The 230,686-nt window shown below is 58.5% G+C and carries 159 protein-coding genes and 2 tRNA genes (1 of these 161 cut by a window edge); 67 read left to right on the top strand and 94 right to left on the bottom strand.

Annotation, left to right across the window (positions count from 1 at the left end):
- Positions 1-189: 189 nt before the first annotated feature.
- Entirely contained in the window at positions 190-1,419 is a 1,230-nt protein-coding gene (locus tag Mal65_RS11350) for a pyrophosphate--fructose-6-phosphate 1-phosphotransferase (RefSeq protein ID WP_145297370.1), read from the bottom strand.
- 412 nt (positions 1,420-1,831) lie between these two features.
- Here Mal65_RS11350 and egtD point away from each other — a divergent pair, with 412 nt between their 5' ends.
- The gene (gene egtD, locus Mal65_RS11345) at positions 1,832-2,818 is read left to right on the top strand and encodes an L-histidine N(alpha)-methyltransferase (RefSeq protein WP_145297367.1); all 987 of its coding nucleotides are present in this window, start codon (positions 1,832-1,834) and stop codon (positions 2,816-2,818) included.
- Between the two features lie 121 nt (positions 2,819-2,939).
- Here the strand turns inward: egtD and Mal65_RS11340 are convergent, their stop codons facing one another.
- The gene (locus Mal65_RS11340; RefSeq protein WP_145297364.1) at positions 2,940-3,551 is read right to left on the bottom strand and encodes a hypothetical protein; all 612 of its coding nucleotides are present in this window, start codon (positions 3,549-3,551) and stop codon (positions 2,940-2,942) included.
- Positions 3,552-3,754: 203 nt separating this feature from the next.
- Here Mal65_RS11340 and Mal65_RS11335 point away from each other — a divergent pair, with 203 nt between their 5' ends.
- Positions 3,755-4,645: a universal stress protein gene (locus Mal65_RS11335; protein WP_145297361.1), complete on the top strand. Its 891-nt coding sequence runs from the start codon at positions 3,755-3,757 to the stop codon at positions 4,643-4,645.
- Between the two features lie 14 nt (positions 4,646-4,659).
- Here Mal65_RS11335 and Mal65_RS11330 read toward each other — a convergent pair whose 3' ends face one another.
- From Mal65_RS11330 to Mal65_RS26455, 3 genes are all read right to left on the bottom strand, one after another.
- The gene (locus Mal65_RS11330) at positions 4,660-7,884 is read right to left on the bottom strand and encodes a PDZ domain-containing protein (protein ID WP_165701212.1); all 3,225 of its coding nucleotides are present in this window, start codon (positions 7,882-7,884) and stop codon (positions 4,660-4,662) included.
- 281 nt (positions 7,885-8,165) lie between these two features.
- Positions 8,166-11,039: a serine/threonine-protein kinase gene (locus tag Mal65_RS11325; RefSeq protein ID WP_145297355.1), complete on the bottom strand. Its 2,874-nt coding sequence runs from the start codon at positions 11,037-11,039 to the stop codon at positions 8,166-8,168.
- Entirely contained in the window at positions 11,036-11,701 is a 666-nt protein-coding gene (locus Mal65_RS26455; protein WP_165701211.1) for a sigma-70 family RNA polymerase sigma factor, read from the bottom strand. The genes Mal65_RS11325 and Mal65_RS26455 overlap by 4 nt, the downstream gene beginning before the upstream one ends.
- A gap of 168 nt (positions 11,702-11,869) precedes the next feature.
- On the opposite strand from Mal65_RS26455, the gene Mal65_RS11315 reads away from it, so the two are divergent.
- From Mal65_RS11315 to Mal65_RS11305, 3 genes are all read left to right on the top strand, one after another.
- A complete protein-coding gene (locus tag Mal65_RS11315) occupies positions 11,870-12,595 on the top strand; it encodes a hypothetical protein (RefSeq protein WP_165701210.1) in 726 nt (241 codons plus the stop codon).
- A gap of 115 nt (positions 12,596-12,710) precedes the next feature.
- On the top strand, positions 12,711-15,497 hold the full coding sequence (locus tag Mal65_RS11310) for a PSD1 and planctomycete cytochrome C domain-containing protein (protein ID WP_196784767.1): 2,787 nt from the start codon (positions 12,711-12,713) through the stop codon (positions 15,495-15,497).
- 15 nt (positions 15,498-15,512) lie between these two features.
- The gene (locus tag Mal65_RS11305; RefSeq protein ID WP_145297349.1) at positions 15,513-16,952 is read left to right on the top strand and encodes a DUF1501 domain-containing protein; all 1,440 of its coding nucleotides are present in this window, start codon (positions 15,513-15,515) and stop codon (positions 16,950-16,952) included.
- 19 nt (positions 16,953-16,971) lie between these two features.
- Here Mal65_RS11305 and Mal65_RS11300 read toward each other — a convergent pair whose 3' ends face one another.
- A complete protein-coding gene (locus Mal65_RS11300; protein ID WP_145297346.1) occupies positions 16,972-18,243 on the bottom strand; it encodes a polysaccharide pyruvyl transferase family protein in 1,272 nt (423 codons plus the stop codon).
- A gap of 93 nt (positions 18,244-18,336) precedes the next feature.
- Complete coding sequence (locus Mal65_RS11295) at positions 18,337-19,782, bottom strand: sulfatase family protein (protein WP_231131344.1); 1,446 nt, start codon at positions 19,780-19,782, stop codon at positions 18,337-18,339.
- A 312-nt stretch (positions 19,783-20,094) separates the two neighbouring features.
- Here Mal65_RS11295 and Mal65_RS11290 point away from each other — a divergent pair, with 312 nt between their 5' ends.
- Positions 20,095-21,330 (top strand): PQQ-binding-like beta-propeller repeat protein, encoded by a 1,236-nt coding sequence (locus Mal65_RS11290; RefSeq protein WP_165701209.1) that lies wholly within the window; start codon positions 20,095-20,097, stop codon positions 21,328-21,330.
- 112 nt (positions 21,331-21,442) lie between these two features.
- Here Mal65_RS11290 and Mal65_RS11285 read toward each other — a convergent pair whose 3' ends face one another.
- The 10 genes from Mal65_RS11285 to Mal65_RS11240 form a co-directional block, all read right to left on the bottom strand.
- Complete coding sequence (locus Mal65_RS11285; RefSeq protein WP_145304848.1) at positions 21,443-22,429, bottom strand: AAA family ATPase; 987 nt, start codon at positions 22,427-22,429, stop codon at positions 21,443-21,445.
- Positions 22,430-22,531: 102 nt separating this feature from the next.
- Complete coding sequence (locus Mal65_RS11280; protein WP_145297338.1) at positions 22,532-23,398, bottom strand: DUF4159 domain-containing protein; 867 nt, start codon at positions 23,396-23,398, stop codon at positions 22,532-22,534.
- Complete coding sequence (locus tag Mal65_RS11275; protein ID WP_196784765.1) at positions 23,395-26,070, bottom strand: peptidase MA family metallohydrolase; 2,676 nt, start codon at positions 26,068-26,070, stop codon at positions 23,395-23,397. Before Mal65_RS11275 ends, Mal65_RS11280 begins: the two co-directional genes overlap by 4 nt.
- A gap of 493 nt (positions 26,071-26,563) precedes the next feature.
- Positions 26,564-26,944 (bottom strand): GxxExxY protein, encoded by a 381-nt coding sequence (locus Mal65_RS11270; protein ID WP_145297335.1) that lies wholly within the window; start codon positions 26,942-26,944, stop codon positions 26,564-26,566.
- A gap of 197 nt (positions 26,945-27,141) precedes the next feature.
- Complete coding sequence (locus tag Mal65_RS11265; protein WP_145304846.1) at positions 27,142-28,101, bottom strand: ABC transporter ATP-binding protein; 960 nt, start codon at positions 28,099-28,101, stop codon at positions 27,142-27,144.
- 104 nt (positions 28,102-28,205) lie between these two features.
- Entirely contained in the window at positions 28,206-30,848 is a 2,643-nt protein-coding gene (locus Mal65_RS11260; RefSeq protein WP_145297332.1) for a hypothetical protein, read from the bottom strand.
- 47 nt (positions 30,849-30,895) lie between these two features.
- A complete protein-coding gene (locus tag Mal65_RS11255; protein ID WP_145297329.1) occupies positions 30,896-31,315 on the bottom strand; it encodes a hypothetical protein in 420 nt (139 codons plus the stop codon).
- Positions 31,316-31,455: 140 nt separating this feature from the next.
- Positions 31,456-32,994 (bottom strand): tetratricopeptide repeat protein, encoded by a 1,539-nt coding sequence (locus Mal65_RS11250; protein WP_145297327.1) that lies wholly within the window; start codon positions 32,992-32,994, stop codon positions 31,456-31,458.
- Positions 32,995-33,063: 69 nt separating this feature from the next.
- A complete protein-coding gene (gene xrtU / locus Mal65_RS11245) occupies positions 33,064-34,857 on the bottom strand; it encodes an exosortase U (protein WP_145297324.1) in 1,794 nt (597 codons plus the stop codon).
- A gap of 651 nt (positions 34,858-35,508) precedes the next feature.
- Positions 35,509-38,082: a polysaccharide biosynthesis tyrosine autokinase gene (locus tag Mal65_RS11240; RefSeq protein WP_165701208.1), complete on the bottom strand. Its 2,574-nt coding sequence runs from the start codon at positions 38,080-38,082 to the stop codon at positions 35,509-35,511.
- A gap of 717 nt (positions 38,083-38,799) precedes the next feature.
- Between Mal65_RS11240 and Mal65_RS11235 the strand changes: the two genes are divergently transcribed.
- The gene (locus Mal65_RS11235) at positions 38,800-39,744 is read left to right on the top strand and encodes a YfgM family protein (RefSeq protein ID WP_145297319.1); all 945 of its coding nucleotides are present in this window, start codon (positions 38,800-38,802) and stop codon (positions 39,742-39,744) included.
- 47 nt (positions 39,745-39,791) lie between these two features.
- A complete protein-coding gene (locus tag Mal65_RS11230) occupies positions 39,792-40,823 on the top strand; it encodes an RluA family pseudouridine synthase (RefSeq protein WP_145304845.1) in 1,032 nt (343 codons plus the stop codon).
- Between the two features lie 93 nt (positions 40,824-40,916).
- Here the strand turns inward: Mal65_RS11230 and Mal65_RS11225 are convergent, their stop codons facing one another.
- From Mal65_RS11225 to Mal65_RS11145, 18 genes are all read right to left on the bottom strand, one after another.
- Complete coding sequence (locus Mal65_RS11225) at positions 40,917-41,843, bottom strand: PEP-CTERM sorting domain-containing protein (RefSeq protein WP_145297317.1); 927 nt, start codon at positions 41,841-41,843, stop codon at positions 40,917-40,919.
- Between the two features lie 411 nt (positions 41,844-42,254).
- Complete coding sequence (locus tag Mal65_RS26450; protein WP_165701207.1) at positions 42,255-42,416, bottom strand: hypothetical protein; 162 nt, start codon at positions 42,414-42,416, stop codon at positions 42,255-42,257.
- Between the two features lie 319 nt (positions 42,417-42,735).
- On the bottom strand, positions 42,736-43,914 hold the full coding sequence (locus Mal65_RS11220; RefSeq protein ID WP_145297314.1) for a DUF1559 domain-containing protein: 1,179 nt from the start codon (positions 43,912-43,914) through the stop codon (positions 42,736-42,738).
- Between the two features lie 360 nt (positions 43,915-44,274).
- Positions 44,275-45,489 (bottom strand): DUF1559 domain-containing protein, encoded by a 1,215-nt coding sequence (locus tag Mal65_RS11215; protein WP_145297311.1) that lies wholly within the window; start codon positions 45,487-45,489, stop codon positions 44,275-44,277.
- A 289-nt stretch (positions 45,490-45,778) separates the two neighbouring features.
- Positions 45,779-46,975 carry a DUF1559 domain-containing protein gene (locus Mal65_RS11210; RefSeq protein ID WP_145297308.1) on the bottom strand — a complete coding sequence of 399 codons (1,197 nt, stop codon included), beginning with the start codon at positions 46,973-46,975 and terminating at the stop codon, positions 45,779-45,781.
- Positions 46,976-47,508: 533 nt separating this feature from the next.
- On the bottom strand, positions 47,509-48,717 hold the full coding sequence (locus Mal65_RS11205; protein ID WP_145297305.1) for a DUF1559 domain-containing protein: 1,209 nt from the start codon (positions 48,715-48,717) through the stop codon (positions 47,509-47,511).
- A 518-nt stretch (positions 48,718-49,235) separates the two neighbouring features.
- On the bottom strand, positions 49,236-50,423 hold the full coding sequence (locus Mal65_RS11200) for a DUF1559 domain-containing protein (RefSeq protein WP_165701206.1): 1,188 nt from the start codon (positions 50,421-50,423) through the stop codon (positions 49,236-49,238).
- A gap of 453 nt (positions 50,424-50,876) precedes the next feature.
- Positions 50,877-52,055: a DUF1559 domain-containing protein gene (locus Mal65_RS11195; protein ID WP_174820157.1), complete on the bottom strand. Its 1,179-nt coding sequence runs from the start codon at positions 52,053-52,055 to the stop codon at positions 50,877-50,879.
- A 658-nt stretch (positions 52,056-52,713) separates the two neighbouring features.
- Positions 52,714-53,880, bottom strand: a complete 1,167-nt coding sequence (locus Mal65_RS11190) for a DUF1559 domain-containing protein (RefSeq protein ID WP_145297295.1) — start codon at positions 53,878-53,880, stop codon at positions 52,714-52,716.
- Between the two features lie 512 nt (positions 53,881-54,392).
- Positions 54,393-55,571, bottom strand: a complete 1,179-nt coding sequence (locus tag Mal65_RS11185) for a DUF1559 domain-containing protein (RefSeq protein ID WP_145297292.1) — start codon at positions 55,569-55,571, stop codon at positions 54,393-54,395.
- Between the two features lie 634 nt (positions 55,572-56,205).
- On the bottom strand, positions 56,206-57,372 hold the full coding sequence (locus tag Mal65_RS11180; protein ID WP_145297289.1) for a DUF1559 domain-containing protein: 1,167 nt from the start codon (positions 57,370-57,372) through the stop codon (positions 56,206-56,208).
- Positions 57,373-57,961: 589 nt separating this feature from the next.
- Positions 57,962-59,140, bottom strand: coding sequence for a DUF1559 domain-containing protein (locus Mal65_RS11175; RefSeq protein WP_145297286.1), 1,179 nt, complete (start codon positions 59,138-59,140; stop codon positions 57,962-57,964).
- A 705-nt stretch (positions 59,141-59,845) separates the two neighbouring features.
- A complete protein-coding gene (locus Mal65_RS11170) occupies positions 59,846-61,042 on the bottom strand; it encodes a DUF1559 domain-containing protein (protein ID WP_145297283.1) in 1,197 nt (398 codons plus the stop codon).
- A 641-nt stretch (positions 61,043-61,683) separates the two neighbouring features.
- Positions 61,684-62,880: a DUF1559 domain-containing protein gene (locus Mal65_RS11165; protein WP_145297280.1), complete on the bottom strand. Its 1,197-nt coding sequence runs from the start codon at positions 62,878-62,880 to the stop codon at positions 61,684-61,686.
- Between the two features lie 593 nt (positions 62,881-63,473).
- Entirely contained in the window at positions 63,474-64,652 is a 1,179-nt protein-coding gene (locus tag Mal65_RS11160; RefSeq protein ID WP_196784762.1) for a DUF1559 domain-containing protein, read from the bottom strand.
- Between the two features lie 399 nt (positions 64,653-65,051).
- On the bottom strand, positions 65,052-65,975 hold the full coding sequence (locus Mal65_RS11155) for a dihydroorotate dehydrogenase (protein ID WP_145297277.1): 924 nt from the start codon (positions 65,973-65,975) through the stop codon (positions 65,052-65,054).
- Positions 65,976-66,123: 148 nt separating this feature from the next.
- Complete coding sequence (locus Mal65_RS11150; protein WP_145297275.1) at positions 66,124-66,768, bottom strand: phosphopantothenoylcysteine decarboxylase domain-containing protein; 645 nt, start codon at positions 66,766-66,768, stop codon at positions 66,124-66,126.
- Between the two features lie 38 nt (positions 66,769-66,806).
- On the bottom strand, positions 66,807-67,223 hold the full coding sequence (locus Mal65_RS11145; protein WP_174820155.1) for a TerB family tellurite resistance protein: 417 nt from the start codon (positions 67,221-67,223) through the stop codon (positions 66,807-66,809).
- A gap of 330 nt (positions 67,224-67,553) precedes the next feature.
- On the opposite strand from Mal65_RS11145, the gene Mal65_RS11140 reads away from it, so the two are divergent.
- Both Mal65_RS11140 and Mal65_RS11135 read left to right on the top strand, forming a co-directional pair.
- Positions 67,554-68,522, top strand: a complete 969-nt coding sequence (locus Mal65_RS11140) for a UDP-glucuronic acid decarboxylase family protein (protein WP_145297273.1) — start codon at positions 67,554-67,556, stop codon at positions 68,520-68,522.
- Between the two features lie 129 nt (positions 68,523-68,651).
- Entirely contained in the window at positions 68,652-69,758 is a 1,107-nt protein-coding gene (locus Mal65_RS11135; protein WP_145297270.1) for a GTP-binding protein, read from the top strand.
- 25 nt (positions 69,759-69,783) lie between these two features.
- On the opposite strand, the gene Mal65_RS11130 is transcribed toward Mal65_RS11135, so the two are convergent.
- Entirely contained in the window at positions 69,784-71,169 is a 1,386-nt protein-coding gene (locus Mal65_RS11130; RefSeq protein WP_145297267.1) for an O-antigen ligase family protein, read from the bottom strand.
- A 256-nt stretch (positions 71,170-71,425) separates the two neighbouring features.
- Here Mal65_RS11130 and thiD point away from each other — a divergent pair, with 256 nt between their 5' ends.
- The 5 genes from thiD to Mal65_RS11105 all read left to right on the top strand — a co-directional run bounded on the left by thiD (position 71,426) and on the right by Mal65_RS11105 (position 80,291).
- Positions 71,426-72,268, top strand: a complete 843-nt coding sequence (thiD, locus tag Mal65_RS11125) for a bifunctional hydroxymethylpyrimidine kinase/phosphomethylpyrimidine kinase (protein WP_145297264.1) — start codon at positions 71,426-71,428, stop codon at positions 72,266-72,268.
- A gap of 469 nt (positions 72,269-72,737) precedes the next feature.
- Positions 72,738-74,330, top strand: a complete 1,593-nt coding sequence (locus Mal65_RS11120) for a class I SAM-dependent DNA methyltransferase (RefSeq protein WP_145297261.1) — start codon at positions 72,738-72,740, stop codon at positions 74,328-74,330.
- Positions 74,331-75,054: 724 nt separating this feature from the next.
- On the top strand, positions 75,055-76,362 hold the full coding sequence (locus tag Mal65_RS11115; protein ID WP_165701204.1) for a restriction endonuclease subunit S: 1,308 nt from the start codon (positions 75,055-75,057) through the stop codon (positions 76,360-76,362).
- A gap of 137 nt (positions 76,363-76,499) precedes the next feature.
- Positions 76,500-76,880 (top strand): GxxExxY protein, encoded by a 381-nt coding sequence (locus tag Mal65_RS11110; RefSeq protein WP_145297255.1) that lies wholly within the window; start codon positions 76,500-76,502, stop codon positions 76,878-76,880.
- A gap of 111 nt (positions 76,881-76,991) precedes the next feature.
- Positions 76,992-80,291: a type I restriction endonuclease subunit R gene (locus Mal65_RS11105; protein ID WP_145297252.1), complete on the top strand. Its 3,300-nt coding sequence runs from the start codon at positions 76,992-76,994 to the stop codon at positions 80,289-80,291.
- Between the two features lie 248 nt (positions 80,292-80,539).
- Here the strand turns inward: Mal65_RS11105 and Mal65_RS11100 are convergent, their stop codons facing one another.
- From Mal65_RS11100 to Mal65_RS11070, 7 genes are all read right to left on the bottom strand, one after another.
- A complete protein-coding gene (locus Mal65_RS11100; RefSeq protein WP_145297250.1) occupies positions 80,540-81,133 on the bottom strand; it encodes an NfeD family protein in 594 nt (197 codons plus the stop codon).
- Positions 81,133-83,325 (bottom strand): NfeD family protein, encoded by a 2,193-nt coding sequence (locus tag Mal65_RS11095; RefSeq protein WP_145297248.1) that lies wholly within the window; start codon positions 83,323-83,325, stop codon positions 81,133-81,135. Before Mal65_RS11095 ends, Mal65_RS11100 begins: the two co-directional genes overlap by 1 nt.
- 111 nt (positions 83,326-83,436) lie before the next feature.
- On the bottom strand, positions 83,437-84,111 hold the full coding sequence (purN, locus tag Mal65_RS11090) for a phosphoribosylglycinamide formyltransferase (protein WP_145297245.1): 675 nt from the start codon (positions 84,109-84,111) through the stop codon (positions 83,437-83,439).
- Positions 84,111-87,533 carry an isoleucine--tRNA ligase gene (gene ileS / locus Mal65_RS11085; protein ID WP_145297242.1) on the bottom strand — a complete coding sequence of 1,141 codons (3,423 nt, stop codon included), beginning with the start codon at positions 87,531-87,533 and terminating at the stop codon, positions 84,111-84,113. The genes purN and ileS overlap by 1 nt, the downstream gene beginning before the upstream one ends.
- Before the next feature lie 319 nt (positions 87,534-87,852).
- The gene (locus Mal65_RS11080) at positions 87,853-88,182 is read right to left on the bottom strand and encodes a co-chaperone GroES (protein WP_145297239.1); all 330 of its coding nucleotides are present in this window, start codon (positions 88,180-88,182) and stop codon (positions 87,853-87,855) included.
- Between the two features lie 139 nt (positions 88,183-88,321).
- On the bottom strand, positions 88,322-89,338 hold the full coding sequence (gene gmd, locus Mal65_RS11075; protein ID WP_145297236.1) for a GDP-mannose 4,6-dehydratase: 1,017 nt from the start codon (positions 89,336-89,338) through the stop codon (positions 88,322-88,324).
- 62 nt (positions 89,339-89,400) lie between these two features.
- A complete protein-coding gene (locus tag Mal65_RS11070) occupies positions 89,401-90,366 on the bottom strand; it encodes a GDP-L-fucose synthase family protein (protein WP_145304843.1) in 966 nt (321 codons plus the stop codon).
- A gap of 248 nt (positions 90,367-90,614) precedes the next feature.
- Between Mal65_RS11070 and Mal65_RS11065 the strand changes: the two genes are divergently transcribed.
- Positions 90,615-93,503: a hypothetical protein gene (locus tag Mal65_RS11065; protein ID WP_145297234.1), complete on the top strand. Its 2,889-nt coding sequence runs from the start codon at positions 90,615-90,617 to the stop codon at positions 93,501-93,503.
- A gap of 99 nt (positions 93,504-93,602) precedes the next feature.
- On the opposite strand, the gene Mal65_RS11060 is transcribed toward Mal65_RS11065, so the two are convergent.
- Complete coding sequence (locus Mal65_RS11060) at positions 93,603-95,633, bottom strand: glucuronyl esterase domain-containing protein (RefSeq protein ID WP_165701203.1); 2,031 nt, start codon at positions 95,631-95,633, stop codon at positions 93,603-93,605.
- A gap of 182 nt (positions 95,634-95,815) precedes the next feature.
- Between Mal65_RS11060 and Mal65_RS11055 the strand changes: the two genes are divergently transcribed.
- Genes Mal65_RS11055 through Mal65_RS11045 form a run of 3 tightly spaced genes read left to right on the top strand, consistent with a single transcriptional unit; the run spans position 95,816 to position 99,062 of the window.
- The gene (locus Mal65_RS11055) at positions 95,816-96,544 is read left to right on the top strand and encodes a glucosamine-6-phosphate deaminase (protein WP_145304842.1); all 729 of its coding nucleotides are present in this window, start codon (positions 95,816-95,818) and stop codon (positions 96,542-96,544) included.
- Positions 96,541-97,515 (top strand): N-acetylglucosamine-6-phosphate deacetylase, encoded by a 975-nt coding sequence (locus Mal65_RS11050; protein WP_196784759.1) that lies wholly within the window; start codon positions 96,541-96,543, stop codon positions 97,513-97,515. Before Mal65_RS11055 ends, Mal65_RS11050 begins: the two co-directional genes overlap by 4 nt.
- A gap of 5 nt (positions 97,516-97,520) precedes the next feature.
- On the top strand, positions 97,521-99,062 hold the full coding sequence (locus Mal65_RS11045; protein WP_196784758.1) for a sulfatase family protein: 1,542 nt from the start codon (positions 97,521-97,523) through the stop codon (positions 99,060-99,062).
- Between the two features lie 35 nt (positions 99,063-99,097).
- On the opposite strand, the gene Mal65_RS11040 is transcribed toward Mal65_RS11045, so the two are convergent.
- Positions 99,098-99,778: a DUF4332 domain-containing protein gene (locus tag Mal65_RS11040; protein ID WP_165701202.1), complete on the bottom strand. Its 681-nt coding sequence runs from the start codon at positions 99,776-99,778 to the stop codon at positions 99,098-99,100.
- A gap of 1,004 nt (positions 99,779-100,782) precedes the next feature.
- Here Mal65_RS11040 and Mal65_RS11035 point away from each other — a divergent pair.
- On the top strand, positions 100,783-102,309 hold the full coding sequence (locus Mal65_RS11035; protein ID WP_145297222.1) for a rhamnulokinase: 1,527 nt from the start codon (positions 100,783-100,785) through the stop codon (positions 102,307-102,309).
- Positions 102,310-102,316: 7 nt separating this feature from the next.
- Here Mal65_RS11035 and Mal65_RS11030 read toward each other — a convergent pair whose 3' ends face one another.
- Positions 102,317-103,741, bottom strand: a complete 1,425-nt coding sequence (locus Mal65_RS11030; protein ID WP_231131342.1) for a sulfatase family protein — start codon at positions 103,739-103,741, stop codon at positions 102,317-102,319.
- A gap of 257 nt (positions 103,742-103,998) precedes the next feature.
- Here Mal65_RS11030 and Mal65_RS11025 point away from each other — a divergent pair, with 257 nt between their 5' ends.
- The gene (locus Mal65_RS11025; RefSeq protein ID WP_145297218.1) at positions 103,999-105,090 is read left to right on the top strand and encodes a twin-arginine translocation signal domain-containing protein; all 1,092 of its coding nucleotides are present in this window, start codon (positions 103,999-104,001) and stop codon (positions 105,088-105,090) included.
- Positions 105,091-105,098: 8 nt separating this feature from the next.
- Here Mal65_RS11025 and Mal65_RS11020 read toward each other — a convergent pair whose 3' ends face one another.
- The 7 genes from Mal65_RS11020 to Mal65_RS10995 all read right to left on the bottom strand — a co-directional run bounded on the left by Mal65_RS11020 (position 105,099) and on the right by Mal65_RS10995 (position 113,159).
- A complete protein-coding gene (locus Mal65_RS11020) occupies positions 105,099-106,289 on the bottom strand; it encodes a glycosyltransferase family 2 protein (protein ID WP_145297215.1) in 1,191 nt (396 codons plus the stop codon).
- Positions 106,286-107,116 (bottom strand): lysophospholipid acyltransferase family protein, encoded by an 831-nt coding sequence (locus Mal65_RS11015; protein WP_145297213.1) that lies wholly within the window; start codon positions 107,114-107,116, stop codon positions 106,286-106,288. The genes Mal65_RS11020 and Mal65_RS11015 overlap by 4 nt, the downstream gene beginning before the upstream one ends.
- 35 nt (positions 107,117-107,151) lie before the next feature.
- Positions 107,152-108,732, bottom strand: a complete 1,581-nt coding sequence (locus tag Mal65_RS11010; RefSeq protein WP_145297210.1) for a phytoene desaturase family protein — start codon at positions 108,730-108,732, stop codon at positions 107,152-107,154.
- Between the two features lie 124 nt (positions 108,733-108,856).
- Complete coding sequence (locus tag Mal65_RS11005) at positions 108,857-110,248, bottom strand: aldehyde dehydrogenase family protein (protein WP_196784757.1); 1,392 nt, start codon at positions 110,246-110,248, stop codon at positions 108,857-108,859.
- A gap of 57 nt (positions 110,249-110,305) precedes the next feature.
- Positions 110,306-111,961 (bottom strand): glycoside hydrolase family 140 protein, encoded by a 1,656-nt coding sequence (locus Mal65_RS11000; RefSeq protein ID WP_145297207.1) that lies wholly within the window; start codon positions 111,959-111,961, stop codon positions 110,306-110,308.
- A gap of 27 nt (positions 111,962-111,988) precedes the next feature.
- A complete protein-coding gene (locus Mal65_RS27310) occupies positions 111,989-112,123 on the bottom strand; it encodes a hypothetical protein (protein ID WP_261343540.1) in 135 nt (44 codons plus the stop codon).
- A gap of 55 nt (positions 112,124-112,178) precedes the next feature.
- Positions 112,179-113,159 carry a nucleoside hydrolase gene (locus tag Mal65_RS10995; protein ID WP_231131341.1) on the bottom strand — a complete coding sequence of 327 codons (981 nt, stop codon included), beginning with the start codon at positions 113,157-113,159 and terminating at the stop codon, positions 112,179-112,181.
- Between the two features lie 336 nt (positions 113,160-113,495).
- Between Mal65_RS10995 and Mal65_RS10990 the strand changes: the two genes are divergently transcribed.
- Positions 113,496-114,314, top strand: a complete 819-nt coding sequence (locus tag Mal65_RS10990; RefSeq protein ID WP_145297201.1) for a glycoside hydrolase family 16 protein — start codon at positions 113,496-113,498, stop codon at positions 114,312-114,314.
- Between the two features lie 392 nt (positions 114,315-114,706).
- Here Mal65_RS10990 and Mal65_RS10985 read toward each other — a convergent pair whose 3' ends face one another.
- Both Mal65_RS10985 and Mal65_RS10980 read right to left on the bottom strand, forming a co-directional pair.
- Positions 114,707-115,522, bottom strand: coding sequence for an SGNH/GDSL hydrolase family protein (locus Mal65_RS10985; protein ID WP_196784756.1), 816 nt, complete (start codon positions 115,520-115,522; stop codon positions 114,707-114,709).
- 317 nt (positions 115,523-115,839) lie between these two features.
- Positions 115,840-117,129, bottom strand: a complete 1,290-nt coding sequence (locus tag Mal65_RS10980) for a DEAD/DEAH box helicase (RefSeq protein ID WP_145297195.1) — start codon at positions 117,127-117,129, stop codon at positions 115,840-115,842.
- Positions 117,130-118,139: 1,010 nt separating this feature from the next.
- Here Mal65_RS10980 and rbp point away from each other — a divergent pair.
- Positions 118,140-118,418: an RNA-binding regulator gene (gene rbp / locus Mal65_RS10975; RefSeq protein WP_145297193.1), complete on the top strand. Its 279-nt coding sequence runs from the start codon at positions 118,140-118,142 to the stop codon at positions 118,416-118,418.
- Between the two features lie 188 nt (positions 118,419-118,606).
- Here the strand turns inward: rbp and Mal65_RS10970 are convergent, their stop codons facing one another.
- On the bottom strand, positions 118,607-120,076 hold the full coding sequence (locus tag Mal65_RS10970) for a sulfatase-like hydrolase/transferase (protein WP_390621970.1): 1,470 nt from the start codon (positions 120,074-120,076) through the stop codon (positions 118,607-118,609).
- 336 nt (positions 120,077-120,412) lie between these two features.
- On the opposite strand from Mal65_RS10970, the gene Mal65_RS10965 reads away from it, so the two are divergent.
- Positions 120,413-121,033 (top strand): nitroreductase family protein, encoded by a 621-nt coding sequence (locus Mal65_RS10965; RefSeq protein WP_145297187.1) that lies wholly within the window; start codon positions 120,413-120,415, stop codon positions 121,031-121,033.
- Here Mal65_RS10965 and Mal65_RS10960 read toward each other — a convergent pair.
- From Mal65_RS10960 to Mal65_RS10945, 4 genes are all read right to left on the bottom strand, one after another.
- Positions 121,009-123,204, bottom strand: a complete 2,196-nt coding sequence (locus Mal65_RS10960) for an ABC transporter permease subunit/CPBP intramembrane protease (RefSeq protein ID WP_145297183.1) — start codon at positions 123,202-123,204, stop codon at positions 121,009-121,011. The genes Mal65_RS10965 and Mal65_RS10960 overlap by 25 nt on opposite strands.
- An 81-nt stretch (positions 123,205-123,285) precedes the next feature.
- Complete coding sequence (locus Mal65_RS10955) at positions 123,286-124,017, bottom strand: ATP-binding cassette domain-containing protein (protein ID WP_145297180.1); 732 nt, start codon at positions 124,015-124,017, stop codon at positions 123,286-123,288.
- Between the two features lie 101 nt (positions 124,018-124,118).
- A complete protein-coding gene (locus Mal65_RS10950) occupies positions 124,119-124,598 on the bottom strand; it encodes a response regulator (RefSeq protein ID WP_145297177.1) in 480 nt (159 codons plus the stop codon).
- Positions 124,599-124,762: 164 nt separating this feature from the next.
- Positions 124,763-125,242, bottom strand: coding sequence for a hypothetical protein (locus Mal65_RS10945; protein ID WP_145297175.1), 480 nt, complete (start codon positions 125,240-125,242; stop codon positions 124,763-124,765).
- Positions 125,243-125,738: 496 nt separating this feature from the next.
- Here Mal65_RS10945 and Mal65_RS10940 point away from each other — a divergent pair, with 496 nt between their 5' ends.
- The 4 genes from Mal65_RS10940 (at position 125,739) to Mal65_RS10925 (ending at position 129,402) form a co-directional block, all read left to right on the top strand.
- Complete coding sequence (locus tag Mal65_RS10940) at positions 125,739-126,344, top strand: OmpH/Skp family outer membrane protein (RefSeq protein ID WP_196784755.1); 606 nt, start codon at positions 125,739-125,741, stop codon at positions 126,342-126,344.
- A 120-nt stretch (positions 126,345-126,464) separates the two neighbouring features.
- Positions 126,465-127,388 carry a UDP-3-O-acyl-N-acetylglucosamine deacetylase gene (locus tag Mal65_RS10935; protein ID WP_145297169.1) on the top strand — a complete coding sequence of 308 codons (924 nt, stop codon included), beginning with the start codon at positions 126,465-126,467 and terminating at the stop codon, positions 127,386-127,388.
- Between the two features lie 113 nt (positions 127,389-127,501).
- On the top strand, positions 127,502-128,308 hold the full coding sequence (lpxA, locus tag Mal65_RS10930) for an acyl-ACP--UDP-N-acetylglucosamine O-acyltransferase (protein WP_145297166.1): 807 nt from the start codon (positions 127,502-127,504) through the stop codon (positions 128,306-128,308).
- Positions 128,305-129,402, top strand: coding sequence for a Gfo/Idh/MocA family oxidoreductase (locus Mal65_RS10925; protein ID WP_145297163.1), 1,098 nt, complete (start codon positions 128,305-128,307; stop codon positions 129,400-129,402). The genes lpxA and Mal65_RS10925 overlap by 4 nt, the downstream gene beginning before the upstream one ends.
- 76 nt (positions 129,403-129,478) lie before the next feature.
- On the opposite strand, the gene Mal65_RS10920 is transcribed toward Mal65_RS10925, so the two are convergent.
- The 4 genes from Mal65_RS10920 to Mal65_RS10905 form a co-directional block, all read right to left on the bottom strand.
- Positions 129,479-130,030 carry a PH domain-containing protein gene (locus Mal65_RS10920; RefSeq protein ID WP_145297160.1) on the bottom strand — a complete coding sequence of 184 codons (552 nt, stop codon included), beginning with the start codon at positions 130,028-130,030 and terminating at the stop codon, positions 129,479-129,481.
- Positions 130,031-130,139: 109 nt separating this feature from the next.
- Positions 130,140-130,847, bottom strand: coding sequence for a zinc ribbon domain-containing protein (locus Mal65_RS10915; RefSeq protein WP_165701201.1), 708 nt, complete (start codon positions 130,845-130,847; stop codon positions 130,140-130,142).
- Between the two features lie 69 nt (positions 130,848-130,916).
- On the bottom strand, positions 130,917-132,884 hold the full coding sequence (locus Mal65_RS10910; protein ID WP_165701200.1) for a hypothetical protein: 1,968 nt from the start codon (positions 132,882-132,884) through the stop codon (positions 130,917-130,919).
- A 113-nt stretch (positions 132,885-132,997) separates the two neighbouring features.
- The gene (locus tag Mal65_RS10905) at positions 132,998-135,361 is read right to left on the bottom strand and encodes a polysaccharide biosynthesis tyrosine autokinase (protein ID WP_145297152.1); all 2,364 of its coding nucleotides are present in this window, start codon (positions 135,359-135,361) and stop codon (positions 132,998-133,000) included.
- Positions 135,362-135,884: 523 nt separating this feature from the next.
- On the opposite strand from Mal65_RS10905, the gene Mal65_RS10900 reads away from it, so the two are divergent.
- Together Mal65_RS10900 and Mal65_RS10895 are read left to right on the top strand one after the other, a co-directional pair.
- Positions 135,885-137,093 carry a type IV pilus twitching motility protein PilT gene (locus Mal65_RS10900; RefSeq protein WP_145304839.1) on the top strand — a complete coding sequence of 403 codons (1,209 nt, stop codon included), beginning with the start codon at positions 135,885-135,887 and terminating at the stop codon, positions 137,091-137,093.
- Positions 137,094-137,245: 152 nt separating this feature from the next.
- A complete protein-coding gene (locus tag Mal65_RS10895) occupies positions 137,246-138,595 on the top strand; it encodes an ATPase, T2SS/T4P/T4SS family (protein WP_145297148.1) in 1,350 nt (449 codons plus the stop codon).
- A 344-nt stretch (positions 138,596-138,939) separates the two neighbouring features.
- On the opposite strand, the gene Mal65_RS10890 is transcribed toward Mal65_RS10895, so the two are convergent.
- From Mal65_RS10890 to Mal65_RS10875, 4 genes are all read right to left on the bottom strand, one after another.
- Positions 138,940-139,935 (bottom strand): hypothetical protein, encoded by a 996-nt coding sequence (locus Mal65_RS10890; protein WP_145297145.1) that lies wholly within the window; start codon positions 139,933-139,935, stop codon positions 138,940-138,942.
- Between the two features lie 87 nt (positions 139,936-140,022).
- Positions 140,023-141,036: a DUF1573 domain-containing protein gene (locus Mal65_RS10885; RefSeq protein WP_165701199.1), complete on the bottom strand. Its 1,014-nt coding sequence runs from the start codon at positions 141,034-141,036 to the stop codon at positions 140,023-140,025.
- 252 nt (positions 141,037-141,288) lie between these two features.
- On the bottom strand, positions 141,289-143,388 hold the full coding sequence (locus tag Mal65_RS10880; protein ID WP_145297139.1) for a M28 family peptidase: 2,100 nt from the start codon (positions 143,386-143,388) through the stop codon (positions 141,289-141,291).
- A 236-nt stretch (positions 143,389-143,624) separates the two neighbouring features.
- Positions 143,625-146,393 carry a PSD1 and planctomycete cytochrome C domain-containing protein gene (locus Mal65_RS10875; protein ID WP_196784754.1) on the bottom strand — a complete coding sequence of 923 codons (2,769 nt, stop codon included), beginning with the start codon at positions 146,391-146,393 and terminating at the stop codon, positions 143,625-143,627.
- A 284-nt stretch (positions 146,394-146,677) separates the two neighbouring features.
- On the opposite strand from Mal65_RS10875, the gene Mal65_RS10870 reads away from it, so the two are divergent.
- Positions 146,678-147,760, top strand: a complete 1,083-nt coding sequence (locus Mal65_RS10870; RefSeq protein ID WP_145297136.1) for a hypothetical protein — start codon at positions 146,678-146,680, stop codon at positions 147,758-147,760.
- 891 nt (positions 147,761-148,651) lie between these two features.
- Here the strand turns inward: Mal65_RS10870 and Mal65_RS10865 are convergent.
- On the bottom strand, positions 148,652-150,697 hold the full coding sequence (locus tag Mal65_RS10865) for an SH3 domain-containing protein (RefSeq protein WP_145297133.1): 2,046 nt from the start codon (positions 150,695-150,697) through the stop codon (positions 148,652-148,654).
- Between the two features lie 368 nt (positions 150,698-151,065).
- On the opposite strand from Mal65_RS10865, the gene Mal65_RS10860 reads away from it, so the two are divergent.
- From Mal65_RS10860 to Mal65_RS10830, 7 genes are all read left to right on the top strand, one after another.
- Positions 151,066-151,782, top strand: coding sequence for an N-formylglutamate amidohydrolase (locus tag Mal65_RS10860; protein WP_145297130.1), 717 nt, complete (start codon positions 151,066-151,068; stop codon positions 151,780-151,782).
- Positions 151,783-151,997: 215 nt separating this feature from the next.
- Positions 151,998-152,071: transfer RNA gene (locus Mal65_RS10855), tRNA-Arg, on the top strand.
- A 420-nt stretch (positions 152,072-152,491) separates the two neighbouring features.
- Positions 152,492-153,343 carry a PEP-CTERM sorting domain-containing protein gene (locus Mal65_RS10850; RefSeq protein WP_165701198.1) on the top strand — a complete coding sequence of 284 codons (852 nt, stop codon included), beginning with the start codon at positions 152,492-152,494 and terminating at the stop codon, positions 153,341-153,343.
- A 715-nt stretch (positions 153,344-154,058) separates the two neighbouring features.
- Entirely contained in the window at positions 154,059-155,489 is a 1,431-nt protein-coding gene (gene wzy / locus Mal65_RS10845; RefSeq protein WP_145297124.1) for an O-antigen polysaccharide polymerase Wzy, read from the top strand.
- Positions 155,490-155,534: 45 nt separating this feature from the next.
- Positions 155,535-156,965 (top strand): lipopolysaccharide biosynthesis protein, encoded by a 1,431-nt coding sequence (locus Mal65_RS10840; protein ID WP_145297121.1) that lies wholly within the window; start codon positions 155,535-155,537, stop codon positions 156,963-156,965.
- Positions 156,966-156,969: 4 nt separating this feature from the next.
- Entirely contained in the window at positions 156,970-157,887 is a 918-nt protein-coding gene (locus Mal65_RS10835) for a sulfotransferase family protein (protein ID WP_145297118.1), read from the top strand.
- Positions 157,888-157,905: 18 nt separating this feature from the next.
- Positions 157,906-159,078: a glycosyltransferase family 4 protein gene (locus Mal65_RS10830; RefSeq protein WP_165701197.1), complete on the top strand. Its 1,173-nt coding sequence runs from the start codon at positions 157,906-157,908 to the stop codon at positions 159,076-159,078.
- Here the strand turns inward: Mal65_RS10830 and Mal65_RS10825 are convergent.
- Together Mal65_RS10825 and wbaP are read right to left on the bottom strand one after the other, a co-directional pair.
- Entirely contained in the window at positions 159,042-160,214 is a 1,173-nt protein-coding gene (locus Mal65_RS10825; protein ID WP_145297111.1) for a glycosyltransferase, read from the bottom strand. The genes Mal65_RS10830 and Mal65_RS10825 overlap by 37 nt on opposite strands.
- 152 nt (positions 160,215-160,366) lie before the next feature.
- Complete coding sequence (gene wbaP / locus Mal65_RS10820) at positions 160,367-161,926, bottom strand: undecaprenyl-phosphate galactose phosphotransferase WbaP (RefSeq protein ID WP_145297109.1); 1,560 nt, start codon at positions 161,924-161,926, stop codon at positions 160,367-160,369.
- A 575-nt stretch (positions 161,927-162,501) separates the two neighbouring features.
- Here wbaP and Mal65_RS10815 point away from each other — a divergent pair.
- Entirely contained in the window at positions 162,502-163,422 is a 921-nt protein-coding gene (locus Mal65_RS10815; protein ID WP_145297106.1) for a hypothetical protein, read from the top strand.
- Between the two features lie 131 nt (positions 163,423-163,553).
- Positions 163,554-164,882: a polysaccharide biosynthesis/export family protein gene (locus Mal65_RS10810; protein WP_145297103.1), complete on the top strand. Its 1,329-nt coding sequence runs from the start codon at positions 163,554-163,556 to the stop codon at positions 164,880-164,882.
- A 107-nt stretch (positions 164,883-164,989) separates the two neighbouring features.
- Here the strand turns inward: Mal65_RS10810 and Mal65_RS10805 are convergent, their stop codons facing one another.
- The 3 genes from Mal65_RS10805 to Mal65_RS10795 form a co-directional block, all read right to left on the bottom strand.
- A complete protein-coding gene (locus Mal65_RS10805) occupies positions 164,990-165,523 on the bottom strand; it encodes a hypothetical protein (protein WP_145297100.1) in 534 nt (177 codons plus the stop codon).
- 454 nt (positions 165,524-165,977) lie between these two features.
- Complete coding sequence (locus Mal65_RS10800; protein ID WP_145297097.1) at positions 165,978-167,312, bottom strand: DUF1501 domain-containing protein; 1,335 nt, start codon at positions 167,310-167,312, stop codon at positions 165,978-165,980.
- 11 nt (positions 167,313-167,323) lie between these two features.
- The gene (locus tag Mal65_RS10795; protein WP_145297094.1) at positions 167,324-169,033 is read right to left on the bottom strand and encodes a DUF1549 domain-containing protein; all 1,710 of its coding nucleotides are present in this window, start codon (positions 169,031-169,033) and stop codon (positions 167,324-167,326) included.
- Between the two features lie 183 nt (positions 169,034-169,216).
- Here Mal65_RS10795 and Mal65_RS10790 point away from each other — a divergent pair, with 183 nt between their 5' ends.
- A complete protein-coding gene (locus Mal65_RS10790) occupies positions 169,217-169,948 on the top strand; it encodes a class I SAM-dependent methyltransferase (protein WP_145297091.1) in 732 nt (243 codons plus the stop codon).
- A 58-nt stretch (positions 169,949-170,006) separates the two neighbouring features.
- On the opposite strand, the gene Mal65_RS10785 is transcribed toward Mal65_RS10790, so the two are convergent.
- The 7 genes from Mal65_RS10785 to Mal65_RS10755 all read right to left on the bottom strand — a co-directional run bounded on the left by Mal65_RS10785 (position 170,007) and on the right by Mal65_RS10755 (position 177,489).
- Positions 170,007-170,255, bottom strand: a complete 249-nt coding sequence (locus Mal65_RS10785; RefSeq protein ID WP_145297089.1) for a hypothetical protein — start codon at positions 170,253-170,255, stop codon at positions 170,007-170,009.
- A gap of 194 nt (positions 170,256-170,449) precedes the next feature.
- Positions 170,450-170,800 carry a Dabb family protein gene (locus tag Mal65_RS10780; protein ID WP_145304837.1) on the bottom strand — a complete coding sequence of 117 codons (351 nt, stop codon included), beginning with the start codon at positions 170,798-170,800 and terminating at the stop codon, positions 170,450-170,452.
- A 561-nt stretch (positions 170,801-171,361) separates the two neighbouring features.
- Positions 171,362-172,981 (bottom strand): serine/threonine-protein kinase, encoded by a 1,620-nt coding sequence (locus Mal65_RS10775; RefSeq protein WP_145297086.1) that lies wholly within the window; start codon positions 172,979-172,981, stop codon positions 171,362-171,364.
- Positions 172,982-173,089: 108 nt separating this feature from the next.
- Positions 173,090-174,034, bottom strand: coding sequence for an ATP-dependent sacrificial sulfur transferase LarE (gene larE / locus Mal65_RS10770; protein ID WP_145297084.1), 945 nt, complete (start codon positions 174,032-174,034; stop codon positions 173,090-173,092).
- Between the two features lie 47 nt (positions 174,035-174,081).
- Positions 174,082-175,020, bottom strand: coding sequence for a class I SAM-dependent rRNA methyltransferase (locus Mal65_RS10765; RefSeq protein WP_165701196.1), 939 nt, complete (start codon positions 175,018-175,020; stop codon positions 174,082-174,084).
- Between the two features lie 104 nt (positions 175,021-175,124).
- Positions 175,125-176,183 carry a DUF6655 family protein gene (locus Mal65_RS10760; protein WP_196784752.1) on the bottom strand — a complete coding sequence of 353 codons (1,059 nt, stop codon included), beginning with the start codon at positions 176,181-176,183 and terminating at the stop codon, positions 175,125-175,127.
- Positions 176,184-176,367: 184 nt separating this feature from the next.
- Positions 176,368-177,489, bottom strand: a complete 1,122-nt coding sequence (locus Mal65_RS10755) for a cysteine desulfurase family protein (RefSeq protein ID WP_145297078.1) — start codon at positions 177,487-177,489, stop codon at positions 176,368-176,370.
- A gap of 372 nt (positions 177,490-177,861) precedes the next feature.
- On the opposite strand from Mal65_RS10755, the gene Mal65_RS10750 reads away from it, so the two are divergent.
- The gene (locus Mal65_RS10750) at positions 177,862-179,034 is read left to right on the top strand and encodes a DUF1559 domain-containing protein (RefSeq protein ID WP_145297075.1); all 1,173 of its coding nucleotides are present in this window, start codon (positions 177,862-177,864) and stop codon (positions 179,032-179,034) included.
- Between the two features lie 559 nt (positions 179,035-179,593).
- On the opposite strand, the gene Mal65_RS10745 is transcribed toward Mal65_RS10750, so the two are convergent.
- The 4 genes from Mal65_RS10745 to Mal65_RS10730 all read right to left on the bottom strand — a co-directional run bounded on the left by Mal65_RS10745 (position 179,594) and on the right by Mal65_RS10730 (position 183,404).
- Complete coding sequence (locus Mal65_RS10745) at positions 179,594-180,046, bottom strand: hypothetical protein (protein ID WP_145297073.1); 453 nt, start codon at positions 180,044-180,046, stop codon at positions 179,594-179,596.
- 23 nt (positions 180,047-180,069) lie between these two features.
- Positions 180,070-181,137 (bottom strand): flotillin-like protein FloA, encoded by a 1,068-nt coding sequence (gene floA, locus Mal65_RS10740; RefSeq protein ID WP_145304836.1) that lies wholly within the window; start codon positions 181,135-181,137, stop codon positions 180,070-180,072.
- 87 nt (positions 181,138-181,224) lie between these two features.
- On the bottom strand, positions 181,225-181,785 hold the full coding sequence (gene frr / locus Mal65_RS10735; RefSeq protein WP_145297070.1) for a ribosome recycling factor: 561 nt from the start codon (positions 181,783-181,785) through the stop codon (positions 181,225-181,227).
- A gap of 578 nt (positions 181,786-182,363) precedes the next feature.
- Positions 182,364-183,404 (bottom strand): Gfo/Idh/MocA family protein, encoded by a 1,041-nt coding sequence (locus tag Mal65_RS10730; RefSeq protein WP_145297068.1) that lies wholly within the window; start codon positions 183,402-183,404, stop codon positions 182,364-182,366.
- A gap of 370 nt (positions 183,405-183,774) precedes the next feature.
- On the opposite strand from Mal65_RS10730, the gene mfd reads away from it, so the two are divergent.
- Positions 183,775-186,945, top strand: a complete 3,171-nt coding sequence (gene mfd, locus Mal65_RS10725) for a transcription-repair coupling factor (RefSeq protein ID WP_390621969.1) — start codon at positions 183,775-183,777, stop codon at positions 186,943-186,945.
- A 65-nt stretch (positions 186,946-187,010) separates the two neighbouring features.
- On the opposite strand, the gene rsmA is transcribed toward mfd, so the two are convergent.
- Positions 187,011-187,934 carry a 16S rRNA (adenine(1518)-N(6)/adenine(1519)-N(6))-dimethyltransferase RsmA gene (gene rsmA, locus Mal65_RS10720; RefSeq protein ID WP_145297062.1) on the bottom strand — a complete coding sequence of 308 codons (924 nt, stop codon included), beginning with the start codon at positions 187,932-187,934 and terminating at the stop codon, positions 187,011-187,013.
- A gap of 57 nt (positions 187,935-187,991) precedes the next feature.
- Positions 187,992-188,618 (bottom strand): riboflavin synthase, encoded by a 627-nt coding sequence (locus Mal65_RS10715; protein ID WP_145297060.1) that lies wholly within the window; start codon positions 188,616-188,618, stop codon positions 187,992-187,994.
- Positions 188,619-188,908: 290 nt separating this feature from the next.
- Here Mal65_RS10715 and eno point away from each other — a divergent pair, with 290 nt between their 5' ends.
- From eno to Mal65_RS10695, 4 genes are all read left to right on the top strand, one after another.
- Entirely contained in the window at positions 188,909-190,195 is a 1,287-nt protein-coding gene (gene eno / locus Mal65_RS10710) for a phosphopyruvate hydratase (RefSeq protein ID WP_145297057.1), read from the top strand.
- A gap of 482 nt (positions 190,196-190,677) precedes the next feature.
- Positions 190,678-191,271, top strand: coding sequence for a hypothetical protein (locus Mal65_RS10705; RefSeq protein WP_145297054.1), 594 nt, complete (start codon positions 190,678-190,680; stop codon positions 191,269-191,271).
- Positions 191,272-191,282: 11 nt separating this feature from the next.
- On the top strand, positions 191,283-191,888 hold the full coding sequence (tmk, locus tag Mal65_RS10700; protein WP_145297051.1) for a dTMP kinase: 606 nt from the start codon (positions 191,283-191,285) through the stop codon (positions 191,886-191,888).
- Between the two features lie 144 nt (positions 191,889-192,032).
- On the top strand, positions 192,033-192,848 hold the full coding sequence (locus Mal65_RS10695) for a 3-keto-disaccharide hydrolase (RefSeq protein WP_145297048.1): 816 nt from the start codon (positions 192,033-192,035) through the stop codon (positions 192,846-192,848).
- A 25-nt stretch (positions 192,849-192,873) separates the two neighbouring features.
- Here the strand turns inward: Mal65_RS10695 and Mal65_RS10690 are convergent, their stop codons facing one another.
- Entirely contained in the window at positions 192,874-193,770 is an 897-nt protein-coding gene (locus tag Mal65_RS10690) for an HDOD domain-containing protein (protein WP_145297046.1), read from the bottom strand.
- 429 nt (positions 193,771-194,199) lie between these two features.
- On the opposite strand from Mal65_RS10690, the gene Mal65_RS10685 reads away from it, so the two are divergent.
- The 4 genes from Mal65_RS10685 (at position 194,200) to pyrH (ending at position 198,230) form a co-directional block, all read left to right on the top strand.
- Positions 194,200-194,745 (top strand): hypothetical protein, encoded by a 546-nt coding sequence (locus Mal65_RS10685; protein ID WP_145297043.1) that lies wholly within the window; start codon positions 194,200-194,202, stop codon positions 194,743-194,745.
- Positions 194,746-195,038: 293 nt separating this feature from the next.
- The gene (gene rpsB, locus Mal65_RS10680; RefSeq protein WP_145304835.1) at positions 195,039-195,794 is read left to right on the top strand and encodes a 30S ribosomal protein S2; all 756 of its coding nucleotides are present in this window, start codon (positions 195,039-195,041) and stop codon (positions 195,792-195,794) included.
- A gap of 581 nt (positions 195,795-196,375) precedes the next feature.
- Positions 196,376-197,353, top strand: a complete 978-nt coding sequence (tsf, locus tag Mal65_RS10675; protein ID WP_145297040.1) for a translation elongation factor Ts — start codon at positions 196,376-196,378, stop codon at positions 197,351-197,353.
- 133 nt (positions 197,354-197,486) lie between these two features.
- Entirely contained in the window at positions 197,487-198,230 is a 744-nt protein-coding gene (pyrH, locus tag Mal65_RS10670; RefSeq protein WP_231131339.1) for a UMP kinase, read from the top strand.
- A 67-nt stretch (positions 198,231-198,297) separates the two neighbouring features.
- Here the strand turns inward: pyrH and polX are convergent, their stop codons facing one another.
- A complete protein-coding gene (gene polX, locus Mal65_RS10665) occupies positions 198,298-200,037 on the bottom strand; it encodes a DNA polymerase/3'-5' exonuclease PolX (RefSeq protein ID WP_145297037.1) in 1,740 nt (579 codons plus the stop codon).
- Between the two features lie 132 nt (positions 200,038-200,169).
- Positions 200,170-201,867, bottom strand: coding sequence for a hypothetical protein (locus tag Mal65_RS10660; RefSeq protein ID WP_145297034.1), 1,698 nt, complete (start codon positions 201,865-201,867; stop codon positions 200,170-200,172).
- A gap of 422 nt (positions 201,868-202,289) precedes the next feature.
- Between Mal65_RS10660 and Mal65_RS10655 the strand changes: the two genes are divergently transcribed.
- Positions 202,290-203,600, top strand: coding sequence for a prepilin peptidase (locus tag Mal65_RS10655; protein ID WP_174820152.1), 1,311 nt, complete (start codon positions 202,290-202,292; stop codon positions 203,598-203,600).
- A 49-nt stretch (positions 203,601-203,649) separates the two neighbouring features.
- Here the strand turns inward: Mal65_RS10655 and Mal65_RS10650 are convergent, their stop codons facing one another.
- Positions 203,650-204,153 carry a DUF2203 domain-containing protein gene (locus tag Mal65_RS10650; RefSeq protein WP_145297031.1) on the bottom strand — a complete coding sequence of 168 codons (504 nt, stop codon included), beginning with the start codon at positions 204,151-204,153 and terminating at the stop codon, positions 203,650-203,652.
- Between the two features lie 983 nt (positions 204,154-205,136).
- Between Mal65_RS10650 and csrA the strand changes: the two genes are divergently transcribed.
- From csrA to Mal65_RS10625, 5 genes are all read left to right on the top strand, one after another.
- Positions 205,137-205,331: a carbon storage regulator CsrA gene (csrA, locus tag Mal65_RS10645; RefSeq protein WP_145297028.1), complete on the top strand. Its 195-nt coding sequence runs from the start codon at positions 205,137-205,139 to the stop codon at positions 205,329-205,331.
- A 406-nt stretch (positions 205,332-205,737) separates the two neighbouring features.
- Positions 205,738-205,810: transfer RNA gene (locus Mal65_RS10640), tRNA-Glu, on the top strand.
- Between the two features lie 432 nt (positions 205,811-206,242).
- A complete protein-coding gene (locus tag Mal65_RS10635) occupies positions 206,243-207,745 on the top strand; it encodes an arylsulfatase (RefSeq protein ID WP_390621841.1) in 1,503 nt (500 codons plus the stop codon).
- 235 nt (positions 207,746-207,980) lie between these two features.
- Positions 207,981-209,882, top strand: a complete 1,902-nt coding sequence (locus Mal65_RS10630) for an FAD-dependent oxidoreductase (protein WP_145297022.1) — start codon at positions 207,981-207,983, stop codon at positions 209,880-209,882.
- 147 nt (positions 209,883-210,029) lie between these two features.
- Positions 210,030-210,884 carry a polysaccharide lyase gene (locus Mal65_RS10625; protein ID WP_165701194.1) on the top strand — a complete coding sequence of 285 codons (855 nt, stop codon included), beginning with the start codon at positions 210,030-210,032 and terminating at the stop codon, positions 210,882-210,884.
- 32 nt (positions 210,885-210,916) lie between these two features.
- On the opposite strand, the gene Mal65_RS10620 is transcribed toward Mal65_RS10625, so the two are convergent.
- Positions 210,917-212,137, bottom strand: a complete 1,221-nt coding sequence (locus Mal65_RS10620) for a sialate O-acetylesterase (RefSeq protein WP_145297018.1) — start codon at positions 212,135-212,137, stop codon at positions 210,917-210,919.
- Between the two features lie 332 nt (positions 212,138-212,469).
- Here Mal65_RS10620 and Mal65_RS10615 point away from each other — a divergent pair, with 332 nt between their 5' ends.
- The 10 genes from Mal65_RS10615 to Mal65_RS10570 all read left to right on the top strand — a co-directional run bounded on the left by Mal65_RS10615 (position 212,470) and on the right by Mal65_RS10570 (position 227,930).
- Entirely contained in the window at positions 212,470-213,987 is a 1,518-nt protein-coding gene (locus tag Mal65_RS10615) for a sulfatase family protein (RefSeq protein ID WP_196784749.1), read from the top strand.
- Positions 213,988-214,108: 121 nt separating this feature from the next.
- On the top strand, positions 214,109-214,696 hold the full coding sequence (locus tag Mal65_RS10610) for an RNA polymerase sigma factor (RefSeq protein ID WP_145297015.1): 588 nt from the start codon (positions 214,109-214,111) through the stop codon (positions 214,694-214,696).
- A 70-nt stretch (positions 214,697-214,766) separates the two neighbouring features.
- Entirely contained in the window at positions 214,767-217,520 is a 2,754-nt protein-coding gene (locus Mal65_RS10605) for a serine/threonine protein kinase (protein ID WP_145297012.1), read from the top strand.
- A gap of 187 nt (positions 217,521-217,707) precedes the next feature.
- On the top strand, positions 217,708-219,693 hold the full coding sequence (locus Mal65_RS10600; RefSeq protein ID WP_145297009.1) for a glycoside hydrolase family 97 protein: 1,986 nt from the start codon (positions 217,708-217,710) through the stop codon (positions 219,691-219,693).
- A 265-nt stretch (positions 219,694-219,958) separates the two neighbouring features.
- Positions 219,959-220,438 (top strand): hypothetical protein, encoded by a 480-nt coding sequence (locus tag Mal65_RS10595; protein ID WP_390621962.1) that lies wholly within the window; start codon positions 219,959-219,961, stop codon positions 220,436-220,438.
- Between the two features lie 82 nt (positions 220,439-220,520).
- Positions 220,521-220,970, top strand: a complete 450-nt coding sequence (locus Mal65_RS10590; RefSeq protein ID WP_145297006.1) for a MarR family winged helix-turn-helix transcriptional regulator — start codon at positions 220,521-220,523, stop codon at positions 220,968-220,970.
- Positions 220,971-221,023: 53 nt separating this feature from the next.
- Complete coding sequence (locus tag Mal65_RS10585; RefSeq protein WP_145297003.1) at positions 221,024-222,469, top strand: efflux RND transporter periplasmic adaptor subunit; 1,446 nt, start codon at positions 221,024-221,026, stop codon at positions 222,467-222,469.
- A complete protein-coding gene (locus tag Mal65_RS10580) occupies positions 222,462-225,587 on the top strand; it encodes an efflux RND transporter permease subunit (protein WP_145297001.1) in 3,126 nt (1,041 codons plus the stop codon). The genes Mal65_RS10585 and Mal65_RS10580 overlap by 8 nt, the downstream gene beginning before the upstream one ends.
- Positions 225,588-225,651: 64 nt before the next feature.
- The gene (locus tag Mal65_RS10575) at positions 225,652-226,563 is read left to right on the top strand and encodes a DMT family transporter (RefSeq protein WP_145296998.1); all 912 of its coding nucleotides are present in this window, start codon (positions 225,652-225,654) and stop codon (positions 226,561-226,563) included.
- Positions 226,564-226,766: 203 nt separating this feature from the next.
- Entirely contained in the window at positions 226,767-227,930 is a 1,164-nt protein-coding gene (locus Mal65_RS10570; protein WP_165701193.1) for a redoxin domain-containing protein, read from the top strand.
- Positions 227,931-228,060: 130 nt separating this feature from the next.
- On the opposite strand, the gene ltrA is transcribed toward Mal65_RS10570, so the two are convergent.
- Entirely contained in the window at positions 228,061-229,554 is a 1,494-nt protein-coding gene (gene ltrA / locus Mal65_RS10565; RefSeq protein ID WP_196784748.1) for a group II intron reverse transcriptase/maturase, read from the bottom strand.
- Between the two features lie 381 nt (positions 229,555-229,935).
- Positions 229,936-230,686, bottom strand: partial view of an alpha/beta fold hydrolase gene (locus tag Mal65_RS10560; protein ID WP_145296992.1) — the 3' portion only. Its footprint extends 200 nt past the window's final position; the window shows 751 of its 951 coding nt (coding positions 201-951); its start codon lies off the right edge, out of view; the stop codon is at positions 229,936-229,938.

Here is a 230,686-nt window from a genome sequence, read left to right as displayed (position 1 = left end):
AAAGTCAACGCAGATCACCAACCGCCGCCGACCAAAGTCGCCTTTCGCTCCACCAAATTAGCGTCCGGATCAGGCCACAGCCCAGATCCGGCGATCGTGCCGCAGCATCGGTCGCCGAAAGCTCTATTCGCTGGGCCTACAAAACCGTCCCAGATAAGCAGCACAAAAAGCCGCCCGCGGGCCCCCGGGTCAATGGTGTTCCACGGCGACTGCTTCACCCTTGGGCTGACCGATTCCCTTCAACAATTCGTCGAACCAAGGCTGGTCGATATCAAACGGCTTGCCGCCCTTGATGCGAGTGAACTCGATCGCACGCAGTTCATCGCCCTGATCTTCATCGTGACCGATCACGCCGCCATCACCGACCAGCGCACAATCGACCGCTTTGTCGGCACAAGTGGAAATCAAATCCAAATCAGCGGCGTTGGACGGAGCCGCACGGCTGAAGTAACCGCTCTTTTGGATCAAGGTTTTTTCGGCGCCCAACATTTCTGCGAACTGTTGACCGAACCATTTGCCCGGGTTCACCGCATCCAGCTTGTAGTGACCGAACGCATCCTTCGGGACTTCTTCGCCGCGGGATTCCATCTCTTGCACGATCGTGTCCACACCCGCACCTTCACTGATGAAGATGTTGACGCAATCGATCTCGTCCATGATGCCCTTTAACCGCCGCGCTTCCTTTTGCAAGTCGAAGTGCATTTCGGGAATGAACACGCCATGAACTTCTTTGCGTTCACGGCTGAGCCCTGATTCCGGCAAGAAGTCCAATTCGTCCAGCATCTCGCGGTACTTCACCGCAGTGGCCGCAGTCAGCCATCCGCAATTGCGCCCCATCACTTCGTGAACGATCAACATCCGCGGGTTCGCGTTGTGTTCGGCGACGACGTTTTCAAAGAATCGAGCACCCTGTTCGGCCGCGGTCCAAGCACCCAAGCTTTGGCGGATCGGGATCACATCGTTGTCGATCGTTTTGGGCAGCCCAACGACGGTCAATTCATAACCGTTGTCGTGCAGATAAGCGGCCAAGTCGGCTGCCGCGGTGTTCGTGTCGTCGCCACCGATTGTGTGCAGCACGTCCACCTGGTCGGTCTTCAAACGCTCCGCCGCCACGTGCAACGGGTCTTGGCCTTCTTGGACCAAGCCGCGTTTGACGCAATCGGCAACGTTGGTCAGTTTCACGCGGCTGTTACCGATCGGGCTGCCGCCGTGCTTCTTCAAGACGCCCGCCTTATCACGAATCGCGGGCGTCACGACAAAGCTGTCGCCCTGCAGCAACCCTTTGTAACCGGCGCGGTAACAGATGATTTCAACGTCCGGCGCTTTGGAGGTGTACGATTCGATCAGGCTGCCGATCGCGCTGGACAAACACGGCGCCAAGCCGCCGGCGGTCAGAATTCCAACTTTCTTCACAGTCATTTCATGGCTCCGATTGGTTTGGCGGAAGATGATCGCGGGGACCCATTGGTACCCCATGGCGGAATCGATTGGACTTTGAAATCAATCGAGCATCAGCAATCAGGGTTCGAGCCGAAAACAGTCCCACGACAACGCGTTTTTGCACACCTTGCCAAAATCGATGGGACCAGAAATCTCGGCCTCGAATTTGCACCCACAGATTAAATGATGCACGTGATTTGGTCATTGGGGCGTGGCCAACCACCACAACCGGTTTTTCCATGGGAAGCCGACGCACCACGACGGACGCGTGAGAGCACTTTACGCCCCACAAAGCTATAACAAACCACCACCGAATCGACCGAATGCCGCCCACCCTTCGGGCAGGCACCGACCGATTTGATCCTTTTCAACTCGCAAGCGTGTCCAGCCCATGAGTATTGCCGACAGCCCCAGCCCCGCCGTCGTGTCCAACTGCGCCATCGCGCCGACCCCAGAACAACAGGAATTCTTGAGCGACGTGATGCAAGGCTTGTCGGCTGATCGAAAATCGATCCCGTCGAAGTACTTTTACGACCAGCGTGGATCCCAGTTGTTCGACGCGATCTGCGAATTGCCGGAGTACTATCCGACGCGCACCGAAGCATCCATCATGCGACGCGACATCGACGCGATGGTACGCCACATCGGCCAAGGTGTCCGGTTGGTGGAATACGGCAGCGGCAGCAGCGTCAAAACTCGAATCTTGTTGCGGCACCTGATCGAACCGCACGACTACGTTCCGGTCGACATCAGCGAAGAACACTTGCACGCCACCGCGGACGACTTGCGTGGCGAGTTTCAATCGCTGGCAATTCATCCCGTCGTTGCCGACTTTACCCAGCCGTTCGATCTGCCGCCCGACCGGGGCGCGACCCGGCGATGCTATTACTTTCCCGGTTCAACGATTGGGAATTTCGACGCCGACGATGCCGAGGCCCTGTTGTCAAAAATGGCCGACGAGGCCGAGCAGGGTGACGGGTTGTTGATCGGCTTTGATTTGCAGAAAGACGTGGCAGTTTTGGAAGCCGCCTATGACGATGCCCAAGGCGTCACGGCGGCATTCAACATCAACCTCTTGCACCGGATGAATCAAGAACTGGGTGCCGACTTTGACATCGATGCATTCGAGCATCGGTCGTTCTACAATCGCCGGTACCACCGGATCGAAATGCACTTGGTCAGTCGCGGAAAGCAAAAGGTATCGATCGGTGGAAAGACCTTCTGTTTCGATGACGGCGAATCAATTCGAACCGAGTATTCGCATAAATACACCCGCGAAGGCTTCACCGCATTGGCGGCGCGGTCCGGATGGAAATCCGAAGCGTTTTGGACCGATGACCAATCCTATTTTGCCGTCATGTACCTGACACGCGTCTAGCCGCCAGCTCGGTCACAAAGTCGCCTTTCGCTCCGCGAAAGTAGCGCACACAGCATGTTGCACCTGAGTCAAAAACGCCACCGTCGGGTGACGTCCGCAACCGGCGGGCGTCCGCCATCGATCACCGAACCGTCAGCACCATGACGTTCCGGTCATCGCCACCGATGACGACTGGTTGATCGGGCGTCACAACGAGGGTCGTGCTGATGGTTTGAATGTGGATCTCCGGTGGCATCGATTCGTCGTCGGCATCACCGATCAGCGATTGCTCGACATCGATTTCCATCAACAACTTTTTCCCTTGTGGTTTGATGGTGCACTGGCACATCGAACCCACGGATAATTGTTTTAGTCGTTTAGAAACGACACCGCGTCCGGTGGACACTTCGCCTTCGACCACCGCAACCTCCCGACCGAACTGGACCGACGATTTCATTCCTTGCACACACGATTGTCGCAGCGTGGTCGTCGACTGGACGTTCGACTGGCCTTCCTTGGTGCCAAGCCATTGAAGAATCTCCGTGTTGGACAGATCCGGATCGACTGCTTCGGTCAAGCGATGGCTAGCCACGGTGACTTCATACACGGACAGTTCCGACACCGCCGCATTCTTCTTGGCCGCCTTTGCCGCCAACGCCTTCTTTTCCAGCGTCGGTCTTTCCAATTCCGCATGATCGTCCGCGACGGCCGGCAAGCTTAGAATGAAGAGGGCACAGAAGGCATACCAACGCATGGGTGTCACCTGATCGGGGCGAAGAGTCGGAAAGTCAGAGGCCGGAATATTGTAAATGCAACCGAGCTGATGCCGCTTGGTTTTTCCCGGCAAGAATCCCCAGGCGTTCAAAGTTTTTGGCACACCGCAGGCATTCTTGACGACCGCAGGCCCAATCGGTGCCGTGCGTCACGACTGGAACGACAACTTACAAGGAATGACCGATGAAGTTTTTGGTCGCGATCGATCAATCGAAACACTCAATCGCTGCTCTGGACCAGTTGGCCGGCTTGGTCGGGTCCGATCAGATGGACATCGAATTGACCGAAGTGGTTGTGCCGATGCCGACCTATGATTTCTCCGGTGTCGGTTTTCCGATGGATGTGCCGCTGTTGGTCACCGAACAACGTGATGCGGTCAGCGAAGCGTTGAATCGCCTGGCAGACCAACACAAGGATCAATTTCGTTCCATCAAGACCACCGTCGCGGTCGGTCCGCCCGGATTCGAGCTGACTCGCCAGGCGAAAGAATCAAACGCGGATCTGATCGTCACCGGTGCGGTCGGCCATAGCGCGCTGGAACGCGTGCTGCTGGGCAGTGTTTCCGATCACGCGGCCACGCACGCCGAGTGTAGCGCACTGGTGACCCGCAGTTCAGATGATGCATCCCAAACCGAATCGGAAAAGCTGACCGATCGTATTTTGATCGCCGTCGGAAATCCCACCAGCGACGCACTATTCCTGGACTGGATCGACCGCATCGCCATGCCGGAATCGACGAAACTGCACTTGATCCACGTCCAAGAAATCATGACGTTCTATCGTCAAGACATTCTGGTGCGTGCACGCGGCTATCTGGAACAGGCGAAAGACGCCGCGTCGGATCACTTGAAAGCTCTGCAGCAGAAGTTCCTGGACAAAGGCTTCGCCGCCGAAACCAGCCTGATCGAATCCTCACACATCGGTCGCACCATCGTCGAACAGGCCGATGCACTGGATTGCCAGTTGGTCGTCACGGGCGACAGCCATCAAAGTGCTTGGGACCGCATCGTGTTGGGCAGCGTGTCACGACATGTGCTGCATCACAGCCCGACGTCGGTGCTGATCGTGCGATAGGGTGAAACGCTTCATCAGTCTTTCGGCAGATGCACTCGATAGCGATGCACCGCACTGCCGCGTTGGATCCGAACCAGACACCACGAGCGATCCGGAAGCTGGCGAATGAACTCGCGCAATTGATCGGATGTGGTGATGTCGTTTCCGTCCACCCCCAACACGATGTCTTCATTTCGCAGACCCGCCCGTTGTGCCGGGCTGTTGGGATAGACGTGCGTGATGACAACGCCGCGATCAAACTCCGCCGCACGCACCCCCAGCACCCAATCTGTCGCGACTTGCTCCAGGGGAGTCGTCAAATTCTTCGAGACAAGCCCGTGGTTTGGCGACGTCGATGACGGCAAGTCCGTCGTGGTGATCACTCCCCTTGGAATACCAGCCGAGTCGCGATCACCGTCGGCGACCTCCAGATGCACGGTGGCGTACAGCGTGTTATTGGACATGTCGAATTCAACACGCAAAGCTTGCAGCCAATCCAAAAAGGGGAAACGCCACTGCGGATCGGCGGCGGTCACGTCGAACGCGGAATTAGTTTCCCAGCGAGTACTGGTCCAAACAGAATCACCGTCGCGGGTTTGATGAACGTATTCGCCGCCCAAAGGACACACGAGATCACCGCCAAGCAGCGTTTGGACACGTTGTTTGGCGGATTCCTCGGGCACACGGAACCATGATCCCATTCGGTCCAACCAGATCGCGCCCTGGGATGAATGGTGACGTGCTTGCATGAAGGTGTAGGCTTGGATGTACGGTTCGACTTTGGACCCATGCAACGGATTCATCGTCAAGAACGCCTGGTGCGTCTCATGGTTCGACGTCTCGACCAACTGCTTCCGCGTCCATTGCCGAGTATCCGCGGATTCACCGACAATGCAGTTCTCATTGGTCAGATCAACCATCGATGCATACTTCATCATCCCTGGATCACTGGGACGCATCTTGGACAGCGCCCATCCCAGATAGATGATGGCGGACGCACCGCTTGGATTTCCGCCGGGCAATAAGTTGGGTGGTGGCATCATTCCCGATTTCTTTGGTGCGGACGCTGGCTTCGATGCGACGTACTCCTCTCCCTTCAACAGCACCGACGCCAACATCTTCAACACCTCAAGCCGTCCCGGACGCATCGCCAGAAAACCACGTGAACTGGCATACAAACCGGACGTCCCAGCATCGTCCAGGCGTACCTTTCCGCGATCGATTTGAAAATCCAACCGATCGTCGCGAATCCCAAACAGAATGTGGTGGCTGGTGTTCGTCCTTTCGCTCATTCGCACCGTCGCTTGACCGTACAACAACGGTGGATCGGACGTTATCAATGCTCGCGATGTCGCGGGGCCGAGGTGTTTTCGCAGCAATCGATACCGGTCTTCGGCGTACGGCGTGATGACGATTTGCAGCGATGTCCGCAAATGCTGGGAACCTGGATCGATCCCTTCATCGCGAAAAACAACCGCAACCGGATCGGCGCGCCGCCACAAACGCAGATACTCCGATGCAAAGCGTTGGTACGTCGCCACCTCCATTCGCGTTGCCCTGTCCAGTGGCACGTCGGGGATCGGCAAAAAGGTTCCTGGAACGCCACGCAAGCTATCTTGATAAACCTCTTCCAGCTGAAAAGCACGGGCATCGTCGGGACGCTGGCCGAATGTTTCTGGCAGGTATCGTTCACGAATCAGTCCCAAGTCATCCAGGTCACTGTTTCCCTCGCCAGCCGCCATCAAGTGCGCGATCTTCAATTGCCGAATCTCATTCAACGCTCGTTCACGCCGCAACATCTCGATGCGATAATGGGGGCTGATCAAGTTTTGGAAAAACGGATCCCCCAGGTACAGAAACGCATAACTCCGGCCGCTTCCCCTGGTCTTCCATTTGGCGTATTGAAACTCTTTTCGTTTGCCCAACGCATCGATTCCGCGACCGGTTTCAAAGAATCTCTGCGCCAAGGTTTTCGAATTGGTGATCAGCAAGAAGCCGTCGTCTTCCGCCAGAAACGAACGCACCAGGTGGTCGGAGGTGCCAAGGAAATCCACCGCGTGACCGGCAATGTTGACCTGTTGTCTGTTGCATCCGGCGGTCTGTGATTCCGCATGATCCCGCCACTGCTGGAGAATCGCTTTCAGTGGCCCCGTGGACTTTGTCTGCAACAACAGTCCGACCGCGGCTCCATCGTCGAAGAACGGATCCGAACCGATCAAAGCCAGATCCGATAAATGTGGTTCGATCGGTGTCAGTTCGTCCGGATCGCCGGGAAGCCCAAGTTGGCGTTCGATCTTTTGCCGGGTCGATTGTTCGATGACACTCGTCGCCACCACATCGTCCAGCGATCCGCCCCAGCCGACCAACAATCGTCGCAGGTGACGATAGTTGTTGACCGAACCCGTGCGAACGTAGAAACATTCTGCCGGCGTCCGATGGGAGATCGCTTCCACCGCGGTCGCCGGAAAATCGGGGATCCGCAAACTGCGAACGGTCCTGCGCTTTGGCAAGGGCATGTCCGCGTTCGACGCATCGTCGCGTCGCAGGTTTGAAGCGGTACCGCCGGTTTCCGTGGATTTATGAATGGCCAACTGCACTGATTCGAACCCGAGCAGCATCTTCACCGCTCGTTCAAACTGGTCCTCCAGCGATTTCGAATCCATCGTTTTGGCTTGCACTTCGATTCGTCGATGCTCGGGAATACCGAACCGAAATGCCATCGTGTCCAGAATCGCTTGTAACTCCGCGCGGCCGACTTGTCCGAAACGCGCAACGTCATCTTGAAGCGCCCTCCACCACTGGTCACGCAACTTCTGGACTCGTTGTGCAGACACTTTGACCGACGACAAGGATTCTTCGAACAACACGTCCTGGTCATGAACGAGTTGAATCGAAAGCGGACCATCGCCCCTGAGCGCAAAATTCGCTTCGATCGATGATGCTTGATACGCTCCTTCGTCTTTGTCGTACTGATACGTCACAACGGGATAGAAGACACGTTGTTCGGCATCGACCACGCGAATCGTTTGATCGGGATAGATGACCGGACCTTCGCCGTCGACAAACGTCAGTACGATTTTGCCAAACCCCATCGGCTGACCAGCAACCACCTCCGTCGCGGTCGCGGCAATCGACGCCATCGGATCACGATTCGGCGAATCAGATTCACCGGTCTTTGCAAACGCCGACGCGGCAAACATCAGAATGCCGCAAAATGCCGCACCGTAGCGTCCACGGGAACCAAAGCGAAATGTACGCACCGGAAGACTCGTTGTTTTGTTGTCCATCGATCATCACAACGAACCCGCGAATGGATGACCGATACTGCACCTGACACACACCCAATTCAGCGTAACGCCAGCCCCCCTCCTGTTGGCAATCGAAAACCACCCACCAGAGACTCCTGGTGCATCCGATTTTGTAGGTCATTGAACGCCAGAGACGCGAACGAGTTCGCCCAGGGGTATTCAGATGTCCAACTTGGTTCGTGCGGCGAAACGAATGCGGATTCACAATCACCGCCGAAGACACTCCCGCGTCATTAGGGCGTCGCAGCTTCATCGGCATCCGCCGAAGCATCGTTGCCGCTCGAATCGCGAAGCGGGCCGGGACGCAGAGCGTTTTGGATCCCCTGGCGACGTTGCCGCAACTGGTTCAGATACGCCTGGCGGACTTTGCCAAAGCGTCCTCCCTGGTCGCTTTCCAATGTTTCGATCGCTTCGTTGATGGATCGAAGTGCGTCGACCGGTTTCCGTTGACGACGCTGCAGATCGGCCATGCTCCACAACGACTGTGCCAGTGCAACGCGGAACATGGGAACATCGGGATGTTGTTGCACGATCCTTCGTTGGGTCACCAAGCTTTCATCGATCATGTCTTGGGCTCGATCGCCACGTCCGGCCGCATACTGGCTGATGGCCAACTTCATTTGCACACTGGCTTGCAACGATTGATATTCCGCGCTGTCGGGATACTTTCGCACCAACTCGTTGGCCAGACGAATCGAATGTCTCAAGTCATCCGAGGCGCGTGAAAACGCAACCGGCGGGGTATCGCCGATCGCCGCGCTAGCCAGCGTGTCAGCAAACTGGTACTGGATATCAGGATCCTCGGGAAAACGTTTGGACAGATCATCCAAAATTCGGATCGCTTCGTCGCGATGATGCTTTGCCGATTCCGCTTCATCGCGTCGCGTGCGACCCTGACGCGCGATGTCTTGATGTGCCGCCGCCAACGTTTGCGCATAAACCTTTCGCTGTGGATCTGTCTCCAACAAAACTTCCAGCCACTGGATCGCTTCGCGACTGCACTGCTGGTGCCAACGATACTGCGCCACCGCGCGGTTGGGGCCACGCCGACGTGATTCCCCCATCAATCGAGCTAGCAAGGAATCGGGTCCTGGACCAGAGCCGTTGGTCGATGGACGCATGCCCGTCATCCACTCCGTTGACAGCGTCAAGCTGCCCGCCAGTCGAAGCGACTTTGCCCAAAGGAACGTCAAATCGGATGTCGCGGGTTTGTCCTGGCCGTCGAAGCACCATTGGCGACAGCGTTGCAACCAAGCCCGCACGTCGGAGGGTCGTCGCAGTGCCGCGGCGACACGCATTTGGCCCCAAGCCACCGCAATGGGCGATTCCACCGGGACGGTCGGATCCACGGCGTCGCCTTCGTCTTCACCGCGCAATTGCGAATAGATTTGCCAAGCCTGGTCATACGATTCGCGTGCTTCGTCGGGACGTCCCAGACGGAACAGAATGTCGCCGATGCTGCGCCGTGCGTCGGCCGCCGGCATCCGCAAATCGGTCGCATTTTCATCGGCGAACTTTTCGAAGAACTGCAGCAGATTCTCCATTAGTTGCACATCATCGTCTCCAAGCGTTGCACCGGAGTCGGCGTCGCGCATCAAGTCATCACCCACGCTTTCCCACACCGATTCGGCGACACCGGTTCGCCCGGCCACGTTGTCCACGATTTCTTGGAATGCCGACAACGCCAGCGTCAGATTCGTCTCGGCACGTGATCGTTCGCGGACGGCCGACTCTCGCGCGCGTTCCGCTTCGTCCAACGCCGCACTTCGTTGCCGCAAATTTTCGGCCGCCTGGTCATACGCTTTGCCGATTGCCGTCAACGAACGTGTGCGACTGCGGTTGATGACCGACAACAGCGTGATGACCGACAACAACAGCACCAGCACGGTTCCCGAAAGCGACGCGATCCCGGGATTCCGTTTGGCCCAACGCCAGGACCGCTCCATCGCACCGACCCGCCGCGCCGCGATCGGTCGCCCGGCTAAAAAACGCCGTAGATCGTCGCGAAATTCGCCCGCGGTGGCGTACCGATGTGTCGGGTCTTCCGACACCGCCTTCATCACGATCGTCTGCAGATCGCCGGGGATGGACGCACGCAGCGAACGCGGTGGTGCGATTCGACGACGGTTTTCGGCTGACAATAACTCCGCCGGAGTCCCTTGGATCGCTGCACGACCGGTCAGCAATTCGTACAGCGTCAGCCCCAAACAATACACGTCGCTGCGGACATCCAACCGTCCCTTCAGTTGCTCCGGTGCCATGTAGCGCAACGTGCCGACGATTTCACCGGTCTGCGTGAAGCGGTCCGACGATGGATCGGCAGCCAGTCCAAAATCGGTCAACCAGACATGATGGTCTCGATCGACCATCAAATTGGCGGGCTTGATGTCACGGTGCAGCACGCCTTGACCGTGCGCATATTCCAGCGCGTCGGCGATCGTTGCGATCCAAGCAGCGGTTTGTCGATCATTTTGCAAGTCGACACCGATGTCGGGACCGGTGCCGGCAAGCAAATCGGCCAGACTGACACCGTCGACCAAGTGCATCGCGTAAAACAGCAAGTCATCTTGTTGCCCCACGCCATACACGGACACGATGTTCGTATGGTGCAGGCCGGCGATCGCTTCGGCTTCGCGTTGAAATCGCTGTCGATGGGACGGATGATCCGCCGCACGCCAGCTCATCACTTTCAATGCAACGTGTCGCCCCAATGATTCCTGAACGGCTTCATAGACGACGCCCATCCCGCCGCGAGCGATTTGGCGAACGATTCGAAAGTCACCGATCGTTTCGGGGGCGATGAAGCAATGGAACGACAGGTCGTCGTCGGCCGACAATGCCCCCGTGGTGGTCGCCGAGATGTCACGACGCGTGCCGCCGAAGTTCAGCTTTTCCATCGCTTCGATCGACGGCAGCATTTGCCGCAACTTATCGGCATGCTCCGGATGCGACGCCGCGATCGATTCGATGTCCGGCGTTTCGCCCCGTCGGATTCGCATCGCAAAATCTTCGGCGATCAGATCCACGGGATGTCGCTGTTGCGAATCGTGACCCAACGGCAAACTTTCACCGGAAGATTCAGGATCATTTCGGCCGGGATCGATCACGGTGCATCCTTGGGTTGTCCGGACGTGTCGGCGCGAACCTGACTGACAATGTCGGCCAGTCGACCGGCGGCCCGCACGTATCGATTGCTGGCGGCGGTGGGGCTGAGATTCAAAATCTGTGCGACTTCCGCGTTGCCGAGTTGTTCGAAATGTCGCAACGCCAACACTTCACGATCGATCGGGTTCATTGATTCCAACGCCTCACGAACACGATGCAGGGCTTCGTTTCGGCTGACGATCTGGCTGGGCGACTGGATCGCGTCGACCAAACGACACGCGATCGACAAACTGGTCGCCGCAGAATCGCCCGGTGTGGCCAACCGAATTTCGCGTTGCGGGCTGCGTGCTTCGCGAAACTGTGTCCGCTGCATGTCGATCAGCACTTGCAGCGTCTGTTGTCGCACCCAGACAAAGAACGATACCGATGGCTGGTCCAGAAAATCCACCAACCGGCGTGAAATCCGCAGGTACGCTTCCTGCAAAACGTCGGCCGCATCGATCCGTCCGCGGACGCGGGGGTCCAGTCGAAACGAGACCATGCGGTGCAAACGTTCTTGATACGTCGAAAACACATCCGCCAGCGCAGACGGACCGCCCGCACGCAATCGTCTTAGCAGCGTCGCTTCCGCCGCATCGATCGAACTGGAGTTTTGGTCTTCCAAAGAAATTCCAACTTTCGAAATTTTGGCCGTGGATGGTCCCGAATCCGCGTCGGTACCCAAAGTACAGACATTCCAGGACACCCGACACTCGCGGCGATCCGGCCGATGGTGCTTTCGCCCGCGAATCGATGTCCGATCCGTTCCATCCCATCCAAAGTGGACCCCACGATGAATCTTACCTGCCGTTTCGCGGTTCTGTTGGCCGCCGCCATGATGATGACTCCCGCATGGGCCGACGATGATTCGGATTCGCCACGCGGCCGCTTCCGTGGCGGTCGCGGCGCCGGTGGTCCCGGCGCCGGCCCCGGTGGATCGGGCGATCGCCCGCCGTTGATGGACATGATCCGCCGCATGCCGTTGGTCCAGGCGCTGGATGCCGATGGTGATGGCGAATTGTCCAAAGAAGAAATCGCCGGCGCATCGGCGGCACTGGCCAAGCTGGACCGTGACGGTGACGGCACCGTCAGCACTCGTGAATTGATGCCTTCGATGGGGCAAGGACGCGGCCGCGGTGCCGGTTCGGCCGAGGGCGATCGAGCGTTCGGACGACGCGGATTCATGCCAGGACGCGGCGAAGGCGGCGCGGATGGCGATCAAGCCCGCAAACAACGCCAGCAACGTCTGCGTGGCGGTGACGACGTCGATCCATCAGAACGACTGAAGAAAATGATGTCGATGCGTGACACCGACGGCGACGGCAAACTTTCGGGTGATGAAATCCCTCAAGGTATGCAGCGTGCATTGGATCGAATCGACCAAAACGGTGACGGTGCTTTGGATGAAGCCGAGTTGGCGGAAATGGGTGAAAAGATGGCCGGCCAACGCGGACGTCGGGGTGAAAGTGAGGAAGGTGCCGGTAAAGGCGTCCGTCCGAAACGCCCGAATGCCGAGTGACCTGCACTTCGTCAGGCTTGACCGATCCAGCCATCCGCTCCGGTGCATCGCCATGTTTCGATGCACCGGACGTCTTTTCATCGCCGCAGTCTTCTCTTTTTCCACGTTGCGTATCATGCCAGCGATCTCTCGCTCTGCCGAATCCACATCCGTGCCGAATCGGTCACCTTGGGCGCGTCTTGCCGTTTTGGCCAGTTGGATGATCGGTTGTACGGTCGCTTGGACCATAACGGCGTCGGCCCAGGAAGACACGGACGCCAGCATCACACCGGAACAACTGCGATTCTTTGAAACCAAGATCCGGCCGCTGCTGGTCGAACATTGCTACCGATGCCACAGCAGCGACGGCAACGGCGTGCGTGGCGGTTTGCTGGTGGACAGTCGACGCGGTTTGGCCGATGGCGGCGACAGCGGACCGGCGATCGTCCCAGGCGATCTGGACGAAAGCCTGCTGTACAACGCAATCACGTACGAAGATTTCCGAATGCCGCCCGGCGGTCGACTGCCCGCCCAAACGATCGACGACTTTCGACAGTGGATCGAAATGGGCGCCCCCGATCCACGCGTCCAAGAAATTCAACATGTCGACAGCGGTGTGACCGACGAAGACATCCGGCAAGGGAAATCGCACTGGGCTTATCAACCGGTCCGTCCCAGCGATCCGCCGCAGGTCAGCGACGACGATTGGTCCACCAGCGAGATCGATCGTTTCGTCTTCGCTAAAATGAGATCGAATGATCTGCAGCCCGCCGTCGACGCGGAATCGAACGTTGTGTTGCGTCGGCTGTGCTTTGATTTGACCGGATTGCCGCCCACCCCGCAGCAGATTCGCAGCTTTCAATCGGCTTGGGAAAAGAACCCACAGCGGGCGATCCGCTGGGCAACCGATCGTTTGTTGGATTCCGACGAATTCGGACGCCATTGGGGTCGGCACTGGTTGGACGTCGCACGGTATGCCGAATCCAGTGGCAAGGAAGCCGACATGACGTTTCCCCATGCGTGGCGGTATCGCGATTATGTGATCGATTCGTTCAACGACGACAAACCCTACGATCAGTTCGTCCGCGAACAGATCGCCGGCGACCTGTTGCCCGCCGAATCCGACCAGCAATGGGCCCAGCAATTGATCGCGACGGGCTTCCTGGCGATCGGCCCGAAAACGCTGACCGAACAAAACCCGCGTCAGTTCCAAGCCGACTTGATCGACGAACAAATCGACACCACCACACGTGCGATTCTTGGCGTCTCGGTCGCTTGTGCACGATGCCATGACCACAAGTTCGACCCGATCCCGCAAACCGATTACTACGCCTTGGCGGGGATCTTCGCCAGTACTGAAACCTACTTCGGCGGCATCGCCAGTCGACGGGCGCGACGCGGAAGCGATCTGTTGGTGTTGCCCATCGATGATCCCAATCCGTTCGACCCGTCGGTGGATGCTAACGAACTGAAAGAGATCCCCCAGCGTTTGGCTCAACTGCGAGTCGACTATGCCGAAGCCCGACGTCAACAACGAAATCAAACCGCCGATAAGTCAAGCGATGCTCAGATGCGTCGCAATCTGCTCAGCCAAGGCCAAATCGATCAACAGATCGCCACGTTGACCGCCAAAGCCAACTCCGTCGACCAGTCGGGCCAACCGCTGTCGTTTTGTATGGGCGTCCAAGACAAAGATGAACCGATCGACGGCCGATTGTTCATCCGCGGCGATGTGACTCAACCAGCACAGGAAGTTCCGCGAGGGCTTGTCCGCGTTCTGTGTGACGATCCGATGCAGATGCCCTCCGATGCAAGCGGTCGTTTGGAATTGGCCCGCTGGATGACCGACGATCAAAACCCGTTGACCGCTCGGGTGATGGTCAATCGAATCTGGTTGCATCTGCTGGGTCGTGGATTGGTAGAAGACCCTGACAACTTTGGCATGTCGGGGACCGCACCCACGCACCCGGAACTGCTGGATCACTTGGCCGCCCAGTTTGTCGAAAACGGCTGGTCGGTGAAATCGATCGTTCGGCAAATCGTCACTTCGCGAACGTATCGTCTTTCGTCCACCGCCGATGACGCTTCCTTCCTGGCCGATCCGGAAAACAAATACTACAGCCGCGGAACCTACCGACGTTTGAACGCCGAATCGATTCGCGACGCGATGCTAGTGACGGCCGACCGTTTGAACCACCAGACGCCGCGTGCATCAGAAATTGCAGAATATGGCCCCACCGTCTTGGGCCCCGATGGTCGTCCGCCCCAAGCGGCGATTCGTGACGAAATCACCAAAGCGATTCAATCACGTTTCAACGAATCCTCGCTGGGACGAATGCGTGACGCGATGCGACGACGGCGTGGGAATTCCCGATCGGGTGCATCGCCGCGTCCGACGATCGATCCCAGCGCACCGGCGGATGTTCGGTCCAACGACCGCAGCGTCTATCTGCCGATCGCCCGCGGATCGGTCCCCCGGTCAATGGACGTGTTCGACTTTGCCGACACAAACATGTTGATCGGGAAACGCGACAGTTCCAACACGGCACAGCAGGCCCTTTTCTTGCTGAACAACGATTTGGTGATCCGCTGCAGCGATGACTTCGCCCGGCGTTTGATTCGCGAAAATGATCGCCCGGTCGACCTGATTCGCGATGCCTACTTGATCGCCTATGCCAGGGAAGCCACCGCCGATGAAATCGCTCAGGCGGTCCGCTTTCTACGCACCGCCGCGTCGACCACGGAAGAAGAATCTTTCGCAACCACCGGCCCGCTTGGACGTCCCGGGATGAATCGTGCATCGCGATTTTCCGCCCGACGAATCCCACAACAACGCGACGGTCGCAGCGACGTCAATGTCGAAGCGGTCCGTCAGTTTTGTCACAGCTTGTTGGCTTCGGCCGAATTCCGTTACCTCGATTAGAAAGTCATACCAGCCATGAACCATTCTTTCGGAATCGGATCGCGACGCCACTGGTTGCAAACTGCTTCGGCCGGATTCGGCTATCTGGCCTTCGCCGGGATCAGCGGACGCAACGCAGCGACCGCGTCACCAACGGACGATGCAACAACAGATCAATCGTCGCCAAACCCGCTGGCCGCAAAGTCACCGCATTTCCCGGCGACCGCCAAACGAGTGATTTTCCTGTGCATGCAGGGTGGTCCGTCACACGTCGACACGTTCGACTACAAACCGGAGTTACAAGACAACGCGGGACGACCGGGGGTCTATGGCGGTCGTCTGTTGGCGTCGCAGTGGAAGTTCCGCCAACGTGGCGAAAGTGGTTTATGGATATCTGATCTGTTCCCCAATGTTGCCAAACATGCGGACGACTTGGCGCTGATTCGTTCCATGCACTGTGACCAACCGGTGCACCCGAGAGCGTTGACGCAAATGCACACGGGCAATGCCCAGTTCGTTCGGCCGTCATTGGGTGCTTGGACGCTGTATGGTTTGGGAACGGAAAACGAAAGTCTGCCGGGCTTCATTTCCCTGAACCCGCCCCGCGGTGCGTCACAGAACATGGGCAGCGCGTTCTTGCCCGCGGTGTACCAGGGCACCGGTATCGGCCGCGCATCCCGGCGTGTGGCGACCAACCGTCGTCAAGGTTCCAGCAATCCTGCGGATCAAGTTCCCGACATCAAGAATGCCCGACTGGGCGAATCGGCCCAGCGACGGCAATTGGCCTACATTCAATCGCTGAACCGTCGCAAACTGTCTGGCGATTCTCGTGATGCCGCGATCGAGGGTGCGATCGAATCGTTGGAACTGGCGTTTCGCATGCAAGACGCGGTGCCCGAGTTGATGGACATCGGCAATGAATCCGATGCGACGCGACGCCTATACGGTTTGGACAATCCGACAACGTCCAGCTTTGGGATGCAGTGCCTGATGGCTCGCAAATTCGCCGAAGCCGGCGTGCGTTTTGTCGAAGTCACGCATGGGAATTGGGATCACCATTTCCGTCTTTCGACTTCGCTTCCGCAACGATGTGGCGAAGTCGATTTGCCGATCGCCGGTTTGTTGGCCGACTTGAAACAACGCGACCTGTTGAAAGACACCCTGGTGATCTGGGGCGGTGAATTTGGACGCACCCCGGATGCCCCCGGTGGGGACGGTCGCGACCATAACAACAACGGCTACACGTTGTGGATGGCCGGTGGCGGCGTTCAAGGCGGAATCAGCTACGGGGCGACCGACGAATTTGGATTCAAAGCCGTCGAAAACCCGTGTCACATTCACGACTGGCACGCCACGATCCTGCACCTGATGGGTCTGGACCACAAACGGTTGACCTATCGTTATGCCGGACGGGATTTTCGTTTGACCGATGTGGCGGGCAACGTGGTGACGGACATCTTGCGCAACCCAGCCTGATCGACGGGATCAACGTTCCCTACGCTTGCAACGAACGGGACAAGATCTGCATGGTGTCGGCCTGATAGCCGCGGACACGCTTGCTTGCTTCCGCGGCCTTATGTTTTGCGGCATCCTGATCAGTCGCCATTTGCAATACCGTGTCGGGAATCCGGGCGACGTCTTGTTCGTCGTCCAAGTCGAACAACCAATCTTGTAATCCGATGTCTCGCCACATCATCCCTTTACTGGTCTGTTCGGCAAAGCGACATACAATCGCGGGGATTCCGTGGCCGATGCACATGATCGGCGAATGCATTTCGTTGCCGAACAAGCCCGCACTTCGAGTGTAAACACTGACGGCTTCACCGGTCAGCCAGTAATCCGGTTTCCAAACCACACGTTTGCGAACGTCATCGTCCAGCTTGTCGTAAACGTTTTGCTTGCCCACCGCCATCTGCGTCTGGTCTTCGGGACACAGCAAGATCTTCATCTCCGTTTCCCGAACCACACGTGTGATCGCATCACGCAGCGGGCGATGGTCGTGTTCACGCATCTGTTCGTTCCGCTGATGCTTCACCGGATCCATTGGCCGCTTCTTCGACGGGATCGTCCAGTACGGCGTGTAGCGTAACCGTGGGATGCAGCACAAAAACTGCTTCGGCGTCAGATCGTGGCTTCGAAGAAACGCATCGGCCGCGGCATCGTCCCGCAAGTCACACGCGAACGCGGCATCCGGACCGAATTGCATTACGGGACACTGGCACCCCAGTGATTTGGCTAGTCCCAATGACACCGAATCGCGGAAGAACACAAAGTCAGCATTGGTCAGATGTTCGATCGTCTGTGCCATCGCTTCGTCCGATGTCGCCGTGGTGGACGAAGACTTCTTCCTGGGCAGTGTGATGCCATAACCCCCATACGGTTTGTCGGTCGCATTGCGCCAACGTGCAATGTCCTTTTCTGCGACCAGCGAAGCACCACTGCCGTGTAGAAAGAAATCACATGACTGGATCGCCGCTTGGCGGTCCGATTCGTTTCGCAAAATGTTCAGTTGCGGAAACCGATTCATCAACAACTGATCCACGCCGTTGTCGATCTTCGATGGCCACAGATGCACCTGAGCCGATGGCAGGTATTGTTCCAAAATATGCAGCAATCCCGGCGTGTGCGCGATGTCGCCGATGTTGACCGTTTGCCAGGATGACCGCAACAAGATCTGGGGGTTCGATCCCGCATCGGCAAGACAACGCTGCATCGTGGCAGCCAAAGTTCCAAACAAACCGGCGGACAGAAAATGGCGACGTTTCATGTTGGGACAGACCAAAACTTGGCAGGATCAATACGAGGCGGGCGAGATGGAACGAAAGCAAAGGGGACGATCACGGCGATTGAATCGACAGCACTATTTCAAGGGACGAACCTCGCCATGCGTCCGCGTGCGATTCAATTTGGCACGCAGATCGTCCGCCTTGTCCGGGTACCTGTCGATCAAGTTATCGTGTTGGGACAAGTCATCCGACAAACGATACAGTGCCGCGGAAGAATCATCTTTGGCGTAGCCGAACGCTTCATCAAACCAAGTCGGCACTGCACTGTGGTTGCCGGTCTTTGCATCGACCAGCACCCAGTCGCCTTCGCGAAACGCAAACTTGTTTTCGTAAGTATTGTGCACCACTGATTCGCGTGCCGATGCTTCACCGCGCAGCATTGCCGTTTGATCATGGCTGTCTTCCGCCGTCCCGTCTGCTACTTCCGCGCCAACGATCGCCGCCACGGTGGCGAACAAGTCGACTTGGCTGATCAACCCGTCGTTGACGGTTCCGGGCTGGACGTGGCCCGGCCATCGAATCAGCATCGGCACACGGTGTCCGCCTTCCCAAATATCACGCTTCAGTCCACGCAAAGGACCGGCGCTGCGGTGGTCGTGATTGCGAATGCGTTCGTAAGCGTATTTTTCGGGACCATTGTCGGCACTGAAAACCAACAAGGTGTTTTCGGTCAATCCATGCTGGTCCAACGCATTGAGCAATTGGCCCAGATGGTGGTCGCTTTGCGCCATGAAGTCACCGTAGGGCCCGGCATTCGTTTTGCCTTTCCATGCTTCGGTGGGAATGATCGGTGCGTGCGGCGAAGTCCATGGCCAATACAAGAAAAAGGGCCGATCGTCTTTGGCCGCCTGACTGACCCACTTGACGATGTGTTCGGTCAAGGTCGGCATCACGTCGTCTTGTCGCCAGCCATCGACCATCGGTCCAGGACGCCCCTCGGCTGACCCTTCGTCAGGTTCGGGGTTGGGAACATAAGGCACCGTCGGTGGCTGAATCACACGGTCGTCTTTGATCCACGCATAAGGCGGAAAGTTCGGGACGTCGTCGCCAAAGTAATGATCGAACCCATGGGCCAACGGGCCGTCGGGAATCGGCTGGGACCAATCATAGGCATCGGCCGGCCAGGTGCGTTTTCGCCCCGTACCGATCGTATGGGCGTCGGGCTTTCGCAGCGCCGCCCAGTCCCAGCCCAGATGCCATTTGCCGATACAGGCGGTCGCATAGCCGCGTGACTTCAGCATTTCCGGCAATGTCGTGCGCTGTGGATCGAACACGGATTCGCCCCACGAATTGACGATGCCGTGGAACTTTCGCCAGTGATAGCGTCCGGTCAGCAGTGCATAGCGACTGGGTGTGCAGATGCCTGACGAACTGTGGGCATCAGTGAATCGCATCCCCTCGCTGGCAAGCCGATCCAGATTCGGCGTCGGAATTTTGGAATCAGTATTTTGGACCGCCAAATCTCCATAACCCATGTCGTCGGCGTACACGATGACGATGTTGGGAAGCGGTTCGGCCACCGCCTGGAACGACCCTGCGCCAAACAGACAGCCGACGACGAACCCAACAAACCGGATACCGGCCCCGACGCGATTCGCGGGGCAAAAAGACCGATGGAGCAAGCTGAGTGGCATGATGGGGGACGCGTTCAGGTGGGATGCGATCAGGCGGGCGTCGCGGCGAGGCCGCTATTTTCACGGCATACGGTTTTGCCAAGCCGTTGGAGGCTCCTTTATAGTCGATGCAGACTTAGGGCACGCGTGTGGCGTTGTGAACAGGTCACGACACGACCGGCTGGTTCCTTGGTCCCATCCAAACAAAAGATTCACGTGATGACAAAACACTTTGCTGCTCTGTTTTTGATCGGGCTGATGTGGGCCGACACGGTGCCGGCCCAGGATGACTGGACCGGTTGGCTGGGGCCACAACGCGACGGGATTGCCCGTGGGGTGGAATTGCCCGATTCGCTGCCGGACGAACTGAACGAGCGTTGGTCGATCAATGTCGGCACCGGGTATGGGTTGCCCTTGTTGGTCGGGGATCATGTGTTTCAACACGCACGCCAGAACGACGCCGAAGTGTTGTGGTGCATCCGTGTCGATTCCGGCGATGTGGTTTGGAAACAGTCGACGCCGGTCCCGTTCAAGATCGGCAACGGCGGTGAGTGGCATGGCAAAGGCCCCAAAGCGTCGCCAGCCTATGCCGACGGCCGCGTCTTTACGCACAGCATCACATCGGTCTTGTCCTCCTTTGATGCGTCCAGCGGTCGTCAACTGTGGCAACGGGATCTGACCAAAGACTTCTCCGCACCGTACCCGTACTGGGGTGCCAGTGCATCGCCGGTCGTTGCCGAAGGCTTGGTCGTGTTGCACTTGGGCGGCGACGACGACGGGGCGTTGTTCGCGTTCAACGCGGAAACTGGCGAAACGGTTTGGCGATCGGGAACCGAAGGGGCGTCTTATTCATCGCCGCTGATCGCCACCATCGATGGGACCGAACAAGTCGTTCAGTGGAATCATCAATCGCTGGTCGGTGTCCGCTTGACCGATGGACAACCATTGTGGTCGTACCCGTTTCCTCACGTCGGCAGCGACCAAAACATGCCCACACCGACGATCATCGGTTCGACCATTTTCTTAAGCGGTGAAAACCGTGGTGCGCATGGCTTGTCGATTGAACACGACGGGGAATTCTGGTCGGCAAAGTCCGTTTGGCATCAAGACGACGTGGCGTTGAACATGAGTTCGGCCATCGCCTATGAAGGCAACGTGTATGGGTTTTCGCAGTACGACCGCGGCCGGCTGTTTTGCTTGGATCCCGCCAGTGGCGAAGTGCGTTGGACGGGACCGCCGCGTACCGGCGACAACGTCATGTTGTTGGCAGCCGACGGCCACATCGTCGCACTGTTGGACACCGGCAAACTGGTGATCGCTGAAGCGACGCCGGACGATTATCGCGAAGTCAAACGCTATGACGTGTCAGATCAACCCACCTGGGCACCCCCGGTCTTGCTAAGCGACGGTGTGCTAGTCAAAGACAAAGAAACGCTAAAAAGGCTGGCCTGGTAAATCGCCTTCGATCGCATCGCGAAACAAATTGTCGCCTTTCGCTCCGCGAAAGTTGCGTTCCATGCCCTCCGCAACTTTCGCGGAGCGAAAGGCGACGATGGTCGAAAGCTGGTTAGCCGACGTGTTCCAATAATCGGTCGACCACGTTTTCGACGCTCAAGCCTTCCGCTTCCGCTTTGTAACTCAGCAGAACGCGGTGCCGCAAAGTCGGCTGTGCGAGCGCGCGAATGTCGTCGAAGCTGACGTGTGCGTTGCCACGCAGCAATGCCCTTGCCTTACCGCCCAACACCAACGTCTGTGCGGCGCGCAAGCCCGCGCCCCAGCTGACGTATTGATTCACAAAGTCCGGCGTCCCGTCGCGCCCCGGTCGGCTGCTGTCGACCAGTTTGACCGCCATCTTTGCCACTTCGTCGGCGATCGGCACACGGCGCACCGCTTCGTGAAAGTTGATCACGTCTTCCCCGCTGAACAGTGCTTCGATCGGTTCCGGCTTTGACGCGGTCGTCTGCAGCACCACCGCCAATTCGTCCGCCGGCGGCAAGTAGTCGATCAACACGTTGAACATGAATCGATCCAACTGTGCCTCGGGCAACGGATAAGTGCCTTCCATTTCGATCGGGTTCTGAGTCGCCAAGACAAAGAACGGCTCGTCCAACGTGTACTTTTGACCGCCCGCGGTGACCTGATGCTCCTGCATTGCTTCCAACAACGCCGCCTGCGTCTTTGGCGGCGTCCGGTTGATTTCGTCCGCCAGAATCACGTTGGCAAAAATCGGGCCTTTGACGAACTGCATCTGACGATGTCCGTCGTGGGTGTCTTCCAAAATTTCCGTTCCCGTGATGTCCGCCGGCATCAGATCGGGCGTGAACTGGATCCGCTGGAACTTCAGCCGAAAGACTTGGGCAACACTGCGCACCAGCAACGTCTTTGCCAGGCCGGGTGCACCGGTGATCAAACAATGCCCACCGGCGACCAAACAAATCAACAACTGTTCGATCACATCCTTTTGGCCGACGATCGTCTTGGACAGTTCGGCTTCGATCTGGGTGCGACCGTCGCGCAATTGTTGGACGACGCGGCCTTCTTCTTCGACGTTCATCATGATGGGATTGCTTGTTGAAGGATGGTTGGGCGGGGAAGCGTCCCGGCGGGTTTGATGCCAGCGATGGGCCGAATCACGTTGATCGGCATGGGGTTGGATTCAGTGGGTCATCGCATAGGTGACGATGTTGATCCCCAACGGGTAAGCCTTCTTGACGGAAAACTCGTTGAAGTACCACGGGTCTTCGCCTTCGCGTTCCCATCCGTCACCCAAATCCGTGTTGTGACAAATGAAAACCATGATGCGACCCGCGTCATCGTAAATCGCGCGATAGTGGGGCGTCTCGGTGTCGTTATTCCAAGACCGTTCCCACGTTTCGATTGAACCATCGGCGCGGCGACGTGCCTGTCCGATCGCTGGCACCTGCGGCTTTTCCTTCAAATCGTAAACGTTGTGAAAGATCTCGTGTTCCAGGGGAACTTCGCTGGGCGTTCGATCGGGAAACACACGTCGCAGTTGTTCAGCAAGATTCTGATACTCGCGATCACCCCAAAAATCGTCCACCATCAGAAAGCCGCCGTTGTAGCAGTACTTTCGCAGTGCGGTGACCTCATCATCACGAAAGTACAATTCGCCCGGTTCGATCATGTAGATGAACGGATAGTCGAACAAACGATCGTCGGTCAAATCCAGAACAATGGGTTCCGGGTTCACCTTCAGCGAAGTCAACTGATGCAGCCGAAGTGAGAAATTCAAATCGCTGTCGCGATAATCCGTTGCCCATCGACCGCCGCGACCACCCCAGGATTCGTATCGGATCCGCACAAACGTGAACAAATCCGTTTCAAAGTCCGGGTCGGTCTCCCATTCCGGGACGCCATTGCGTCCGGCATCGCGCCAATCGCGACCGCCCCAGCCATATCCAGATCCGCCACGCCAACGCCGTGACTGGCTGAACGCCACTGCAGATAGCATCACCAGCAAAATCGCGGAAACGAAAACCGTTCTTGGCCGTCGCAGCATCATGGTCGGGCTCCTTCGACGGGTGCGGGTTGATCGGCGCGTCTGCCCCCACCGGGACCGCCGGTTTCCGATTCGACCCGTTTGTCTGTTTCATCAGATGCGGACGTATTATCAGCGCCGGTATTGCCAGTGCCGCTGACATCCGAATCCGCTGACGCCTCGTCATTCGCATCCTCGATGTCCGCGCGACTGACGCGAACCAGCAGCGCCAAAGCATCGCGAAACCGTGGCGCGTCCTGGAGAGATTTTAAGACCGATCGTTTTGCCGCCACCGTATTGTCCAACTGTTCCCAGCACGTCGCCAGTTCATAGTGCAACCCGACCGGATCGATGGGGTCCAGTTCCAACAGGGCTTTCAACGGAGCGATCCGATCAGCGGGCCGCTCCAACTCCTTTGCCGCGCGATCCGCCCATGTGTGGCCCACGGCCATCAGCGGGTTGATCGCCAAAATTCGCCGGGCCTGTTCATGGACTTCTTCCCAGTCATCCCGCTCGGCCGCCAACTCCGCAAGTCGCACGTGTGCCGGCCACAGGTCATCGTTCTTGGACACTTGCCGGCGCAGCGTTTCGGTTTCCTTTTCGACATCGCCCTCTTTGCGATACATCGACGCCAACGCAGCCAACACGCCGCCGCGATCCCCATGATCGACACCGGCATCCAACAGTTGTTGATAGATCTCGATCGCTTCCTCCCGCTGGCCCGCCTCGGCCAAGGTGTCCGCTTGCAACCGCAGACTTCGATAATCTTGCGGATGTTGCTTCATCCATTCCGCAATCGCATCCGGATCGCCGCCTTCGGGCGGTCCATCGGGATCCCACTGGACGCCCTTGCCGAAATCTTCGGCGACCGACGTGGCGTAGGTCAAAAACCCCTGGTCCAACCTGGCCAGCGATCCCAAATTGGCCTGCAACGCGTCGTTCATCGATCGACCATTGCCGAGATCTTCCAACACGGCGTTCACTTTTTCTTGACCGTATTGATCCATCAGGTACTCCACCGCCAGTGACGATTGGTAATACGCGAACTGCAGATGAACCGGTGACTTGGGTGCCAAAAACGCCGCGCTTAACTGGCTGATCGGAACCAATTCGCCGTCGCGAACCATCATCTTGTAAGTCGGCGTGATTTGTTCGCTCCAAGACGGGTCGCGTTGACGTTCCTCATAGACCGAAATGCCTTCGCTAAGCCAACGCGGCATGCGGTTTTTGGTCTTGTTCAACGTCACGACGTGACAAAATTCGTGCCACAAAACGGCTTGCCAATTCGACGGCGTCGCCCCCTGTGATGCCGGACTGTTCGCCGTCACAACATTGCCAAAACACACGCCCAAGAACCCGGCCCCGCCCGGAAGCCCGAAGGTGCGAATCGCAAAGTCCTCCTGCTTGGGAAAGATCTCGACAACGACCGGCTGATCCAGCGTCACGCCGTATTTCTTACACAGCACCGCTTGGGCTTCGGTCAATAGTTCCAAAACATCGCCGCCGTACACCGCAGCTTCGCGTGCGTCCATGCGGACGTGAAGATTGTCCGCCGACAGAGTGGAGAAGTCTTTGATCGAATCATACAGACTGATCAAGTTGTACGCGGTCACGTTGTAGGGGTCTGATTCGTTGACCTGTTCGGCCAAAGCCCAGCCGACGTCGTCAAACCCCAGACGCAACAAGTCTTGGGCAAGCTGGAACTTTGCCGGGCCATACCCCGTGTCGAACGCCAAAGCGGCCCGTTGATACTCACTGCCCTCGGCAAAGCGGTATTTGTCGGAAAGTTTGCGACCGATCAAATGATCGACTTCCGGGTTGGTCGGCCAAGTCGAAAGCGCCGCCGCCCGCATCAGTTTTTCGACTTCGTATCGACCGTCCAAATTGGCCAGCACCGCCAACAAGGCCCAAGCACGAGGCTCATGGACATTGATCTGTAAGATCTCGGTGATGCGATCCTCCGCTGCATCGAATTGTTCGGCATCGATCGAACGTTCGGCATCCAACAGCAAACTGTCAACATGCCGTGGGTTGATCGACAGTGCCATTTCCAATGCTTCGGCGGCCGCCGCACGATCGGACGATTGCAACGATCGAGACAGGAGGTAGTAAATGCGCGGATCGGATTCGGCAAGCTTCTCGGCCGCCCGCAGCGTGTCGGCCGCGACTTTGAAGTCTCCCTTGGTGATCGCCAATTCCGCCGTTGCGATATACGATTCGACGTACTTGGGGTCGGCATCGCGGACGCGGTCGTAAAACTGCTCCAAGATCAATCGAGCGTCTTCGCCACGTCGGACGTAGAACCGACCGGCCGCGATCACATTGTCGCCGGTGGCGTACCGCGAACTACGACGCAAAACGTCCATGAACGCCGCCTGGGCCTGTCGGGCTTTCTCCTGGTTGCCCGTGTACTGATAGGCGTCGATGCCCAGTTGTCGCAAAACCAGGCTGCCGGAATACCGCAAGATCGCCTTTTCGTACGTCTGTACCGCTTGGGCGTACTGTCCGCGATCCATTTGGCATCGCATCAGCAGACGCGACCAGCGTTCGTTCCACACGCCACGCTGGACTTCTGCATCGGCAATCTCCTGGGCTCCCTTCAAATCACCGGTGCGGTACAGCAGTTCGGCGGTGGCCAGATCCGCGGCGTCGACCGACGAAACGAGAGCCAACAGGATCGCCAGCGTCACCGCCACAGCGTGGGGCCAACGGGCCGTGTTTCGACGGGTTTCGATACTTCGGGACGAAAAAGAACTCGACGACAATCGGAGGCTCCGGGTCTGGGCGAACACGAAATCGATCCGGTCCAGTTTATCGTGTTCAACCCCACCGAAGCGCCACCGGACTGCCGGGACCGCCAATTTTCGCGTTTCGGAAACTTCGCAGGCCACTGAACCCAATGGAGGACCAATTTCACATTCGGATCACTCGTCAAGTTTACCCGAGTCACACCGACCGCCTGTGCGGAGCAAATCGTCGTCCGGGTCATGACGATCGATCACACCAAGCCCACACGTTGTCTGACGGAGAAAAGTAATTGAGTCCTGCCCTCATTGTTTTCAAAAACTGAGCCTGGATGGAGTGAGCGAGAGTTTGAAACACGGAGGCACGGAGATCACAGAGCAGGTACGGGGACGAATTCTCTGTGCCCTCGGTGCCTCCGTGTTTTCAACTCATTCACGATTCATTTCAGTACCCATTGACGATCCGGCTGATGCCATCAACGACGCGCTGCTCGTGGAAATTGATGAGCAAACCAAACCGAAATTTCAACAAACGAAGATGCGATAAAACTTGCGCCTTATCGACCGGATGAATTGCAGATTTTGCCTTTAGCTCAACGACAACCTGACCGTTCACAATCAGATCAGCTCGAAACCCGCACTCGAGTTTCACATCGTCGTAGATAACAGGGACCGGCATTTCTTCAACGACCTCGAGACCTCGCTTGCGGAGTTCGTACGCCAAGCAGATTCGGTAGGCCGATTCTAATAGACCGGGACCAAGTCGTTTGTGGACTTGGATCGCGGCACCGATGATTGCTTCAGTCAATCGGTCCACTTCACTCATCGTTATCCTTTCCGTGATCGAGTTTGAAACACGGAGCCACAAAGATCACAGAGCTGGTACGGGGACGGATTCTCTGTGTCCTCGGTGCCTCCGTGTTTTGCTTTCCGAAACCCACTTGGCACCTGGTTTCGGCAACTCAGGAAAAAAAGAGTGGGCAGCTTTCTTTCGCATGAATCTGCCGGTGTTTGGATGTGGGTCTACTGCACCAATCCTTCGGTGACTTGCAGAAAGACGTCTTCCAGACTTTTCTTATGAGATTCGATCTCGGCGACCAAGAATCCCTCACCGCACAACTTGGCCACCAAATCTGCTTGTTCTTGAATGTCACCGTGAAATTCAAATCGGACGAGTTCGCCGTCGACCACCACGGAATCCACTTGGTCCAAAGGTTCCAGCCAACGGGCGGCCTGATCGGCACGTTGTAGAATTCGAATTTTCAAGTCGCGGTGCGACGCCTGTTGGTGTTGGATCTGTTCGACCGACCCGGTTGCCAACAATTGTCCTTGTTCGATGATGCCAACGGTGTCACAGATTTCCGCCAGTTCGGTCAAAATGTGACTGCTGATCAGAATCGTTTTTCCTCGATCGGCCAATTCACGAATCATCCGTCGCAATTGAATGCGTGCTCGCGGGTCCAACCCGGCCGCCGGTTCGTCCAAAATCAAGACAGCCGGATCATGAATCAGGGCACGTCCCAAACACAAACGTTGCTTCATGCCTTTGCTGAGCCCACGAATGGGTTTTTCGGCCATGCCCTCGGTGCCGGTGAAGTTCAACACCCAACGCAAACGCCGCAGTCGATCGTCCCCGGACAACCCATACGCTCGTGCAAAGAAGTCCAAGTACTCGCGACAGTTCACATCACGATAGGTGCCGAACGAATCAGGCATGAACCCCAGCCGACGACGGACATATTCGGGGTCGTTGACCACGCTGAAGCCGTCGACAAAGGCGTCGCCATAGCTGGGCAAATCCAGCGTCGCCAAAATCCGCATCGACGTCGTTTTTCCGGCGCCGTTGGGTCCGATGTATCCGAACACGTGGCCCGGGTCGACCGAAAACGAGATGTCATTGACCGCTTTGGTTTTGCCGAAAAACCGGTGCAGTCGCCTCAGTTCGATACACGGCCCGGTGCCCGTGTGGACGCTGGGAACGATTCGATTGCTGGGCCGATGGTCTGGCGTGGTGCTGGGTTGACCATCATCGACCGCTGGCGGTGCGGATGCGGCCGCGTTGCTTGCCCCAGGTGGCGTGGGTGTGTTCACGGCAACGTCCCCATCACAAAGTGGATGCTTTCAACCACCTCCACATCGTCCAACACGATGGCGGATCGGGTGATGGGTGCCAGGGCGACAAACTGATTGGGTTGCAATGCACTTTGAAACAACAATTGTTCTTGCAGTTCACGTTCCATCGCCCCGTCTTGATACCGTGTCATGTCGGCACGACCGAACACGCCCGACTGGATAACATCATAAATCAGATCCCGATACCGAGTGGCGGTGCGACCATAAGTGGAACTGGAACGACTCCAATCCACCATTTCATAGCTGCCACTTAAGCGCTGTTGGCGAAAGACCATCCCCAACGCTTTGCCAATTTCGGAATCTTTCAATTGCCGGAGTTCGATTTCTTCGCCGGCTTTGACCACCGGAACGTACCAATAACGATTGTCGTCGCCACGGACCACCAAGTTCTGCAGTTTCCAGGGAAGCCCGTTGGACAGCACCGGTGGCGGAGAGGCCCGTATCGGTTCCGCGGGCTGAACGTCGGGCAGTGATTCGCCTTCATCGCCGCCGTTATAAGACATCGGGTCAAGCTGTTGCTGGACCGTTTCCAGCACCTCCAGCACGGGACGAACCTCGGGTCCGGGGGGACGCACCCAGGACAGGTTCCCCAAATCGCGGACCACACGGTGGGCGACGAATTGGCGTTGATCTCGCGACGGCAAGAATTGACTGTCGAAACGCTGATATTCGTCATCAATCACCAACGCCGGAACATTCCGGACCGCGTCTTGGGCGATCTGGTGCATCGTACGCTGACCGCCTTGGCGATACGGATAGACTTCATCGCTGGCCAAGAACTTCAGGTCATCCGAGGGCTGCATCCCGGCAAAGTACGTCACGCGATCACGCTGGGTGGCGTGCCCCGTGACTCCATCGACGACGGTGATCTGGCGGGCACGAGCGGTCACATCGAACCCGTCGCTGATCACCCCATAAGCCAACAGCGCACCCGTGGTTCCAAGTGCAAGCACCGGAGCAATCGCATACATCAAATGCAAACGACCTGTCTTGCTGGTCCAATAATAGGAAAGCGGTCCGACGCAAATGACGAAGACCGACAAAAAGCCAATGAACGCGTACACCGGCGGCTGGGATACGCCGGGAATCAACCATCGAAAGTAACGCTGATCGCCGATCAGTGGGTCCACGCCTCGGCGAACGATCGGAACGTGGTCCAGTGTTGCCAACTGTGCTTGGACGACGGGCCACGACAAATCGATCGCGGAATAGGCTCTTTGCTTGACTGGGATCACCACCAGTTGCCCGGCTCCGACGCGAAACCACTTTGTATCGCCGGATTGACGGAAAAGCTGGTGGTCGGCATCGATATCAGATTGCAACGCAATTGCGGCGTCGCGCACGTCCGCCGGCAAACGGATGCGTCGGCCTTGTTTGTCCAAGACGGGCAAGGCGCGACCGCCGAATGCCTCGAAACCCGCCATCGGGACCATCGGATTGTCCGCTTCGGTGTACTGCCCATATGGCGCGGGATTCATTTGGCTGTCGGTTTGCATCGCATCGGCCTGCGGCGGCAATCCGCCGGTCAGCGAAACCCAGTTTTCAATCGACGGTTCCAGCATTTGCTGCGCGGCGGACTTGGCCGCATTGACCGGTGTCCAATCAACCGACGGCGGATCGCGTTCAGCCACGCGGCCGTCGCCCAGCCCAAGCGTCGCAAGAGTTTCCTGGACGTTGGCCGAATCCAAGACCACCAACGCGCCGCCGGACAGGACCCAATCGGAAAGTGGCGTGATGCGGTCGACGCGATCCTGTGCCAAAGTGCCCAGGGTCGCATCACTGAGCGTGACACAGGAAAACCGGTTGTAGATTCGCCAGTCCGCAAACGCCATCGCGGCATCGATTCGCGTCCAACCCCATCGATCCAGCGGCATCCGACTTCGCATTGCCAACAAACGCATCAGTCGGCCACGCGTCGAATCGGGGGCGACATCATCGGTGACGTAGGGCGATGATTCGATCCATTGGTTGTTGGGGCCGGACGCCGAAGGACTGATCCACAGGGGCCGCACCAAACGTTCCCGCGAGGTGGCTTCGCGAATCATCTGGCTTTGACCATTGACCGGTCCGGCTAGCGTCGCCTGGCAACCAGGAATCGGCATCCCTGATTCCATCAGCGTCACCGTCATCGGCCGGTTCCAGGTGTATCGCGGCACGGCGTGAGCGACGTTGACCAACCGCGAACGCTCGGCAACACGAATCGGAATGTCGATCTGCACCAAATTCGTGGCGGGGATGACATCGGCGGGTTGTTGTTCCAGCCGCAAGACAAAATTTCGATCTGCCGGAAACGCGCGTGCTGATCGAAGCGTCACGTCGACAGGCAGGTAACCGGCGTCATTGAATTCGGGGATCGTCACCACCACGTTGAAGCCCAATGCGGCGGTGGCTGTGGGTGGAATGTTGATGCGTTGAAAACGCTGATTGGACACCCGGATGCCGGGCATCGTTGGCTTGGTGACCGCGTAAGCGTTATTGGACTGGCCATGGACAATGGACGCGACGCAACCGCATGCCAGGAAAATCAATGACGCGATCACACTGCTCCGCCACCGATCGCCTGGACGACCACCTGTTTTGACTCGGTTCAATTTCATGGGCATGCAGTTTTCTGCGACAGGGTCCCGACGGGTTCTTTGCAGACTTAGGAAGAACGATCCCGCGGCGGCAACCACTGAGGCGGCAGCTGGCCATCGGCGAAGGGGCTGCCGACCAACGCATCCGGATCTTCGCGTCGAAAGAAGACCGCAAAGCTCCATGCGATCAAGAAAAAAAGCCCCAGTGTTGCGAAGAACGCCGCAAGATACCCAGCCACTGACATGAAGGCGATCGCGATGGCCACGCCTTCGCCGGCTTGTCTGGCAATCGCGTACAGAATCGCTCCCACCAGCGTGGCGGCAAACAGCCAGCGGATCGAAATCTGTGGCACCAAGCGGCTTCGCTGGATCGGTTGGAACGATGCTTCGATAGCACCGTCCCCGCGATCAGGTTCGCCGTGGTGATGCGGGCTGTCATCCGACGGGCCGACAACCCGATCGTCGTGTGTGGGTGCGGTGGGTTCCATTCGATGCGCAAACGCCCCAAATCAGTTGGAAAGGGGCCGGGGCCAAAGAAGACGCCCCCGGCAGCGTCAGCGCATCAAGATATCAGATCACCACATACGACGTGCGACAGAGCGGTGTACGCGCACCGCCGGTGTGCTGCCTACAGTCCCAGATCGAATTCTTTTTCGTCGTCACCTTCGGCATCAGATTCCGATTCGGATTCCATGGCTTCGATCTGATCGCGGTGGCCTTGGGCGGTTTCTTCCATGTCGATCTTCTCGTAACAAACGGCCAACGCTTTGTGCGCGTTCAGCTTCAACGAATCGACAGCCAAGGCGCGCAACAGATCCGGAATCGCTTCGTCGTAACGTTCCAACCGATACAGAATCTGGCCGCGCGTTTCGTAGAAGTGGGGCGTCGTCTTGGGCTGCGTCTGCTCGATCGCTCGTTCGATCAGTTCCAGTGCGTCTTCCAATTCGGCGTCGTCGCGGGTCGTCATCGCGACGGCCAAGTTGTTCAGAATCGCTGCACTTTGCGGCAGCAGTTCCGCCGCGATCTTCAAGTGCTTCATCGCTGATTCTCGGTTGCCACGCATCAAAGCACCGGTCCCCAAGATGAAGTGCGACACGCCGGGCGACGATCCTTCGACCAAGGTGCGTTGCAGCTTTTGGACTTCGGGGTTATTCGACTGTGCGGTCGACAGAACCATGTCGGCAACCAGCGTCAAGACACGTGGATTGTCGGGTGCGAAGCGGACCGCGACCGACAGCTTGCGCATCAAATCAGCCTGGGATTCCGGCGTATCGGTTGCCGTTTCCTTCATGTGCATGATCCAAGCCACGATCGCTTCGCCCATCGCCGAACGGGCACGTTGACGTTCTTGGTCGGTCTTTGCACGATCGACGGCTCGTTTGATCGTTTGGATCGCCGGCATGTATTGCTTATCAAACAGTTGCGTTTGCGCGACGGCCAGGGCCAACACCGTGTTGGTCGGGTCATCGTCCAGCATGCCCGAGACGTGCTTCAGCGTGTGGCGTCCCAGTTCATCCGCCTTTTGTTCGTCGCCCAGCCGCCGGTAAATCGCGGCCGCCTGTAATCCCCGCATCGGGAAAGCCGTCGACAATTGTTCCAACAATCCCGCCGCGTCCTTCATCCGGTCACTGGCGATCAAGTAGTCGGCGTACAGTTGTTTGAAGTTCACATCATCAGGCGTCTTTTCGTTGACCAGCTTCAACAGATACCCAAACATCTCCTTTTCGTCGTCGTCCAGATTGCCCCATGACTTGCCGACGAAATCCTCGGCGACCAGCCAGCGTGCGGCCTGTTCGAATCGTTTTTGGGTCGCCAACTGGGTCATGATCGACTTGGCTTCGTCGTCACGTTCCTGTTCGTGCAAGACCAACGCCAAGCGAAAATTCAAATCATTGTCATTCGGCTCGGCCCGCAGTTGGCGTCGCAGCACCAATTCCATCGTTTCATAATCGTCTTGTTCGCTGGCGTCGGCCAATTGGCGTGCAATCAAACTGCTTCGCCAGTTCGAATCATCGGTGAAGGCCACGCCGGCAATGACGACCAGTGCCAAAATCAAGATGATCGCGGGAATCGCACGCGGCGCTTCCTTCCACGGAATCGAGTACAGGTAAGCGCTGATGAATTGTCCGATCCAGCGGAACCAATTGACCGGGTTCAAGTATTTCATGTTCGATCAGGTCGGGTTGATGATTGGATGTTTGGCGAAGTCGTGAACAACGATACCGGGGGAAAAGATTCAGGCTTCTGGCTTGGCAACCGATGCCGAATCGGGATTCACAACGTTCTTCGCAACAACGGCTCGCGCCTTGACGAACTCTTCTTGCAACTGACGAATGACTTTGTTGTCCAGCTTCTTGGGCGTGGGCAGCCAGAACTGGAACATCATGATGTCGGTTTGATCGATGATGCCGTTTCGATCCAGCCGACCAAACAACCGCGAACCAAACGCACCAAAACTGCCGGGCGATGATGGGATCGAACCGTCATAGGAGACGGCCGAAAACATCAGCAGACCTTCTTGGCCGCCGGGACGTTTGAACCGAGCGGTGACGAACGATTCATCATCACTCAGTTCCGGCATGACTTTGATATCGACGTCATCGACGACGTCACGATTGACCAGTTCCCAATCCAGGTTTTGATAGCAGACACACAGTTCGTGCCATCCGCTGTACGGCTGGCTCAGCACGACTTGGCCGACCAATTCGCCGACTTGGACTTGCCACAAATCCGCGTTCTCGCCCAGTCGCGGATTGTTTCCGTCACGCGCGGTGGTGTGATCCGAAAACTGGAAAATCTCGAATCCATCGCCCCACATGTCAGGCGCTGGTGCGAACAGAGCGTCCGAGGAGTGGACGGTCTGGGTGGGAGCACGCGATTGCATGCGAACCAACTGGCCGATCGATGCCAACATCAGTAAACCGGCGACGCCGACAAACCCATAGCGGACCAAAGGATTCTCGATGGCCGATTGCATCCAACCGGGCAATTGTTGATTGCGATACCGGCGGCTTTCGCTTTCATCAAACGAACGGTAACTGGATCGTTGGTCGGGCTGAGGCGCGTCGCTGACCAAGAAGTTCCAAAACCGTACGAGCGGGTTGTCCAGCATGCCGTCGGAAGTGAATTCGACCGGGTGCAACAACGTGATGATCAACTGATCAAAGGACAACAACAGTGCCGCCGCCAGCGCCAAAGTCGTGTACCCCAAAATGTCGTGCGAGATGCCGGACGAAAGGTCCGTGCCGTTCCAAACCGCAGCCAGAGCAACGGTGGTGACGCGAACGACGTTTCCGGCGACCGCCAACAAAATCGCAATGGCCAGGTAGAACGGTGCCAACCACAAACGACGTCGCAAAAACGCGACCAACAGTGATGCCAAAAAGGCCAGGGTGAAAACCGACTGGATTCCGCTGCAGGCTTCGGCCACAAACAACTCGCGATCGGCCAGCTTGATGATGTTGCCTTCGATCGCGTGCGAGACGCCGAACACGTCCAACATCACGCTGGACAGTTCGGTGGTCAAATTCTGTAAGTTTTGGATCAGCAAGGTGTCCAAGTTCAGCGGCAACTTCACCAGCATCAGCAATGGGAATCCGAGCGCCAGCAGTGAAATGTCTTCGTCGCCACGCAATGACGCGACAAACGCGATGCCGATCAAGACGAAAGCGAACCCGCCCAACCAAACCGCTTGGTTGACGATCGCCAATGCCAACGTGGCAATCCCCAAGACAACCAACGACCACCCGAGCCATCCCGCCGGCGGATAATACTGGCGATCGCTTCGTGTGTAGATCAAAGCACCGACGGCCAAGAACACGAAGGGGAAGTATTGATAGTGCGGTGCCGCCCACATGTCGGCAAAGTAGGGAATCAACAGCGGCACACACGCCGCGAACAGACCTCCCCAGAACCACATCCACTTGGACGTGCGATCGAAGAAGGATCGCGACGGTTGGTCGCTTTCGGGTTGGTCGAACGTAACCGGTGCATCAACGGCGACCGGAGTTTCAGATTCGATCGTGGACATACTATCTGGTGGGACGTTGGAAACGTGCTTTGTCGAAACGTTGGCTTTGAATCGCGGTCGGATCCGTCGCCTGGATGCGAATTTTCCATCACGCCCAAATGAGCTGGCGTTACAAATAATTCGCACCGTGGTCCCCACGCAACGGCCATGGCGACCGCGTAATAGGGGTGGTTGGCAGCCGTGCCAGAACCGAATCCTGTCATCCTAACGCCCAGCGGCGGTCGGGTCGGCCAAGTTGTGGGAAGCAAGGCTGATGATCCGGCCGACCCTGAAAACCACCGTGGACGTCGAGGTCACGCGGATTCGGGATCCAAGTTTTCCGCCGTCTCGTCCGTGGTTTCACCGGCGGGCGGGACAATGGCGGTTGGGTTTCGCGAAGCCCAAAAGGTTGCAGCACATCCGATCAGCTGGCCATTTTTGGGACTTCGGTGCGATGCAGCGACCGAACCATTGGAACAATGTTCACGTGTCGAAGCACCGACTTGGCATTCTGAACTAGCAGTCCCCGGCATTGCAAGCTTCACACACGGCGACTTCACACTCTTTTAGGATTCAAGACCGCAGTAAACGCACCGGCCGCAAACCCATCGGGATCACGGCCGGTCGTGTTACCTAAAATTCCGTCGGACGGGTCTGCCCCGCGTCCAAACTCTACGAATCAGCCTGGTGATCGCTTGGCACGCTGGGGCGTGTGACGGGCGCGGCGGCGGCGACGGCTTCGTTTTGAGGCGGCATCGCTTCGGACGGGCGGACGCGGTTTTGTGTGCTGCGTCCACTGACGACCATGCCACTTCGTTTCTTGCTGCCCTTGGGCACCACTTCGCCGGCGTTGCCGCCGCGTCGGTAGTACTTCTTGGCATAGCGGCTGTAGCGGTAGTAGCCGTATCCGCGGTAGCCATCACTGCTGGACGCTTCGTCGGAGTTGTTGATCACGGTACCAATCAAGTTGCCGCCGACGCTGTTGAGAATGTTGACCGCTTCGCGAGCGTTCAACTTACTCTTGCGGCGAACACGCAGTGTCAGCAAGACGCCGTCGACCAGGCTGGCCAAGATGCTGGGGTCTGTCACGACCAACAGCGGCGGCGTATCGACGATCACATAGTCGTAATGCTCGCGAAGCTGTTCCAGCATTTCGGCCATCTCTGGCAACGTCAACGCTTCGGCCGGGTTGGCCGGAATTGGACCGCTGGGCATGACGTCCAGGTGCCCCAGTGGCGTCGTGTGGCATGCCTCCTGCCACTCACATTCACCGTTCAGAACATTGGTCAGCCCAAGCTGATCTTGCATCACAAAGTTATCGGTCAACTGGGGACGCCGAAGGTCACAGTCGATTGCCAGAACACTCTTGCCACTCTGTGCGATGGCACACGCCAAGTTGCCCGCGATCGTACTCTTACCATCCCCGGGCAACGGGCTCGTGACTTGCAAAATCTTGCCGCCTTGGACCCCCGCCAATTCGAAGTAGGTTGCCGTTCGAAGCGACCGGACCGATTCGGCGGCGACGGACGACGGCGAGTGCAGGACGGCCAAACAGGGATCCAGTTCTTTGTAGGGACTGTCCTTGTCTGCGTTTTGACCGCTTCCACGTTTTGTCAGTCGCTTTTTGAAGAACGGGACGTGCGTCAGAACACTGGTGCCCAGGCTGGCGGCGATTTCGTCCGGGTCGCGGAAGGTGTTGGCGTTCTTTTCCAACAAGAATGCCATGCCGGCACCCAACGCCAATCCCAGGAAGCCGCCGATGCCAACCAGTTTCCATAAGATCGGTGCGACCAAGTAAGCGCCTTTCGCGGCGATCAATTCAACGACACGCGTTTCGCTTTCGGTACTGGTCGACATGTCGACGCGAGCCATGCTTTCGCTGACTTGCGTGACCAATTCACGAGTCCCCTCAATCTTGTTTTGCAGTGCGATGTAGTCGACTTCTTTGTCTGCAAGCAAACGTCCTTTGGCGGCTTCGGATTCGATTTCTTTGGTCAGCAGATCCAAGCGTTGCTTCAACATGTCGACCTTGGTCTTCGCGGTGGCTTGAACCGCATCGATGGCTTGCAAGGCCTGCTTGGTCTTGCGTTCTTCATCATCCATCAGCTGCCCGATACGACTGGAACGACTTTGCCCCAGGCGGTCCAAGGCCTTTTCCAACGACGCGATTTTGTTGTCCAGCACTTTGACGTGCGGGTGACCCTTGCCGAGTTCCGCGGCCAGTGCATCGCGATCGGCTTTCAACGGAGCCAGTTCTTCTTGGACTTCCATCGACGCCAGTTCGCCGTCGTCGGCTCCCATGGCCAGGCGTGTGGCGTCCAATTCCTTAGGCAGACTGAGCGGACGATCCAGCAGTTGCGAAACAATCGTGAAAGCCAGTCGTGGATCTTCAGCGCCTTCGACGGTTTGTTTGATCGATCGATACGTCAGTTCGGAATCGACATATTCCTGCACCAGTTTGCCACGATCCGCCATCAGTTCCTGGACACGCACACGGTGAGGGTTGATCGCGTTGCCCTGTTCGTCGAAGAAGAGATCGGATTCCTTGCGGAATTGAGCGTAGATGGACTCATATTTGTCCAGTTGCGGTTGGACCTTATCCGTCGCCTCGTTGATGAATCGTTTCAGCTCATCACGGCTGTTGCTGTACTTTTTGTTGTAATACTGCTGCAGCGACTGGCTGAACGCTGTCACCGCCGCGGTCGACAAATCAGGATTAGGGCTGTCGAAGTGCAGAAGTGCGACGACGGATTGAGCCGTCTTCACATCGGAAACCTCGGGCTCCAATTCCAGCACCTCGTCTTTCTTCACCATTTCGACGAAGCGTGCCCAGGGACCGTCGCCCTCGTCCAACGTTTCGTGGTATTGGATCATCTCGGGGTTTTCAAAAGCCCCTCGAATGACCTCATCGCTGAACAATTGGGCTTGGACGATTTCAATGCTCGGCACGCCGCCGACCATTTCGCCGGTCATCGTGTCCATCACTGCGGGGCGATTGGACTCGATCATGATCTGGGTCGTTGCCCGGAATGTTTCGTTGGTCCGCAGGAACAACAAGAATCCCGCCACCATGCCCAGCATGGTCGGCAGAGCCACCGCCCAGCGGTAACGCCACATGGCCGCACCGATGTTGGGCATTTCATTTTTGCCGCCGTCGGCTCCATCGCGATCCATCATCGCGATCGGCGCCTGCATCATCGCAGGCGAATTGGAATACGGGCGATTCGAAAGTTCGTTCGTGCTCATGCGAATTTCGTTGAAGTAGTACAAGATCCCGCCGCAGCTGGGGGTTCGCTCGCTTGGGGGGGAGAGGACACTGAACTGGCGATTCATATTACAGAGGGGTGGCAAACCAGACCAGCAAATGTGGCCACTTCCTGGCGGTTTCCCGACTTGCGGCGCGCCACAATGCACGCATCCCTCAAAGTCGCCACGTCCCACCTTGGACGCTCCGAAACGGACGACCGGCAATGCCCATCAGCCGATTTCGAATTTCTGCATTCCCCGCCCCGGTCTGACGCGATTTTGTTGTGCCCGAGCCGCAAGTCGGAGGCTGTTTCCCCGCGTTTGGCGACGCAATTTGACCGCCGCGGCCGGAAAAAAATCAGCCCCGTCGCGTCAATTCACAAAACTCTCATCAAACGCCCACGAACTCATCCGACTTTGCGGGTCATGCAAAGAGTGCCGATTCGATTCGGCTGGCTGACAAAGTTTGACGTCCAGGCGGACGCTTGGTCAAACGAAACGTTCGCCTGCGGGTCAATCCGGAGCACCGTTATCCTGGATCCGCCCGAGACCACGGTACCCGGCACGCACTGGCCGCATGTATTGACGTTAAGTCCAAGTGATTTCTATACTTCGCCGCTTCGCCCGGTACCGCCGAAGGAGCGCCTTGCGGGGCCCAAAATCGTCGATGCCGCTGGCGCGATCCCTTCGCCGCCGACAGCCCCCAAAAAGCCCCCAATGAATAGCGAACGCCGGCACGAGCTGCAGGAAAACGAACTCGCCAACTCACTCGCTCGCTTCAGCAAACAGATCGAGCCCTATTCGAAGTGGCTGTTGGCCGGCGTGATCGCTGTCATCGCCCTGGTTTTCGGTCTGAGCTTCTACTCCACCACGCGGACCGAAACTCGCAGCGATGCGACGCTGCAATTGCTGCAAGCCGGCGGATCCGGGGACCCCGAAGTCTTCGCCCGCGTCGCCGAAAAATACCCCGACACCGCCGCGGCACACTGGGCGCGACTGTACACCGCCGACCAACTGATGGCGGACGGCATGGCCCAGTTGTTCGAAGACCGCGAAGAAGCCCTGAACCTGCTGGGCGACGCCGCCGAATCCTACGGACAAGCTTTGAAAGCCCCCGCGGAAAACACGATCACTTCGCGGACGTTGCGTTCACGAGCCCATTATGGGCTGGCCCGGATCGCCGAAGCACAAGGGAACGTCGACGAAGCCATCGCGGAATACAAGTCCGTGATGGAAGCCGATGAATCGGAAGCCATGACCGAATTGGCCGCCGACCGGATCGAAGCACTGGAGAGCCCGGCGACCCAAGACTTCTTGACCTGGTTCGGCGAACAAGACTTCGCCCCGGCCGAGCCTTCGCTGCCGCCCGCGTTGCCGGACGCCTCGGAATTGCCCGAGTCGCCCGACATGGAACTGCCCGATCTTGGCTTGGGATTGGAAACCGAAGAACCGACCACGGATCCGGCCGACGAAGCCACCGAAGAAATGACCGACGCTGAACCGGCCGAACAGACGGACACTTCCGCGGAAGACACAGCGGGCGACGCTGCCGAAGCAGAAGCCACCGAGCCGGAAGCCGCGGATTCGGATGCCACCGAGCCGGATGCACCCGAAGCCGACGTTGATGCCGAAGCCGATGCCCAGGAATCGGAAACGCCTTGACGTCCGACGCTGAAGCCTCCCCGCCCGAGTCGTCGGCCGGGCCGGGAATCCGTGAATTGGTCGTCCCGGAATCCGCGGGCGGCCAACGGATTGATTTATTTCTGACTAGTGTCTGCGACGGATACAGCCGGTCCCAAATCCGCGCGGCGGTCCAGGACGACGGCTGCGAAGCCGACGGTCGGATCATCCGCCCCAGCTATAAAGTCAAAGCGGGCCAACGAATCCGCTTTCAAGTTCCGGACGAGTTCAGCGACGAAACGATCCCGGAAAAGATCGCGCTGGACATCTTGTACGAGGACGACGGATTGGTCGTCGTCAACAAGCCCGCCGGAATGGTCGTCCATCCGGCACGCGGCAACTGGACCGGAACACTGACCAGTGCTCTGGCCTATCGATTCCAGTCGCTGTCCGACGTCGGCGGCCCGACGCGACCGGGCATTGTCCACCGGCTGGACCGCGATACGTCCGGTGTGATTGTGGTCGCCAAGACCAATGCGGTCCATTTGCACTTGGCCGATCAGTGGCAGTCACGTGACGTCAAAAAGGAATACGTGGCGATCACCACCGCACCGATCGATCGTGACCGCGACTGGATCGATGCGGCGATCGGCCGACATCCCTACCAGCGCGACAAACAGGCGATCCGCGAAGGCCACGAATCCAGCAAGACCGCGTCGACGTTCTACGAAGTCATCTCGCGCCACGGTCGGTACTGCGTCGTCCGGTTGTTCCCCAAAACGGGACGCACTCATCAGATCCGGGTCCACTTGGCCCACATCGGCAGCCCCATCTTGTGCGACAAGCTTTACGCCGGGCACAGTGAGATCCGAGCCGAGTCGCTGCGCCGCGGCATCGACCAGGCTGGCGGGCCGACAGCCGAATTGACCGACGCTCCAGACGCCAAGGTTTTCCTTTCGCGGCAAGCCCTGCATGCACACCGGCTGACCTTCACCAACCCACAATCGGGGCAAGCGATGACGTTCCACGCTCCGTTGCCGGATGATATGAAGCAGGTCATCCACTTGATCGGCGGCGACGTGGAAAGAGTGCACAAACCATCGGTGACCGAAATTCCCTGAACGTGCAGCGAACCTCAATCCGATCATGATCATCGGTGCCCGCGATGATTTTTTGATGCCTGGCGAAACAACGTCCGGGATGCCCGTTGGAAATCAACGTCGCGACGATGACTTTCGTTTTCGACAACGCACCATCAACGCCGTCACACCGGTCAGTAACGCCAAACTGGATGGTTCGGGGACCGCGGCCGCTTCGATGTACTGGTTGATAAACGCCGACTGGTTAGCGATGTAGTTGATCCCGCTGCCGGTAATCGGGTCTTCAGCGAATGGATCGTCCGCGTCGTACCGGAACGCGTTGGTGCCGATCAAAACCAACTGGCCCGAATCGTCGACAAACGTCGGTCCGCCGGAATCACCACCTTGAAAAAACGATTCATAGGTCACAAAGTTTGTGTCGCCGGGATCGTCACGCTGCATCAACAGGCTGTCGTTGTCTGAGTTTCCCAGGAAATCGACATTCTCCACATAGCCCGTGATTCGGTTTTGGCCCACGGCTTGGTCGCGGGTCGCTGGATGGACTGCCTGGGATCGGCCAAAGGTGAATGCCGTCACGCCTTGGTAAGTCCCCGCACTGACCAGTGCCTCGGACGGTCCGGACAGCATCTCCGTCGCGAATGCATAATCGGTGATCGCTTCGGGCAGATTCGATTCCAACGTCCCGATCCACAAATCGGTCCCCGTGATCTTTTGCCCACCAGCGATGCCGATCGTCACCGGCACGTCCCCCGGATCGTTTGCCGGATAGAACGTCACCGATCCGGTGGGTGCCAAGTGCGCGGCGCTGATCACCACGTTGCGACCGATGGCCGTCGCCCAGCGGCCGCTGGCATCTTGGCCGATCCCCGACAAGTCAAAGCCGGACAGCAGAAACGAGCCTGAATCGGTGAAGCGATCGTTCGTCGCGTCGGTGTACCCCGAGATGATGATTGCCGCCCGGGCTGGACCTCCATTCAGCGCAACCGCTGTGAAGGAAATCACCAGCGACCACCAAACCGACGCCCGGGAACGATTCGCCATCACTGCACCACCGAAAAGCCAAAGAGACGAAAAACCAAAGAGAATCGACGAAACGTTTCGCAGCTGGCACACGCATTTCGAAGTTGCGCTTTTACCCGTGGCATTGTTTTTTGGGTAACCCGAAGCGTGAGCGAGGCGATGTCGACATCATTTTTTCCTCGCTCACGCGTCGAGTTACCAGACAAGCGCAACTTCAAGACTTACGCATCCGCTTCGCACGTCCAGCGGCAAGCATGCGAAACTGTAACGACGCGATCATGCGTTCAAAGTTCCCACGTTACTAGCGAATCCTGTGGGTACAAAAAAAATGCCGGTGGATCATGGATCCGACCGGCATCATGGGCTGCGTGTACTTCAGGTCCAGCCGGGTGATCGACCGGACACTTTGGCACACAAACGAAGCGATCAAGCTCAGTTTTCTTCTTCAGCGTACTGTTCGTACTCGGCTTCGTACTCAGCTTCCATCGCAGCTTCAGCAGCTTCGTCGGTTTGCTCGACGACGCCTTCTTGCGAATCACAGCCAGCGATCGCGAAGCAGAACAAAGCCGCCATCATGAGGTTCAACCACTTCATCGTAAGTTCCTTGCAATTCAAACTAATTAGGGGTGGAGACAAGACGGGGACTGCGAAGGCAGCCATCTTGATGACGGAACGTTCCGCCCGAATTCCACTGGAAATTGTAACAAGGACCACCCGTTTGTTGCACAGCCCCGGTAAAAGATTTGCATACTCGGGTTGGCCGAATTGTCGCGTCTGACGCTCGCGAAGGTCGCGTCTAACGTTCGGGAAGATTGGGCAACGCTGACAAAAAAAAACGCCGCGAGTCGGGCAATGACTCGCGGCGTCTGCGAATGGTTGGTCGTCGGCCGCCCAGATTCAGGCGGCGGGCCGATTACAGATCGTCCACGCTGACTTGTTCGCGACCATTGATCGTTCCCAAGCCGCCCCAGATGCCATACGGGCTGGGGCTGCCGGCGGGCGAACCGTTCCATCCGGGTGCGCCAACCGCGGCAACGGTCGAGTCGCCGGAATCGATCGCTTCACTGACGAAGTGGACCGAACCGTCACCCATCACGACGTGACAGCCACCGGGGTGGTAACTGCCGGCACTCCAGATCCCGTCATCGGCGTCGTTGCCGCCGCGTGCACAGGAAGGACTGTTGGGCGGCAAGATCGTGGTGACGGCACTCATGTTTCCGCCACCGTCGGCCCACTTGTTACCACGGCCGGCTTGGCCCCACTTGCCCAAGTTTCCGCTGTAGCCGAACAGCATCACGCCGGGTGCGTAGAACTTCGGACGCAGCGGGTCGCGGGTGTCCAAGCACTCTTGCGGGTTCAGGTTGATATCGCCACCGATGTCATAGGCACCACCGCCACCAACGCCGCGGTCACCCAGGCTGTTGGTCAATTCGGCGATCGCGATCGTGTTGGCCGTCCCGTCGACGACGTCACGGAATCGCGTCTTGTTGGCGGGCGTGAACATCCCACGCTTGACTTCCTTGGGCATGTTGGCCCAGCCCTGTGCACGCACGGTGTCACCAATACAGGCACCGTAGTTGGTCGTGCCGAAGGTCACCGGCGGGCCGGCATCACTGGGGCAATTGAATGCCGAGATCAGCGTTCGCCATGCAGTGTATTGGTTGCGATACGGGGTCGGGCCCATCGCGGGATAAGCACCGTTGGGTGCCGCATTGCCGTTGAACTGGGTCGATACCGGATTGCTAATGGTGTCCCACAAAGGTTGCTGCTCGATAAAAGGCAACAAACCGACCAACATGCTCAGCCGGCGATAGTTGTGAGTGTCGGTGCTGTAAGCACTCATTTCACCCCAGCTGGCCAGGTAGCCCTTCTTGCCGGTGGTGCCGGCGCGGTGAGCGGGGAACTGCTTAAAAGCACTGTGATAGTTGTGCAGGGCCAAACCGATTTGCTTGGCGTTGTTGCTGCACGACATGCGGCGGGCGGCTTCACGAGCCGACTGTACCGCGGGAAGAAGAAGGCCGACAAGGACACCAATGATCGCGATCACGACCAACAGTTCGACCAACGTGAAGCCAGATTTTTTGCTTCGCATGATGGTTCACACTCCGAGAGAAGAGAACGAATCGCGAAGAGCCGTCATCTTGTCCTACAATAACCAGATAAACTGTTGGCACTTCGCATGTCGGGCAAAGTGTATTCGTCCACCGCTGCGAATGAAATACGCGAATCCATCACCCCTTAACACAACGCGTACTGTACACACAGCCACACCACACTTCGTTCGCCGCATGAAACACGGTATCTGCTGCACACTTGGCCAGACGGTGTGGCAGAGGATTGCAGCGGCAAATCGTCGCGATACGACGCCCATGACGACGAAACGCCGCAGCCCGATGGTTTCGGACTGCGGCGTCGATGCGAATCTGCGGATGGAACGGCGGATCTGGGCCGATTAAATGTCGTCGATGCTGACTTGTTCGCGACCGTTGGTCGTGCCCAAACCACCCCAGACACCGTACGGGCTGGGAATGCCGGCGGCTGATCCGCCCTGGCTGGGCCGCGTGACGGTGGGAACGGTGTTGTCACCGGCATCCACCGCTTCGCTGATGAAGTGCACCGACCCGTCGGCCATCACGACGTGACAACCGCCGGGGTGATAGCTGCCGGCGCTCCAGATCCCGGGGCCGCTGTCGCCACCGTCGGCCGAGCAACTGGGGCTGTTGGGCGGCAAAATCGTATTGAAGCAGGACAGGTTACCGCCACCATCGGCCCAGCGATTACCACGTCCGGCGCCTTCCCATTTCCCCAGCGGCGCGGCATACCCCAACAACATCGCACCGTCGCGATAGAACTTCGGACGCAGCGGATCAATGTTGGCCGCACACATGTCGGGTTCCAACCGGACGTTGAATCCGTCGTCGTACGAACCACCACCGCTGACGCCACGGTCGCCCAGGCTGTTGGTGATTTCGCCGATCGCAATCGTGTTGGCCGTGCCATCGACCACGTCACGAAAACGGCGATGCATCGCAACCATGAACAACCCACGAATAACCTCCTTGGCCGGGGCACGCGATCCGATTTGATCGACCACATCGCCGACACATGCGGCGTAATTGATGGTCCCGGTCGTCACCGGCGGCCCGCTGTCACTGGGGCACTGCAGCGACGAAACGACCGTCCGCCACGGCGTGTACTGGCCGGTCCACGGCACCGGGCCCATCGCGGGATAAGCACCGTTGGGGGCCGCGTTGCCGTTGTACTGAACGGCCACAGGATTGCTGATCGTGTCCCACAGCGGCTGTTGCTCCAGAAACGGCATCAGCCCCACGAACATGCTCAGCCGACACTTGTTGCTGGCGTTGTTATCCGCATCGATCGTGCCGTTGTAGCCCTTCGACCCGGTCGTGCCGGCACGCTGGGCGGGGAACTGCTTGAAAGCACTGTGGTAATTGTGCAGCGCCAAGCCGATTTGCTTGGCGTTGTTGCTGCAAGACATCCGGCGGGCGGCTTCACGAGCCGACTGAACCGCGGGAAGAAGAAGTCCAACAAGGACGCCGATGATCGCAATGACGACCAATAACTCGACAAGCGTGAATGCCGAACGGACTTGTCGTGTACGTCGCGGGGATGGACAACCATCCGAAGAGGAATCGAAAGTTTTCACGGTCAGGGTCTTTCACGGAATGGAACAAAAACGAAAAGCAGGCCAAATCGGCGACTCATTGCGACGCTCACGCAGCCGGTCGATTTGGCCACTGCATTCCTAAAACCCGACGAAAGGCATGGGTTTCATTTTTAATGCCCAAACTTTCATTTTTAGCCTACAAGCAGCCCGGCACCGACCATCCAGTGAACAAGAAACCCCCAACCGTCGACTTTGCGCACGAAAACGCCGCGGACCGATCACTCGATCCGCGGCGCTGCTGAATTCGATTCACTGAGAGTTCGCGATCTTAGATGTCGTCGACGCTGACCTGTTCGCGACCGTTAGTCGTTCCCAAGCCGCCCCAAACGCCGTAGGGGCTGGCGATACCGGCCGGCGAACCCGCCGGATTGTTGTTGTTACCGTTGAACACGGTCGGCACCGTCGGGTCGCCCGCGTCGATGGCTTCGCTGACGAAGTGAACCGAACCGTCCCCCATCACGACGTGAATGCCACCGGGGTGATAACTGCCGGCGCTCCATACCCCATCGCCCGCGTCACCGGCGACCTGGGCACACGACGGACTGTTGGGCGCCAGGATCGTGGCCATCGTGGTGAAGTTGCTGCCGCCGTCCATCCAACGGTTCCCGCGTCCCGCGTTGCCGCCTTTGCCAAGGTTGCCGCTGTAACCCAACAACAACACGCCGGGTGCAAAGAATTTGGGCCGCAACGGGTCCTTGGTGTCCAAGCACTCTTGCGGATTCAAATACACGCTGCCGCCGATGTCGTAGGCGCCCCCGCTGGTGATGCCACGGTCGCCAAGGCTGTTGGTGATTTCACCGATCGCGATCGTGTTGGCCGTCCCATCGACGACGTCACGGAAACGTCGAATCTGACTGGACAAGAACATCCCGCGTTTGACTTCCTTGGGCGGGTTCGCCCAGCCGATGCCGAACGCGACGTCGCCGATACATGCGGCATAGTTGGTCGTGCCGAACGTCACCGGCGGACCCGCGTCGCTGGGGCATTGGAAGGCGGGAACAATCGTCCGGTGCGGCGTGTACTGGCCTTTCCAAGGCACCGGCCCCATTGCCGGGTAGGCACCGTTGGGCGCCGGATTGCCGTTGAACTGGACCGCAACCGGATTGCTGATGGTGTCCCACAGAGGCTGCTGTTCGATGAACGGCAACAGGCCGACCAGCATGCTGAGCCGGCGGAAATTGTGAGTGTTACGGCTGCCGTCGTCGGCATTGACCATATCGTTCCAATTGGCGTTGTAGCCCTTCTTTCCCGTCGTGCCGGCGCGGTGGACGGGGAATTGCTTGAACGCACTGTGATAATTGTGCAGCGCCAAGCCGATTTGTTTGGCGTTGTTGCTGCACGACATGCGGCGGGCGGCTTCGCGTGCCGATTGAACGGCGGGCAAAAGCAGACCAACCAGGACGCCGATGATCGCGATCACGACCAACAGCTCCACCAGGGTGAATCCATGGTGCCTTCGTTGCATGGGGATTTCTCCGCGTGATAAGGAAAAGTTGCTGGAGCCACACGAACCCCCGACGGCTTTCCGTCCGGCGTCGAAATTCGGCTCCGAATGATGCAAACCGTGCCCGACTTGATCGCTAAGCCCATGCATCACAACGCCCATGAATCGGGGATTCCGTCGGCCAGGGATCCGGCCCACGTCTTGGCCCGCTCGGTGGTCCCGACCCGGCGTATGAAATGACGTCAGCGAACTAGTCGAAAAGACCCCACCAGGGGGCGACACTTTGACTCAACCTAACACACGGCATGCTCACAAGTCGCAATCAATGCGGTAAAAATACGCCTTTTTCGCAAAGAAGGCGCAACAACGACCCCCAATGCAGCCAAAGGGCCGAGCCAGGAACATCGGTCAGGACGGCGACCATGACCGCGAAAGCCAGTGTCATTGCAGCATTCGACGACGAAAAAACGCCGCAAACCGAGCACTCGGTCCGCGGCGTTTGGCGGTCGAACGAAGCCCGCACTCAAGACGGACAGCCGTGTGAAAGTGACGCGTTACAGGTCGTCAATGCTGACTTGTTCGCGACCGTTGGTCGTTCCCAAACCGCCCCAGACGCCATAGGGACTGGCGGCACCGGCCGGTGACCCGTTCCATCCCGGCTGGCCGACCGCGCTGATCGTTGCGTCGCCGGCATCCACCGCTTCGCTGATAAAGTGGACCGAGCCGTCGCCCATCACCACATGACATCCGCCGGGGTGATAACTGCCGGCGCTCCAGATCCCGTCGGCATTGTCCTGGTTGTTGTAGGAACACGACGGACTGTTGGGCGGCAGGATGGTGTTCATCGACGTTTGGTTGGTCGCACCATCCATGTACTTGCCCCCACGGCCTTCGGCACCCCATTTCCCAAGATTGCCGGTGTAGCCGAACAGCAACACGCCGGGCTTGAAAAACTTCGGACGCAGCGGATCAATTTGGTCGGCACAATTCTGGGGCGTGATGTTGATGTCACCAAACGCCGGCCCGCTGTCTTCATAGGCGCCACCGCCGCTGATGCCACGGTCGCCCAGGCTGTTGGTGATTTCGCCGACCGCGATCGTGTTCGCCGTGCCGTCGACGATGTCACGGAAACGACGCGCCGAAGCGGACATGAAAATCCCACGCTGAATCGACGACGGCGGATTCCGCGAACCAAGACCGCGAACAACATCGCCGACACAGGCGGCATAGTTCGTCGTGCCGTAAGTCACCGGCGGCCCCGAATCACTGGGACACTGGAACGTTCCGACCAGGGTCCGCCACGGCGTGTACTGGTTCTTCCACGGGGTCGGCCCCATCGCAGGATAGGCACCGCCGGGCGCGGCATTGCCGTTGTACTGGGTCGAAAGCGGGTTGCTGATCGTGTCCCACAGGGGTTGCTGTTCGATGAACGGCAACAATCCGATCAGCATGCTGAGCCGACGAAAGTTGTGGAAGTTGCGTCCGCCGCCGGCCCCGTCATCGGCCGACGTCATTTGATTCCACGTCGCGTCGTATCCTTTGACGCCGGTCGTGCCGGCACGGTGAGCGGGGAACTGTTTGAAAGCGCTGTGATAGTTGTGCAGTGCCAAGCCGACTTGCTTGGCGTTGTTGCTGCACGCCATCCGTCGCGCCGCTTCGCGTGCCGATTGAACGGCGGGCAAAAGCAGCCCGACCAACACGCCGATGATCGCGATCACGACCAACAGCTCCACCAGGGTGAATCCATGGCGTTTTTGTTGCATCCGAAGAACTCCAGAAAATAAGGGATGAGTCTGGGAGCCCCGCGTCTTCGGCCCGATCGGACCGACGCCCTACCGCGACACTCCTGTCTGCTCACCCGCTGCGGCCTAGCGAAACCGAATGGATCGCCAGGCGTCGTGACGTCGCGGAAGTCGTGCGGTCGATGAAGCGTTTGATGGAATCGAGGCGATGGCCCTGCCGATTCGGCGTCTCAATACGTCCTCAGCTAACCGTCAACTTGCGGCCGGAAACTACCCACAAGAGGGTGGCAGACCGACGCATGTTAGCGGACTGGTGCGCACCATGCTTCCATTTTTCGTTTTTAACGCACATTTTATTCACCCTAGCAACCGATCATCACCCGCCACGCCTCCACTGACGGACCTTCATCGGGGCTATGTTGGCCCACAGTTTTGCGGGGCACCGTTTCGATTTCGGCGCCAACATGGGCTCACGAAAAAACCGCGGACCGATCACTCGGCCCGCGGTTTCGCATGTCTTCAGTAACAGCGTTCGACGATTAGATGTCGTCGATGCTGGCCTGTTCGCGACCGTTGACGGTTCCCAGTGCACCCCAGACACCGTACGGACTGGCGATACCGGCGGGCGAACCGCCGTGGTTGGGTGCGGTGACCGTCGGAATCGTCGGGTCGCCCGAATCGATCGCTTCACTGACGAAGTGGACCGAGCCGTCACCCATCACGACGTGAACGCCGCCCGGGTGATAGCTGCCGGCGGTCCAGATTCCGTCACCGGCGTCGTTACCGTCACGTGAACACGAGGGACTGTTGGGTGCCAAGATGGTGGCCATGCTGCAGGTGTTCCCGCCGCCGTCCATCCACTTGTTTCCGCGGCCCGCATCGCCCCACTTGCCGAGGTTGCCGCTGTAACCAAACAGCATGACGCCGGGTGCGAAGAACTTCGGACGCAGCGGATCGATCGTGTCCAAGCATTCTTGGGGGCTCAAGCTGACGTCGCCGCCGATGTCGTAGGCACCACCACCGCTGACGCCTCGGTCACCCAGGCTGTTGGTGATTTCGCCGACCGCGATCGTGTTGGCCGTCCCGTCGACGAAGTCGCGGAAACGACGAACGGTCGCCGACAAGAATGCACCACGCTTGATTTCCTTGGGCGGATTGGCCCAGCCCAAGCCACGCGCGACGTCACCCAAACATGCACCATAGTTGGTCGTGCCATAGGTCACGGCGGGACCGCTATCACTGGGGCATTGGAATGCGGAAACCATCGTACGCCAAGGCGTGTACTGGCCTTTCCAAGGCGTCGGGCCCATCGCAGGATACGCACCGTTGGGGGCGGGGTTACCGTCGAACTGGACGCTGACCGGGTTGCTGATTTGGTCCCACAACGGCTGTTGTTCGACGAACGGCAGCAGGCCGACCAGGAAACTCAAGCGGTTGAAGTTGTGCATGTTCCGGTTGCCGTCGTCGGCGGCCACCATGTCGTCCCAGCTAACGTTGTAGCCTTTGCGACCGGTCGTGCCGGCACGGTGTGTGGGGAACTGCTTAAAAGCACTGTGGTAGTTGTGCAGGGCCAAACCAATTTGCTTGGCGTTGTTGCTGCACGACATGCGGCGGGCGGCTTCACGAGCCGATTGAACCGCGGGAAGAAGAAGTCCGACAAGGACGCCGATGATCGCGATCACGACCAACAATTCCACGAGCGTAAAGCCCGCACGTTTTTGACGCATAGAAACTCTCCGAAATGACATCAACAAGAACTCGAGCCGGCGACAAAGAAAAAGCCGGCAAGAAATCCACGAATCCGGTGGGTCACCGAAATCCGTGAAGCAAAGAGACGCACAAAAGCAAGCCGCTCACGCTCAGAAGGAGCCACCCCTATCGCCTTGCTGTGCGACACTACACCGCATTATACGCATAAAGGAGCCATCTGAACCCACAAAACGCCCTGAAGGTGAACATCAGAGACACTCGTGGGGTACACAAAATCCACCCACAGGAAGGTGCCTATTGGCGTCATCAAGAACGCTCATTTCGAGCACAACTGGCGAAAAACACGGCAAAAACGAAGAAGGCCGCGGGTCGATGTCTCAACCCGCGGCCTTCCGATTCTTTTCAAATTTTTTGTCGATTTATTTTTCGCCGCGGCCGGATGTCCAGCTCGCTGGGCGAATCTTCGACGATTAAATGTCGTCAATGCTGACTTGTTCACGACCGTTGATCGTGCCCAGTCCGCCCCAGATGCCGTAGGGGCTCGGGCTGCCGGCGACCGAACCGCCCCAGCTGGGTTGTCCGACAGCCGGGATCGACGGATCTCCAGCGTCAATCGCTTCGCTGACATAATGGACCGAACCGTCCGCCATCACGACGTGACAGCCACCGGGGTGGTAACTGCCGGCGCTCCAGATGCCGTCATCGGCGTCATTGCTACGGTGCGCACACGAGGGGCTGTTGGGAGGCAGAATCGTGGTTACGGCACAGGTGTTGCCACCGCCATCGGCCCACTTGTTGCCTCGTCCGGCATCGCCCCATTTGCCCAAGTTGCCGCTGTAGCCGAATAGCAGGACGCCGGGTGCGTAGAACTTCGGCCGTTGCGGGTCGCGAGTGTCCAAGCACTCTTGCGGGTTCAGGTTGATGTCGCCACCGATGTCATAGGCACCACCGCCGCCAACGCCACGGTCACCCAGGCTGTTGGTCAATTCGGCGACGGCAATCGTGTTGGCCGTTCCGTCAACGACGTCGCGGAAACGGGTCACCGTCGCGCCGGTGAACACGCCACGCTTGACTTCCTTGGGCGGGTTGGCCCATGCCTGTGCCAGCACGGTGTCACCAATGCAGGCACCGTAATTGGTCGTGCCGTAGGTGACCGGAGGTCCCGAGTCGCTGGGGCAATTGAACGCCGAAATCAGCGTCCGCCACGGCGTGTACTGGGATCGATACGGGGTCGGGCCCATCGCGGGATAGGCACCGTTGGGAGCCACATCGCCGTTGAATTGGACGGTGACGGGATTGCTGATGGTGTCCCAAAGCGGTTGCTGTTCGATGAACGGCAACAATCCAACCAGCATGCTAAGCCGGCGATAGTTGTGCGTATCGGTGCTGTAAGCACTCATTTCCGTCCAATTGGCCAGATAGCCTTTCTTGCCCGTGGTTCCCGCGCGGTGGGCGGGGAACTGCTTGAACGCACTGTGATAGTTGTGCAGGGCCAGGCCGATTTGCTTGGCATTGTTGCTGCACGACATACGGCGGGCGGCTTCACGTGCCGACTGCACCGCGGGAAGAAGCAGACCGACCAGGACACCGATGATGGCGATCACGACCAAGAGTTCGACGAGCGTGAAGCCCGCACGTTGTTGACGCATAGAATTGCGCTCCATGGAAAAAATGACGAAGAGACAGTTGGCTTGTTCGTCGCGAAGGTGCCGGCCGAGAAAACTATCCCCACGTACACCCTTCGACACTGCCGAAAGCTCAATATACGCAAACAAGGATTGCGAACACGCCCTATTGAGCACCCAGCGTTTCAATAATATCCAAAGCGAACAGTCTTCCGTACAGTCTCTTCTGTCGCAGGGGGCTCAAAATTCGTTGACAGAACCGGCCGGCGGGGCAAGCCCACCACGCCCCGTCTACTGTCAACAGTCATTCGATAGCAGGAATTGCCGTGTTTTATGCTATCACGCGGCCGTCAGGGGGGATTCAATGGCTTGTCCGAAGCTCTAAAGAAAATTTTTGGAAAACTTCTTAATTTTCTTCACCGAATGGGACATCGGACGAGGGCCGGGTCGCCGACCTTGCGGCCACCTAGCGGCGGAATGGTCCGGCCAAGCACCCGAAGTGCTTGGAGACGCAGGTCGGAAGGATCGTCTGCCCCAATCGTCGCCAAAGAATGACCTGGTTTGACAGAACGCCCCGGTTCGTTGGTGCCGCTTTCGCAAAGCGACCTTGCGCATGAAAAACGCCGCGGACCGATCACTCGATCCGCGGCGTTAAAGATTCTTACAGGACAGTCGTCGCGACTTAGATGTCGTCGATGCTGACTTGTTCGCGACCGTTGGTCGTTCCCAAGCCGCCCCAAACGCCATAGGGGCTGGCGATACCGGCCGGTGAACCGTTTTGGTTCGGACGCGTAACCGTGGCCACCGTGTTGTCACCACCGTCGATCGCTTCGCTGACGAAGTGAACCGAGCCGTCGCCCATCACCACGTGACAACCGCCCGGGTGATAGCTGCCGGCGGACCAAATGCCAGCGCCCGCGTCACCACCATCGGCGGAGCAACTGGGGCTGTTGGGCGGCAAGATCGTATTGAAACTCGACAGGTTACCGCCGCCGTCGGCCCAGCGATTACCGCGGCCGGCACCAGCCCACTTGCCCAACGGCGCGTTGTAGCCCAGCAGCTGTGCATCGGGATGATAGAACTTCGGACGCAACGGGTCGATCAAGCCGGCACAATTGTTCGGCTCGAGCCGCACGTTGAATCCGACGTCATAGGCACCGCCACCGCTGACACCGCGATCGCCCAGACTGTTGGTGATTTCACCCAGCGCAATCGTGTTGGCGGTCCCGTCGACAACGTCACGGAACCGACGATGCTTCGCGACCATGAACAAACCACGGATGGTTTCCTTGGCCGGGTTTCGTGATCCCAACTGGTCGACCACGTCACCGACGCAAGCCGCATAGTTGATCGTGCCCGTCGTCACCGCGGGGCCGCTATCGCTGGGACACTGCAGCGACGAAACCATCGTCCGCCACGGCGTGTATTGGCCGGTCCACGGCACCGGGCCCATGGCGGGGTAAGCACCGTTGGGGGCCGCGTTGCCGTTGAACTGAACGCTGACAGGGTTGCTGATTTGATCCCACAGCGGCTGCTGTTCGATGAACGGCAACAGCCCGACGAACATGCTTAGCCGGCATTTGTTGCTGGCGTTGTTGTCCGCATTGATCGTGCCGGTGTAGCCCTTCGACCCGGTCGTGCCGGCACGCTGGGCGGGGAACTGTTTGAATGCACTGTGGTAATTGTGCAGTGCCAAACCCATTTGTTTGGCGTTGTTGCTGCACGACATGCGGCGGGCCGCTTCACGTGCCGACTGCACCGCCGGCAAAAGCAATCCCACCAAGACGCCGATGATCGCGATGACGACCAACAGCTCCACGAGCGTGAAGCCCGAACGTTGACTACGCATAAACTGCGCTCCAGAAAAAAAGCGAATGACGAGTGCTTCGTCGACGAGATCGACGAGCAGATCCAACGGAGCATGCGTACAGATCTGAGAGCCTCAAAGGATCAGAATCTGCCCCAATCATGCCCTCAGTGCTCTTTTCTAGCAAAGATTCGCTCGATTCAAAGCGCAAGGTGCCAAGGCGAACGCAGAAAACCACCCAAACAGCGAAATCGAAACCCCCGAAACGAGTAGACTAATTGTCAACACAAGACCAGATCAGCCCAGAGCAGTGCAAAAGACGACAATAACGCCCAAATTTCGATCATTTTTCCATGTCGACACTGCTCGCTTGAACACGAACGAGCTTTTCTTCGGCTTTTTGAAATTTTCGTTTCGATTTGGGCAACCGACGCGGCCTCCGTGCTCGCAACAGACTAACCGCGCATGAAAAATGCCGGCGATCGCGTGAATGCGACCACCGGCGTTTTCGCCTTTTCCGTCGTCAGGGTCAGCCCAGGCCGACCCGATGTCGATTACAGGTCGTCGATGCTGACTTGCTCGCGACCGTTTCGCGTGCCAAGACCGCCCCAGACACCATAGGGGCTGGGGCTGCCGGCGGGCGAACCGTTCCAGCCGGGCGGGCCCACCGTGGCGACGGTCGAGTCACCGGCGTCGATCGCTTCGCTAACGAAGTGGACCGAACCGTCTCCCATCACGACATGGCATCCACCGGGGTGATAACTGCCGGCGGTCCAGATCCCGTCACCGGCATCGTTTCCGTCACGTGAACAGGACGGGCTGTTGGGCGGCAGGATGGTGTTGACGCTACAGGTGTTTCCGCCGCCGTCCATCCATTTGTTACCGCGGCCGGCATCGCCCCACTTGCCCAGGCTCCCGCTGTAGCCGAACAGCATGACGCCGGGTGCGAAGAACTTGGGACGCAGCGGATCGATTTGGTCCGCACACTCTTGCGGATTCAGACGCACGTCGCCACCGATGTCATAGGCACCGCCGCCGCTGACGCCGCGGTCGCCCAGGCTGTTGGTGATCTCGGCAACGGCAATCGTGTTGGCCGTTCCGTCAACCACGTCACGGAATCGGGTGACGGTTGCACCAAGGAACATGCCTCGCTTGACTTCCTTCGGCGGGTTCGCCCAGCCCAAGCCGCCGGCGACGTCACCCAAACACGCACCATAGTTGGTCGTGCCGTAGGTCACCGCGGGGCCCGAATCGCTGGGGCAATTGAACGACGAAATCAACGTACGCCAAGGTGTGTACTGGCCACGCCAAGGGGTCGGCCCCATCGCGGGATACGCACCGTTGGGGGCGGCGTTTCCGTTGAACTGCACGCTAACGGGATTGCTGATCGTGTCCCACAGCGGCTGTTGTTCGATGAAAGGCAACAGCCCCACCAGCATACTGAGCCGGCGATAGTTGTGCTGGTCCGTCGAATAAGCACTCAGCTCGGCCCAGTTGGCGTTGTAGCCTTTCTTGCCGGTGGTGCCGGCACGGTGAACCGGGAACTGCTTGAATGCACTGTGGTAGTTGTGCAGTGCCAAACCGATCTGCTTGGCGTTGTTGCTGCACGACATGCGGCGAGCGGCTTCACGAGCCGACTGAACCGCGGGAAGAAGAAGGCCGACAAGGACGCCGATGATCGCAATCACGACCAGCAGCTCCACGAGCGTAAAGCCCGCACGTTTTTGACGCATAGAAGTTCACTCCGGAGTGGGAAACAATCGGTCCGACGGGAAAAATGAAGCGGACCCTGAGAAAGACTGTGAAATCGGGCCTCAACGGGCGGTCGCCAAAGCTGACAAATGCCCGGCATCGGTTTCACACTGTTGACTTTCTATCTACCCAATGCGTGAAAGGAAGCCTCATGCCACCAGAACGATCCCAATACGGGCGTCCACGAACACACTGCGACACGCCGTCGCGTGACGATCAACCGCTAACTTTGCATCCCCCCCCGAATCCCCTCTCTGAAGACGACGCCGCCGATTCGCTCAATACGAGTGTCTCAACCGCCCCAAAGGCTCACACCTGTCACCCAACGAACGAACTGCGAGATTTCTGAGAATTTTCAGATTTTTTTGTTCGACCTGGAAACAGGGATGCTCACTTTGAGCAACGCCAGCCCCTCTCAGGTGGAGCATGAGTCAACCCGCAAGTGCTGAAGCAAATGCTTTCGGTGAACATCCTCACGCAGTCACCTTGGTAGGGGGCCGTCCCCCAACGATCGAGTGCCTGACAACAAAAACGCCGGCGACCGCAGAAGTGCGACCGCCGGCGTGGCGTTGACTCGACTGGTGTTCAGCCTACGTTGGCTGATTCGGCTGACGATCAAGCGTCGTCGATGCTGACCTGTTCGCGACCGTTGGTCGTCCCCAAGCCACCCCAAACGCCGTACGGGCTGGGGCTGCCGGCCGGCGAACCATTCCATTGCGGACGGCCGACGGCAGGGGTGTCGGGGCTGCCGGCGTCGATCGCTTCGCTGACGAAGTGGACCGAACCGTCACCCATCACGACGTGACATCCACCGGGGTGATAGCTGCCTGCCGACCAGATTCCGTCACCGGCATCCCAACCGGCACGAGCACAGGTGGGGCTGTTGGGCGGCAACACGGTGTTGACCATTCCGTGGTTACCACCACCATCGGCCCAGCGATTGCCGCGACCCGAGTTACCCCACTTGCCAAGGCTGCCGCTGTAACCGAAAAGCAGCACGCCCGGGGCATAAAACTTGGGTCGCAACGGATCGGCCGTGTCTAAGCATTCGCGCGGGGCCAGGTTGATGTCGCCACCGATGTCGTAGGCACCACCGCCGCTGATGCCACGGTCACCCAGGCTGTTGGTGATTTCGGCCAACGCAATCGTGTTGGCTGTTCCGTCAACGACGTCGCGGAATTTGGTCGCGGTACCGACCAGGAACATGCCACGCTTGATTTCCTTCGGCGGGTTACCCGATGCCAACGCACGGACGCAATCACCGACGACGGCGGCGTAGTTGGCGGTTCCCGTGGTGACCGGCGGGCCACTGTCGCTGGGACAGTTGAACGCCGAAACCATGGTCCGCCACGATGTGTACTGGCCCTGCCACGGTGTCGGTCCCATCGAAGGGTACGCGCCGTTGGGTGCCGCGTTACCGTTGAATTGCAACGTGACCGGATTGCTGACGGTGTCCCACAGCGGTTGTTGCTCCAGGAACGGCAACAGGCCGACCCGCATGCTCAATCGGCGACGATTGCTCTGCTGGGCGTTTCCGACCAAGGCCCCCTGATAGCCCTTTTTGCCGGTGGTGCCGCCCAAGTTGATGGGAAACTGCTTGAAAGCACTGTGATAGTTGTGCAGGGCCAGGCCGATTTGCTTGGCGTTGTTGCTGCATGACATCCGGCGGGCGGCTTCACGAGCCGACTGAACCGCGGGAAGAAGTAGGCCGACTAGGACGCCGATGATCGCGATCACGACCAACAGCTCGACCAGCGTGAAAGCTGCGCGTTGTCTTTTCATGGATCAACACTCCCGAAACGAAGACTGAGAAGAAGAAGGGAATTTCGCCCTCGGTCGTCGATCTCCGGCCGCCCGTCGTCGCAACGCTGAAGGCCGCTGCCGGAGAATCTCAAAACCCAAAGACTGATAAAACTTGCACTCGCGTGCCTGTAACAGGGATAGCGAACAAGCCTTATATTGCCACGACATTTCTGAGCCAACGCACGCTCAGATTTCGCATCGCCCGATCGCCTGGCACTTCAAAATCGCGCCCGTTGTAACGGCGGTCGATAACGATTCAGCAGGCGAATTGCGGGGTTTTATTGCAAGACAGTGCCGGGAACACGTGATTCGCCAGGCGGACGACACGGTGTCCGATTCGACCAAAACTTTTCCGTCGTTTCCGCTGGAATTTTCGAAACCCATCGAACACGACAGGACGACAAGCACAAACGTGCCGGATTCTTGGAGGATAGTGCCACGACAATGCGGGGATCCACGCCCCAGACAGCCGGCCAAGCGCATGAAAAACGCCGGCGATCGCGTGAGCGAGGCCGGCGCTGCAGCTAAAGAATCGTGACGGTGGGTCTCGATCTGAATCGAGCGCCAACTAGATGTCGTCAACACTGACTTGTTCGCGACCGTTCGTTGTTCCCAAGCCGCCCCAGATGCCGTAGGGACTGGGGCTACCGGCGGGTGAACCGTTCCACTGGGGACGGCCAACCGCGGCGATCGTTGGGTCACCGGCATCGATCGCTTCGCTGACGAAGTGGACCGAACCGTCACCCATCACGACGTGACAGCCACCGGGGTGATAACTGCCGGCCGACCAGATACCGTCACCGGCGTCACCGCCACCACGTGAGCAAGTCGGGCTGTTGGGCGGAAGCACCGAGTTGAAAGTCCCAAAATTGCTACCGCCATCCGCCCAACGGTTGCCGCGTCCGGCATTCCCCCACTTGCCCAAATTTCCGCTGTAGCCAAATAGCATGACACCCGGTGCGTAGAACTTCGGCCGCAGCGGATCGATCGTATCCAAGCACTCTCGCGGACTCAGGTTGATATCGCCACCGATGTCGTAGGCACCACCACCACTTACGCCACGATCTCCTAGGCTGTTCGTGACCTCCGCTAATGCCATGGTGTTGGCTGTGCCATCGACCACGTCACGGAACCTTGTCACGGTGACGCCCATGAACATCCCACGCTTGATTTCTTTCGGCGGATTCGTCCAGCCAAAACCGCGAATGGTGTCACCGATACAGGCGCCATAGTTCGTTGTGCCAGTCGTTACCGCCGGGCCCGAGTCGCTGGGGCACTGCAACGCCGAAACCATTGTTCGCCAAGCCGTGTACTGGGTACGCCAAGGGGTGGGTCCCATTGCGGGGTACGCGCCGTTCGGCGCCGCATTGCCATTGAACTGGGTGGCGACCGGGTTGCTAATGGTGTCCCACAAGGGCTGCTGCTCAAGGAATGGTAGCAATCCCACCAGCATACTCAGACGCCGCCGGTTGCAATTGTCCTGATTAGCAGGGGGCATATCCCCGCCTGCAATATTGTACCCCTTCAGTCCCGTCGTACCCGCGCGGTGGACCGGAAACTGCTTGAATGCACTGTGATAGTTGTGCAGCGCCAAGCCGATTTGCTTGGCATTATTGCTGCACGACATGCGGCGGGCGGCTTCGCGAGCCGACTGAACCGCGGGAAGAAGAAGTCCAACCAGGACACCAATGATCGCGATCACGACCAACAGCTCCACCAATGTGAAGCCAGCACGTTTTGTGCGCATACGAGAATCACTCCGAACGATAAGAGAAAGAGCAGGAGCAAGATCAGGCCGCACGCGTATGCCTGAGCGCAAAGATGCCGTTGCGCGAAAGCACCGGCCGCATCGCAATCACAGCCGTCCGCTTCATCAGCAGCCAAGAGAACACTAATGATCTTTCGTCAGAAGTAAAAGCTCGCCCCTACACGACCGCGTAGGGAAGATTCACACCCCATCACCCCTGGACGCTCATCTCAAGCACCCACGCCCCAGCGCCACGCTCATTGTGTTCTTGCACTACAACCAAACGCGCCAATCAACCACACCGACGCACACATCTCAGCCCCTCAAAGCCCGAAGGTTTATCATTAACATTGCTGTATTTTGCGGACAAATGTGAACCCTCGTTCGACACATCGCGCCCGCCACTCGCCAATTCGGTAGGTCAGCGAGCCCGCGACGTTCGAAATGCCCCGCAAAACGCGCAATCCTATCCGCTCGTCGATTCCGTCAGCCGACGTGTTGAATCGCCACCACAATCTGCTTGCCGCGCCGTGATCCGCGGCGAGAGCCCTGATTGCAGCGTGCACGAAACGGCACCGGCCGAACCCGTCGGTCCCGTCCGTCTGGTTCGGCCCTACATCAAAAAAACGCCGGCGATCGCTTTCGCAATCGCCGGCGTTTCGAAGATTCAATGATGGCGGCCAGCGGACACTGGCCGCGTGTCGATTACAGGTCGTCGACGCTGACTTGTTCACGACCGTTGGTCGTTCCCAAGCCGCCCCAGATGCCGTAGGGGCTGGGGCTACCGGCGGGCGAACCGTTCCAGTTGGGTTGGCCAACCGCGGCAATGGTCGGGTCACCGGCATCGATCGCTTCACTGACGAAGTGGACCGAACCGTCACCCATCACGACGTGACAGCCACCGGGGTGATAACTGCCGGCCGACCAGATTCCGTCACCGGCGTCACCGCCACCGCGTGAACAGGTCGGGCTGTTGGGCGGAAGGACTGCGGTGAAGCTGGCGAAGTTACCGCCACCATCCATCCATCGTGAACCACGTCCCGATCCGCCCCACTTCCCAAGGCTGCCGCTGTAACCGAACAGCAACACGCCGGGAGCGTAAAACTTCGGACGCAGCGGGTCGATCGTGTCCAAGCACTCTCGCGGGTTCAGGTTGATGTCGCCGCCAATGTCATAGGCACCACCACCGCTGACGCCACGGTCGCCCAGGCTGTTGGTGACTTCCGCCAGGGCCATGGTGTTGGCCGTCCCGTCAACGACGTCGCGGAAACGGGTGGCGTTACCGGCCAAGAACATCCCACGCTTGATTTCTTTCGGCGGGTTGGACCAACCCAACGCACGCACGGCGTCACCCATGCAGGCACCATAGTTCGTCGTGCCGTAGGTGGTCGCCGGGCCGCTGTCGCTGGGACAGTTGAACGCGGAAACCATGGTACGCCACGGGGTGTACTGGCCCTTCCAGGGCGTCGGGCCCATGGCGGGATATCCGCCACCGGGCGCGGCATTGCCGTTGAACTGGGTGGCGACGGGGTTGCTGATCGTGTCCCACAGCGGCTGTTGCTCCAGGAACGGCAGCAGGCCGACCAAGATGCTCAAGCGATTGAAGTTGTGGAAATTTCGACCACCGCCGGCGGCATCGTCCGCGGCGACCATGTCGTTCCAACCGACGTTGTAACCCTTGCGACCGGTGGTACCGGCACGGTGGGCGGGGAACCCCTTGAAAGCACTGTGATAGTTGTGCAGAGCCAGGCCGATTTGCTTGGCATTGTTACTGCACGACATGCGGCGGGCGGCTTCACGAGCCGACTGAACCGCGGGAAGAAGAAGTCCGACAAGGACGCCGATGATCGCGATCACGACCAACAATTCCACGAGCGTGAAGCCCGCACGTTTTTGACGCATAAATGCGCTCCCAACCAAAGAGAAATGACCGGACCACCAATGACGGCGATCCAAACGGAAAAAGACGAAAGAGGCCTTCGGGAACCCGCAATGGCGGATTGATTCCCCGCACGGCCTGCTAACGATGCTTTCTAGCAACTAGACGCGTTAATGAAAGCTTCAGATCCCGCCGGCCTATTACCCCTTTCGATCGCCGCACCCATGCGGCGGGGTGTCGCATGACAATTTGACGCTCATGAGGCGCATCAGCGAGGCGGTGCGTTTCTTCAGAGTGAAAGTGTCGCTCTTTCGATGAGCACCCAAACAAAGCGGGCAAGTGCAAACTTGTCCACGTCGACATTTCTTGGAAAAAATCTGGAAATTTTCCGAACCGTTTGCGTCGCGTTGCGGTCGTTGAGCAGAGAAGCCACCCTGATGAGGTATTCCGCGGCGGCATTTCCAGACCATACGGAATGACCGAGACGTCAAATCCGCCAGGAACCGGCCAATCCGATCGCCTGGAACCGCAATGCCCCGGCACTCCGATTGACCGGTGATCAGGAGGCCCAAAAAAACGGTCGCCCCGGTGACGTTCCGGGGCAACCGTCCATGCGTTGCATCTGAATCAACGGTCGGCAGCCAACCAGGCTGCACCGTGTCGATTACAGGTCGTCGATGCTGACTTGTTCGCGACCGTTGGTCGTTCCCAAGCCGCCCCAGATGCCGTAGGGGCTGGGGCTGCCGGCGGGTGAACCGTTCCACTGGGGACGGCCGACCGCGGCAATCGTCGGGTCACCGGCGTCGATCGCTTCGCTGACGAAGTGGACCGAACCGTCACCCATCACGACGTGACAGCCACCGGGGTGATAACTGCCGGCCGCCCAAATTCCGTCGCCGGCGTCACCGCCACCACGTGAGCAAGACGGGCTGTTGGGCGGCAAAATCGCGTTGAAGCTGGCGAAGTTACCGCCACCATCGGTCCAACGTGATCCGCGGCCCGATCCGCCCCACTTTCCAAGGCTGCCGCTGTAACCGAACAGCAACACGCCGGGAGCGTAAAACTTGGGACGCAGCGGGTCGATCGTGTCCAAGCACTCTTGCGGGCTCAGGTTGATATCGCCACCGATGTCATAGGCACCACCGCCGCTGACGCCTCGGTCACCCAGGCTGTTGGTGACTTCCGCCAAAGCCATCGTATTCGCCGTTCCATCAACAACGTCGCGGAAACGGGTCACCGTCGCACCCATGAACATCCCACGCTTGACTTCCTTCGGCACGTTGGCCCATCCCAGACCGCGGATGCCGTCACCCATACAAGCACCGTAGTTGGTCGTGCCGTAGGTGGTCGCCGGGCCGCTGTCGCTGGGACAGTTGAACGACGAAACCATCGTGCGCCACGGGGTGTACTGGCCTTTCCAAGGCGTCGGGCCCATCGCGGGGTATGCACCGCCGGGGGCCGCGTTGCCGTTGAACTGGACGCTGACCGGGTTGCTGATCGTATCCCACAGCGGCTGTTGCTCCATGAACGGCAGCAGGCCGACCAAGATGCTCAAGCGGCGGAAGTTGTGGAAGTTACGTCCACCACCGGCGGCATCGTCGGCACTGGTCATCTGGTTCCAGTTCGCGTTGTAGCCCTTGCGGCCCGTCGTACCGGCACGGTGAACGGGGAACTGCTTGAAAGCACTGTGATAGTTGTGCAGCGCCAAGCCGATCTGCTTGGCGTTGTTGCTGCACGACATGCGGCGGGCGGCTTCGCGAGCCGACTGAACCGCGGGAAGAAGAAGTCCGACAAGGACGCCGATGATCGCGATCACGACCAACAGCTCCACGAGCGTGAAGCCCGCACGTTTTTGACGCATGTGTACGCTCCGATAACGCAAAAAAGAAAACCATTAACGTGGATCTCGAAAGACAAGGCGAGATCCGGTTCGACAAGCTGACCGTCGGGCGAAACCTGACAATGAAGGTTAAAATCGGCCCCGCAGCGGCGGTCTAATGTCGCATGCTATCGGTAAAACGCGGGAAAACCAAGGATTTTTCGACATCCGACGGGTTGACAAGGATTTTCCGCGAAACCAACTTTCGATGACTGAGTTGTTCGAACAACCACCCGTAACGGTGCCCGAAGTCGCATTATGAAGACTGCTCCGAGTGGCCATGCGGATGGCGCGACCACGCCACGCTCAAAAAAACCAGCCCCAACGGGTGGTTAGCAAGACAGAAGTTTTTCGATTTTTTCTCTGATTTTCGGCTTTAACGTCGAACCTTTCCGGTTTTTCGGGTGTTGCCGACTCGGTATCCCCACCGGAAAGGTCCCGATGCGCCCCCAATCTGGACCGAAATCGACGTTCCGGCGGCGACGACCATGTCGGTGTGTTTACCAAACGAAAAAACCGCGGCCCGGATTTCCATCCGGGCCACGGCTGCGCTTCGTTTAGGGCTGAACAGGGCTCTACAGTTCATCCATATCGATCTGTTCGCGACCGTTGATCGTCCCTAATGCTCCCCAAATGCCGTAGGGACTGGGGCTGCCGGCCAGCGAACCGTTCCAGCCATTCTGCCCGACGGCGGGAATCGAGGGATCACCGGCATCGACCGCTTCGCTGACGAAATGCACCGATCCGTCGCCCATCACGATGTGGCAACCACCGGGGTGATAGCTGCCGGCACTCCAGATCCCATCGCCGGCATCGCCGCCGTCGCGGGAACAGGTGGGGCTGTTGGGCGGCAAGATGGCGTTGAACGTGGCAAAGTTGCCGCCGCCGTCACACCATCGATTGCCGCGACCGGCGTCGCCCCATTTGCCAAGGTTGCCGCTGTAGCCCAACAGCAACACGCCGGGTGCGTAGAACTTCGGACGCAGCGGATCGGCCGTATCCAGGCACTCTCGCGGGCTCAAGTTAATGTCGCCGCCGATGTCATAGGCGCCGCCACCACTGATCCCACGGTCGCCCAGGCTGTTGGTGATCTCCGCCATGGCCATCGTGTTGGCGGTTCCGTCGACGATGTCACGGAATCGCGTGACCGTGGCGCTCAGGAACAACCCACGTTTGATTTCCTTGGGCGGGTTTCCCCATCCCAACGCTCGCACGCAATCGCCGATGCAGGCACCATAGTTGGTCGTCCCGGTGGTCACCGGCGGCCCCGCGTCGCTGGGGCACTGCAGCGCCGAAACCAGCGTCCGCCAAGGCGTGTATTGCCCTTTCCAGGGAACGGGGCCCATCGACGGATAAGCCCCATTGGGTGCCGCGTTGCCGTTGTACTGCACCGAGACGGGATTGCTGATCGTGTCCCACAAGGGTTGTTGTTCCAAGAACGGCGTCAGGGCAACCAGCATGCTGAGACGCCGGAAATTGTGCGTGTCATTGCTGTACACGTTCATGTTGTCCCAGCTGATTCCGTAACCCTTGCGGCCGGTCGTACCGGCGCGGTGGGCGGGAAATTGCTTGAACGCACTGTGATAGTTGTGCAGCGCCAAGCCCAGTTGTTTGGCGTTGTTGCTGCACGACATTCGACGTGCGGCTTCGCGAGCGGACTGGACCGCCGGAAGCAACAAGCCGACCAGGACACCGATAATCGCGATCACGACCAACAATTCGACGAGTGTGAAGGCCTTGCGTGGGTTTCGCATGGTCACATCTCCCATTTCAAAGTAACAGAACACGGAATGAACCAAATCGGCTTCGTTGGTCCGCGCCGCCGGTGCCCCCAACCGCAACCTTGCCGTCCGGCCGACTTCGTTTCTTGCATCCGTGGCGAAACGTTGAAGCGGTCTCGCACGAAAGCCGAAACGCCATTCTAAATCTGCAGCGTTGGATGCCACGCCACTAGACGACCCAAAATGACTGTCCACATCGTCGCACGTGACAGGACGTCGCACCGGAGATCCGCCTGTCACACAAAAAGACATGCCTTTGCACCGGAGGGAATCTTTCCGGCAAACACCGGCGTGGATACCTCACCGGCATGCGGCAAGCTGCCGCGGAAAAAGACGGGTGAGAGGGAAGACGCCCAGACCAATACCCCGGGCTTAAACTTTCAGTGTGCCGATCAAATCGGTGATGCGATCCACACCTTCGGCACGCAGCACTTCGGGCAATTCGCCGACCAGACGTGTGGAGACGTGAGGGTCGTAGTAATTCGCCGTACCGATCTGAACAGCCGACGCACCGGTCACCAAGAATTGCATTACATCGTCGATGTTGGCGATGCCACCAATCCCGATGATCGGAATGTCCACCGCTTGTCGGACTTGATGGACGCATCGCAGTGCAATCGGCTTGATGGCCGGACCGCTCAGCCCGCCCATCCCGTTGCCCAAGATGGGACGACGTGAACGCCAGTTGACGGCCATCGCCAGCACGGTGTTGATCAGACAAACCGCGTCGGCCCCACCATCGGCCGCCGCCGCCGCGATGTCGGCGATCCGCGTCACGTTCGGCGTCAGCTTGGCCAAAATCGGCAGATCACAATTCTGTCGAACCTGGTCGACGACTTTCCGGCAACTGTCGGCATCGGTACCGAAATCAATACCACCGGAAACATTGGGACACGACAAATTCAGCTCGATCGCCGCGGCACCACCCTGTTCGGCGATCCGCCCTGCCAGCGAAACGAAATCGTCGCGTGTCCGGCCGGCGATGCTGACCACCACGGGGGTCGGCAACTGTCGCAGGTAGGGCAGGTGATGCTGGATGAACGCGTCCACGCCGTCATTGTCCAACCCGATCGCGTTCAACAGACCGGCCGACGTTTCAACCGTTCGCCAGGGCGGATTGCCCATCCTTGGTTCGGCGGTGATCGTCTTGGGCAACAAGCCACCCAGCAGTGACAGGTCGACGACTTTTTCCATCTCGCGGGCATAACCGAACGTGCCGGAAGCAACCATGATCGGATTGCCTAGCTTCAGTCGCCCCAGTTGAACTGACAGATCGGGCGTCATGGAATTCGTCATCGAACGTGTCGTCATGAAACGGGCGTCATCAAGAAATTGGCATCGCGCCGGCGGGGCGTGGGACGGAAGTCTACCGCCATGGCCGGGACCTTCGGTAGGGCGGCGCCGATGCGTGGGTCGTCAAAGGCAATCGGTCGATTGCGTTGCGTCAAGCACCCGAACGCGCGACGACCAGACGCTGATCGATGTGCCGCAGCAATTCATCCGCAACGACTTCTTTGCTGCCGCGGATGTCGGCGATCACGTCGCCGTGGACGTCCAGCAATTCGACTTCGTTTTCCTGGCTGTCGATTGCTTGGGGGCCGTTGCTGACGATCAAGTCACAGTGTTTCTTCTGCAGCTTCACCGTCGCGCGAAACCGGTGGTCTTCCGTTTCCAAAGCAAAGCCGACGACCCATTGGTCGTCACGTTTCTGCTGGCCCAGCGTCGCGACGACGTCCGGGGTTTCGACCAGTTCCAATTGAATCGGGTGGCCGGTTTTGGACAGCTTTTGTTCGCTGACCACCCGCGGCATGTAATCACAGGGGGCCGCCGCACCGATCGCGCCGTCACAGCGGGCGAATTCGTTTTGCGCGGCATCCAGCATTTCATCGGTGGTCCGTACCGGAATGACCCGGGCGGCCTGCGGATATTCGACCTGGACGGGCCCACTGATGATGACAACGTCGTGGCCCAGGCCGATCGCGGCAGATGCCAACGCGGCGCCCATCCGACCGCTGGATGCGTTGGTCAAATAACGCACCGGGTCGATGTATTGTCGAGTCGGACCGGACGTGATCAAGATGCGAGCCATGTCGGCGATCTTTCCTTCAATCAAAAAACACGGTGGGTTCAGGATCCTGAACCTTCGTCCGTTTCTGAATCTTGCACCGGAGCCCCCGCGTCACCGACCGGCGGCATCGATGCCAACAGACGATCCAAATCCTCGGGCGTCAGATTCATCCGTGCCGCGGCCAGTGCAAACAGCCTTTTTTCGCTTTCTTGCAAGTCACCGTCGGCCGCCATCACACGAATCAAATCCTTCATCAAGGCTTCGCGATCGTCCGGATCTTCGGGCAATTCCAACGCCGCATCATCACTCAGGCTGTACCGAATCGCTTCGTGCAATTCGATTTCGCTTAAGCCCAGCTCGATGCAACGGTCGGCCACCACGTTGACTTCGCGTTCGCCCAACTGCCCATCGGCCAGGGCCATGACGACCAAATTTTGAAGGTGGCGTTTTCGCCGAATGAAACTTTCGTCGGCCATCAGATTCCACAGCGTTGGGTGCACGGTCACGCGCGATGGCGACATCGCCACCGCGACGCACAGTCTATACGCGCCGGCATCGGTGTACCGAGGGGGGGGGATGCCCGTGCATATAGACGATGCGCCGCGACACCGTGAGATCCACGGATGAATTCGACGGCCGATCGCCGGATCGCCGGGGCTGTGCTTTCCGGCATTCTCGGGTGCCGTCTGGGCCGGGTTCCCGCTAATATCCCCGTCAAAAGAACCTGCGGTCGGTCGCCGCCACAGATGCGTGTGGCTGGCGGCACGACGAATCGATTTGTTTCCTTGGGGACAACGGCCAATCCGATGCTTCGAATTCTTGTCACCGGCGGCGCCGGATTCCTGGGCTCACACCTGTGCGAACGCTTGGTCAAAGACGGCCACGACGTCATTTGTCTGGACAACTTCTTTACCAGCCAAAAGACCAACGTCACACACTTGCTGGACTATCCGAATTTCGAATTGATTCGACACGACATCACGGTGCCGGTCTTTTTGGAAGTCGACCAGATCTACAACCTGGCTTGCCCCGCCGCCCCGGGCCATTACCAATTCAATCCGATCAAGACGATCAAGACCAGCGTGTTGGGCAGCATCAACATGCTGGGGCTGGCCAAGCGGTGTGGCGGCCGCATTCTGCAAGCCAGCACCAGCGAAGTTTACGGTGATCCAGAGGTCCATCCGCAACCGGAAAGCTATCGCGGCAGCGTCAGCCCGATCGGCATCCGAGCCTGTTACGACGAAGGCAAGCGTGTCGCCGAAACGTTGTTCATGGATTACCACCGCTATAACAACGTCGATGTTCGCATCGTTCGGATCTTCAACACTTATGGCCCGCGGATGCACCCGTTCGACGGACGCGTGGTGTCCAACTTCATCCGCCAAGCTTTGGCCGGTGAACCGATCACGATCTTTGGCGAAGGCACCCAGACCCGATCGTTTTGTTACCGCGATGACTTGATCGAAGGCATCATCCGATTGATGAATTGCGAGGACGGATTCATCGGCCCGGCCAACATCGGCAACCAAGACGAATACACGATCCGTGAACTGGCCGAAAAGGTGATCGAAATCAGCGGATCAAAATCCACACTGACCACCGAACCGCTGCCGGCGGACGATCCGACACGCCGCCAGCCCGACATCACGCTGGCGAAGAAGCATCTGAATTGGTCGCCGACGACCGACCTGGCCACCGGCCTGGCGAAGACGATCGAGTGGTTCCGCACGATCAATCTGGACGACTATCGGCCGCCGACGCCGAACTACAAGTAAGGTTTTGCCGGCCAGATGAAGCGGGCGACGGGTCGCGCCGACCATTAAACTGGTGCATCGGCACGATCCACGCGTGCAGCCCACCGATCTTCCCACCCCACCTGAACATTGCAAGCGAACAGTCACGACATGAGCCAACCGATTCGATTTGTGATGCTGGGCGGATTCCTGGGCGCCGGGAAAACGACGACGCTGGCACGACTGGCCCGCCATTATCAGTCGCAAGGCAAGAACGTCGTCATCGTCACCAACGACCAGGCGGACCACTTGGTCGACACGCACTTGTTGCGAAACCAAGGGTTCGACGTCGGCGAAGTCGCTGGTTCCTGCTTCTGCTGCAACTTCGACGGCTTGGTCGGCCAAATGGAATCGCTGTCCCAGGCTCATCGGCCCGACGTCATCTTGGCCGAACCGGTGGGATCCTGCACCGATCTGATCGCGACCATCGCCGTTCCGATGATGCAGTTGCTGGGAGAACGTTTCGAAGTCGCCCCGTACGCGGTCCTGTTGAAACCTAGCCACGGGCAAAAGATTTTGTCGGGCGTCGGCCAACGCGGTTTTTCACCCAACGCGGAATACATTTTCCGCAAACAGTTGGAAGAAGCGGACGTCGTGGTCATCAATCGCATCGACGAATTGGATCCATCGCAGCGTCAGTTGCTTGAAACGAACGTCGAAAAGAACTTCCCCGAACGGCCAATCGTCGCCATGTCCGCCAAGACCGGCGACGGACTGGATGAATTGATCCGGCACATCGAACAACCGGCGCCGAAGCACAACCTGTTCATGGAAGTCGACTATGACATGTATGCCAACGGTGAAGCGGAATTGGGTTGGCTGAACGCGACGACATCTTGGCAGCATTCCGAACCGATCGATCTGGACCAGACGCTGACGGCGGTCTTGAACGACTTGAAGGATCAGTTTGCCGCCGCAGACGCCGAGGTCGCGCACGTCAAAGCCATCGTGCAGACCGAATCGGATTCCGCCGTCGCGAACTTGGTCAGCAACGACAGCGATGTTGCCTTGTCGATGCCCACCGGCGGCTTGGCGGCCACATCGTTTCGCATGGTCGTCAACGCTCGAGTCGCCATCGCACCGGAAACGTTGGAATCCATCGTCCAGCGTTCGCTGAAACAAGTCGCCGATCAGACCGGCGTCCAGTTGAGCGTTGAATCGATCCAATCATTCCGGCCGGGCCGTCCCGTCCCGACTCACCGCGCGACGTCGTCCTAAAGAATCTATCTGTCGCGAAGGATCGTCACGCGGGGTTTCGAATCGCTTCGCGGATCGACAACTGAACCCCGCTGACGACGCCGAAATGCATCAGCAAGACCGGCACAAAGTCATAGTCGCAGTACACGGTCAATAACTCCAATGCGACCCCGACGAACATCGCCGCCAATACGGTCACACTGACCGGACCACAGGGGATTAGATACGTCGACGCCGCACGCCGCAGGCGCAGGCATCCGACGACCGCGGCGACGAACAGCGACGTGAAGATCGTCAGCCCCACGATCCCGAAACGCAGCCCCACCAAGACAAAAGAGTTGTCCACGATCCTCAGTCGCAGCCGGCTGCGTTTGTCCGCGGGCAACCCGGGAACGTTCGGCGGGAACTGGTCGGTGTTGTCCGTCCCAAACCCCAGCAAGCCGCCTTTCAAGACGATCGGACCGTAGATCTTCATCACAAAGATGCGGTTCCGCGTGCCGGTATAAATCTCTGCGTCCTCGTCGACTTCGACAATCGTCGCGGACTCCACGCCGACGGACTCGTCCAATTTGGTCACCACGTCATCGAACCGCCAAACCAGCAACGCGATTGCGATCACGATGACCGGCACCAGGATGATCCGAGCGATTCGCCACTGGACACAAGCAAAGAAGACCGCGGCAACCGCCATCCCCAACACCGGCCCACGCGATACCGTGGCGGCAATGCCCAGCAAGATCAGCACAAAAGCGATGACGCCCCACCATGCGCGTCGCCGCGTCAACGCCGAATCCCACGTCACCCACGCCCACGGTGACAACAGCATCAAGATCACGCCCAAAAAGATCGGGTGTCGTGTCGTCGCGATGGCACGATGGAACAGATCGAATCGCAGCCCTTGGGGACGATTCACTCGATCATCGGCCACATGAAAGATCGCTTCCCACAAATTGATGCCGGTCCAGCATTCGATCATCGCCGCAACCGATAACACGACCGCGACCCCGGCAAACCAGGGCGCCAAGACAGACAGGGAACTCCGGTGCATGAATGCGTAACGGCCAGCTGCGTAGGCCAGCCACCATTCGGCGTAGGCTCGCGCGGCCGTCGTGGCAACAGGATCACCGTATTGCAGATCCACCACCCCATGCCACACCGCCAAAGCCGTGACCAGGACATCCATAACGGTGATGGGCCACAACAATCGTCGCCAATACATCGCCGATGCGACGACCAACAACACAATGGAAACCGTCGACAGCACATCGACCGGGAAACCGGCGATATCGATTTCAAACCAACTGGCCGCCGACATGGACACCGCCACCCCGACGCCCAACGCCCATTGACGGCCCGTCTTCCAAGCGGCGATCGCGGCCACGATGAGACTGAGGATGACGAAAAACAGATAAGACGTTTCGACGGAAAACATTCGCGGACGGCAAACGGGGCTGGCGGCCCGAACAGCGGCCGACACAGTGGATGTGACTTGAAACGATCAAACAATGGCTTGAAACCACCGACGCAGTTTAGTCGCTGGGCGATCTCGATAGCCACGCGAAACGATCCAGTCATCCGATCGGTGCCGCACCGGACCCGCATCCGCGTCACAGTGCCTGTGATCCCCCCATTCCATCGTCCGGCGAACCGTCACAGACTACTGGGCTTCCCTCGCCAAAGCTGGATCGATGAACCAACCTGAAACACCACTCGGCCCACGCCATCCCGTCGCACTGACCATCGCCGGCAGCGATCCGTCGGGCGGTGCCGGGATGCAAGCCGATTTGAAAACGCTGCATGCCTTCGGCGTCTATGGTTCGGCGGTAGTGACGCTGCTGACCGTGCAAAACACGCAAGGCGTCGAAGCGGTCGAAATGCTGCAGATGGACTTTTTCCAAAGCCAATTCGACTGCGTGACCAGTGACATTCCGCCCGACGCGGTGAAGACCGGTGCTTTGGGTACGGCTGAAATGATCGCCACGGTCGCGGCGGCTTTGTCGTCACTGAAATGTCCGATCGTGGTCGACCCGGTGATGATCAGCAAACACGGCCACGCGATCATCGATGACGGCGCCGTCGACGCATTGCGAACCCAGTTGTTGCCGGTCGCGTCCCTGGTCACCCCCAATCGATTCGAAGCCGAACGACTGGCGGAAACCAGCATCGAAAGCGAAGACGATTTGGCCGTTGCCGCGACGCGGTTGCACGACCAGGGCGTTCCAGCCGTCTTGATCAAAGCCCAATTCGACAATCACGCGGTCGATTTTTTGTCGCTGCGCTCAGGCCAAAGCGGACGGCCGGAAACGCAAACCTGGACGACCCAGTGGATCGACGGCGGCAATCTGCACGGCACCGGTTGCGTGCTGTCGGCCGCGATCACCGCCGGTCTGGCGTCCCAAAAGGACTTGGTTTCGGCCATCGAACGCGCCCGACGTTTCGTCACCGCCGGCATCGCATCGCCGTATCGAATCGGCCGGGGTGTCAGCGCAATCGACGTCTTGGAAGCGTCAAAGAAGACGATCCGCTGCTAGGCTCACACTTACACGTAGTGATTTCGTGCTTTGCTTCGGCCTGGAATCATTTGTAGGCCGATCACCTCGATTGAAATTGGCATTGGTCTATTGGCAGTTGAGTTGATCCTTTGCGTAGCCATGTTCGCGTTCCCATTCGTTCCGCGTTCGGTCACACAGTTACCTCTGGTTCGGCAACACATCCAGCGTTGTGTTCCAGTAACTCCAAGAACTTCTTCGGTCTGGGGAAACGGCCGGAATGGACAAGCCCCCGGTTTGACGGCATAGCTTCACGCACCATCCACTGGATGCAAATAGCAACAATTGTATTACGTCGAGCTGTGCACCAGGGTTGTTTGCGAATCCGAATCCAATGAATGGGCACACCGATGGTGCAACCGGTCGTGTTAAGAACAGGTCAAATTGCTAAACTCTTGGTTTTCATCCTAATAGTAGAAGCACTGCCTTTTTCGTTATCCGATCGACCCGCATGGCAAAGAAATCAACCGCATCCAAGAAGAAGGCAACTGAATCCAAAAAATCCTTCGAGCAAACCCTCTGGGACACCGCAGACAAGCTGCGTGGGACGGTTGAATCGTCCGAGTACAAGCACGTCGTCCTCTCGCTGATCTTTCTGAAGTTCGTCAGCGATCGATTTGAGGAGCGGCGGCAGGCGATCATCGATGACGGCAAGGGCGACTATGTGGACATGGTCGAGTTCTACACGATGAAGAACGTCTTCTATCTGCCAGAGAACTCGCGGTGGTCCACGATCGTGGCGCAGGCCAAACAAGACGACATCGCCGTTCGTATCGATAGCGCCCTGCATGCCGTGGAAAAGAACAACCCATCGCTCAAGGGAGCACTACCCGACAACTACTTCTCGCGGATGGGCATCGATGTTGCCAAGCTGGCGGCGTTGATTGACAGCATCAACAACATCAACACGATTGCCGATTCCAAAGAGGATGTCGTAGGCCGCGTCTACGAGTACTTCCTGGGCAAATTTGCGGCGACCGAAGGCAAAGGGGGCGGCGAGTTCTACACGCCCAAGTGCGTGGTCAACCTGATCGCGGAAATGATCGAGCCGTACAGCGGCAAGATCTACGACCCCTGCTGTGGCAGCGGCGGCATGTTTGTCCAGTCCGTCAAGTTTGTCACCAGCCATAGCGGCAACCAGAAAGACATCTCGATCTACGGGCAGGAGCAAACCAGCACGACGTACAAGCTGGCCAAAATGAATCTGGCCATTCGCGGCATCTCGGGCAATCTGGGCGAAGTCCCCGCCGACACCTTTTTCAAGGATCAGCATCCGGATCTGAAGGCGGATTACATCATGGCCAATCCGCCGTTCAACCTGAAAGCGTGGCGAGCCGCCGACGAACTGAGCGACGATCCTCGCTGGAGCGGTTACGACGTGCCGCCCACCGGCAACGCCAACTACGGCTGGATCCTACACATGGTGTCGAAGCTGTCTGAAAATGGCATCGCGGGTTTTGTGCTGGCCAACGGTTCGATGTCCACCAGCACCAGCGGCGAGGGCAAGATTCGCCAAAAGCTGATCGAAAACGATCTGATCGATTGCATGATCGCGCTGCCGGGGCAGTTGTTTTACACGACTCAGATTCCCGTTTGCCTGTGGTTCATCACCAAGAATAAAGGTGAGCGGCAAGGCGCTAGCCGCCGGTCTGGTAGCGACCTCCGCGCCCGTCACGGCGAAACGCTTTTCATCGACGCTCGAAACCACGGCACGATGGTGGACCGCACGCACAAGGAGTTGACCGAAGACGACATCGACGAGATTGCGAGGACCTATCACGCTTGGCGAGGCGAATCGAAGGACGGCGAGTACGAAGACCAACCCGGCTTTTGCAAAAGCTCGACGCTGGAGGACATCAAAGCCAACGACTACGTGCTCACGCCGGGACGTTATGTCGGCGCGGCTCCGCTGGAAGACGACGGCATTCCGTTTGAGACGAAGATGGCTGACTTGACCGCCACGCTGTACGGGCAGATGGATGAAGCGGAGAAGCTCGATCAAGCGATCAGGAAGAATCTGGAGGTGCTTGGTTATGGGGAGTAGCTTGCTAGGCGACGATGCTTTGGTGTTGCGGGATGGGTTTCAACGCAAAGACGCAAGGTCGCAAAGACGCAAAGGAAGAGACCAAGACCAAAATCTTTGCGCCTCTGCGCCTTCGCGCCTCTGCGTTTTAAATTTGTATGCCCCCACGGAGAAGCTCGATCAAGCCATCCGGAAAAATCTGGAGGTGCTTGGTTATGGGGAGTAGCTTGCTAGGCGACGATGCTTTGGTGTTGCGGGATGGGTTTCAACGCAAAGACGCAAGGTCGCAAAGACGCAAAGGAAGAGACCAAGACCAAAATCTTTGCGCCTCTGCGCCTTCGCGCCTCTGCGTTTTAAATTTGTATGCCCCCACGGAGAAGCTCGATCAAGCCATCCGGAAAAATCTGGAGGTGCTTGGTTATGGGGAGTAGCTTGCTAGGCGACGATGCTTTGGTGTTGCGGGATGGGTTTCAACGCAAAGACGCAAGGTCGCAAAGACGCAAAGGAAGACAGTCAGAACAACATCTTTGCGTCTCTGCGTCTTCGCGTCTCTGCGTTTTAGATTTGTATGCCCCCACGGAGAAGCTCGATCAAGCCATCCGGAAGAATCTGGAGGTGCTTGGTTATGGAGAGTGATTTGCGGGCGACGTGGGAGTTATGCGGTGGAACCGCCCCGGCAGAATGGAGGTTTACAACAATCGAGAGTTTGCTTGAAGACTCAAGGAACGCGCTCGCGGTTGGAGTCATGTACCCCGGCAAAAACACCGCGGAGGGAGTTCCGCTTGTCAAAGTCTCAGATGTCAAGAATGGGCGAGTGCTTGGTGAGCCAGATTTCTTGATTAGTGCTAAAAAAGACGACGAGTACAGGCGAACTCGATTATCCGGTAACGAGCTACTCATCACACTCGTTGGCAATCCCGGCGATTGTGCTTTAGTCTCAGAGGAAATGGCGGATTGGAACGTCGCGCGAGCCATCGCAGTTGTACGCCTCGAAAACCCGGAACTTCGCCGATGGGTGCGGCTTGCACTGCTGAGCCACCCAGCTCAGCAATTCATGAACTCACGTTTCAATACAACGGTTCAGCGAACTCTAAATCTGAAGGACATTCGTGAGGTAGTTGTTCCTATTCCTCCGGACAATGTCCGCGAAGGAATTACGGAACTGGCATCCATAATCGATGACAAGATCGATTTGAATCGTCGGATGAATGAGACGCTGGAGTCGATGGCGCGGGCGTTGTTCAAGAGTTGGTTTGTGGATTTTGATCCGGTGATCGACAATGCCTTGGCCGCTGGCCATTCCATCCCCGAGCCACTGGCCGCCCGAGCCGAAACCCGCCGCGCCCTCGGCCCCGCCCGAAAGCCACTCCCAGAGAACATCCGCAGCCTCTTCCCCGCCACCTTCGCCTTCGATGAAGAAATGGGCTGGATCCCTGAGGGATGGGACGTGAAACCACTCGAAGATTCAATGGAAGCAATCATCGATTACAGAGGCAAAACGCCGAAGAAAACAACGAGTGGGGTTCCACTAATTACGGCTAAGATCGTTAAGGGCGGAAGAATACTGCCTCCGCAAGAATACATTGCTATCGAAGATTACGACACTTGGATGCGGCGTGGGATTCCAGAGCGTGATGATGTCGTAATGACAACGGAGGCACCTTTAGGTGAGGTTGCGCAATTGGATGGACGTAAAGTTGCATTAGCACAGCGAATCATAACTTTGCGGGGGGAACCGACCTTGCTCCACAATTCCTACCTCAGATTCCTTTTGCAGTCTCCGCAATTTCAGCATGACCTTCGCGGCCATGCTACGGGTACGACGGTGATCGGAATCAAGCAGAGTCAGCTACGAACAATTCAACTCCTTCTTCCATCTGTGGAATTGCAAAACGCTTTCGGCGACTCGGTAGTGCCATTAACCAACAGGATTAGTGAGAACTGGCAGAGTACCGCGGTGTTATCCAAACTTCGCGACACACTCCTCCCCAAACTCCTCTCAGGCGAACTTCGCATTCCTGAGGCTGAAAAACTGGTGGCGGAGAGCGTATGATGCGGTCGGACAAAGAAAACGCAAAGACGCAAGGGCGCAGAGTCGCAAAGAAGACATTGAAAAGTCGCGCGCATCCCCTTTGCGTCCTTGCGCCTTCGCGCCTTTGCGTTAAAAAAATGACTTCGGAGTAACGATTGATGACCGAAAACGAGATCAGCCAGGTAATCGTTTCCGCGGCCATTGAAGTCCATCGCACCTTAGGCGGCCCGGGTTTGCTTGAATCAGTCTACGAAGAAGCCCTGGCCTACGAATTGACACAACAGGGCTGCAACGTCCGACGACAAGTTCCCTCGCCCATTCAGTACAAGGACGTCACGCTCGCTACACCGCTGAAGATCGACTTGCTCGTCAACGACCTCGTCATTGTCGAATGCAAGGCCGTGACGCAATACAATTCAATCTTCGCCACGCAGCTACTGACATACCTACGACTGAGGAACCTCAAGCTGGGCCTGGTGATTAATTTCGGCGAAAGACTGGTCAAAGACGGAATTCATCGGGTCGTGCATGAATTATGAAAACGCAGAGACGCGAAGCCGCAGAGTCGCAAAGAAACATTCAGACATGAGTCCCTCCCCTTTGCGCCTCAGCACCTTTGCGACCTTGCGTTGAAAAAGTGTTGGAGCACCGTGAAATACACCGAAGCGAAACTCGAAGAAGCCATTATCAGCCTGCTGGGTGATCAAGGCTACCCGCACACACTTGGCAACGAGCTTGATCGCGAGCCCAGCGATGTACTGTTCCGCAGCGACCTACGCGACTATCTTTCGAAGCGTTACGCCGCCGACAACATCACAGCGGGCGAAATCGATTCGATCCTTCGGCAACTGGACGCACTCAACGCCGCCGATCTTTACGACTCCAACAAAACGATCTGCAAATGGGTCTCGGACGGCTTCCTGCTGAAACGGGAAGACCGCGACCAGAAGGATCTCTACATCCAACTGATCGACTACTCAGAGTCGCCTTTCGCTCCGCGAAAGATGCGTTCGGAAGAAACTCCAGACGGGGAGAAGCTAGTTTCGCGGAGCGAAAGGCGACAATCTAGCGACATGATGCTCGCAGCCGAAGCCAGAGTTGGATACGAAGTCGACGACACGAACATCTATCGAATCGTCAGCCAACTGGAGATCGAAGGCCGCGAGCTGAGGATTCCGGATGGGATTCTCTACATCAACGGCTTGCCGCTGGTGGTGCTGGAGTTCAAGAGCGCGATCCGCGAGAACGCGACTTTGCACGACGCTTGGAAACAATTGACGATCCGCTACGCTCGCGATATTCCCGAACTGATGAAGTACAACGCCCTGTGCGTGATCAGCGACGGGGTAAACAACAAGATGGGTTCGCTGTTTGCGGACTACGAGTTCTTCTACACCTGGCAGAAAATCACGGGCGAAGAGTCCGCCACGCGAGACGGTATCGATTCGTTGCATACGATGCTGCAAGGATTGTTTGACCAACGGCGTTTGCGGCAGGTGATCCGGCACTTTATCTACTTTCCGGATGTTTCCAAGGCCGAAGTGAAGATCGTTTGTCGGTATCCGCAGTTCTACGCGGCTTGCAAGCTGTATGAACACATCCGGCAAGCTCGCAAGCCCGATGGCGACGGCAAGGGCGGCACGTACTTTGGCGCAACCGGCTGCGGCAAGAGCTTTACGATGCTGTTCCTGACGCGGCTGTTGATGAAGAGCCTCGAATTCGAGAGCCCTACGATCCTGCTGATTACTGACCGCACGGATCTGGACGATCAATTGTCGAAGCAGTTCACCAACGCCAAGAACTACATCGGCGATCAAACTGTCGTGAGCGTCGAAAGCCGCGATAAGCTCCGCGAGTTGCTGGCCGGACGCAAGAGCGGCGGCGTTTTCCTGACGACCATTCACAAGTTCACCGAAGACGCTCAGTTGCTGACCGAGCGCAGCAACGTGATCTGCATTTCCGACGAGGCGCATCGCAGTCAGATCAATCTGGACCAAAAGCTGAAGGTGACGGACAAGGGAGTGAAGAAGACTTACGGGTTTGCCAAGTACCTGCACGATTCGCTGCCCAATGCCACCTATGTCGGCTTTACCGGCACGCCCATCGACGCCACGCTCGATGTTTTTGGCGAGGTGGTCGATTCCTACACGATGACCGAGTCGGTGAAAGATGAGATCACCGTGCGGATCGTCTACGAGGGGCGAGCAGCCAGGGTGCTGTTAGACAACAAGAAGCTGGAGGAAATCGAAGCTTACTACCAGCGCTGCGCCGACGAAGGGGCCAGCGATTATCAGATCGAGGAGAGCAAGAAAGCCTCGGCCCAGATGAATGCCATCCTGGGCGATCCCGACCGCATCAAGGCTCTGGCCGCCGACTTTGTGGCTCATTACGAGAAACGAGTCGAAGAAGGTTCGACAGTCGAAGGCAAGGCGATGTTTGTGTGCAGCAAACGCGAGATCGCCTGGGACTTCTTCAAGGAAGTGATCGCTCTGCGTCCTGAGTGGAATGAAGTCCGCGAGTGTGCCGAGGGCATCCAACTGTCTGAGACCGAGCGCAAGAAGATCAAGCCGATGGAGCGGATCAAGATGATCATGACTCGCGGCAAAGATGACGACAAGGATCTGTACGACCTGCTGGGCAGCAAAGAGTATCGCGAAGAACTTGCACGCCAGTTCAAGGACGCGAAATCGAACTTCAAGATTGCGGTCGTCGTCGATATGTGGCTCACCGGATTTGATGTGCCCGAACTGGACAGCATCTACATCGACAAGCCGATCAAACGCCACAACTTGATTCAGACGATTTCCCGAGTGAACCGCAAGTTTGAATCGAAGCAAAAGGGTTTGGTGATCGATTACATCGGCATCAAGTCTCAGATGAATCTGGCGATGGCTCACTACAACAAAGCCGACGAGCGGAACATCGAGGACATCCAACAATCCGTCGTGACCGTGAAAGACCACCTGGACCTGCTTCGCCAGCTATTACAAAAGTTCGACACCTCGGACTATTTCAACGGCGATTCTGTCAGCCAGCTCGCTTGCCTCAATCGTGCGTCCGAATACGTCATGCTTACGGACAAGATCGAGAAGCGTTTCATGGCTTTGGTTCAGCGTATGAAAGCGGCCTATGACATTTGTTGTGGCAGCGAGGGCCTAACCCAGAGCGAGCGTGATCACATCCACTTCTATCTGGCCGTTCGCTCCATCGTGTTCAAGCTGACCAAGGGTAACGCCCCCGACGCCGCTCAGATGAACGCACGCGTCCGAGAGATGATCGCCGAAGCACTCAAGAGCGACGGAGTCGAAGAGATCTTCAGTATGGGCACGGTCGACGGCATCGACATCTTCGACGATGACTACCTCGCCAAGATCGAGAAGATCAAGCTGCCCAACACGAAGATCAAGTTGCTGCAGCAGTTGCTGGCCAAGGCGATTGAGGACTTCAAGAAGACGAATCGATCCAAGGGGATCGAGTTCAGTAAGAAGTTCCAATCACTGGTCGATCGCTACAACGAGCGGGACGAAGAAAGCGTGCTGGTCAGCGATGTAACGAGTGATTTCACTGATTACGTCACGGATGAACTTTTCAACCGGTTCGCGGAGCTAGCGAGAGAACTTGGTGATGAACGAGGTTCATTCGCAGACCTTGGAATCGACCTCGAAGAAAAAGCCTTCTACGACATCCTCAAAGCCCTCGCCATCAAGTACGACTTCACCTACCCCGAAGACAAGCTGATCGAACTATCCAAAGCCGTAAAGCTGGTCGTCGATGACAAAGTCAAATACACCGACTGGAGCCAGCGCGACGACATCAAAGCTGAACTCAAAGTCGATCTCATCCTCGTCCTAGCCGACCACGGCTACCCACCCGTTGACCGTGACGAGGTCTACAAAGAGATCTACGAGCAGGCCGAAAATTTTAAGAAGCACCGATCGAGACAATCGTAGGGCGACTCTTGCGATACTCAATCCGCTCATTTCGAACGATTCAACTACCGAAGTTCAAACCTGAATTCGCCAGCCTTTAGCCACGGCGAGCCTTCGAAGCTTTTCGCCAGTCTTATTCACGGCGCTGCTGCTGTGCGACGTAAAGTCAATCGCTACATGATCGGGGAACGGTTCGAAATCTCCGCTGGCGGGTCAATGCAGCGAATCGCCGCCTGCAATGGCGGTACCAACGTTGGTTCGAATTCAGCCTACTCAAAATCGTCCATGTCGAAGGACAAATCGGACGCCGCCGGAGAGTCGCGGTCGACGACATTGGGATCCGACGATTCGTCGGGCGTCGCTTTGAAACCTTCACCACGACGGACGCGGATTCGACCGCCGCTGATGTCGACCACGTGTACCGCCTTGCCGGCATCCACGGGGCCATCCAGACATGTGACGTCCAAGGCGTCGCCACCGATCCTGGCACGACCGCTTGGCAACAGATCCGTCAACGCATCACCGGATCGTCCGATCAAATCCGGATAGGCCACCCCCGATTCGGTCACCTTTTGCGGTCGCTGCGGATCGGCTTGACCGGGGCGTCGATTCAAAATGCGGCGTCCGATCGGCGTGTGTGGCCACAACTTGATCACCAGCATCAGCACCACCGGCGTCGACGCCATGATCACCAACGAATAAACCGTCCCCAAAAAAACGCTGTGCGAAAACGCGGTCACCAAACAGGCGACCGCCGATGCCACCGCCGCAACGCCTATTAGGCCACCGCTTGGAACCAGAAACTCCAGCACCAACAGCACGTAAAACAGGATCAACAGGCCGAAGGAGTAAGTGGATGCCATCACGTCGCTTCTTCGACCACGATCCGATTGCCCAAGACTTTGATCACGCGAACGGTCGCGCCGCGTTCGACCGCCTGGCCGTCGCTGACCACCGCCACGACGCGTTCACCGATCCTTGCTTTACCCGACGGCCGCAACGGCGTCATGGTCGTCCCGGTCTGTCCCAACAAGTCTTCGAAATGGGCCAAGCGTTCCTGCTGGTCGATCAACTGCGCATCGGGTTGTTCCATCACCAAGGTATTCAGCACCGGCAAATGCGGCATGAAGTAGCGTATCAGCGCGAACCCGGCCATCGTGCTGGCCAATCCGCCAAGTGCCATCCAAACGCTGCGGGTCAACACTTCGACCTGATACACGTTTCGCGGCACCACAAACGTCTGGCTCATCAAAACCACCGCCAACATCGTCAGCAGCAAACCGCCGATGCCAAAGACCCCCAGCCCAGGAACCACAAAAAACTCAATCGCGATACAAACCAACCCCAACACCAGAGCCAACAATTCCAACCATTCCGCGGTCCCGTTCAGATACTGGACCCAGAAAAAGAAACCGAAACAGATCATCGAAACGAAGCCGGGAATCCCCAGCCCCGGCGCACTCATTTCAGTCGACAGCATCATGAAGCCGATCATCAACGCCAGAAACGCCAGACCCTGACGACGGCCGATACTTTCGACCGCCCGCACGATGCCTCGGTCGGCCGCCGGTGCGGGCACCGCGGACAACCCGGCCTGTGCCGCCACCTGATCCAAAGACGATGCGATGCCATCGGCCAAACCCAACTGCACGGCTTGCTCCGCCGTCAGGCCGCTGGACAAATCGATCGCTTCGCCTTGCATCCAACGGTCACGTTCCAAATCCGGATCGTCGGCGTCGTCGACCAGTTGTTGCTGCGTCGCATACCGCACACGTCCGGTCTGTTTGTTGGTGTACCGGAACACCTGTCGTTGACGATCCAACAGCCCCATCAACAACCCGGCCGATCGGTTCGTTCGTCGGGCAATCAATTCGATCAATTCGCGTTGATCGGCCACCTGTTCCGGCTGGATCGAATCGGCACCGGGACCACCCAGCTTTGCATCGGGCGACAGATACAACGGCTTGCAAGCGGTGGCGATGATGGACGCATCACCGATGGCACGACCGGGAACAAAACCGACCACTCGTTGCAGCGGAGGCGTCGGGCTGGCAAACCATCCCGCCAACCCCATGCTTTCGCCGAAGCTACCACCGTCGGAATCCACCGAAACCAGCCAAGTGTTCACATCGCCGGATAAGGTCGCGTTCAAATTGCTTTGCCAACGCTGTGACTTGGCCGTCGTCACCGATCCGATCATTTCCAACAAGACGCCGCGTCGATCCGAGGCCCCGTCGTCAGTCGCCAAAGGACGCAATTCCCTTAGATCCAATCGACTGGCCAGGCTTTCGCGAATCTTCTGCGCGGTCGTTTCATCGTCGCGTCGTCCGGTCGCGATGACGTCGGTGGCCACACGCAGATCACGAAGCTGGACGGCAGACACCGACAACGCTTCGCCGGACGCTTTCCAGATGTCTTCTTCGATGACGTCGCCACTTTGCCGCATCGATTGCAATTCGTCGCCGGTCACCAGCGGTCGCCCGCCATCGGACGTGGTCAGACGCACCAATTCGCCATCCGGATCCACCAGAGCCGACACCAACGATTCGGGAAACAAACCGCGACGTTTGGCGATGGCTTGATAAGCGGCCTGGACCGTTTCGTCGATCGAATCTTGTTTCGAATCGAATCCGACCAACACGGCGTTGTTGGAAAGCATCAACCGTTCCACGGCCGCAAGCGGCAAGACCGCGTGCCGGGTGATTTGCCCGTCGACAAACGCGACGATCCGCAACCGACGGTAATCCGGTGAATTGATCCGGCGGGCCAGACGCAACGCTTCTTCGAATTCCGTTTGCACGTCTGACGCGGATTCGCGAAAGGCAAGAACGACGGTGCGACGGGAATCGCTGGGGGTGGATTGTGCCAACTGATCCAAGCCGGCCAAGACGTCATCAACCAGCCCACGCGAAAACGGGGGTGCGATGTCGATCCAGACGCCTTGCCCCGCTGTGGGGTCGATGTCGTCGCTATTTTGCGCAGAAATAGCCGACGAAAGCCCGATGGCCCCGATGATCCAAACCGCAATCACGATCGTTCGACGAACAACGCCCATGACCGACTTTGTTTTATAAATCCATGACGTGCACCCGATGACGGACCGACCGGCATCGACCGGTGCAACGTGTGCGACACGTCAAACACAGTCTGCGGGGGTGCGTTTTCCCTACTGACGCATTGTATCGCGACCGCCAGTGGGTTCGCCGGAATGACGCCAATCCTGGTGTACCATTCGGATCGCTTCGGGCAAAGCTTGGCATTCCTGCTGAAAGACTCGGTCGGCCAACGCGTCGGCGTCATCCCCCGGCCGTACCGGACAGCTTCGCTGCCACAGAATCGGCCCATTGTCGTAATGGTTGTCGACAAAATGGACGGTGCATCCGCTGATCCGCACCCCACGGTCGATGGCCGCCTGATGCACTCGGTGACCATACATTCCCTGGCCGCCGAAAGCGGGCAACAGCGACGGATGGATGTTGATCACCCGATTTTCGAAATCCGTGGGGATCAAAACGTGTTTCAAGAACCCCGCCATGACGACCAGCTCCGCGCCGGCGTCTCGGCACGGATCAAACATCGCCCGACAGTATTCCTGGGGGTCGGGATGATCCGATTTGCGAACCACGCGGGTGGTGATGCCCGCCGATTCCGCGATCTGCAGTCCTTTCAAACCGCTTCGGCTGCCGATCACCAATCGAAAATCGATCGGCAATCCGGATTCATCGCGGTGCCGGATCAGGTTGGCCAGCGTCCGTCCGCTGCCGCTAAGGAACACCGCCACACGCAAAGGTTCGTCGACGCCGGGACGATCGGAATCCGGTGGCGATTGTCCTGCATTCATCAGCCGTCAACCTTTCGCACGTACACCGATCCCAAGTCCGACTTCGCGGCATCGACGCCATCCAACGCGGACGTGGTCAATGCGTCGGCCAAGGTTTCGCCCTTGATCAATTCGGCGTGTGCATCGATCGCCGCGTTGACATCATCGTCATCGCTGACGATGCCGATTTCGATGCGGTCGGTATAGTTGCAATCGATGCGTTTACGTTCGTTCTGCACCACGCGGATCAAGTCCTTTGCGGCACCTTCGCGACGCAATTCATCGGTGACCTCGGTGTTCAGCACCACGACGCACTCGCGTCCCTGGGCGGCCGCCCAGCCGTCGCGTGCCTGCAATCGGACTTCGATGTCATCGTTGTCCAACTCCACCGATCCATCGCCCAGCGACAGCGTGACCTTTCCGTCACGCTGCAGAAGGGCCAGCAATTCATTCCCGTCGGCTTGGGCCAACGCCTTCTTCACTGCGGGGACTTGTTTGCCGACCTTGGGCCCCAAGCGTTTGAAGTTCGGCACAACCGTGTATTGGACATACTGATCGCCCTCGGTCGTGTATTCGACTTGCTTGACGTTCAATTCTTCCTTCACCAATGCGTCATGACTCTGCAGCCACTGCACCCGGTCGTCACTGGCCAAGACGACTTCGACTTTCGACAGCGGCAAACGTACCTTCAACTTCGCATCGGCGCGGGCACTGCGTCCCATCGACGCAATTTCACGCAGCAGCGACATCGAATCGGTCAGGTTGGCATCGATTCGTGACGAGTCCGCTTGGGGATAGTCGCACAAGTGCACGCTGGCCGCTGCGGTGTCGCCGAACGGTTCGGCCAAGCGGCGCCACAACGTTTCGGCGATGAACGGCACGAACGGCGCGATCAGCCGGCTGACCTGCAACAGCGATTCGTACAATGTCCAATACGCGTCATGCTTGTCGGCCGAATCTTTGTCCGACGCCCAGAAACGATCGCGGCTGCGACGGACGTACCAGTTGCTAAGCCCGTCCACCAAGTGCGTGATGGCTTCGCAAGCGTTGTAATTGTCCAGCGCATCCATCCGCTCGGTCACGGTCTGGATCGTCTGGTTCAGTTCCGACAGGATCCAGCGATCAATTTCGCTGCGTTGATCGGCCGGACGATACGTCGGTGCCGACGCCAAGCTTTGGGGGCTCAGATTCGCATCGGCCGCGGTCGCCACCGTTGGATCGAAGCCGTCGATTTCGGCATAGATCATGAAAAAGCTGTACACGTTCCAAAGCCGTAACAAGAATTCGGGGATCGAATCCTTGATGGCTTGCTCGCGATACTGGATCGCCGTCCAAGGCGTCTGGCCGCTGAAGAAGAACCATCGCAGGGCATCGGCACCGTAGCGGTCAAAGATCTCATCGGGTTCGCGATAATTCTTTTCCGACTTCGACATCTTCTTGCCGTCTTCGCCCAGCATCAGCCCCAGCACAATGCAGTTGCGATACGGATGCGGATACGGCAGATCGGGCTGCAACGATTGCCCGGTCGGTTGATGTCCTTCGGCGACCAACGAACCGCCTTCGCCGAACAGCATCGTGCTGATCGCCAGTTGACTGTAAAACCAACCTCGCGTCTGGTCCAAAGCTTCGCTGATGAAATCGGCCGGGAATTGATCGGCAAACAGATCGTCGTTTTGATGTGGCCATCCGTACTGGGCGAACGGCATCGCGCCGCTGTCGTACCAGCAATCGATGACCTCCGGCACACGCCGCATCCGTGCACCGTCGGCGAACGGCGAATCGTAGGTAACGTCGTCGATGTACGGCTTGTGCACTTTCAAGTGTTCCGACAAATCCGGGTCAGCCGCTTTGGCTTTTTCCCACGACTGTGTTCCGTCGACGCCCGGTTTGGCCAACAGTTCGTCATAGCTGCCGATCGCTTCACCACGCCCGGTCGATTCGCAAACCCAGATCGGCAGGGGCGTACCCCAGTACCGCTCGCGCGACAGTGCCCAGTCGACGTTGGACGCCAAGAAGTTGCCGAATCGGCCGTCGCGGATGTGTTCGGGTTGCCAACCGATCGCGGCGTTGTTCTTCAGCATCAAGTCTTTGAACTTGGTCGTGCGGATGAACCAACTTTGACGCGGATACTGGATCAACGGGTCGCTGCTGGCACGCCAACAGAACGGATACTCGTGCAGGTATTGATCCAACAGCAACAGCCGGCCACGTTCCTTCAGCATGCGTGAAAGCGGTTTGTCGGCGTCTTTGACCCAAACACCCACCACCGAATCCAGCGCGGCATCGCCGGCGACTTCGGAGGTGAATTTGCCGTCCGGTCCGACGGCGCACAACAATTCCGGACGGCTGTCGTCGGTGAAACGCAACCGTTGTTGGACCAGAACCTCGTGGTCGACTTCACCAAAGGCGGGCGCCTGGTGGACCAAACCGGTACCGCTGTCGGTGGTAACAAAATCGGCTTCGACCACACGCCAGTACAACGATTCGCTGCCGCCGTCGATCAGCTTGCCTTGAGGGTCGCCCAGTTTGTTCTTGTAAAAATCGAACGGCGGTTCGTAACGCAAACCGATCAGTTCATCGCCGCCGACGGTACCGATGACCGGCAGTTCGCGTTTCAGTTTGCCGGCGATCGTTTCGACCAAGTCGCTGGCGATGACCAATTCGCTGTCGGTTTCGTCGTCGCGACAAATGCTGTACGTCAAATCCGGATGCACCGCGGCGTACATGTTGCTGGGCAGCGTCCAGGGCGTCGTGGTCCAGACGACCAAGTTGCGTCCCGGATGGTCGACCAGCGGGAACAGAACGTAAACGCTGGGGTCGGCCACCTCTCGGTACCCTTGCCCGACCTCGCCGGCCGAAAGCGCCGTTCCGCCTTGGGCCCACCACCACACGATCTTGTGACCTTGATACAGCAGTCCGCGATCGAACAGGTTTTTCAGACTCCACCAAACGCTTTCGACATAGCTTTGGTGATACGTCACATAGGCATCATCCAGATCGACCCAGAAACCCAGACGCCGAGTCAACTGTTGCCACTGTTGGATGTAGCGAAAGACGCTTTGTTCACATTTTTGGATGAACGGTTCGACGCCGTAGGCTTCGATTTCTTCCTTGCTGTGGATACCCAGGTCCTTGCCGACTTCGACTTCGACCGGCAAACCGTGGGTGTCCCAACCGGCTTTGCGTTGGCAACGCAGGCCCTTCATCGTCTGATATCGGGGAAACACGTCCTTGATCGAACGCGTCAAACAGTGTCCCGGGTGGGGCAGCCCGTTGGCGGTCGGCGGGCCTTCGAAGAAAACGAACGAATCGGCGTCTTTGCGACGCGAAAGCGACTGGGCATAGATGTCGTTCTGGTCCCAGAATTCCAGCACTTCTTGCTCAAGCGACGGAAAGTTCGGGCTGCCGTTGGGGGCGCGAAACGGACTGGCGGAATCGGACATCGGGGTTCAGGCATCCAGGCTGCGAAGCGGTAAAGCCCCATGTTTTAGATGCCTGGCGGCTGTTTCGTCAGCCCCGGACTTCATCGGCACCGGGCGGAATCGTGTCGTCGGCGACCCAGAAGTATCGCCATGGGCGGCGGACTGCGAGTTGATGACGGTGGGTCAACCCCGGCGGAAACGCGGCGCCGGTAAAGAAGGCTCGGTCGGCCGGCGGACTTTAAAAGAAAGGAGACGACCCGCGATCTGGCGGTTCACTCGGGGCCGGTCCGAATTGCCGCCAGCAGACACCAGCGATGACTCGGATCCACGTGCTGGTGGACTATTCGGCAGGCGGGTCGCGGCGGAACACCGCCACCACATCTTCCACCGGGATCACGAACAACTGGTTGTCGTGCTCCAAATCCACCGGGATCGCGTTTTTAGGGTGGAACAAGATCTTGTCGTACTGGCGAAGCGGCAATTCGTCGTCGTTTTCGACCACCGCGCTGATCGTCACGATGCGACCGGTGATCGTCGGGATCTCCGCCGCATCGGGAAGCGCGATGCCGCCACGGGTTTCGCGTTTCGGTTCGTCTTTGCGAACCAACACACGATCCCCGATGGGTTCGACGTACTCAAATCCGGTGTTGGAATTCTTCTTCTTTGCCATGGCGCAATCGTAGCGTCCGCCCTAAGCGGTGCCCAGGCCGGACACGACCGGTTGCGATACCGCAAACCTTGCCGCCATCTCGCGGCAATTTCAGAATCCTCAACCAGCTTTCAGACATCCCGCAAACGGGACGCCGAACCTAGTTCGGCACGAAGGTCTTCGAATGGGCTTCGCGTTGGGCCAGCTCGTAATCGTGCTGGGTCATGATGCGAGCCAATTCCTCCAGATCCGTCGTGGCCGTCCAGCCCAACTTTTCTTTCGCCTTGGTGCAATCACCCAGCAACAATTCGACTTCGGCGGGCCGGAAGTAACGCGGATCGATCTCCACGTGGTCTTCGTAATTCATGTCCAGTTGTTCGAAGACCAGACGACAGAAATCGCGAACCGTTTCGGTGCGGCCGGTGGCCAGGACAAAGTCATCCGGTTCGCTGTGCTGCAGGATGCGCCACATGCCTTCGACATAGTCTTTGGCGTAACCCCAGTCTCGCTTGGCGTCCATGTTGCCCAAGTACAGTTTGTCTTGCAGACCGACTTTGATCCGGCCGGCGGCACGCGTGATCTTTCGCGTCACAAACGTTTCGCCCCGACGTTCCGATTCGTGGTTGAACAGGATGCCGTTGCTGGCGTACAAGTCGTAACTGCGACGATAGTTGACGGTTTGATGGAACGCGTAAACCTTTGCACAAGCGTAGGGCGATTGCGGGTTGAACGGCGTCGTTTCTTTCTGCGGCGTTTCCATCACGTCGCCGTACATTTCGCTACTGCTGGCTTGATAGACACGCACCGATTTTTGCTTGTCCAGCAACCGGGCGGCTTCCAAGACATTCAACGCGCCGACGCCGACGGCCTGCAGCGTATAAACCGGCTGGTCGAACGAAACGCGGACGTGACTTTGGGCACCCAAGTTGTAGATCTCATCGGGCTGGATATCCAACACCAAGTTGGTCAACGCTTGCCCGTCGGTCAGGTCACCGTAGTGCAGCAATAGGTTCGGGTTGTCGTGCACGTCTTGATAGATGTGATCGATCCGTTCGGTCGAAAACGTGCTGCTTCGACGCACCAACCCGTGCACCGTGTACCCTTTTTCCAACAACAGTTCCGCAAGGTAACTGCCGTCTTGGCCGGTGATCCCGGTGATCAATGCTGACTTGGTCATGACGGTAAAGGCTCTAACCTGAAAAAGAAAAGAAGGATGGGTTGGAACGGATCGGGGATCGATCAAACCGCCCGCAATTGGCCGGCCGATTGTTCCGCCAGGAATGCTTCGTAGGTGCGACGCAGCCCTTCGGCCAAGTCGACACGATGCCGCCAACCGGACGCTTGCAAGCGATCCACGTTGGTGCACTTGACCGGCGTGCCGTCGGGACGTGACGGGTCCGTTTCGATCTTACCTTCAAAGCCGACGGTTTCGGCCACCAACTTGGCCAAATCTAAAATCGTTTGATCAACACCGGTGCCGACATTGACCCAATCCGGCGGGTCGTTGACGCCCAGCAAATGCACCAAAGCATCGGCCAAGTCATCGACATACAAAAATTCGCGACGTGGTGATCCCGTACCCCAGATCGTGACCGTTTCGGTGCCGTCCAATTTGGCTTCGTGGAATCGGCGGATCAACGCGGGCAACACGTGGCTGTGTTCGGGATGATAATTGTCGCCAGGGCCATACAGATTGGTCGGCATCGCACTGTGGAACATCACGCCGTATTGGCGACGATAGTACTGGCACAATTTCAGCCCCGCGATCTTGGCCAACGCATAGGCTTCATTGGTCGGTTCCAATGGCCCGGTCAAAAGCGAATCTTCGACGATCGGCTGGGGACAATCGCGGGGATAAATACAGGTGCTGCCCAGAAACAGAAAGCGTTTCACTTTGCTGTGATAGGCCGCCTTGATCGAATGCGTCGCCATCAGCACGTTGTCCGACAGAAACTCCACCGGATACGTGTTGTTCGCAACGATCCCGCCCACCTTAGCGGCGGCGAAAACCACCGCATCGATCGATTGGCGGGAAAAAAAGTCTTCCACTGCGGCCGCGTCTGTCAAATCCAGATCATTCCGACTGGCCGTCACAACCTGCACATCTTCACGTTCCAGACGCCGACAAACGGCGCCGCCGACCATGCCGCGATGGCCGGCCACGTAGATACGCTTCAATTCGGGGGGCAGTGTGGATTCGCTCATACCGCAAAAGCTACTCAAACGGCAGCGTTTCGTCACGCCAAGACCGTGTGAAAGTTTCGGGGACCCGCAATCGGAATCCAAAAACACAGGCTGGTGGGGTCGTATCAGCCGTTGGGATGACGCCGGACTTGGCGGTTGGGCACCGCGGCGAAGCAGGCGTGGACAGGGGAACCCTGACGGTCGATGAACCTTTGCAGCGGTCAGGGCTGATCGCAGAATCCCTCTCATCACATGGGCAGATGCGCACGATGCGTAAGGAAATCAAACGAGCACTACTGGTCTGGCCGCTGGTCGCCTCCTCCACGATCTCGTCGATGACTTGGTTCTCGACGCTTGATCTGGCGGCATTGCGGAGCCGCGCCGGCAGCGCGGCGGTCGAATTGGTCACCCAAGCCAACTCCATGGCAAAGCTGGTCCAACCCCAGATCGCTCCGGCACGACGAACCGTCGACGGTTCCCTGGTGGCATTGCGGCAAAGTTGGCCGGTGCTGAAGAATCCGCTGTCCGGGCGATGGAACCGATCGGAACCGTCCGTCACGCGACCGACCACACCGGATGCGTCGGACATTCACGAATTCGTCATCGGTGGACCGACCAATGTGATCGCGCGTGCCCCGCGGCTGAACACCAATCGTGAATTGGCCGGGCTATCGATGCTGCGAAGCGAAACCTACGGGACGGCGGATTCGATCCAATGGGATGCCGTGCCGTTGGGGCCGCGAACGGTCACCGCATCGACGCGGCGGGAACACAAAAGTGTGTTGCCGGAATCCATTCGCGTCCTGGGTCGCTATCGTCCGGACAGCCAACCGCTGGGAATCGATGGCACGGAAACGGATACCGACAAGCCCGATGGCCCCCCCGCGCCGCCGACCAAACCGGAACCGATTTCCCTGGGCCAAGCACCGGCGGCCAAGCAGACGCCCGACACGCAACCGGAATCGGAAGCTCGTGACGTTGCCGCCGCCGACCACCACAAGGGCGACACGCATCCGGCGGGCTGGCCCGAGGCGGCGGCCCTGCACGAAATGCTGAACGACTTGGCGGGGATCGCAACCGACGGCGATTTCCCCCTGGCCCAAGACGGCGCCTTCGCCGAAGATCCGGCCGCCCGTTGGGCCGGGCAGGTCGAAAGTCGTTTACGACGCTTGGAATCGTTCGACTGGCTGGGCGATCCCGACGCGGGATCCACCCTGCAGCAGCTGGCGACGTTTGCCGAAGCCGGCTTGCAACTGGCCGAACAAGTCGACGATCGCCAACTGCAAGTCCAGTGGCTGCGCACCGCTCACGGGCTGAACCGACGCTTGGCGGTTTGGGGCGCGGTTTGGAAGGTTGTTGATTCGGGGGCTCGGCAAAGTATCGATGGATCGCAGCCGGTGTTTTCTGTGTTGGCCGATTCGGGTGCCGCACGGAAACTGGCCAATAAGATTGCCGGACTGGCTGATCATGTGGAATCCGAGCTGGCCCGATCGAACGACCCGGGCGGCTGGCATGAATTCCTGCTTCTGGATGATATCCGTGCGGCGGTGGACAACGGGTCGCCCGCCGCGCGTGCGGAAGTCGCCCAGCGGTTCTTGTCGCGATTGCAGTGGTACGGATTACAGCCATCCCAGCGTCAATGGCTGGACCGACCGGCGGTCAACGAGCTTGCCGATTCACTTCGCACTTGGTCGGCCACTCCGATCGACTATGCCAAGCTGGTCCGTGATCTCGAGCGTCAGGAAGACAATGCGATCGACTTGAGTGCGATCGACGTTGCCGATGCCGTGCAGTCACTGCGTTTCAGTGGACGCGAAGCATCCGTCGCGGTCGCCAAGTCGATCACCACGCACTATCGCAACGCCAACATGCGGTTTGCGGTGACCGACCAATTGATGCGTCGTCTGCTTCCTCCGGTGCAACCCCAGGTTCAACCGGTACGTACGACTTTGTTGGGCAGTCGCGTGCGGGGAACCAGCCAGATCAACAGCGATTTGGACCTGCGGCTGGTGCCATCGCGTGATCGCTGGTCGCTCGAATTGTTGACCCAAGGCGACGTATCCACTCGCGCCGTCGGCCTGAACGGTCCGGTCGCACTGCGAACCGTCGCCAACAGCAACTTCCTTGCCTCCACGCCGATCCAGTTGACCACCGACGCGGTGAAAATCGGTTCGTCGTCGGTCTCGGTGAACAATCAAACGCGTTTGCGAGGAATCCGCAGCGACTATGACGGATTGCCGATGATCGGATCCCTGGTCCGCAGCATCGCAGCGGGCCGGTACGCCGATTCCGCGCCGATCGCCAATCGAATCACCGAAAGCCGGATCCGACAAAGCATCTCGGGCGAAATCGATCAACAAGTCCAAGAAAAGGTCCGCAAAGCCACCGGCCAATTCAGCGACGTCGTGGTCGGACCGCTCGGACGCATGGATTTGGAACCGATGGTCGTCGACATGGAAACGACGCCATCGCGTTTGCTGGCTCGGTACCGTTTGGCCGGCGACTGGCAGATGGCCGCGTTCACCCCACGACCGCGGGCGCCCCACAACAGCCTGATGAGTCTGCAGTTGCATCAATCGGCGATCAACAACACGCTGGAACAAATGGTGCCTCGTGACGAACCGGCGTCCATTCGTGACATGGTCGATTCGGCGATGTCCCAATTCGGTGTCGATACACGGCCGATCATCGCGGACCTGCCCGATGATGTGACGATCCAGTTCGCACCGACGCGACCGATCACGGTGGAAATCGAAGACGATCGATTGTGGTTGACGCTGCGAATCGTCCAACTGAAAGGCGAGGACGGTTTCGAACTGCGGACCTTCATCGTGCGAGCAAAATACCGCGCCGAATTCGATGGCAATCGTGCCTACCTGGTTCGCGACAGCGGCTTGTCGATCCAAGGACCGCGAATGAGCATGCGACAGCGGCTGCCCGCACGAGCGATCTTTAACAAAGTCCTGGATGACGATCGTCCGTTGCCGTTGACGATGCCGCAAATGGCCAACCACCCGGCGGTGCAAGACTTGGAAGTGTCGCAGTTGATCCTGCGTGACGGCTGGATCGGCCTGGCAATGGGTCCCGCCGATGCGTCAGCTTCGTCCGACGATGAAGACGTCGTCGCCAGCCTGGACGCACCAACAAATCGGCGTTGAGACCAGCCGAAAAGGATTCGTCGGGCGTTACTGCGTCGTTCCAGTGAAAGTGTCACTACGGTCGACGCATCGTTCTGGCCCGAGCGATGCTTTCGATGGTCACTTCACCGTCAACCGGTCCATCGCATCGGCTTGGCGGTAGGTCGCGGTGACTTGCTTTCGTACTGCATCATCGGCGTCCACGATCGTCAAACGGTGGGGCGCCCGCAGCGAAACCAACACGGGCAGATCACCGTACTTGGCCGCCCCGGGAACAAAGGCCGCGTCGGTGTAATCGTCCACCGCCGCGAATCGGAAACCATCAGGACGAAGCCAACATTCGGTCACGTCCGAGCCCGCCAGCATCGCGGCCCCCGCGACCCAAGCGACGTGCCGACCGGATCCCGCCAAGACCACCGGTCCATCAATGCCGGCGGCCAAGTGTGCCAGGTGCCCCGACCGACGCACCACCAGCGGCGGGTTGTAACCAAACGTGAACCCGGCGTACCGCTTGCCATTGGCAACAATCGGCTGTTCATCCTGTGACGAATCAAATTCCGGACGGACCAACCGATACCCCTGGTCCAACCATGCTTTCAGTTCGTCGGGCAAATCCCCCTGACCGCAATAGATCAGCGTCCCGACCGAATCATTCGCATCCGAGCCCCAATCCGCACCCGTGGTCTGCTCGGCATCACGCCCGGCTTGCTTCATCGATTCCTGCGGCACCGTCAGCATGATCGACCAGGGAATCCCGAAATCGTGCCGAAACTTTGCGAGCGATCGCTCGGGTGCATCAACTTGGTACGGCGGCAGCGACGCTTTCAATGCTTCGTCCGCCGTTTGCTTCCACCACGCCAGCACCCGCCGTTCGTGCGGAACACCCGAATCCGTCGGCGCCGGATGTTGTTGGTTCCACACCGACGTTTCGGCTTCGGTCGGCGGAACCATGTCGGTTTCCACCAACGGGGATTCCGGCGGCAACGACAGATGCGTGGCCATCCACTGATACATGGTTTCCCGAGTCACGTAGTTGTAATTGTGCGGAAACTGCAACAACGGCCGACACATCACGTGTTTCGGTTGCCCCAGCATCGTGTACAGCTTGACCAGTTCCGGAAAACCGTCACTCATCATGTCGCGAGTCCAGTCGTCCGCCGCGGTCATGCCTTGAGGCTTGGGTGCAAACAACGCCGCCAATTCGACATTGCCCGTCCCGATACGCAGGTAGTTCGCGTTTTCGCAATAACATCCGCCCTGCATCGATGTCGAAACCATCCCGTTGGGAAAGCTGACCGAAACACGATCGTCCAGGGCGCCCAATAGAATGGTTTGGGTTCCACCACCGCTGCCGCCCGTCACGGCCAATCGATCCGGATCGACGTCATCCAACGATTCCAAAAAGTCCAACGCACGGATCGCATTCCAAGTTTGCCAGCCCATGATCGATTGCAGATTCAATTCGGCATCGACGCTGTACAAGCATGGCGCACTGCGGTTGGATTCCTCGGGCCGGGCTTTGGCGTGACGATGGGCGACTTCGAATCCGATCTGCTGGGAATCGGCATACCCCAGCATGTCAAACATGAACACGACGCATCCCATCCGTGCCAGGTGCGCACAACGGGCGTACTTTGGATTGCGCCCCGATCCCTCGTACTTCTCTCCGCCAGTTTTCAAATTCTTCTGCAAGTCATCGTCACTTAACTGCATGGTGCGACCGCCGTGACCATGAGGACTCAGGACGCCCGGTCGCTTTCCGTCGACGACCGCCAAATCGTTTCCGGCAGCCGGCCGGAACAACTGGCCGGTGACGAAGTGGCCGGGAAAGCTTTCAAAGTACACCTTTTCCGTCATGAACCCGTCATGTTGCACGGGGCCGTGGATCGTTGCTTTCAAAGGTGTCTTGGACGGATACGGCCACAAGCCGGTCGCGACACGAATCCGATGCCGCAGCGTCGACGCCCGTTGATTCCATTGCTGTACCGTGTCAGGAACATCAAATGGAAAGTGATCGTCCAACGTTTTCAATTCGACATCCGCGGTGGACGCTTCGTTGGCAGACGTTGCCAAGTCGGATGCAAACGACAAACAGATAATCAATGCGACAGCCAGCCAACCGCCGCCGGAAAACAATCGGTGCGACATCATCGATTCTCTTGAAAAACCTTGGGGCCCCTGTCCAACAGTAGACACCAACCCGTCACGGCTGTGGGCCATCTGCGGCGCGGTTACACTTGAGACCGATACCCCACCAACTTTCTGCTATTGTCCCCGCCGACATCCGCCGAGGCCCACCGTTGAAAACCGTGCTAGTCCAAGATCGCCAGTCCATGGGACGCTTCGTTGCCGACGCTGCGGCCGATGTCCTACGCAATGCCATTGCTGATCGCGGAAACGCTCGTTTGATCGTCGCCACGGGCGCGTCACAGTTCGAAGTCCTGCAACAACTGGTGACTCGTGATGTGGATTGGTCCGTCGTCGACGCGTTTCATTTGGATGAATACATCGGGATCGACGCCGACCATCCGGCTTCGTTTTGTGGATACTTGAAACAGCGGTTCGTTGATCATGTCCCGCTGCGATCGTTCGCCTACTTGCCAGGTGACGAAGACTCCGCCGAAGTCATGTCCGACGTCGGACGGAAATTACAGTCCGCGCCGGTCGACCTGGCATTGGTCGGGATCGGCGAAAACGGCCACCTGGCTTTCAATGATCCGCCGGCCGATTTTGACACCGACGCCCCTTACATCCGCGTTGCATTGGACGAAGCCTGTCGCCGGCAACAAGTGGGCGAAGGCTGGTTCGCCGGACTTGATGACGTGCCCACTCACGCGATCAGCATGTCGATTCGCCAAATCATGAAGACGTCCACGATCCTTTGCAGCGTGCCGGACGCACAAAAAGCCGACGCGGTCCGCCGCACCTTGCTTGACGACATCGGCCCTGAAATTCCGGCCAGCATTCTGCGCCGCCACGACGATGCGACGCTGATCATCGACCGCGCATCGGCCGCCAAGTTGCCGCCCGAAGTTCTTCAGGACTTGGAATCAACGGCGTGATTCAGAACAGGCAAACGCAACACGACGACGGCGATGATTCGACACCGAACGATTCGGCACCGGGGTATGTCGACCTGCAAGTCAACGGATTTGCGGGCGTGGATTTCAACAGCCACGACACCACCACCGACGACATTCATCGGGCATGTCGCAGCATCCGCGATGACGGGGCAGAGAAATTTTGCCCCACGGTGATCACCGACGATTTGGACCGAATGACATCGCGGATTCAAACGTTGGTGCGTGCCATCGACGAAGACGCCGCCACCGCCGATTTGATCGCGGGCATTCATGTCGAAGGCCCCTTCATCAACGCGGCTGATGGCTATGTCGGGGCTCATCCGGCCGATCAAGTCCGCGCGGCCAACGTCGACGATGCCAAGCGATTGATCGACGCGGGTGCCGGTCACGTCCGGCTGTTCACTTTGGCCCCGGAACAGGACGCGGACGGATCGGCGACGCGATACTTGGCGGACCAGGACATCATCGTCGCGGCCGGACACAGCGATGCGTCCCTTGATGACCTACACCGTGCACTGGACCATGGACTGTCGCTGTTCACCCACTTGGGCAACGGCTGTCCCGGATCCCTGCCGCGGCATGACAACATCATCAATCGGGTACTGTCGGTCTCCGATCGGTTGGCCGTTTCCTGGATTGCCGACGGGCATCACGTGCCGTTTTTTGCGTTGCAGAACTACTTTCGCGTTTGCAACGACGATCAAATCATCATCGTCAGCGATGCCATCAGTGCCGCGTCCTTGGGACCGGGCCGACACCGCTTGGGTGATCAGTGGGTGCACGTCGATGACGACGGCGCCGCTTGGTCGGCCGATCGAAAACACTTTGCCGGTTCCGCAACATCGCTGGCGACCATGGTGTCGTTGATGCAACACCATCTCCGGTGCACCGATGTGCAACTCCGTGCGTGGACACGAACCAATCCACTTCGCTTGCTGGGAATGACATGAAAACGATGATTTCCGTCACCGCGGCTTATCTAGCGATGACCGCATCACTGACTTGGTCGGCCGACAAACCCAACGTCGTGATCATCTACACCGATGACCAAGGCTTTGGCGACGCCAGCCACCTGAACGATCAAGCCAAATTCCAAACACCCAACATCGATCGCATCGCCGCCGAAGGTATCTCGTTCACCAACGGGCACTGCAGCGACACGGTGTGCACCCCGTCACGGTATGGCTTGCTGACGGGACGTTACAGCTGGCGGACGCATTTGAAACGCGGCGTGATGGGGGCCGAAGGCAAGTGTCTGATCACCGATGACCGATTGACTCTTGCATCGATGCTTCGTGATGCGGGCTATCGCACGTCGATGGTCGGCAAGTGGCATCTGGGCATGGATTTTCCTGGAACCGCGGGCGACCGAGATTGGTCACTGCCGGTGCAAGACATGCCGCTGGACAAAGGATTCGATGACTTTTTCGGCATCCCGGCATCGTTGAACTACGGCGTGTTGGCTTGGTTCCGTGGTCGACACGCGGCGGTGCCACCGACGGTCTTTACCGCAAAGAAGCCGAACCGACGTCACGTCGATTACCGCATCAAACCGCCCTATCAAGACAGCCCCGAAGCCACCCGGAAAGCGATCGGCAAACGCGGCATGGAAGTCGCCCCCGATTTCATCGACAACCAATGCCTGACACGCTTTACCGACGAAGCGATGGCGTGGATCGATCGGCATCGACAAAGCGACCAATCCGACCGGCCGTTCTTCTTGTACCTGCCGCTGACGTCGCCGCACTATCCGGTCTGCCCGCTGCCTGAATTTTGGGGACAAGGCGAATGTGGCGGTTATGGCGAATTCATGATCGAAACCGACCATCACGTCGGTCGCCTGCTGGATCACTTGGACCAGCACGAATTGGCCGAAAACACGATCGTGGTTTTCACCAGCGACAACGGGCCGGAAAAATCGTGGCAACAACGTATCAACGATTTTGATCATCGCAGCAACGGTCCCTGGCGCGGCGGAAAACGCGACATCTACGAAGGCGGACACCGCGTCCCGTTCCTGGTCCGCTGGCCGGCGGGAATCGAATCACCCGGCCGACGCGACGATTCGCTGGTGGGACAGATCGACTTGGTCGCCACCATCGCCGAAATTGTCGGCACCGATTTGCCCGACAATACCGCCGAAGACAGCCACAGCTTCGCGGCGGTCTTGAAGGATCCCAACGCCGTCATCCAGCGCCCGCCCATGATTCATCATTCATCGGCCGGCCGCTTCGCAATCAACGACGACGGCTGGAAACTGGTCATGCCGCACCGAAATTCGGGTCTGGAACTATATCACCTGCCCAGCGATCCGAGCGAATCAACGTCGGTGGCCGACCAAAACCCCGAGGTTGTCGATCGATTGACCGCAGCCGCCACGGCGATTGTTACCAGCGGTCGCACCGGAGATGGACCGGCGGTTCCCAATGACACCGGTCACTGGGACGACCTGACCTGGCTGAGTGCAGACCAGTACGATGCGTTGTCGGCACAATAGCTGACAACGCACCCGCTGGGCATTGCGAAGATTACTCAAACGGCGACCTGCAGCGAACTGGACGCTTCAATCCAACGCCGGACGCGACGCAGACTGGGCAAACGCCGGCCTTTCATTTCACGTTGACCGCGACTGCTGAGCGCGAAACGTTCCAAATCACGGTGCAGCATCGCCGGCGAATCGATGGCCAACGCGCGAATCGACTTTCGGTGAATCGACACCAATAACGATGCATCGCGAGGCATCAATCCAGGCACGGCCGCCGACAATCGGATCGCTTGTTGGTATCGACGCAGCGTGGCCTCGGCCTTGGCAGGGGCGCCCATCTTCTTGGCGATCGCCAACGGTTCTGCCGTCATCAAGTCACCCGCGGTGATCACGCCGACCGAAGCCAAGCGATCGCAACGTCGATCCGTGCACAGTTTCGTGTGCTTCAGATTCATGCCCAACACTCGTGCACGATGACTGGGCGTCGGACGTGACGCATCGGATGTCAACGGACCAGCCGGCACCGACTGTCCCATCGGATCAGCCGCCACCATCGGGTTCGTGTCGGCGGCAACCTTCGCCAGCTTCTTTGACGAACGACGCCGTCCTGATTGGCGAAGATCGGCAAACAAAACGACTTCCGCATCACGCTTCATCGCAGATTCGTCACCGCAATGATCCGAGGCAGAATTCCATTGACCCCAAAACTTCAGAAATGTTCGCAGCATGCTTGACCACCATCCATGGACGTCAGGGAACGAAGAAAAGACAAGGAGAGAGAAAAAGAGGAGATTCGGGATCCTGTCGAAACCATCATCACTGGCCGGGTACGAGATCAATCGCGATACAAATCGTGACACCAAAGCAAAGTGAATCCGGTCCGCCGATCCGACCCGCTGCATCCCGGCAGCGTCCGAACGAAATCACCGAACAATCCGCTGTTAAAAAATCAGGTCGCCCGGCCGCCAGATCAGATTCCTAAGGGACCTTGAGCCAAAACTTGCGATTCGCGAAAAGTTTGCCAGAAACGGCCCACAAGCGACGGGTCAAAGAAAGCCTGGGAAAGGCGTGAGAATTTTCCGGCGAGCGTTCGCGGCCGGGCACGTCTTGTGCGCCGGCCCGTGAGGTTGTCGAGAGCTGCCGCCATGACCGGATCACCCCGGCCGACGACCGCCAACGATGTCAGCCCGTGGCCGCAAGCTGACCGCGTCACACCCCACGCGAAGCGAACTCGCGGAGTCGGTGTTTTCGAAACCCGCACAGGCCGAGTCCCGATTCATCGATTGGTCTTTAAATCTTTGTCCGACATAAACTTACGCGGACAACAGCCGGCGAAAATCGGCCCCGTTTCGGGGAACCGTTGGCCGACGAACACTAAGGTACGCCCTGCGAATCGCGGGTCAACCGCAGTTCTTTCAAATCGCCTTCCACCGTCTGCGGCTCCGATCCTAAACGTCCCGCGCCAAACCATTTACGAAATTTCCACCATTTTCGGGACGGCCGGACAGACTTAACGCAAACCACCCAAACACCCCATCCGACCAAGTAAATGCTGGCATCGAAACGGCACCCAGTGAAGTCACTTTGACAACGCCTTGAGACGGACGGTCCGCGATCGACGACGAATCGTCTCCCCCGGTTGCCGTTTCCACGTGGGAGCGGAAAATGCCCCTCTGTGCCCGCCAACGATGCGATCTCCCTCGCCAAGCTTCTCTTGCCTCGGACCCACGCGATGACCGCCGAACTCGATCCGCAAAGCCCCGTCCACCTGGCAGTCGACCTGGGCGCCTCCAGCGGCCGTGTCATCGCGGGCGGCATGGCGGACGGCCCGTCGGGCGGCCAGAAACTGGTCATTCGCGAAATGCACCGGTTCGCCAACCACCCGGTCCGAGTCCACGATTCGCTGTACTGGAACGTCCTTTCGCTTTGGCAAAACATCCAAGACGGGCTGACGGGAGCCGCCAACGAATTTGATCAGGTTCGCAGCGTCGGCGTTGACACCTGGGGCGTGGATTTTGGCCTGATCGATCGCAACGACCAGATGACCGGACCGGTCCGGTGTTACCGCGATCCCCGAACCAATGGCATCTTGGACAAGGCATTTGATCGAGTCCCCCGGGAACAGATTTTCCAGGAAACGGGGCTGCAGTTCATGCAGATCAACACCCTGTTCCAATTGTTCGCTGCGACCGAGGCGGGCGAGACTTCGTTGGATGCCGCTCGATCGTTCCTGATGATGGGCGACCTGTTCCACTGGATGCTGACCGGCGAAAAGTCGATCGAAGTGACCAATGCTTCGACCACCCAGATGCTGGATCCGCGGACCAAGAAGTGGTGCGTGGACTTGCTGGACGGCTTTGGCATCCCGCATTCCTTCCTATGTGAACCGACCGAACCAGGTACGACGCTCGGCAACATCCTGCCGTCGGTCTCCAACATCACCGGACTGGTGGACGTCCCCGTCGTCGTCCCCGCGACCCACGACACCGCATCCGCGGTTGTTGCCGTCCCGGCCGACGGGTTCGCACCCCAGCGGCCCGATTGGTGCTACATCAGCTCGGGCACTTGGTCGCTGATGGGTTGTGAATTGCCCGCCCCCAAGGTCACGCCGCTCTGTGGCGAACTGAACTTCACCAACGAAGGCGGCGTTCGAAACAGCACACGGTTGCTGAAGAACATCGGCGGCCTGTGGGTGTTCCAACAGATTCGCCAAGCGATGGCGCGACGGGGCCACGATGTCCAGTGGGCCGAAATGGCCGCTCAGGCCGCCGACGCCAAACCGTTCGAACTGTTGATCGATCCCGACCACGGCGACTTCTTGGCACCGCCGGACATGATCGACGCCATCGAAGCATTCGCCGCCAAGACGGGTCAAAAGAAACCCGAATCACCCGCGACGTTGTACCGGGCCGCGCTGGAAGGTTTGGCCCTGCGGTATCGCGCGTGCTTGGCCATGCTGGAACAATTGACCGACAGCGAAATCAAAACCATTCACATTGTCGGCGGCGGTTCACAGAACGAATTGCTGTGCCAGATGACCGCCGACGCCTGTAACCGTCCGGTCGTCGCCGGCCCGGCCGAAGCCACCGCGATCGGCAACGTGGTGATGCAAATGCTGGGTACCGGGCAATTGAATTCGATCGAAGAAGCTCGTGTGTTGATCCGCGACAGCTTCGCCGCCAAACGTTTTGAACCGTCCGATGCATCGATTTGGGATGCACCGGCCGAACGTTTCAATCAATTGGCCGCCGAATCATAGGTCGTGTCTATCGCCAATCCTGGCACCAGTCTTTGGTCGTCAAACCGCTGCGGATCCGCCACTCACGCAGCTCCGCCAACAATCGTTGTTTGACTTCGGCCAGATTCGCATCGTTCCAGCGATTGTCCAGTTCGCCAGGGTCCGCTTGCAAGTCAAACAGTTGCCCGTCTGGTTCGTCCAGAAAGTGCACCAGTTTGTATTGTCGGTCACGGACCATCGTCATGAACTGACATCCGGTCAGCACCGCATCGCGTGCCTGTTCACAGTACACGTACGGTCGCCCGGAAAAATCATCGCAGTTGACCGCGGGCATCAATGATTCCGCTTCCAACGATTCCGGCACCTCGACACCCGCCCACTGCAGAATCGTCGGCCCCAAATCCATTTGTTGAACCAGCGATTCGATACGCCGGCCGCCGCGAATCCGATCCGGTGACCAGACGATCATCGGGACACGAGTGATCTGGTCATACATCGTCCACTTTTGACTCTGGCCGTGGTCGGTCAAGCAGTCGCCATGATCACTGGTGAAAATCAGAATGCTGTTTTCCAGGTACCCCGCCTTTTCAAGCGACTGCATGATCTGGCCGACCTTTTGGTCGATCATCGTAACATTGGCCAAATAATAGGCACGCTGGCGATGCCGTTGCTGTTGGCTCGGGTGCAACGGCATGACAACACTGTCGTGATCGATGTCGCGGTTGTGGACTCGCAATTCCTTCAGCGCCGGCGGCTGGTTTTCCAGTTCCTGGTCGCTGACGGGCAACAGCGGCAATTCCTTCTGCATGTAGGCCGCCGATGCCTCGGGAACCGGATCATAGGGTGGGTGAGGACCGGGGAATCCGATCTGCAGAAACAGCGGCTCGGTCTGGGGATACGTCTCGATCCACCACGACGCCATGTCGCCGACGAAGTTGTCCGGGTGCGTGTCGGCGGGCAATTCCCAATCAAACGCTCCCAGTGATTCGTCGTAATCGGCACGCTTGCGATAGATTTCGCGTTGCTGTTTGACCAGCCCGCGGGCACGCAAGGCCTTGTCCCATTCGTCAAAGTAATAGCGGCCTTCCAGATACCGGTCTTTGTTTTCAACGACAAAGCGTTCGTGAAAGCCCAGCTCGGTTTGATAGGGCCACGTGTGCATCTTGCCGATGTTCGTGCAGTGATAACCGGCGTCGTTCAGCGATTCGATCCAGCTGCGACGCCAGCGATCGGCGTTCTTCAAAATCCCCGTGGTGTGGGGAAAGTAGCCTTTGAACAAGCTGGCCCGGGCCGCCGCACAAGACGCCGCCGTGACGTGACACTGATCAAAGCTGACGCCTTCGCGAACCAACCGATCCAAATTCGGCGTGTCCATGTGGGGAAACCCCAGCTCGGCGATCGTGTCATACCGCTGCTGGTCGGTGATGATGAAGATGATGTTAGGTCGGTCCACGGTGGCGGTAGGCTCGCAAAATTGGCGGGTCGAAGCGTCACGGAAAAGGTCGCGGATTGTATCAAAACCACCTGCACCGCTGGGTCCATCGCCCTAACCGGCGGCGAAGAACGGCGTTGACAAACCTTGCCGCTTTTTTGCACAGCCGTGCGGCTGATGTGCAAGACAGTGCGGCGGTCGGTGACGATACTTCCCCCGCTGAATTCCGATCACGACAAACCCATTCCCCTTTCTTTCCAGCCGGCACTGACCACGACATGCAACGACGCGACTTCGTCAAACAATCCGCCGCCATCGCCGCATCCGTCACCATTCTTTCCCGATCATCGTCCGCCGCCGAAGCGGAACGGCCCGTCATCGGCCATGGCGATTATCGGTATCGCGTGATCAACGATTGGGCCAAAGTCAGCCCGCTGCGATACCCAATCCTGAACTGTCACGAAATGGTCCAAGACCGTGACGGTCAACTGATCATGGTGGGCGATCACCCGCACAACAACATCATGATTTTCGACAAGTCCGGCGAACTGCTCAGCACCTGGGGCACGATGTTCCCCGGCGGCCACGGATTGACGTTGGTGGACGAAGGCGACGAACAAAACCTGTTGGTCACCGATTCGGGCTGGACGCTGGACGCCAACGGTAAATCAATCCGCAACGCCGGTCGTGTGACCAAGACCACGCGTGACGGTCGCGTGATCTTTGACATCGGCCACCCACAGACGATCGGCCTGTATGAACCCGGTGACTTTTTCAATCCCACCGAAACCGCCGTCGCCGATAACGGTGACATCTATGTCGCCGACGGCTACGGCAAAGACTTCATCATCCAGTACAACTGGAAAGGCGAATACATTCGGCACTTCGGCGGACGCGACAACGACGATCCAAATCTGAACCTAAAAAACGCGCACGGCGTGGCCATCGATCGTCGTGATCCAAATCAGCCGCTGTTGGTTTGCACGTCACGTTCGGAATGCTGTTTCAAGTACTTCACGTTGGACGGCCAGTACGTCAAAACGGTTGCCCTGCCCAACATGCGAATCTGTCGTCCGGTTGTCGACGACACGAATATCTATGCCGGCGTTTGCTGGTCGACGCCCAAGGAGGGCGGTTCGGCTTGGAAAGGCCACACCGGTTTCATGATGATTCTGGACGGCGATAAAGTCGTGTCCAATCCCGGCGGCACCGAACCGGAATACCAGGACGGCAAACTGCAAAAGTCTTACCAGACCGACGACTGTCCTTTCATGCACGGCCACGACGTCTGCGTCGACGACGACAAGAACCTGTATGTCTGTCAGTGGAACGCAAACCACACAGCGCCGATCAAACTGGAACGCGTCTAGGTCGACGTTCACGGTTTTTCGACGCGTCCGCGCCAGGCGACTTGAATCCCCAGCAACGATTGCATCCAAGCGATCCATTGCAATAGGATGAAGACCAACACCGCGATCGGGTGCAAGATCACTCCCGTCCAGGATTGACGAAACACGATCGCGGCCATCGCTCGCGGATAGATCGACATCACGAACAGCCCGACGATCATGGCACCGATGGCCATGTCGACCGCAGGCAAAATGGGATCCGTGTTGCCCGAAGCCCAACCCCAGGCCCACCCCCAGGCATAGGCGACCAGCAAAAAGGTCGGTGCCACCGAAGCACCGATCAAAAGGATGCTGAACGGCACGATCAAACGCGGGCTGGCGATCCCCTCGGTCGCGTTCTTCAGGACACCCCGGAACACCTCCGCGGCGTTGTGGTACATGCGGCACCGGGCCAAATGAGTCCCATCGACCACGTCGGTCATCAATCCGGCGGTGCGATACGCCCGCGGCAGCTTCACGCCATCGTGACGCGATCCACGAATCGCTTCGTGCGTGCCCGCCGTCCGGTAAGCATCACGATCGGTCAGAAAGAATTGGCCACATCCGGCGGCAAAACCCGGCGAATCACTGGCCCGCATCCGAGCCATCGGCAGGTATCCCAGCAACACATAGTGCATCATCGGGATCAGCAACTTTTCCCAGAAAGTTCCGGTTTCCTGATGTGGGAACATCGACAACAACGCCACTCCGGTACGATCCATCCGGCGACTCAGGATCTCCAGTGCATCGGGTTGTAACCGCACATCGGCATCGATGAAAGCCATCCGGTCATGGCGGGCCGCTTGCGACAATTGCCAACAAGCGAATTGTTTGCCGTTCCAACCGTCGGGCAACGCCTTTCCCTGGCAATACACGACACGGTCGTCTTGGGATGCCAAACGCTGGACGATCTGGTCGGTACCGTCCGTCGAACCGTCGTCCATCACGACCACTTCCACTTCGACGTTCCGACTGGCCAGCGCCGCCTGCACGCAGGCCTCGATCCCCGCAGCCTCATCACGCGCGGGCACTAAGACTGAGACAGCCTTCCCCTGTTCGGATCCATCCAAACCAGAAATATCGGATGATCCCAGCATGAACAATCGCACGTTGACCGCAAACATCGCCGCGGGCAACGCCACCAGGGGCACCAGAATGATCGCAACGAGCAACCAGATCATGAAAACTGGTCCCCGTGCGTGGCTTTGTAACGTTTCCCCGTCAACATGCTCTTGGATCGCCGCAGCCAATCATACAGCCCGCCGGTGCCTTTCTTACCGGCCAGCAAATTCGTGAAGGGGCCACTGTCACGATCCACCACCAACCCGGCCAATCGATCCTGCGCCGATCGCATCGACTCGGTCAACCGCTGGTTCCACATCGCCTTGTCCCAGTCCGGATGCTGTGACACGTCCATCACTTGCCCGGCGGTCAGCAAGCACATCGGCAATCGCTCGTCCCAAAACGCGTACTCCATCACCAGCGGCAACACGACACCGGATGAAAGTCGCTGGCACAGATGTGATAACCCCGGCATCAACGCGGCGGTGTGATCACGCGGGTCGCAGAATCGTCCCTCCGGCGTCACCCACAACGCTCCATCACAATTGCCCTGGTCATCACGATGATGCAGAGCCAGTTGACTGGCTTTCAAGAAATCCGCCGCACCCGATTTGCTATTCAGCTGAACGCCAAAGAACCCCAGCTTTTTGAACACTTCGTACTGACGCAACGCATCGGCATCGATCGGAGCCCAAAATTGTCGACCGGGAAAGCTGACGCGATTGACGAAGTGGGCGATCAGCGGATCCCACCACGACGGATGGTTCGCGTAAACGATCAGCGGAACGTCCGAGGGAACATTCAACGCACCCCGCGTGTCCGATTCGATCGCGATCGCATGGAAGTGACGACGCAAATAGGGCTTCAAGAAACGATGAAACCCGTCCTGGAACCAACCCGGTATCGGCGGCAAGTGGTCGTCCCGATCCGATCGCGATTTCGTCATCGTGGGCTGTTCGCCGTCGTTCGAACGTTTCAAAGTCAGACGCCGACGCCGGTCGTTTGCAGTGATCCCGCGCGAGCGTCCTGGTCCAACGAATCCGCGGCGATCCAACCGCTCATCAAAACCATCGGCATCCCCGGCCCGGGATGCGCCGCACCGCCGGCCAGGTACAAGCCTTTCAAATCACGACGGCGATTGCCCGGCTTGAACGCCCCCAGGTATTTCCCATGACTCGCCAAACCATAGATCGCGCCGTTCAACACGCGATAACGGTGATGAATCCCCTCGGGGGTCAACGACGCTTCGTAACGAATCGCATCGCGAATGCCCGTCGCGCCGGCGGTCTTCTCCAGCTTGTCCAGGATCACTTCACGATACTCCGGCAGCATCTTTTTCCAATCGTGTCCGGGTCGCAGGTACGGCGTGTGGACCAGAATGTACAGCGCCTCGCCGCCCTCCGGTGCAACAGCCGGTTCGCTGACGGCGGGTGCACAAACATAGGCCGTGGGATCGGGTGCCGGTTCACCGCGACGATAGATGTAATCGAATTCCTCTTCCGCGTCTCTCGAGAACACAAAGTTGTGGTGCAAGAACTGGTCGAACCGGCGATCGAGTCCCAGGTACAGGACGACGCCGCTGCAGGCCGCTTCGTACTTGTTGCTCTTTTCAAAGGACTTGGATACCGGGGTATCTTTCAGCAATTCGCGGTACGTCCGCACCGCATCGCAATTGCTGACCACCGCATCGCAGGGGAACGTCTGGCCGTCGACGGTCACCACACCCGTGACACGATTGCCGTCTTGTTCGATCCGCATGACGTCGGTTTCGGTGTGTATTTCCACACCCAATTCCCCGGCCAGCTTTTCCAAGGCCTCGGGAACCGCTCGAGTGCCACCCATCGGGTACCAAATGCCTTCCTCGGTTTGCATGTGGGCGATTCCACACAACACCGCGGGCGACTGATAGGGCGACGAACCAACGTACTGGGTAAAGTGGTCCATCATCTGGGCGACACGATGATCGGGCACGTGTGAACGCACCACCGACGCCACACTTTTGCCCATCCGCAACGACATCACGTCTTTCAAAACCGCGGCGTTGAAAGCACCGCCGACTTCCATCGTGTCACGCAATCCGCCGACGCTGCGCCAGAAGAAAAAGCGGTCCGAAACGCCGTGCAGTTGCTGGCTCAACTGGATGAACTTCTCATATCCATTGCCGTTCTGATCACCACCGGTGAAATCACGTAGGTGATTCTTCATTTGGTCGATATTGGGGACCAAGTCCAAGACCGACGCAGGATGCCCGCCGGATTCATCGGCATCGAAGAAGCATCGCCACTGCGGATCCAGCGGGATCATGTCCAAGTAATCTTCCATCGCCCGATCGGCTTCGGAAAAGACCTTCTTCAGCACGCTGGGCAACGTCACGATCGTCGGCCCCATGTCGAAACGGTAGCCTTCGGCGCGATGCACCGCCGCCTTGCCGCCCACCCATTCGTTTTTCTCCAGCAAAACGACACTGTGACCACGAGCGGCCAATACGCAAGCCGATGACAAGCCGGCCAAACCGCCGCCGATCACGACAATACGACGCGATGGGGATTCCGATGCAATCATGGTTCTTCCTGAATCGAAAGCGTGAGTGAATGGTCGTGGGGGCGCGACGGCTGGAATCGCAAACGCCCCATCAGTTTACCGGCAAACCGGTGCAACAGGCATCGTCAACCGTCTTTGCGGTGGCCTAGCGACGACGGGCCGCAGCAACCACCCGCTTCAAACCTTGCCATTTTTGCCGCCAGCCTTTGCCGTGCGTCATCGCCAGCGAACCTGACAGCAAATCGGCATCGGATTGTTGGGGCGGTGACAAGTGCGGCGTCACCGATCCCTTTCGCCGGCTGATCACACGAACCGTCGTCATCGATAACAAGCCTTCCGGTCCTCGAGTCACGCCGTGACCGCTCGCACCCCGCCCGCCGAACGGCAACCTGGCGTCCGCCGTCGGTGCAATCAGATCGTTCACGACCACACTGCCCACGCTCAACCGGTCGGCCAATCGTCGCGCCTGATCATGGGGACCAAAGACCGATGCCGCCAGACGGTATGGGCAATCATTGACGCGTCGCACCACAGATTCCTCGTCGCCGCACCGATCAACCGTCATCACCGGCGCGAACACGTCGCTGTGGCCGATCCGACAATCATCTGGAACGTCGGTCAGGATCAAAGGATGCATCGAACGATCATTCCGAAGCCGCTGAAGATCGAACAAACCCAAAAAATCCCTCGCCCCGCGATCCAACGCTTCTTCGACCAACTCGACGACGGTGCCAAGCGCGCTGGGATGCACCACCAGCGGCTTGCCGGATGACAGCATCGGTGAAAGCCGCGTCGACAAATCCTTCCCCCCATCGGCACCGATCAGCAAACGTCGCGGCCCGATACAAGTCGCGCCCGCGTTGAACGTCAGACCGAAACGTACCGCCGAAGCAACACGGTCCAGGTCCGCCCCCGGCAAGACGACCATCGCATCACAGCCGCTCAGTTCCATGATCGACGGCGTCACGGTTTCGGCCAAAGCGTGCATCACGGTCCGCCCCGTCGCCACACCGCCGGTCAGCACCACCAAGTCGACGCCTTGATCGATCCGCCGCGTCGCCGCGTCGACGGTCGAATCCAGGATCGACAAGCAATCCGTGGGGACGCCGGCGTCAAAAAAGCAATCCGCCAAGATCCGTGTCGCGGACTCACAGCCCGGCGCGGGCTTGACCCAAACACGGTTCCCCGCGGCCAGCGCTTGGGCCAACTGCACTCCGGGCAACAGCAACGGATAATTCCAAGCCGCCAAGATCAGCACATCACCCCACGGCACCCGCTGGACTCGGCTTTGGACGCCCCACAACCAGACGGCTCGACCGCGGGTCCCGACCCGCCGATCGGCCAAAATTTTGGGTCCCTGATCGGCGATGAACTTCAACGCGTCGCACAACGGAATCAGCTCCGCAGCGACCGTTTCGCTGTCCACCGTTCGCTGTGCACTACGACAAGCGTCGACCAACGCATCAACCCGCCGCACCACCTGATGCCGCGCCGCCCCCACCACCCGACATCGCAATTTCCGATCAGTCTGAAACACAGCAACCCTAAAAGGGGACGGGGGTCTTTTTTCGCCGAGGCCGGCTTGAGGAACGTTCTAGCCTTCGGAATGAAACACGACCAACCGTGGTTGATCGGTGACACCGACATCGATCGAACGGCGACGATCGTCGGGCAAGCGACCTTTGTCGACAACCTGACCGGTCTTCAAGTCGTAAACACGATACGCGTTTGGCACCTCCGTCGAAACGATCGCCGTTCTGCCACCGGTGGGCAGATACAGCACAAAAAGCTTGTCGGGAATCAACAAGCCTCGACGACCGTACGTGCAGGTCCAGTCCGGTTGCATGCCACGAATCGGATACTGGTTCATGATCTTTGCCAGCACGCCGGGATATCGCGAGCCCTCGAATTCCAATGCTTCTTCCCAACCCGCTCCCGGAGCGGTGCACCAAACTTCGTGGCCGGGTTCGTCGGGATGAAGCACCCAATTCCACAGACTCGCCGCCCCGTACACCACCCCCATCGTTCCACCGGCGGTGACGTTACAGATCGCTTCGTGACCCTGCCACCACCCCGCACCTTTGCCGGTTTCGCCGATGTTCTCGTAAGTCGGTTCGCCATTGGCGACGGCTTTGACGGGCAAGTTTCGCCACATGTCGGCAACACGTTCCGGCACATGTTCGCCGTTGTGTCCCGTTTGGCACCACTGAAAATCCAGCCACGTCTTGTCTTGATGGGTTCGGTTCCAAGCATGAGGCGAGTAGTGGATGCCCGTCGGTTGCCGGTACGCATCCCAACGTTCGATTTCTTGCCCCGACTGGTCCAATTGTTCGACGACGGTCGGATTGACCGCCGGCCCGTCTCCACCGATCAACCAGATCGCTGGTCGAGCACCGTAGCGTGCCACCAAGTAACGACAGTACCGGGCATAATCATCCGCGCTGACTTTGTTACCCGCGGTCCCGCCGCCTTTCCATCCATAGCCATGAAACACAGGCTGATAGACGGGCGCGATGCCACGTTGGACCAGGGCATCCACCAGAGAATCAAAGTACTGAAAATACTCTGCGTTCAACTCACGCAATTGCCCCTTCGGCAAGTCTTCGAATCCCACAGCGAAACCTTTATCTTCGGTGCGAGATCGAGGTCCCGTCGTATTGGAATCCGGCATCACGGTCATCAGCAGTGCGGCGTTGAACCCTTTCTCCGCTCGGTCATCGGCATAACGAACGGCTTGATCAACCGTGGCACGCCAGGGAAGCGCCCACGCAGTATCCGCACACAGAAAGCACGACTTGCCATCGGAGTGCACCAAGTTCCGTTCCCCTGCAGGGATCGACCAGAAACCATGCCGCTGGAAAATCGTTTCAGCCACTCCGGTCGGTCGAGCAGTCAGTTCACCGGAAAGGTCATGCAGACCATCATCAACCGGACCGCTGCCCGACGTCCACTTCCAAGTCCCCGACGACTTGGTGGAAGCGAATCGCACCCGAAAAGTTTGACCGCCATCCCAGAACATCGGACGGCGGATCTTCGTCCCGTCGTCATGCACAAAGTCCACCCAGGCTTTGCAATCAATGTAGGCGTTGTCGTAGCGACCAGTCGCTGAAAACTCGATCTCGCATTCCTGCCACTGCGGTGCATCCTTCGCGGCACTAACGACCGACATGGCGTCAGCCACACCGCACGTACAAACACACACCAGAAACACCGACGCCAACGCCGGTCGGATTTGTAAAACTCGATTCATCACAAAAGGCCCTTACCTTCAATCAATTCAACTAGCGGCAAATTCCAAGCGGCGAAATTCATCACACTGGGTCAATTCACGATTCCCCGTCGCGATTTGTTCGCCGGCCGAAAGCCCCACCAAATAGCCCATATGCAAATTGCCTGGGCACGTCTTTCTCACACAATTAATCGATTCACAGAAAACGCCTTTCGTTTTGCCACGAACCGACACCCGATCACTTGAGCATCAATTCTTCGATCATTTGAATCAGACGATCGGGACGTCCTTTGATCGACACGTATTGATGCTGATGATTGGCACCAGGGTACCATTCGTTGTGACCGTCGGAATCAACGACGACTCTTCCCTTCGCGCTGACTTTCCACAGCGATGGTTCAGGGCCACGAACCGCGATCAACACGGCGGCCTGGTCATGAGCGGGCTTTCCATGATCGATGGCAAACTGGCCCAAGTACGGCCGCACTTCGAATGCCCGTCGGACCGGATTGTTGGATGCGGCCCGTTTCAGACCTGCACCACAATGCAACGCCGCCCCCACTTCGAAACCCTGCCAAACAATCGGCCCTGGCCAATCGTTGACGACGGCCACGGATGCGGGCGGATCGAGTAGCACATTGGTTTCCGGCTTGGCCGACCGAGGAAACGCCCCACCCATGATGACCGTCTGCCGAACCTTCTTTCTGATCAACTCAGCCCCAGAAAGCCGACTGTGTTTGTCCGCCGACGAATTCAAAAGGTCTTGCAAATTACTTAGCGCGCCGACGCTGCAAATGACCACCGACTGGTCGCCCGCCGATGCAAGCGTTCTTCGGTAAACGTCGATAGCGTCGGGAAGTTCCGCATCGACGGGGCTATCATGGGCGAACTCTTTCGCCAAAACAGGCGTGTAAGAACTTCCGCCCTTCCACTTCGCCCTGGCACCATCTTTGTCGGTCCCAATCGGGACGTCGGGGCGGCCATAGAAAGTGTTGATGACATCGCAGGCGGCACCGGAAAGTCCCGCTGGGTCTTTGCGGTTGGTCACCACGGCCAAGATTTCCGCTTCGCCTCGATCGGCCAAGGCATTCAGGACCGCCAGCGCCCCCGCATCGTCGCAATCACCGGCCATGTCGGTGTCGAAAATGACGGAAACCGGTTCAGCCGCCTGCAGCGTCACCGCAAGCCAAAACGCTGACGCTATCAATAACAGACCCATCGAAAGACGCCGAAGGATTCTCATGCGGTGCACCAATGAAACTCATCTGGTTACGGTTAATCTGGTTCAATCGCGGGCAAGTATAACGCAGGCACCGGCGCGACACCGCTCGGCCGATACGATGAACATTTCCCTGCACTGATCGGCTGACTTGTAGACTGATTTCCTTGGACATCGCTTGCGGCTTTGCACTGGATGCCGACCACTTCGCGAAAGTGATGAACGACAGCACAGTTGTCGCACCCACCGCGTGGACGCGATCGCCGGCCGTCGCTTAACTTGTCCGTTGTCCCCACCGAATCAATCCACGCATCTCCCACGGAGCCTTCCCCAATCATGCGTTTCCTGACCGCCCTGTTGTTGCTGACCTTGTCCGCCACCGATGTCTCCGCCGAACCTTGGAAACTTGTCTGGTCCGATGAATTTGACGTCGACGGTTTACCGGATGAATCCAAGTGGGGATACGAAGTCGGTTTTATTCGCAACGAAGAAGCTCAATACTACACCCAGGCCCGGCCGGAAAACGCTCGCGTGAAAGACGGCGTTTTGATCATTGAAGGGCGGAAAGAAGAGTACGCCAATCCTGACTATCAACCAAATTCCAGAAGTTGGCAGAAGAATCGATCCCACGCCCAGTACACAGCCGCCAGCGTGGTGACGCGACACAAAGCAAATTGGACCTACGGCCGTATCGAAGTCCGCGCCAAGCTTCCTCAGGGCACCGGCGTGTGGCCGGCGATCTGGATGCTGGGCAGCAACCGATCCGAACTCGGTTGGCCTCGCTGTGGCGAAATCGACATCATGGAATTTGTGGGCAAAGAACCCCAGCACGTCCACGGCAACGCCCATTTCTCAGTTGACGGACAACACCGTTCGGATCACGGCAAATTGGAAACGGCCGAACCGTACGCCGATTTCCATGTTTACGCGATCGAGTGGGACGAGGACCACATTCACTTCTTCTTTGACGACACACAGTATCACACCTTCCGAATCGACAAAGCTGGCAAGGGCGCGGACAATCCGTTCCGCAAGCCTCAATACTTGCTGATCAACCTGGCCTTGGGTGGCACTTGGGGCGGCAAGATCGACGACAGTATCTTTCCCCAGCAATACCTGATCGACTACGTCCGCGTCTATCAACGCGAAGAGTAGTCGCGAACGCGAAACCACGACGCCAAGAACGTCCGCCAGTCCAAAACCGGACCGTAAAGGGGACGGGGGTCTTTTTTGGGTTGCGTTGCCCGTGAACGGGGTTGGTGGTTCGATGCAATGCGAATGTTTTGTGGGTATTCGGAGAGTGGAGGGGCAGGCTTTGGAGTACGGAACGCTGCTTTCGCGGAGCGAAAGGCGACTTTAAACGACCAAAGGGGACCGGGGTCTTTTCCGGGTTGCGTCGCAGGCGAACGGGGTTGGTGGTTCGATGCAATGCGATTGTTTTGTGGGTATTCTGCGAGTGCAGGGGCAGGCTTTGGAGTACGGGACGCTGCTTTCGCGGAGCGAAAGGCGACGATGAAGCGGGTTGCATGCTTCGAGCTAGGATGGACTTAGCCCTGGGTGGCCAACGATTGAGGGTTCGATTCCATTCGCAAGTTGGTGTTGCGCACGATTTCGTTTAAGAACACCCTGCGTATCGCGTCGTAACCACGTGTGTTGGGGTCTTCGATGTTGTCCCAAAACCAATAGTGTGGATCGGAGGCGTCATAGGTTGACCTCCAAAACTGACGACAGTGTGATCCGTGCCCCAAAAAGGTTTTGTGCATCGGAACCAAATGCACGGACGCCAGACGATCCGCCGCGCGGTGGATGACTTCGTTGTACCGCGAATGAATTTCTAGCCCGTCTGGCCACGCGGGTAGAAAGACACTGGCGCCGTCGCCCACGCCGTCGGTCGGATCATAGATGTCGGCCAGGTAGATCTCGCATCCGCCGGGAAAGCGATCGATCGTCCGCTGAAGCATTTGATTCAAACGTGCTTCGAAGCGGTCGATCCACGGCAACGCCTGCTGCAACGTGGATCCAAACATGGCGGCTTCCCTTGGCGGCAAGCGACCATAGCTGTGAATCAAGTCGTTGCCCCCGGTGGTCATGACCACCAAACCGAAGACATCGTCGGGATAAGATGGCAAGTCGTTTTCGATGACATCCAGATGCATCGGAGACGTGCTACCGGAAACGGCCAAATTCGTGGCCTGCAAGTTGGGCAACACGGCCGAAAGGCATTTGCCACGCATATCCGACCATTCGTCCGGCGGATTTTCGATCAGCCGTCGAAAATAGCTGTGTGCCGTCGTCCGCGCGCCCAAGCCTCGCGTGACACTGTCACCGATTCCGACAAGCTGAACCGGTCTATCGGTCCACACGGTATCAAAAGGGGCATCGGCAACTTTTGGACCGGCGGGCCCATCGCCGACTGGTCGTCGCAACCAAAACTCAATTGTCGCAACCATGGCCGCGACAACCACCATTCCGGTGACCACCGCAACAAGCGTTCTTTTGGTCATCGCATCCCCCCACTAACAAAGCCTTGCTTTCGGTCGACCGAAGATCCAAGGGGCTCAGTCTACCACGCCGGCTTGTCCCACCGTCGTCCCAGAGGAGAAGACGGGGGCCTTTGCGGGAGATGGAATGCAGGTCGCTGCTTTCGTGGAGCGAAAGCAGACGATTCTTATCGGATGTTTTAGCGGGCCATGGCGGCCGAACGTGATTGGCGTTTACGTCCGCTGGTGCTGCCACTGCGATCGCGACGACGGTTCTGTCGGGCTTGGCCGCCGGACCGATTTCCGGATCGGCTGGACCTCGCCGGTTTACCAGCGTCCGCCGATGCGCCGTCATGGCGGAACTTCGCATCCGGATTCTCGATGTCGATTTTTCGGCCGATCAGTTTTTCGATCGACCGCAGTTCATCAATTTCATCCGCTGTGCAAAAGGAAATCGCGATGCCATCACATCCGGCGCGTCCTGTTCGGCCGATCCGGTGGACGTAGCTTTCGGCTTCGACCGGCATGTCAAAGTTGATGACGTGTGACACGCCCGCGATGTCGATCCCACGCGCGGCGACATCGGTTGCCACCAACACGGAAATCTTCTTGTCACGAAACGCGTCCAACGCACGCTGTCGGGCCGATTGTGATTTGTTGCCGTGAATCGCAGCGGCAACGACACCTTGGCGATCGAGCTTTCGCACCAAAGCGTTGGCACCATGCTTGGTTCGGGTGAACACGATGGCCCGATCCATGTTCGGTTCGGTCAGCCGGCGGTGAAGGCAATCCAGTTTTTCTTCACGCCGGACGTAACGAATCGACTGGCGGATCAGGTCGACGCTTTTGGTCTTTGGCGTGACGTCGATGGACACCGGATTGAACAGCAATTCGCCGGCAAGCGATTGAATTTTGGGCGGCATGGTCGCGGAGAAAAACAGCGACTGGCGGTTCTTGGGCAGGTCGGCAATGATCTTTTTCAAGGCCGGCAAGAATCCCATGTCCAACATCCGGTCGGCTTCATCCAACACAAAGATCTCCACACCGCTGAGGTCGATGTGGCCCTGGTTCATCAAGTCCAGCAAGCGGCCTGGCGTGGCGACCAAAACATCCACCCCGCGTCGCACTTGTTTGACTTGGGGAACCTGATTGACGCCCCCATGGATTACGGCAAGCCGGATTCTCAGGTGCTTGGCGTAGTCACGAAAGCTGTCGCCGATCTGGATCGCCAATTCGCGTGTCGGTGCCAGCACCAGCGTCGTCGGCTGGTTCGGAATGATTTCGGGCCGGTCGTTTTCCAGATAGTCCAGGATTGGCAACGCGAAAGCGGCCGTCTTTCCGGTTCCGGTTTGTGCGCATCCCAAGACGTCTTGGCCGGCGACCGCAGGAGGAATCGCTTGGGCTTGCACCGGAGTGGGCGTCTCGTAGCCCAGCGATTTCAGTGCTTTTTGGATCGGGGGCGCGAGTTGGATCGAATCGAATTTGTTCATGTCTTTTTTGTTTGCTTGCTTCGGTCGCCGGAAGGGTCCGCGTTGCGGTTTGCGACCACTGCTTGATCGTGGATTTGTGGATCGGTCCGACTTCGATTGCGGACCGGGCCCTGATTTGTGGATTGGTTGCGACGCTGGACAAACCACTTGGGCTTGCGGCGAATGCATGTGGGTGACGCCGAAGCGGACCGAACGCCTGAGCGATCAATCACAAAAAACCAATTTCGGCGCGTTGTTTTGGACCAACAAGAAGGTTCCAAAACCGTTGCGTTTCCCATCAACGCGAGTCGCAGTCCGAACCGGTCCAGATGACCGAATCATCAACAGCAGACGGTGAATTCTCCGTTCACCAGGTCGAGAAACCGAGAGTGATTCCCGGCGATTTATCTCGCGATCGGACCGCTCCAGAACCATCCGGCTCTGTGTCTTATTCAACCCGATCGACGTCGAAAAGCAGCATCCGTCTGCTTGTTCGTACGGTGCAAGGGTACAACTGTCCGCCGAAAAAGCCAACGCCGAACCGGAGAAATCCGAAAACTTCATCAAATTCCAAGTCGCACGATCCACCGCCGCCAAGCAACCGCTGACACGAAAAACCACGGGGGACAGCCAGTCGTTTGAAGCTGAAAGACAACAATCTTCGGATTATGGGTCGACACCGCACCCGAATCAGGCGATAGTCCAAAAGGCGATTGCTGAATTCGTTTGATGCACAACGCGTGCAAGTCTGCGGCGATCGCCCACAGGAAGTCGAGAGAGATTTGGAAAAGTAGTTTCGGACAAGTTGTTGTAACGGTTGAGTTGGATTTTCGTCCGGACCGAGATTTAGTTTCGCTCTCTGATTGATCCCTTCTTCGATTGTTCCGGCGTTTCATGGCTGGAATGGAACTTGGTGCGACGCACCGATCTGATGGTCACGGGTCATATGCATGCCCCGCGCGATCGTCCTCTACGAACTCCTGAAATACCTCCGGGAAACCGGCACCTATTTCTTGTTTGGAGTTTCTTGAATGAACATTTACGTTGGCAATCTTAGCTTTGAAGCAACTGAATCAGACATCGAAAACGCCTTCGGCGAATTCGGTGATGTCGCGTCTGTCAGCATCATCAAAGACCGTGACACCGGTCGTTCACGCGGATTCGCTTTTGTCGAAATGCGTGATGGCGGTGCGGGCCAAGAAGCCATCGCCGGCCTGAACGATCAACAAATCGCAGGCCGCCCGGTCACCGTCAACGAAGCACGCCCGCGGGAAAACCGCAACGGTGGTGGCGGACGCGGTCGCTGGTAACAGGTCTCGGATGCAACCGGCATCCGACAACGCCTGACGATTCACGTCGTCCGATGCGGCGACCGGTCAATGTTGATCGGTTGCCATGAATGATACAGCTTAAAAGGCCTCCCTTTCACAGCCGCCTGCATTTTCAAGTGCGGGCGACTGGCGAAGCGGTGGCCTTTTTTCCATGGACACACGCCGGCCTATCGTCCCATCTTAAGTGCTTGCGATGCCGGACGTTCGATCGACATCAACTTGGCGTCCAAGGCTTCGATGGCGTTTCGGATTATCGGATCGTCGCTTTGAATGAGGTTTTCATTTTCGTCGGAGTCAGACCGAAGGTCGTAAAATTCGTCACAACCTTCGTTCCACCGATCGCGGACAAGCTTGAACTGTGGCGTTCGGTAACCACGCAAGGACGCCTGTGCGTAGTTGATCATGTCGTATTCGGAATAAAACCCTTGATCCCAATCGTCGGGTGTGTTGCCGGTCAACAGCGGCGAAAGATCGCGACCGGGCAAACCATCGGCGAACGCTTCATCGCCTGCGACGGAGCACAGTGTTGGGAACCAATCCAAGTGAGTCGCGGTGGCGTCGACCACGGTCGAAGGCTCGACAATCCCTGGCCAACGGACAATTGCGGGCACACGAAGCGAAAGGTCATAAAGGTTCGGTCGGTACTTTGGTGAAATCACACGAACCCCATGATGCGTGTCGCCCGGCGGCTTCTGCTTGGTCGCCCAGATCCCGTTGCCTTTGTGCCAGATCCCGTTGTGGCCCATGTTGTAACCGTGGTCCGACGTGAAGATAACGACGGTTTTGTCGCGCAACTGATGGTCGTCAATCACTTTCAACAGCCGCCCCAGGTTTCGATCCACGCCCGTCGTGCTGGCCAAGTATTCTTTCATCTTCTTGCGGATCGCTTTCCTATCCAAACCTGGTTCATCTGGAATGGTCGGATCCATTTCTTGGTACGGTTCCCAGTCCTCCGGTGCGACCGGCAACCAAGGTCCGTGGGGCGCGCGGGTGGATAGACACAAGAAGAACGTTTGGTCGACGTTCTGATGAATGAACTCGATCGCATGGTCGGTCAAGATGTCAGTCGTCAGACCTTTGAACTGCCGCAGCTTTCCCTCGATTTCCAGTTCCGGATCTCTCGGCTTGGTCCCGCCGCCGGTCAATCCCATGAAGGTGTCGAAACCGTGAGCAGTCGGGTGCTTTGATCGATCGTTACTGTCGGTCCAGTCACCAAGATGCCACTTGCCGATCAGCCCCGTTCGATAACCGCGAGACTGAAACATTTCTGCCAGAGTCGTCGTCGTATCGGGATCCAAGAAGACCGCGTGGTCGGGGTCATACAGCTTGTGACCGGGCTGAGGAATAAAGTCCGCGATCCCCAAATCGCTTGCGTAGCGACCGGCCATCAATGTGGCTCGTGCGGGACTGCAGACCGGGGTGGTGCAAAAGAAATTGCGAAACACCGCACCTTCGCTGGCAAGCCGGTCCAGATGTGGCGTCGATGGAATCGGAACACCGGAAAATTGTCCCGAACGCACGGCAGTCGCAAACGCCCAAGGTGCTTGGTCATCTGTCAGCACCATCACGACGTTGGGTGGATTTGCCGACACGCAATTCGCACGGATCATAGGTACGGCCGTCCACAGCGCGACCATGATCAGATGTACCAAGACCGTTTTGGCATCGTCCGCGGTTTTTCGTTTCAACATTGATTGGTTGCGAATCAGGGCACGCTTTTGAAGGGTCGATCCCGGTCATCTTAACCGCCGAAGCCGGGCCACAGGTGCGTCGCGGCGGCGCGCGGGACCGTTGCAAACAACGTTTTGTGTTGACACTTGCCACTGCCGGAAACATGCCCGATGCTTGCCATGGCGGTATCTTTCGTTCAAACGGACATTGCAGTCGAATGTTCGCATCGATCGCCGTCTGAAGCGGTGGTTCATTGCAAGTTCATGTCGATCAAACGCTCGAATTCATAGAGACCTCACACGATGGCATCATCTGAAACACGGAACCCCGTCGATCTGCCCGTCCTGTCCGCGATTGCTAATCGCTGGAGTCCGTATCGGTTTGCGGATCAGGCGGTGGAAGACGAGAAGATTCGGCGTGTGCTGGAAGCCGCACGTTGGGCGGCCAGCAGTTTCAACGACCAACCGTGGTACTTCATAGTCGCCCGACGTCGTGACGAACCTGAATTCCAGACGATGCTGGAATGCTTGATGGAAGCCAATCAAGCGTGGGCCAGTCGTGCCGGCGTGTTGATGCTGACCTGCATCCGGACCACGTTCCAGTACAACGGCAAGCCCAACCGCGTCGCGTTACACGACCTTGGCCAAGCGGCCGGATACCTGGCACTTCAGGCGACCGAGATGGGACTGCAGGTTCACCAAATGGCGGGCATCAATTTATCGGTGGTCCGCCAGAAGTACGAACTGCCCGAGGGCGTCGAACCGCAAACGGCCATCGCGATCGGCTATCCCGACACCTCCGCGCCGGCCGACGAACAAAACCAACAGTGGGCCGATCGCGAAAACGGGGCTCGCAAACGCAACCCGCTGTCGGCGCAAGTCTTCACCGGAAAATTCGGTCAGTCTTCGCCGTTTGTCGATTGATCCAGATCGCTGGAACCCGATTCAACTGGCGGCGGATCGCTGGTAGCGGTCGGGGCAGTCTGAAATGCTGATTCGGCACTCGGGATGGTTTTGCTTCTTGTCGCCCACCACAGCAAGGCAACGCCGATCGCCGACAACGCTGCACCGGTGATCAACCATGATGCCGGCAAGTGCGATTGATCTTCGAAGCCTTCGCCCAAAAACGTCAGCTTGTCTTCATAGCGTGCCGCCAGTTCCAACAATCCGTTGTGAACGAAGTGCATCAGCATGCCGGGAATGACGCTGCCGGTGCGGTAGGCGATCCATCCCAGGATCAGTCCCAGCAAGGTCGAGGGAACAAAACGTTCCAGCAACAATGCGTTGCCCGTCAAAACGTGAAAAGCACCGAACAGAACCGCGGTAACGATGATCGTCTTGGCAGGTGACATGAATTTGGCAAAGGCCGAAAACAGGAACCCGCGAAAGCACAGTTCTTCGATCACCGCCGGTGTCATGGCAAGCGTTGCCAACAGAAGCACCGGAGACACCTGTTTCCAGGCTTCCAGCACTTTTTCGGTTTGCGCGATTTTGCTTTCGGTCAACCCTTTGATTCCGACCGCGTCGGCCAAGACGAACGCTTCGTGGGCAAACACCCAGGCCCCCAAGCCCAAAATGATCGCGCCAAGTGCGGCGGTCCATGGAAAGGTTCGCAATCGGAACGACGGGACCAGCTTCAGCCGGTTGAACCAAGCCACCAGCAACGGAACGCCGCCAAAGGTGACCGCCAACGCGACCGCATTCAGCACCAATCGCGACGACATTTGAAACGAATCGCCGGCGCTGTCCAGGAAGCGGATCAAACCATTGGACACCACGAAATAGATCGGCACCAATAGCGCCAGCACGGTTGCGGCGACCTGTAACGTGGGCGTTTCCCGAGACTTGGCTGGTCGCAGAAAGATGCTGCCGATCGACTGGCCGCTGGTGCGTGACACCGCGTCAGATCCGAACAACTTGGCCGCCACGGCGATCGCTGCCGCGGCATAAGCCAACGTGCTGGCGATCGTCGCGCCGGCGGCGACGGGTGTCATGTCACCGGCCAACACGTCACGGGTCAACAGGACAATGTTCAACAGGGGTGCGATCGCCAGCGGCCCGCTTAATTCGATGCCGGGCAGCAACGAAACCATTGCCGGTGCCAAAGACAATAGCATGATCGGAATCAGGTACGCCTGAGCCTCCTTGAACGATCGGGCAAAGCTTGTCAGTGACAACAACAGGGCCGAAAAGAAACAACTGAACAGCACCAACAGTGCCAAGATCTGCAACACCGTGACGGGCCCGATCGAATGATCATCGCCGGTCAACAGCGGCAACAGACCGCCGGCCCACAGCGTGGTGAACATCGCCGTCAAGTTGGCGATCGCCGTTAAGAGTGCGACCGTCACCACCGCGATGTACTTGGCCATCAAAACGGCGCTGCGTGGGACCGGTGACGCCATCAGTGCTTCCATGGTCCCGCGTTCGCGTTCACCGGCGGTCAAGTCGATCGCCGGATAGACCGCTCCGGTGATGGTCATCAGCACCAAGACCAACGGAACGACGGTGCCCAGCATGGACGTCGATTTGTCTTCGCCCATCATGCCGATTTCCACGTCGACGGGCTGACGGTACCGAGGTCCGGCGGCAAAACGATCAGCGAATCGTTCGGCCATTCGCAGTTTGAACCACTGGATTCGTTCGACCAAGATGCGGCGGGCCGATCGCCCGACCGCGTCGCCGTTGTACGAGGTCACTTTGACGGATGGTTGCTGGTCGGGGCCGCCCATGGTGACTTCGGCCGCCACGTCGACCGCGCGGGATTCCAGCGCGGTCAGGGGGCTGATGTCGGTCAGCAAGATTTCAAACTCGGCGACACGATCCCCGTTGGCCTTCAGAATTTCGTCCGGCGGCATCGCGTCGGGGCTGTTGATCCAGATGTCCAACAAGTCGGCTTCGTCGACCGTTGCCACGCCGATCTTGTACGCGGTCTCGGTGGCCTCAGAATTGTTCAGCAGAAAACGATGCAGGGCCATACTGAGCAGCGGATAGACCAACAGCGGCATGAAGACCAACGTGATGATCGTGCGCCGATCGCGCAGGGTTTCCCGTAGCTCTTTACGGCATAGTCGAAACAGACGGCTGGCGTTCAACGAATCGGCGTCCTTCGTAAGTCCACGTGCGGGCGATCCCGGGATCGGTGCAGAAATCCCGAGCCGGACTTGGTCGTGAGGTTAGTGGGATTCCAGAAGGTCGATGAAGATGTCGGCCAGATTCGACTTTCCGGTCCGCTGAAGCAATTCGTCCAGCGTTCCCAAGTGTTCCAACTGGCCCCGGTGCAGCAGACCGAAACGGTCACACAATCGTTCCGCTTCGTCCAGTCGGTGAGTGCAAACGACGACCGCTTTGCCCATCGTTCGCAGTTCTTGGATGTAATGGAAAATCGTCTGAACGCCGACGACGTCCAGACCTCGGGTCGGCTCATCCAACAACATCACCGGCGGATCGTGGATCAGCCCTCGGACCAGAGTGACCCGTTGCCGCTGGCCGGTGCTGAGTTCCCCGGCACGCCGGTCCAGCAGGGACGTGATGTCCATCAGTTCGGCCAATTCGTCACATCGACGCCGGGCGGCGTCCGGCGCGACGCCGTATAGATCGGCAAAGTACAACAACATTTCGCGGACGGTCAGCCATGGGTACACGCCGTCGCTGGCCGAAACGAACCCCAACCGTGATTTGACCGTGATCGGGTCTTCGCTGGTCCGTGCCCCGTCGACTTCCGCGTACCCCGCGTCGGGTTCCAGCAAGCCCAGCACCATCCGCATCGTGGTGGTTTTTCCGGCACCGTTGGGGCCCAACAGCCCGAAAACTTCGCCCGGATGGACTTGGAAACTGATGTCGTCCACGGCCGTCAGCACACCGGACGGCAATTCAAAGGTCTTCGTCAGCGATTCGATCGATAGCACTGCGAAGCCTTTTTTCGCAAACGGGGGATCACAACAGCCACATGATGCTATGCAGCCAAGTGACAATCCGTTCGCGCTTCGGCGTCGAACGATGCCAAAGTTTACAGGTTCACCCAGCCCGGACGCGATGGGCGAGAACCGCGACGCCGATGGGCTTCGACCAGACCTGGCATCCACAACAATTGCTGGACCACCGCGACCAACGAAGGCGGATCGATCGGCTTGAACAAACAGCGGGTGACCGGCAGCGATTCGATCTGTTTTTCCAGCCCCGCCCATTGAGATTCGGCCAACAGAACGGCGGGGACTTTTTCGTACTCTTCGCGTCCCCGGATCACAGCCAACGTGTCCAAAACCGCCGCGGCGTCATCGCCGACGTCAAAGACGAACAGGTCTTGCGGCCCCATGTCCATCGCCGCAACCGCCATGTCATTGTTGCGGCCACACACGCATTTCCAACCTTCGGCATCCAATACTCCCGCCAATGCCAACAGAGACAGCGGGCTTGGGTCGATCACGGTGATCGATGCGGAACGCGATTCGGTGCGGTCGGCTTGCGCGGAAATGGGGGTGCGGCGCATGGGACGAAGACTCGGCAGGGAAATACTGAACGCAAAAACGGCGGCGGGTGGGAACGACGGGCGTCGGCGAATCCATCCAGACGTCTGAATCGTGATCCTGAACGGGCGCGACCGCCGAACCGTATCGGGTCAGCGGGTCGACAGGATTCACGCCTTGACAGGATTCATGGGCCGAAAGGGCTGTCGGCCATGGCCGGTTTCAGCCGCATCGGCTGGAAATCGGCCAGCGGGCGAACATTGCCGGTCGCCGGCGATCGGTCCGTGCCCTCATTCCTGCCCAACTCGTTCCCGACCAAGTGTTGCTCATCGCTCGCGTCCGCGTCGAGATCGCTGGCACAAAGTCGTCCGATGATCTGGCGTCGGGCCGGGCTGTAGGGGTCCGCGTCGTGAAACGTCGCCTGTGAAACCGCGGGCGGCGTCGGGTGGGACTGGCCGGCTGGCGCCGGGGGCGATGATTTCTGCGTCACGCCAAGCGTCGGTGCCGTTTCGGACGGAGTCACCGGCGGGATCGAATCGGCCTGACGGCCTGCGGTCAGGCTGCCGCAACCGGCAATCGCCAGCAAGCCGACTGCGATCACAACGCCATCGCAGATCCGGTTCAGGATCCCACGGCGTCGAATCGTCAGGACAGGCGTTTTCGTCATGTCCCTTAAGATCGGCACCACCGGAACCAGGACTATGATCCGACCCCGCCGGGCGAAACATCTGGAACGACCGCCATATGCCGAACGATCCCGACATGCGGAACGACCGCAACAAGCCGAACGACCGTCGGATGCGGAACAAATGGGAAAGCCGTGCTAGACGGTAAAGCTTGCCAAACGCCCGAATGCCGCCCGGTCCGTGACACGGGTGGGCAATTCATCCAGATTTCGGGCTCGCGGAATCGACAAAAAAACCATCGACCCCGCGATTTCCGCGGCCAATCGATCTTGCCCTGGAATCGGGCGATTGACACAATCCGCCGAAGTTCATTTAGCCGTCGCCCATCAGGACCAAAGCGACGGTCGAAAGCGACGCGGCATCGCCGTGGGCATTGATCGATTTAAGATGGACTGAAATCGATCCGCTCGCGGCCGCGGCGACAACCATCGCTGGTGAACCCACATTCTCGCAAACATTACGCAAGGAGAAGCGGACGTGCGATCAATCGTCAAACTGGCCATCGTCTTGACCCTCACGGCAGCCCTGGCTTCGGTGACCACCGTCGCATCGGCTCAGGACTCCGGCCACCGCATCGCAGTCGTCGATGTGGCCAAGATTTTCAAAGAACACGAAGCCATCAAGGCTCAGGTGGCTGCCGTCGAATCAAAGCTGAAAAGCTACGACGAACAGTTCAAAGCAAAACGCGAAGAACTGCAAAAGGAAGTCGAAAAGCTGAAGACCTTCAGCCCCGGCACTCCGGCTTACACGCAGCAGGAAGAAAAAGTCGCTTCGATGGAATCGAAGCTGCGTCTGGAAATGGCCCGTACCCGCAAGGAACTGGCCGACGCCGAAGCCAAAATCTACTTTGACAACTACCAGCAAATTGCTGCCGCCGTTGCGGACGTTGCCAAGTACAACAAGATCAACTTGGTGCTGCGTTACAACAGCGAAGACATGGACAAGGCCAAAGGCGACTCGGTTGTCCGTGGCGTCATGAAGAACATCGTCTATCACGATTCGTCGATGGACATGACCGCCGCGATCATGAAGATCTTGAGCCAACGCATCGCTCAGGGCAACGCCGGCACGTCCGCCCGCTGATCCCGATTCACACCAGCGATGAACTGACATCACCTGTGGTTCGGGCCAGCGATGGACCGGACCGCTCGTGTGTCAAACCGATCGTTTGATTCTGAACACCTGCCGGCAAGGAGGCCGGGCATGGACGGTTCACGCAACCCAACGACCGCGTCGGGAAAACCGACCGGACGGAATCAACACACCATCGCCAGCCCGTGCTCTGTCCGCGGTCGTGGTTATTGGTCCGGACAAGACGTCCACCTGACGATCAGCCCCGCACCGGCCAACACCGGCGTGCGGTTGGTCCGCAGCGATCTGGCCGATCAGCCTTCTTTGCTGGCGACGACCGACCGCAGCGACGCGATCAGTTTTCGAACACTGCTGCGTGACGGCGATGCATCCTTCGCCATGGTGGAACATCTGATGGCCGCTTTGGCCGGTCTGGAAATCGACAACTGTGTCGTCGAAATCGACGGCGAAGAAATGCCCGGCCTGGACGGCAGCAGCCTGGCGTTTGTCGAAGCCCTGCAATCGGCCGGCCTGGTGATCCAAGCCGACTCGCGCATGCAATTGGTGATCCACCAACCGCTGCGTCTGAGACACAACGATGGTTGGATCGAAGCCACGCCGTCGATCGCCGGCGAAACCTATTTCGAATACCAGTTGAACTATGGCGACGACTCGCCGGTTCCCGCGGGTGATTTCGGCATCGAAATGACGCCCGCTCGATTCGTCCGCCAGGTCGCGCCGGCACGCACGTTTGTCACCAAAGAACAAGCCGATGCGCTGCACGCGTCGGGCGTTGCCAGCCACGTCACCCACCACGACCTGCTGGTGTTCGACGACGACGGGCCGATCGACAATCCGCTTCGTTATCGCAACGAATGCAGCCGACACAAAACACTGGACATGATCGGCGACTTGGCTTTGGTGCCTTGTGACCTGATCGGACGATTCATTTCCCACCGTGGCGGACACATTCTGAACGGAATGCTGGCCAAGCGACTGAGCGAAATGCTGACGCAACAACGAACCGGCGAACAAACCCAGCGAAAAGTGGCCTGACCCCTTTTTTGCGCACTGCGGCAAGGTTTGTGAAAACTGAACTTGCTCGGACGCACGCTGATCGCCTACTTCATGACAAATTCAACACAACCCAACCGACGCCCGGAGACGACATGGGTGCCCAGATAGAAAAAACCGCCGCGGTGGACCCAAGAGCCGAACTGGGCCCGAACGTTCGAATCGGACACTTCTGTGTCGTCGGTCCCGATGTCAAAATCGGTGAAGGCACGGTGATCGAGGATCATGTGACGATTAAGGGTCACACCAGCATCGGTCGTGACAATCACATCTTTGCCGGATGCGTGATCGGGACTCATCCCCAAGATAAAAGCTATCGCGGCACCAACACCCGCGTGGAAATCGGCGACGGGAACACTTTCCGCGAACTGTGCACGGTCAACCGCGCCAGTGAAAAGGAAGACGGCGTCACCCGCGTCGGCGACAGCAACTATTTCATGACCCAATCGCACATCGCCCATGATTGCAAATTGGGTGATCGCATTGTCGCGGCCAACAATTGCATGATCGGCGGCCACGTGCACATCGGCAATGATGTGACGATCGCCGGCGGTGTGGGCATCCACCACTTTGTTTCGGTGGGACAGCTTAGCTTCATCGGTGCGATGAGCACGGTGCTGCACGATGTGCCGCCGTACATGATCGTCGAAGGCGCCAATGCACGTCCGCGTTGCGTGAACGTCGTCGGTCTGAAGCGAAACGATTATCCCCAAGACGACATCAACGTCTTGAACCAAGCTTTTCGATTGCTTTACCGCGCCCGCATCGGCGTTGATGCGGCCCGCGATGAACTGCTTAGCATCGGTCCGATTCGGCCCGTGCTGAGACACCTGTTTGATCATCTGGAACACACCGGTGGCGGACGTCATGGACGTGGCCGCGACCGAAGGAAAGCCGCATGAACAAGTTACGTATCGCTGTCGTCGGTGCCGGTCACCTGGGACGAATCCACGCCAAGTTGCTGGGCCAAGTCGACGACGCGGAACTGGTCGCCGTGTGCGACCCGTTCGAATCGGCACGCCAGGTTGCCGCCGAATCGCTCGGCGTACGCACCTGTGCCGATCCCTCGGAAATCGTCGACCAGATCGACGCGGCCGTGATCGCCGCCCCGACCGATTTGCACTGCGACATCGCCAAGTCGCTGCTGAAGGCCGGAAAACACTTGTTTGTCGAAAAACCGCTGGCTTCCGACAGCAGCGATGCCCAGCGTCTGGCCATGCTGGCCGCCGCACGACGGTTGACCCTGCAAGTCGGTCACGTCGAACGATTCAACCCCGCCTTCACCTCCCTGGGTGACCTGGCACGCGACGTGAAGTACGTCGAGGCGGTCCGTGCGTCCAGCTTTCCCGGCCGTTGCCTGGATGTCGGCGTCGTGATGGACTTGATGATCCACGACCTGGATCTGGTGCTTTCGATGACCGATGCACCGGTCACGTCGGTTTCATCCAGCGGGCTTTCGGTCATCAGCGATCATGAAGACGTCGCTGAAACGCGGATCGAGTTCGCATGCGGCATGGTCGCCAACCTGAAAGCGTCGCGAATCAGCCCGACCCCCGCACGATCAATGCAGATCTTTGGGGCCAACGGTTTTGCCGACATTGATTTTGGTAAGCCATCCGTTTCGGTGGTTCGGCCGGCTGACAGCGTGGTCGATCGCACGTTCGACTTGAACGCCGAAACCGACAACCCGCTGCGATACAGCGGCGAACTGTTCCAAACCAAACTCCGGTGCGAGACTTTGGAACTGGAACCGCGCAACGCCATCCTGGATGAACTTCACGACTTTGTGATCAGCATCCGCAGCGGCAGTGCACCCGCCGTCGATGGTGCCGCCGGTGCTCGCGCGGTCGCGGTGGCCGATAAAGTCCTGCAATCGATTCAGCAACGCAGCTGGTACAGCGATGCGACCACCGCCGAACGTGGACCGCACGCACTGGTTCGGGAATCGATCCAAATGGCCAGTCGACGCGCGGCTCAAGACCGCCGCGCTGCCTGATCACAGCGTCACTTTCTGTCGGCGTCCGCTGTTTCGCAGCGACGCCGGACTGCCTTGACGACGCCGACAATCTCTTTCAAGCGTCGATCGGAGACTGGTCCAGTCGTGATTCCATCCGTCGCAGGATGTCGCGAATTTCGACCAGCGTTTGGCCGGCCGACGCATCGATGCCGGCATCCGGCGTCTGGACTGGTGCGGATTCTTGGATCGACACACGGTCACGCTGTTCCAGCACGGCGTCGCGAAAGTCACGTCCGTTTCGGATCCCGGTCAACTGCACCAGCGATCCCTGCGATGACTGGCCGGCGGTTTCGACGCTGAGCGCTTCGATGTCCAGCATCCGCATGATCGGCCCCTGAACCAATCCCAGATCAGTGATCCGATCCAGCGGCACGGTCTTTTCGGTACGCACCAAAATCCCCTTGCCGACCTTCAGCGACCTCTCGGTCAATTCACAAGAACAGCTTTTCAAGTAGCGATCGGTGACCAACAGCCCCAGCACAAACCACACGGGGATCAGCGGAATCAGGACGATCGTGCATAACATCACGATGGTCCCACTGAGCAGCCAGTACGACTTCACTTTGGGATTAAACTCGGCTTTCCACAGCACCTTGTCGTCGCTCATCGCTGGTTTCGTCTTTCCTATCGCGGGCCATTCATCAACCGGGTCGTCACTTGACACGGCGGTCGTGTTCGATGATTCGTAAGGCAAGCGTCAACCTTGGCAGACCGCCTTACGGTTTCCAGCCTTCGCTCCAGGATTTCGGATACAGCCGCTTGCCGTTGCGTTTGGCGTTGGACCGCGGGCGAGTATCCCAGCGTTTCGCATCGCCTTCGTTGACGATTTGGCGAATGTCGTCTTCGGGAACATCGTGCAACGCCGCCTGGGTTCGGATTTCCCGGTCGTAGACATCTTGCAGCGTTTTTTCCATCGCCACGCGAGCCGGTCCGATGATCAACAACGGCTTTTCGATGCTGGTGATGGCCGTCGATCGCATGTCCATGTAGATCCGTTTCCGGTCCGCTTCGGGCATGTTGACTTCGCGGTAATCCGGCGCGACCCAGACCACATCGTCATCATCGGCGGGTTCTTCTTCCGGTTCGTCCGGCACGGCGGCCACCTGGGGCGAGGGATCCCGCTGCAGCCACAGATAAACGCCCACGCCGGCCAACGCGACCACGAAGATGACACTGGCGACGATCGCGGCGACTTTGTTGCTGCCGCCGGAGGATTTCGACTTCTTACGTTTCTTCTTCGATTTCCCGCCGCCTTCGTTTTCATAGCCCGCCATTTTGGCGGCCAGATCGACCTTGGGCTCGGCCGCGGCGGCATCCTCGCCCGGGTTCCAGACCTTGCCACATTTGGAACACCGCACGCTGGCGATGTGTTCAGGCACGTTGGACGTCTTTCCGCACTTGGGGCAGGTGACCGAACGGATCATGGGGCTGGCGCGGGCAAAAGGGTGGGAATTCGAATCGATTTGCCCGCGTTTTTTAGCCGCAAGTTGGGGTCACTGTCGACTAGACAGCGCCGCGGCCAAACGGGCGACGATCGGCAACAGTTCTTGGTGAGACCGTCGCAAACGGTCCGCACGACTGGGCGACAGACCGTGTCGATCCAGGTCCTGCATCCCCGCGGACAGTTCATCCCAAGCTTCCAGCATGCGATCGGTCGTCGACTGCAATCGCTGCAGATCCTCGCCACGGCTCAGTTCGGCGTGCAATCGTTTGGACTGGTCGTACAGACGATCCGACGAACGATCCATCATCACGCGATACGATCCCGGTTGCATGTATCGTTCGTAACGATCGACGTCGGCACGCAAGTATTCGCTGCTCCCTTCCAATGCGGCGGCCAGTTCCACCAATTCACGCATGTCGATCGCTTGGGGACGCTCGTCGATCCCCAACGCCGCGCAAATCTGGACCAAGTCGCGACCGACGGCATCGACCAGTGCCGGAGGAATGGTTTGGACCGACACCAAATGACGCTGCAAGGGATCCCAGCTGCGTTGGATTTCGCCCACACATTCGACCAAGTCACCACGCGATGCACCGGAGCCGGCTTCTTGGACCAAGTGGTCACAACTGGCCGACAACGATCGCCCCAAGTCAAAGATCTGCAACTGTGTTTCTTTGGGCAGATGGAAAAGGCTGCCGAAGTTCAGTTGCCCCAACAACTGGTCGGCGCCACGATTCAAATGCTGGGCCAAGTGTTCGATGTCGACCGCCGGTGCTGGCGGCGTCATCCACAACAGGGCATAGGTGTCGGTGCCGCACTGGGCGATCCGGTCCAGCCGGGCTTGGACGTGCGGGTTATCAATCGTGGAACAGCGGGCGGCAAATTCACGGTACCGCATGCTGAACTCATTGAACTCCGTGACCGCTTGGTCGTAGGAAGCCCGGTCCAGTTCGCCGCTTTCGCGAATCACGATCTGGCGCAACTTGCGACATTCACTGGTCAGTCCCGCGGCACGCTGTGGTGATACGACCGCCAAACGCAAATCGTCTTCCAGCGACAACAGATGCGCCGACGCAGTGATCAGCACGTCGCGCAGGGCAACGCGATCAAATTGCGGTTGGACATGATGCATCTTGGCCATCGCCGAACACGCCCCGTCACAACGACGCAGCGGCTGGCGCACCGAATCGGGCAACCCGTTGATCGAACGCAATTCAAACGAAAGTGTTCGCCACCGCGCGTCAATCTCACAATACGGGTCATGAATCTGGTCCAAGGATGCCAGCCCGTCGCAACGTTCGATCAACGTCCGGCTGTCGGCGGCCAAGCGATACGCTTCGCCCAACTTGGGCCGCAACGCGGGAATGCGTCGTGACTCATCACGCATCGCATGGGCCATCTGGTCCGCCGACGATGCGAAATCGACCAACTGTCGGACGAATTGAGCCGCCTCCTGCGATTTCACGCTGATGCTGTTCCGTCCGCCGCGTCGCGGCTGCATCGGCTGGAGCGGGGAACTTCGACCGGTGGTTTGATTCGGCCCCGGTGCGGGCGATCCGTCGGGGCGGGTGGGGGAAATGCGTTGCGTGTTGGGGTTGGCGGGCCTGCCATCGGGTCCCGGGGGGAAGAAAGACGACGGCAGATCGACCGACCGGCCATCCGGACGCTGGTCGCGGCCCGGGGGTGGGGGCGTCGGTCGCTGTTGTTGTTGCTGGCGTTGCTGTTCGGCTTGGCGACGTTCTTCGGCTTCACGCTGGGCCTTGGCGGCACTGATCGAACGGAACAACTCATCCAGAAAACTGCCGTTCTGCGCCCGGGCGACATGCGTCATGCCACGGGGAACACCACAGGACAGCGAGAAACAGAAGACAAGGGCCAGCAAGAATCGTGGCGCGATGCGCATCAAAATCACCCAGCGGTTGGGACGTCCGGTCGAAAAGAAAAGATAGGTCAGCCAAACCCAACGCGGATTATAGACCTGTCGACGCGCACTGGCCGCCCAACTGCCACAAATCAATGCCCCGACTCAGCGTCGCGAAACATTGTGGGAAAGACTTCCTCGCAGGCTCCATCCGGTCCGCAACGCGTGCCGGGTGCGACGCGTTGCGGGAAAGTCGTGCGTTTCGGCGATCAAGCGTCGTTGTCGACTTCGACGATCCGAGCCGACGTGACCGGTTTGGTGCGATTGGTCGGCCGACTGTAGCCACTTTCGTAGTAGCCGTAGTAACCACCGCCCAGATCAAAGCTCTTTCCGGCCCCGAACGTGTTCAGCACACAACCGACCATGTTGCCGCCGGCATCGGTGACACGCTTCAAGCTGTTCATCACTTCGTCACGTCGGGCCGACGCCGCACGGATGACCAAGACCATGCCATCGATTCGCGGTGCGACGACCAGCGGATCGGAAACGGCCAGGACCGGCGGCAGGTCGAAGATGACCAGATCGAAACGTTCTTCCAGCTGTTGAGTCAACTCTTCCAGCTTCTCCGATTGCAACAACTCGGCCGGAGTCCGTGTCGAAGCACCGGCGGTGATCACCGAAACGCCTTCGGCCTCGGTCGGCTTGATCGCATCGTCCAGATCCATCGACCCGGTCAACAAATCGGTCAGGCCGCCTTCCGGCGCGACGCTGAAATATCGGTGCACGGTCGGACGACGAAGGTCACCGTCGACGACCAATACTGACAAGCCGACCTGTGAAAACGATGCCGCCAAGTTGGCCGTGATCGTCGATTTACCGTCGCCCTGCATCGAACTGGTGACGCCGATCGATCGCATGTCACGCGATTTGATTTTCGGCAGCAACATGGTTCGGCCCAGACGCAGCGCTTCGGCGTTGGGCGACAGTTCCCCGGCGATCAAACCGCGAACGCCACGTCGCATCGAATTCAGCTTTCCGACGCGGCCCAAGGACGGCAGCGAAACGGTCTCTTCCACTTCGGCGGCCGAGCGGAACCGTCCGTCACGCACGTCGTTGGCCACGGCCAGCGTCAGCCCGGCAAAGACGCCCAGCATCAGCCCTCCCAAACCACACAGCGGCAAACTGGGCCATGACTTGGCACCGATCCGCGGCGTTTCCAGCAATTCGTACAAGTACCCACGCAAACCGCTGGCGATGTCCACGTCACGCAGTTGTTGCACGACACCATCAAACAAGGCTTCGTTGCGTTCGACTTCCTTACGCAGCACCACGTCGGTCAATTCGTATTCGATCAGTTCGCGGGCATCCGTCTCCGCTTGGTTTGCAAGCGCGGTCAATTCCGATTTGCGTTCGGCGATGGTGGCCATATCGTGGTTCAGGAAACCGACATACGCCTTCAACAGTGATTCGGGGTTGACCGAATTTTCGCCAAACGGTGCTTCGGCCACCGTGTCTTCATTACTTTCATCGATGAACTTGCGAACCAAACGGATTTCGTCGTCGATGTCTTGCACGTCCGGATGGCTGGCACCGAACTTGGCCTGCAACCGTTGCTTTTCACTGTTCAGCTTCAACAGATACGCGAACCGCGTGCGTGCTTCTTCCGCCCGCACCGGCATCGTGGCTTTGAATTCCGCGGTGTTGGATGCACTGATTTGCAGCCCGGCGAACAGTCCCAAGCGTTCCAAGCTTTCGCTGTCGATCAGCGCCAACTTGTCCATACTTTCGGTCATCGAAAGCGTTTTGCCGTCCAAGTCTTCCAGTTCGTTCTCCACGCGCGCCAGGCGGGTCTTGATCGTGGATTCTTGGATCTGCAGATCGATCAATTCGTCCTGCAGTCGACGATACTTGTCCTGATAGACGTTGCTGCTGCCTTCGCCCTGGAACAACATCGGTGCCGTTTGGCGGTGTTCCAAGTATTTCTTTTCCGCGATGTGCAGTTCGCCTTCGACTTCGTTCTTGGCTTCGTTGATCTTCGCGGTTGCCAAATCCATCATGTCGCTGATCTGTTGATCCAGATAGCGGCTGTAGGTCTGCAGCACCGCGGTCAACAATCGCTGGGCGTCTTCCGGTTCGGTGTGGTTCAGACTGATCCGCAGTGTCCGCGCGGTTTTCGCACCGCCTTCGCCGCCTTTGACGACTTCCATGTGGTCGATCACGTAGTCGACCGCGTCTTCGGTTTCGATTTCCGGATCCAGGTGCTCGACAACCGAGGGCAACGTCATCAGCGAATTGCCGTCATCGTCTTTGGCCGCCATCGCTTCACCGACGATCTTGCGGCTCAGCAGCAGTTCGATGTGATTGGCCAGAATGTCTTCCTCGACCATCTCGTTGGACGACGAACTGGCCAAACCCGAGCTTTTTTCGTTGATCAACACGCGGGCGGTCGACTCGTACCACACGCGGGCTTGCAGGGCATAGGCGACGCCGGCGGCCAGACCGGCCAGGGTCAAAAAGGCGATCAGCCACCGCTGGCGAAACAGAATTTGCAGAACGTCCAGAGTGACCACATCCTCGGTCACCCGAGATTCTGACTTGGCGGGTGCCGAAGGTTTGGCGTTGTTTTCGGTCATACGAATCGATGGCCTTATGGGCAGATCAATGAAATCGACAAGTAGCCCTGTGCTGGATGCGAGTATAGCCAGCGTCCCGTAAATAGAAGGGGAAACGGCGAAATGGTACGAAAGATCAGGTCCTAATGGCGGTAACGAATACACCGATCGGCGCTTAACGGCAGCCAATTTGTCGCGGCGTCCCGGCGGTGGTGGCGTCAAAACCTGTCGCGGCTCGACCGGTTTTGCCAGACGAACCGGTCGATACGATTTGTCGTCGACGTGAAACCGCTTAGACTGACAAGTGCTCCTCTTACACCCTTGGCAGCCTTCGTGGTGGGATGAATGTCCCGCCGGACCGCTCAAAATCACCCATGCGGCACGTCGCCTGGCGATCCAAGGGGCCGATTCGACGACACCCTCGCTTGACGGCGTGTCGATCGCCGGGGGGATGCGACTCTCCGCAACCGCCGGGCTTTCGGAACTGTCGTCGACGCCAACCACATCCACCACCAACCTCATCCTGCGATCCATCGGGGAATCGATGTCACACCAATCCTCCCAAAAGGCTGATCACCACGGACCCCACTTCGATGACAATTCGGCCGAAGCGATTGCGGCTCGGCTGACCGAAAGTCTGTTGAAGGACCGTGAGGAACTGGAGGTCGACAAGATCTTTCGCGCCCTGGTCAAACTGGAAGGTTCCGACTTGCACCTGAAAGTCGGCCAGCCACCGATGGTGCGTGTCGGCGGTGAACTGAAACCGCTGAACCGCCCGCCCATCGAAGCGGAAGAAATGGTGCGGTTGTTGATCCCGATGATGGACCATCGGAATTTGAAGATCTTCGAAGAAGAAGGCGGCGCCGACTTTGCGTACCTGTGTCAGGTCGACGGCGTGAATTGGCGTTTCCGGGTGAACATGCTGAAATCCCTGGGCAACATCGGTTTGGTCGCCCGGCGGATCAATAACTTCATCCCCGATTTCCGCGGCCTGTTCTTGCCCGATTCGATTGAAAGTCTGTGCCACTTTGAACAAGGCATGATCTTGCTGGCCGGTGTGACGGGCAGCGGCAAGTCGACGACCATCGGTTCGATGCTGAACTACATCAACAGCATCTATCGCAAGCACATTCTGACGCTGGAAGACCCGATCGAATTCATCTTTACCGAAGACAAATCGCTGATTAACCAGCGTGAAATCGGGCAAGACGTCGTCGACTTTGGCGTCGGCATGAAGCACGCGGTGCGGGAAGACCCCGACATCATCCTGGTCGGGGAACTGCGGGATGAAGAAACCTTCATGACGGCCATCCACGCCGCCGAAACCGGTCACTTGGTGTTCGGAACGATTCACGCATCCAGTGCGTCGACCACCATCGGCCGGATCTTGGACTTGTTCCCCGAAGAAATGCACAACGCCATCCGCAGCGCGATCGCGTTCAACATGAAAGGCATCGTCGCACAGAAACTGCTGCGCAGCATCAAGCCGGGGGTCTCGCGGGTGCCGACGTGCGAAGTCATGACGTTCACCCCGATGATTCGGAAATTGGTCTTGGAAGGCCACGACAACAAACTGCCCGATGCCATCCGGATCGGTGCCGAAGACGGCATGCAGGACTTCACGATGTCGTTGAAGCAATTGATCGACGACGAATTGATTGATCGTCCCACCGCCTTTGCCGTCGCGCCGAACAAAGATTCGCTGAAAATGGCACTCAAGGGCATCGACGTCAAAGCGCCGGGGATCATCTGATTCCGATCGTTCCGTTTTTGCGGCAGCCGCCCAACTGCGGCCCCGCGACATTCCGGCCTTCGGGGGCAGTCAGCCCCGGGCCGTTGAATTAATCTAGGCGTCCTTGCCGCCATCACCATCTCTTTGACCATCTTCTCGCGATCCAACCCCGCATGGCACGAAAATCCGTCAAGCAGGAAGAACTGCAGCCCTGGCAAACCGTCCGGCCGGTCGAATTTTCGCCCCGTGGTCCGTCGTCCAGTGATTCCCAAGCCACCCTGGTCGCTGCAAGACAGGGCGCCGGTTTCGAAGTCATCGCCGGACAAATCGCACACGCGATCGCCAATCGTGCCAGCCAAGTGCTGTTGGACTTCTCGCAAACCGCCTGTGCGATCCGCTACCAGATCGACGGGGCCTGGGAATCCATGCCGCCGCTGGATCGCGAAACCGGCGATGCAATGCTGTACGCCTTGAAACAGCTTTGCTACATGAACCCGGCCGACCGCCGCAGTGCACAAAAGGGCGAATGCGACCTCAAGGCGAACAAGGAAAAATTCGACATCAGCGTACGTTCCCAAGGTGTCAAAACCGGCGAACGCGTCCTGGTCGTTGTCGCACCCAAAAAGATGCCGTTTGAAAAACTGGCCGACCTGGGCATGCGCGACAAGATGATCGAAGCCTTCAAGGAAGGACTGAATTCATCCAGTTCGATGATGGTCGTCAGTGCACCCAAATCCGAAGGCCTGACCACGACGTGGTGGGTCGCGCTGAACGAAGCGGACAAGTTCGTCCGTGACTTCCAAGCTTTGGAAGACAAAGAAAAGCCGGAACCGGAAATCATCAACGTCTCGGCCAACTTCTACGGCGGTGACACCGGGGAAACGGAAACCAGTCTGCTCAGCCGGCTGATCCTTCGTGAACCCGATGTCTTGCTGTTCCCCGAATTGCCGCAACCAGAGTCGTTGGAAAAGACGCTGGCACAGTGCGAGAAAGCCGAAAAGCAACTGATCACTCGCATGGTCGCCGGCAACGCGATCGAAGCCGTCGTTCGATTGCTGGCCAAGTATCCGGAACAGACCGCCGAAATCCTGAAGCACTTGCGTGGCGTGACCAGCCAAAAGCTGATCCGACGCCTGTGCGAAAACTGCAAAGTCGGTTTCGAACCGCCGCCGAAACTGTTGGCTCAACTGGGAATTCCCGCCGGCCGCGTGGCGTTGCTTTACCAACCGTTCGTTCCGCCACCGATCGAACAACAGGTCGACGAAAAAGGCCGACCGGCACCGATCGAACCCTGCCACGTGTGCAACGGTCGCGGCTACTTCGGACGCATCGCGGTGTTCGAATACTTGCAACCGGGACCGAAACTGCGCGACGCGTTCACCAAGACCCGCGACATCGCCAAGCTGTATGCGGTGGCGAAAGCCGAAGGCCACAAGAACATCCAAGCCGAAGCGGTGCTGACCGTCGCCCGTGGCCTGACCGGCCTGGACGAACTGAAACGCGCCTTTGCTAAGAAAGCTTAGCCGCCGCGGGGCCGTTAACGCCGCCAGTCGCTCCGCGATTGCAGCGTTAAGTTTTATCTTTCGCGGAGCAAGATCGGACAATGCTTCTTGACGTTGCCTACGCCAAAATGCGTTAGGCACTGTTTATCAATTCAAGACGAAGGCCAATGAAAACGGTAACCCGACGCGTCAGCGAGGGATTCTTGATGAATGAATAACTTCGGCCCCTCGCTGACGCTTCGGGTTACCACTTGATAAACAGTGCCTAGCATGCCCCTACGTGTGATGCATCGTCGGCCTGGTCTGCGATAGCCATTGACCTTGGGACGCGACCAAAGCGACCCGCGACAACCTTTTGCGCCCAGTCAATCTTCTTCCGGTGCAGCCAAGCCCTGCGTTGCCGACTGAACGACAAATTCATCGGGTTTCAACTCCAATAACGCCTTCTTGGTGAACTCGAAACTCTCGATCGATTCATTCAAAGTGTTCCAACGAAATTCGAAATCGTCGGTCACCTCATAAGGCCACTCCTTACCGGATGAATCGGTTTCTTTTTGCCGTTCGCTCCGCGTGATCTGCGTCGGAACATAGACGGCACCAATCTTCTGCCATTGAAAAACCGTTCGCTGCGAGACAAAGAAGTTGTCGTCTTCCTCGTAGCGGATTCGAATCACAACGGACTTCGGCATCATTGTTTGCGGTGAAAAAACCCACCGATACAAAATATCGCCTCCTGTCTCCAACGGTGTGGCGTGGTCAACCTGAATGTCACCGCTCTGTAAGTGCTGCGCCGACAGTGTAGCCCCAGAGGCTATCGCGGCGTCCCAGTATTCAATGCCGCCCGCGGAACCCGGGTTGGAATCGGGGAACCTGCGAAGCGAGAGACTTTCAAAGTTCGGCCACTGGAACCGCGGTAGCATTCTCTGCCAGGTTTCTCGCCCGACCTCTGCGACTTTCCCACGCAAAGCAACGAAATAATTGTTCTGGCCAGACGCCATCAAGGCACGAACAGATCGATTTGTATCGATCTGTTCATCATCAGAGCGTCGATCGATACGCGTCAACCAGACGCCCAATTGCTTCCCTTCCACGCCGTCACGAAGCAACCGAGCCCGCACTTCCATATGAGCTCCGACTCCGTTCAAGCCGAAGGAGTTGTGCTCATGCGAAATGGAAACATCAAAATTCTCGATGGCCCGATTGTTGCCCAGCAGACCTGTCAACAATGAACTGGCCAGCGTCTGCGATTCTTCGGACGTCAAAGTCTCGAAGGACTGCCCGTCGCAGGAGGTGGGCAGGGCAATAAAACAACCGAGAAAAACTAGCAGACGCATATTTCTTCTACCGCTGGTGGAAGTCATGATTCCCGACGCATCGTCACCAAACACAACCCAAACATTCCCCTAGTTCATCGATGATCAAGCACAGGCCATGATCTATGCCGATGTTCATTCAGCAAGCACGGATTGAAACGTTGAAACGGGCAGCAATGTGCGTTTCGTCGCCATTCGTCGATCGCCCCAATCGACCTGGATGCTCATCTGCGGTGTTGAAGATTCGTTGAACTGGGAAATCAGTTCTTCGGGAATCCGAATCCCCACTCGCGCAAACCCCTTGCCTGCCTGAGTCACCCTGGTCCGCAATTTCCGTCCCGCCAACGACGCCTCGATCGCAATAGGAGATGCCTCTTTGGGATCGCCTTTATCATGGGATTGCCGGTCCGCTGCATGGTTTAAAACAATAACGTGCGCGTCGAGTTTTCCATCCTCGTTGCGGACGATACGAAGGATTGACGGAACGATCGAGAGGGCACTCCGTCGGACCACCACACCGGACAGGCTCGCCGTTTGCTCAGACTCTGGATCCCGAAGCTGATAAGAAAGCTTGACGCCCTCGTCACCCATGTGCGCTTCATCAATCCTCAATACCAATTCTCCACGTTCCGTATCCAATGGGTCAATGGAAACGCTTACCGCGGGATCGCTTTGATCTTGTATCAGTTGAAGCTTATCATTCTGAATCGGTTCCGTCGCATAGAATGCGAAACGCCTTTCAAGCAACTTCGGATCACTATCATCGACAGAGTGTTCATAAAGTTGAACGAGAAAACGGTCATCCTCAAAACGCAATAACCCGTTGACGCGGCTAACGATTTCAAGCTTGACGATGGAATCGCCTGGTTTTTTAGAATCAAAAGAGACTGTTTGCCGCCAGATCGGTGCCTTTTGGTTGCGATCGACCGCAACTTTCAAAACAATCTCAATTTCTCCTCCTGCCGGCAGTCGAGTGTCCGACACAGCGACCTGCAGGCATCCGCAAGACGCCACAGGCTTGGACAAGGTGATTGGCGAGTTGCCGTCAGGATTACTCAGTTTCAAGACAACCGAACGATTCGAATTGATTTCAATTCCGTCCAGATTCACTTTCGCTTCGAAGAGATTGGGCTGAGTTTCTCGAAGCACGACAGGAATCGGGGATCGCGTTTCCGCTCCATGAACGGTCCGCGAGTTTCCAATGCAAAAGACGACCGAGACAGCAAAAACAAGAATCACCCTGATGCCAACGGCCCGACATTCCGTCATTCCGGAAAAGAATTCTCTCGTCACCGCATTTACCCCCCTCAGCGAGTTCTCTGACTGGCAGGGACCCGTTGTACTCGATCCCGGGGGGGGGGCAAGCATTTTTGCCGTGCAAGCACCATTTTTAATGGCCCCTTAACGGGGCTGCATGCGAACATCGACGCGGGTGACGATGCCACCACGCAGCACATCGATCGGCACGATGTCGCCGGGTGATTGTTGACGCAATTGTTCGTACAAATCGTCCAATTGCCGAATCTCATGGTCGTCGATCTTCAGCAATCGATCGCCCACCCTCAGCCCGCCCAACGCCGCTGCCCCGCCTGCCTTGACGTCGGTCAATTGCAATCGTTCGCTCCAACTGGTCGGCTGGCCTGACGCGTCCACCACGACCGGCCCCGGTTTGACCGTTACGCCCAATCGAACGGTCAACTGACGCCGAACTCCACCACTTTGACGCTCGGTATCGGCGTAGCTGGGCCGCTGCGGCGTTGTCGCCAGTTCGGCAACCGTCGCCAACGTCAAATCGCAAATGCGAGACATCCCGAACAGATTCAGTTTTTCGAAATCATCACCCGGACGATGATAGTCGTCATGAAGCCCGGTAAAGAAAAACAAAACGGGAACGCCCGCTTCGTAAAAGCTGGCATGGTCACTGGGGCCGTAACCGGTATCGACTTCGTACAAATCAAACTCCGGTGCAGCGACTTGTTGCCCACCCACGATCGCACCGTCACGATTCAGCCGCCGCATCATGGGCTTGAAATCCGCCGAGGTTCCCAGTCCATAGACCGTCAACTCGTTGTCCCGCAGGCGACCGATCATGTCCATGTTGATCATGGCCACGGTGTCGCTTAACGGGAACCGCGACTGGCGGACATAGTGCTTGCTGCCCAACAAACCGCGCTCCTCACCGGTAAACGCGATAAACACGACGCGACGATGGCGGGTCGAATCCGCCAACGCTTGGTTCAATCGCGTGGCCACGCTTAGCATCGCCGCTGTGCCGCTGGCGTTGTCATCGGCGCCGTTGTGCACCGCAATGGTTTCCGGAGCCAGCGATCCATAGCCGCCCATCCCGACGTGATCGTAATGGGCGCCCAAGATGATCGTCTGGTCGGCCAATTCACCTTTGCCTTCGATGACCCCGATCACATTCTTGGTGACCGCTTCACCGTCGGTCAGTTGGACCGACAGATCGACTTTGGTGTCGGGCAATTCGAAGCTGACCGGCTGGTATGTCTGGTCGATGTGGCTTTGGACTTCCTCGATGGACCGAGCGGTCGTTTTGACGATCCAATCATCGGCGACGTCTCGAGCGATACTGATGACCGGGATCGTCGACGCCTTGTCCTCCGATTCCCCCGCTTCGCCGATTCGCAGCAACCCCCGCGCCGCCTGCGTCACTTCGCTGTCCAAACGAACCAGGCTTGCTTCACATGTTTCCAGACTGATCTGCAATTGTTGTCGAGTCGCTTCTGCTTGTTCGGACAACGTTCGCAACTGGCGTTTCAGTTCTTGTTGGCGTTCTCGTTCGGCATTCAACCGACGCACCGATCGATCAACGCCGTCTTCGATACTGTCGGGATCGTTGACAATCAAGATTCCCGCGGCACCACGTCGGATCGCCAAGTCAATCTTTGTCTGAAAATAGGCGTGCCGAGAATTGCGTGGCCCTTCGAACAAACGCACCGCTTCTTTGCCACCGGGTTCTTTGCGCAAAATCAGCACGACTTTGTCGCGAACGTCGACACCGGCGTAGTCGTTGTACCCGTATTCAGGAGCGTTGATTCCATAGCCGACAAAGACCAACGGCAAACCCTTGACCTCACAACTGCGGCAACCGATCGATAGCGGACGCATCGCTTCGTCCAACCGAAGCGTCTGTGCGGGATCATCGCCGACACGAAACGTCACGTGGTTGGTCTGCGGCGACTTGGTCCGTGTTTCCAATCGCACGGACAACTCTTGGAACGGGGTCCCGTCGAACCAGTCGGTCCGCAAACCGGCCGCGTCGAAACGATCGGCGATGTATTTGGCCGCTGTGTCGATCTCGGGGGTACCAACGCCGCGGCCACGCATCGCGTCACCGGCCAGCGTTTGCACATCGCGTCGCAAAGCCTCCTTCCACGCGGCGGGAGGCGGCGAGGGGGTTTCCGATCGGGTGGCACCGGCCGTGATAACCAGCCCCAGTGTCGCCGCCAGCGCGACAATCCTCCGTTGATACGCCGACACGACGATATTCCCATAGCTGTGAAAAGAACGATTCGATCAACGCGGCGAGACCGGAAGGTCACGCGGCACGACGAGGCCGATCGGCCCTCGAACACGCATTATCACGACGCCGGAAAATTCCGCGACCGGTCTGATGGAGGGGCGGGCAACGGAAACATTCGGGGAGGCCGTGTCGGTGAAAAATCCGATCCGCGGCGAAAAAAAACCGCATTAAGGACACGTAACAGTTTCCCGGACTAGTCCACAAACGCAAACTCGTTGCTGATCCACAACACCTGGGCCAGTTGTTCCAAACGATCCAGCTTGGCCGGTCCGCTGGTATCCAGTGGTCTGCTGAAATCACGTCGCGAATCCGCTTCGATGACTTCCCCGTCGTCAGCGGTCAACGTGATGTTGATACGCCAGAAAAAACTGTCGTGGTTTCCGGTCGGCCCGGCCCCGGCGGCAAAGTCCAAGACGTCACCCCGACGCACCTTCGACGTCAACGGCCCCAGTGGCCGATTGTTGCTCTTCTGGGTACCGCGGAACAAACGACGACCACCGGCAAAGATCGCCGCCACCACGCCGTCGCCTTCGCGATTGCGGTGCCCGATCATCCCGGTGACTTTCACCACCCCGTCACGAGGCACCGTCCAGCGTCGCACCACCGCGCCACGTTCGCCGGGTCCGGGATGGCCGTTTTCCGATGCCAAGAACGCGTGCCCCAACCGCCCCGGACTTGGAAAAGTGGTCTCCGCCTGCCAACGGTCGTTCTGGAACACACCCAGCGGCGAAAATTCCTCCACGCCGCCATCGCCGATCCGCCCGGTTCCATAAGTCCACAAGGTGCGTGGATCCGCCGGCTGCTGAAACGACATCGCGCCATCACTCAAAAATTTTGTCAGCCATAGTGTTTCCTGGTCCGTGGGCTCACGTCCATAGACCAATCGAACCATGTGACCAGCCAGCACCGCCGGATCGTCGGAATCGACCCCACTGGAATCCTGGCGCACAGATGCTCGCACCCGAGCAGCCAAGGATTGTGACAAAGAGACACTTTGCCGGTGGTTGATCAAGAACAGTGCCTGCTGTGGCACCGTGGTGAAGTAACGTCGTGGCGTGTGCGCATCAGGGCTGGCCGAATCGAACGTGCGAAACAGCGATGGCAAGTTCTGGCGATCGATCATTGCATAGATCGTCTTGCGCGGCGTCACCGTCGATGCGGTGATGTCCACCGGTGGCCCACCGACTTGTCGGTCCAAGACGCCGGCGGCACACAACGCGGAATCTCGCAACGATTCAAAATCGCGGCGGCGACGAATCGCGCGCGCAAAGTACTGGTTGTCCGGATCGGCGCTGAATGATTCTTCGTCCACAGCGCTGGACTGACGATACAAACGTGTTGTCACGATGCGACGTACCAGTCGTTGAACGCTCCAGTCCACGGCAAACTCGGCCGCCAAATCATCCAACAGTTCTGGAATTGCCGGCGGCGATGTTCGGAACCCGAAATCACTGGGACTGTCGATCAAGTGACGGCCCATCAAATGCCCCCAAACCCGATTGACCATCACCCGCGCGGTCAACGGATTGTCTGGATCGGCGATCCGCCGGGCCAATTCCAATCGTCCACTGCCGTCATTGAATCGTGGTTCGTCGTCGCGACGCAGACTGGTCAAGAATCGACGCGGTGCCACGTCGCCTCGATTTCCCGGTTGGCCTCGTAAAAAGATCGCCGCGTCACGTGGCTTGTCCACATCGACCATCGCCAACGGGCTGGCATGTTTTTCGTCGACTTCGCGGCTGCTTTGAAACACACCGTACAGGCTGTAGTAATCCGCCATCGGGATCGGATCAAACTTGTGATCATGACACCGTGCGCAGGTCACGGTCAGCCCCATCAGCCCCCGCGTCACGACATCGATCCGATCGTCGATCACGTCATGCCGGTTCAAAAACCGTCGACCGATCGTCAGAAATCCCATCGCATCCAAATTGCCCGATTCATTGCCGGGGTCCGTCCGATCGCCCGCCAATTGATGCATCAGCATTTCGTCGTAAGGCATGTCGGTGGCAAACGCTCGGGTCAGCCAATCGCGATAACGTTCGCTGCCGTGCAAGCGTCGATCGCGGCCCGCCAAACCGTAACCGATCGTGTCGGCATATCGTGCGACGTCCATCCAATGCCGGGCAAAGCGTTCGCCGAAATCGGGTGCGGCGATCAGCCGATCGACCAACCGCTGGTACGCGTCCGGCCTTTCGTCGGAAACGAATCGTGCAATCTGGTCGACGTCCGGCGGCGTGCCGACCAAGTCAAAGTACAGCCTTCGAATCAGCGTTTCGCGGTCCGCCAGATCGTTGGGCTCTGCGCCATGGCGGACCGCCGCATCCATGGCGACGACATCCAACGGATCGCTCGGCTCGTGTGGCAAGTCATCCGTATCGATTGATTGCCAGCGATCGGCATGAATGCGTCGGGGTGGAACAAACGCCCAATGCGTCGACGGGTCGCGATCGATCGGTGACGTCTGTTCGGTGTCCTCCATCGATTCATCGATAACACTTTGTCGTGGGTCGACGGCGCCGCTGCGGATCCAAGTCCGGATCGCTTCGATCGATTCCGCGTCCAGCTTTCCGTCCGGCGGCATCTGCATCGACGTGTCTTGATATTCGATCGCGCGAACGATCAGACTTTGATCCGGCTTGCCGGGAACCACCGCGGCCCCACGGCTGCCACCCGACAGCAGCGCGGCCCCGTCGTCGACTCGCAATTCGCCTTCCGCCGCGTCGGCTTCCACGGAATGACAGTCGTAGCAGTGGTCGATCAGCAGCGGGCGGATGGAGGATTCGAAAAAGTCAACCGCGTCACGATTCGGCGTTTCACGCGGCGGTGGTTCAGGCGGGTCCGCCAGCGCCGCGATGGTTCCGCCGAATGCCAAACAAGCCAGCATCGTCGGCAAACACAGCCCCCACAGACGTCTGGGTCGGCGCAACATCCATGACGGATCGACATCGACACGCGGCATCGCGGCAACTCTCTTGGGCGGGAATGATCAATGCGGGGGGGCAGGCAAAGGTGGGGGCGGTCGCATCCGCCGGCACCCCATGGGTTGGTTTGCCGGGCGGCCGGACCGCTGCATGCCAGTGTACACGACTTATCCACACCGCAAACTTTCCGCCGTTGTCACCAACCGACCGTCCCAGGACGACGTTTGGCCGCTTTGCGGTCGTGACGACTCCGCGAAACGACATCGATCCGGTAACGTCTTGATCGAACCTTCACCCCAACAATTCGCCGCGACGGATGCCGATGAGTTTTGACGATACCGAAAGGCCTGTTTCTTCCACCGACGAGATCTATGACGACGTTGACGAATCCGGCGTGACCGCCGAAGTGGATGCCGAATCGACAGACGCACACCAAGCCGACGACGCACCGGTTGCCGCCCAAGACGATGCCGCCGACACGTCCGATTTGACGCCCCAAGACCGTGACGAAGTCGTCGCGGCACGGCAGGCTTTTGAATCCGACATCACGCCGGCGGAAATCACGCCGCCCTTTGACGTCGACGACGATGAATCGACCGACCTGGACGATCCACAGATGGTCGCCATGGCCGAACCGTTCGTCGGACGCTGGAACGGCTTGATCAGCCAAACCAATTGGGAAAAAGGCCGCATCATCAGCCAGTGGCGTCAAGCGTTGATCGACAACGGTGCCCCGGCGACTCAGTACAGTGACGAAGCGTGGGTGCGTCGCGTCGGCGGCGTAACGTCACCGCACGTCGGCCGGTTGCGTCGCGTGTTCGAACGTTTCGGGTCGACCTACGAAACCTACGAAGGCGTGTACTGGAGCCACTTCCTGGCGGCCCTGGATTGGGACGACGCACCGATGTGGTTGGAAGGTGCGTCGAAGGAATCGTGGAGCGTGTCGGGGATGCGTGAAAAACGCTGGCAAGCACACGGTGCGGTCGATTCGCAGCGTCCGACGTCCAGCCAAATCGTCGAAGTCGACTTGGACGAGGACGTCGTGTTGCCCGCACAGGGTGGCGGCAGCGAACGCACCTACGATGACGACGACGGCCCCGGAACGTCCGGTCCCTTGTCCGAAGCCCCCGACTTTGGCGACGCCGACGAACTGATGTCGCTCGGCGGTGGCCGCGAAGGCGAAGGCGGCACGGCGATCACGGCCGAAGACGAATCCGGCGACGGTGGACCTCAAGCTCCGGTGCAACCATTTGCCAACCTTCCCAAGTTGCCCGACGACTTGAATGACGCCGTGGAGATGCTGAAGCTGGCGATCTTGCGACACAAGTCCGCCGGATGGACGGAAATCGAATCAGACGATCTACAGCGGTACCTCAATGCCCTGGCGGTCCTGCTGAAAAGCTGAGCTCGCGACGATCAGTCATCACCCTCCCGCTCCGCTACTTTCGGCGGAGCGAAAGGCGACTTTGTGAGCCGCGAGGCGCTAGCCGCGGGTTCCGCTGTTTCAGCACCCCAGCCCGACGCCTGCGCAATCGGCCCTTCACCCTCCCGTACGCATCTTTCGGCGGAGCGAAAGGCGACTTTATGAGCCGCACGGCGCTAGCCGCGGGTTCCGCTGTTTCAGCACCCCAGCCCGACGCCTACACAACCAGCCCAGCATCACCTTCACTCTCCAACTCGCATCTTTCGCGGGAGCGAAAGGCGACTCTATGAGCCGCACGGCGCTAGCCGCGGGTTTCCGCTGTTTCAGCACCCCAGCCCGACGCCTGCGCATTCGGCCCTTCACCCTCCCGCACCGCGGGAGGGTCGGAATCGAGGAACGAGATTCCGGGGAGGGCTCTTCCAGCACGCTACCTTCACCCTCCAACACGCATCTTTCGGCGGAGCGAAAGGCGACTTTGTCAGCCGCAAGGCGCTAGCCGCGGGTTCCGTTGTTCCAGCACCCCAGCCCGACGCCTACACATTCAGCCCAGCACCGCCTTCACCCTCCCCCCACGCATCTTTCGGCGGAGCGAAAGGCGACTTTGTGAGCCGCAAGGCGCTAGTCGCGGGTTCCGTTGTTTCAGCAACGCAGCCCGACGCCTACACAACCAGCCCAGCACCGCCTTCACCCTCCCCCCACGCATCTTTCGGCGGAGCGAAAGGCGACTTTATGAGCCGCACGGCGCTAGCCGCGGTTTTCGCTATTTCAGCAACGCAGCCCGACGCCTACACATTCAGCCCAGCACCGCCTTCACCCTCCAACACGCTACTTTCGGCGGAGCGAAAGGCGACTTTGTGAACCGGTTTGGCGTGCCTACCGCATCACGCGTACCGCACGCGTCACCAACACGTGCGGAGTCCGCAATCCCGACAGATAACCGTGATTGCCCGTCACGCGAATCTCTTGGTTCAAATAACGACGCAGGTTGTATCCGGGACTGGGCGTCGCATACGCCAACGTCTTGCCCGTGTTGTCTTGCACCGCGAATGGTGGGTGATTGGCACGAGCCGAATACACCTGGACCAACTTTCCGCTGACCCATTCGGCGCCCAAATCTGAAGGCACGTCCGCTGGATCAGCCCCGGGCACTTCGTCCGCTTGGCGAGACACGCCAACCTGCTCCGGTGCAACCGACGGTTCGGAAACAGGCTGAAAATTGCCAACCGGTCGAATCGTCGCCGTCATCGGTGCGGCCGACAACGGTTGCCCGACCGGCACGTGGCCGGTCACCATCGATCCACCGTCACGACGATCGGCAATTCGAATGTATTGTTCCGCTCGTTCGACCAAAACCGACGCACGACGTGCCACCAAGTGGTCACCGGACTGATCCGCAATCCGCTGTGCCGCACGCAGAATCGGCTCCACTTCCACCGACGTCGCAGAATCCGCGATCAAACGTGCGAACACCAACTGCAAACGCGCGATGTCGGCGGTGACCGCTTCGCCTTCAATCTGTGCGATGCGTGCCGCGTCCACTTGCCGGCCTCTGGTCGGTGTCCCGCGGAAACCATCGGCGGCCTTGGACAACGCATCGGTCATCCGCCCGGTCTGCCATCCCGCCGCGGGAACGACGTCACCCAACACTTGAGCCTTCAACGGCTGGATTCCACCAACCGTTTGAATCGGCGAAGTCGTGGATGATCGCGAAGCGCCGATCCAGTTCGCGTCACTGGCGATCTGGTCGGCCGACGGTGCCGCCTGAGCCGACCCCGTATCCACCAATCGCGGATCACTGGTAATTCGAGCGGTCGACAACCCCGGCGCTGTATGGAATGAATTGGAAACCTGTCGGTCCGAAGGTGATTCGCCGAAAGCCGACTGCCCCGGTTGCCCGCGCTGGCCTGTGTTCACCGCCCCAGCCGATGCATCGATCCGACTCGTATCAACGCCAGACCCGATCACCCGGTCCACCAACTCGGCGTCCGCCAAAGGTGCGTCGAACGTACCGAAGGATTCTTGACCGGCCGACGGAGAACGAAGCTCCGGTTGGGCTTGAATCGGTGTCAGCCGATCGTCTTGTTCGGTGGATGCCGCGGCGATGCGTCGATGCGAATCTTGTGGGTTTTGAAGCGGCACCAGATCAGGAGCCTGTGCATACGACGGCGACTTTGCACCGCCGCTGACTTGAGCAATCGTTTGTGAATCGGCCGACTGGCTCAGACTCTGCGCCTCGCCGGCGACCAAATCTTCACCGCAGCAGGACTCCGGTGCATCCATTTGATTCTGCTGGACCTGAGCGATCAACTCTTCCGCCGACATGGCGACTTGATCACGGTGCACCCAACGGAACTCGCCAGAGGGCGGAACGATTCGCAACCAATCGGTCGGCCCATCGGGACCCTCGCGTTCGCTGCGACCGAGAATGGTGACACGTTCGCCTTCGGCCAATTGAACTTGCCAGCGATACTGGCGGGCTCGTCCCAGTTGAGTCCCGATCCAGACGACGCTGCGATCTTGCCGAACGGTGGCCGCTTTGCCGTTGGGTTCGATGTCCACGTCGTCGGCTTGAATCCAGCTGAAACTGTCTTCCGGCGGACGCACGCCCAGCCATCCGTCGTCCGTTTCCAAGTAGACGTCCAAGGCTTGCCCGTGCCGCAAACGCTCCGTCCGATACAACTTTCCATCGGGTCCACATCGCGTGAACGCCGAATCATGAGCGACATAGACGGTGTACGGTTCCGCATCGATCGCCGGCACCACCGCCTCTTCGGCATGGGCAACGCCGGTCATCGCCATGCCGCCGATCGCCATGCTGACAACCATCGCAACCGCACGGGCGGCGAAACCAACCGCTCGGCCACAGCATCGGATTGGCTTGGAACGTTCGAAAGCAAAGTGTGACGTCGGATTTAGCATCTTGCGCGACTCCAGAATTCCACGCGGGACATTTCACCGCCCGCCCGGCATCATGCCAGCACCAAGCGGTTCGCCGCGGGAACGAAGATTCGGGTACCTCAGGCGGGAATAGCCGACCACAGAACGTTTCACAAGATCGATTTGATATTCGGGCGACCGATACAGCCGGCATTTCCCGGATCATCCACCGGCCAGCAGGCACCCCATTTTGCCCAAGCCCACACCAATGGCGGTTTCCCATTTACTCCGTCCCCAGCGGTCTCCTATAAACGAGTGCTGAAAACACGGGTGAACCCCGGCTGCACCCGTTGGTGCGTCGACGCGATCGGCCCGGCCTTCCTCCGACCTGAACGAAACCGCAACGGCAAATGTCTGTATTGATCAGCTGCGAAACCGGTGGGGATCGCGTGCTGATACCGGAACCCTGGAACGACGATCCCCAGTGGCGGCAACTGGGTGATTCGGTCGCTTCCGGTGACGCTCATGCTTGGTACGCCGCCGCATCGCTCAGCCGGCTGTTGCACGTGCCGCTATTGTCCAGCCCGCATTCGCCGGACTGGATCGACGTCTCGGTGTCCCAACATCACCGCCGCCTGTTCTCACCGCAGTCCAAGCGGTTGCCCGCCGCGGCCCGCCAACGGCTGATCGACCTCGCGTTTGTTCCCTACCGCCAACAGGTGGCCCAGCGAATCGAATCAATGCTGCGGACCGGTCGTCCCTGCATCCATCTTTCGATCCGCACGTTCGAATCGCGATTGGGCGACCAGATTCGACGCGGCGACGTTGGCCTGGGCTACGACACCGGCCAGCCCGCCGAGGTGCATTTTTGCCTGGACTGGATCGACGACCTGTACGAATCGATGCCGAACGTCCGAGTCCGCCGGAACTATCCTCGCCGCGGCAGCAACGACAGCCTGACCAAGGCGATGCGAGCCAAATATGCGTCGCGAGGCTATCTGGGAATCGAAGTCCAGTTGAACCGCGCCTGGGTGGCCCGACCGGTGAAAATCCGCGACGAAGTCCTGGCCGGACTGGCCGAATCGCTGGAATACATGCTGCAAAGTCTCCCCAGCGAAGCCGCCTGACAAACCCAGCGAAGCTGCCTGACAAACCCAGCGAGACCGCGTGACGGAATCGGCGAAGCTGGCCGAAAAACCGTCCACCCAGCGGCCGCTTCCGATCTTCACCGAACCCGCATCTTGGCCTTGTCATCGCCGACACGGACGCTAGAATCTGCCACTTCACACGAACGACATGAAAGTCCCGCCCCACGGCGGCCTTTTCGTTCAGTGAACCCGACGCACCCCTAGCTCAACTGGATAGAGCATCGGTCTACGGAACCGAAGGTTACAGGTTCGAATCCTGTGGGGTGTACTCCCTCTCCGGCGGCCTCTCCGCCATCTGACACTGGCTTCTCATTTCGCCGGTCGTCGCGCATCAGCCTCCGGCGAATCTTTACGTCCGTTCGGCGTTTGGGCGATCGAAGCAAAAGCCTTCCGCTTGCGCCCCACCGGTGGGTGTCTCTTTGGTATCCCGGACCTCGCCACCCACTCCGGTGCATCCATCAGTGCGCGCATACGCTGCCTTCTCTTCACCGCTACGGCCGTTAGGTCGCATTGACGTCGATTCGACGCGCCATCACTCGGTCGCTTCATCAAACGCTCATCCAATAAGCCTCAAACATTTCGGAAAAGGATTTACTGTTTCCCGCGTGTTGTGAGAGCCAAGCGCACAACGTTCAAAGAACTTGGCTTGGCGAAAGTTTCGATACTCATGCAACGGGAAACAACAAAGATGCGACTGCAACACTACACCGGCGTCGTGCTGGCAATGTTACTGCTGGTGACCGGATCCGCCCCCGCGGCGGTGGTCATCTTTCAAGACGAAGCCGCCTTTACCGCCGATCTCGCGGATTCCAACAACTTTGGAACCGTCGGTGCAGACCTTCATGGCGGCTCGGATGTGTCAGGGCTCTCCAGCCAAACCTCCAGCGGAATCTTCATCAACGGGCTGGAGTACTCATTCACCTTTCGCGAAGGTGTTTTCGACACCAGCCTGGGTGGAACCGCACCGGTCGCGACAGGTGCGAACTTGATCAGCGACATTGATACAAGCGGCAGTAGTTTTATCTACGAGGCAGGAACGACGGACCAAGGCGGCGCGTCGATCCCCGCATGGGGATACGACACGGATGCCACGGCGTCCAGTTCCGCCAATACCGTTGCGTTGTTTGATTTCACGGCATCGCCCACGGACGTATTGTCATTCAGTCTCCAAGCCGGTGACTTCGAAGGCGGCAATGCTTGGTCGAATGTGGTTGCCGCCTACCGGGCCGATGGAACCAAGATCGGAGAGGTCTCCTTCGATTGGCCGGCGCCCGACTACGGCGATGGCGTCACCAACTTCATCGGCTTCGGTGCGGACGAAGCGATCGGCTACGCAGCATTCTTCGTCGGCGAAGACGATGCCACCGGGTTCGGCCACACCGAGCGAATCGCGGTTGGCGATTTCAAGCTGGGCACCAGCCAGCTCAATGCGGCCGCCGTACCGGAGCCCTCCAGCATTCTGGCCCTCACCGCCCTTGGGCTCACCGGTGCCGCCCGGATCTGCCGCAAACGGAAGCAAACGGGCTCACCCTCCGTCTAATCACCCGACGCTACCCGCAAATCCAAAACGCCGCCGGCCCCGCGACCCGCCGGCGTTTGAGGGAAAAATCCCCATTTTCCAGCGCACCGCTGCCGAGAAAGCACGACAATCCGTCGGCTGGCCGCTAAACACCTAGGCCCCGTGAAACGCTTGCTTCAGCAACCCATCCCAACGGGACTGAGGCGGAGCATCTTGCGTTACCTAATCGCTTTTTGCACGGACAGCGCCCAAAAATCACAGGCCGCGCGGTAATGGTTCACACCGCCGAACATCCTTCTCCAACCCCCCATGGCCAAAAACACTCTCACATCAGTTGCCCTAGTTGACCCGCATTCAAGACTATCGGTGGCAGATCGCACCTTTCAACCGTCATTGCGCGAAATGCAAGATCGCAAAAATCGGATCAACCGTACCCCCTGGAATTGCCACGCCTTCATTTTCCACGAAGCGAAAGGGACTTACGCCAGACACTTAATTTCCCACAATTGCCGAGTATACTGTAGGCCAACTGTATTCTTGTCAGTCAGTAATGAGCAGATACCTACCAATGAGTGCTGAAGACAAATCCACTTGTCTCAGTGCGGAGTCCACAACGTCTTCTCGAACCGGACCCGGCCAAATTTCTAGTACGCACCTTCCATCCGCTGCGTCCAAAGTTTCCGCTACCAAGTTCGCTTAACGTTCCCCAGAATGAATAGTCCGATCGGATACAAGTATGGCAAGGCAGTCAAGAACCGTTATCCGATTTGGCACTGACAGCGTTGTTGCCCCCCTCTTTCTTCTGCTCATTGTCGGCGGATTGATTTGGGCTGTCCAACAGCGTCAGCTTTCTATCGCAACTGCATGCTTTGCCGCTTCACTTGGTTCTCTTTTGAGCGGTGCGACTGCGTTTACGTTCATTCGTGCAAAGTTCTCAGTTGGCAGACTATTGCTGTTGAGCTATCTAGCCAGCCTTTGGATTTGGTATTTCACACCGCTATTGTTCGTCGCCATCTTCCCAGATGATGTGCGAGCGGGAGAAATCTATTCGGAACGGATGCTAGTCAATGCTGGATACTATTGCGCCATCGGATACACCGCCATTTGTTTTGGAGCAGTGGTTGCGTCTAGTTTTCAGTCGTCAGGTCCCGAACGGTTCTCGTCATCCACCGACGATTTGTTGCCGCTTTTTGCTGTCATGTGCATTGGACTTGCGTCACTTGCTATGGTTTTCACTAAGCGAGCTAGCCCTCAGGGGATTGAGGAACTCTACTCCGACGAAGGTACGTTGGCAGTAGCTTCTTTGGCCGGTGTCTGTGTCAAACTGATGGGAGTTTGCTGGGCCTATTTTCTGAGACGGTCATTTCTCGAACGCTTCAGCTTTTGGATTATTTCGGCCATCCTCATAAGCTTCCCTGCTGTTGCCTACTTTGTGTTTAAGATCGGCAAACGAAATGCGTTGTTTGGAATCGCAGTCATGCTCGCCTGCACGGTGGCTGCGTATCGCCCTCAATTATTTAAGAAATCTGTTGCGATAGCGGTACCAGTCTTCGTCGCTCTGTTCGTCGGTATCGGTTTCATGCGGACTCCAGACCGAGTACAAGACAGTGCTACACGCCGCATTTTGCAACCCGTGGTAGTATTCACCCAGACGGCGTCAATGCACGCCCGCATGCAAAAAGCCTACCCCGAAAATCGCCGCAGTTGGGGATCCACCTATGCCCAATCACTTTGCGCTATATTTCCCCCACCGATCGATGGGAAGGTTGCAAAACTAGCAGGCTTCGATGCACCTGCTCCTGAGTTTCCACGAAACATTGCGATAGACACCATTCCAAGCGCCGAAGCTAGAAATTTCGCAATGGGAGCAAGCCCAATTGCTGAAGCATACGTCAATTTTGGATTTCCATTGGGCTACTTGGCATTGGTCGCCTATGGATTACTTGTGTCGTCGATTCTGATTTTTGCTGAAGTACCGACCCAAAAGACATGGCTTTTCACACTGAAAGTCCTTCTTGCGGCCGGTGCATTTTGGACGGTCCGAGCCCCGCTTTCGGGATTATATGAGTATGCACACTATTGGTGGTTTTTGATCGTTGCTTTCATCGCATGGCGAATTCTGGTCCCACGGAAACGCCTTCGAACAACGATACCATCGGTCGACTAGTCTGCTCGCTCCAAATCTATCCTTCAACGCGAGTCGACCCAAACCATGCTCGTCAAACGTCACGCTATTGCAGCAGTGCTGGGAAGGCTGCTGGCAATCGGATCAGGGATCGCAATGACCGTGGTCGCGGCTCGCGTGTTAGAGCCGTCTGGATTTGCAAATTTTTCGATTTTCTGCACCTTCGTGGCCGGTGCTGGAATGGCATGCTCTGCGGGACTGGGGGTCGTCGGAATGCGATTCCTGGGCTCGGATTCCAGCGAACGCCATCGACTGGCGGCACAGCAAACGATCACCACCCGTATTTTGACGGTGCTGGTTGTCGCCGATCTGTTGATTGCTGCATTGATTGGCGTGCTCGGCCTATGGCTATCCAAACACTTGTTCTCTGGGCTCGACAGTGTTGCATCCGCAGCCGCGCAGATGGCACTGGGAGCCTCTGCCGTCGGTTTCACCCAAGCGTTTTCTGAGCTGCTGCGAGGCTGGCAAAAGCCCGGCTACAGCGCCCTGCTTGGCAATCAGCGGGGGGCACCTCTGGCGTGCGGTGCCGTCGCGATGGGGCTGTTGGTGATATCACAGTTCTCGGAACCAATCGGCTGGGCGTCCGCCGTTTGGCTTTATGTCTCAGGCTACTGCTTGAGCACCATTCTTGGCGGATCGTTAATCGCCGGACTCGTGCGTCTATCACCAGTTGACGACTTAACGGAACCGTGGCCCGCCAAACTGCCTTGTGAGCCAAACTTCGGCAAAAACGGCGATGATGGAAACGATACAGAATCAACCAGCTTAGATCGACCTGAGCTAATCGCAATTGCGGCACCGATAGGCGCCACCTTGCTACTAAATTTTCTTTCGTCCCAAGGCGACATTTTTTTGGTTCCATTTTTGGATCCAAGTGATGTCACACCCTACGTCGCTGCGCGGCGGTGGACCACGCTGGTCAGCATGCCGCTTGCCGTATTGAACATGACGGCCGGTGGACTGGTTTCAGCATCCCTCCGCAAGGGCAGCAAGGTACAGCTTGAGAGAGTCCTTCGAGCCGGCGCGACAATTGTCGGTGGGTTCGCGGGGATTGTTACTATCGCTGCGATCGTCGCCCCAACATTCTGCTTGCGCGTTGTCTTTGGCCCCGGCTATGACGGCGCAGCAACGATTCTTGGAATTCTTGCTGCCGGCCAATGGGTGTTGGTATCAACCGGGGCTTGCGGATTGGTGCTATCGCTGACCGGAAACGAACGGGTCGCACTGAGCATATCGGCCATAGGATTACTGTTACTGGTGCTTGCCGGCCCATTGTGTGCAACTTTCTTCGGACCGATTGGACTTGCCACACTTTTGAGTATGCTTGTGGCGGGCGCGAATGCTATTTCCTGCTGGGCCTGCCACCAGCGCGTCGGCATTCTGACACTGATCGACCCGACCTACCTGATCCGCCCACATCAACTATTCCGGGGCCTGCGTTCACGCGACAAGAAGTGACTCAATGGATACGGCCAAGCCCAATTTTTTCATCGTCGGGGCTCCCAAATCCGGCACATCCGCACTTGCCTTTTACTTGTCGGAACACCCACAGGTTTTCTTTTCTCGACCCAAAGAGCTTTTTTACTGGTCGGAAGACCACCAGTACGCTCGAGAGCGTCACGGTGTTTACACACTGGAAAGCTACCTTCGCTTTTTTGAAGACTCGGATCCAGCGTTACACAAGGCGATTGGTGAGGGCTCTGTGAATTACCTTCAGTCGCACAATGCCATAGAAAACATCCTAGCGTTTAATCCGGACGCAAAATTCATCGCGATGCTACGTGACCCGGTTGATGTTGCTTATGGCATGCATGGTGAACTGGTTCGTCATTACTTTGAAGACGAACTTGATTTTGAGAAAGCCTGGGGGTTGCAGTCCGACCGAGCGTCGGGAATTCGCATACCCGACAAGTGTGTCATGCGTCACCAACTGCAATACCAAGACGTCGCCACATTTTCGCCCCAGATCGAGCGGTTACATACGTTGGTTCCCGAGTCCCAACGACTGCTGTTGTTTTTTGATGATTTGAAGAAGGACACCGGAGCAGTCTATCAACAGACGCTGGAGTTTCTTGGATTGACCGATGATGGTCGATCTGAGTTCCCAAGGGTCAATCCGGCTCGAACCTACCGGTCGCACGCCATCGGCCGACTCTACCAAACACCCCCCAAGTGGCTAGAACCGGCGATGAAACGAGTGCGTCATTGGTATGCATCGCTTCCCGGCAACAAAAAAGATATGCTTGCTGGTATGATGGCGAAGAAGGAGGCGCGAGCGCCATTGAGAGAAGAATTTGCAACGCACCTGCGTGACATTTTTCGCACGGACGTGGAAAAACTGGAAGTAATGTTGTCTCGCGATCTCGCCCATTGGAAATAGGACGCATTGAGTACTGACGTGTCGAAGATTGTTTTCACACTTAAAAACTCGCGTCCCTATGGTGCTCCCAAAGTGGTCTGCCGTCATGCCGCGGCATTGGCCTCGCGCGGCCATCAGGTCACCGTGGTGGTGGGTGAAGAAGCTGCGTGTGAATCAGGGTCCCTCGAATCTGAGATGGCCCGATCAGGCATTGCGGTTTCAAATCAGCCTGGTTTGTTTGACAATGGAATCGGTCGAGGTGTGATGCTCGTCCGGAGTTTACTGAATGAACTGCGGCCGGACATCGTTATTTCATCACAACTTCGCGATACGCCACCGGTCATGATTGCGGCGGGGATCTCTAAGACACCGGCCATCGCAGTGGCGCAGAATCCGCTTCGTTTTCCAGGCCAAAGCATAGTCGGCAGATTGAAGAGTCGAGTCTACCTGGAGTCAATCAATTGGAACGCCACTCACGTCATCGCAGTCAGCGACTTTGTCAGAGATCACCTGCGTGCCAAGTGCCGTGTCGCTGACCAACGAATCGTGACCGTTCAGAACGGCTTTGATTTTGGCCAATTTCAATCTGTTGACAGATCTCAATCTCATAATGCCATCGGGAACCTTGGCATCGGCGATTCCACGTTTACGATTGGTTGCGTGGGACGTATTCACCCGCAGAAGGGACTAGACGTCTTGGTCCAGGCGATTGCCAAAATAAGAGCCGAGCAACATCATCATGACGATCTCGCGATCATCCTTGTGGGCGACGAGGGCGCCGGTGGGCGAGCCTATCGAAGCCGACTTGAGAATTTGATCCGCACCATTGGTCTTGAATCCCAGGTCCACTTTGTTGGATTTCAAAAAGATCCATCCCAATTTCTTGCCGGCTGCGATTTATTCATCCAAGCGTCGCGTTGGGAGGGCGGGTGCCCGACGCTATCTTGCATGGAAGCTTGGGCGATTGGCGTCCCCACCCTTCAATCCGATTGCTCCGGATTCGATCATAGGTTTACGGTGAACGAGGATGGATTTGGGTTCAAGAGCGAGTGCATTGACGACCTGAGCAAACAGCTTGAAAAAATCCTGACTCTCCCCGAAGAACGCTTGAAGGAAGTCGGACGACGAGGGCGGAAATTCCTAATGGAGCATTTTTCTTGGAGCGATGCAGAAGATCAGTTTGCTGACGTCGTTGAATCCGTCATTGCATAACCGATTTTCATCGGCGAAACACTGTCAATCTGCTCTAGGGAATAGACCCGTTCAAGTAGCCGCACCTGATGTTCTAAACAATAGCGACACTCGATCACTTCGCGACCGAATTTCCCCATTGATTCTCTTTTAGATGGAGTCGAAGCTAGCATGGACGCGAGAGCTTTTTTCATTGCGTCAACATCACCAGCGGGCACGACGATTCCGGCACCACCGTCTAAGGTTTCACGAAAACCAGCCACATCAAAAGCGATCACCGGGACTGACGAAGCCATTGCTTCCAACAATGCTAGGCTATGCCCCTCCCAGCGACTTGGCATAACGACAACATCGGCGGTGCGCAGCCAACAAGCGGCATCTTTTGTGGGCCCATGAAATGCGATACCGCTTTGTTCGCTTGCCAACCCCCGGCATCGATCCAACATCGGGCCATCACCCAGCCAATGAGCCCTCGCGTTGGGAAATAGATCCGCGATTTCAGGCCAAACTTTCAACAGCAGATCAGGCCCCTTCTGTTCGGCAACACGCCCGATCGTAACCACATGCAAATGATCGGATTCCAGCCCGAGACGCTCGCAAGCAACAGCCCGAGAAAAATCTTGCTGCTGATCCCAACGTCGAATATCGATTGAATTTGGAACAACGTCAACGTTTTGGGACAAAGCAATCCGATTATCAGCTAATTTTTCGCCCGAACTCACACACACAATACGATGCGACCGCCGGGATGTAGCGTAGCGTTCCCACCCACGAACCAATGAAGTCAAAGGCTGTCTGGTTGCCTCAAATGACCAACCGTGAGGCTGGAAAACCACATTGTCAGCGAACGCGGGAGCAATGCGACCGATCAAACCCGCCTTGGAAGAGTGCAGATGTGCTGTCTTAGCTTTCAGCTTTGCAGTAACTCGACGATAGGAGCGATACTCTGCAAGCAGGTTCAACCCCAGATCCCGGGACGCATCCCACTGGATGGTTGCGACCTTTGGCGATAGTCGACCCCAGAAATCATGATTCGCCGGCGAAACAACACCAACCTGCTTTCCTGAGTTGGCCTGACGATTGGCGATCGACAATACGACGTTCGCAACCCCCTCAGTCGTCGGTTGTGTCACATGCACAACGTCAAATTCGTTCATGTCTGGTCTGATCAAGAATGAGAACTTGGGTAACGAATCTGACGGCCCACAATCAGGAAGTTCCGTTGTGAGCAAAGCATGCGATTGCGTCTCTGAAAGGTCGTCGAAAAACCGTTAACCGGAAGTGCACCGGTCAATCTCGTTGCGCAAAATCAATACGCTCCTTCGCGCATGGCCATCGTGCGGATGGTGCGGAGGAGGATGTAGGTGTCCAGCCAGGGTGACCAGTTGCAGACGTAGTAACTGTCCAGTTGCACGCGTTGGTCATAGCTGGTGTCGTTCCGGCCGCTGACTTGCCAAAGGCCCGTGATGCCGGGACGCACACGCAAGTAATAGGGGAACATTTCCCGATAACGCTGCACTTCCGATTGAACGATCGGGCGTGGCCCCACCAGACTCATCTCACCCGTCAAGACGTTCCACAGCTGCGGAATCTCGTCCAAGCTGGTCTTGCGAAGGAAGTGGCCGATGCCGGGTATGATCCGTGGATCGTTCTTCAGCTTTTGGTCTTCGATCCATTCTCGACGCATTTCGGGATGCCGTTCCAGGTAGTCTTCCAACACCGAATCGGCGTCGGGCACCATGGTACGAAACTTCCAGGCCTTGAATTTCTTTCCGTCGCGGCCGATGCGTGTATGCCCATAAAACGCCGGGCCAGGCGATTTCCACTTGGTCCAGGCGATTGCCAGAATGAACATCGGTGAGGCGGCCAGCAAACCGAACAGCGAACCGAAGAAGTCCACGGCTCGTTTGACCGTGGCATTGACCGGGCTTTGCAAGTGATCGGTGACATGGACCCCCATCACACCGGCGCATTCACGCGGGCTGGCCCAAAGACTGGGGATCATCAATTGCGACGGCAGCACGATCAGATGCGGCAGGTCACCACAAAATCGCATGACGCCCGACACGTCCATGCCATCGCAACCGCCTGGTGCCAAAATCCCCCAGCGGACACCGTGCCGGGGCACGATTCGATTCAGACGATCAATGCTGCCCAAGTAACGAAAACGATCGGCGTCCAAGGGCGGCGACAACGGCTGGGCATCGTGCCAACGATCAACCAGCCCGACCGGTCGGAGCCCGCGTTGGGACGCGCGTTGGTAAAACTTATAGATCGCTTGGCCTTGAACGCCTGCACCGATAATGACGACGCGTTCACCCCACCACCCTCGGTCGGCCACCATATGCCGCACCGATGCTCGTACGACCGGCAGCAATAGCATGGCGACGATCCCGCCGATGATGCCGACCAATAATTCGATGGGACTGAGCACGGCGACCATGGCGTTGGTGGCCAGCATCAAGCTGAAGGCGAAAAAACCGCTGAGCACCAGTTGGCGAAGTTCGAACACGGGACTGACGCCGGTGGCCGGGTACAGGCCCATCAGCAAGCCGATGCCCAGGAACGAAACGCCGACAGCCAGTCCTTGGAAAAAGAAATTCGTGTGCGGTGCATAACCCAGCAAGGCGGCGCTGACCAAAATGGCACCGTAGAAAGACCCGAGCACCACCAGCAGGTCACCGCAAATTAGCGGGATTGAGGTCAGAACCACTTGTCCGACGCCGCTAGCAACCCCACGCGGTCTTCGTTTGCGGTTGCGTTCTTTCCCCGATGGCTCGGGCAACACCGGCGCAAGCTGCTCGATGGCTTCGGTCGACACGACGCCCACGGGCAGTCGTTTCGATTCTTGCAGGTCGGTCGAGGGCATGGAAAACAGTCAATGGTGTACGGCAGTGAACGCTTGCCCCGCAGATCGGAAGTAAGAATAGTCGAATCGATTGAAAGTAAAACGAAGATTCGAACAATCAGCGAAGCGGGGTTGCGGTTGATCCCTACTATTCGCGTTGTGTGGGATTCAGGCCCGCAATACCGGAAATCAGCATAGCCCCGCAGGGGGGAGCCGCCAACTGTCCCGGCGGACACTTCTGGATCGCTCGGGGTTTGAGTCTGGCAGGCCGGTCGTCTGGCCGCGGAGAGTCTTGATCCGGCGGCACGCTCGTTAAGCGAAGCGGAGGCGGTGAAATCGCAGCCGAAGCACGTCCCGTTTGACAGGCTCGGACGTATGCGTCGTCTGGCAAGCCGTCACGAAACGCACGATCGGCGTAATCAAATCCGGCCGGCGGATCGCGAATCCCTCCCGCGTCGGGTCGTGCGGGCTGTGTGGATGTTTCGCGACCCGGTCGAATGACTTCGACTTCTTGTGGCACTCCGTCAGTGGGATTCGCCCGCCACGGTCCGATCGACCGAGGTGAAGGCGAAAATTTCCTGGAAGGAGTTTCCACCGTGAAGGATTCACGAACACGCCCGCGCTGGGCACGATGGCTGATCGCGCCGTTGGTGTCCTGCGCCCTGCTGACGACCGGTTGCGCATCTTTGGTCGACTGGAAGTACGAACAGACACAAATGCACCGCGCCCGGGCCGCGTACAAGCACTGTGGCAATCCTTGCGGTGAATGCTATCCGCACGATTATCGGTCCGGATGGATCGACGGCTACTATGACACGCTGACCGGCGGAGATGGCTGTCCGCCATCGATCGCGCCGGCTCGGTACTGGGATCCCAAACAGATCCTGGAGGACTGCGATAACCGACGCCACGCCTATTACAGCGGCTGGCAAGACGGTGCCGCGGCGGCGTCGCGGTGCCCGGACACGCACTACTTGAAGGTGTGGGAATCTTGCGAGTGCGAATTCCCACGATGCGAACAGCCCTGCCGTCCGACCTCCGGTGCGTGCGGTTGTCCATCGCTGGACATCCCGGTCGCCGATGGCAACGGTCACATGATCGAAGTCATCAGCGATGTGCCGATCGGAACCGCTCATTCGTTGACCGACGGGATGATCGTCCCAATGCCCATGGATGACGTGGAAGACGAACCGGTCGCGACGGACGACGCCGCCGAAGAGGATTCCGAGCCAGACGTGCAAGAAGATGCACCGGAGTCCGACGTCGACGCGGTGGCCGATGCGGTGGAAGAAGACGAACCGCAACTGGACGTTTCCGACGACGAAGATTCGGATTTCGGCCGGGGTGCAGAGATCATTCCCGCGGCACCGGCGGAATTCGACGAAGCGTTGTATCGCCCCAATGTCCAGCTGAAGATCAAGACCGTCGGATTCACGTCCACGGCCAAACCGGCGGCCCCGACATCAGAAAAGTTGTTGGAAGCCCTGCGTCAACAGCAACAGGCACGCACTCATTGACCTTTGGCGGGCGTGTCGCCATGACGCGATTGCCCGATTCTTATTCAGACCGTCGCGTCCAAGGATTGCGGCACGCGATGGTCTGACCACCACCGTTCACGTTGTTCCATCTGTTCCGAAAGGATTCGGTCATGCCCCTATCCAAACAAACTTGGCTGTCCGCCGTCACGAAGCGCATGGGGCGTGTGTGTGTCACCGCGACGCTGGGACTGCTTGCCATCGCCAACACGGGATGTCACTTGGTATCGTCGGCCCGGCATGCCATTCCCGCCCACCGCTTGGACCCGAACCTGTTCGATTGCCCACGGGACGACTTGGCACCGCTGCCCTACGCGGCGTTGGGCCAAGAAAAGCCGATGGAGCACTTGATCGGTCCCGGCGACGTTCTGGGCGTTTATGTCTTTGGCGTGTTCCCGCCGGGCGAAGATGACACTCCGGTACAAAACCGTGCCCAGGCGGTGAACCAGCGGTACTATCCGCCACGCGGCACCGTGGTCGGCCCGACGACCGGCTTGCCCGTGACCGTCGACATCAACGGCGAAGTCGATTTGCCGCTGATCGATCGCGTCAACGTTCAAGGGCTTTCACTGACGCAAGCCACCGACAAGATCCGCAAGACCTACCGCGAAGCCGACATGATCGCCGCGGGTCGCGAACGGGTTTCGGTCGGTCTGATCACGCCGCGGGTCAAACGTGTCGTCGTGCTTCGTGAAGACACCCCGGCCACGCCCGTCGCGTTGGCGTCGCCCCAAGCCGTCGACGAAGTGCACCGCGGCAGCGGTGAAGTGATCGACTTGCCGGTGTACGAAAGCGATGTCCTGCACGCGTTGGCCGCCACCGGCGGATTGCCCGGGACCGACGCCGAACGCGAACTGTACGTGATTCGTCGCAGCCCCACGATCGACTATCGGTTCATGAACATTGAACAATTGCAATCGATGGTCGACACGTTGGGCCCCGAATCGGGCGTCGTGCGGATCCCGTTGGTCGGCTGTCCGGACCAGCCGATTCCGTTCACCGAACAAGACATCAAACTGGACGAAGGCGATGTATTGTTCGTGCCGCGTCGCAACGAATACTTCACGACCGGCGGCATGCTGCCCGGTGCACGCATCCCGCTGCCGCGAGATCGTGACATCGATGTGATCGAAGCAATTGCGATGGCCACCGGTTCGGCGGGCGGCCCCCTGGGTCGCGACGGCGGAGTGCTGGCCGGTGCCGGCGTCAGCTACATGCGTGAACCGACCCGCGTGCTGATCCTGCGTGACTTGCCCGACAACCGCCAGATCACGATTCGCGTCGACTTGGACCGGGCAATGAAGGACAAAAAGGAACGGATTCGAATCCTGCCCGACGATGTCGTCATGCTGTACTTCAAGCCTGGATCGGCGACGCTGAACAGCACGCTGAACTACATCCCAAGTGCGGTCGTCGGCTTGATGATTCGCGACGCCGACTGATCCGACGGGATCCGAACAGAAAAACGCCACGCGGCCAAGCCTTCGATTCGTAGGCTTGGCCGCTGTTGTTTTGCGCCGGCCTGCACGCTGGTTCGGAAACGCGGGCTTTAGCCCAAGACCAAACCGTCGCCGGGTTCGGCCTGTTCCCATTCACGGCGAATTTCGCGAAGCCCGTACGCACACAGTTCGAATTGTTCGCTAAGCAGAGCCAACAATTCGCAGGACGGCCGGTCATCATCGGCTTCGATCTCCGAAGCGATCGCGTAAGCCAGCTTGCCCTGTCGACAGTAATCCAAATAGCCGTCTGCGGTGCCGCGTCCTTGGATCTTACGCAACCGTTCGGGATACATGCCCGACCAGAACAGCGTGAAGTCGCCGATGTGACGATGGACATCACGGCGGGCAACGCCGATGCGTTTGTCCGCTTCGCCCATCATCTGAAAAACTTCGGTCGCAGGTTCGCCGTTGGACTTGCGAACGCGATGCAAGTTTTCCATCCGCACGAAACGAAATAGCAAATCGCTGACGTAATCGACCAGTTGCACGTCGGCGATCCCCAAGTCCGAATGGAAAACGCACTCGCTGAGACCGCTGAAGAAACGTTCGATCGCCGAGCGTGGTTTCGGAGTATCAGGATTCATCGATATTCAATCCTCTTCACTGGATCATGGTGGTGAAGCGGAGACAACGGTCGGTGGGGAACAACCGCGAGTCCTGAAATCTACAGTTAGTAACTGACCAGGCCCACGTCAAGGAAGAATCGAATTGCTGGACAATCGACGTTGGATCGATTAGGCGAATTTGGATTGATGAAAGCTGCGTCAGGATGGTGTGAGCTGCAAGGGGGTGGCCGGCGATCGATGGAGCAGCCACCGGCGGCTGGTGCCTTGCGCGGGATACCGGCGGCTAGCGCCTTGCCGCTCACTTCATGCAGAGGAAACCGGCGGCTAGCGCCTTGCCGCTAACGTTAGGAGCGGGTGACCGGCGGCTAGCGCCTTGCCGCTGATTTAGTGAGGGGGATACCGACGGCTAGCGCCTTGCCGCTGACGTTAGGGGTGGGAATGGAACGGCGATGCAAGTGTGCACCAGGGCGATCTAACCGACCTTGGAATCCAACAAAGGCTTGATCGGCTGACCTTCGCTGCGTGCCAGCGGTCGTCCGATCGGCGTGATCAATTCCTCGGCGGGATCAATTCCCAAGACGTGCAAAATCGTGGCATGCAGATCTCCGACCGTAACCGGATCGCTGATGTCGCGTTTGGGATGCGCCGGATCCAACTTGGGTTCGCTTGCCGTCGCGCCGTACACAAATCCGCGGCGAATGCCCGCGCCGGCCATCAGAACGCTGAATCCGTGGGGCCAGTGATCCCGTCCCTCGGCCGGATTGATCCGAGGCGTCCGGCCGAATTCACCGGCGCATACGACCAACGTCGTCGACAACAGGTCTCGTTGTTCCAATCGACGCAGCAGCGACGCCAAGGCGGGATCCAACGTTTCACAGGCGGATGACTGCAACGTGTGATTGGTGACGTGTGAATCCCATCCGCCCAAGTTCACTTCCACGCAACGCACGCCGGTTTCGATCAAACGTGTGGCCGCCAAACAACCACGTCCGAACGGCGTGTCGCCAAAGGCCTCCAGCTCCGATGCACTTTCTTGTGTCACATCAAAAGCGGTCAATTGCTCGCTGGACATCATCTGTAACGCCGCGTCGGTGGACCCACGGTGCAACGTACGCGCGGTTTCCAAATCGGCCAAACGTCCGCGGGCAAAATTCTTTTCCACCACATCCATCAAATCGCCGATGCGGGCATCGTACCGTTCGGGATCGACCCGCCGCTGGACATCGGTCACCGGCCCGGCAGGATCGTTGACTTTGAAGGCGTCGAATTTTCCGCCCAAGTATCCCCCGCGGCCTGGCGAATTGCCGGGCAGGATGCAAACGTGCCGTGGCAAGTCGAACGCTTGGGAATCATGTTCGCACAGAATCGCGCCGATCGACGGGTGGGTCAGCGTCGGGTCGGGACGATAGCCGGTTTTGACTTGATAAATCGCGCGGTGGTGTTCGCCTTCATTGCCCACCACGCTGCGGACCAACGATGCCAAGTGCATTTGCGTGGCGGTTTGCGGCAGCAAGTCGGAAATCTGGATTCCCTTGGCCGTGGTTTTGATTGCCCCCACATCGCCGCCGTACGAGGTCCCCGGATGTGGATCGAACGTTTCCAGTTGGCTGGGGCCGCCTTCCATCCACAGCAAAATGACGCTGCGCGGGCGCGACGGATCGATCCGCCCCGATGCTTCGGCCGCCGCCAATGCACGAGCGATCGGCGTCAACATCGAAGCCCCGCTGAATCCGGCTCCCAGCAAACCCGCCCCCAGCAACGTGCGGCGGTGGCAATGCAATTCGGGTCGGCAAAAGCGATTGAACATCGGGTGATCCGTCAGTGGTTCCAAGCAAATTCGCTGCTATTGAGCAGCGTCCAAAACAAATCTTCGATCGCGCCACGTCGATAATCTGTGGCGTCCAGCCGCGCGACAAAGTGATCGCTCTCTTCCTGGTCGGGCGGCCGGTTCAAGACACACCAGTAAGCATTGCGGACGATTTCGTCGTCATCACCGCTGAACATCAACACGTGGGCGGACGCATTAAGCACGGGGTTGTAGTCGACCGATTCGTCCACCAGCTTTCCGTTCAGCATCACCAAACGCTGGCTGATCGTCGTGGCGTCGGCGGCGAATTCGTCTTCGCCACGATCGCCGTAACGTTTCAAAAAGTCGTTCGTTCCGCCAAACTTTTGCAATTGGACAAGGAAGGAACTGTCGCGATCAATCGTGTGAACCCGCGAGCTTTGAATGACGCTGCCGGCAATCTGTTCGGGACGCAGTCGAACGAGCGGAAAGACGGCACCGGCCGCATCGTGACGCGCGGTCACGTGAAATCCCGCTCGACTGTCGACGCGAAATTCGTCCGACATCACGATCGCCGCGATCAGCCGACGAAGATCGAAACCGTTGGCGATGAAGTCATCGACCAAGATTTTTGTTTCCGCATCCATCGGTTCGTCCAGCGGCAGATTGTCGACGCTTTCCCCACGAGCGCGACCGATTAACAACGCCCACACATGACTGACCGCCGAACGAGCCGCTTGTCGGTTTTCCGGTGACGTCAACCAAGTTGCCAAACGCCGTCGCGGGTTTCCCGATTCCGGCATCCAGGCTTCGCCAAACGGCACCGCCGCCGGGACGCTTTCTTCTTGTTCGCTGTCCAAGTACTTGTACTGGTAATCGACCGGACCGTTGCGAACACCTTGCAGCCCGTTGGAGCGTGCGGCGGTGAAGAACGCGGCCAGTTGATGAAAGTCTTGCTGGGTGCCGAATCGCAAGTCATCCGCGTCCCCCAACGAAACGTTTCCCAAAAAATCGTCGTGACACTGCAAACAATCGATTCGCAATCCCAGGAACACACGCGACGTCCGCGCGGCCAAGCGGATCGGATCGGGACCATCATCCCCACTGTCGTAGGTCACGGTGTAAAAGTTGACTTCCGGCCGGTCGGTCCACAGACCTTCGGCGGTGATCAAATCGCGGACGATGCCGTCGTAGCGGCGGTTGGATGCAAACTGGTCGGCCAGCCAATGCCGAAAGCGACGACGGCGGAACACCAAGAAAGGTCCCTCTTCGGCGCCGACCAAAAACCGTGTGTAACGCTCCGCCCAATAATCATGGTGTCGCGTGCTGGACAAAAGATTGCGCAGATGACGTGCCGTCCGCTCCGATTCGGGCAACGACTGTAATTGGCGGATCTCCTGCATCGACATGCCGGTTCCGACCAGCGACAGTGACAGGCGTCGGCAAATCGTGGTCCAGTCCGCAACGCCGGCCGATTCCAAATCCAAGTCAGCCAAACGAGTCGCGCGAGCCTGGTTCAGCCGCAGCACGACGTCGCGAAGATCGGCGGGCAATCCCGCCAGTGGGTCCGGCGACGAGGCCGATGGCATCAGCGATGCCGGGGAAACATTTTTTGGTTCGGTCGCAACGGGCGACGGCGGTACGGTCAGGCCCGACAACAGATACAGCGCGGCCAGGAACAGGACCGCGGTCAACCACATCCAGCGTAGTGCGACGGCGGAGGTGTGCCGGATCGTGGGCATGATCGTCGACCGTGGATGAAAGGAGATGCGTGATGGTTGCGAACGCCGATTCGTTCCGTTGCACTCTATCTTGGTGAAATTCTTCTCGGCTTGCAAAATCGGTCGATCGATGGCGGGGTCGACGGCACGCTATGCTTTGGCGGATACCCTTTGCCGATTCCGACCATTTGACGACGACCACGCATGACTTCCCCATCATCGACCGATCCGTTTTACGAAGCCTATGACCGCGACGACGTCGCGTACGGCATGACGGCTTCGGCGATGCTGTCGGCCTATTTGAACCAAGTCGGCGGCGAAGGCGACGTGTACGACTTGGCCGCCGGTGCCGGTCGCGACACGATCGCGTTGGCAAAATCAGGCTTTCATGTCACCGCAATCGACATCAGCCAGCGTGGCTTGGATCGAATCGCCGAGCGATCGGCGACCGACGGATGTCACGAGAACGTCAACGTGATCTGCAGCGATGTTCGCGACGTCGATTTTCCGACCGGGACGCTGGCGGGCGTCGTCGCCACCACGATGCTGGATCACATTCCCGCCGCGGATGCCCAGGTCGTGTGGGATCGGATCTGTGGATCACTTCGCGGCGACGGATTTTTGTACGCCGAAGTCCACACGACCGAGGACCCGGGATGCGATCAACCGCCGGGGTGCGACAGTTCCCGCCCGGTCAGCGAGACGGCGTCGGCCGTGGTGAATTATTTTCGCCCGAACCAATTGGCCCAGTGGGCGGTGCGGCCGGAATCGGGTCTGCGGATCTTGCAGTACGCCGAACGCATCGAGTGGGATTACACACACGGGCCGGAACATGCCCATGGCAAAGCGGTCTTGCTGGCGGTGCGTGACGGGCATCACCCGGATTGGCTGGGTCAGCCGCCGGCGTTCCCTCGCCGCCCGCGGCCGCAAGCGTGACAACGTCGCGGGCCCGAACGCACTCGTCCTGGTACGAATCGTCTGACTGAAATTCGCCTTACTTGAATTCTTCGTCAAAGGCGGAAAAGTCGTCCGCCACGGCTTCTTCGCCGACCGGTTCACCGAACTCCGCCGGTTCGTCCATTTCGTCGGCTTCCGCTTCGAACACCTCTTCCTCGGCGACCGGTTCTTCTTCGGCCACCGGGCCCAGGGCCTCACGCCGTTTTTTGTTCTCGATCGCATTGACGACCGGCACCGAAGCGGCGATGGCGACGATCAGGATGGTCCAGAAGATGAAGTAGATCATGGATGATTCGACGAGAAGAATCGGACGATGCGACGGCACGGCGGGAGCAGCAACGCCATCAAGAATAATCAAGCGCCGGCCGAATTTCGCATCCGACAGCGGTCAAAACGGCAACGTTTTTGGCGACCGACGGTGACGATTGTCGCGAATGCACCGGTCGGTCAACGTCGACCAGGTTCGTACCGACCCGGCGGCTATTTGTCGGCCCAATAGTCGATCACGACGACCTTGTCCAAATGCGGCTTCAGCACGCCGACGAATTCCTTGTGGGCGGGGTGCGGCAGGTACTTTTCCCGATCTTCTTCGCTTTTGAAGCTGACCAGGAAGCAGTGCGTCAGGCCCTCGTTCAAGCCTTCGGGGCTGTTGTTGGTGCCGTATTCAAAGTCCGCGATTTCGGGGATCCGCTTGGGCAAGGCACGAAAGGCGTCGACGACGCTTTGGACGTCACTGTCGCTGCTGGAATCCTTGAATTTGAACATCACGACGTGACGCAGCGTGCCTTTTTCCATTTTCTCTGATCCCGGTTCGGCGTCGGCGGTCATCATGCCGGCAACGGCCAACAAAGCCAACGCGGTCAGAGCGGTGCATCGACGACGAAGGTTGGTGTTCATGGTGTGGAAACTTGAATTTTCGGTGGGGTGGGCGGAAGGCGGGAAAATCGTTCCCGTGACATCGAAACGATTCTATCGCATTCTAATCGCCGCCAAACGCCACGAGCAGCGGATGATTCTGGGCGGGCATTTCGCCACATCGCCGTCGAATCGCCGCCCCGGATCTGCACTGGGGCCCGTTTCGGCCCACGCTTTGAAAATCGTCGCGTTTCGCTCCGCGAATGCAGCGTAAGAGGATTAACAAGGCACTGTTTATCAATTGGTAACCCGAAGCGTCAGCGAGGGGCCGAAGTTATTCATTCATCAAGAATCCTTCGCTGACGCGTCGGGTTACCGTCTTCCTTGGCCTTCGTGTTGAATTGATAAACAGTGCCTAAATTTCGCCGCGAAAGAGAAACGTGATCCCGAAATGTGTTCGATTAGCAGCACGGAAAAGGAATCACTTGGATCACTAACGCTACTTTTCGCTTCGCGAGAGGCGACTTTGGTCGAACCTTAGGTCTCGTCCAGGGTGACGCCGATCTCCATCATCTCGCGATCGCTGAACACGTCCCCCAAGATGGAGGCCTGTTGAGGGTTGCTGGATTTCAGCTTGCTGATCTGGTTGGTCAGCCGTTGACGCAGCGTGGCCAGACTGGTGCTGTCGCCGCGCGCTTTGGCGACTTGCGACCGCAAAATCAATGCGGTCACTTGATAAATCCCACGCAAACTGGGGTCCGCCAGCATCTGGTCCAACACCCGGTCGGCTTCGCGATACTGTTTTTGTTCGATCAAGTATCGGCCCAACTGGATCCGCGCGCGGTTGGCATATTCCTGGTTGGTCGCATTCAGTTCCGGCGGGAAATACTCCATCACTGCTTTCCATCCGGCGGCGTCGCTGCGGCGGACCGCTTCGATCCACTGTGCTTCGACCGATTCCGCTTGGACGACCTCGGTCGGGCTCAGCAGAGTCGCCACGTCCGGCCGCGGGCTTCGCGCCGCCATTGCGATGCCGGCCACGGCGGCGATCAAGGGCAGCCCCACACAAGCGGCGATTCGCAACATCCGGCGTCGCTGTCGGCGGCGGGCCAGCGCCGACGCACGCTGCAGCCGAGTCGTCGCGGCGACCGCCCCACCGGACCAGCCGCCGGATCCTTCGCCGGTTTCGCTGCGGATCACGTCCAGCATTTCCGACGCCGACTGGAACCGGTCCTCGGGCATCTTGCTGATCAGCCGTCCGATCACGGTCACCAGCCAAGGCGGCAAGTCGTCGCTGCCGCGGGCCTTGTCGATCGGCGGCGGCGTTTCATGCAAGTGCATCACGGCCAGCGCCAACGGATCTTCCGCTTCGAACGGCGGTCGCCCGGTCAGCAAGTGGTACATCGTCACGCCCAGCGAATACAGGTCGCTGCGGGAATCGACCTGTCGCCCCTGGATCTGTTCGGGGCTCATGTAACGCGGCGTGCCCAGGGTCAGCCCGGCCTGGGTCAGTTCCGCATGGCTGCGTCCCGGCTCGGGGCCCAGACGTGCCAGCCCGAAATCGGCGACTTTGATTTCACCCCGCGACGAATGCATGATGTTTTCGGGCTTGATGTCGCGGTGCGTGATCCCCGCTTCGGCCGCCACTTCCAAAGCCTGGCCCACGGCCATCAAGACGCGAACGCCCTCGTCGGCGTCCAATGGCCCACGCCGATCCAAGTGCTCCCGCAAGTTCGCACCGTCGATCAATTCCTGTGCGATGAAGTACTGGTCCTCCACCTGTTTGACGTCATACACACCGACGATGTTGGGATGATTCAACTTGGCCGCCGCGGTGGCTTCCCGGCGAAAGCGTTTGACGTACGCTTCGTCCATCGCGAACTGTTTTCGCAGCACTTTCAACGCCACGTCGCGATTCAGACTGAGCTGTTTCGCGGCGTACACATCGGCCATGCCGCCTCGCCCCAGTTTGCGAAGCACCTGGTATTCGCCCAACCGGCATCCGACCAGACTGGCCGATGACTTGGATGGTTCAGCCGACGTCACACGTGGCCCCGCTTGCGTTTGATCCGGGTCGGTCGGCGACAGATCGCTGGGGGTTTCCATTGGTTCCGGGTGGCTGCCCTGATCTTCCGTGGGATCGTCGGCGGGATTCATGAAGACTTCTTCGACTAGGACGGAACGAGCAGCGAGAGCGGGGCGGCGAATGGCGGGCCGTGTCGGAACGGCATGCGATCAACGGGAAGGCGAATTCGCGACCGATGGCTAGGTGGACGCCGGCGGCCGCGTCGACGCGGAAACGGATGCGTTGGCCGCGTCGGGTGATCGGGCCGCGTCGGGTGAGCCGGCCGAATCAGGCGCGGGGATCTGAACCAACGCCTGGTTCAGATTACCGCTGCGCAGCCCTGTCGGTTCGACCGTGACAAACTGAAAACCGATTTGGACTAGCTTTTTCGACATTTCATCCGCCAATTCGGTACCGGCCAAGCGGGGCAATTCTGGCCTCGGAACCTCCACGCGAGCCAGGCCACCGGGGTGCAGTCGAACCCTTAGGTCGGAAAACCCTTGCCGGCGCAACCAATCTTCGGCCGATTCCACCATCGCCAAACGTTCGGGCGTCACCGACACACCGTAGGCCAGCCGGCTAGCCAAGCACGGCGAAGCGGGCAAATCAGCGTTTTCCAGCCCGAAATGATTGGCAACCTGACGCACCATCGCCTTGCCGATCCCCAGGTCGGCCAGCGGTGTGACAATGTCGTGGTCCCGGCCCGCTTGGATGCCCGGTCGGTAATCGCCCAAGTCGTCCGCATTGGTCCCCGACAAAATCGTCGCACCACCCTGGGGTGCCATCACACGGCGGATGTGGCCCAACGAGTCGTACAAGTTCGTCTTACAGTGAAAACAACGCCGGGCGTCGTTGCGGACGTAATCGGGATCGTCGATCTCTCCCGTTTCCACCCACCGATGATCGATGCCGATCTGTGCCGCGATGCGAACGGCCAAGTCGCGTTGCCAAGCCGGGACGCTGGGTGACACCGCAGTAACGGCGATCGCATCGGCGGCCGAACGATGCGCCGCGGCGGCCACCACGCTGCTGTCGACGCCGCCGGAAAACGCGACGATCACGTGCCCCAAATCCCCGATCCGCTGGACCAAGGCGTCCGCAGTCACCCGCGTATCGCGATCGATGGTGTCCGTGGGGGCTGTCATTTGATTTCGATGGTCATGCTGTGGGACGTTCACGCGAGTTTTGATCGTCAGTTCGGTTCGGCGTTTTCGGCCGACGCCTGCGAACCACCCCGCGTATCGACACGGACGAAAAATCCCGCATCCAATCGTCGCCCCTGCTGGTCCGTTAATTGTGACCTTCCCGTCCGGATCATGCCACTGTCATAGCCGTGTCGGATCAAAAAGTCCTTCACCGCATGCTGGTCCACTTGGGGTGAATGTCCCGTGATCAACAAACGATGCCCGTCAGGCTGGGCCAGTTGTAAACAATCATCCAGCAAAGGCCACAGATCACGTTCGATCCGCCAAGCCTTGCCGCCCGGAGCATGACCATACGCCGGCGGGTCCAAAACGATCGTGTGATAGTGACGCCCACGCCTGACTTCACGTGCGGCAAACTTCGCGGCATCGTCGACCAAGTATCGAATCGGCCAATCCGTCAAACCATTGATCACCGCGGCCCGACGTGCGGTCGCCACGTTGGGCTTGGCCGCATCCACATGGGCCACCGCAAACCCGGCGGTCGCCAACGACATCGTCGACGCGCCGGTGTAGGCAAACAGGTTCAGCGCGGCCGGACGATCGCCCGCCGACTCCGGTGCATCCGCGTGTTCGCGGCCATCTGATTCCGACAACTCATTGCACCGGAGCATTCCTGGCGACATCAGCCATCGCCAATTGTCTTGCTGTTCGGGGAACAGACCGATGTGCCCAAACGGCGTCGGCGTCACGGGCATTTGGAAACCACCGCAATCGGCCAGCAACTCATCAGGCCACGGTCGATGATGCTTCCACCTGCGACGATCTGGATCGAACACCGATTCGGCGTTGGCCCAAACGTCGGGGTCGGCCGGACGGATCCCTTCGGCCGCCGGGGACGGACGGTTCAGCCAGCGACCGGCAATACGCTCGAGTTTTCTGCCGCGCCCGAAGTCGATCAATTGATAGGGACCGCCGCGATGATTCAAAGGGTTGTCGATCGGTGAAAGGGAAACGAGCGTTATCGACGGATCACGGGCCGGATCGTCACGCCGACGCCGCAGAAACAGACTAAACGAATCGGCGAAACGGATCAGCCGCCGGTCGGTCCGGCCTGGATGACTTGCCCACGACGCGGACGAACGGTCGGTTCGGCAGCCCCCGACGGTGGCTCGGGTTGATCGCCGCCGCCCGGTTTTTTCGCCGACTTGGCGGGCGTTTTTTCAGACGGCGTTTTTTCGGCAGGCATTTTCTCAGACGGCGACTTGGCCGAAACCATCTTCACCATCGCCTCTTTTTCCGCGGCCACGATCGGTTCCGCTTTGGACGCGTCGCCGGCAATCATTTCCACCCCACTGTGATTGGGGTCCAACGCAGGCCAACCGTCGTCAAAGCGGACTTCAGCGGTGTAGTCCACCGGAGGTCGATCAAACATTTCCGGACCGGCCCCTTTGTGGTGACGTCTGCCGAAACGGATCAGCTTGCTGCCGGCCAGCTTCGTGTCGTCGCGGATCGTTCCACTTTGGAACGGACCGACGCCCAGCACCCAAGTGTCTCGTGCGGTCGCCGATGATTGTCGGATTCCAGATTGCCACACCGCTTTGCGGGTCTTGCGATCGTACGCAAAGGCGGCAATCTTCGCCGCCCCCTCGCGGGCTTCGCGTCGTGCGACGCTGATTTCAGGCAATGTCGGAACCGCCGGCGCACTGGACACCAACGACGCGGCACTAGACAGCACATTGTTTTCCGGTACCCCGTACGTCATCCGATGATCGTCGGATCCCAGGGTCCCGATACGGGCTTCGATGATCAAGTCCGCTTCGTTGGCCGAATCTTGCATCAGACAGCCCGCCGCAACGATTTGCTGACGCAGCGAACTGGTGACATAGTCGGCGTTGACGAAATCGGCCCCTTTGACCGACCGCAAATAACTGGTGTCTAGATAGACCTTTTGCCCACTGAGCGGCCGGAAATCGATGGTCGATACGCTGCGGTCGACGGCGTCGCTGAGGACCAGTTGTTCCGTCGCCTGGTAATCGCGGGTGGTGCCGCATCCGAACGTTGCAACGATCAGGATGCCGCAAATCCACCAGACAAGCCGACCGCCAAGGCGATCAGGGTTGCAAGTTCGACGTCGTCGAAAGGTGGACATGCCAATGCGAATTCGGGCGGGAAATGCAATCTGGGGAAGGAAGGTATGGTCCGAAATAGAAGATTCGCCGGTTCGCAGCAAGACCTGTGCAGGGCCGCAGACTCTGCCCCCGTCCGCGTGTCATCTCGTCCACCCGTCATCCCGTTTACCTGTAATCCTGCCCACCTGCCGAACTGCCCGCCTTTTAAGCCGCACAGGTGTCGGCCGCTTCGGCCAACAGATCGACCGCGCGGTCGATTTGGTCGCGGCTGGTCGTCCACCCCAGACTGATCCTCAGCGTCCGGTTGACTTCGCTATCGCTGCACCCGATGGCTTTCAAAGCCCGTGTCATCTCGTCGGGCGGCGATTCGCTGCGTGCGGTCGCGATAACCAGTGTCCGAGCGATCCGCTGGACCGCTTTGGCGTTGGCATTCAACTGGACCGACACCGTGTTGGGCAGCCGTTCCGCGTCTTCGGCAATCACCGACATGGCGTCCGGCATCGCCGACTGCAGCCCCGCGACGAACCGATCCCGCAATTCCGACAAATTGTTTGCCGCATCCACACAGCATCGGGCGGCCAAATTCGAAGCGGCCCCCAACCCGATCAGCGACGGGATATTCTCGCTGCCCGGACGCAGCCCCATTTCTCGCGGATCGCCGAACATCATCGGGGAAAGGTCCAGCCCACGGCGGACATACAACGCCCCGACGCCCTTGGGCCCGTACATCCGATGTCCCGAGATGGAAACCGTGTCGGCCCGCAATTGGACGACGTCGACCGGCATTTTCCCGAAAGCCTGGACACCGTCGCAGTGCAGCGGAACGCCGTGGTTGTGACAGCGATCGGCGATTTCGCGGACCGGTTGAACGACGCCGGTCGTCGCGTTGGCCAGTTGCACACAAACCAGTCGCGTTTGGCCCGGTCGAATTCGACTTTGAACCTCGTCCGGATCGACCCAGCCGCTGCCGTCACAGGGCACCACTTCGACGTCCCAACCGCGTTGTTCCAGCTTTTCGCTGGTCATCGTCACGGCGTCGTGTTCCACCGCGCTGATCAGCAAGTGTCCCGCTTGGTGATCGCCCGCGACGCCCAAAACCCCCAAATTATTGGCTTCGGTGCCGCCGCTGGTGAAAACGACCTCAAACGGATCACATCCGGCCAAAATCGCGACACATTCACGAGCGTGCTCGACCGCCTCCCCGACCGCTTGGGCCTGCGGATGCTCCTGGCCCGGCAACATGAAATGCTCGGCCCAAAAGGGCTGCATCGCTTCCAAAACCGACGGCGCGATGGGCGTGGTCCGGTTGAAGTCCAGGTAAATCAAATCAGTGAACAGATCAGCAAGGTGCGCGGCAGAGATGGAAAAGGCCGGCCAATGACGAATGTTTGCGAGACCTTCATGCGTTCCTCAGGTTAATTACTTCACAAGACGCATTCATGGGTCGGTGGGTCAGGATTGACCGGATTCGGCAAGATCTGACGGCCCAGGTCGTGATGATCCGCAGTGTCGTCATTTCGATCAAGCTTGGAGCGATCAAATCGACGAATCGCCAGAAATCCTTAAGGGATTGATCGAGGGCAATATTTGCACCCAAAGGCGATATCGGTGATAATGCTTGCAGAGCTCGACGATACGGCAGGTCCGGATTCGGCGCTCGCCTCTTTCCTCGCCCCTTCTCTCGCTGGAAGCGCCCCCATGAACCTTAAACGCACCGGATTTACCCTGGTGGAACTGCTGGTGGTGATCACCATCATCGGCGTCTTGGCCGGCCTGTTGCTGCCCGCCGTCCAATCGGCCCGTGAAGCCGCCCGTCTGGCCCAATGCGGAAACCAAGTCAAAAACTTGGCTCTCGCCGCGATCCAATACGAAAACAACAAGGGCGAAATGCCCGGTTGGTGCATGAAGTTCGGTGACTTCGCCGGCGGTGTGAACCCCAGTGATCCGGATGCGGGCGTCAGCCCGGCCCACCAAAAGGTCGGCACCTGGGCGGTCGGCTTGCTGCCCTACCTGGACGGCCAACCGATTTACGAAGTGTGGAACGAAGACAAGTACCCGGTCATCGGTCCCGGCAGCCCCGAAAACCCGTCGTCCACCGGCGAATCGGGCGAAGGTTACACCGCCAGCGCGGCCCCGAACCTGCCGATTTTCCAGTGCCCCAGCAGTCCCGTCATCGTGGGCGACCACGGCCGTAACAGCTACATCAGCAACAACGGTTTCCACCCCCAAGACCTGCAAGGCAACTTCGTCAACGTCGCGCACACCAATGCCAACGGCCCGGCGGCGACCTTCGCCAGTTCGCAAGAACGTGCCAACGGCGTCTTCACCAACAAATTTGCCGGCGCGACCAACTCCGCCACCGGCGACCGTGTCCGCATGGACGACTTCAAAGATGGTGCGGGTAACACCGTTCTGTTCAGCGAAAATCTGCAAGCCATGCCCTGGCACCGCGCCGGCTTGATGGGCCAAACCGATCTGACCAACGCAAGCTTGGAATACGACCCGTTCAGCCGATACACCAACGGCATGGTGTATTGGTACGCGGATGATAACCCGACCAATTTCCCGGGTGCGATCTCGCTGAACGGTGCCAATTCGATCTTGAAGGTCAACGGTGGCGACCAAAGCGGTGACAAGTTCAACATTGAAATGCCGAAAGTTCGCAACGCTCAAAATCTTATCCGCGCCGCCCAACTGGCCCGTCCCTCATCGGCTCACGTCGACGGCGTCCAAATGGGTTTCGCCGATGGCACCGTGCGATTCATCGCCGAGGGCATCGACTATCGCGTCTATCAGGCCTACATGACCACGCGTGGCAAAAGCAGCGACGTGCCGTTCAACGAATTCATTCCGAAGGGCCAAGCCCTGTAGGGTTTGCAGCCTGTCCCGACAAACGACGATCCCTTTCGGTCCACCGACCGAAAGGGATTTTTTGTGAGCCGCGCGGCGCTAGCCGCGGATTTGGGAGCACCTTCGGAAAGGCATCGTCTCGGCGGGCGCTACTTTCGGCGGAGCGAAAGGCGACTTTGTGAGCCGCGAGGCGCTAGCCGCGGGTTCCGCTATTTCGCCAACGCAACCCAACGCCTACACATTCAGCCCAGCATCACCTTTACCCTCCCGAACGCTACTTTCGGCGGAGCGAAAGGCGACTTTGTGAGCCGCACGGCGCTAGCCGCGGGTTCCGCTATTTCGCCAACGCAGCCCGACGCCTAAGCATTCAGCCCAGCATCACCTTCACCCTCCCGAACGCTACTTTCGGCGGAGCGAAAGGCGACTTTGTGAGCCGCACGGCGCTAGCCGCGGGTTAGCCCATTTCGGCAATGCAGCCCGACGCCTACACATTCAGCCCAGCATCACCTTCACCCTTTCGCCCAGCTACTTTCGGCGGAGCGAAAGGCGACGTTGGCGACCGCCAGTTAGGACGGGCCTTCTACCAACGGTGTTCGGGGCGATCCAAGATCTCGCGCAGCAAAATCGCTTGGCGCATTCCTTGGGGCGAACGCAGCATCGCCATCAACTGGTCCGGATCCACGACCTTGCCGTCGCCGATGGAATCGGTGGAGGTATCGACGACGTTTGCCGATTTCTTAGCCCGCTTGGCCGTCTCCGCCGCGATCTTCTCCGCCCGTTTTTTGGCCTGTTCGATCCGACGTCGACGTTCCTGATACTGTTGTTGATCCGAAGGCGTCTCCACGACCTCGCCCACGATCACTTCATCGACCAAATCTGAATCGTCCAGTTCGCGAGTCTCGCGTTCGCGGCGACTGTCGGTGTACTCCGGCGCGGACCGCGTGGGGCGTGGGTTCGCATTTTTCGCGGCCGCCGCTTTGGCTTGCCGTTTCGCCGCGGCGCGTTTCAGAAAGTCTTCCAGGTCACCGGCCATCGGACGTCTCCTAGGCGGTCAGCCTACTTGTACTGCTCGGGCGTTTCCCGTTGTCCGCCGCCGGCGATCGCTTTACGCATTTCCGTGTCGGCGTTGACGTTTTGCAGTTTGTAGTAATCCAGGATATTCAGTTTGCCGGTTCGAAACGCGTCGGCCATCGCTTCGGGAACCGCCGCCTGGGATTCGACAACCTTCGCGCGGCTTTCTTCGATCTTCGCCTGCATTTCCTGTTCTTCGGCGACTGCCGCGGCGCGTTTGCTTTCGGCGTTGGCGCGGGCGACCTGCGTGTCGGCTTCCGCCTGATCGGCCTGCAAGCGAGCCCCAATGTTGGCCCCAACATCGATGTCGGCGATATCGATCGAGACGATTTCGAACGCCGTTTGGCTGTCCAATCGCTTGGCCAACACGGCTTTACTGATCACGTCGGGGTTTTCCAACACTTTCTTGTGCGACGCGGCGCTACCGATCGCGCTGACGATGCCTTCGCCCACTCGTGCGATGATGGTTTCTTCGGTCGCACCACCGATCAACTGTTGCAAGTTGGCCCGCACGGTCACCCGTGCTTTGACCTTCAGCTGAATCCCATCCTTGGCGACCGCGTCCAGTGACGGCTTGGCGGCACCGCGGGGCGGACAGTCGATGACTTTGGGATAGACACTGGTCTGGACCGATTCCAGCACGTCACGGCCGGCCAAGTCGATCGCAGTGGCTTCGCGGAACGTCAACGAAATCGTTTTTGCTTTCCGAGCGGCCACCAACGCACGCACGACTTGCTGGACGTTACCGCCGGCCAAGTAATGAGCCTCGATCGCTTCGGTCGTCATTTCCGGGTCATCCAAACCGGCCTGGGTTGCCATGATCTTGCTGCGGACGATCGACCGCGGATTGACCTTTCGAAAGGTCATCCCAATCAAGTTCCACATCGAGACGCCGGCCCCGGTCAACTGGGACTGGATCCACAGGCCGAAGTAGCTGGCGAAGACGAACAAGGTCACCATGAAGATGACAAACAGGACCAGGGCACCGACAAGGGCGCCACGGGTCAAGTTGTTGACTTGGGCCAGTTCGAACAGAACGGCTTGCGGTGGCATGATCGATGCCACGTCGAAACCGGGGATCGCGGCAAGCGAGCGGGTCACAGATGGCGAAACGGTTTCCAGCGGCATCAACACGGTGGGTTAATCCTCAAGGACTTCGGATTCGCGGGCTTTGGCCAAGTCGTTGACCTGAGCCTCGAATTTCTTGGTCAGCTCCTGGACGTCATCTTTCAGTTTGTCGCGATCGTCCTCGGTCATGACCTTATCCTTTTCGCCCTGGTCAGCCGCTTTGTTGGCATCACGGCGAATATTTCGGATCGAAATCTTGGCTTCTTCGGCCAATTCCTTGATCCGAGAGACCATTTTCTTACGGACTTCGGTCGACAACGGCGGGACGTTCAACCGCACGACGCGGCCGTCACTTTGCGGATTCAGGCCCAGTTCGCCCGCGACGATCGCTTTCTCAATCTCTTTGATCGTCCCGGCATCGTAGGGACGGATCAAGATCTGTTGTGGCTCGGGGACGCCGATCGACGCCAGCTGTTTCAATGGCGTTTGCGAACCGTACACCTCGACCTTCAGCGAATCGACCAAGCCCGGAGTGGCCCGACCGGTGCGAATTCCCGAAAGGTTGTTGCCCAGCACGGAGACCGCCTTTTCCATGCGTTCTTCGGCGTCCATCAAAATCTCGTCGGTGCTCATCGTTTCTCAGTCGTCTTCCTGTGGTGGGGGCTTCCTGGGGCGTTCCGTGCTTTGGCAGCGGATCGTCAATATATCCCATTGCGCCGCCGGCTTGGGATCCGCCCGTGGAGATCAAGCGCACACTGTCGCAGACACTCAAGCTGTCAACAAGCGAGCAACCCCGAGCGAAGCTGCGGCACAATCGCCGGCCTCTGCCCAGCCGGATCGGCGGCCGGGCATCGGCAGGAGGAGGACGCTGCTTTCGGCGGAGCGAAAGGCGACTTTGTGAGCCGCACGGCGCTAGCCGCGGGTTTGGAATGTTTCGCCGACTGACCTGAACCGATTCGGCGGACGCTACTTTCGGCGGAGCGAAAGGCGACTTTGTGAGCCGCAGGGCGCTAGCCGCGGGTTTGGAATCACCGACTGGCCTGAACCGATTCGGAGGACGCTGCTTTCGGCGGAGCGAAAGGCGACTTTGTGAGCCGCAGGGCGCTAGCCGCGGGTTTGGGATGTTTCGCCGACTGGCCTGAACCGATTCGGCGGACGCTACTTTCGGCGGAGCGAAAGGCGACTTTGTGGGCCGCGTCCCGGACGGTCGCTTACAGCTTGACGCGTTGACCGGACTGAGCCGAATCGTAGATCGCGCGGATCACTTCGACGCTGCGACGACCTTCCTGACCACTGATCGACGGCATTCGATTCTCGGCGATCGACGCCGCCAATTCTTCATAGACCTTCGTGTGTCCCTTGTGGTCGATTGCCGATGGGTCGGCCGCACCGCCGCCGGATTCGGTATTGCCTTGCATCGAATCACGGATCTGACGGTCCGCGTCGGTTTCGTCCGCAAAGTCCCACTGGATCAGGTCTTCTTCTTCCAACACGGCCGATCCGTTGCTGCCGGCGATCTCGATCCGCTTCAGCGCGCCGGGATACGCGGTCGTGGTGGCTTCGATCACACCCAAGGCCCCCGACTTGAACTTCAGCGTGGCAACCGCGACGTCTTCCACTTCGATTCGCTCGTGCGTCAGCGTACCAGTCATCGCGCTGATTTCTTCGACGTCACCCATCAGCCAGACCAACAAGTCCACACTGTGGATGGCTTGGTTCATCAGCGCGCCGCCACCGTCCAGCGCCCACGTGCCACGCCAAGCGCCGCTGTCGTAATACTCTTGGCTGCGGAACCACTTCACATAAGCGTCGCCCATCGTGACGGTCCCGAATCGGCCATCTTCCACGGCCTTTTTCATCAGCAGACTGGACTGATGAAAACGACTTTGGAAGGTCACGACCAACTTGGTGCCGGCCTTTTCGCACGCTTGAATGATTTGGTCACAGCGTTCGGTGGTGATCTCCAGCGGCTTTTCAACGATCACGTGCTTGCCCGCCGCGGCGGCCGCCAACGCAGGATCCAGGTGCGCGCCGCTGGGCGTGCAAACCGCGACCGCATCGACGCTGGGATCGTCCAACATGGCTTCGATCGAACCGTGTCCGTTACAGCCGTATTTTTCGGCGAACGCCGTGGCGGCTTCGGGAATGCGATCACACACGGCCGCCAGGTGACAGCCCGCCGCGTCGGCGATGGCTTTGGCGTGAAAGTTGGAGATCATTCCGGCGCCGACGATTCCGATTCCGATACTCATGTTTCTGGACAAGCCGTTCGTTGGGGAAGGGGATGGGGGAAGGATTGCGACGCCAAATCGCGGGGGTGCTGACAAGCGGTCGCCGACGGTCGATCAACCGGCCGATTTCGGCGAAGCGGCATCTTTCGGGTGTCGCATCTTGCCCGCACACGATACTTTTTTTTGTCTCGCACAACACCCAGTGCGTCCTTTCCGTCCCCTGCTCAAGCGACGCGATCGTTTGACCGCAGCCAAGAAAACCAGCCGCCGCGGAAAAACCACCGGCCGTCGCAAACCGGTGACCATCCGCCAACTGTCCGACCTGCCCGCGTTGATCGACGACGCGGCGGGCGTCAGTGTGCGCATGCGCGGGCTGAAACCGGACCAGCCGATGGGTTTCGGCGGTGTTTGGGGCGGCATCCGCGCGTTGTTGGCCGCGGCGATCGCCCGCAGCACGCCTCACATCCTGATGCTGCTGCCCCAAGCGGCCGACGCCGAAATCGTGGCCACCGACGCTCGGTCATTCGGACTGACCGATGCGGTCGCGCTGCCGCTGTCGGCCGGCGACGGCAGCGGCGCGACGATCCGCGACGTCGACTTTGCCGATCGGCTGCAGGTCCTGCAGCGTCTTCGTTCGCGCGACGCCGATTCGCCGGAACCGTTGCTGGTCACCGCGTTCATCGGCGCGGCGATCCAGAAAGTCCCGACGCCACAAAAACTGGCCGACAGCACCCGCACGCTAAAAGTCGGACAGACGCTTGCACCGGAGGACGTGCGGGCTTGGCTGGCCGAAGCGGGCTTTGCCGGCACCACCGCGGTCCAGTTCCCCGGCGAGTTCGCCACACGCGGCGGCTTGCTGGACATCTATTCGCCGGATCAGCCGTTGCCGATTCGCGTGGAATGGTTCGGCGACGAAATCGAATCCATCCGCACGTTTGATCTGTCCAGCCAGCGTAGCATCGAATCGGTCACCGAAATCGAGCTGGCCGCGATCGGTGCATCCACGGCTGACCCGCTGGACGAAACGCCCGCGATGCCGCCCGAACAACAGGGCCCGATCAGCGACTACTTGCCCGCCGACACGGTCGTTGTGGTCGTTGATCCCCAAGGATGTGCGTCATCGGCCGATGCACTGCTGCGCCGTGTGGTCGATCCGTCTCGGTTCGTGACGATGGACGAATTGATCGCGTCGATGACCAGCCACCGTGTGGTCACGGCCGACGATTTCCCCGAAGCGACCGGCGATGAACTGTTGTCGCTGGACGCCGCGTCGGCCGACAGCTTTGCCAGCGAGCTTTCGGAAACCCAAAAGAAAGTCGACACGATCGCGGCCGATCATCACGTGATCGTCGTCGGTGACACGCCCGCCGACGGACAACGGCTGACGGAATTGCTACAGCCCACTCGCGCCGCCGCCGAAGGCCGGTTGCACATGACGGTGGCGGACCTGTCGGGCGGCTTTCGGTTGCCGTCGGCCGGCGCGCTGGTGCTGACCGGCGCCGAACTGTTTCACCGCAGCCCCGTGCGTCGGGGCAAGACGCGGGCACGCGGCAAGCCGATCCAGAATTTCTTGCAACTGCAAGTCGGCGATCTGGTCGTGCACCTGTCCCACGGGATCGGTCTGTATCGCGGGCTGCGTCAGATCGAAAAGAACGGCCAGCACGTCGAACACCTGACCATCGAATACGACGGCGGGACGAAGATCTACGTGCCGGCATCACGGATCGGTCTGGTCCAAAAATACATCGGCGGATCGAAGACCCGACCACGGCTGGCCAAAATCGGCGGCCAGGCTTGGGCCAATCACCGCAAGGCGGCCGAATCGGCGGTCACTGACATGGCCGCCGAACTGATCGAGATGCAGGCCCAACGCCAAGCCCGCCGCGGGATCAGTTTCGACCCCGACAACACCTGGCAACAACAATTCGACGCCAGTTTTCCCTACACCGAAACGCCCGACCAATTGGCCGCGATCGAAGCGATCAAGGACGACATGGAAAGCGCCCGGCCGATGGACCGCCTGATCTGTGGCGACGTCGGCTTTGGCAAAACGGAAGTCGCGATGCGGGCGGCATTCAAAGCCGTGACGTCGGGATACCAAGTCGCCGTGCTGGTGCCGACCACCGTGCTGGCCGAACAGCACTACAACACGTTCCGCGAACGGATGGCGGAATTTCCGATCGAAATCGCCAAGCTGTCGCGGTTCGTTTCGCCCGCCGACACCCGCGCGACGGTCAAGCGGATCGCCAGCGGTGAAGCCGACATCATCGTGGGCACCCACCGGATCGCCGGCAAAGACGTCCGCTTTGCCAACCTGGGGCTGGTGATCGTCGACGAAGAACAACGTTTCGGCGTCGAAGTCAAAGAACGTCTGAAAAATCATCGCAACAACGTCGACGTGTTGACGTTGTCCGCCACGCCGATCCCACGGACGTTGCACATGGCGTTGGTCGGTGTGCGAGACATCAGCAACTTGGAAACGCCGCCGGCCGAACGGATGAGCGTTGAAACGAAGGTCACCCGCTGGGACGACAAGATGGTCCGCAGCGCGATGGTTCGCGAATTGAACCGCGGCGGCCAAATGTTCTTTGTCCACAACCGCATCGGCGACATGCACGAACTGGCCGACCGGTTGCGCAACATTGTACCGGAGCTTCGCATCGGGATCGGCCACGGTCAAATGGGCGAAGGCGAATTGGAACAAGTCATGATCGACTTTATCGATCACAAGTTCGACTTGTTGCTGGCCACCACGATCGTCGAAAGCGGGATCGACATCGCCAACGCCAACACAATGTTCATCGACGAAGGCGACAAGTATGGGCTGAGCGATCTGCACCAATTGCGTGGCCGTGTCGGACGCTACAAACACCAAGCGTACTGTTACCTGTTGGTCAGCCGCCGGAAACACCTCAGCCCCGAAGCCAGCAAACGTCTGCGGGCGATCGAAGATTACAGCCAAATGGGCGCCGGGTTTGCCATCGCGATGCGAGACCTGGAAATCCGCGGCGCCGGCAATCTGCTGGGCAGCCAACAAAGCGGTCACATCGCCGCGGTGGGTTACGAACTGTATTGCCACCTGTTGGAAGACGCCGTTCGGCAAGCCCAAAAGCTGCCGCCCAAATTGTCGGCCGACGTGGACATCGATTTGCCGGTCGAAGCGTATTTGCCCGACGAATACGTGCCCGATCTGCGTCACAAGATCGATCTGTATCGCCGCATGGCCAAGATCGACAACGTCGCGAAGATCAACGAAATCAAAGAAGAATTGGTCGACCGGTTCGGGCCGATTCCTCAGCCGGCCGAGCGGATGTTACAGCTGGTCGAACTGCGTCTGGATGCGGCCGCGTGGCAAATCCATTCAGTCACCAGCGATGCACGATTCATTGTGCTGAACTACGGCAACCGCCGGCAAGTCGAACAATTGGCCGAACGTTCGCCCGTTCCGGTTCGCATTGTCGACCAACGCAAGGCGTACATCCCGACCAAAGATTTCGACATGAGCGATCGGTCGGGCAAAGCGTGGCTGCAATTGGCCCGTGCGGTCCTGTTCAACGGGTAAGCCCCGACGCCATATCCCGGACAACTTGGCGATTGGCCGCCAGACGCTCATTCGACGCCAGACGCTCAAACGTTTTCTGATTTGGCGTCTTCGGCAACGCGGATCGCTTCGACCAGCCGCACGATTTCGGGCACGGCCATCGCTTCGGCACGTGTCGTTTCGTCATGGCCCAGGTCCGCCAACACTTCGTCGACGTCCGCCTTTTCCAACCGGCCTTTCATCGCGCTGACGACGACGCTGCGCAAAAACTTGCGGCGGTGAAAGAACAACGCTCGCGTGGTGTCGTGAAAGTAACGCAAGTCTTCGAAGCTTTCGTAGCGCTGGCGATCCAGATCCAACCGCAAGATTGCCGAATGGACTTTGGGACGCGGCCAGAACACCTTGGGCGACAGCACACGAACCAACGTCGGATCACTGATCGCTTGCAACCACACCGACAGCGCGCCGTAATCCTTGGTCGACGGCACCGCCATGATGCGATCGGCCAATTCTTTTTGAATCGTCACGACGATTCGGTCCGGCGGCGGCGTTTCCAACATCAGATTGCTGATGATCGGCGTCGCCACGTTGTAGGGCAGATTGGCGACCAGCATGAACCTAGCGTTTTCGCCCAGCTGTGACATCGCTTGGCGGACGTTCAACATGATTTCGTCGCGCAGCGTGTTTTTGTTCTTCAGCGCGTCGCCGTGAATCAGTTTGACGTTGGAGCGATCCGCCAATTCTTCACCGGCCAGTTCGAACAAGTGATTGTCGATCTCCACCGACAACACCGCACCGGCACGGTCCGACAGCCGCTGGGTCAGCGATCCCACACCGGTGCCGATTTCCAGCGCCACGTCATCCTTGGTCAATTCGGCTGAATTGGCGATCAGGTCGACCAAGTTCAAATCGATCAAGAAATTCTGGCCGAAACGGCTCAGCGGTTTCAGGCCGGCCGCGGTCAGACGGCGTGACAGATAGGTGGCGGTTTGACGCGACGGTTCGGACAAGAAATTCGTTCCGGGTTTAGAAGGGGTTTCGCAAACGCTGTTTCTTTGGTCCGTCGACTAATCGGATGATTCGCCGGGGACATCGGGGCCTTTGACACCGGTGATCAGGCTGCGCTGGACATACTTCGCCAACACATCGCTTTCCAAGTTCACTTTGTCGCCCACGTTGCGAAATCCCAGTGTGGTGACTTCCAGGGTGTGTGGGATCAAGGCGACGGTGAACGAATCGGGGTCCGCGTCGACCACGGTTAGGCTGACGCCGTCGATCGCGATGCTGCCTTTGTCGGCGATTTGCGAGGACAGTTTTTTCGACACGCCGAATCTTAAAAAAGCCCACGGCGGGTCTTCGCGACGATCCAGCAAGGTGCCCAATTCGTCCACGTGACCTGTGACATAGTGTCCCCCCAAGCGATCGCCGACCGCCAGGGCGCGTTCCAGGTTGACTCGGCTGCCGACCTCTTGGGCCCCCAGGTTGGTTCGGGACAGGGTTTCTTCGCCCGCTTCGAATCCCAACACGCCACCGTCGATGGCGACAACGGTCAAACAACAACCATTGATCGCGACGCTATCGCCGATCGCCGCCCCTTTGGCCAATTCACCGGCGTCGATCGAAAACAGTTTTCCCGGCGGCTGGTCGGTGATTTTTGCAATGCGGCCCAGCGATTCGACGATCCCGGTAAACATCGATTGGATTCCCTAACTGCGTGTGAAGGCTGGTCGGATGGGGCGGGGACGGAGCGTGGCGAAAACACTCGGCAGTGCATCTGGGGCACATTCGGGCGTTTCGTCGGGTGTTCATCCGCAGTCGGATTGGACAGAATGCCGCCGCCCAAGACAACGAGGGCCGGCGCGGAAATGTGCCACCTGCGTCGATCGACGCGGCAGCCCAGCGGACGCGACGCAATCGTGTCGAACTGACCAAACCATTTCACGGATTTTCCACTCCATCCCGCATCAAAAAACGCGAGGCATCCATGACTCTGATCGAAGCCATCCACGCACGGCAAATTCTGGACAGCCGCGGCAACCCGACCGTCGAATGTGACGTCATGTTGGAAGACGGTGCCGTCGGCCGCGCCGCGGTGCCCAGCGGTGCCAGCACCGGTGTCCACGAAGCTTGGGAACTGCGTGACGGCGACAAGTCGTTCTTCATGGGCAAAGGCGTTTCGCAAGCGGTTGAAAACGTCAACACCACGATCGCCGAAGCCCTGCAAGGCATGGACGCGACCGACCAAGCCGCCGTCGACCATCGCATGTTGGAACTGGACGGCACGCCGAACAAGAAAAACTTGGGCGCCAACGCGATCCTGGGTGTTTCGCTGGCCGTCGCCCACGCCGCCGCTTCGTCGACCGACCAACAACTGTATCGCTACCTGGGCGGTGCCGGCGCCCGCATGTTGCCCGCCCCGATGATGAACATCATCAACGGTGGTGAACACGCCGACAACAGCGTCGACGTTCAAGAATTCATGGTCATGCCCCTGGGCTTTGACCGCTTCAGCGACGCGCTTCGCTGCGGCACGGAGATCTTCCACAACCTGAAAAAGGTCTTGTCGGGCAAGGGTTACAACACCGCCGTGGGTGACGAAGGCGGTTTCGCGCCGGACTTGAAGAGCAACCAGGAAGCTCTGGACGTCATCATGCAAGCGATCGACCAAGCGGGCTACAAAGCCGGCGAACAAGTCTGGATCGCTTTGGATGCCGCGTCGACCGAGTTCTATGACGCCGATGCCAAGCAATACTCGATCGATGGCAAAAAGCTGTCGGGCGACGAAATGGTCGACTTCTTGGCCGACTGGTGCAGCAAGTACCCGATCTGCAGCATCGAAGACGGTTGCAGCGAAGACGACTGGGAAACCTGGAAGAAGCTGACCGACAAGATCGGCGACAAGGTTCAATTGGTCGGCGACGATTTGTTCGTCACCAACGTCGAACGGCTGCAACGCGGGATCGACGAAGGCATCGGCAACAGCATCCTGATCAAGGTCAACCAGATCGGAACGCTGACCGAAACCATCGACGCGATCCATTTGGCCGGCCGTAACGGTTACACCTCGGTGACCAGCCACCGCAGTGGTGAAACCGAAGATTCGACCATCGCCGATTTGGCCGTGGCTCTGTCGACCGGACAAATCAAGACCGGTTCGGCCAGCCGTAGTGACCGGATGGCGAAGTACAACCAATTGCTTCGTATCGAAGAAGCCTTGGGCGATCACGCCCTGTACGGTGGCCCGCTGTTTGCTGCCAAACTGAAGGGCTAGGGCCACAGACCCCGAGCCGCAGGTTCCGCCGTTTCGGCGATGTGACCGAACGCTAACTTTCGCGGAGCGAAAGGCGACTTTGTGAGCCGCAAGGCGCTAGCCGCGGGTTCCGCTGTTTCGGCAACGTGACTGAACGCTACTTTCGCGGAGCGAAAGGCGACTTTGTGAGCCGCAGGGCGCTAGCCGCGGGTACCGCTGTTTCGGCAACGTGACTGAACGCTACTTTCGCGGAGCGAAAGGCGACTTTGTGAGCCGCAGGGCGCTAGCCGCGGGTACCGCTGTTTCGGCACTGCACCCGACGCTGGCATGTTCGGCTAAGACGTGCACTTCACCCTCCCGCCTTGCGGGAGGGTCGGAATCGAGGAACGAGATTCCGGGGAGGGCCCGCCGAACGCTAACTTTCGCGGAGCGAAAGCCGACGATGGGCGGTCCGTTACGATACAAATGTCTGAACGCTTCTTCTTTTCCCGCGTCGACTGCCGATGTATCAAACGCTTGCCGAACGCCCATTGATGACGATGGCGATGCTGGGGATCGTCGTCGCCGCATGCGTCGCCGCCTGGCTGAAGACTGGGCGCCGTGACGTATTGATTGCCGCCATCATCGGTGCCTGCCTGGTCCCGGCAGCCGGCTACCTGGCGGACGTCTTGGTCACCGACCGTGAACAGATCGAACAAATCGTTTACGAAGTCGCCGAGGCGGTGGAAAACAACGACGTCGACACCGCCGTTTCTTACCTTCGCAGCGAGTCGCTGCGGCGCCGCGCCGCCGATGAATTGTCGCGATACCGTTTCAGCATGGCGCGAGTCAATCAATTGCGCCGGGTCGATCTGATCAAAAACAGCTTTCCGCCGGAGGCCGAGGTTGAACTGTCGGTCAAAGTCGACGTCAGTGAACGCAGCGGCGCGCTGCAAAACGTTCGTGTCGTCCGCCGATTGGTGTTGAAATTCGTCAAGGTCGGTGACGGTGACGACGGCAAAGGTGACTGGAAAGTCATCGATTACGCTCATTTCCCGATCACGGGAGGTGCGGATTCCTATTCCACTCAATTCTCCGGTGCAAACGCCGGTTACTGATCACATCGCCTATGTTCATCACTCTTGACGGCATCGACGGTGTCGGAAAATCCACCCAGATCGCCCGCTTGGCAGAACACCTGACATCGCTGGGGCAGGACGTGTTGACCGTGCGTGATCCCGGCAGCACGGACATCGGATCCAAGTTGCGATCGTTGCTTTTGGACAGTGATCTGACCATGCACCGGCGGACCGAAGCGATGCTGTTCATGGCCAGCCGCTGTGAAATGGTGGAAACCATCATCCGCCCCGCTCTGGACGCAGGACGTTGGGTGATCAGCGACCGTTTTTTGTTGTCGACCGTTGTCTATCAAAGTGTCGGAGGTGATGTTCCGCCGGACTTGCTGTGGAAACTGGGCGAAGCCGCCAACGATTGGCTGTGCCCCGATGTGACGATCCTGTTGGACATGCCCGCCGAAGCATCGATGCGGCGACTCGATCGCCCCGCCGACCGCATGGAATCACGCGGGCTGGATTACCTGGAAACCGTCCGGCAAGCGTTCCTGGATCAACTGCCCCACAGCAGCCCTCGCAACGTCGTCATCGACGCCGATCGTGATATCGACGCGGTGACCGACGACGTGTTGGCGCTGTTTGCGTCCCAGGCGTCGACCTGATCGAACGACGCGTCGATTTGGACAAGGTTTGGACGAATCGATAAGGCGACGAACGAATCGACGCACCCGGCCTTGGTTCACTTCGTCCAGCCCATCGGGATGTCACAATAGCTTCATCGCAATGGTGTTTCCTTCGTTCGACGCATGAGATTTCCCGTGGCATTATCGGTATCGATCACGCGTGGCTTGTCCGGCGTCATGCTGGCCCTGCTGTTTTATTCCGCATTCCTTGGCATCTACACTCCCGCGTCGGCGGACGACGGTGATTGGCAATCGCTGTTCGACGGCAAAACGCTGTCCGGATGGCACGTCCGATGTCGTCCCGAAGACAACGACAAACGTGGTTATTGGCGAGTCGAAGACGGCGTGATCTTGGCGCAGGGCAAGTCACCCGATCGGCATCACTACATCTGGTTGTTGACCGACAAAGAATACGACGACTTTGAATTGAAACTGAAAGTCCAGACCTTTGCCGACTGCAAGGGCAACAGTGGTGTTCAAGTCCGCAGCCGTTATGACGATGACGCGTTTTGGCTGGACGGCCCCCAGATCGACATTCACCCGGCCGGTCCCTGGCGCAGCGGATTCATCTACGACGAAACCCGCAGTCGAAAAGTCTGGCTGTGGCCCGACGTTGGACGTCCCGCCAACGCCAAACCCGAACATGCCCCCGAGGGTTGGACGTGGCAACACGCGGGCGATTCCGATCACTGGAACGACATCCGCATTGTATGCCGGGGGACTCAGGTGCAATCCTTTGTCAACGGCATCAAAGTCGCGGACTTGGACGGCCGCGGCATCCTGGACGACGCCGATCACCGACGCCTGAACGTCGGCGTGAAAGGCCACATCGGCCTACAAATCCATCCCGGCCAAGACATCCACCTCCGCTTCAAAGACATCCACATCCGAACAATAAGGGGTCAGGCCTCTTTTCCTTCTCCCGTGCCGCCGAACTGACCGAACGAGGGGTGCAGAATAGAGACTAGGCCGAGACGAATTCGACCAGGGTCATCTTTGGCGTCGGCAACTTCAACAGGGGCGCGAACTCCGCGGTCGACTCATCAACCTCGGTCAACAGAGCCTCAAGTGCGTCCAGGTCCAAATCGCACAGGCGATTGAAACCGGCGTGGAATAGCTCGAATTCGGTCCACGCTTCGTCGGTGCACGACGGCAACATCGAAGCCAACGCCACGCAAGCGGCGGGCAATCGCGATTCGCCACCACTGAGCAATTCATCCAGTTCGGTGTGCTGGCCGATCAGATCGACAAAATCTTCGGGCAGATTCCAACGCTTGGCCAACATCGCCGCGGCCTCGGCGTGGTCCCAGCCGAACATCTCACGCTCCAGGCCACTCAGCCGTCGGCCTTCGGCGACGCGTCGTTCGACCAGCGTTTCGTACTGCGCCGGCAATTCCTTCAACAACAGCGGGATCGCCATGTCCTGCAACAACGCACCGGCGAACAACTCTTCCGCGTTGGCCAGCTTCAACGTGCGGCCCAGTTTGCGAGCGAACACGGCGCGGCGAAGCGAATCTTGCCACAAGCCTTTCAGATCGAACGGACCAAATTTCGGGTTCGGAATGACGCTGAACACGGCGTTCCAGAGCGCGAAGTTCGTGATCGCTCGGGTGCCGACCAAAGTCAACGCTTGTTGGATGCTGGTGATTTCACGGCTGAACCCGAAGTACGACGAGTTGACGAATTTCAAGACTTGTCCCATCAGTCCCGGGTCGGCTTCGATCGGCCGAGCAAACTCGGGCGGCCCCGCATCGCTGCGTTGCGAAAGCTGAAGCAACCGGATCGCACTGGTGGGCAGCGCGGGCAGCAGATCGCTGCGGAAGACTTCTTCAAGCGACGTGTTCTGGGTGGCGGTCGACATTCGGCAAAGGTCCGTGACTTGAAGTACCCCGAAAGGACGGGCTGATCGTCCGATTGACAACGACGGTTTCGGCGCGGCGCGAACCGTCGATGAAAACCTAGGTCACATCCGTGCGACGCGTTGTCCTAGCGACGACAGCTTTGCCGAATCGATGGCCCGCCGGTTCGGGTCATAGCGGTTTTTGCGTCACCGGGTCAGCGACGGCCGCATTGCCGCGTGAACCGCCGCCCCCCGCCTGCTGTCGCGATGCGACCACCCTTGTCGAATCGATGCAACATCACGGTGTTGTGTCCGCGCATCATCACTCTGGTCGCCAATTCGGTAAGGCCGAAAACGCCAATGACGTAAACGCTTATCCAGAAAAGACTTCCGTCGCCACCAAAGACATGCGGCAGCGGTTCCGGCCTGGGGCGTGCAATCGCGTTTGGCATGATCCGCCTGACTTTGACCGCTGACGACCGCCAATGGATGAAACGCCGATTGCTGCGCAGCGTCCGCTGCTGTGGGCTGATGGCCATCCTGTCGATTGCGGCGCAAGTCAGCAATGTTCCGCCGGCACCGCAGGCCCAAGCGGAGGCCGAAAAAGCCGTCGGATCCGTCCCCGGCACATCATTGGATGCCCCGGCGATGCCAATCTCCGCCCCGGCGATGCCGCCGCAGACCGGCGACACGACGGATTTATCCAGCCCGCGCAGCGTGCCGCCGGTGGGTTGGCGGCGGACCAATCGGGGATGGGAACGTGCGGAGGACTGGGCTTGGCAATACGGCGCCGTCGCCGCCAAGGACCGAACCTTGGATCAGTGGATCGATCACCAAGAACAGGCCGAACCCGGCTGGATCGCCAAGCCGATGGCGTGGCTGCGCGGCATCCCACCGTTGGGGATCGCGGCACTTCAGATCATCGCGGTCTATCTGATCTATCGTCAGTGCCCCCGGTCGGCGGAGCGGCGAAAAACACAGAGCCCTGCGGCCTGAGCCCCCCGGTCAAAACCAGCTCCAAAGGTCCGCCGCCAACCGCCGGGATTCCCCGTGGCGGAGTGCCGATCCGGCGCCCTTGACCGTTTGGCAAGCGTCGGGCTACGCTTCCGCCTCGTCTTTTTGCACTTTGCCTCTATTTTTCGCAGCAATCGGGACGAAGGACGTACGACGTCCTGGACCCCGCACGGCCGATTTTGGCGGCCAGCGGACGCGGTCTGGAACCCGCTGTGAAAGGCTGAATCCCCGGAGAAATCCCTTTGTCGACTGCTTCCAATAAATTCGTCCAAGACATGATCGAAGCCGGTGTCCACTTCGGTCACCGCACCAGCCTTTGGAACCCGAAGATGGCACCGTACATCTTCGGCCGCAAGAACCAGATCCACGTGCTGGATATCCGCGAAACCCTGCGTGGTTTGTTGCGGGCCAAGAAATACCTGAGCCAAGTCGCCGCCGGCGGCAGTCTGATCCTGTTCGTGGGAACCAAACGTCAAGCCGGCGAAGCGATCGAAAGCGAATCGCTGCGTTGCGGCATGCCTTTCGTCAGCGAACGTTGGTTGGGTGGCACGTTGACCAATTTCCGTACCATCCGCAGCCGACTGGGTCGTCTGGAAGAATTGGAAACCCTGCGTAGCGGCGATGAAATCAATAACTACAGCAAAAAGATGCAGTCGTCGCTGACTCGCGAGTACCGCAAGATGTACCGCAACCTGAATGGTTTGCGGACCATGAACCGCTTGCCCGAAGCGATGTTCATTGTCGACCCCGGCAAGGAACGCAACGCGGTGCGCGAAGCCAAGCGTTTGGGCATCACCACGGTTGCCCTGATCGATACCGACAGCGATCCGTCGCAAATCGATTTGCCGATCCCCGGCAACGATGACGGGATCCGCAGCATCGAGTTGATCCTGCACCAACTGGCCGACGCGGTAAACCAAGGCAAGGGCCAAGCCCAAACCGAAGCCGCCACCTCCGGCCAAGCTCAGCCGGCTGCCGAAGCACAGCCCGCTGCTGCCGCACCGGCCCCCGAAGCCACCCCGGAATCGTAAGCCAACGGCTTGGCCGATCCCATCGGCTGGCCGGCCAGGGTTTTGCCCCGTCCGAAACGATGGTCTGAACCCCGCCGGTCGGCGAGACGTCCTTTTTAAATCACCGCCACGATACCGACGCTCCGCGCTTTGACGTGAACGCCGAAGGAGTCCGTCCAGACACCCCACGCCCCTCGGTCGCCCATGCGTCCGAGGGCCGCGCATGGCCGGATCACTGGATCTCCGAACCTGGCGGCGTTGACCGGAAATTCTTCCGCGTCGCGACGGGGCATCGATCACGCGGCAATCGTGTCGTCATGACTTGGCGACCGACCCGACAATGCCCTCGGATCGGCACCATGGGTGCCCACACCGCAAGCCGTTACGGTCGTCTGACCCGACATTTGTGCTTCACGGCCGCCGCTCCGGTGCAGACACCTGTCGCGACGACCGGCGCAATGTCGGCGTTCACAGAACACGCGGCTGATCAGCCACACTCGTGCCCGTCCGCCGGTGGTCCCGTGCCCCGATTCGCGGCTCAATCCCCATTCAAACTTTCTCACTCGACCAATCTCTGAATTCAACCACAGGAAGATTAAGTCATGACGATTTCTGCTAAGGCGGTTGCCGAACTGCGCAAGACAACCGGCGCCGGAATGATGGACTGCAAGAAGGCGTTGGAAGAATCCGGCGGCGACATCGATGGCGCACTGGAATACCTTCGCAAGAAGGGCCAAAAGGTTGCCGAAAAGCGTGCCGACCGTGACGCCAACGAAGGCGTCGTGGCCATCGTGACCGACGACAACAAGGCGTTGGTGTTGGCACTTAGCTGCGAAACCGACTTCGTTGCCAAGAACGAATCGTTCGTCGAATTGGCCACCGACATCGCCAAGACCGCCCTGGCCAATGGCGCGTCCACCGCCGACGAAGTCAGCGCGATGACCTATGGCGACAACACCGTGGCCGAACGTTTGGTCCAGGAAACGGGCAAGATCGGTGAAAAGATCGAAGTCAGCGATTGCCAAGTGATCGAAGGTGACAACATCGCCACCTACGTCCACGCCGGCAGCAAGATCGGCGTCCTGGTCGCTTACAAGGACGGCGGCAAAGACGGTGCCAGCGATTTCTTCCGCAGCGTTGCCATGCACATCGCCGCGATGAAGCCGCAGATTTTGCACCCCAGCGAATTCGATCCGGAATTCGTCGCCAAGGAAACCGAGGCTCTGCGGGCACAAATCATCGCCGAGAACGAGCTGAACGAAAAAGAAAATCTGGGCAAGCCGCAGAAGAACGTGCCCCAGTACGCCAGCCGCAGCCAATTGACCCCCGAAGTCTTGGCGGCGACCGAGGATGCGATCAAAGCCGAACTGAAAGCCGAAGGCAAACCGGAAAAGATCTGGGACAAGATCGTGCCCGGAAAGCTGGAACGCTTCATCGCCGACAACACCTTGCTGGACCAAGAACGCTGCTTGCTTAGCCAGTTCTTCGCGCTCGACGACAGCAAGACCGTCGAAACCGCGGTCAAGGAATTTCATCCCGACGCCGAAGTGATCGCGTTCCGCCGCGTCGCCGTCGGCTGATTCGACCGCATCGGGATCCTCCCGATCCGATCAGGTTCGACACGCCAATTCAAATTCTCTGGCGTGTCGAACCGGCGATAGAAATCTGACGTCGGCAATCGTTCTTCCACCAACTTCTCCGTGACGCCACACCATGACCAGCGAACCGATGTCGGATCCGAATTTGCGATACCGCCGCGTGATTTTGAAACTCAGCGGCGAAAGCCTGGCCGACGCGGGACAGCGTGGGATCAGCGGTGAAGAACTCAGTGCGATTGCGGCCCAAGTCAAACAGGCCCACGAATCTGGTTGCCAAATCGCCGTCGTCGTCGGCGGTGGGAACATCCTGCGTGGCGCCCAGTTTTCCGGCAGCAACGCGGTCGTCCAAGAAGCCACCGCCCACTACATGGGCATGCTGGCGACGGTGATGAACAGCGTTGCGATGCAGGACGCTTTGGAATCCATCGGTTGCCCGACTCGCGTCATGGCCGCGCTGCGGATCGATCGCGTTTGCGAAAGCTTCATCCGCCGGCGCGCCATTCGTCATCTGGAAAAGGGACGCGTCATCGTGCTGGCCGCCGGCATCGGCAGCCCCTTTGTGACCACCGACACGGCGGCCGCCCAGCGGGCACTGGAATTGGATGCCGACATCGTCTTGAAAGCCACTCGAGTGGACGGCGTTTACAGCGATGATCCGGAAAAGAACCCCCATGCGGTTCTGTACGAATCGCTGTCTTACAAAGAAGTCGTCGAAAAGAACTTAAGGGTCATGGATGCGACGGCGATCGCGTTGTGCCGCGAACACGATAAACCGATCCTGGTGTTCAACTTCAAAACCGACGGCAACATCGTCCGCGCCGTCCGCGGCGACAACGTGGGCACCCGCATCAGCGTCTAGCATCCTGGCCTTTCGCTTCTCCCCAGCATCGCCTTGCGCTCTGCGGAAGCAGTGCCGCATTCCCGATTCAAGCCTTCACAAGCTTGCGAAACTTTGCCCACGACAACGTGTTGACCACGTCGTCCTTGGTCAGACCACCGCGACGCGCCTGACAGATCCCGAACCGCATCACATCCAACCCACCGGTGCTGTGGGCATCCGTGCTGATCACGATCGGCACGCCCAACTTCTTTGCGGCCGCCACGTGCACATCGTTTAGATCCAAACGAGCCGGATTGGCGTTCAATTCCATGATCGTGTCGTGCTCCTTGGCGGCATGCAGCACCGCGTCCATGTCGACTTCGTAGGGCGGACGCCGGTTGATCAGACGGCCGGTCGGGTGCGCGATGCAGTCGACGTGTGGGTTTTCGATCGCTCCTAAAATTCGTTCGGTGATCTGGTCGCGAGGCTGTTTCTGTCCGTAGTGAACGCTGGCAATGATCCAGTCGCCTTGGGCCAGAACATCATCGGGCAAATCCATACCGCCCTTTTCCAAGATGTCACATTCGATGCCCTTCAAGATCACCAACCGTCCGTCGTATTCCGACCGAATGTCATCGATCATCGCCCATTGTTCCAACAGCCGATCGGGATCCAGCCCGCCGGCCATCGTCACCCGCTGACTGTGATCGGTGATCGCGATGTACTTCAATCCGCGTTCGATCGCCGCGTCGGCCATTTCCCGCAGCGTCGCCGTACCATCGGTGGCATTGGTGTGCATGTGCAGGTCGCCCACGATGTCGTCCACATCGATCAAGTCGGGCAACTGATCGGACGACGCCCACTGGAATTCCTGGCGGTCTTCACGCAGCTCCGGTGCAATCCATGGCAACCCGATGGCTTCATAGACACCTTCTTCGGTGTTTCCCGCGATCGGCTGATCTTCGCCGTCGCGAAAGACGCCATATTCGTTGATCTTCAGCCCGCGTTCTTTGGCCAACCGCCGCGTATGAATGTTGTGGGCTTGGGAACCCGTAAAATACTGCAGTGCCGCACCGAACTGCTCTGGTGCAACCATTCGCATGTCGACTTGAAAGGCTTTGCCGACACGAATCGACACCTTCGTTTCGCCGCGCCCGATCGTTTGGGTGCGGTCGGCGTAGGCTTCGAAGTGATCCATCACCGCGTTTCGATTTTCGGGCGAATCTTTTTCGGCGACGACCAGCAAGTCCAAATCGCCGATGGTTTCTTTGCCGCGTCGATAGCTGCCCGCCCACTGCATCGTTTCGATCCCTTCGCACTGTTCCATGTGCCGACCGATCGCCCTAGCCAGCGAATCGCCCTCGGACCAGTAGATGCGTTCGGCCGACGCTTGGGCGATCTGAAGACCGTCCAGGATCGATGCTTGCGTTTTCTTGCCGAAGCCTTTCAGGTTGGCGACTTCGTCGGTCTGGCAGGCTTTACGCAAATCATCCAGCGACTGGATGTTCAATTCCTGTTGCAGCTTGACCGCTTTCTTGGCCCCCAGTCCGGGAATCCGTGCGATTTGAATCAGCACATCGGGGACTTGATCGCGAAGCTTTTCCAAAGCCGGCAATGACCCCGTGTCGATCAACGTCTGGCACTTTTCGACCAGCGTTTTTCCAATTCCCGGGACTTTCGCCAGATCACGATCGGGATCGGCAAGAATCGACTGGACGGATTCGTCCAGATCGCGAATCGCTCGCGCCCCGTTGGAATAGGCTCGGATGCGGAACGGGTTTTCGCCGCGGAATTCCATCAGCTCCGCGATTTCGTCGAATGCGGCCGCGATGCCTGCGTTGTCCATGCTGTTGTCCGTCGTCTGCCCTAGCGGCTGGTTCGAAAAACGGCCGACACTGCGGCAAGGATGCACGCGGTGCCGGCCGATGGGTTCAGCATGGCAGTTTACGACGCCGGAGCGTCGCGGACAGACCCTGGACTAACGGGCCTTGTACCACTTGTTGTTGACCTTCTTGGGTTGCCCGGTCGGCGGCGCGGTCGGACGCGCCACTTCGTAGCGATCTGCGGCGGCCCGGCCTTGGGGCTGCGGCGTGACAATGCCGGATCGATAATTCGATTCCATCGACGCTTCGCGAACCGGCACGGTGACCGTCGGGCGTTGGTTGCTGCCCGGTGACGGTCGTGCGGTAAACGTGTCGCCGTATCCACTGGTCGACTGGCCGGCGGACGGACTGGCCGATCCATTGGGACGCGTCAGCGGCGGTGCGGTCGGTCCGAACCCGCCCGATGAACGCATCCCCGCCGACGTCGACGGGGCGGTCGAAGGTCGCGCCGCGGCATTGCTGCGGTACGACGGCGGCGCCGGAATCGGCTGCACAGCGCCGTATCGCGTGGTGGGGGACATGCTGGTGTTGTTCAGATCGGCCGATGCACTGGGCACGGTCGAAGGCACCGTCGGCGGCAATGCGGTTTGTCCGGCGGCAGCGTCCAGTCGGCGACTCGCTTCCGGATCGCTGCTGCTTTTCAGCCGCCATTGGCCGTCGGCGGGAACGCCATCGGAACCGACCGGCGGGACGCTGGTCGACGGTGCGTATCCCGATCCGTAACGGTTGTCGGTGGCGGCGGAACCCTGTGGTGCGGCACCATTCAAACTGGGCTGGGTCATCGGCTGCAGATCGGCCGAAGCGGCCGGAGACGTGCCCATCGCGGCTGAACCTGTCAGCGGCGAACCGGTCAGCGGAGCCGAGGTCGATGGAATCGGTGCAACGTTGTAGCCGGGGCTGCTATACCCGCCGACTTGTCCAATGTTGCCGCCATAGCCGGGCGTCGTTTGGCAGGTCCCACCGGTCGACGGCACGATCGTGGTCGGTGGCGGCAACACGGTGGTCGTCGCGCCGCCCATCGGAGCTTGCAGCGAATTGTAGGGCGTCCGTTGAAGCTGTTGGACGGTCGATGCACAGCCTTGCTGAATGGTCACCGTGGTCCCGGTGATCGGATCGACGGTCGTCGCCGGACGGTAGTACGTCACGGGTGCCGGATAGTACGAACTGCGATAGTTCGTCCCAAACAGGTTGCTGAAGAACCGACGCAGTCCCGATTCACGTGGTTGCACCGGAGTCGCGTAGACCGGCGCGACACCGGTTGCCGGCAGCGCGCTGGGCGGAACCGGAACCACACCTGCGGCGCCACTGTTGACCGTCGGCGGCAACGTGGTCACCGGAACCTGGTAACTGGTCCGTGCTTGGTAGTTGGTCGGATAAACGTTGCCCGTTCCATAGATCGGGTTGGACGTTGTTGTCGCGCCGCGATAGGTCGACAAGGGAACCGAGTTGGCGGTGTAAGCCGACGTGACGGGCTGGCCGGTGTAGACCGAAGGGTTATCGATCGAGTACGTCGGCCGCTGCAGCGAATACGCCGAAGCCGTCGGTGTGGTGATCGGCAGCATGTACGACGTCTGGGCGTTGTACGCGGGTTGGCCGACAACAGGCGTGGCGATCGGCAAACTGCCTGGGGGTCGAGCGGCGGTGTAGGTGGGATACCCCGCGTATCCGGCGGCGTACACCGGCGTGGGTCGACCGTACAGCCAATCGGTCAGACAACATGCGTCGGCGACCGAACCGCTAAGCGGCGTCAGTGCGGCGGCAAGCAATGCGATCTTCGTGTGTCGGAATGGCATCCGATAGTCCCGTGCGTCGAAGTCAAAAGTGGATGACGAACCGGTGGTGCGACATCGGCTCGGTGTAAGTGGAGGACTTGACCATCAAAGAGTCAACGAAACTTGAGCAGTCGTGGGGGAAAAGCCTCGGGATCCCACGCGGCGATCACGGGTGGTGCCGGTTACGTTGATTTTTCCGGCGCCACACGCCCCGCCCGTGACACTACCGCGTGAAACTTCGTCGCCGTGAAACTTCATGTGGGCGTGTCGAACTGGTGGGTTGATCGATCCGTCACGACGAAGATCGCGTTGAAACCAACCGGTAGGATCCGCTTGTCCGGCGGACAGCCCCGTCGAATTGACCTACAATTCCGCCGGTCACACGATCGACCGTTTCATGACGCCGCATCCTCACGCCCCTCGCACCGAACACGACGCCCCACGTGCTGCAGCCATTCATCGAACTGCCACTGATTGTTCGCTGGATCATCCTGGCCCTTCTGGGGCTGGGCGGCGGCGTGCTGGCTAATCACGTGATTTACACCTGGTGTTGGTTCCCGCGTCCGATCAGCCCGTGGCGGCGAAGAGACCGGGCGTCAGAGCCGAACGAAGCCAAACCAACCGCCTTCGCGGCGACCGACCGGATTCCCTTGTTCGGATGGCTGATCCGATCCCGTCGTGATGCGTCGGCCTTTGGACGCTGGTTTTGGGTGCGGCCGTTGATGATCGAATTGGGGCTGATGATCGCCCTGCCGGCTTACTACCAATACACCTGTGTGGCCGGTGGCATGTTGCCGGAATCGTTCCGTGATGCGGCCACCGTGAACAATCTGGCCGGCTATTTGAATTGGATCTATCTGGCCCACGCGTTGTTGTTGATCTTGATGACCGCGGCGACGTTCATCGATTTTGACGAGCAAACGATCCCCGACTTGATCACCATTCCGGGCACGCTGATCGCCCTGACCATGGCAACGGCGTCACCTTGGATCTTCATGCCCGCACTGGTTCCCGGTGCCGGAGGCGTCCCGGCCAGTTTTCGTCCGATCACTTTCAGCCTGCCCGATCTGCCGGCCGATCCCAAGTGGTTCACGTCGACCGGATGGTGGACCGCGATTGCGATATGGTCGGGCTGGTGCTTTGCCCTGTCACACCGCCGCGTGATCTTGCGCAAAGGCTGGGCGAAAGCCGTAGAGTTTTTCTTGGCCGGCCTGGTCCGCTATCCGACATGGAAGTTGTTGATGGCCATGTGGCTGGTCGGACTGGTGGCAATCAGCGGCGTGTACTTGATGCGAGAAGAAATTTGGGGCGGCATCGCTTGGACCGGACTGTTGACGTCACTGTTCGGCTTGGCCGTGGGCGGGTCCGTTGTGTGGGCCATCCGCATCGTTGCCTCCGCCGCCATGGGTGTCGAAGCGATGGGCTTTGGCGACGTGACATTGATGGCGATGATCGGCGCCTTCGTCGGCTGGCAAGCTTCGATCGCCGCGTTCTTTTTGTCGCCGATTGCGGCAATCGCCATCGTCTTGGTCCAGTACGCGATCACGCGGGAATCCCGTGTGCCTTTCGGTCCCTACCTTTGTGCGGGGACCGTGCTGACGATGCTGTTTTGGGATCGCATTTATGCGGGGTACCTGGAATCAGTGTTGATCACGCTGGGCCCGTCACTGTTGTGGTTCGCCCTATCGATGTGTGGGCTGTTAGGCGTGATGCTGTTCGTCTGGGGACTGATCAAGAAAGCCGCCTTTCAATGATCGCTTTGCCGCAGCGGTGGGACCGGCACTTGAATTGAGTACCAGCGGTTCAATTTCGCTCCTCGGCGAATCGCCGTCCTTCGATGCACCGGCGTTTCGCCGCCACCTCGTTCGCTTCGTGCCAGTAACCGATCTCCGGTTCATCGATGTGCCAACAAAGGTGAATGATTCGCCGATCCAGCACGGCACGAAAATCGACATAGCCTTCGGCGTCGTCGTGCATCACCACGCCCAGTTTTGCCAGTTCATCCATGTGCCTCGCTAATCGGTCGCGATCCTGCTGAAGTGAATCGCGCACGTCATCGACTTCATCCACAAAGTCACGATGGCCCATCAACTCGTTGGCATCACGTTCATTCAAGCCAGCCAGTTGTTGATTCAACGCAGCAATTTCAAGACGCAGTTGCATCACGTCCTGGACAATTTGACGGACCAATGGCAGCGTTCGGTTGGCTTGTTCGGGCGTAAAGATTCGCGACGCGCCGATCAGATCGCGTCGCCCGGATCGCGGATGACGGTTGGGATCGGTGGGCGGATTGACGGCATGAACCATGATGACGATCCAGATTTATCGGCGAATGGATTGTTTGGCTGCGGTGATTCGATGGGTCAGGGTGATGTGCCGATCGCGGACCAGCGTACCCGGTCGACGAAAGCTCGTTTGATTCGAATGTTTCGCGATGGCTCGTCTGCTCCGCGAAGCTCCATGCTGTTGAATGTTCGACAGCCGATCGGTTTCCGCCGTCACGCCCATCGTGCTCACCGTCTGGTGATCCAACCGGTGGTCACGGCCGAACATTCACGACGACCATCAGAATCGTTCTCAGCGACACAAATCGCTCGGGCACCCTGTGCTGACCCTTCGGTCCGGCATCCTCGCCGTTCGAATCTGTTCCAAAATCCCCCCCTCCGAGCACGAAGCACCCACGATCACCACAGCGTTGCTCTCTCTTACAAAGGACGGATCCCGACGGTCTTCTGTTCGCCGGCCGGCGGAACCGGAATCGATTCGTGCGACATTCGGCCGCAGAACGGAAATTGGCTCTCCCAGCCCCCCCCAAAACGCTCACCCCCTGGTCCAATTCGTCTCAGTTTCGATGATCTTGGGTCGACGTGAGACCCTATGGATCAGGCAGGAAGAACCGAGAGTGCGGGCAACCGCAGCCCCATCGCGGCACAGGTGACCTGTCTGAAGGGGGACCGTGTTCGAAAAATTAAAAATCCGCCATTTTCGCGGCGGCAAGCGAAGAATCGGGCACAAATCGCGGGGATTCTGGTCCGTGGAGATACTTTTCCGGGTTTGTCAAGTCCGTTTTGCTTGACGTTTTGCTTGCGTGTCGTAGAGTGGAAGTGAACAGGACGCTGTGTTCAATAGGATTTTGCACGCAGACCGCGAACGTTCGGGCTCTGATCCAGCATCATTTGGATTCACCGCTCGATGATTCGTCTTACGATGCTCTGCCAGTTCTTTCCCTCCGAACCCAACAGCGATCACCGGAGTAAATGAATTGACCGGGTAACAAGGAATGAGTTGAAATGTTGGTTCTATCACGAAAGAAAAACGAGAGCATCGTGATCAACAACGACATCAAAATTGTCGTCGTTGAGATCCGAGGCGATAAGGTTCGCCTGGGTATCGAGGCTCCCCGCGAGGTGCCGGTGCACCGCCGCGAAGTTTACGACGCGATCCAAAAAAGTATGGAAGCGGGCGACCCCACGGTCGAACCGTAAGCGTTCTCCGATTCACGGCGGCTTCGGCCCGCCATCTGATTTCGACGCGGACCGACGTTGCCAATGGCGTCGGCCGTTTCGATTGACCGCCCAGGTCCTGTGCCCCTCACGCGGTCGGGCAAAGATCGTTTTAGGGACCTTTGGTTTTGGGGATCTTCCCCCTTCGCCCCCGTCGAAGGATTGTTCGCCACCAGTGCCGATAATCCTTCGGACAACTTTCATAAATGACGGTCGAGCGGCTTGACGGATTCACGGGTTCTTGGTTTGATACCGCCCACGTCAGCCAAGGCATTGCCGCTCGCGTGTTAACGCGTGGTTGATTCGTCTTCTTGACGAATTCCGAAGATTCAGGTGTAGAGAATCTGCGGCTTCGGCCGATTCGTTCTCTGACCTGGGCAATCAAAACGGCCCCTTCGTCTAGCGGTCTAGGACATCGCCCTTTCACGGCGGTAACACGGGTTCGAGTCCCGTAGGGGTCACTGCAATCGAAACCGCGATTCCGATTCGTTCGGGATCGCGGTTTTTTCATGCGCCCCCCCAACCCAGCCGACCAAGACCTTTTCCCCGTGGGAAAGTCCGCGATTGATGACCACGGCGTGACCGATTCACGTTCTTCATTGCGTGATTGACTCACTGATCTTCGTCGGTCACCAAAGATTAATGGGATCCCCCCACCGCCACGTGGTTGCCGATCCGCTATGCTCCTGCTCCCGGCAATGGGTCCGTCGCTGGAAGACGACAGAAAAGGGGCAAGTCTGTTGTTCCCATGAAAGACCGTCCCTGAAAGCGACCTCCCAGTGTCCCGCCGGGCTTCTTGTTTCCCAGACTACCTGAGTCCCTTTTCTTGATCCGGGAGATCACCCATGATCCGGTCAGCAACTCTGATCCTTGCCGGGCTGGTCGCCACAGTGATGGCCACCACGACCGCCCACGCCGCCGATGATACACCAAACATTTTGGTCATCTTCGGCGACGACATCGGTCAAACCAACGTTTCGGCCTACACCCGCGGTATGGTCGGTTACCAAACGCCCAACATCGACCGCATCGCCAAAGAAGGCATGCTGTTCACCGACTACTACGCCGAGCAAAGCTGCACGGCAGGTCGATCCACCTTCATCACCGGCCAGTGCACCTACCGAACGGGCTTGGCCAAAGTCGGTCTGCCCGGATCGCCGCTGGGTCTTCAGGCCGAAGACGCAACGCTGGCCGAATTGCTGAAGCCACACGGATACGCCACCGGCCAATTCGGAAAGAATCACCTGGGTGACCGCGACGAATTCCTTCCCACCGCCCACGGCTTCGATGAATTCCTTGGCAACCTGTATCACCTGAACGCCGAAGAGGAACCCGAGAACCGCAACTATCCGACCGATCCCGAGTTTCGCAAGAAGTTTGGTCCGCGTGGCGTGATCAAATCCAGCGCCGACGGCAAGATCGAAGACACCGGCCCGCTGACCAAAAAGCGAATGGAGACCGTCGACGAGGAAACCTCCGCCGCCGCCATCGACTTCATCGAACGACAAGTCAAAGCAGACAAGCCATTCTTTTGTTGGTGGAACGCGACCCGGATGCACTTCCGCACCCACGTCAAAGAAGAAAATCGTGACGAGCCCGGTCTGACATCACGAACCGAATACGCCGACGGCATGATCGAACACGATCAACAGGTCGGCCAACTGTTGGACAAGCTGGACGAACTGGGCATCAGCGACAACACGATCGTCTTGTACACGACCGACAACGGACCGCACAAAAACACCTGGCCCGATGCCGGCCTTAGCCCCTTCCGCAATGAGAAGAACAGCAACTGGGAAGGCGCTTTCCGTGTTCCCTGTGTGCTGCGATGGCCCGGCAAGATCGAAGCCGGCAGTGTGTCCAATGAAATCGTCAGCGGAATGGATTGGTTGCCCACCTTCATGGCCGCCGTCGGCGAAGATGACATTAAAGAAAAACTGCTGAAGGGTCACCAAGCCGCCGGCAAAACGTTCAAAGTCCACTTGGACGGTTACAACATCTTGCCCTACCTGACCGGCCAGGAAGAACGATCGCCACGGAAAGACTTCTTCTACTTCAACGACGACGGCCAACTGGTCGCCATGCGTTTTGAAAATTGGAAACTGGTCTTTCTGGAGCAACGCGCACCGGGATTGCTGAAGGTCTGGGCCGAACCGTTCACCCAACTGCGGTTGCCCAAGATGTACGACTTGCGGGCCGACCCGTACGAACAAGCCGACATCACGTCCAACACGTATTACGACTGGTTGATCGACCACGCTTTCTTGCTGGTCCCGGCGCAAGCCTACGCGGGCAAGTTCATCGAGACGTTTGCGGAATTCCCGCCACGCCAAAAACCCGCCAGCTTCAATCTGGAAGAGGTGATGCAAAAGCTGCAAGAAAGCAGCAATCACTGATCCCGCCACAGCGATCCGCTTGATTTCGTCGTATCGCCGCCTTGCCTCGAACGCCCACGCCCATCAACGCGTGACGTCGGCAAGGCGGCGTTTTTCGTTGGCAAGCCACGAATCCCCAAGAACGCCGCTTCGCCCCCCTTTCGCTTGCCCGCCACCAGCGACACAGCTAAATTGTATGACAATAAATCACTCCGGCTGATTCCCACCGCCTCCGCCATCCCAAGGCAACGATCCGATGTCTGTCCTGCGTGCCTGCGCCGTCGTGTTGCTCGCTTGCCTGATGCTCGATTCCCCTCCTATCGTCGCTGCCGACAACGATCAATTGGTTTTGATCGAAACCGAATCTTTCGACGAAGCGGGCGGTTGGGTGGTCGACCAACAGTTCATGGACCAGATGGGATCGCCCTTTATGTTGGCCCACGGACTGGGCGAACCCGTCGCCGATGCGGTGACCGAGGTGACGTTGCCCGCGGCGGGATCGTACCGCGTCTGGGCAAGGACACGTGATTGGGTGGCTCCCTGGAACGCCCCCGGTGCGCCCGGGCGTTTTGAAATTCGGTTCGACCAAAAACCCGTCGACACGGTGTTTGGAACCGAAGGCGCCGCATGGCACTGGCAAGGCGGTGGCCGAGTCCAGCTGAACGATACCGTCGAAGTCCGGCTTCACGATTTGGCGGGGTTCGACGGCCGATGCGACGCGATCCTGTTGTCCGCCGATCTCGATTTTGTGCCACCCGACGACGGCGATGCTTTGCGTCAGTTGCGAAGCCGACTGTTGGGCTGGGATCAAGAACCCGTCGATGCGGGAACCTATGACTTGGTGGTCGTCGGCGGCGGCTTTGCCGGGTCGTGTGCCGCGATCGCCGCGGCGCGTCTGGGCTTGTCGGTTGCTTTGATTCAAGACCGACCGGTGCTGGGTGGCAACGGCAGCAGCGAAGTCCGAGTTTGGCCCGAGGGCGAATCCCGTGTCGAACCCTATCCCGAAGTCGGCCGGGTCGTCGACGAACTGTCGCCCAGCGCCAGCATCAAACTGCATCCCGATCCGAAAGGTCCGTTGGCGTTCGACGACCGCCACAAAACCCAATTGGCGATGGCGGAATCGAACTTGGACTTGTTCCTGCAGCACCGCGTCAATGCCGCCGAACATGACAACAACCACATCGTCAGCGTCACGGCCCAGCACACACGTTCGGGGCAACGAAAACGTTTCACCGCCCGGTGGTTCCTGGATTCCACCGGCGACGGCGTCTTGGGTGCGCTGGTCGGCGCGGACGATGAATACGCCGCCCAAGGTCACATGGGGACGACGAACTTGTGGAGCATTGGTGAAACGACGGCCAATGAACACCAGATTCGCTGCCTGTGCGACGACGACGATCCGCTATCGATCAACTTCGTCGCTTCCAAGGCGGCCCAGCCGTTCCCGCGTTGCCCGTGGGCCGTCGACATGTCGCAGATCGCGTTCCCAGGACGCGACGGCAAAACCGCTTTCGGTGCGCCGGGCATCAACCAACTTGGCAACTGGTTTTGGGAATCGGGATTCAACAAAGACATCATCAAAGACGGCGAATGGATTCGCGACCTGAACCTGCGTGCGATGTTCGGTGCTTGGGACACGCTGAAGAACATCGATGGCAAGTATCCCAACCACCGACTGAAGTGGGCCGCCTTTATCGGAGGCAAGCGGGAATCCCGCCGCTTGATGGGCGACGTGGTTTTAACGGCCAATGACTTTCGCGACAAAACGGTTTTCGACGACGCTGCATTTCCCTGCAGTTGGCACATCGACATCCACTCGCCTCACCCGGAATACTTCGAATCCGACAGCGGTGATGCTTATTTCTCCACGTTCACCCGCGGCAAGGAATTTCGTTACCAAGGCCCGTATTGGGCACCGTATCGATGCTTGTACAGTCGCAACATCGACAACCTGTTCATGGCGGGACGCGACATCAGCGTTTCGCAAACCGGTTTGGGCCCGGTACGGGTGATGCGGACCGGCGGTGTGATGGGCGAAATCGTTGCGATGGCCACATCGATCTGCAAAGCTCACGACTGCACCCCACGCGATGTCTACCAAAGCCATCTGCACGAGCTGAAACAACGCATGACCCAGGGTATCCCCGCCCACGACTGACCCGCGTAAAACACTGATCAAGAGTGCCTCCCGCCTCCGCCTGCTCCCCGCCCACCTGCCCACCTGCCCACCTGCCTACCTGCCTACCTGCCTACCTGCCTACCTGCCCACCTGCCCACCTGCCTACTCGCCCACCTGCCAACCACCATGCCACCCTCACCATCTCGCATCGTCCAACCCGCGATCCTGATCGCAATTCTTGCCGTCACATCCGCCAATGCACAATCAGCCTCGCCGGCCCCGCCGCCCAACCCCACGGAACTTCGCGTCATCTATTCCAGCGGCTTTGAAGACGCCGACTGGCTGAGCGATTGGAACGACGTCGGTCATCGCCAGAACATGCAATGCGTTGATCCGTCGGATCGTTCTGACGTCCCGGCACCGAGTGGCAACGGTCGATCGACAGGCAAAGTCTTACAAGTCACGGTGGCAAAAGACGGCCACTATGGTTGCGCCCCTCAGCTGATGTTTCAGCGGCACCTCGGTTCGCTTCCCGACGAGGTCTACGCCAGCTATGACGTTTGTTTTGCCCACAACTTTTCCGGCTACGGCGGCAAAGCACCGGGGTGGAGCGGCATCGAAAGCGTTGGCTGGGGCGGCAAGCCGTCGGACGGCATCAACGGCTGGTCCGCACGCGGCGGCATTCACACCAATGATGATGGAACGTTGGGGCTGTCGTACTACACGTACCACGCTCGCATGCGTGGCAAGTACGGCGATTCATTTCGCTGGACGGGTCCCGCCGCCGCGATCAAGACCGGACGTTGGTACCACATCGACCAGTACTGCAAGATCAACACGCCGGGCCGGCCCGACGGCGTCTTGCGAGCGTGGGTCGACGGCGAACTCGTCTTGGACCAGACCAATGTTCAAATGCGAAACACCGATCAGTTAGGTCTGAAGTCGTATTGGCTGAATTACTACTACGGCGGTAAAGGCGTCTCATCCCACGACCGTCACGTCTACCTGGACAATCTTTCGTTGATGACGCCGAAACAATAGACGGCCCAGGTCCCCACGAATCCAGCCGGAAATCAGTCTTGCATCTCTGCCATCGCTTCGGCAAACCCCTCGCCGATCTGCAACATGATTTTGGCAGACCCTAGATAGTGGTATTCCGCGTTGGACACACCTTTGGAAAGGTTCTCCCACTCCGCATCGGTGAATGCGTCCTTTCGCAATTGATCGCGCATCGCCGACTCTTCTTCGCGAGTCATCTTCTGTTGTTTCTTCAGCGTGCGAATCTTCTGGCCGATCTGGTTGTCTCGGGTGCGAAGCTCGGCCAATTCCTGATCCCAGTAGTTCTCCGTCAACACCGCGCGAACGTTGCCCTGAAACTCGGGCAACTCGGCAGGCGCAGCCATCGCGTGACGAAAATTCTGATGCACATTTCGGATGCGGTTTTGTTGTGTCGTGTACAGAGCCGTCGGGCCGTTGACGCCCATCACACCGATCACGATCGGTAGCCCCGGAGCGTCAAGATCGTGCCGGACGTCGCGAATGAAGTGGCCCAACAGTTCGCTGTATTTCGCATAGCCACCCGGCTGATCACGATCGGGGTAAGTCCCCGAATCGACCATGTCATTCCACCCTTGAAACCAAACCAGCCCGGCCAATTCATATCCCGCACTGGAGTCAAAATCGGGATAGACACGTCGAATGTCTGAAAGAACGCTTCGCACGTGTTCAATCATCAACCGATAGTACCGGCCGGTGGCCTCTCGTTTCTCAGTACGGATGCTTTCCAGATCTTTGCCCTGTTGTTCGAAACGTTGAATCTGGTGGGGTTGAAAGACGTAGGGGCCTGCACTGGGCGGCCGAAAGTCGGTGTGCAAGCTTTTGCCGCCCCAGGACGTTTTGATCAGCAAAACGGGTTCATCAAGCAACTCATGGATCGTGATTCCAAACATCAACTCCGGACCGATCTTTTGATCATTCGCCCCGAAACCAGTCGTCAGCCGTCCATGCTTTTCACCGGAATTGGACAACGAACTGATCCACACATCATCGATCAGTCGCGGTTGCCCCTGCCCGTCTTGTACCTTCGCAAGCAGCGGTGCGGTCGCCGTATCCATCCGGACGTGCTCCAGCGTTTCAACACTTGCATGCCCCTGCATGTTGGATTGCCCGACCAAAACAAAGACCTTCAATGGCTTTATTTGGTCGGCACGGACCGCATCATGGAAAAACAATCCAGCCATGCACAAACAGGTCACCATGGCGGTCGGAGCGGAAAGAATCGCGTGCATTTTCATTCGCTTGATCAACTTGGCGATGGGTGAAGCGGAACTGACACCATGCTGCTCGACGCTTGCAGCCGAACGAGCCTACAGCGTAGCGACTCCGCACGCGACCAAAGCCTTGCCAACTCGCCAAGCTTTCCACTCCGGTGATTCGACTGTCCCGTGATGCCCGGCGGATACCGCCAATTTCATTGGTCGCGAAACGCTGCTGAACGCCAAATCGCTGACGGCCCGACAGCTCATTGATCACGCCCCACACTTGGCCCGGTTACGATGTAGTCCCGCGTTTTGGCCAACCCCATCGCCGTTCACTTCTGGGCAGCATCCACGATCCCATTCCCGCCATGAGCATCCCCACTTTCCCGCGTCCCAATCGTGTTACCCACTTACGATTGAACTCCCAGCGTTTTCAACACCTGTGGCACATCGCCGCCCTGTTTTGGCTGATCGTCGCGTCGGCGGGCCTGATGACGACCGGCCGCATCGCCGCGTCTGAATCACCCAATGTCGTGGTCATCTTTGCGGACGACTTGGGATATGGGGACGTCAGCTGCTACGGCGCGACCAAAATCAAAACACCGAACATGGATCGATTGGCGGCCGAAGGCATCCGTCTGACCGACGCACATTCCGCTGCTTCACTTTGTTCTCCATCACGCTACGGATTGCTGACCGGTCGATCCCCATGGCGATTGCACAAAAAAGGCAACGGCTATCGGCTGAGTTCCGACCAGATGAACATCGCTGCGTTCTTGAAGGATTCTGGCTACACATCCGCGGCGATCGGCAAATGGCACTTGGGATACAGCAAAGACTGGAACCGCTTGCCCATCACTGGACCACTGGAAGTTGGTTTTGATTACCACTTTGGCGTGCCGTCGAACCACAACGATTCCACGCGGGCGTTCATCGAGAACCACGACTTGGTCGGTCGCAAACCGGGGCAGCCATACCGGATCGTCAAAGGCCAAGACTTTCCCGATGGCTTGGAATCACCCCGTGTCGATGACCAAGTCGACACCACACTGACCCGCAAAGCCATCGACTTCATCCGCCGCAATGCACAACGGCCATTCTTTCTGTACTTCACCCCCTGTGCACCACACACGCACGTGACGCCAGCCGCAAAGTATCGCGGTACCAGCAAAGCCGGATTGTTCGGTGATCACGTCCAGGAATTGGACGCTCATGTCGGCGAGATCTTGGACACGTTGGATGACCTGGGGATTGCCCAAAACACATTGGTGATCTTCACCAGCGATAACGGTTCCACCCCAAAGGATTTCAAGGGCACCCAGAACGTTCACTTGAACTTGGCCGATGACTCGGGCGATGTGCGCCGGAAATTCAAAACCGCTAAGGCCGATGCCAAGAAGATGGGTCACGTGACCAACGGCCCTTGGCGTGACGGCAAAGGCTACTCCTACGAAGGTGGCCACCGGATTCCCTTCATCGCTCGATGGCCGGGAATGATCACGCCGGGAACCACGTCCGACGAAACCATCAACTTGACCGATGTCTTTGCCACGATCGCCGATGTGGTCGATCGAGACCTTCCCGCCGACGCCGCCGAAGATTCCATCAGTGCGTTGCCGCTATTGCTGGGAAAACGACCTGAGATCCCGGGTCGCGAAGCGGTGTTCATTCTGGGCAACGGCAAGGACAGCGCCGTGGCCGTTTGCACGGGCACTTGGAAGCTGATCTATCGCTACGGCAGCGACGAAGACCGTGGTCACGAACTGTATGACTTGTCCAAAGACCCCAGCGAAAGTCACGACGTCACCCGGCAGTATGCGGAAATCGTCGAACGCTTGGCCGACGCCTATCGATCCGCCGAAGCCGCCGGCCATACTCGGCCCTAGCACCACCGCCCGCCATCGTTCCGTACGCGGTGCTCTCTTGAGAACCACTGTTAGATCCGCGAGTCCCATCACAGGGCTCAGCCATCGTTCCGTTTGACACGCACAGCCACATCGTCTTTCCATGAACCGCGACATCGTTGATGAACCATCGACGCATCCATCGTTGTTGGATCGAGCCCGATTGGGTGATGACGAAGGATGGCACACGCTGGTCCAGGTGTATGGCCCGATCGTCTATCGCTGGATTCGACGCTGCGGGGTCCAATCGGCGGATGCGGCCGACGTGATGCAAGACACGTTTCTGTCGGTCGCCAAGGCTCTTCCCAAATTCGATCTGGACCGATCCGGTGCCACGTTTCGTGGTTGGCTATGGACGATCGCACGCAACAAGCTTCGGGATCGACAACGCGCCGATCAACGTTCACCGATCTCGTTGGACGATGCAGACCTGCGATGGTCCGAGCAAGACGATGCCCATCCGCCCAGCGAACTAGCCGACGATATCCAGTCGATCCAAAAACGCTTGCTGCAAGTCCTCCGGCACTCGACCGATCCCAAGACTTGGCAAATGTTTTTGCGTACCGCTGTGGAAGGTTGTGACCCGGCGATCGTGGCGAAAGAAATGTGCGTCAGTCGCTGGACCGTTTACAAAGCTCGCGCCCGTGTGCTGCAGCGGCTGCGAAAAGAATTGGAAGAATTTTCTTGCTGAGGGTGTCCAATCCTGCATCAAACCAGCGTTGCGTGGTTGTCCGATCGCCCTCTCGCACCGAAAGCCTGCCATGATCGCCACCCGAACCGATTGCCCATCCGTGGACGTCCTGAATCGCTTGGTCGATGGAAACTGTTCTCAAGACGAATTTGAATCTGCGGTACAGCACGTCGATCAATGTGAAAACTGTCAATCACAATTGCCGGGTTTGGTTTCGAAAACCAATGGCCTGACCAACCTGGATTCCGAAGAAGATTCCATCTTTGGTGAATCCGCCTGCCAATTCGCCATCGCACGATTGGTGTCGATCAACGTCCAGCGTCCGATGGAAGTTCCAATGGAACATATCGGACCGTATGAAATCCTTGAACACCTGGGCCAAGGTGGCATGGGGATGGTGTGTCTGGCACGCCACAACCGTTTGAAACGACGTTGCGCGATCAAGTTCCTGCCGCCACATCGTGTTACCGAGCCGAGCTGGCTGGATCGATTCGATCGTGAAATGACCACGGTCGCCGCGCTGGAACACCCCGGCATCGTTCGTGCGACCGATGCGGGCACGGATTCCGGTTGGCACTATCTGGTCATGGAATATTTGCAGGGAATGGATGTCGGCCGCGTGGCCCACCGACTGGGAAAGATCCCCATCGCGGATGCTTGCGAGATCGCACGTCAAACCGCCCTCGCCCTGGCCCACGTTCACAACCACGATCTGATCCATCGCGATATCAAGCCGTCGAACTTGATGCTGACCAACGGCGGGACCGTCAAACTTTTGGACCTGGGGTTGGTGCTTGCCGGCGATGATCCGCTTGCCGCCGATGATCGCCTGACGACGGTCGGACATCTGATGGGAACTTTGCCTGCGATGTCGCCGGAACAATTGCTGGACAGTCGAAATGTACAATCGGCTTCGGACATCTATTCGCTGGGTGCAACCCTGTATCGTTTGATCGCGGGTCGCTGGCCGCACTCGGGTGACGCCGGACTGGCTGCCCGAGTGCTGGCGATCACGGGGGAATCAGGACGATCTAAACCTCCGCCACTAAGCGATTTCGATCCGACGGTCGACGCCGAACTGGAACGCTGTGTCAGGCATATGATGCATCGCCAACCGGATCAACGACCGAATGCACCCGAGGTGGCCGAACGATTGGCATCATGGTCGGTCGACGCGGATTTGAAGGCGTTGCTGCGGCGTGCGGAATCGACGCCGGTACCGGACGTTGCGGTCACCCCCACATTTCATCCGGCCACACAACCGGCTTCACCGCCACCGAACAATCCCAGCAATCGGATGCCCTCTTGGTTCGGACCTCTGGGATGGTTCGCTGCAGCCGCGTTACTGGCAACGGTCGTGATTCAAATCAAAACCGATCGTGGTCTCGTCACGCTCACCACCGACGGGAAAGACACCAGCGTCTCGGTCCAGGAAGACGGCACCCTAGAAATCGAATCGGCGCCCCAACCACTCGAACAGAAATCAGTCGCCTCCGCCGATAACCAGACCCATAAGAAAATCTATCTGGGCGAAGACCTTGATCATTGGTTGAATGTCTTTCGTCAGGAACAACAGATCGAACGCATCGGTCAAGCCATGCGCGCGGTCGAATTGCTTTCACGCGACACGCCGAAACGTGCCGAAGCGGCAAGAGTCACGCTGCAAATGGCCAACGAACATGGATCGCTATTGATCGAGGACAATCCCGATCAAACCGGCAACGTGAACCTGATTGGTGGCCTCCCTTCGCCGTCCTCAAGATTCATGGGCTATCTCACCCAAACGTTTCCCCATTACCTTCCATCGCCCGGCCTCGCTGCACTGGAAGAATCGCTGGCCGAAGGAGACGAAAAAGCCAAGATCGCTGCAATTCTGCTCCTCAAGCACTTCGTCACCGGCGTGTATGTCAACACGCGTTACCCGGAACGCCAAGATTCGGCCGCGGCCTACCTCAGTCAACTTGGCGAAACGGACCAGGGAAGACCGCAAGTGGAAGGCCTTTTGCGAGTACTTGGCGAAGCGTCCAACGATCTACAGCCCATCGCTTCGCAAAGCAATCGTCAAAGTCGCGTCTCGTATACGACAATCGACCAAGCCTATGACGCGCGCCACCACGCCTGGGAAACCGCCGTACAAATCACGGGCCAAGCAGGACCACACATCGAACCTCCCACATGGATCGCAGACTATGTGATCGAGCGTTCCGGGGAATCGATCGCCGAATTCCAGCGGCGCAAGCTTGATCCCAAAACGAACACAACGCGTTGGTCCTATGAAAACCCGTTCGGCTTCGGCGGTTTCGGAGGCGGAGGCGGAGGGATGCAAACGCAAACCAGCCTAACCGCTCCCGACTGGCTGATGCCCCGAGAATTGTTTGCCGCCGCAGTCGAACTGCAGCGTGAAGGCAGGTTGGAGATGCCAACGGATTTCATGGCGGAAACCCTGACACATCCCAGTTTCAGTTGGTATTCCAGCGATGGCCTGTCGCTGCAGGATGTGGCAAAGGCGATGAAAGAGATCGACGACAATGCGTACGCCCGGATCGCCTACCATCTGGATCGCCTCTTCCGCGAAGTCGACCACCGATATCAAGACTCCAACAATGCGGAATACGTCCGCACACTGACCTTCCTACAGCCTCGCTTGGAAGAAGGACTGGCCGAAATCTACACGGCACACGTCGACCAACCGAAATCGGCGCAGCAGCGTTTGGAGGACTTGATGCTCGCCATCCCCGAGTTGCAGTCGTTTGGCCAAAACACCAATCCCGACCTTTCGATTTTTGAAAGTATGGTACGGGCTCTGGACGGTCGGGCGGATTGACGCAGATCCATCGGATCGCAGTGGGTTTGTCAGCATGTGAATCGGTCACCGATAGAATGCCAGTGGACGCTTCGCGGCGACCATCGCTGGAACACGTCGCTTCCCACCCGCTCACAAAATTTGACGATAGGAATGTCCGTTTCCCAAACGGATGTCTTGTTGGAATCTTGATCCGAAGTTGCATACCATGAGATCGCTCGCGACCGGCTGTTGCATTCTGTGCCTCTGCCTTGTTTCCAGCCTGGGTCAGGCAATCGAAGTCACCAGCCCGGATGGTCAACTTCGGGCCGAATTCATGTTGGAATCCGGCGCTCCCACATGGACGCTTTTCTATGGCGGGCAACAGCGGTTGGAGTCCGGTCGCTTGGGGCTGAACATTGCCGGTGACGAAATTGGCTCGCTGCAGCAGGTTTCTGCGTCGGTCAACGAACAGGATGAAACGATCAAGACGACTTGGGGGAAATTCGCCCAATATCAAAACCACTATCGCCAATTGAATTGGCTCCTTCGTGAAACATCCGGCGATCACCGTGAAATTCAAATAATCGCGAGGGTTTTCAATAGCGGCATCGGAATACGCTACGCCTTCGGGCGGGGTTGGGAATCGTCCGTCGACATCCAGGACGACCTGACGGAATTTCGATTTGCCGGTGACGACATCGGCTGGGCCTACAACCTCGAACACGATCCGGTCGGGCCTCAAACGTTAAGCAAATTTCATCAAGCGAAAACGTCACTGATCCCGCTGGTCGTGCGATGTACCGATGGCGTGCATCTGTCCGTCGTCGAGGCCGCGATTTACGACCATGCCCCGTTCACCCTGACCGCTTTACCATCGCAGGCACAGAGCTTTCGGGCCCACATGGAACCGTCCAAAATCACCTGTGATACCGCCACGTCCTGGCGTGTCGTACTGGTCGGCCGCAGCGCCGGCGACCTGCTCGTTTCACCCGTTTTGTTTTGCCTCAATCCGCCCTGCAAGATCCCAGATACATCATGGATCAAACCGGGATTGGCGATGTGGGATTGGCGGGCCTGGGGCGCGAAAGTCGACGACGGGTTCACCTACGGACTGGACATGCCCAGTTGGCGGCGATTCATCGACTTCGCATCACGACGTGGCGTGTCGTACCTGGTGCTGGATGCAGGCTGGTACGGATTGGAGTTTCAGAAGGACTCGGATCCAAAAACTAGTCGTAACTACTTGCTGGTTCAGCCCGATCCGGATTCACCACGTTTGGTCCCCAAACCTGCCCCCGCGGATTGGCAGGATCCCATCGACATCCCTGAATTGATTCGATACGCACGCGAAAAGAATGTCGGAATCCTGCTCTATTTCAACGACCTGGCACGTGATCACGGATCGTTTGAAGAAACACTGGCCTTGTATCGTCAATGGGGCGCCGCTGGGATCAAGTACGGATTCATGAAAGGTGGTGGCCAACAAAAGGTTTTGAAAACCCGTCAGATTGTTCAGCTTTGTGCAAAGTATCAGCTGCTGTGCGACTTCCATGACGGCCCCGTGCCCCCGTCGGGTGATCGTCGCACATGGCCGAATTATGTCTCGCGTGAGTTTTGCCATGCCCAATCGGATGCCATGCGTTCATTCACGCCGTCCACGTTTTGCGAACAAGTCTTTGTGAACATGGTTGCCGGCCCCTTGGACATGTGCAACGGCCTATTCGCCTTGAACAATCCGGCACAGGACCGACCCAAGATCTTCGAAAATGTCCCCAGCACCGTGGTGGCCGAAACCGCCAGAACCCTCATTGTTTTCTCGGGACTTTCGTTCTTGCCGGACTGTCCCGAAGCCTATGAATCGAAGGCTGACCTCTTTCAGTTCCTCGGTCAGCTGCCCATGACCTGGGACGAAACACGGATCTTGGACGGCGAAATCGGAGAATACATCTGTTCGGCCCGCCGGTCAGGATCCGACTGGTTCATTGGTTCGGCGACCAACGAAGAATCCCGCACCCTTGAAATCGAGCTCGATTTCTTGGATCCAAACACAAGCTACCAAGTCACCCTGTACGAAGACGCAGACGACGCGCATTACCTGCACCGCCGCGAGGCCTACCAAGTCCGCCAGACCACCGCACACCGCGGCGACGTCCTCCACGCAAAGCTCGCCCCCGGCGGCGGCCACTGCATCCACCTCACCCGCTCTCCCTAAACGGGGTCAGGCCTCTTTTTACTGCTTACCGGAGTGTTCGACGTCCTCGCGGTGGGACATAGGTGGGTACTCCGTGACGAAAACGCATTCACGGTGAACGTTTGCAAGGTGGTCACTTTCAACGTCTTCGCTCGTTCAAACGGAGCGCCTGCCTTGGAAACGATTTGACTACGTCTCGTTTATCTGTACCTTACAGCCTTATGGTTGGGCAGCGGATGGATTCGCTCTCAGGCGTCTCTTGGGTCCACGGGTTAAAGCAATCGTGATGAATCAATTGGAAATCCGCAGCGTTCGCTTGCCTCGATTTGCTTTCGTGGTGCGGTTGCTGTTTGCTTTGTTCCTGTTTGGCACCGGGATCATGACGATCGGCTTCGCCGTGCGGGGCTATCCGGTGGGGGAAACGCCTGACGAAGTCGGCCGGTTTATGATCGCGTTGGAACAAACGGGCTATCTGATTTTTTGGGTGGGTTTGTTCAAAACGGTCTCCGGCGCGTTGATGTTCGTGCCGCGAACGACTCCGCTGGCGGTACTGATGTCGCTGCCCTATGCGTTCAACATCCTGCTGTACGTGACGTTCTTCGCTCATCAGTACCTGGTGATCGGGATCCCCGACTTCGCCGCCTGTGCGGTGCTGATTTATTGCTACTTCGATTGGTACCGGCCGCTGTTTGCCGGCCCGAACAGCGACGCCTTCAGTCCTGCTGTAGTGCACGAGGCAACGAGTCCTGTAGCTGGGGACTCGTAACCTCGTCCACTACCATTCAGGCCACTCGAACGTATGCCGTAACCTACGCCCGTTTCAACTCAGGACTCATCAGGAGGCGAAGATGCACTTTGACAGCGAATCGACGCCGGGATTCGCGATCGGACGGATTGCTTATCTGATGCGAACCCGGATGGCAGCGGTGCTTAGGGAAGCCGATTGGCCATTTACACCGGAAGAGACACAAGCCCTGATCACGCTGTCCGATGTGGGCGAACCGCTGAGCATGAACGATTTGGCGTCTCGAATGGTTCGTGATCCGACGACCGTCAAGCGGCAGTTGGACCGGCTGGTCGATCGCAAGTTCATCAAGCGGAGCGTATCGCCCGAGGACGCTCGGATGGTCATGGTCGGTTTGACTCCTCGTGGCGAAAAGAAACTGCAAACCGTGCTGCCGTTGCTGGACGAACTCCGCAAGAGTGCGTTGCAAGGCATCACCAAGACACAGTTGGCCGAGACACAAAAGGTGCTGCGAAAGATCCAGGCCAATTTGACCCAAGCAGCGAAAGAATGAAACAGTGATCGACCGCAACGAAACGATAGATTCCTCCTTAATGGAGACGCGAGTTGGCTGAAAAAACTCCAAACAAGATCCTGCAAACGCTGAACCGATTTGGCGTGCGGTCGTTGTTCATTCCGCCATTGGTCGCGGGCATCCTTATCGCGATTTGGATCGTGGGAAACCGCCCTCAACCGCAACGGGAGGTCGCCGAGGAAGCATCGCGAATGCTGCGTGTGATCGATGTTCCCGTGGTTGACGTTGTTCCGCGTGTCGTCGGCTATGGCACCGCAACACCGGGACAAACATGGCAGGCGGTCGCTGAGGTGGACGGCCGAATCGTGGAGGTCCATCCGGAACTGGAATCAGGTTCGTTCGTCAACGAAGACCAGTTGCTGCTAAAAATCGATCCGACCGAATACGAGTACGCGGTCGCACAATTGGAGGCCGAGATTAAACAGGCCCAAGCACTGATCGACGAACTGACGCGGACCGAAGAAAACCTGAAAGCGTCAATGGCGATCGAACGCGAGGCGTTGAGCGTGACTCAGCGTGAAATGGAACGCCTGCGACAACTGGCATCGCGCAGTGCCACGTCCCAATCGGAATTGGACGCACAGCAACGATCGGTCTTTACCCAGCAGCAACGCCTGCAGGAACAGACCAGTGCGCTGAATTTGTTGCCCACACGAAAGCAAAGCCAGGAAGCCAACCTGGCACTCAAGCAAGCTCAACTGGCTCAAGCGAAATTGGACCTCAAGCACACCGAGATTCGTGCTCCGTTTCACTGCCGTTTGGGCACAGTCACGTTGGACGTCGACCAGTACGTCGGCACGGGCCAGACGTTGTTCGAGGCTTACAACATCGATCTCGTCGAAGTCGAAGCCCAGGCTCCGATGCGCGAGGTGCGGCGGCTGATTCAGAACGATTCGCAAACGGCATCACTGGAAGAATTTTCGATGCAGCGTGTGCGTGATGTGTTCAACGTCCGCGCGATCGTTGAAATGGCATCGTCGGATATCCCGGCTCGCTGGGATGCCCGGTTCATGCGAGTCCGTGAATCGCTGGACCTGCAAACCCGCAGCCTGAGCATGGTGGTCGGCATCGATGATCCGTATGAACAAGTCATTCCTGGTATCCGACCACCGCTACTGCAGGGCACGTATTGCCGCGTCACCTTGATCGGTCAACCTCGGCCGAACCAAGTCATCGTCCCGCGGCATACCGTTCACGACGGTCATGTCTATGTGTTGGACGACGAGCAACGTTTGAGAAAGCAGCCGGTGGATGTCGCAATCGTGCAAGGGGAGTTTGCCGTCATCCGCAGTGGGCTGACTGGTGGCGAAACATTGGTTGTGTCCGATCCAACACCAGCCGTTGAAGGGATGTTGATCGATCCGGTCACCGATGATGAACTGCTGAATCGAGTGATCAGCGATGCCAATGGTCCTGACGTCGCTCCGTCGCCCGTGACGGACGACCAAGCCGGCAACACCGGAGGCAGCGATGATTGATCAATTCGCTCGCCATCCAACGTTGGCCAATCTTTTGATGCTGTTGTTCATCATCGCGGGCTTGTTCGCGCTTCCCAAATTGGAACGCGAGACGTTTCCCGAGTTCACCGCGACAGAAATCCAAATTCAAATCTTGTATCGCGGTGCGACAGCAGAGGAAGTCGAAGAGGCGGTTTGCCAACGGGTCGAAGACGCCATCGACGGCGTCGAAAACGTCAAAGAAGTTCGCTCCGATGCGCAAGAAGGCGTCGCCGTGATTACGGTCGAAATGCGGGACGGTGCCGACATCTCGATCTTTCAAGACGACATTGAATCGGAAGTCGAAGCGATCACGGAGTTTCCGGTCGACGTCGAAGATCCTGTGATCACTCAACTCGGACGCACCGAAGCGGTGATGGTGTTGCTGGTCACCGGCCCGATGCCAACGGGCGACTTGAAGATCTACTGTGAGGATTTGAAGGACCGCTTGCAACAGGTGCCGCAAGTGTCGCTGGTCGAACTGGGCGGATTTTCCGATCGCCAACTTCGCGTCGAGCTGTCCGAAGAAGCGTTGCGACGTTACAGCTTGACCGCAGCCGACGTGGCCCGAGTCATCGCACGTCAGGGCATCGACATCCCGGCCGGTGCGTTGGAAACACGCGACAACGAAGTCCTGCTGCGCTTTGTGGAACAACGTCGCACGCCGGAGGAACTCGAGGACCTGATCATCAAAGGGACTCGCGGCGGAGCAGAAATTCGCTTGCGTGATCTCGGCCAAGTCGTCGATCTGTTCGAAGACGAGGAAGTCAAAAGCTTGCTGGGCAACGAGCGGGCTGGTGTATTGCGAATTGAAAAGACGAAAACGCAAGACGCGATCCGCGTGACCACGGCGGTCAACGAATTCTTGGAAGCCGAACGCCAACGTCAACCGAACGTGAACATCGCAGTCGTCAATGACATGTCGACGCTGATCCGCGATCGATTGCAGTTGGTGCTGAAGAACGCGGTGCAGGGGATCATCCTGGTGTTCTGTACGCTGTGGATGTTCTTCAACCTGCGGATGTCGTTCTGGGTGGTGATGAGCCTGCCAGTATCGTTCCTTGGCGCGTTGTTCTTGATGCCGATGCTGGGGCTGACCATCAACATGATCACGTTGGTGGCGATGCTTTTGGCGACGGGGATCTTGATGGACGACGGGATCGTCATCTCCGAAAACATTGCCCGGCATCTTGGCATGGGCAAACCGGCGATGCAGGCCGCGGTCGATGGCGTCAAAGAAGTTGCCGGTGGTGTCGTTTCATCGTTCCTGACCACGATTTGTGTGCTCGGTCCGCTCGCGTCGCTGGCCGGGTTTATTGGGAAAGTGCTGCAGGTCATCCCGATGGTGTTGATCCTGGTGCTGGCGGTCAGTCTGATCGAAGCGTTCATCATCTTGCCTGCCCACCTCGGTCACTCGCTGGGACATTCGGGCTTGGAAAGGTCGGGGCGAGTTCGTGGTGCGATCGACACCGTGTTGGACTGGCTGCGTGAATCGGTGATGGGCCGCTGCGTCGATGCCGCGATCCGTTGGCGTTACCTGTTCTTGGGAAGCCTGGCTGGTTTGTTCGTGGCATCGTTGGCGTTGGTCGTCAGCGGCATTGTCCCCTTTCAAGGTTTTCCCACGACCGAAGGCGAAATTGTCGAAGCCCGCATCTTGTTGCCTCAAGGCACGCCGATCGAACGCACCGAAAAGATCGTCCAGCGGATCACGGCTGGATTGGACGAAGTCAACAAACAATTCACGCCGGACCAACCCGACGGTCGCGAACTGGTGGAAACCGTTCAGGTGCAATTCGGAACCAATGCGGATGCGTTTGAATCGGGTTCGCACGTGGCAACCATCACAGCTGATCTATTGAGCCCCGAAAACCGATCAACTCACATCGATGCGGTGGTTCAAGCATGGCGTGAAGAGGTCGGTAGCCTGCCCGATGCGATCAGTGTCACGTACGGCGAAGCGGCGTTTGGTCCGGCGGGACGCCCCATCGAAATCCGCTTTCAAAGCGACAGTCTTCACGACGCCAAAGCGGCAGCGCAACAGGGATTGGCGTTCTTTGACCAGTACGAAGGTGTCTATAACCTGACCGATGACCTGCGGCCGGGCAAACAGGAATATCGCATCCGTTTGGATGAGGGCGCCGTGGGGCTGGGGTTAGATGTGACCACGATCGCCGATCAAGTTCGCGCGGCGTTCCAAGGAACGGTCGCCGATGAAATTCAAGTCGGCACCGAGGCTTATGAAATCGAAGCGCGTTTGAAAACGTCGGACCGAGACAGCCTGGCGGACTTTGCTGACTTTCATGTGGTCTTGGTCGATGGCAGTCGCGTGCCGTTGTCGGCGGTCGCCAAAGTCGACGTCGCGACGGGCTGGTCGCGGATCGCGCGGCTGAACGGTCGTCGCACTGTCACTTTGATCGGTGAAGTCGACACGCGAGTGGCCAACACGGCGGCGCTGATGGGTTTGTTCCGTCGCGAGGCGATCCCCGAAATCGAAAAGCAACATCCCACCGTTCGCATTCAGATCGAAGGTGAATCGCAAGAGTCAGCCGAAACAGGGAACTCGATGCTGCAGGCGTTCGTGCTGGGATTGATCGGTGTGTTCGCGATCCTGAGTTACCAGTTCGAAAGCTGGACGGAACCGCTGATCGTGATGGCAGCGATCCCAATGGCTTTAATCGGCGTGATTTGGGGACACCTGATCACGGGCAACTCGCTATCGATCCCCAGCGTCTTGGGATTTGTGTCGCTGGCCGGTGTGGTCGTGAACGATTCGATTCTGTTGGTGTTGTTTCTGAAAAAAGAACGCACCGAGGGAACAGACGTGATTGAATCGGCACGACAAGCCAGCCGCCTCCGCTTCCGCGCGATCCTGCTGACATCGGCCACCACGATCGCCGGATTATTGCCGATGCTGTTCGAAACCAGTCGCCAAGCCCAAGTGTTGATCCCCCTGGCCGTCAGCGTGTGCTTTGGACTGTTGGCGTCCACCGTACTGGTGTTGATCGCGATCCCCGCTGCCTACATCGCACTGGCCGATCTTGGATTGGTGACCAATTCGGCCGAATCCTCCGAACCTTGTCACGCCGACGCAGGGTCTTAGCGGTATTCGATTCTATGTGCTCTGTGCAGACCATCCATTCCATACAACAAATTTGAACGAAGAATTGTCTTTCGCCACGAAGGCTTCGCCGATCAGCGATGCACACCGCGAGAATCTCATCGGATCGATCTGGATCGTCGTGTCGATGGGGACGTTTGCGTTGGAAGACACATTCATCAAAGCAGCGTCAAGACGAATGCCCATCGGCCAAGTATTGATGCTGTTCGGTTTGGGAGGCGCGATCGTCTTTGCCGTTGTCGCAGTCAGAAAACGCAATCCGTTTCTTGGACCGGCGGTCCGCTCGAATTCAATGCGGTTGCGCATGGTGTTCGAAATCTCCGGGCGTTTGTTCTATTCGATGGCCGTTGCCTTGACACCTTTATCCGCCACAACGGTGATCCTGCAAGCCACACCATTGGTCGTGGTTGCCGGTGCAGCGATCCTGTTTCGTGAACGCGTTGGATTTCGCCGCTGGGCCGCGGTCTTGGTCGGACTTGCGGGCGTGATCGTTGTCGTCGGACCTGGACGCGAAAGCTTTTCGCTACTCTCGCTACTGGCGGTCCTCGGCATGCTCGGATTTGCCGGCCGTGATCTTGCAAGCCGCGCCGCACCGCCGTCGATTGGGACTGCCATACTGGGGTTTTACGGATTTGTGTCGGTGTTCATTGCCGGCGGCATGATTGGCATCTGGCAAGGCCGATCGTTTGTGTGGCCATCGGCAATGACGGCCGGATTGATCGTCGCCGCGATTGGTGTTGGTGTCGGTGCATATGCGTGCTTGATGAAGGCCATGCGAACCGGTCAAGTCTCGGCCGTCACCCCGTTTCGCTATTCCCGCCTGTTGTTCGGAATCGGCCTTGGAATCGTCTATTTCCAGGAATCGTTCACCTTGCCGATGGTCGTTGGCAGCGTGTTGATCGTCGCGTCCGGCCTGATGATCATGGCACAAAGCCGACGGCGCCTCTTATGCCCCTAGCCGTAACTGCGATCCGCTTCGTCCGGCCTACGATTTCTGCGATGTTCGCCACCACATCGATACAAATTGGACCGGGGCAAATCCAAAGGGTAGATTGATTCGCGATAGATCGAAGCATTCACGCCGTTCGATTCCCCACACCGGCAGCCCATTGGAACATGAACCGATTCAACACGCTCTCGTCAAACGCTGCCGTCTTCTGCATGGCAACCCTATTGTTCACACCCTTGTTGGCCAACGCCGCCGGACCGCACGATCTGCCGGCAGGGTTCACCGAACTAAAAATTGGTGCCGGGGCCCCCGACTTTGAATTACCCGGTGTGGACGGGAAAACCTACACCCTCGATGATTTCTCCGAACCCGACGTCCTGATGGTCTACTTCACCGGGACACATTGCCCGACATCGCACGGTGTCGAACGGCGCTTGCAGACCTTCCTAGAATCCATGCAGGGTCAAAGCTTCGGCTTCGTCGCAATCAATCCCAATCATTCGTCAGGTCTTCGGCCAGACGAGTTCGGGCACACCCAATACGACGAAACTTTTGAAGATTCTCGACGATACGCCCAAGACCTGGGCTGGGAGTTTCCGTTTCTTTACGATGGCGACAAACAATCGACGGCTCGAGCTTATGGATGCTTGGCGACGCCTCACGTTTTTGTCTTCGATCAAAAACGCACCCTGCGATACAACGGACGGTTTGACGATTCACGGTTCCCGGATCCCGCGACGGTCAAGCATCATGATGCGATCAACGCCGTGAAGGCGTTACTGGACGGAAAGCCCGTTCCCGTCGAAAAGACTCGCCCGCACGGCTGTTCAACCAAGTGGCGTGAACGCAGTGCGCACGTTGCCGAAGAAGAGGCGAAATGGCAGGCGGCTCAAGCCACGGTGCAGGAGATTGACGTCGATGCTGTCAAAGCATTGCGTCAAAACGGGAGTGGCAAAGTGCGTTTGTTCAACGTTTGGGCAACCTGGTGTGCCCCGTGCATGCAAGAAATGCCCGATCTTACTAAGATCGCCAGGAAATTCAGCCGCCGCGAGTTTGAATTGATCACCATCAGCCTGGACGCTCCCCAAGACAAGCAAGACGCCGTCGAATTTCTGGGCAAAGTCCACGCCGTGATGAGCGATAAGCTCCGCAAATCGGTGGAACAAGAAGGACGCACGACCAACAACTACATCTATGTCGGTGCCAGCACGGATGACCTTGCCGAAGCACTCGACCCCCAGTGGCCCGGCCCCGCACCTTATTCACTCTTGATCGATCATGACGGCAACGTGATCTATCGCAAAGTCGGCGTTGTGGATCCAGAAAAACTCACCGATAAAATCCTTCAAACGCTAACTCATTTCCACAAGCCTTAGCCCTGAGGCCGCAGGAAAGGGGACGGGGGTCTTTTCCATGAAACGGCCGCGTGAACACTGTAAAGACGATCGCGGTAGGGACGGCTGTTGCCAGCCGCCCCCCGCACAGATCCGGACTTGAGTGTCTACCTCATCCGGCTCCTACGTCGAATCGGGCGTGAAAGTTTTGCTGAGGGTAGCTGTGTAAGATTCTCGGTGTTGGCAGATGCTTCCGTACAAGTCGTTGCATCCGAGACCATGCCCAGTTGCTTCGCCCGCTCCGACGACGAAGAACTGCAAGCCAAAGCTTGACGAGTTCGTCGCGGAACTGTTGAAGCCGACGCATGTTCCCCGGAATTGCGTGGTAGTTCAGCCAGCCACGCATGACTCGGGCTAGCCACCTACCAACGACGCCCACCGGCCAATGCCGACGCTGACGCAGTTTCGCCTTGATCGCCGCAAGCGTTGCACGCATTCGCTTGGCGATCGTCTCGCGACGGATCGTGAACCAGCCATGTGACCGGGTCACATCACAGCGGTGCGTAAAGCCGAGAAAGTCGAACGTTTCCGGTCGACCCTCCCCGCGCTCTTTGCGGTTGCTCATGGCGAACCGACCGAACTCAATCAGCCGAGTCTTTTGGCCGTGAAGCTCCAGACTGAACTTGGCAAAACGTTCTCGAAGTTCTTCCAGGAACGCTTCGGCCTCGTACTTGTGCTGAAACCCGACAACGAAATCATCCGCGAAGCGTATGATGACCATGTCGCCACGACCGCGACGATTACGCCAGCTTTGAATCCAGAGGTCTAAGACGTAGTGAAGGTATATGTTCGCAAGCAGCGGGGAAATCACCGCTACCTGTGGCGTCCCCACCTTCGTCTCGGACCACTCCCCGTCATCACTGACACCGGCACGAAGCCATTTGCCGATCAAACGGAGCACACGTTTGTCCGCGATGCGGTGTTCCAGAAACTTCATCAACCGGTCATGGTTCATGTTGTCAAAGAAACCTTTCACATCGGCGTCCAATACCCAGTTCACCTTCTTGCTCGTCAAAGCAACACTGAGCGCATCGAGCGCCTTGTGCTGACTCCTTCCGGGCCGGAAGCCATAGCTGAAGCCGAGAAAGTCCTGCTCGTAGATGCACTGCAAAACCCAACCGACCGCTTTCTGGACGACCTTGTCCTCCAGCGAAGCAATCCCGATTGGACGCTCGCGCCCATCGGCTTTGGTGATGTAGATTCTCTTCGAAGGCTTTGCTCGGTAGCTTCCCCGATGAACGCGACCGTGAAGATCGGCGATGCGATCTTCCAGGCCCTGTTCGTAGTCGTGCCACGTCACTACATCGACGCCCACCGCCGCGGTCTTCTTCAAATCGAAGAAGGCTTCGGTCAACAGGTTCTCGTTGACGTGATGCAGCAACGACGTGAACTTCAACTCGGGCTGCGCCCGAGCCGTCTCACGCACGCCTGCCAAACCGTAAGACCTGCCACGTTTCCGCTTCGGTGCGCCGGACACGTCGGTTTGATCTGCGTTCTTCTTCGTCGGCTCCCTTCCCTCGGCGGACTCCGCCGAGGGTTCAGCCCCCGCGTTGTTCATCCGAGTCGGCGGTACTACGAAGCCGTCTGACTTCCCATCGGCGTTCATGTCAGGCTTTCCCACTGAGTGGTTCCCTGACCGGGCCAAGCATGGAGCTCGGCCACCGATGGGATCTCCCGGTTCTCGCGTTTGGAATGTCCACGCATGCACAGGTTCACAGACTCCGCCGTGTTCGCATCGATCTCGCCCAAGTAGCGATCGACCCGATGTTGCCTTCCCCTTGTCAGGACAAAGTCGGCACACGGAAGCATAAAGATTCCGGAGCTCAATAGCTGGCCTACGTTTCCCCCAGATCGGATGCTCAGCACGACGTCGTTACCTTCATCGCACCTCCGGCAGGGGCCGAAGCAGTTGGCTAAACCTTCTTCGTAAAAGACTCTCACTTTCTATTCCAAACCGGTTTTATCCCGGCACTCCCTGACCCCTTTGTTACGCCGGGTGGAGTGGGTTGCGTTGCAACCAATTCAATATGGAGGCGTTCGTTTGCTCCGGCAATTCTTGTTGGATCCAATGGCCACAATCCAGATGGATCACGTCGACGTTTGGCACAAATTCGCACAACGATTCCGATTTCGGGATGGTGTCTCGGTCGCCGTAGATCATCAGTGTCCGATGTTCAATCACCGGATCGACATCGGCCAACAAATGCCAGTTTCGATCAAGATTTCGATACCAATTGATACCCCCGGTGAATCCGGATGATTGGAAAGAGTCGACAAAAACGGCCAACTCGTCGTCACTCATGATGGGATCACCCAATGGAGTTCCCGACCTGGCAAGATTCATCATCTGCATGCCGGGTTCTGGAGCCCGTTGGGGAAGGTTTTTGCGGTAAAGGTTGGACAAAAACTGACGCGTGTTTTGACCCAACACCGTGTCCGCGACTCCTGGTTGTCGATTGAAGTGAACGAAGTAGTTGTCGGGTCCCAACAACTGTTCCATCAGTTCAATCCAGGGGACCTGCCCACGTACCTGATACGGCAGGGCAAGATTAATGATTTGCTTGACACGATCGGGATGCAACATTGCCAATCCCCAAACCACCATCGCCCCCCAGTCGTGACCGACGAACGTGGCATTTTGGTACCCAAAGTGTTCAAGCAACCCAACCAAGTCAGATGTCAAATGCCGAATGTCGTATTCGGTGACCTCCGTGGGGCAAGATGATCTGCCGAAACCG

It is taken from the genome of Crateriforma conspicua (genome assembly GCF_007752935.1).
In the GTDB taxonomy this organism is placed as follows: Bacteria; Planctomycetota; Planctomycetia; order Pirellulales; family Pirellulaceae; genus Crateriforma; species Crateriforma conspicua.
This window is presented reverse-complemented; position numbering and strand designations above follow the sequence as displayed.

Bases quoted from the DNA above. Each gene is read 5' to 3' on its own strand.
- Mal65_RS11350 (WP_145297370.1), bottom strand. From the start codon at position 1,419: ATGACTGTGAAGAAAGTTGGAATTCTGACCGCCGGCGGCTTGGCGCCG.
- egtD (WP_145297367.1), top strand. From the start codon at position 1,832: ATGAGTATTGCCGACAGCCCCAGCCCCGCCGTCGTGTCCAACTGCGCC.
- Mal65_RS11340 (WP_145297364.1), bottom strand. From the start codon at position 3,551: ATGCGTTGGTATGCCTTCTGTGCCCTCTTCATTCTAAGCTTGCCGGCC.
- Mal65_RS11335 (WP_145297361.1), top strand. From the start codon at position 3,755: ATGAAGTTTTTGGTCGCGATCGATCAATCGAAACACTCAATCGCTGCT.
- Mal65_RS11315 (WP_165701210.1), top strand. From the start codon at position 11,870: ATGAATCTTACCTGCCGTTTCGCGGTTCTGTTGGCCGCCGCCATGATG.
- Mal65_RS11310 (WP_196784767.1), top strand. From the start codon at position 12,711: ATGCCAGCGATCTCTCGCTCTGCCGAATCCACATCCGTGCCGAATCGG.
- Mal65_RS11305 (WP_145297349.1), top strand. From the start codon at position 15,513: ATGAACCATTCTTTCGGAATCGGATCGCGACGCCACTGGTTGCAAACT.
- Mal65_RS11300 (WP_145297346.1), bottom strand. From the start codon at position 18,243: ATGAAACGTCGCCATTTTCTGTCCGCCGGTTTGTTTGGAACTTTGGCT.
- Mal65_RS11290 (WP_165701209.1), top strand. From the start codon at position 20,095: ATGACAAAACACTTTGCTGCTCTGTTTTTGATCGGGCTGATGTGGGCC.
- Mal65_RS11285 (WP_145304848.1), bottom strand. From the start codon at position 22,429: ATGAACGTCGAAGAAGAAGGCCGCGTCGTCCAACAATTGCGCGACGGT.
- Mal65_RS11280 (WP_145297338.1), bottom strand. From the start codon at position 23,398: ATGATGCTGCGACGGCCAAGAACGGTTTTCGTTTCCGCGATTTTGCTG.
- Mal65_RS11270 (WP_145297335.1), bottom strand. From the start codon at position 26,944: ATGAGTGAAGTGGACCGATTGACTGAAGCAATCATCGGTGCCGCGATC.
- Mal65_RS11260 (WP_145297332.1), bottom strand. From the start codon at position 30,848: ATGAAATTGAACCGAGTCAAAACAGGTGGTCGTCCAGGCGATCGGTGG.
- Mal65_RS11255 (WP_145297329.1), bottom strand. From the start codon at position 31,315: ATGGAACCCACCGCACCCACACACGACGATCGGGTTGTCGGCCCGTCG.
- Mal65_RS11250 (WP_145297327.1), bottom strand. From the start codon at position 32,994: ATGAAATACTTGAACCCGGTCAATTGGTTCCGCTGGATCGGACAATTC.
- xrtU (WP_145297324.1), bottom strand. From the start codon at position 34,857: ATGTCCACGATCGAATCTGAAACTCCGGTCGCCGTTGATGCACCGGTT.
- Mal65_RS11240 (WP_165701208.1), bottom strand. From the start codon at position 38,082: ATGAGCACGAACGAACTTTCGAATCGCCCGTATTCCAATTCGCCTGCG.
- Mal65_RS11235 (WP_145297319.1), top strand. From the start codon at position 38,800: ATGAATAGCGAACGCCGGCACGAGCTGCAGGAAAACGAACTCGCCAAC.
- Mal65_RS11225 (WP_145297317.1), bottom strand. From the start codon at position 41,843: ATGGCGAATCGTTCCCGGGCGTCGGTTTGGTGGTCGCTGGTGATTTCC.
- Mal65_RS26450 (WP_165701207.1), bottom strand. From the start codon at position 42,416: ATGAAGTGGTTGAACCTCATGATGGCGGCTTTGTTCTGCTTCGCGATC.
- Mal65_RS11220 (WP_145297314.1), bottom strand. From the start codon at position 43,914: ATGCGAAGCAAAAAATCTGGCTTCACGTTGGTCGAACTGTTGGTCGTG.
- Mal65_RS11210 (WP_145297308.1), bottom strand. From the start codon at position 46,975: ATGCAACGAAGGCACCATGGATTCACCCTGGTGGAGCTGTTGGTCGTG.
- Mal65_RS11205 (WP_145297305.1), bottom strand. From the start codon at position 48,717: ATGCAACAAAAACGCCATGGATTCACCCTGGTGGAGCTGTTGGTCGTG.
- Mal65_RS11200 (WP_165701206.1), bottom strand. From the start codon at position 50,423: ATGCGTCAAAAACGTGCGGGCTTTACGCTCGTGGAATTGTTGGTCGTG.
- Mal65_RS11195 (WP_174820157.1), bottom strand. From the start codon at position 52,055: ATGCGTCAACAACGTGCGGGCTTCACGCTCGTCGAACTCTTGGTCGTG.
- Mal65_RS11190 (WP_145297295.1), bottom strand. From the start codon at position 53,880: ATGCGTAGTCAACGTTCGGGCTTCACGCTCGTGGAGCTGTTGGTCGTC.
- Mal65_RS11185 (WP_145297292.1), bottom strand. From the start codon at position 55,571: ATGCGTCAAAAACGTGCGGGCTTTACGCTCGTGGAGCTGCTGGTCGTG.
- Mal65_RS11180 (WP_145297289.1), bottom strand. From the start codon at position 57,372: ATGAAAAGACAACGCGCAGCTTTCACGCTGGTCGAGCTGTTGGTCGTG.
- Mal65_RS11175 (WP_145297286.1), bottom strand. From the start codon at position 59,140: ATGCGCACAAAACGTGCTGGCTTCACATTGGTGGAGCTGTTGGTCGTG.
- Mal65_RS11170 (WP_145297283.1), bottom strand. From the start codon at position 61,042: ATGCGTCAAAAACGTGCGGGCTTCACGCTCGTGGAATTGTTGGTCGTG.
- Mal65_RS11165 (WP_145297280.1), bottom strand. From the start codon at position 62,880: ATGCGTCAAAAACGTGCGGGCTTCACGCTCGTGGAGCTGTTGGTCGTG.
- Mal65_RS11160 (WP_196784762.1), bottom strand. From the start codon at position 64,652: ATGCGAAACCCACGCAAGGCCTTCACACTCGTCGAATTGTTGGTCGTG.
- Mal65_RS11155 (WP_145297277.1), bottom strand. From the start codon at position 65,975: ATGACGAATTCCATGACGCCCGATCTGTCAGTTCAACTGGGGCGACTG.
- Mal65_RS11150 (WP_145297275.1), bottom strand. From the start codon at position 66,768: ATGGCTCGCATCTTGATCACGTCCGGTCCGACTCGACAATACATCGAC.
- Mal65_RS11145 (WP_174820155.1), bottom strand. From the start codon at position 67,223: ATGGCCGACGAAAGTTTCATTCGGCGAAAACGCCACCTTCAAAATTTG.
- Mal65_RS11140 (WP_145297273.1), top strand. From the start codon at position 67,554: ATGCTTCGAATTCTTGTCACCGGCGGCGCCGGATTCCTGGGCTCACAC.
- Mal65_RS11135 (WP_145297270.1), top strand. From the start codon at position 68,652: ATGAGCCAACCGATTCGATTTGTGATGCTGGGCGGATTCCTGGGCGCC.
- Mal65_RS11130 (WP_145297267.1), bottom strand. From the start codon at position 71,169: ATGTTTTCCGTCGAAACGTCTTATCTGTTTTTCGTCATCCTCAGTCTC.
- thiD (WP_145297264.1), top strand. From the start codon at position 71,426: ATGAACCAACCTGAAACACCACTCGGCCCACGCCATCCCGTCGCACTG.
- Mal65_RS11120 (WP_145297261.1), top strand. From the start codon at position 72,738: ATGGCAAAGAAATCAACCGCATCCAAGAAGAAGGCAACTGAATCCAAA.
- Mal65_RS11115 (WP_165701204.1), top strand. From the start codon at position 75,055: ATGTACCCCGGCAAAAACACCGCGGAGGGAGTTCCGCTTGTCAAAGTC.
- Mal65_RS11110 (WP_145297255.1), top strand. From the start codon at position 76,500: ATGACCGAAAACGAGATCAGCCAGGTAATCGTTTCCGCGGCCATTGAA.
- Mal65_RS11100 (WP_145297250.1), bottom strand. From the start codon at position 81,133: ATGGCATCCACTTACTCCTTCGGCCTGTTGATCCTGTTTTACGTGCTG.
- Mal65_RS11095 (WP_145297248.1), bottom strand. From the start codon at position 83,325: ATGGGCGTTGTTCGTCGAACGATCGTGATTGCGGTTTGGATCATCGGG.
- purN (WP_145297245.1), bottom strand. From the start codon at position 84,111: ATGAATGCAGGACAATCGCCACCGGATTCCGATCGTCCCGGCGTCGAC.
- ileS (WP_145297242.1), bottom strand. From the start codon at position 87,533: ATGTCCGATTCCGCCAGTCCGTTTCGCGCCCCCAACGGCAGCCCGAAC.
- Mal65_RS11080 (WP_145297239.1), bottom strand. From the start codon at position 88,182: ATGGCAAAGAAGAAGAATTCCAACACCGGATTTGAGTACGTCGAACCC.
- gmd (WP_145297236.1), bottom strand. From the start codon at position 89,338: ATGACCAAGTCAGCATTGATCACCGGGATCACCGGCCAAGACGGCAGT.
- Mal65_RS11070 (WP_145304843.1), bottom strand. From the start codon at position 90,366: ATGAGCGAATCCACACTGCCCCCCGAATTGAAGCGTATCTACGTGGCC.
- Mal65_RS11065 (WP_145297234.1), top strand. From the start codon at position 90,615: ATGCGTAAGGAAATCAAACGAGCACTACTGGTCTGGCCGCTGGTCGCC.
- Mal65_RS11060 (WP_165701203.1), bottom strand. From the start codon at position 95,633: ATGATGTCGCACCGATTGTTTTCCGGCGGCGGTTGGCTGGCTGTCGCA.
- Mal65_RS11055 (WP_145304842.1), top strand. From the start codon at position 95,816: ATGGGACGCTTCGTTGCCGACGCTGCGGCCGATGTCCTACGCAATGCC.
- Mal65_RS11045 (WP_196784758.1), top strand. From the start codon at position 97,521: ATGATTTCCGTCACCGCGGCTTATCTAGCGATGACCGCATCACTGACT.
- Mal65_RS11040 (WP_165701202.1), bottom strand. From the start codon at position 99,778: ATGCTGCGAACATTTCTGAAGTTTTGGGGTCAATGGAATTCTGCCTCG.
- Mal65_RS11035 (WP_145297222.1), top strand. From the start codon at position 100,783: ATGACCGCCGAACTCGATCCGCAAAGCCCCGTCCACCTGGCAGTCGAC.
- Mal65_RS11025 (WP_145297218.1), top strand. From the start codon at position 103,999: ATGCAACGACGCGACTTCGTCAAACAATCCGCCGCCATCGCCGCATCC.
- Mal65_RS11020 (WP_145297215.1), bottom strand. From the start codon at position 106,289: ATGATCTGGTTGCTCGTTGCGATCATTCTGGTGCCCCTGGTGGCGTTG.
- Mal65_RS11015 (WP_145297213.1), bottom strand. From the start codon at position 107,116: ATGACGAAATCGCGATCGGATCGGGACGACCACTTGCCGCCGATACCG.
- Mal65_RS11010 (WP_145297210.1), bottom strand. From the start codon at position 108,732: ATGATTGCATCGGAATCCCCATCGCGTCGTATTGTCGTGATCGGCGGC.
- Mal65_RS11000 (WP_145297207.1), bottom strand. From the start codon at position 111,961: ATGAATCGAGTTTTACAAATCCGACCGGCGTTGGCGTCGGTGTTTCTG.
- Mal65_RS10995 (WP_231131341.1), bottom strand. From the start codon at position 113,159: ATGGGTCTGTTATTGATAGCGTCAGCGTTTTGGCTTGCGGTGACGCTG.
- Mal65_RS10990 (WP_145297201.1), top strand. From the start codon at position 113,496: ATGCGTTTCCTGACCGCCCTGTTGTTGCTGACCTTGTCCGCCACCGAT.
- Mal65_RS10980 (WP_145297195.1), bottom strand. From the start codon at position 117,129: ATGAACAAATTCGATTCGATCCAACTCGCGCCCCCGATCCAAAAAGCA.
- rbp (WP_145297193.1), top strand. From the start codon at position 118,140: ATGAACATTTACGTTGGCAATCTTAGCTTTGAAGCAACTGAATCAGAC.
- Mal65_RS10970 (WP_390621970.1), bottom strand. From the start codon at position 120,076: ATGGTCGCGCTGTGGACGGCCGTACCTATGATCCGTGCGAATTGCGTG.
- Mal65_RS10965 (WP_145297187.1), top strand. From the start codon at position 120,413: ATGGCATCATCTGAAACACGGAACCCCGTCGATCTGCCCGTCCTGTCC.
- Mal65_RS10950 (WP_145297177.1), bottom strand. From the start codon at position 124,598: ATGCGCCGCACCCCCATTTCCGCGCAAGCCGACCGCACCGAATCGCGT.
- Mal65_RS10945 (WP_145297175.1), bottom strand. From the start codon at position 125,242: ATGACGAAAACGCCTGTCCTGACGATTCGACGCCGTGGGATCCTGAAC.
- Mal65_RS10935 (WP_145297169.1), top strand. From the start codon at position 126,465: ATGGACGGTTCACGCAACCCAACGACCGCGTCGGGAAAACCGACCGGA.
- lpxA (WP_145297166.1), top strand. From the start codon at position 127,502: ATGGGTGCCCAGATAGAAAAAACCGCCGCGGTGGACCCAAGAGCCGAA.
- Mal65_RS10925 (WP_145297163.1), top strand. From the start codon at position 128,305: ATGAACAAGTTACGTATCGCTGTCGTCGGTGCCGGTCACCTGGGACGA.
- Mal65_RS10920 (WP_145297160.1), bottom strand. From the start codon at position 130,030: ATGAGCGACGACAAGGTGCTGTGGAAAGCCGAGTTTAATCCCAAAGTG.
- Mal65_RS10915 (WP_165701201.1), bottom strand. From the start codon at position 130,847: ATGATCCGTTCGGTCACCTGCCCCAAGTGCGGAAAGACGTCCAACGTG.
- Mal65_RS10905 (WP_145297152.1), bottom strand. From the start codon at position 135,361: ATGACCGAAAACAACGCCAAACCTTCGGCACCCGCCAAGTCAGAATCT.
- Mal65_RS10900 (WP_145304839.1), top strand. From the start codon at position 135,885: ATGTCACACCAATCCTCCCAAAAGGCTGATCACCACGGACCCCACTTC.
- Mal65_RS10895 (WP_145297148.1), top strand. From the start codon at position 137,246: ATGGCACGAAAATCCGTCAAGCAGGAAGAACTGCAGCCCTGGCAAACC.
- Mal65_RS10890 (WP_145297145.1), bottom strand. From the start codon at position 139,935: ATGACTTCCACCAGCGGTAGAAGAAATATGCGTCTGCTAGTTTTTCTC.
- Mal65_RS10875 (WP_196784754.1), bottom strand. From the start codon at position 146,393: ATGCCGCGTGTCGATGTCGATCCGTCATGGATGTTGCGCCGACCCAGA.
- Mal65_RS10870 (WP_145297136.1), top strand. From the start codon at position 146,678: ATGAGTTTTGACGATACCGAAAGGCCTGTTTCTTCCACCGACGAGATC.
- Mal65_RS10865 (WP_145297133.1), bottom strand. From the start codon at position 150,697: ATGCTAAATCCGACGTCACACTTTGCTTTCGAACGTTCCAAGCCAATC.
- Mal65_RS10860 (WP_145297130.1), top strand. From the start codon at position 151,066: ATGTCTGTATTGATCAGCTGCGAAACCGGTGGGGATCGCGTGCTGATA.
- Mal65_RS10850 (WP_165701198.1), top strand. From the start codon at position 152,492: ATGCGACTGCAACACTACACCGGCGTCGTGCTGGCAATGTTACTGCTG.
- wzy (WP_145297124.1), top strand. From the start codon at position 154,059: ATGGCAAGGCAGTCAAGAACCGTTATCCGATTTGGCACTGACAGCGTT.
- Mal65_RS10840 (WP_145297121.1), top strand. From the start codon at position 155,535: ATGCTCGTCAAACGTCACGCTATTGCAGCAGTGCTGGGAAGGCTGCTG.
- Mal65_RS10835 (WP_145297118.1), top strand. From the start codon at position 156,970: ATGGATACGGCCAAGCCCAATTTTTTCATCGTCGGGGCTCCCAAATCC.
- Mal65_RS10825 (WP_145297111.1), bottom strand. From the start codon at position 160,214: ATGAACGAATTTGACGTTGTGCATGTGACACAACCGACGACTGAGGGG.
- wbaP (WP_145297109.1), bottom strand. From the start codon at position 161,926: ATGCCCTCGACCGACCTGCAAGAATCGAAACGACTGCCCGTGGGCGTC.
- Mal65_RS10810 (WP_145297103.1), top strand. From the start codon at position 163,554: ATGCCCCTATCCAAACAAACTTGGCTGTCCGCCGTCACGAAGCGCATG.
- Mal65_RS10805 (WP_145297100.1), bottom strand. From the start codon at position 165,523: ATGAATCCTGATACTCCGAAACCACGCTCGGCGATCGAACGTTTCTTC.
- Mal65_RS10800 (WP_145297097.1), bottom strand. From the start codon at position 167,312: ATGTTCAATCGCTTTTGCCGACCCGAATTGCATTGCCACCGCCGCACG.
- Mal65_RS10795 (WP_145297094.1), bottom strand. From the start codon at position 169,033: ATGCCCACGATCCGGCACACCTCCGCCGTCGCACTACGCTGGATGTGG.
- Mal65_RS10790 (WP_145297091.1), top strand. From the start codon at position 169,217: ATGACTTCCCCATCATCGACCGATCCGTTTTACGAAGCCTATGACCGC.
- Mal65_RS10785 (WP_145297089.1), bottom strand. From the start codon at position 170,255: ATGATCTACTTCATCTTCTGGACCATCCTGATCGTCGCCATCGCCGCT.
- Mal65_RS10780 (WP_145304837.1), bottom strand. From the start codon at position 170,800: ATGATGACCGCCGACGCCGAACCGGGATCAGAGAAAATGGAAAAAGGC.
- Mal65_RS10775 (WP_145297086.1), bottom strand. From the start codon at position 172,981: ATGAATCCCGCCGACGATCCCACGGAAGATCAGGGCAGCCACCCGGAA.
- larE (WP_145297084.1), bottom strand. From the start codon at position 174,034: ATGACAGCCCCCACGGACACCATCGATCGCGATACGCGGGTGACTGCG.
- Mal65_RS10760 (WP_196784752.1), bottom strand. From the start codon at position 176,183: ATGTCCACCTTTCGACGACGTCGAACTTGCAACCCTGATCGCCTTGGC.
- Mal65_RS10750 (WP_145297075.1), top strand. From the start codon at position 177,862: ATGAACCTTAAACGCACCGGATTTACCCTGGTGGAACTGCTGGTGGTG.
- Mal65_RS10745 (WP_145297073.1), bottom strand. From the start codon at position 180,046: ATGGCCGGTGACCTGGAAGACTTTCTGAAACGCGCCGCGGCGAAACGG.
- floA (WP_145304836.1), bottom strand. From the start codon at position 181,137: ATGCCACCGCAAGCCGTTCTGTTCGAACTGGCCCAAGTCAACAACTTG.
- frr (WP_145297070.1), bottom strand. From the start codon at position 181,785: ATGAGCACCGACGAGATTTTGATGGACGCCGAAGAACGCATGGAAAAG.
- Mal65_RS10730 (WP_145297068.1), bottom strand. From the start codon at position 183,404: ATGAGTATCGGAATCGGAATCGTCGGCGCCGGAATGATCTCCAACTTT.
- mfd (WP_390621969.1), top strand. From the start codon at position 183,775: ATGGGTTTCGGCGGTGTTTGGGGCGGCATCCGCGCGTTGTTGGCCGCG.
- Mal65_RS10715 (WP_145297060.1), bottom strand. From the start codon at position 188,618: ATGTTTACCGGGATCGTCGAATCGCTGGGCCGCATTGCAAAAATCACC.
- eno (WP_145297057.1), top strand. From the start codon at position 188,909: ATGACTCTGATCGAAGCCATCCACGCACGGCAAATTCTGGACAGCCGC.
- Mal65_RS10705 (WP_145297054.1), top strand. From the start codon at position 190,678: ATGTATCAAACGCTTGCCGAACGCCCATTGATGACGATGGCGATGCTG.
- tmk (WP_145297051.1), top strand. From the start codon at position 191,283: ATGTTCATCACTCTTGACGGCATCGACGGTGTCGGAAAATCCACCCAG.
- Mal65_RS10695 (WP_145297048.1), top strand. From the start codon at position 192,033: ATGAGATTTCCCGTGGCATTATCGGTATCGATCACGCGTGGCTTGTCC.
- Mal65_RS10690 (WP_145297046.1), bottom strand. From the start codon at position 193,770: ATGTCGACCGCCACCCAGAACACGTCGCTTGAAGAAGTCTTCCGCAGC.
- Mal65_RS10685 (WP_145297043.1), top strand. From the start codon at position 194,200: ATGATCCGCCTGACTTTGACCGCTGACGACCGCCAATGGATGAAACGC.
- rpsB (WP_145304835.1), top strand. From the start codon at position 195,039: ATGATCGAAGCCGGTGTCCACTTCGGTCACCGCACCAGCCTTTGGAAC.
- tsf (WP_145297040.1), top strand. From the start codon at position 196,376: ATGACGATTTCTGCTAAGGCGGTTGCCGAACTGCGCAAGACAACCGGC.
- pyrH (WP_231131339.1), top strand. From the start codon at position 197,487: ATGACCAGCGAACCGATGTCGGATCCGAATTTGCGATACCGCCGCGTG.
- polX (WP_145297037.1), bottom strand. From the start codon at position 200,037: ATGGACAACGCAGGCATCGCGGCCGCATTCGACGAAATCGCGGAGCTG.
- Mal65_RS10660 (WP_145297034.1), bottom strand. From the start codon at position 201,867: ATGCCATTCCGACACACGAAGATCGCATTGCTTGCCGCCGCACTGACG.
- Mal65_RS10650 (WP_145297031.1), bottom strand. From the start codon at position 204,153: ATGGTTCATGCCGTCAATCCGCCCACCGATCCCAACCGTCATCCGCGA.
- csrA (WP_145297028.1), top strand. From the start codon at position 205,137: ATGTTGGTTCTATCACGAAAGAAAAACGAGAGCATCGTGATCAACAAC.
- Mal65_RS10635 (WP_390621841.1), top strand. From the start codon at position 206,243: ATGGCCACCACGACCGCCCACGCCGCCGATGATACACCAAACATTTTG.
- Mal65_RS10630 (WP_145297022.1), top strand. From the start codon at position 207,981: ATGTCTGTCCTGCGTGCCTGCGCCGTCGTGTTGCTCGCTTGCCTGATG.
- Mal65_RS10625 (WP_165701194.1), top strand. From the start codon at position 210,030: ATGCCACCCTCACCATCTCGCATCGTCCAACCCGCGATCCTGATCGCA.
- Mal65_RS10620 (WP_145297018.1), bottom strand. From the start codon at position 212,137: ATGAAAATGCACGCGATTCTTTCCGCTCCGACCGCCATGGTGACCTGT.
- Mal65_RS10615 (WP_196784749.1), top strand. From the start codon at position 212,470: ATGAGCATCCCCACTTTCCCGCGTCCCAATCGTGTTACCCACTTACGA.
- Mal65_RS10610 (WP_145297015.1), top strand. From the start codon at position 214,109: ATGAACCGCGACATCGTTGATGAACCATCGACGCATCCATCGTTGTTG.
- Mal65_RS10605 (WP_145297012.1), top strand. From the start codon at position 214,767: ATGATCGCCACCCGAACCGATTGCCCATCCGTGGACGTCCTGAATCGC.
- Mal65_RS10600 (WP_145297009.1), top strand. From the start codon at position 217,708: ATGAGATCGCTCGCGACCGGCTGTTGCATTCTGTGCCTCTGCCTTGTT.
- Mal65_RS10595 (WP_390621962.1), top strand. From the start codon at position 219,959: ATGAATCAATTGGAAATCCGCAGCGTTCGCTTGCCTCGATTTGCTTTC.
- Mal65_RS10590 (WP_145297006.1), top strand. From the start codon at position 220,521: ATGCACTTTGACAGCGAATCGACGCCGGGATTCGCGATCGGACGGATT.
- Mal65_RS10580 (WP_145297001.1), top strand. From the start codon at position 222,462: ATGATTGATCAATTCGCTCGCCATCCAACGTTGGCCAATCTTTTGATG.
- Mal65_RS10570 (WP_165701193.1), top strand. From the start codon at position 226,767: ATGGCAACCCTATTGTTCACACCCTTGTTGGCCAACGCCGCCGGACCG.
- ltrA (WP_196784748.1), bottom strand. From the start codon at position 229,554: ATGAACGCCGATGGGAAGTCAGACGGCTTCGTAGTACCGCCGACTCGG.